Consider the following 230,686-nt stretch of genomic DNA (forward strand, 5'->3'; position numbering starts at 1 on the left):
CATCAGTTCGAGTCTGGTCCCCGCTACTCAGTAGAAAGCTTAATCGTAAGATTAGGCTTTTTTAGTTTTATTACCAATTTAAAGAAATCATGTATACTGTTTACGTATTGCATTCACTTGTTTATGACAAGATCTATATCGGTTATACCGGTAATTTAGCTAATCGTTTATTGAGTCACAATGAGCTGTCGACAAAAGGCTGGACGGTTCGGTACAGGCCCTGGGATTTGCTCTATCAGGAGGAATATACCAGTAAAGAAGAAGCGCTGAGGAGGGAGCGGGAGTTAAAGAGTGCTCAGGGACGTGTTTTTATCCGCGGTCTGCTGGTTTGAAGGGCTCTTATCCGCCAGTTGGCGGACATCAGTTCGAGTCTGGTCCCCGCTACTCAGTAGAAAGCTTAATCGTAAGATTAGGCTTTTTTAGTTCTATAACCAATTTAAAGAAATCATGTATACTGTTTACGTATTGCATTCACTTGTTTATGACAAGATCTATATCGGTTATACCGGTAATTTAGCTAATCGTTTATTGAGTCACAATGAGCTGTCGACAAAAGGCTGGACGGTTCGGCACAGGCCCTGGGATTTGCTCTATCAGGAGGATATACCAGTAAAGAAGAAGCGCTGAGGAGGGAGCGGGAGTTAAAGAGTGCTCAGGGACGTGTTTTTATCCGCGGTCTGCTGGTTTGAAGGGCTCTTATCCGCCAGTCGGCGGACATCAGTTCGAGTCTGGTCCCCGCTACTCAGTAGAAAGCTTAATCGTAAGATTGGGCTTTTTTAGTTTTATAACCTCTTGAAAGCAAGCTGTTGTTCTCTCTAGATACGAGTGTTGTCCGATGTTAAGTGTGCAACTTTTAATTTCTTTTATGTTTTGTTAAAATGATTTAGCACTAAATATTGTTATGTTACATAATTGTTGTTTATGCAAACGATTGTTCAATTTGCGCAAACGTTTGATGTTAACACAAAGTTTTTAAAACTGTAACATTAGGGTAATTTGGGGTCATAAAACTAGATTGTGATAAGGACTAGTTTGCCGAATACCTTAAATTAATATTTATGATAAAAAGATTTTCAAAACCTTTTTTTGTCAATGGATTCTATTCGATTACTTCTGCAGTAGTGTTAGCACTGGTGGCACCTAATTTGGCCCACGCCAACTTTGTTGTCAATGGAATCGATGGTAGTACTATAGAAGGGCAAAAAAACATTTCCGGAAAGGTAACTTCTAGTTCAGGCATTTTAAGCGGTGCTACAATTACAGTGAAGGAAAACCCTAGCGTAGCAACATCTTCTGATAAAGATGGTAATTTTTCGATTTCTGCTACTGTAGGACAGACATTGGTTGTTACTGCTGTGGGATATGAACCTCTAGAAAAGAAAATAACTGGGGAAGTATTGGCGATTGTGTTGGTTGAATCTAGTGAAACGTTGGAAGAGATTGTGGTAGTAGGATATGGTACCCAACAGAAAAAAGAGAGTTTGACTGGGGCATTACAAACAGTGAGTGGTAGTAAGCTGAGAGATGTAACTACTCCTGCTGTCGAGAATATGTTAAATGGCAAAGCTGCTGGTGTTTATGTTTCTCCCGGAGGAGGAAAGCCTGGTTCTAGGGGGGCAGTAGTTATTCGTGGACAAGCTACTTTGAGTGGTACTTCAAGTCCATTATGGGTTATCGATGGAGTAATTGTGGGATCTAGTCCTGGTGATATTAATCCTGATGATATTGCGAGTATGACTATTTTGAAAGATGCTGCTTCTACATCCATCTACGGTTCGCAGGGCGCGAATGGAGTTGTCGTAGTTACTACCAAAACACCTTCTGCTCAAAAAGGAGGATTGAGTTTCTCAACGAAAATGGGCTTTAATCAGCTCCATAATGGTAACCTGGAGATGATGAATGGTGAGGAGCTTTATGATTATTATAAATCGTTTCAGAATGCTGATAAAATTAAGTTCAACCTTTGGAATGAGGATTTAAGAGAACGTGATTTTGATTGGTGGAAGCTAGCAACGAAAACAGGCTTTGTTCAGAATCATAATGTGTCATTGCAATCAGGTACAGAAAAACTGCAATCTTTATTTTCGTTAGGGTATTATGACGAAGTTGGTGCTGTAAAAGGCTATGGTTATGACCGTTACAATGTACGGATGAATACAGTTTATAAGCCGTTTGATTGGTTGACTATTAAGCCTTCTGTTGTGGGTGCACGTAGAGGAGTAGATGATCGTCAGTATTCGACAGGTGCGATGTACTCGAATTTACCTTGGGATAGTCCGTATGATGAGAACGGTGAACTCGTACCACACCGTTATAGTGGCTGGGTTAATAGTAACAGTACTAATTATCTGTACGATTTGCAATGGAATCATGGTTCGAAAACGAATTATGAGTTAATGGGTAATCTGGATTTCGATATTAAGATAACAGATTGGTTGACCTATTCATCTATAAATAACTACAGATATAATACATCCAGTAAGAGTACTTACATCGACCCCCGTTCTAATAGTGGGCTAAATGTCAATGGACGTAACGAAGATTATAGAACAGAATATGCGAGACGGTATACAACGCAAATTTTGAGAGCCAATAAAAGATGGGGTAAGCACGCGGTTAACGGTATTGTAGCGTATGAATTCAATGATTATTGGGCAAAAGTGTTAGATGTTTTTGGTAAAGGATTTATTCCAGGTTTTGAAGTCTTGGATGCGGTATCGACTCCTGAACGTACTCTAGGTAGTATAAATGAATGGGCGACACAGTCTTATTTATCTAATGCGAATTATTCTTACGATGATAGGTACTTAGCACAAGTGTCCTTTCGTAGGGATGAGGCGTCCAATTTTGGTAAAAAGTCCGGCAACTTCTACTCTATCAGTGGAGGGTGGAATATTCATCGGGAGAATTGGTTTAATGCCCCTTGGGTTAATAACCTAAAACTTCGTGCCGCATATGGAACAGTAGGAAATAGGCCTGAATCACTTTATCCACAGTATAGTTTATATGGGGTAGGAGGAAGATATAGCTACGATGCTATGCCGGGTATGCTAATTACCCAAATTGGTAACAGGGGATTGACTTGGGAGCAGACAGCTACAACGGGCCTTGGGATAGATGCGACTTTATTGGATAGCCGTTTGAGGGTGAATCTTGATTGGTATGATAAAAATACAGATAATATCCTCTATAAGGTGCGTGTTCCTACAGTTACAGGTGTGAGGGATGTATGGAAGAATATTGGTGAGATGAATAATCGCGGCTTCGAAATTACTGTTGGCGGAGATATTATTCGTAAGAAGGATTGGCTTTGGTCTGTGGATGTTAATCTAGGACATAACCGAAATAAGTTGACTGGGATGTATCAAACAAGACAGGCTGATGGATCTTATGCCTTCAAAAATATTATTATAGATGATGATACCAATATTGCTGGTTCGGCTAAACGAGTATTAGATATTGGCCGTCCTGTGGATACCTATTACTTGAAAGAATGGGCTGGGGTTAATCCGGATAATGGTGCGCCGATGTGGTATATTGTGGATCGTGATGCAAATGGCCAGGAGGTTGGAAGAACGACAACTTCCGAATATGATAAAGCAACTACAGAGAAGTTAGGAAAAGCTTCTGCAGATATATTTGGCGGTATCAATACATTTTTGAGCTATAAACAGTTCGATTTAGCGGCGGTATTTGGTTACTCTGTTGGCGGAAAGATTTACAATTATTCACGTCAAGAGTATGATGCGGATGGAACGTATACGGATCGCAACCAAATGAAGTTGCAAGACGGCTGGAGTCGTTGGGAGAAGCCTGGAGATGAAGCTACGCACCCTGTAGCTCGCTATGGAAATATTCAGAATGGAAATAAGGTTTCTTCTCGTTACTTAGAAGATAGTGATTTTCTACGTTTACGGTCTCTGACGGTTGGGTATAACTTTAATCTTGAGCAGTATAAAGTCAAAAATCTACGTGTGTTTTTTGCTGGAGAAAATTTGTTCACTTGGACGAAGTATTCGGGCGTAGATCCTGAACTGCCTGTTAAGGAAGACAACGGCAAGATATTAAGTACAACGGGAACTGATGTATATCCATCCGTACGTAAGTTTATGTTCGGTGTTAATGTTTCATTTTAAGAAGGAGAGATAGTTTTATGAAAAAAATAATAATGATACTAATCGCATCGGCTTCTCTTGCTGCTTGTGATATTGATAGAATGCCCTACGGTTCTCTAGAGTCTGGGAGTATAACAGAGAATCCAGAGGGAGCTATAGATGGATTATTGAATGGAGCATATGCACAGTTGAAGGCATGGTCAGACCCTATGCATCGTACTGGTGAATATGCAGGAGATAATATGATGATTCGGGGCGCTTCTACTGATGATTTCTTTGAATTTATTTCCTTCTCGAGAACTCCAGAGAATGGACGGTTGTCGCAATTTTGGGATGATAGTTACATTGCGATTGCTCAGACATCGAATATATTGAAGATGATAAAAGAGGGGCAGAGCGAAGAATTGGATAGTAAGCTCGGTGAGTGTTATTATATTCGGGGAATGCTGTATTTCTACTTAGTTCGTGCTTACGGTAGGCCTTATTCGCAAAATCCGGAAACAAACCTTGGTGTCCCTATTGTGAATGGTACACCTGATGACGTTATCGATGGTTTACACTTGCCTGATCGTTCTACTGTAAAAGAGGTCTATGAACAGGTTATAAGTGATCTGACAAAGGCAGAAACAATGATTGCTAAGGAACGAAATGGTAAGAAGAGAGAGCCTATTTTCGCTTCTAAAGGGGCGGCCCAAGCGATGTTGTCTCGCGTATATTTGTATATGAGTGGAACTTATCAGTCTCCTAATACAGTATATGCTCAGTTAGCTGTTGATTATGCCGATAAAGTGATTTCATCAGGATCATATGTGCTTTTGGGGAGAGATCAATTTATGAAATATAATACCTATACCCCAGAAGCAAATCCAGAAACAATCTTTGCTGTTAAACGTGTAGCTTCAGAATTTTCCGGTGATGATCATTCATATGGTGTTGGTGGAATGTATGCTACTATCGGTGGCCAGGGCTGGGGCGAGATGTATGCGAGCGCTAAGTATTTAGCATTGTTAGATGAGACTGGACGCAATGACTGGAGACCAGATAGCTATAAAATGGTTGATGCAAGAGCGGCATTTATAGAGCCTACTTATTACAAAAATTCGAATTCGGGTAAATATCTAGAGGTTTTCCGTTTTATAAAGGAAAATAGTAATCAGACATGGGATTATGTGCAGGACACTGTGGTACGTAATGGTGCTACAATTTCTACTAAAAATAATAAAGAAGTTTATACGCTTACTCCTGTTAACGCCGAACAAGGTGTGTACAGCATCAGATATAAAGATGGAAAGACGTATAACGGCGTACTGGATTATTTCATTAATTTGAATTACGCCTATCCACAGTTCTATATCATAAAAGCTTCGAGAGAAGGTGAAGATTCACATTTGCATTCACCAGTTATTAGTCGTCTTGGTGAGGTTTATTTGAATCGTGCTGAAGCGTATGCGAAACTAAATAATTATGGTGCAGCTTTGTCGGATTTGAACCTTATCCGTAATCGTTCCATTGTAAATGGAGGTTATGCTTCATTAGATGCAAGTAATGCAAGCGAACGAATAGACAAGGAGCGTCAGTTAGAGTTGGCTTATCAGGCTGAACGTAGTTATGATGTGTTCAGAAATGGAGAGTCTTTAGCAAGAAGATATCCGGGGCCTCACAATCAAACTGAAGAAATTGAAGCTACAGATTATAGAGTGGTCTACTATATACCTCAAGATGCTATTAATTCATATCCAGGTACATTAACGCAAAATCCTACGGGCAATAAATAGGGTTGGGCAAGTACTTGCTTTTTTTAGAAGCCTCACATATTTTATGTGGGGCTTTCTTTTTGATTCGTTGCCCTATTTGTAAAAAATGAATATGGGCTGATCTTTTGGTGGGATGAAAATATTATCCAGGAAGTTGATCGCTGCAAAAGATAATACCACTGTTTTTGCGTAACTTTGTCCGTTCTATTTATTGAGTAATAAAAGATTAGTTGCCGTGAGGGTAACGCGCGAGATAAAAGTTTAAAGATATGGCAAACATTGTTGCAATTGTAGGTCGTCCCAACGTTGGGAAATCGACCCTGTTTAACCGCTTGACTGAAAGTAGAAAAGCGATTGTAGATGACTTTAGTGGTGTGACGCGTGATCGTCATTATGAAGTCGCAGATTGGATCGGCAAGAAATTTACGGTGATTGATACCGGCGGTTTTGTACATGGGTCAGATGACGTATTCGAAGAGGCTATCCGGGATCAGGTTCATATCGCTATCGAAGAAGCCTCGGTTATTATATTCATGGTAGATGTGACTACCGGAATTACGGATTTGGATGATGAAATTGCAGATTTATTGCGCCGCACATCTAAACCTGTATATGTTGTCGCCAATAAAGTCGACCATGCAAAGCTACATCATGATTCTGCAGAATTCTATGCATTTGGTCTAGGCGAAATCTATAATGTGTCTTCGGCTACAGGCTCTGGTACTGGTGAGCTCTTAGATGCGGTGGTTTCTAATTTTCCAGATGAGGAAGAAGAGGACGAAACTCCTTTGCCAAAAGTTGCGATTGTCGGTCGTCCGAATGTCGGAAAATCCTCGATGACTAATGCTTTATTAGGAGTAGATCGTAATATTGTAACGGATGTAGCAGGAACTACACGCGATTCTATACGGATTCATTACAATCAATTTGGACATGAGTTCTTAATGATAGATACTGCGGGATTGAGACGAAAAAGCAAAGTGAGCGAGGATATTGAATTCTATTCGGTGATGCGTACGATAAAAGCTTTAGAAGACTCAGACGTAGTGGTGTTGATGTTGGACGCTAATGATGGTATAGAAGGACAGGATATCAATATCTTCCATTTAGCTGAGAAAAATAAGAAAGGAGTTCTAATCGTTGTCAATAAATGGGACACTATTGAAAAGGACAATAAAACGATGAAAGAGTTTGAGGCTCGGATTAAGGAGAAAATAGCTCCTTTTACGGATGTGCCTATTATCTTTACGTCAGTTACCGAAAAACAACGGATCTTTAGAGTCGTTGAAAAGGCTATGGAGATCTTTCAGAATAAAACCAAAAAGATCCCAACTTCCAAGCTGAACGAGGTTATGTTGGAGATTATTGAAAATTATCCTCCGCCATCCATAAAAGGCAAGTATATCAAAATCAAATATGCAACACAGTTGCCAGGACGTAGTCCAATGTTCGCATTTTTCTGTAATCTCCCACAATATATCAAGGAACCTTATAGGCGATTTGTAGAAAATAAACTGCGTGAGCATTTTGATTTTAACGGTGTGCCTATTCAAGTGTTTTTTAGACAAAAATAGTTTAATCAATATATTATCTGTTCGATATGCAACATAATCTATTCGTATACAATACCCTTACGCGAAAAAAGGAAAAGTTTGAACCAATTCATCCTAATCTAGTTGGTATGTATGTATGCGGTCCTACCGTATACAGCGATGTACATTTGGGCAATTGTAGAACCTTTGTATCCTTCGATCTGATTTTTCGCTACCTATTGCATTTGGGGTATAAAGTTCGATATGTAAGGAATATTACGGATGCTGGACACCTCGAAGGGGATAACGATGAGGGAGATGATAAGTTTGCGAAAAAAGCGAAACTCCTGCAGTTGGAGCCAATGGAGATTGTGCAAAAGTATACCCTTGGCTTTCACGACGTGTTGCAGATGTTCAATACATTGCCGCCAAGCATAGAACCGACTGCTACAGGACATATTTCAGAGCAGATCGAGATGGTACAGCAAATTATCGAGAACGGGTATGCCTATGAGGTCAATGGGACGGTGTATTTTGATGTGGATAAATATGTAAAAGAACATAATTATACTATTCTGACCAATCGTAATCTCGAGGATATGTTGAATAATACCCGCGAATTAGGTGGGCAGGATGAAAAGAGAGGACGGTTAGATTTTGCGTTGTGGATTAAGGCCAAGCCAGAACATATCATGAGATGGCCTGCACCTTGGAGTGTTGGTTTTCCGGGATGGCATATCGAATGTTCGGCGATGAGTCGCAAGTATCTTGGCGATCAGTTTGATATACATGGGGGTGGAATGGACTTGGCAGCTACACATCATACCAATGAAATAGCGCAGTCCGAAGCGTGTAATCACGTACAACCTGCTAAATATTGGATGCATACTAATATGCTGACTGTAAATGGCGCACGGATGTCAAAATCTGCGGGGAACGGCTTCTTGCCAGGTGAATTGTTTACAGGTGATCACCCGCTGCTTGAGAGAGGATATTCTCCTATGGCGGTTCGCTTTTTCATGTTACAAGCACACTACAGAAGTACATTAGACTTTTCGAACGAAGCATTGGATGCTGCTGAAAAAGGCTATAAGCGCTTGATGACGGCTATATCTTTGTTGGATAAAATCACGCCTGCCGCTAAGACCAAGATCGATGTGGATTTAGAGGATGTACGTAACAGGTGTTATGCGGCCATGGATGATGATTTTAACAGCCCAATCTTGATTGCTGAGCTTTTTGAAATGGTTCGTCTTATCAATTCCATTTATGACGGTAAGCAGCAGGTTAATGTGGCGACACTAGCGCAGATCAAGCAATTGATGCATGACTTTGTGGTCGAGATCATGGGGTTGAAAGATGATCAGATGGCTGGTGATAGTCTCCATATAGACGGATTAATGGATTTGATTATAGGGATCAGAAATGAAGCAAAGCAGAATAAGGATTTTGCAACTTCTGACCGGATCAGACAAGAGCTATCTTCTATTGGCATACAGCTGAAAGACAGTAAAGACGGGACACTTTGGAATAAGATTTGATATGGTAGGTTCAAAATGACAGCTAAAAACAGGTCATATATTTATGAAGTATAACAGTATTCTTACCAGCATATCTCTTGTTTGTTTTACATTTCCCGCTCAGGTATTGTTTGCACAATTACCAGATAAAGTTGGTGGCCTCATTACAGCAGATAGAAATGCTGCAGCGATTTCTAAAACGCAATCGCCGCATGCGGCTTTTTCCTCAATTATTGATAAGCAATCGGTTTTTTATGTGCCTTCTGCGGTTAATGCTTTCAATTATTTGAATAATAGACCCAATATTCCTGATGTCTTGAACTGGGATCCTAATTTTGCTTTAGTATCCAAAAGTTTGGATTGGGGAGTGACGTCTGGTAAGATGGAGTTTCAGAAGGTAGGAGCGGTAAAGAGAAATGGGCAGTATTTGACTGTATGGAAGCGGGGTAAGAAAGGAGATTGGAAAGTCGAATTACGAGCAGAGGTGGAAAATTTTGGTAAAAATCAGCCTAAAGAGATATGGTACCATGAGCCCGATGACTCTTGGTATCTGAAGCATCGCTCCAAAGTTAGATTACAGCAACGGGAGGATGTGGTGATGTCTACGGATCAATTGTTTTCCACAGTCTTGAAAGCGAATAATGAAACGGCCTACTCCGAGTTTTTGGCGGATGACGTCCGCTTCTACTACCCATGGCAAGAGGAAATATCGGGCAAGAAAAATGTACTGTCATTTCTGAAAAAACAACGGATTACAATTGAGACCGAGCCTACTGATGTCGGAAGGGCGTATAGTGGTGAGTTTGCTTATTCTTTGGGAACAGCTACAGTTGCTTCAAAGGAGAAAGAAGTGAAGTTTAACTATATAAGAATATGGCAGCTGAAAGACGATTATCAATGGCGTGTGGTTTTAGAAATGCTATTTGAGCGATAGGTTTCATTTCAAGAATAAAAAAAAGGCGAAAAGTTTAACTTTTCGCCTTTTTTATTACTTGCCTTTCACGATTTTATCATCATTGTTGACCCATACTTTTAATTCATCGCAGGATAAAAAGTCTGGATTTATGTCGATGTAAGTTGTCTCTCTTCGGGATTCAAACCATTCACTCAATGTGCGGTTTACTTTATCTTGCCGTGCCGCTTCTTTGATTTTTGCAAAATCTTGATCCAAGTTTGCTTTATGCGGAGCTATTCTGGATTTCAAATAATAGATACGGTAAGATGATTCGCCCGTTCTTTTATCAGTGTATAGCACCGAAGGAGATACTTCACCTTCTTTTAGAGGATCTATGGCATTAAATACGGCGACATCATCCAATTGATCTACTGGGATCAACGTCGAACGATCTTCCATATTCGTAACTACACCACCATTGTATTTCGTTTCTTTATCATCCGAATATAGGGAAGCTGCCGTATTGAAGTTCATTCGTTTGGTGTTAACGATGACATTGTGAATACTGTCTATTTTTGATTTTGCACGAGATAGTGCAGCAGGTGTAGGTTTGCTTTTGATCAGGATGTGACGCACATTTACTTCCTCCCCTCTTCTTTCAAGAACTTGTAAGAAGTGAAAGCCAAACTGAGTTTCAAATACAGGTGATATCTCACCTGCTTTCAATTTAAAAGCTTGTGCTGCGAATTCTTTTACCCATGCATCTCTTGTGCTGAATCCCAGCTCTCCACCGTAAGGGGCAGAACCATCTTCTGAGTATAGACGAGCAATGGTTCCGAAATCCGAACCATTTAATACTTGTTGACGGTAGCCTTCAGCCTTGGTACGGAATTGTTCTTTTTCCTCTTTTGTCAATACGGGATCGATTACCAATTGTGCATATTCTATCTCTGTATTGAAATAAGGAAGACTGTCTGCATTCAAACTTTGGAAATATTTCTTAACCTCTTGAGGGGTTACGTCAACTTTAGAAACCAATTGTCCCTGCATTTTATTACCCTTCAACTGTTCGGCAACGGCAGGACGCATCTCTTCTTTATGCTGTAAAATGGAGCGATTTAAAAACTCTTCCAATCTTTCCTTGCCTCCTGCTTTTTGAATCATGGAGCGGATACGAAAATTTAGCTGATCATCTATTTCACTCTCGGATACTTCGACAGAGTCAATTACCGCTTGTTGAGCTAACAGCTTTTGTGTTAATAATTGCTGTAGAATATAGCACTTTATCTTATCATTAGGCGTGTTTCCTTGGGCTAAAAACTGGGTGTATTCCAATTCCAAATCCGATTGTAGGATATAACTTGTCCCAACGGTCGATATGACACGGTCTATTAGCTTCTCTTGTCCAATAGCTGGTGAAAAGTATATCGACAGAATAAGAAATACTCCTAAGAATTTTTTCATCTTTTTCTAATTTGTTTTTAATTTGTAATGAAGCAATCCGATCTGCTCACCGAATGTGACGGTCTAAATCGTGATAGTTTCATAATAATATATTGTTCAATATTTGTATACAAAAATATCAGAATAATTTGTAAAAGTCGTATTTTTCATCAGAATAAGATTATCTTTCCCTATCGTAGTGCTATGTACAGCAAAGGTTATGGTAGATTGTCTGATCTAAATCTTTATATGCTTTTTTTTATTCTAGATTTTCCTACGAATATAGCTTTTTGATAAAGGGTAATAAGGTTTTTAACGAAATTTAACGCAGGTATAATATGTTTGATTTAAAGAGAGTAGGCGCATTTTTTTTAGGAATATTGATTTCAGTTTTGTTTTCTGATTTAATCGCTCAGACGACCAAATTTTATGTCGGTACATATACCTCTCCAACAGGTAGCAAAGGTGTACAGCTTTATGATTTCGAGGTCCATACTGGAAAGTCTGTTTTCTCCAACACTATACCCATGGATAACCCTTCTTTTCTAGCTCGCAAAGGACAGGTGTTGTATGCTGTTAACGAAAATAATGAGGGAAGGTTGACCGCTATTGATTTAGAAAACAATACGATAATCGGGGCCCTGCCAACCAAAGGAGCTCATCCTTGCCATGTGGCAATCAGTCCTACTCAACCTGTCGCAGTCGTGTCTAATTATACTGGAGGTTCTCTGTTGCTGGTATCCCTGAAAGAAGACGGTAGCTTGGACCGAGAGGAGGATTTTATACAGTTTAAAGGAAGCAGTGTCAATAAAGACCGACAGTCCGGATCTCACGTGCATTCTGCTTTTTTCTCTGCCGATGGCTCGAAGTTGTTTGTTTCCGATTTGGGAGCTGATCTTATCTACATATATGGAGTCGAGCAAAAAGGTGATGGGTATAGTTTGCATAGAATCGATAGTATACCGACTCCAAAAGGGACAGGGCCAAGGCATGTTGTCGTATCGGACGATGCAAGGTGTGTATATGCTGTGCTCGAATTGACAGGTGAGGTCGCTGTATTTCACGAAAAGGATAGTCGTTGGGTTAATACGCAGATACTGCCGATTTATGCTGAAGGATTCGTGGGCGAACATGGGGGCGCAGATATAAAAATATCGAAAGATGGTAAGTTTATCTATGCAACCAATCGTGGGGATGCTAATGTGGTTGCTTCTTATCAAGTGAAGAAGGATAAAACCCTTCATCTGAAAAGTATACTATCTACAGGAGGGAACTCCCCTAGGAATCTGAATATTTCGGAAGACGATAGCCGAGTGTTTATAACAAATCAAATTTCGAATCAAATTACGGTCTTTAAAAGAAACAAGCACACTGGAGCTCTAGAGGCAGAAAAATCTGCTTGGGTCGATGTCAGTAAACCGGTTTGTCTTATTTTTTAATGAACGTATAGCGATAACGAAACTTACTCCGGAATATCATAATGACCGAGGTAGCGGACAATGTTATTGGCTCTTGAATTGATATAGTTGGACGGACGGCGGGCATCCCACTGTCTTGGATTGGGTAATATAGCTATAATCAATGCAGCCTCTTTTTTAGTCAGGCTTTTGGCGGATTTGTTGAAATAGTAATGCGCAGCAGCTTCTGCTCCATATACCCCTTGTCCCATTTCAATAACATTAAGGTAGACTTCTAAGATCCTCTTTTTACTCCAGAGGATTTCAATCAGAAAGGTGAAATAGGTCTCTAAGCCTTTTCGCAGCCAAGAACGTCCCGGCCAAAGAAATACATTTTTTGCCACTTGTTGGCTGATGGTACTACCCCCGCGAAGCGGTTTGCCTGATTTGTTCTTCTCTAATGCCTGCTTGATGGCATCAGTATCAAAACCATTGTGCGTCATGAAATGAGCGTCTTCACCGGCCAAGGCTGCTCTCTTTAGATTATTAGACAATTCATCGTATGGTAGCCAGTCTTTTTCTATTTTAAACCCTTTTCCTTCAGACTGCCATTGGAACCCTCTCTTTATCATGAGATAAGTGATTGGCGGATTGATAAACTTTAAACACAGTGTCCATAAAATGGTCAGCGCAAAGAATCCTCCTACGAGCCGTATTGACCACTTTTTTAGTTGTTTTTTCCAGGGAAGTGGAACTGTTTTTTTCTTTCTATAATTACCACGCTTTATTGCCATGACCTCATCACAAATTGGATGCAAACCTATGAAAAAAAGAGACAAATTATGTACTTACCAATGCTTTTTTAAGCAGTAGACAGATACATTCTGTAAAAATTACTAATTTACAGGATTATTATCCGTATTATGACTGTAAAAAATATTCTGTTTTTGTTTTTAATGTTTATGAGTTCAGTTGGTATAGGGCAACAAGCAGTGCCTAAAGATAAGGTAATCCTTGTGATCCATGGAGGTGCAGGGACTATCTTGAAGTCAAAAATGACTTCCCAAAAAGAGCAGGCCTATACGGATGCGCTTCGAGCGTCATTGAGGGCTGGCTATGATATTCTAAAATCTGGTGGGAAAAGTGAAGCGGCTGTTGAAGCAGCGATCCATGTTATGGAAGATTCTCCATTGTTCAATGCTGGGAAGGGGGCTGTTTTTACCCATGAAGGGAAAAATGAGCTTGATGCTTCTATTATGAAAGGTAAGGATGGCACAGCAGGAGCTGTTGCAGGCGTTACCACAATCAAGAACCCGATAACTGCAGCTATAGCAGTTATGGAGCGCTCGGCTCATGTCATGATGATGGGAGATGGGGCCGAAAAATTTGCCAAAGAACAGGGAATTACTTTAGTGGATCCATCTTACTTCTATACGCAAGAGCGTTGGGACGCCCTACAGCGCATACGAAAAGAAAACAGTAAAGCTGTTGAATTAGATCATAGTGATAAGCAATCAGTTGTAAAGCCGGAGTGGAAGGACGAAAAGTTTGGAACGGTAGGATGTGTGGCCTTGGACAGTAATGGAGATCTATCCGCAGGCACGTCCACAGGCGGAATGACCAATAAGAAGTTTGGTCGGGTGGGAGACTCCCCTGTTATTGGTGCAGGGACCTATGCTAATCAGCAGGTGGGAATCTCTTGTACTGGATGGGGCGAATATTTCATACGAAATGTTGCTGCGTATGATGTTGCTGCACTGATGAAATATAAGTCGTTTTCCGTGTTGGAAGCGTCGAAAGAAGTTATTCGAAAAATTGGAGAAATGGGCGGAGACGGGGGTATGATTGTCTTGGACAAGGAGGGAAATGTCGCCTTGCCATTTAATACCGCAGGGATGTATCGTGGATATATCACGGAGTCGGGAGACGTTAAAATAGAGATTTACAAGGAATAGGCCAGAATGCTTTGATTGGGGGATATTCGGCTTGCCAAATCCCCACAATTCTCTTATTTTTACACCTCAACAAAAAACAGATTTCCATTGGCAAAAGTAAAGAAAGAAACTCCCTTAATGCAGCAGTACAATACGATCAAGGCAAAGTACCCTGGTGCATTATTATTATTTCGTGTTGGTGATTTTTATGAGACTTTTGGTGAAGATGCGATTAAGGCTGCGGGAATCCTTGGCATTGTCTTGACCAAACGTGGGAACGGTTCCGAATCCGAAACTGCGCTTGCAGGATTCCCTCATCATTCGTTGGAAACTTATCTTCCAAAATTGGTGCGTGCGGGGCAACGCGTCGCAATATGTGACCAATTGGAAGATCCCAAGCAGACGAAGACGATTGTCAAGCGGGGCGTTACAGAATTGGTCACTCCTGGCGTTTCGTACAATGATAATATTGTACAACAAAAATCCAACAACTACTTGGCCTCTGTTTTTTTTGAAAAAAACTCCATTGGTATTTCGTTCCTGGATATTTCCACAGGAGAGTTTCTCGTTGCTCAGGGAGGTGCAGGATATATTGATAAGTTGCTGCAAGGTTTCAAACCAACTGAAGTCATTATGCCCCGCAAGCAGATGAAGGAGTTTACCACCAATTTTGGGAGTCAATATTATACGTATTCACTGGATGAGTGGCCCTACACAGGAGACTATGCAGAAGAGAATTTGTTGAAGCATTTCGAAGTAAAGTCTTTAAAAGGTTTTGGTATTGATCGTATGCCTACGGCAATTATTGCCGCAGGTGTAGCGTTACATTACCTTAACGAGACAGAACACCGGAATTTACAGCATATTTCCCACATTGCACGGATAGAAGAAGACCGTTATATGTGGTTGGACCGTTTTACCATACGCAATCTAGAACTTATTGGCTCTGCCAACGAAAATGCCATAACACTGTCTGATGTTTTGGATGAAACTTCCTCCCCGATGGGCGCACGTCTGTTGAAGCGGTGGATTGTAATGCCCCTGAAGGATATTAAGTCTATACAGGAGCGTCTCCATGTTGTCGATTATTTCCATCAACATCGAGAGTTACGGGATGAGTTGATACGGGAGATCAAGCAGGTGGGGGACTTAGAGCGATTGATTAGTAAAATCGGCCTTCAGAAAGCTAATCCAAGGGAAATATCTCAATTAAAACGAGCGTTGTATGCGGTCGAGAAATTGAAAACACTAACCAATGTTAAGGCATCGGAGTCTTTGGCCATGTTATCTGAGCAACTGAACCCTTGTGTGCTGATTCGCGAGAAAATCGAAAAGACAATCCAGGCAGAACCGCCCGTAGCCTTGAACAAAGGAAATGTGATAGCAGATGGGATCGATGAAGATCTTGATAAATTGCGTAAGGTTGCTTTTGGAGGTAAGGATTATCTCTTAGAGATCCAACGAAGAGAGTCCGAAATTACAGGTATCCCATCCCTGAAAATAGCATTCAACAACGTGTTTGGCTATTATTTGGAGGTGACCAATACCCATAAGGATAAGGTGCCAGCAGGCTGGATACGCAAACAAACGTTGGTTAATGCCGAAAGGTATATCACGGAGGAGCTTAAAGAATACGAAGAGCAGATACTCGGAGCTGAGGAGAAGATCCAGGCCATCGAAAATCGGATCTATGCTGAATTGCTGGTGGCTATTAGTGAATACATAAAACCGGTACAGCTGAATGCACAGCTCATTGCAAAATTAGATGTATTGCTCAACTTTGCGGTAATTGCTGAAAAAAACTATTATATCAAGCCTGAGATCAGCGACTCAAAAATCCTCGATATTAAAGGAGGGCGTCACCCCGTTATTGAGAAAAATCTTGCCGTAGGTGAGGACTATATTACGAATGACACATTCTTGGATCCTGATACACAGCAAATCATTATTATAACAGGACCCAATATGGCGGGTAAATCAGCTTTATTGCGTCAGACGGGCCTCATCGTCTTGATGGCGCAAATCGGTTGTTTCATCCCTGCTAAGGAAGCGCACATTGGCCTAGTGGATAAGATATTTACGCGTGTAGGTGCTTCCGATAACTTATCGTCGGGAGAATCTACGTTTATGGTTGAGATGAATGAGACCGCAAGTATCATGAATAATCTCTCGGACAGAAGCTTAATCTTATTGGATGAAATTGGACGTGGAACAAGTACCTATGATGGAATTTCGATTGCTTGGGCTATAGCGGAGTTCTTACATCAGCATCCTGCAGCTAGGGCGAAGACCTTGTTTGCAACCCATTATCACGAGTTGAACGAGTTGAGCACTTCCATGCCGCGGATTAAGAATTTCAATGTGTCCGTCAAAGAGGTTAATAATAAGGTCATATTCCTACGCAAACTCGTTCCTGGAGGATCTGAACACAGCTTTGGTATACACGTTGCCAAATTGGCCGGTATGCCTCCAAAGCTGATCGGTCGCGCTTCCGAGATATTGAAAAGGCTGGAGCAAGAGCGTACCGGTGGGGAGAAGATAAAAGACAGTATGCGTAAGATTCAGAAACAAGCCTACCAGTTACAGATGTTTGCCATAGACGATCCTGTCTTAGAGAAGATCCGGGATATGCTTAATAATCTAGACGTCAATACGCTGACCCCTGTAGAAGCACTCATGAAATTGGACGAAATACAACGTCTGCTTAAGCACTAAAAGCGAATAAAAAACTCAGCACTGCCGTAGTCACTAGGGACATGCGGCACTAGCTTATCGTCCCAATTGTAAGGAATAAGATGATAGTTGAGTTCTACGCCAATGAATGTTTTTCCTTGAAGACGTATCATGCTGGTGATCCCAATGCTGTTCTGCCAGGTTTTTACATTTCGTAAGGACGTGCTTTTGCGTTCGATACCCCATTCGTCAGTGTAATAGTAAGAGTCTGATAACCCTGTCCATATAAAACCTAATCCGGTGTTTATCTTGGGCAATAACACGACTAATGTTCCATTGTCATAGGCTTTGTAGCCCAACCCAAGACCGATAAAGTGACTGCTGTTAGGGTTTACTTCACGTATCTCTTGTTTATAACGCATATCAAAAGGGCGTGAGTTGTTGTGTACTCTAAATTTATAGACAAGCTCAGAAACGATAGAGTTATTTAATGATCCCATATAGGATATCCCGAATATACCAGATTGATCAAAGATGGGATTGCTGTCAAAAGGGCTGAAGATACCTGCGCTTAATCCTATCGTAGGACCATTCATTATACTTTTTTTAACGGGGTAGCGGTTTGCTGTACTCGAAGCTGTTTTTACGGGCTTTCTGTTTCGTTCCCTGAGAAATTCATCAATATGGTCTGCAAAGAGATAAGAGATGGTTGTTTCTTCTGTATTCAGCGCATAGCTTTGAGATTGTAGTAGAGCTGCTGCCTTCAGTTTTAGGAGCGAGTCTACAGGATGGTTCAACGGAAAGTATTGGTACTTCTTGGGAGCTTGTCTGTACATGCCGTTCGCATTTCTAGCCGCAGCAGCATCAAAACGTTGTATGAGCATATCATCATAATGCCCCTCCAGATACGCTTTGATAGAGAGGCTGGTATTCTGTTTCTGCAATAATTGGGAAATGATTTCGAGGCGACGCCCCAGTTCGTTCTTCTCGCAGGTGCCTTTTAGTGTATTGATGATGGTTTTCAATTGTCCAAAATCGTTTTTAGTTAAAACGTTTGGCAACTTCTGAAGTACAGCGGTCATCACCGGCTCACAGCCATTTTGAGCAAATGAAAACTGTATCAAACAGAAGAATAGAAATAAGGGTAAACAGAGGTAGCGCATAGGGTTTGATAATACAAAAGTATATCCGAAAGTACGAATTATTTTTTAGTTTCATCAATTGCAAAAAGCTAACTTTGTCCTTCATGGGATCGGTATTTAAATTTAAAGAGTTTGATGTCAATCAAGAGGGGTGTGCCATGAAAATCAATACGGATGGCGTGCTGTTGGGAGCCATGGTAGAAAGCTGCGAGCCTTCCCGTATTTTGGACGTAGGATCCGGGACTGGCGTAATCTCTTTAATGCTGGCTCAGCGTTTTCCTAATGCTGTCGTTGATGCTGTAGATATTGATGAGACAGCCTATAGGAGGACCCTGGAAAATTTTCAAGCATCAGGATTTTCTGCGCGTATGTGTGCTCATGACGGAGATTTTGAAACGGTACCAACAGAAGCAGCATATGATCTAATTGTTAGTAATCCACCGTTCTACGTCAATGCCCTACATAATCCCGACCCACGTAAACGTGTTGCTAGACATACGGATTTAGCTTTTTTCAAGCGACTGATAACGTTTGCTGACCGGAGGCTTTCTGCTGGAGGTAAGTTGCAGCTGATTTTGCCAATTGATTTAAGTGAGGATATCTTGCAGTACACGGACAAAGAAGGATTACTGTTGGTTAAAGAGGTAGTAGTCCGTTCATTTGCTTATAGTGAGCCGATCCGTAAGATTATGTTTTTTAGTAAAGATAGGAATGTACCAACAGAAAGGAATGATTTCGTTATCTATGAACAGAAGGGGATTTATTCTGAGGAATACCAAACTCTTCTCAAGCCGTTCTTTCTAGCTTTTTAAGTGTACGAATAGCTATTGGCTGCTGAGCTATCATAAATAAGGAATACATAAACGAATTAATTAGAGATGAAAAAGATAGGACTGTTGTCTGATACCCATAGTTACTTAGATGACGCTGTTTTTAAGCACTTTGAAAATTGCGATGAGGTCTGGCATGCTGGAGATTTCGGAAGTATCGATGTGGTAGAAAAATTGAAAGACTTTAAGCCATTTAGAGGGGTGTATGGAAATATAGATGGGAAGGATATTCGAACAGAGTGTCCCGAGCATTTACGTTTCGACTGCGAAGGCGTAGATGTCTGGATGACTCATATCGGAGGATATCCTGGGCGATATGCTCCGGCAATAAAGACCGACCTTATTAAGAATCCTCCTAAATTATTTATTTGTGGGCATTCCCATATTCTGAAGGTACAGTATGACCCAAAGCTAGCTTTACTGCATTTAAACCCCGGTGCGGCAGGAAAACAAGGCTGGCATAAGGTGAGAACCCTGATGCGTTTTGATCTAGAATTAGGTGAAATTAAAAATTTGGAAATAATAGAGTTGTTTAATCGGTAAATATTTTCATATTTTTGTTTTTTATAAAATTAAATTATGAAATCCTTAAAAACTTTAGGTCAGTTTATTATTGAAAAGCAAACGGATTTTCCTTATGCAAAAGGAGAGTTGTCCCGTTTGTTGCGCGATATCGGAATCGCAGCCAAGATTGTCAACCGTGAGGTCAACAAAGCAGGATTGGTGGACATCTTGGGTACGGTTGGTGATACCAATGTGTTTGGTGAGAATCAAAAAAAACTTGACGTTTATGCTGATGAGCAGTTTATAGCAGCACTAAAAGATGGTGGTGAGTGTTGTTTTGTAGCTTCTGAAGAACAGGAAGAAGGAGTAGAGCTGACCGATGCGGGGATTTCTAAAAATGCCAAGTATATCGTATGTATAGATCCATTGGATGGAAGTTCCAATATTGAAGTCAATGTTTCCGTAGGAACTATTTTTTCGATCTATCGTAGAATCAGTCAGGTCGGTGAAGCCTTGACTCAAGAAGATTTGCTACAGACAGGTGTGCGCCAAGTTGCAGCTGGATACATTATCTACGGGTCTTCGACGATGCTGGTCTATACGACAGGAAAGGGCGTCAATGGATTTACCTTAGATCCATCCATAGGTGAATTTTGTCTGTCCCATCCGAATATGAAAATCCCGCAACAAGGACATATCTATTCGGTGAATGAAGGAAATTACCTGAAGTTCCCACAAGGAGTAAAAAATTATATCAAATATTGCCAGGAAGAGGATGCTGCAACAAATCGTCCCTACACCTCAAGATACATAGGCTCTATGGTGGCAGATATCCATAGAAATCTATTGTTAGGTGGCGTCTTTATTTATCCACAGACAGCTTTACAGCCTAAAGGGAAATTGCGACTGATGTATGAATGTAATCCGATTGCCTTCATTATCGAGCAAGCAGGTGGAAAGGCAACAACAGGGACCGAAAGAATATTGGAAATAGAACCTGAAGAATTGCATCAGCGTGTACCAGCCATATTGGGGAGTACAGATATGGTTAATAAAGTATTAGAGTTTTTAGATAAATCATAGACTATCTCTAACCTCTACTAAGAAAGATTTCAAGCGCTCAAGAGAATCAATGACACGTTGGTTCTCTTTTGCTTCCGTCTTGTTCGTGCGCAGATAGTCGCGAGCCCCCTGTAACGTATATCCTTTGTCTTTAACCAGATTGAAGATGATTTTGAGATTGGCTATATCATTTTGTGTAAATAATCTATTGCCTTTTTTATTCTTCTTGGGTTGTAGGATATCAAATTCGCGTTCATAAAAACGGATCTGCGAAGCATTCACATCAAACATTTTGGTGACCTCGCCCATTGTATAATACAATTTGTTAATTTCGCGTTCTTTGTAAGGCATACTTAATAATCTGTTTGTACCATAACAAACTTAGACAAAATGCTTGGCATTCACGAATACCTGAATAAAAAATATACGGGTTCCATTGGGATTATGCTGTATTCCTTTCTTTCTTACCTACTTTATCTAATTTTGTAATGTGAAATATCCTCGATGGATACAGAGGAGTAATATATAGATCAGAATTTAAGAGCTTTGGGAAATTAAATTTACTACAGATGAGAGGAAAGGTTATTGTCAGTTCTCTATTAGCACGTTTTTTTTCGGCAGGCCATGCGGATGCAGTAACGATATTTCCATTTATATTTGTCCGTACGGCTGCCATGGTACATAATAAAGTGTTGATGAATCATGAAAGAATTCATTTGCACCAAGCCCTAGAGCTATTGGTACTGCCTTTTTATATCCTCTATGTTGCGGAGTTTTTAGTCCGTTTAATCTGTTATAGAGATTTTCAAAAAGCTTATCTAAATATCAGTTTCGAGCGTGAGGCCTATAAAAATGAAACTGACTTATATTATTTAAGAAACAGAAGAAGATGGAGTTTTATAAAGTATTATACGCTATAGCTACTGTAAAAGTTGTATGATGACTTGGAAAAATCATACACTTTCACAAAAAAACAATCGCACCTAGTGTTACTAAGTGCGATCGCTGTATATAAGACTTTTGTCTTTATTGAACAAGCTTTAAGAATGTTGAAACTTTCTCTTTAAGTTGTCTACGGTCGACAATAAAATCCAAAAATCCGTGTTCTAGAACGAATTCTGAGGTTTGGAAACCTTTAGGAAGGTCCTTTTTAATTGTTTCCTTGATAACCCGCGGCCCCGCGAAACCAATAAGTGCTCCTGGTTCAGCGATATTGATATCGCCCAGCATAGCATAAGATGCGGTAACACCTCCTGTCGTCGGATCCGTCAATAAACAGATGTATGGAAGCTTTGCTTGGCTGAGGAGAGCTAGTTTGGCCGATGTTTTGGCCATTTGCATCAATGAAAATGCAGCTTCCATCATACGGGCTCCACCCGATTTGGAAATCAGCATAAAAGGTAGCTTATGTTCGATACAATAATCGATAGAACGCGCTATTTTTTCACCAACAACAGACCCCATAGAACCACCGATGAAATTGAAATCCATACATGCAATCACGATATCCCGGCCTTCCATTTTACCATGTGCAGTGCGGAGTGCATCTTTCAATCCTGTTTTTGCTTGACTTTCTACCAGACGTTCGCTGTAAGGCTTACTGTCCACAAAGTGCAAAGGGTCGCCAGCAGTAAGATTTGGGAAGAGCTCTGTAAAAGCATTATCGTCAAATAAAATAGAAAAGTAAGCTGCCGATCCAATACGGATATGATAGCCACAATATTGACAAACGTAATTGTTTTCGATTTGTTCTAGGTTCAAAAGAGGCTTTTTGCATGATGGACATTTATTCCACATACCATCAGGTGCTTCTTTTTTATTTTCTGTTGCGGTATTGATACCCGCTTTGTTTCGTTTAAACCAACTCATATACTCGTGTTAATTCGAATTACAAATAAACGAAAAGAAAGTTAAAACTTAAAAGTTAATACGGTGTAAAGTTGTAATATGCCTGTGAACCCTTTAGTTTGATGCTTGGAATACACCAGTAATAGCATGGCTATAGCGGACTTTAACGGACTTGTGCGGACTTTAGCAGACTTGAAGAGACTTTGGTAAGGTAAATATATGCTTTGAAGATAAAATTTTAGGCATAAAAAATGGGTAAGCTCCCTTTATCGCACCGCTCAACCAAATACCCTTGCTTTGTTCCCAACCTGGGGGAGTCAATGGGAGCTGGTCGTAAAGGACTTACCCACCGCAAAAATAGAAAAAAAATCTATTTAACAAGAACTATTGTGTGATTAAATCATAGGTTGCTGATAGACAGATTGAAAAAAAATGTTTTATCACAGTTTTAACGCTAGAGCAGCTGCTACTCTGGCGGAAAAGGGTCAGATAAGCTTAAAAACCTTGCCGGGTAAAGAGATTATATGCCCTTCAAGTTCCATTTCTAGCAATATAATAGCCAGTTTGCTCTGAGGCCAATCGCAATAAATGGCAATTTGGTCAATTGTAGCTTGTTCAAGTTCCTGATCGGATAGGAAAGTATATACTTTCTGTTCATCGCGGCTCATCGCTTTAGGGACAAGCACAAGTTGTTTCTCCGGCTTGCTTGCTGTCGCTTCCCAATTCATGAGGTAACAAAGGTCTTCGGCATTACGGATGAGGTGTGCTCTGTTGGTCTTGATCAGATAATTGCATCCTGCAGAATATTCCTGTTCAATAGAGCCAGGGAATGCACAGACATCGCGGTTATAGCTATTCGCTATTTCGGCGGTGATTAAGGCTCCGCCTTTCATAGCTGCTTCGATCACTATCGTGACATCTGCAAGTCCTGCTATGATACGATTACGCATGGGAAAATTTTGTCTGTCGGGATTCGTGCCAGAAGGGAATTCGGTAAGTAATCCACCATTCGCCAACATTTTGGAGGCAATCTCTCGGTGGCTCGCCGGGTAGATACGGTCTAGTCCGTGACCAAGTATGCCAATAGTAGGAATCTGTTGCTGGACAGCATATTGGTGTGCCAATACATCAATTCCATAGGCTAATCCACTAATGATATGGACATCGAGTGTGGCAAGTGCTTCGACCAGCTTCTCACAGATGCGTTGTCCATAGCGGGTAGAATTGCGAGTCCCTACGATACTGACCACACGACTCGGATTGAGGTCGGCATTACCTTTATAGTATAATAATAGGGGGGCATCTTCGCATTGACTTAGTCTTCTTGGATAATTGTCGTCTTCCAGCCAAACGGCTTCAATTTGATGCTTTTGGATAAATTCCAATTCTGCTTCCGCTTCTTTGAGATAGGTTTTGGATAAAATACGCTCAACCGCGGCCGGACCTATGCCAGGGATTGATAATAAGGCTTTTTTTGAGCTGTCGAATACAGCTTCCACAGATCCGCAGTGAGCCAGCAGATTACGGCTCAGTCTAGGACCTATCCCCTGTATTTTTGTTAAGGCAATTTTATTAAGTGTGTTCATAATCAGTGTTATAAACTTAAGGAAATTCTATTGTATATCCAATACGATTTATCATGGGATATAGTATTTAGTTGCACAGAGATTGCTAACTTTGTGTTTTTAAAATGTAAAAATCATGGAAATGCAAGAGCCTTTCGATATCGAGATCGGAGATATTATATATTCGGTGTTCCCGGATGAAAAAGATACGTATACCATTTTTAAGGATGGGCAGGAGTATATTCAGATCATCAAGGATACAGAGACCAGTTGGTTGAAGTTGCACCCAGAGACTGGTCTGCCTTTGTTTGGGATGGACGAAGAAGTAAACCTTATAGGTCAGAAAATCCTTATGGAACTTGGGGAGTAATAAGATCTACAAATAAAAAGCGCTATCCTTATTGAATAGCGCTTTTTATTTGTAAGTATTGTTACATCGGTACATATACGACATACTTCGTGTCAAAAAAATCTTCTTCGAAATAGGAAGATATAGGGTGCAGTTCTGCTTTCAGTTTTGACTCTTTGATTTCTTCCTTCAGATCTCCACCTTTTAGATATAGAATGCCATTTGGGATACCATTTTTGTCTTTTTTCTCAAACTTATTTCTAATCCAGGGCGCAAAATCTCCGAGTCTAGTGACCGCACGGGATACCACAAAATCATAGTTGTAATCCAGTTGTTCTGCACGGATATGATCAGCTTCTACATTGGTCAAGCCGATAGCTTCTGCGACACCACGTACTACTTTTATCTTTTTCCCAATAGAATCCACAAGATGGAACTGAACTTCGGGAAATAATATGGCTAATGGGATTCCCGGAAAGCCTCCCCCTGTTCCTACATCTAGAATACGTGTTCCTGGAGCGAACTCCTGCACAAATTTTGCGATAGCTAAGGAATGCAATACATGTTTCAAGTATAAGCTTTCAATATCTTTTCGCGATATGACATTGATCTGGTCGTTCCAAAAAGGATAGACTTCTGCAAGCTTTTCGAACTGTGACTTTTGTGTTGCGGTCAGATTTGGGAAATATTTGAATATGATGTCTACTGTTGGATTCACGTCTTATTAAAATTATAGGGTGTTGTAAATACGTTTTTTGTCTGGAGATGTTTTGAAAATATTACCAGGATCTTTGTTTTTTCTTTCGGTTAAACAATCCGTTCAAACAGATATAGAAATAAAAAAATACATCTAATATGGGTAACCAAAACAAGAGGTCTTTTACCTTCAACTTAAGAAAAATAGGGCGAAACACGATAAACTGACATAGGAAGCGGAAAAAGAATACGCCTATACCGATGTACCAAAGCGATGGAAAAAGAGCAATTGCTAAGAAGAGCACGATATAAAAAAGAAAGGCTGTCACAAGCTGTGTGGCCAACATAAACTGATGTCTGTTTTTATAGGCTACAGAAGCGCCAGAATGTCTGGCTTTTTGCTTGTAATAAGAGCTCCAGGTTTCTTTTGGTACGGAGTACATATGGGCATCTGGTGCTATGGCTATGTGCGTATTTTGTTTTGTAGCATTTTGGTTAACAAACAAATCATCGTCACCAGACTTGATATGCATATGAGCGTTGAAACCTTTCCCTTTAAAGAATAGGCTTTTGAGGTAGGATAGATTGCGTCCTACGCCCATATAAGGATCTTTTTTTAGCGCATAAGAAAGATAGCTCATGGCGGTATGTGTCGTTTCGAAACGGATGAGCTTATTCAGAAAACCAGGTTTTTTGAAATAAGGAGAGTACCCTAAAACAATCTCTTTAGAAGCACTATAAGCGCCTCCTATTTCTTTGAGCCATTCGCTGGATTGTGGTTCGCAATCTGCGTCTGTCATTACCAGGTGTTCGTATTTTGCCGCTTTAATACCAAGCGTTAATGCAAATTTTTTGCTGTGTTTGAGTTGTATGTGTTCTTTAATTTCTACAATACGTAGGTGTGGGTGCGTCGCCTTAAAAGCCTGTAATACCCATTGGCTTTCATCGCTTGAATAGTCGTCGACCACAATGACCTCGTATTCAGGGTAGTCTTGTGCCAGTATTTTGGGAAGAAATGTCTCTAAATTATGCTGTTCGTTATGCGCACAGATAATGACCGATAACGGAGGCAAATTTTCAGCATCTTTAAAGCTTCTTGCCTTATGTGCGGCCAATTTGCCATAAACAAACAGGATGTAGTAGAGCTGGAATAATAATAAAACACCTAAAATTCCATAAATGATATAGGCAATATTGGGGATGATATAGTTGTAAAGACTCATAGTGAAAGAACAAAGATAAGGCGTTCTCTTTAATAGTTCTAACATTAGTCGTTAAGAATTGCTAATTAAATGGTAAAGGTGTAGTGGGGTCGAAATTTTATAGTATTTTTGCGGGATGAAATTTACGCTTCAAGCTCAAGATAAACTTTCCCAAGCACGTGCAGGGGTGATGGAGACCGCCCATGGCAAGATTGAAACCCCTATCTTTATGCCCGTTGGTACGGCGGGAACTGTTAAGGCCGTCCATCAACATGAATTGGTCAATGATATCCAGGCCCAGATCATATTGGGCAATACGTATCATCTTTACTTAAGACCTGGTTTAGATGTCTTGCAAAAGGCAGGAGGACTTCACAAATTCAATGGCTGGGATAAACCTATTCTTACGGATTCTGGCGGTTATCAGGTGTATTCATTGACTGAAGTGCGTAAGATTAGAGAAGAAGGGGTGACCTTTCGCTCTCATGTAGATGGATCTAAGCATCTATTCACACCGGAGAATGTGATGGATACACAGCGTGTCATCGGAGCCGATATTATCATGGCTTTTGATGAGTGTACGCCTTATCCGTGTGATTACAATTATGCGCGTCGTTCGTTGGATATGACACATCGCTGGTTGAAGAGGTGTTGTGATCGTTTTGATAGTACGAAACCTTTATACGGCTATGACCAGACCCTATTTCCTATTGTACAAGGATCTGTCTATAAGGATCTGAGAGCCAAATCTGCTGAAGTAATTGCTTCTTTCGAACGTGAAGGTAATGCCATCGGAGGATTGTCCGTTGGAGAGCCCGCAGAAGAAATGTATGCAATGACAGAAGTTGTAACGGCTATTCTGCCCAAGGAAAAGCCAAGATACTTAATGGGAGTAGGTACACCGATCAATATATTGGAAAATATAGCCCTTGGTATCGATATGTTTGATTGTGTGATGCCAACACGTAATGCGCGCAATGGTATGTTGTTTACACGTAATGGTATTATCAATATCAAGAATGAAAAATGGAAGGCTGATTTTTCACCGATAGAAGCTGAATCGGATCTGATGATGGACCAATTTTATACGAAAGCATACCTTCGGCATTTGATTCGGTCTCAAGAAATCTTGGGAGCTCAAATAGCATCATTGCATAATTTACATTTTTATCTGTGGTTGGTAAAACAAGCCCGCGAAAAGATCATTGATGGCACATTTTATGAATGGAAAGAAAAAATGGTGAAAGTCTTGGGACAACGTTTATAAAATTTGTAAAATTGAACATTATATATGCTGTGAGCTTTTTAGTTTAGAATATGAATATTATAGATCGCTATATTATCCGTAAATACCTGACAACCTTTTTGTTTACGGTCGGTATTTTTATTGTAGTTATCGTGATATTTGATATCTCTGAAAAACTAGATGACTTTTTGAAAAATAAAGCCTCTTTTACACAGGTTTTATTTCAGTACTATGCGTTGGGTTCCGTTCCTTTCTTCCTGAATATGTTGACCCCGCTGATCAATTTTATCGCTGTTATCTTTTTTACATCAAAGATGGCGGATCAGACCGAAATTGTGCCTATACTTAATGGGGGGATGAGTTTCAACCGATTACTGCGACCCTATATGATTGGGGCCTCACTGATTTTTGCATTTACGTTGATATCTAATCTCTATATATTGCCTGTCACCAATAAGTTGAAGGTGCAATTTGAAAACGTCTACGTAAGACCGCATAAGATTAGCACCACGACATCATCGACACACATGCAGATCGACAGTAATACCTATGTGTACATCGACAACTTTGATACGCAAAGAGCTACAGGAACTGGATTTGTGATGGAGAAGTTTGAAGGACGAGAGCTGAAGGAAAAACTCATGGCGGATCGGGTTGTCTGGGATTCGGTAGCAACGAAGTGGCGCATTGAAAATTATACGAATCGTATTATTGATGGGTTGAATGAAGAGATGTTAAAAGGTGAGAAGCGGGATACTACGCTGGATATGAAACCCCAAGACTTCGAGACGTATGATAATATCTTTACGGCTATGAGCACCGATGAGCTGAATGAACGTATATTCAAAGAAGAAACACGTGGCACAGGAATGATGAATGATCTATTGTTGGAGAAATACAAACGTATTGTTCACCCTTTTGCCGCATTTATTTTGACCTTGATGGGAGTCGCTCTTTCTTCGAAAAAGGTACGTGGAGGAATCGGTTTGAGTCTTGGTATCGGGATTGGTCTCAGTTTTGCCTTTTTGGTGTTTAACCAGTTCTCTACTATGTTTTCTTTAAAAGGAGGTCTTCCACCTTTATTGGCGGTGTTGATACCAAGTGTGACATTCTTAATATTAGCCCTGATCTTACTGAAAAAGGCCCCGAAATAGCCCTAACATCATGCACTTTATAACGCGCTATCGCAATCTGCTGATCTTGCATTTTACAGTCCTTATCTGGGGATTTACGGGCGTGCTCGGAGATCTGATTACAGTTTCTGCACTTCATCTTGTATGGTACAGGGTCTTGATAGCGGCTTTTACATTGTTTGTGTATTTTAAGTTCAGTAAACAGCAGCTAGCAGTGCCATGGCGTAAGATGTTAAAGTTTTTAGCTGTAGGTATGATTGTCGGTCTGCATTGGGTATGTTTCTTCCATGCTATCAAAATATCGACAGTCTCCGTTACCTTGGTGACACTATCTTCCTTAACTTTATTTACAGCGATTTTAGAGCCTCTGTTCAATCGGAAATCCATTGCTATAGGTGATGTTATTGTGGGGCTGATTATTATATTTGGTATTTATCTCATCTTTAAGTTCGAATTTCAGTATTGGCAGGGAATTGTTTTTGGCCTGTCTGCAGCATTGTGTGCAAGTTTATTCTCTATTCTTAATTCTAGAATGGTAAAAAAAGACAGTCCTGCGATTATTACTTTTTATGAGATGATAGGAGCTTTTATCGGAGTGTCTATTATTATGCTGGCGTCTGGACAGTTCACCGCAGAAATGAATCTTTCTCCCTCAGATCTGGGATACTTATTTGTATTGGGGAGTGTTTGTACAGCTTTTGCGTATGTGCTTGGAGTTGCGGTGATGAAGGAGTTGAGTGCCTTTACTGTTGCACTGACTACGAATTTAGAACCTGTATATGGTATTTTGCTTGCCATTGCCATTTTAGGACATCGAGAAACAATGAGCATAGGCTTTTACTCCGGAGCCGTGATTATACTTGGTGCAGTGTTTTTATATCCGATGTTAAAAACAGCGCTGGAGAAGAGTAGGTATAGAAAACTTGTTAAAGAATAATAGTTTATTCTGTTTCCTCCTCGCTTTCGGCAATCTGTCCTTTTGGCGAATCGGCATTCGTTGTTTGTTTTTCTGATTCTTCGTTATTGAGTCTGCCTGTTTCTTTGTCATAGCGTCCTGCCAGCTCGTCTATAATAGTGCCTTTCCAAAGTGGGGTACCTGTTAAGTAGGCTGCTCGTCCTATCATGTGTGCTGCGATGGGCGAGGTGATGATTAGGAAGAAGATAATCGCAATAGCTTTCGTGCTGACTGAGATATCAGGAAATAAGATAGCTGCACATAATAATAATAAGCCGACGCCCATAGTAGCGGCTTTTACGGTCACCGATAGGCGTAGATAAAAATCCGGCATTCTGAGGATGCCCAGGGACGCAAAAAAAATAGCAAATGCACCAATCGTGCTCAGTATGGCAATCAATATATCAATCATCTTCTCTTTTTTCTATGTAAAATGAAAAAGCCACAGTGCTTAAGAATGCAATAAGGGCCAATATAATCGCTACATCAAGAAGTACCTTCTGATTGGACCTGATCGTAAAAATAGTAATAATCCCTATCCCTATGGTAATTATCAAATCCAATGCGATTACCCGATCTACAACCCTAGGGCCTTTTACCAAACGAATGAAAACCAAAATCACTGATATGGTAAGGATCGGAAGTATAAAATAATCAAAATATGTGGCTAATGTCATCTTAATGCTTCTAATAGTCGACGTTCTAATCCTGTTTTTGTCTCTTGTACAAACTTCTTGGGGTCATCGAGGTACATCACATGTATATACAAGGTTTTCTTATCTTCACTGATATCTAGAATCAATGTGCCTGGTGTCAGTGAGATCATCATCGATAATAGGTTTATCTCCATTTCAGTTCGTGCATTCATCGGGTACCTTACTACTCCAGGTCGCATAAAGTAACGTGGCGTCATCACGTCATAGGCGACCTGCACATTAGCTTTGATCATCTGAAACAAAAAATAGAACACAAAGCTGACGATCCGCGGTACTTTATAAAAGTATCTTCGGTCGCCATCATTGCGGCTCATGATCCATAGGATGGTAAAACCAAGTAAGAAACCAAATAAAAAGTTGGTATAATACATCGAACCTGTAAGTGCTACCCAGATGAAGGAAAGCAGAAGGTTCATTAAAAACTGCTTAATCATACGCTTAGTTTCGTTTACCTAATACCGCTTCTATATACGGTTGTGTATCTATTAGTTGGTCTGTAATCTTATCGACCAATTGAATAATTATCTCCGAGTTTAAACCAATATATAATGTCGCTAGACCCAATATACCTATGGGCAATACCAGCAATATCTTGCGGACTAAAGGTAAGGGTTCAAATTTGTTTTCTACTATAACTTCGTCTGGGACATTTTTCCAAAATACCTCAGCCCACATTTTTGCAATAACATAGAGCGTGACGAAACTGCCTACGATCAATGCGCCAATGAAAAAGTACTGTGATTGGGTAAAGGCTTCTTGGAATAAAAATATTTTAGGCCAAAATCCAGAAAGTGGAGGGATACCCACTAAGGAAAACAGTACGATAGCAATAAGCAAGGACAGTTTTGGGTATTCGGCGTATAAGCCTCCGTTTTTTTTCATATCCATGCTGCCCCGTAACTGGCCAATTAGACCGGCAATCAAGAACATATTGGTTTTTACCAAGATGTCATGAAATAAGTAGAAGACGGTACCCATTAATGCAACTTTTGTAAACATACCTATACCTCCTATCATAAAACCGATATGGCAGACGATCAAATAGGAGAAAAGTCGACGTATATTAGTCTTTATGAGTGCACCAAAACTTCCCGTGAGTATGGTTAATACAGCAAGCCCGACTAAAAGATCTTTTGTGAACTGATCAGGAATGAATATCAAGCTGAACACACGTATCATAGCATAAATCCCTACTTTGGTCAGCAATCCACCGAATGTAGCTGCTACGGCAGAAGGCGGAGTGTGATAAGAAGAAGGAAGCCAATAATATAAGGGAAATACTGCGGATTTGATTCCAAAACCAAGTAAGAAGAAACAGGCGGTAATACCGACTAGAGGCGAATTCTGTACATCTTTAATCTTGATGGCCAAGTCCGCCATGTTGAGCGCACCCGTCATCCCGTATAAAATTCCGATACCTGTCAGAAAGAAAGTGGAAGCCAGGATATTCATCGCCATGTATTTAACGGCTCCTTCAAGTTGGGTTTTGCGGCCACCCAATGTCATTAGTACAAAGGATGAAATAATGATGACCTCAAACCATACGTACAGGTTGAAAATATCTCCGGTCAGAAACGCTCCGTTGAGTCCCATGACCAGAAAATGGAAAATAGGGAAATAACCGTAATTCATCCGCTGCCTATTGAGGCCTGTAGATGAGAATAAGGATACAGCTAACCCAGCAAACGAAGTGATAAGGACTAGGGAACTGCTGAGCAGATCCGCTACAAATACAATCCCAAATGGAGACTCCCAGTTGGAGGCATTCAGTGTCAGAATTCCGGTCTCACTGACCCTGATCAGGAGACGCAAAGAGAGGATGACAGCCAATAAACTTCCAATTACGCTCATGAAGCGCTGTGTTACGGTCTTTCGCCAAGCGATAAGCTGTAAGATAGCCGTAAACAGGTGGATGAAAACTGGAGCTAATATGTGGTTGTCTATCATATATCTTCTTCCTCAGGGGTATTTAAATCATCTAAATCGTCCGAATCTACCAATGCGTAGACTCTTTTTAATAGTACAATTGCAAAAGCCGTCAAGGCAAAGCTGATCACAATGGCTGTTAATATCAAAGCTTGAGGGATAGGATCAGCGAATACATCTTGAAATAACTTGGCGTCTTCGTCGATAACTGGTGGCTTACCTTTGGTTATCCCAGCAAGTAAAAAAATCAAGATATTAGCCCCGCTACCCAGTAACATGATCCCTAGCAAGAGCTTAACCATACTCCTGCGGAGAATCAAATAGACTCCTGCTGCATAGAGAAGACCAATTAATATAATGAGCAATAGTTCCATCAGTTGTTTTCCTCCTCGTTGTTTAATGCGATGGTAAACAGAATAGTCAATACCACTCCGATGACAACTAAATAGACCCCCAGATCAAAAAACAGAGAAGAGCCTACCATACCGATAACGGGTACGGGGTGCTCAAACCATAATCCGGTCATAGGGGGGAGGCCAAAAGCCATAGGCGTGACCATGCTGATGGTCGATAATGCCAACCCTATCGGAATCAATGATAGTGGTTTTCTCTTGAGTAGTTTCATGGTTTGTGCAGTTCCATTTGCAAAACTATGTAATACGAAAGCTATGGAAGCGACAAGCCCTCCTACAAAACCTCCTCCAGGGTAGTAATGTCCCCGCAGAAGTAGGAAGAAGGAGAATAGTAGTAATATCGGAAGCAGGTACTTGCTTGCAGATTGTAAGATTGGACTTTTCATGTTATTCTCTCTCAGACGATTTTAAGCGTAAACGGATCAAGCTGTACACCCCTAGCGCTGCAATACTCAGTACAACGGTCTCGAACATGGTATCGATTCCCCTGAAGTCTACTAGAATTACGTTGACGACATTCTTTCCCTTTGCCAGGAGATAGGCATTCTCTCCATAAAAATTAGAAACCTCTCTCGATATTGGTTCAGACCAGGCTTTCAAAGCAATCAATGATAAGGTGACACCAAATCCAAGGGATATGAAGGCATCACGGTAAAGGATTTTTTTACTGGCAAAATTGATGAAACCCGGTAATTTATAAAGTACGAGTACAAATAATACGGTCGATAGGGTGTCGATCGTAAACTGTGTCATGGCCAGATCAGGCGCACTGTATATGACAAATATTAAACAGATACAATACCCAATGACACTCATAGATACCACCGAGGTGAGCCGAGAAGGAGTCGTCACGATGATATAAAGTGCGCCAATTAACACGGCTACAATTACGACTTCGTAGATATCTGGATAAGTAAGCATCCATACATCCAGTTTAATAGGTCCGCTGACCCATAATTTGTAAGCGAGTAAGGCTTCTGCAAATAGGATGATCTTAAGATGATAGGAACGAAGATAGCCGTTGTGGAATAAGTTGGTAAACCATGTTGCAAAGCGGACGATATCATTTGCATATCCCGTTATAATGCGCTGAGGCGAAATGTGATCGAATTTTGCAAGTTTATTGAGTTTGGCTATACTGGGTTTATTGAAGAAATAGACTAAGGTCCCCAACAGTAATGTCGCAATACTCAATACTAAGATTATATTGAAATGCCAGATTTGTAGATGTTTGCTGATGAAAACTGCTGCTAGAGAGCTTGCTGCAGGCATACTTATATAGTCGCCGGCAAAAGAAGGAAATATGCCGAATAGAAGCCCTAAGACAGCCAATATAAGTGGCGGGATCCATAGTGATCTGCTCGGAAGATGTACATGTTCCAGTGTAACAGGTAGTGTACCTACAAAAGGTTTGATTCCTGCCATAAAACCAGCGGCGACCAAACCAATGTTGGTTAAGATAGCCAGACCCGTAAGCACCCATATATAATCAGTCAATGGACTGTGTAGGGTCGCTTCGTAGACCAAGTCCTTACCGATAAAGCCAAGTGTAAAAGGAAGTCCGGCACTTGACAATGCGGCGAGTGCTGCTGCTACAGCAACTGGCGGCATGACCTTCTTTAACCCTGCTAAGACGGTGATATCCCGTGTGCCGGTTTCGTGGTCGATAATGCCTGTAACCATGAATAGGGTTGCTTTATACAAGGCATGAGCCAGTAAGAAGACCATGGCTGCAATGAAGGCGTCTTGGGTGCCTATTCCTATTAAAAATGTCAATATACCCAGTGCAGAGATGGTCGAATAGGCCAATATACCTTTTAAGTCAATACGGAAGAGTGCGTGTATAGCGGCATAGAGCATCGTGATTCCGCCAACGGTCATTAATGTGTAATTCCAATAATCGGTGCCGCCCAAGATGGGAGTGAAACGAGCTAGAATATAGATGCCGGCTTTAACCATGGTTGCCGAGTGCAGGTATGCCGAAACTGGCGTAGGGGCTTTCATTGCACCCGGTAGCCAAAAATGAAACGGAAACTGTGCTGATTTCGTAAATGCTCCAATGAACAATAGGCAAATGACAAGAGGGTATAAGGGATGATCGAGGATGAGTGTTTTGCTGTCGATCATGGCAGATATACTGAATGTACCAGTAATATTGGCCATCAAGATCAAGGCCGCTAATAGGAAAAAACCGCCTAAACCCGTTATGCTAAGTGCCGTCAGTGCACTCTTTCGAGAATCTATATTGTCGTTGTTAAAACCAATGAGAAAGAATGACGATATGCTCGTCAACTCCCAAAAAATGAAGAGTAGAATGATATTATCCGATAGTACGACGCCGAGCATTGCCGACATGAACAAAAACAGATAGCCAAAGAAACGATCGAAATAGATATGCCCCTTTAGGTAGGAGCGTGCATAGATGAAAATAGCGGTACCTATTCCGGTAATCAATAACGCAAACAAAAGCGAAAGTCCATCGAGCTTAAGGTCAAAATTGACCCCCAAGGATGGTACCCAATTAAAATGTTGTGCCAGTTGATTGCCACTTGCAATCCAGGGTACTTGCGCTGCGAAAAATGAAAATAAAAGAGCTGGTAAAATAGGAAGGAGAAGACTCCACCTAGATTTTAAATGTTTGCCGGCGAAGACAATTAAACATGATGAAAATAATCCCGATAATAAAGTTAATAGCATCTATCCCCTTTTTCTGAAAGTGTCTATTTATTGATTTTGTATAAATCAATGGCACCAAAGTCCGCTCAGTAGCTGTGCTCCATACTCCAGTGTCATTAAGGCCCTTCATGTCTTTGACTTCACTCCGAGGGAGTGCGAAAGTTTATGCACATTAATGGAAAGTCATAAAAATAGTAAAAAAACCTTGATTTTTTTTATGTTTTTGAAGAAAAACAGGAGGGAGAAATGAGAAGGGAGTCCTTTTGGACTCCCTTCGGTACTTATTTTTTGAATTCTTTGGAACCTTCTATAATTGCGTCCACTACGGTTGGATCCTGTAGTGTCGAGGTGTCCCCTAGGCTGGATAGTTCGCCTTCGGCTACTTTTCGTAATATACGGCGCATGATTTTTCCTGATCTTGTCTTAGGAAGGTCAGTTACAAACTGGATGATATCCGGTTTTGCGATAGCGCCGATAAGACGTGTTACCGTTTGCAATATATCTTGGCGTGTTTTTTCTGCATCGATATGGTGATTGGCGATTACGTACGCATAGATACCTTGTCCTTTTACCGGATGCGGGTAACCTACGATAGCTGATTCTACCACGTCGGCGTGCATATTGATGGCATTTTCTACTTCTGCAGTTCCGATACGGTGACCTGACACGTTCAAGACATCGTCTACACGACCCGTAATGCGGTAATATCCTTCCGGGCTACGGTAACAGCCGTCACCTGTGAAGTACATATTTTTATAAGTAGCAAAGTATGTCTGTCTGCAGCGCTCATGGTCTCCCCATGTCGTACGTAACATACCAGGCCAAGGGAATTTGATGCATAGATTTCCAGAAACATCATTTCCTTCAATCTCTTTGCCATTTTCATCCATTAAACAAGGCTGTACTCCTGGAAGAGGAAGCATGGCATAACCCGGTATTTGAGGGGTGACGCCTGCAATAGGCGTGATCAGGTGCCCCCCATTCTCTGTTTGCCACCATGTATCTGCAATTGGACATTTACCTTTACCAATTTTATCGTTGTACCAATTCCAGGCTTCTTCGTTGATAGGCTCTCCAACCGATCCCAATACGCGGAGCGAAGAAAGATCTTTGTTGTCTACGTAGCTGTCTCCAAATGCCATTAACGAACGGATTGCTGTAGGAGCAGTATAGATGATGTTGACTTTATATTTGTCGACGATATCCCAATACCTACCGGCATCAGGGAAGGTAGGTATACCTTCAAACATCAACGAGGTCGCTCCCTGTGATAATGGCCCGTATACAATGTAACTATGACCTGTGATCCAACCAATATCAGCCGTACAAAAATAGACTTCACCAGGTTTGTATTGGAACGTGTTGGCAAAAGTATAGCCCGTATAAACCATATAGCCCGCAGTCGTGTGTACTACGCCTTTTGGCTTTCCTGTTGAACCGGAGGTGTATAAGATAAATAGCGTGTCCTCCGAGTCCATTTCTTCAGCAGGGCAAGCAGGATTTCCTTGTGTTTCTACCTTTTTGATCTCGTCTTCCCACCATACGTCGCGACCTTTGATCATGGAGATCGGTGTACGTGTACGGGTAAGGACGATTACCTTTTCTACAGATTTACACTGCATCAGGGCATCGTCTACTATTGATTTAAGCTCTAGTGTTTTGGTGCCACGGAAGCCTCCATCGGATGTGATGACTAGTTTGCACTCGGCGTCATTGATACGATCTGCTATGGATTGAGCGGAGAAACCGCCAAAAACAACAGAATGGATGGCTCCGATGCGCGCGCAGGCTAATACTGCGATTACCAATTCGGGAACCATTGGTAAATAGATACAGACGCGGTCGCCTTTACGTACGTTATTATTCTTTAGTACATTCGCGAACTGTTCTACTTTGCTTAAGAGTTGTTTGTAGGTTAGGATGCGATGTGCTTCTGATGGATCATTGGGCTCCCAGATAATCGCGGGAGTATCTCCATTTTTGTAGATATGACGGTCTAAACAGTTTTCAGTAATATTCAGCTTACCGCCATCAAACCATTTGATATTCGGCTCTGTGAAATTCCAGTTAAGAACATTGTTCCACTTTCTTTTCCAGAAAAAGTTGTCTGCTATTTCTCCCCAAAATTGCTCGGGATTGTCGACGCTTCTTTTATAAGCATCCTGATACTCCTCAAAGTTTTTAATTTGAAAACTCATTTCTTACTTCTAATTTTTAGTATAGGTCTATTATTATTATAATTTTGTTATTCAAAACAGACATCGATTTATTTGGAACTGTAAAAGAGCCTGTTGTAGGGCTAATTTAATTTTTTTTGCAATTAAAAACTAATTTTTATCACAAGAAGCACTTTAATTTGTACAACCAATAGTGGGGAAAGATAAGTATGCAATTACTGCGGAGAATATATCACTTCATCATTTTTAGCAATATTTTGATTGCATCGGCGGCTATAGCACAATGTCTTCTGACCTACCTTGTGCTGGGGCTACCGTCTAGTTGGTATGTGATAGGTATCGAAGGCACAGCCACACTGTTGCTTTATAATTTCAGTTTGTTTTTATCTAAACCCAAAGATCCGCAGGCTTCACCTTATTTGCGTACCCGCTGGGTTTTTGGACATGAGTACATATTTTGGATCAATAATATTGTTGCTCTAGGATTCCTCCTTTTTTGTTTAGGAAATGTCCATGTCTTTACCTGGTTGTTTTTGAGCTTCGTGGGGATAGTGAGTGTGGGGTATAGTTTGCCAGTTTTTCGCTTTTTCGGTAAGCGGGGCGGTCTACGGCAGATTCCGGGGTTGAAGCTTTTTCATATCGCGGTGGTGTGGTCATTGAGCAGTGTCGGACTGCCCGTGGTAGAATCGTGGGCCACAGCCGTTCCAATAGATTGGGGACAAGCCAATACACTCGGTTTATTAAAAATCCTTTTCTTACTGATCTGTACACTGCCCTTTGATATTAGGGATATGAAGCAAGATTCTTATTACCATCTGAAAACCATACCGCATCTTATTGGGGAGTATCGCGCCAAGTGGCTTTGTTATATTCTTGTAGCTATCCATATCGGCTTGTTATGGGTGGCGCCCTTTGCCTCCCTGATTAAGGAAGGAATGATGCTGACGGATATCCTGATCGGAATAGCGTTGTATGTTGTTCTATTTAGAAAAAATGTGGGCTATCATCAAGTGTATCTACTCGATATAGCCCTTTTGGTACAGTATTTTTGCGTAGTACTATTTCTGTACTAAGGCTAATATTTTATCAGCAAGTACGTCCGATAATTTGTAATAGCTTTCAAACGTCCAGCCTGCGACATGAGGACTTAGCAATACATTGTCCCGGCTAGCGAGGTCTGCATACCAGTCTTCTTGGGACAAGGCAGGAAACTTTTCGACAGGGAGCACGTCAAATGCCGCTCCTATAATTTTTCCATTGTCTAAGTTTTTCAGTACAGCAGGGATGTGAGCGATTCCACCACGAGCCCCCATTAAGAAGAAAATAGGTTTGCGAAAATGGAAAAGATATTCCTCGTCAACCATGCCTTTCGTCTCCCGGGTTAATGGAATATGAAAACTTAAGACATCGGCCCACTTGACAACTTCCTCCATGGATACTTCTGTTGCATATTCATCCGAAAAACCTGTTTTATATTTGTCATAGGCCAAGACCGTAACGCCAAAACCAGAAAGTTTTTTTGCCATAGCTTGTCCATTGTTGCCATAACCTATGAGTGCCACGGTACGTCCCATGAGTTCGTAACCTCGGTTTTCTTCCCTTTTCCATGTTCCATTGCGGATTTCGTTGTCACCTCGGTTAAGGTTGTTCATTAGACTCAGGAGCATGCCGATCATGTGTTCGCCGACGGCATCTCTATTGCCTTCATTTGCGGATAGCAGGTCTATTCCTTTAGAAGTGGCGTAGATTTCATCAATATTGTCCATTCCTGCGCCCGAGCGACCGATAAATTGCAGCTTAGCGCCGAGGTCTATGAACTTTTGGTCTACTTGAAATTTTGAACGGATGATCAGGCCTTCATATTCGCCAATTAGTTGTTCGGCTTCTTCGCGTTTGATGTCCGGTTGGTAGTTGTACGAAATATTGTTTTTATCAAGTCTCTCGAGCAGTATGTGGTGTATGTCGTCTACGATTAGAATGTTCATGTTTTCTCTTTTAATGTTGGTTGAAATATCCATGCTTGTGCTTCGCTAAATGGGATTATTTCATTTTATGATCTATTTATCTGCATAAAGTCCTTGGACAGTAATTTGGATAAACTATGTTGCTTTATACGATTAGGCAATCCTTTGGCTAAGGTATTGCGCAGCGTGATTAGAACAGGATTTTCCCATTGGGCGACCTGGCCAATTTGTCTTGATGTTTCAGTGATGTACCTGGTCCGTTCGAGCCTTCTTTTCTCAAAAGAACGAAAGGCTTCCACCATCGTTTTGTTTTGTTGAAGCTCGTCGATGAGTACGGCTACATCCTCTATGGCTTGACAAGCTCCTTGCCCCATATTGGGAGTAGTGGCATGGCCTGCATCGCCAATGATCAGAATATTGTCGTATGCGAGGTGCTGCAGCGGTTTAATGTCGATAATGTCGCTCCAAATCAGATTTTTATTTTCGGTGGCCTCCAGTATTCTTGGTATCGGATCGTGATAGTGCTCAAAACGATGATATAAGTCTCCGGCTGTTGTGTTTTTGAACAAGGGACTATTGGCAGGACCATTGACACAGGCGTACCAATATATTCTATTGTCCACCAACGGAGTGACGCCAAATCGACCTGCTCGGCCCCATGTCTCGAAACCGGTGTCGAGTTGGATGTCCGTATTGTCTATTGTCGCCCGCCAGCATGTATATCCTGCATAGCGGGGTATTGAAGATGGGACGAGCTGTTGTCGCAAGCGGGATTTAACACCGTCTGCAATAAGGAGGTATTTTGCGGTATATGTGCTTCCATCGTCAAAGAAGACCCGAACTAAGTTGTCTTTTTGCTCTAATTTTTGTGCTCGTTTTCCCAAGACCACATGAGCAGGCTCTATTTTAGAAAGAAGATGAGCATGGAGATCTGCACGGTGTATCGCAAAGTTTTTCTGACTGTATTGTCTGGCGATACGTTTGGTGTCGGGGCTGAAGAGGATATCGCCTCGTTCACTGCGGATATTGTAGTTGTCAATGTAGTATCCGAGCTCTTCAATCTCTGTTTTTAATCCCAGTATATCCAAGGCTTGCATCGCATTGGCTGCTAAGCCAAATCCAGCACCTATGCCGTGTAGGAGTTGGCTTTGTTCGAATAATCTAAAATCACGGTTGATTGATTGGAGAGCGATGGCTGCTGTAAGGCCAGCAACACCTCCACCTATAATTAGAAATTCGCTGTCCATAGTATGTTACAATTATCTAGAATTTGCTATTTCGTTGGTGAGCTGTACGAAGTCTGCTACAGTAAGACGCTCTGCCCTTAACTCATACAAGGGGTTGTCGCTCATTTTATCCTTTTGAACTACGGCTGATAAGGCATTTCGAAGTGTCTTCCGGCGTTGATTAAAACCTGCTTTTACCACTTTCCAAAACAGTTGCTCATCGCATTCTAACTTTTTTACCTGGTTGCGGGTCATACGCATGACCCCCGAAAGGACCTTTGGCGGTGGGTTGAAGGCTCCAGCCTTGACCGTGAAAAGATATTCTACATCATAATATGCTTGCAGAAAAACACTCAGTATGCCGTATTCTTTACTGCCAGGTTTAGCGACACAGCGTTCGGCAACTTCTTTTTGAAACATGCCCGCCATCTGTACCACACGGTGTCTCTCATCTAAAATCTTGAAAAGAATCTGTGACGAGATATTGTATGGAAAATTGCCGATAATGGCCATTTTATCGCCAAAGTATTTGGAAAAGTCCAGCGCTAAAAAGTCACCATGAATCAGGCGATCGCCAAGTTCGCTGTATTTGTCTGTCAAGAATTCAATGGATTCGTCGTCAATATCGATAAGAAAGGTTTCATATTCCTCCTTTTGCAACAGAAAATCCGAAAGCACTCCCATACCTGGGCCTACCTCCAGTACCTGCGAAAAGCCCAACGATGGCGTTAAAGCTTCAACGATGCGCTGTGCTGCATTTTTGTCGTTCAGGAAATGTTGGCCGAGATGTTTTTTAGCGCGTACTGTACTCATGTGAAATGTCAAAAAGTGAAATGTCCGAAAACCCAAAAGTAAAAAGTAAAAAGAATAAAACCGTCATGAATCTTTAAAATAAAGAGTCCTGTGTGTTATTGTTTTGGGTGTAAATGGATATTTTCGGGATCGGAGTGTTTTTCCTTGCCTAATTTTTGTTACTTTTGAGTATAAAATGCTTTATTGAAATGAGTGAAAAATTAAAAGTAGGTATCAGTATAGGTGATTTAAATGGAGTCGGAATGGAAGTGATTATTAAATCACTGATGGATCCTCGTGTGTTGGAATATTTTACACCTATCGTTTACGGTAATACTAAGAATGCATCATTTCACCGTAAAGCAAACAATATCAATGATTTTAGTTTTAACGTGATTCAGACGGCCGATCAAGCCAATGCAAAGCGCCCCAATATTATCAATTGTTGGCAGGAGGATGTCAAGATTACGTTGGGAGAGGAGAACGAAATAGGAGGTAAGTATGCCTTCATTTCCCTTGATAGAGCCGTTACTGATTTGAATGCAGGACATATCGATGCATTGGTCACCGCGCCGATCAATAAGCATAATATACAGCAAGAAGGCTTCAGGTTCCCGGGGCATACCGAGTACTTACAAGAGAAAGCAGGTGCCGATGATGTGCTTATGTTTATGCTTTGTGATGATTTACGTGTTGGTGTTGTTACGGGGCATGTTCCAATAAAAGACGTCGCTGTTCAGATTACGGAAGAAGCAATTTTGAAGAAGCTGAGGCTGATGAATAAGAGTTTAAAGCAGGATTTCTGGATTCAAAAGCCCAAGATTGCTGTATTAGGATTGAATCCACATGCAGGCGATAATGGTGTCATTGGTACAGAAGATGAAGAGATCATTCGGCCGGCTCTTGCAAAAGCAAATGCAGAGGGAATTCTCTGTTTTGGACCGTATCCTGCCGACGGATTCTTCGCATCGGACACCTATCTCAAATTTGATGCGGTATTGGCCATGTACCACGATCAGGGACTTATTCCTTTCAAGCATATTGCGGATCGCAAGGGCGTGAATTATACGGCAGGCCTCCCTATTGTGAGGACCTCTCCAGACCATGGAACCGGATACGATATAGCTGGGAAAAATTTAGCATCACACGAATCTTTTTTAGAGGCTATTTTTACGGCTGTACATATTGTAAGGAATCGTAGGGAGCAGGCCGAATTGAGTGCGAATCCACTGGCGTTCCGCAAACTCTCGCGAGACAGAGACTAGATATATCACATAATTTACTCTGTTAATAGTTCAGAAAATTCTTTTAAATTAAGTACTTTTGTAACTTGTTAGACCTCTAGGTCTGTATGCGCAAGCTATGATAGAACAATTACAACACCCTATATTTTCCATTATTAGAGACTTGGCCGATAAAACGGATACTGTCTGTTATGTTATTGGGGGCTACGTGAGGGACAGACTGATGGACAGGCCTTTTAAATATGATGTGGATATTCTGGTGATTGGGTCAGGTATTGAGTTTGCCACTTTGTTGGGTGAACAATTACAGACTAAGGTTGCGCTCTACAAATCCTTTGGAACGGCTATGTTGGTATACGATGGACTCGATATAGAGTTTGTGGGAGCCCGAAAGGAATCGTACCGAAGAGATTCCAGAAAGCCTATTGTGGAGGATGGAACATTGGAAGATGATCAAAATCGGCGTGATTTCACGATCAATGCCATGGCCTACTCGTTGAATGGGGCTACTTTTGGGCAGTTGCTCGATCCCTTCCATGGTGTGGCAGATATACAGGAACGCATAATACGTACACCTTTGGACCCCAACGATACGTTCTCTGACGATCCATTGCGAATGATGCGGGCTATTCGATTTGCCACGCAGTTGAACTTTCGCATCGATATTAAAGCTATTCAGGCTATTGTCGACAATAAGGAACGCATCAAAATCATATCAAAAGAACGTATTACGGACGAGCTTAACAAGATCATCCTATCGCCTAAACCTTCTGTGGGTTTTCGCTATCTTTTTGACACTGGATTGTTAGAATTGATATTTCCTGCGATGCAACAGTTGTATGGGGTCGAAGTGATCGAAGGTCGGGGACACAAGGATAACTTTTATCATACGCTGGAGGTGCTTGATAATGTGGCAGAGCTGTCTGATGACTTATGGTTGAGATGGGCAGCTATTATGCATGATATTGCCAAGCCTGCAACAAAGCGCTTCGATAAAAAGGCAGGATGGACTTTCCATGGGCATGAAGACAAGGGAGCACGTATGGTGCCCAAGCTTTTTGCGGAACTAAAATTGCCCCTGAATGAAAAGATGAAATTCGTACAGAAATTGGTACAATTGCACCTTCGGCCTATTGTGTTGGCACAGGATATTGTAACGGATTCGGCGGTACGCCGTTTATTGTTCGAAGCAGGGGATGATATTGATGCATTGATGCTTTTATGTCATGCTGATGTGACCACGAAAAATGAGTTTAAGAAGAAAAAGTATAGGGATAATTTCGAGCTGGTCAAACAGAAGCTTAAAGATGTAGAGGAAAGAGATCATTTGCGAAATTGGCAACCTCCCGTCACAGGAGAAGATATCATGCATGTCTTTGGCTTGGGACCGGGAAAACAGGTGGGAATCATAAAAAATGCGATTAGAGAAGCTATATTGGAAGGTGATATTCCAAACGAGCGTGAGGCAGCATATCAGTTTATGGTAGCTCGCGCTAAAAAACTCAATTTAGAACCAAAAGAAACATTGTCCTTAGCGACATCAAAATAAATTATATTTTTACATTTGGATAAGCACAAGCTTATTTTCAACTTTGATTATGGCTATTTATAGATTTAGAGTAACATTTGAGGATTATGAAGATGTATATCGCGACATCGATATGCCTTCAAAAAGTACGTTCATAGAACTGCATCACGAAATCCATAAGAGTACGGGGTATCAAGCAGATGCGTCTTCTTCTTTTTACGTCAGTAATGATCAATGGAAAAAAGGAACTGAAATAGCACTTATGCCATCTTCACGTAAGATCGACGCGGGGGTACTGCTGATGGAAGATATCCGACTGAGTAAATTTATTGATGATCCACATCAGAAATTTTACTACATCTATAATTTTGATCGTCCTTATGATTTTCATGTCGAATTGATAAAGATTTTAAAAGAAGAAGAAGGAAAGGAGTATCCATCTATCTTTAAATCGGTGGGGCAGGCTCCAAAAATGATTGCTGCCGCTAATTTTCCTGTCGCTAGCGAAGAGGAAGATGACGAATATGTAGAGGAAGTAGAAGGTGCTGAAGAGTATGGCGTCGATGAGGAAGACGATTATGAAACTATGGATGGGGATGACGAAGAAGAGGGAGATGAAAATCAGGAGGATTTCGGTGCTGCCGAAGATGATTATTAATCTATAGTGGGTACACAACATAAAAAGACTTTAGTCGTAGTGGTAGGACCTACAGCGGTAGGTAAGACAGCTACGGCTATTTTTTTAGCGCAACATTTTGGTACGGAAATTTTGTCCGTCGATTCACGACAGTTTTATCGGGAAATGACGATAGGAACTGCAAAGCCTGATTCTGAAGAATTAGAAGCAGCAGTTCATCATTTTATTGATTCCCATTCGATAGAGCAAGAGTATTCTGCCGGTGATTATGAAAGGGATGCGCTACAGCTTTTAAGCGTGCTCTTCCAAAAACAGGATGTGGTGGTCGCGGTAGGAGGCTCTGGACTATTTGTTCGAGCATTGACAGAAGGCCTTGACGATTTGCCCAAGGCGCCGGAGGGCGTACGAGAGCGGTTGAACGCTCAGCATGAGAAAGAAGGTCTTACAGGCCTCCAACAACGCCTTTTAGAAGTAGATCCTGTTTACTACGAGATGGCTGATATTGATAATCCCCAGCGTGTGATACGTGCGCTCGAAGTTTATGAGACTACGGGCAATCCCATGTCTTATTATCAAAGAAATAAAGTGAATGAACGTTTTTTTGATGTAATCACTGTTGGGTTAAATATGGAACGCGCACAGCTGTACGAACGGATTAATGAACGTGTTGATAGGATGCTTGAGGCTGGACTGGAAGAAGAAGTGAAATCTTTATCTGACTATCGTAATAAGCCCGCACTGCTGACTGTTGGCTATGCAGAAATGTTTGATTATTTTGATGGGAAGATAGCTTTGGAAGAGGCCATTGAAAAAATCAAGCAAAATTCAAGACGTTATGCAAAACGTCAGATTACCTGGTTTAAAAAGTACGGTAATACGACTTGGTTTGATCCGACTCAACGCGATTCGATTATCCCATTTATCGAAGGAAGGTTGAGGGGATAGTTTCACCGCCTTGTCTAACTGCTGATGATAGCTATAAAGAAAGCCGAAGGATCGATCCTTCGGCTTTCTTTATAATAAGAATATTACGGTCATTAGACCATAAAGTTCCATCCAAATGAATCTTCAATCTTGCCATAGCGCAACTGATTCAGATAGTCTAAAACCTTTAAAGAGAATTCGCGACCTTCTACCGGAGGTAAAGTATAGTCTTGCCCGTTGAATCCAATACGGTCGATATGTGTAATCGTTGCTGCAGTTCCTGCCGCAAAAGCTTCGGTCACCGTACCATTTTTAATTCCTTCGATAAGCTCTTCCACAGATACTTTACGTTGCTCGGTTTTGTATCCCCATTTTTCAGCGAGTTCCATGATGGTACGACGTGTTACACCATGTAGGATCGTGTCTCCGTGCGGCGTGATAATCGTATCGCCTATACGGAATATTAGATTGGCTGTTCCTGCTTCCTCAATGTATTTATGCTCCGCAGCATCGGTCCACATGATCTGATCGTAGCCTTCGTCGTTGGCCAATTGAGTCGGATACAGGGATAATGCATAGTTACCCGCATTTTTAGAGAAACCAACACCGCCTTCGGCAGCGCGGGTATAATGCGTTTCTACTTTGAGCGATATAGGTTTGCTGTAATAAGCACCTACTGGGCAGGTAATGATGACAAATTTATAGGAAATGGACGGGTGTACACCCAATGCTGCTTCTGTAGCAAACATAAATGGGCGAATATATAGCGCAGTTCCTTCTTTTGAAGGGATCCAATTACGGTCTATATCTAACAGTTTTTTTAATCCACCCAAGAATATATCTTCAGGTACTTCCGGCATTTGCAGGCGTGAAGCTGATTTGTTGAAACGCTCCCAGTTTTTGTCCGGACGGAATATACTGACCTCGCCATTTGCGAATTTATAACCTTTTATTCCTTCAAATATGGCTTGGCCATAATGTAGGGCAGACATAGATGGGCTTACAGTGATATCGCCGTATGGCAGGATGCTGACATCAGTCCATTCTCCATTGTTGTATTCGGCCACCAGCATGTGGTCTGACATGATCTGTCCGAATTTTAAATTGTTAAAGTCTACTTGCGAGAGTCTTGATTCTTTAGTTGGCTCTACGCGAATTGAAATTTGGTCTGTCGCGCTCATATCAATGATATAGTTTTTGAAAGTCGCAAGTTAGGAAAAAAATATGTGGATTTTCTTTCATTTAGTGGGTAACAAAAAAGAAATAGTTCTGATATATCTACAAAGGTTCGTATCTGCGGAAGGATCGTGCCAAAATCGTAAACTAAAAAAAGAGGTATATGAAGAAACTTTTACTCGTATTAATGTTATTTGGAATCACATTATTCGCATTTGCACAGGAGGGGCAAAAAGGAGACCTCCAGATAGGCGTCCAAGGCGGAGCCAGCTTACCTATTCGTAATTATAAGACGCTTGGCGAAGCAAAAACGGGATTTTATTCTGGACTGTTCATTGACAAATACTTTAATGGAAATAGGTTTGGACTGGGAGTTGATGCCCGTTATATCCGCAACGATTTGTCGAAGATGGATAGCTTCCACTTTGAAAATGGACATATATCGACACTTTATAAGAATAGTAGCCGTTTTCAGGATTATCTTTTTACCATAGGCCCGAGCTACAGGTTTGCCAGGGATAGGTTTCATATAGAAGCTTATGTGCGGGGCGGTATCATGATGCAGTATTTTCCAGCGTACGAACGTACATTGACTTATTCGGATACCAGAGGAACTTATGATTACATTATTAAAGCCACTGAAAATGATGTGACGAACAAAGCGAATAGTTGGGCAGGGCTTGGAGGCCTACGGTTCAATTATAAGTTGAATACCAATTTGGCTCTGTTTGCACATATGGATTACGTGCAGAGCTTTGGGACAAAGTTTGGTAATGAGCCCAGTCGATTTGTGGTGAAGGAGAGTGTGCCTACAACGAATCCTATAGCTACCTCAACCACAATAAAGGGGTACCTTGATCATTATGAGGAAGTGCCTGCTGTCAAGAATACACTTCATCAAACTGTGCATGCCGGTGTAGGTATAAAGTATATTTTCTCCAGATCGAAGCCAGAGAACGTGGCACTCATCGCGCCAGGCAATGACCGATATGACGAAGTGGTCAAAGCTAAAGTTGAAGCCAAGGATATACAGATCATGGTTCGTGATAAGCAGACAGATTTGGCGTTGAGTGGTGTTATTGTGTCTATAGAGGGCTTGAATACAGATGAAAAGTCTACTACGGATGCCAATGGGTTGGCAAGCAAGTTGGTGGGGGTTAAGAGTGGCGTCTATCGGATAGTAGGCGAAAAGAACGGTGTGAAAACCCCTCTTTTAACATTGACGGATGCTGACTTTGGTACCAACAGTAATGTTATTTTTAAGGAAATATTTCATGACGATCCCCGCTTTACATTGATAGGCGAGACATTTGACTGTACATTAGAGCGCAATTTGTCTCATATCAATACGGTTTTGACGAATAGTGGCACACGAATGAACTCGAGCCAAATATCGGATGCCGAAGGTAAATTTATATACCAACTGGATGCACATTCCGATTTTACCGTGATGGCGAATCAAAAAGGACAATACTCACAAACAGAGATCGTAACAACGAAGGGACTGGATCGTGGACAGACCTTGTATGTGACGCTAAAGCTAGGTGTTTGTGAATTGGAAAAGGACGGTACTTGGATTCTTAAAAATATACTCTACGATTTTGATAAAAGTAATATTCGGTCTGATGCAGCGCTGGTGTTGGATAATGTAGTTGCCGTAATGAAACAAAATCCCAGCTTACGGATTGAGTTGTCGAGCCATACCGATAGTCGTGGAGATGGTAATTATAATTTGAAACTTTCGCAACGACGTGCTGATGCTGCTGTGGCCTACTTGACCAATAACGGTATCGACAAGTCTAGGCTGATTGCAAAGGGATACGGAGAATCAAGATTGATCAATGCATGCGGGAATGGTGTGGATTGCTCAGAAGAACAACATCAGGAGAATAGAAGGACAGAAATCAAAGTTTTGGATTATGTCAAGTAGCGAATTCGTATCGCCAAACGTTTAGATAGTGTCAATATACTTAGAACTATGAATAATCCCTGTAACAGATTGATCAGTAGATGTATTTGGTTGAATTAGTTGTAGGGTAACCGATAAAAATAAAATTATATACCTATGAAAGAAAATTTAGAAGAAAGCGCTTTGTACAGCGACGACGATTACAAACAGATGAGCTTATTGGGGTTTATAGCGGGTTTTTTTGTTTTTATATTTGACCGTTTTGTAAAACCTTAAAGCTAAGGGGTATTGTAAAGCGATAAGGATCAGTCCCGCTATTCCCCACATATAATAGGATAGGTTTGAAGGTTTCTTCAAACCTATCTTGTTTCCTATTCCGGTGTAGTTGATGTTGGCCCAGTACCATGGATTTTGCTCTACTGGATTTGCGTTAAGCAGATACGTGCGCTTGGCTTCTCCCAGCGCACAGATAGGGTCCTTCGTATGATATAATGCTTTGTAGAATGAGGCCGTGAGGTCCAACATAGTTTGGTCGTTGGCAAACCAGAAAGTAGAGATTACTGAAGGTACATTCTTGCTTAAAAATACGCGCTGTATACTTTCGGTCCCCTCTGAGGGCAGAGGTCTTCCATAGCCGGTATTACAGGCTGACAGAAATACCAAAGGTGTTTTCATTTCATAAAAACGCAATTGGTTTGTAGATATGACCTGATCTAAATAGATCACAGGAGCCGCAGTTGTATCTAAGATGGTATGAGCTGCTATATGGACGATATCAGGATGAGCAAATCGTTCTCGTATAGTAGCATCATTTTGCTTTTCGGGGCTGATGCGCTGTGCCGAGAAATGACTATCAATGTTGTCAACCTCTTTATCCACAAATTCTAGATTGGGGAGCGGGGATGGGTACTGTGAACGATAAAGTACGGTTATCGCTGATTCCTCTACGGTTTTATTGGTAAGGAAATCAAACAGCAGAAAGGAATTCAAGTAGGCAAAATTATGCTTTTTAACCAAAAAGTCGCCGTTGTATAGTGCGTCAAATGGAAAACCATATAATTGAGCATCCAGTGAGACGAATATATTATGTTGGGCACCTTCGATGTGAGGGAGAAGTTCGTCTGTAAGATATTGCGCTTTTTTATAATATTCTTCAGGATTTCGATTATAGTTATTGGGACTATCTCCAAAATAACGTGCCTTGAAATCCAAGAGCTCATTTAAGGGGGCTGCCGTTAAACCTTTTTTTAGAGTGATATCCTGTTCTGATTTATGAATGACGGTAATACTACTGTCATGATGTATGAAATAGGAATAGAAGTCGCTATTAGGTCTGTTTAAATGTTTTAAAAAATTTTCTTTTTGAGGTTCAAATTCTATTGCTTCAAAATATCGTTCCGAAAGTTCGAATTCTATCATTACTTTTTTGAGGCGTGCGGATAGCTTTGTCTTTTCAGTGGCATCAGTCGAAATATCTATTTTGTGGTAGATATCACGAATGGTCTGCATGCCTAATTTTGTTTTTTCGGAGGCGTGGCTCCAACTTTCCGACCGGTTGATTTCATTGATTAGCAATCGAGCTTTGCTCAATTCAATGCACCAAAGAAGCTGTTGTACCACTCCTTTTTGCCGACTCAAATTTGGTTTGCTCTCGATCAGGGTGACTATGCTTTCAATAATTTCTTTATTGAGAATATTGTTTCTCAGCTGATCCCGCCCACTGGCGATTAATTGCTGGGTCCGGAAGTCATTTTCTATAGCCCATTCATAGTAATAGAGCGCTGAATCCAATTGTTCTCGGGCGGAAAGGATGCTGGCTTTGCCCAAAAGGGCTTGGGTATAGGTATAATCTAATACGTATGACTTACCTTGTGGCTTGAAGTAGGAAAGGGTCTTTTCGTAGGTTTGTAGCGCTTCGGGATAGAGTTGTTGAGCACGTAGAATATCTCCACTCATCAAGGTGAGTTTGGCTTTGAATCTGTTTTGTGCAACAGGAAATTTTTCCTCCACTAAGTTTATAGCTTGTAATACTGGTTTATTGTCCTGTTCTAAATTTCCTTTTAATCCCAGCGCTGCAATATACCACAGCATGGTATCGCCCTGTAGCTGACTCTTCTCAAAGCCTCTTAATGCCAAGTTGTTATAGCGTATGCTTTCTTTTTCATTTTGCTCTTCCTGGTATACCGAAGCTAGGGTGTTGTACAACAAGGCGTTTGATAACGGGCTCGCAGGGTATTGCATTGCCCGAAAGAGGACCATTTTTGCACTGTCCAATTCGGCATTGTACAAGTAGGCATTCGCCAGATTGTTACTGAGTCCGCTCAGTTCGTTGATATTCTTCGTGTCCTGTAGTGCCTTTTGTAAAAGTGATATTGATTTTTGGGTGTCGTTTATCCGTACGTATAGATTGGCTAGGGGTTTTATAATTTCCGTATTTACATCCCGTATTTGGACAGACGTCGACTGTATATAATTATAGGCTTTTTCATAATATTTGACACTTTCTAGGTTGTCTCCATGCTGTAAAAGGCCATATCCCATAAAAATAAGGCCATAGAGATACAGCTCTTTTTGGTAATTGCTCTCCGGACGGACCGTTAGTTGGTTAAAGAAAGAGTCCGCATTATTGATATATGATTCTGGCTTTTCATAAGCGATCCCTTCAAATGCTTCAAAAATAGAATCCAGTTGTTCCTCTGTAAAAGATGGTGTTGAACTTTTATCGACAGGAGGAGAAGGACTGTGGCATGAAGCTAGGAATACGATATATGCGGATAACCATAGAAAGCGCATGACCTAAAACCGAAATATACCATAAAGACCACCGTTCCATTTTTGCTCTTTATCATAGGCAAAGCGCAGCCCCAGTGCTGGGCCCAGATTGACACTGCCAATATTAAGATCTAGAAAAGGATTTACTTTTATGTTGCTGTTGATTTTAGACAGTTCTTTAGCTTCACTAAATGTACGATTCTCCATGAGTCCGCTGGCACCATCGCGTTGAAAATAATATGTTGTTTGCCCAGACGTGGTGGTGTTAAAATCTTTACGCATACTGGCTCCTGCTCCCATAGAAATAAGATGGCTGAAATTATAACGTATCTGTATTGGAACTTGGAGTGTGAGATAATCTCGCTTTTCAAGATCACTAATGGCGTGGTAATAGAAATAGTTGGGTTTGCCATCAACAAGATAAAAGTGTTCGCCTTTTTCGTCTCTACGCGGAGATTGACTTTCGCGTTTAAAATAGCTGGCATACAGTTCTACCTGCCAATAGGGCTTGCGGTAGGGTGCTGTAGGGGCGATCCCGACCCCGATTTGATAACCGGTTTTAAATTTATGATGGAGTTCGTTCTCCCGTGGCGTACCAAATGTATTCGTAGCCCCTATCGTGATAAACGGGGACAGCGTACGTAAAAAGCGCGTTGTTGCGGTATTGGTTTTGATGGGAGGATTATTGTCAAAATAAATATTCGTATAAGCATCAAAGGATTTGTTCTTAAGCTTCTTTTGAGTTTCTACTTCAAATAGGATAAAGCCTTTGGTACTGTCCATATCCGTTATGTCCTTGGCCGCAGTCCCCGGCAGTGCTATGTCCTTGAAATGAAAAACCAAAGTGCCATCTTCTTTTAGATAGTAGCGGTAGCAACCACGGCTGGCGTCTGTATCACAACTGTCGCATTTAGGGTATAGCGCCTTTAGTTTAAACGTATTTTTTACAATCTCATCGGGTATACGCATTTCTAAACGTACATTCTTGGCATCTCCCTCCCCATCATTTTGGAATTGAACTTTATAGGTCATTGTCTTTCGTTTCTTTTGAAAGCGATAGTTCATCCGTGCTGGTTTGATTGACATTTTATTGGGGTCGTGCGATTTAACAATAGGAATATCAACTTGATGGACATTGGCAAGGCCATCTTCAGGAATAAATACCCCCGTAACGGTTACGATAGCATTGGTATCTACCAGCATGTCGGGTGTAACATCAAGGTTGATTAACGAAAACTGTTGCTCTCCATGGGACGGTTCTACATCGTATGCTGTTAGCGAGTTGTATGCGGCATAGAGTTCTTTAAAATAGTTGACAGCTTGTTGTTGGTTTTGAAATGTAGAGACCTCTTTGATCCCATAATCGGGTGATCCTGTCTTGGTAAAGGTCGATTGCTTGACACTGGCCCAAAGACCTTGTAGTCTGTTCGCTAAAACCAATGTGTCTATATTTTCGTTATAATATGCCGTTTGGTTGGCAAATTTGAAGCCATCCAATCCTGCGGCTTTTTCATTAGATAACAGATATATTTTTCCTTTCTTGCCGGCCGTCTGTACCCCTATCACGAGCGATAAGTCTTCGCCGGGTTTTGCATCCGAGAGCTTGAAGATTTGGAACGTACCATTTGAAGCGAAAAAATTCTGTTCAAAGCTATTGCTGTTTATACTCGCCAAGGCCGAAGGAGGTGCTGTGTTTTTTATCTTCCGTGTTGGTCGTTTCGGTTTGGGCCCATCATCATAGTTGTTTACTGCGTATAGGGAAACCTCGTATTCCCCTGGCTTAGCGTAGTTATGTACGGGTTCGGCTTGTGTGCTGAAGTGGCCATCTCCGAAGTCCCATAAGTATTTGTAATAGGGTGCTCGACCGCCCGGCACCTGGACCAATGGGCGTAATATAGGTTTAAAGGATATTCCGTTGGGATGTTGCTGAAAGTCTATTTTACTTTCAAAGGTATCGATTTGTACAATATTACTATCTTGTTGGGCAATGCTGGAAGAAGAGCCTAAGAGAAATATTAGGGTAATGATCCAAGATGTTTTCATAGCGGTCTACCTAAAGGTATGTCGGTTCATTAATAGTTAATATACACGATTTCACATATAATGATACCATGTAGCTTTGTTCAGTATTTGTCACTCTTTTAAAAGGGTAAATAAACATAGTTAAAATTCTTCTTATATGCAATATAATCGTCTTACTGAATAAAGTAAGACGTAATACCATATCCCTGCTGCGGATTTTTTTTTATCACCGAAATATTTTTACATTTACAGTGTAATGGCCAATTAAATGCACATAGACCAGATATATATTCAGTATCTCAAAGAGAATGACAGTAAAGGCATACAGCTTATATATAATAAATATGCTCGGCAGATTGTTACCCTCATAAAGCAAAATAATGGATCCGAGGATGATGGATATGATATTTTGCAGGAATCTCTTATGGATATTTATCACATGGCTCATCAACGTGATTTTGTCCTCACGACAAGTTTTGGTTCTTTCTTATCGTTAGTCTGTAAGCGGAAGTGGCTGAATGCGTTGAAGAAAAAACAACGGGAGCAGGTAACAAATAACGAGGATGAGTTATTATATGTTGAGGACAAGTCATACAGCGAGTGGGAGCAGATGTTATTGCAGATAGAAAAAGAAAATCATGTGATGGAGATGTTAGGAACATTGGGACAGAGCTGTCAAGATATTATACGACGTTGTTTAGTAGAAAAGCAACAAGAAAGAATAGCAGAATCCCTAGGGATTACCTATGCTTATCTCCGCAAGAAAAAAAGTGAGTGTATGTCGACCTTGATAAAAAGGGTTAAAGAAAGTAATATTTTCAAAAGTTTAAAGTAATGGAAAACCATTCAGAGAAAATACAAGATTATATCGAAGGACTCTTAGAGGGAGAAGAGCTTACGTCGTTTGAGGCTCAATTGGGCGTTGACAAGGAGCTTAGGACTATGGTAGGGCTACAGCGTGAAGTCTATGATATCTTAAATCGACGAGCTCATCAGCCAGAAGGTTCTTTGAAACTAACCTTGGAAGAAGTAAATAGACATTACCGGTCTACATCTCATTCTTCGAAGAGAAGGTTGACGAAGTGGCTGTCCATCAGTGCCGCAGCCTGTCTGTTGGTGGTTGGTTCGTTGTTTTTCTTTCAGGGATCGAATGAGTTGTACGAATTACCTACCATGCGGTCGGAAGTCGTACGAGGCAAGATGGAGAACGTCTCCTACGAGCATGCCGTGGGAGCTTTTAATGCTGGTAAATATAAGCAAGCCGGAGAGGTATTGTCTGTTCTTTTGGAAAAAGATCCGGAACAGATCCAGTATCAGTATTATTTGGGGCTTACGTATGTAGGTCGCAAAGAATGGGACAAAGCTATCGATAGACTAGTTCCGATCGCGAATGGTCCTTCTGTATTTTCTACGGAATCTAATTATTATTTAGCCTTAGCCTATTACAAAAAAGGAGATACAGACAGTGCCAAGATGTGCCTGAATAAGATTCCTGCTGAAGGTGCCATTGGTGAAAAGGCTGCCAAACTTCGAAAAGAAATGGATTAAGAATTGCGCATCACTTCCAGTAGCGTATCCAGATACTCTCTGTTGTTGGCTAATCGTGGAACTTTGTTTTGACCGCCTAGCTTACCTCTGGACTTCATCCACTTGTAAAAAGTAGTTGGTGGAGCATGGTGGACAATAGGCTTGTTCAGGGCCATGTTTTTGAAGCGTTTGGCATCATAATCTGAATTTATTTCACGCAGTTTTTGATCCAATGTTTCGCAGAACAGATTAAAATCAGAAGGTTTTTTGTCAAATTCAATCACCCATTCGTGTGCTCCTGCTTCGTTGGCATTGAAGTACACTGGACCTGCCGTATAATCTCTAATATTGGCGTTAGTTGCAAGACATGCTGCATGAAGCGCTTGTTCTGCATTATCAACGATTACCTCTTCGCCAAACGTATTGATGTACTGTTTGGTTCGGCCAGATATCTGAAAACGGTAAGGAGAAAGCGATGTAAATCGAATGGTATCTCCAATTTTATAACGCCACAGTCCCGCATTTGTCGATATAATCATGGCGTAGTTTTTACCAAGTGCTACTTCGTCAAGTCCCACTGTTTTAGGATGTTCATCCTCTAGAAACTCCATGGGCAGGAATTCGTAGTATATCCCATAGTCTAGCATCAGCAATAAGTCATCAGAGTCGGATTGGTCTTGAAGCCCAAAGTAGCCTTCTGAGGCATTGTAGTTTTCGAGATAATACATTTCATCAGAAGGAATCAGCTGTTTGAATTGCTCCCGATAGGGCTTGAAGCTGACTCCGCCATGTCCATAGAATTCGAGATTAGGCCATACCTCGAGGAGGTTGTCTTTTTTTGTAATCTCTAAGATACGATTGGCCATGACGATATTCCAGGTCGGCACTCCAGCTAGACTCGTGACATCTTCTTTTATCGTAATCTGTGCTATTTGTTCGATTTTCTCCTCAAAGTTGGGGTTTAATGTGACTTCCAGATTTGGAGTCCTTTTGAATTCGGCCCAAAAAGGGAGGTTACGGATAAGAATGGAGGACAGGTCTCCGTAATACGAATCGGGGCTGAAATTGTTGATTTGTGAAGAGCCACCTATCACTACAGACTTGCCGGTAAAAACCTTGTTTTCAGGTTTGTTGTGACAGTAGATGGATAGCATGTCTTTTCCTCCCTGATAATGGCACTCCTCCAATGCCTCCATACTGACGGGGATAAATTTGCTCCGATCTGAAGTGGTGCCTGATGATTTAGCAAACCACTTGATATCCGAAGGCCACAGGATATTTTGTTCGCCCTTGATCATGCGATCGATATAGCCTTTGATATCGTCGTAATCACTGATGGGCACTCGTCTCTTATACTCTTCGGGAGTCAGTATGCTTTTATAATCGTATTTTTTGCCCCATTCGGTAGCCTCTGCTGCGGATATCAAATTTTGAAACCACTCTTCTTGCACATCGTGCGGATACTTCATGAATAGCTCAATTTGGTGAATGCGCTTTTTCATGATCCATGTGAAGATAGAATTCAGTAGTTCCATAAGAGTCGTTTTGAGGTTATAATTTTTTGCGTCTTAGGACGAAATTTTGGCCGAGGTAGAATTTTCTTGCCATTTCACTGTCTGCAATTTCCTCTGGGGTACCTGTGAGCATAATCTTGCCCTCGGTCAGTAGGTATGCACGGTCTGTAATGGAAAGAGTTTCTTGTACATTATGGTCGGTGATCAATACGCCAATATTCTTTGCTTTCAATTTAGCAACTATGGTTTGGATTTCTTCGACAGCAATAGGGTCTACTCCGGCAAAGGGCTCATCCAGCAAAATAAAATTTGGATTCGCTGCCAATGCCCTGGCTATTTCTGTACGACGGCGCTCACCTCCCGAGAGTAAATCACCTCTGTTTTTACGAACGCGGTGTAAACTGAATTCAGTCAGTAATTCTTCTAGCCTATTTTTACGCTCCTCTTTATTGGGGTGATGTATTTCTAGGACGGCAAGGATATTGTCTTCAACGGACAGTTTTCGAAATACCGATGCTTCTTGAGCGAGGTATCCGATTCCTTTTTGAGCACGTTGGTACATCGCATCTTTGGTGATTTCATCTTCATCAAGGAAGACATGGCCATCATTTGGCTTTATTAGACCGACAATCATGTAAAAAGATGTGGTCTTGCCTGCACCATTGGGACCTAAAAGACCTACGATTTCTCCTTGCTCTACATGAAAGGATACGTCGTTTACCACCGTACGCTGCTTGTACTTTTTAACTAGATGTTCTGCTCTTAGTATCATCGATTTATTATTCGCTTATTGCAAACCTAAATAAAATGCTTTGTATTCACGAATGCTTGCTGTTTAAAAAATGATCAATTTTACAGTAAATTTGTCTCAGACACTCTATTGGCGCTATTACAGTCCAAGAAAGAGAACGTAAAGCAATGGGGCGTTGTTCGTTAATAACGGATTCCCTTGATATTCAATTGTAGATTTTTTTTTCCTCGCCAATTGTTTTCTTCAATGCTATAACATATATCGAAGGGCTTTTTGCTGTTGAGATGACTGATGTGTTCTGCAAGTCCAAAAGCTATACAGTTAAAGCTGGGCGAACCTTCTTGTACTGTGGTGAACTTGAGATGGTTGTTGCCCACTACATATGCTGATCCATGTAAGTTGACCTTTTTTGAAACAAAAATAGGTGCTTCATTTTGCGGACCAAATGGCTCAAACTGTTTGAGTATGCGATAGAACTTGGTATCGATATCGTTGAGCTCGATTTCAGCTTCAATAGAGACCTCTTGTTGCAGCATCTCTGGTTTTATCAAACGCTCTACTACTTCTTCAAACTTAGTCTGAAAGAGGGAGATGTTTTTTTCTTGCATGGTAAGGCCCGCAGCATACTTGTGACCGCCAAATTGATCTAGAAGATCGCTGCATTCGCTCAGCGCTTCGTAGAGGTCAAATCCTATAACAGAGCGTGCTGATCCAGCAATGTGGCCGTTGGTCTGTGTCAGGATGACTGTGGGGCGATAATAGCGTTCTGTAAGCCTGGATGCTACGATACCGATGACGCCTTTGTGCCAGTCCGATTTATACAGTACAGTTGATTTTCTGACTTTATTGACCTCATTGTTTTCTATAATAGCCAGTGCTTCTTCTGTGATCCTTAAATCAAAATCCTTTCGTAGGTTGTTTTGGTCATCAACAGCGGCCGAATAGGTTGAGGCCTCGTCTTTTGATTTGGAGATCAGTAGATTGACCGCCCCTTTTGCGTGGTCTATTCGACCTGCTGCATTTATACGAGGGCCTATTTGAAAGACTATATCATTTATCGAGAATATTCCTGTTTTATTGGAAGATAGTTCTATCAGAGCTTGCAGTCCTACAGATGGGTTGGAGTTGAGCTTTTTTAAGCCAAAATGTGTTAATATTCTGTTTTCACCGGTTATTGGGACAATATCTGAAGCAATACTGACAGCTACCAGATCCAGGTACTTGTAGGCTTCTTCCATATCCATTTCATTTTTTTGTATAAATGCCTGGATAATTTTAAAGCCTATTCCACAGCCTGACAATTCTTTGTAAGGATATGGACAGTCTACTCTTTTGGGGTCAAGGACCGCACAAGCATTGGGGATAGTTTCCCCCGGCAGATGATGGTCGCCAATGATAAAGTCTATACCGCGTGTATTGGCATATTCAATTTTTTCCAAGGCTTTGATGCCACAGTCAAGTGCTATAATAAGCGAAAAGTCATTTTCTGCGGCATAATCGATTCCTTTGGTAGAGATGCCGTAGCCTTCGGCATATCGATCTGGAATATAGTACTCGATGCGAGAATGAAAGGCACGAAAGAAACTATAGACAACAGCTACAGCAGTAGTCCCGTCGACATCGTAATCTCCATATATCATGATCTTCTCATTATTACCGATGGCCTGTTCGATTCGAGAGATTGCAATATCCATGTCTTTCATCAAGAAAGGGTCATGTAATTGCTCTAGGGAAGGTCTAAAAAAGGCTTTAGACTGTTCAAAAGTGTGGATTCCACGATTAACCAATAGCCGAGCAACTATAGGATTTACTCCCAGTTCAGATTGTAATTTATTGATTATGTTGCTGTCATTTTTTGGTTTCAGGACCCACCTTTTTTGCATACCTTTGCACTATATTTTGTATGTAAATATACATTTTCTAGGGCTCGTTACCTAATATTGCCTATTGTATTTCAATAGCTATAGGCTTAACTGTCATATTTACAAGATTATAAAAGATGATACAAGCATATTCCCTTTTTGAAGGTTCTTTTTCAGTTGATGGTACCAAAAAGTTTATTCCTTTTGATCCGTTGAAAGATGACCCGAAGAGCCGTCCTGGTTCTTTATTCGTTCATGTCCATCCTTTTTTGATTGTTGCTGGATGCGGTTTGATTCTGTGCGACACCGGATTAGGGTATCGTACCGAGGATGATGAGTTGTTGATCCATGCTAATATTCGTAAGCTTGGATTCGAACCCCATGATGTTAAGTATGTATTGATGTCACATCTCCATAAGGATCATGCCGGTGGTATGGTAGATTTTAAAGACGGTGTTGGGAGAATTGCTTTTCCGGAAGCCGAATATATTGTACAGCGTGGCGAATGGGAAAATGCGTATAGTTCGGAATCTGCATCCTATCGTACAGAGGTATTTGATGTATTGCAACGTAGTGGTAATCTAACACTGGTCGAGGGAGATGGTACTGTAAATAATGAGATCAGCTATGTGCTCAATGGAGGACATACGGAGTTTCATCAAGGTTTTCATATCGAAACTGGCGGTGAGCATTTTTTCTTTGGTGGAGACGTGTTGCCTGAACCGGAAGAATTGTTCAAGAATTTTATTGCGAAGTATGATTACGACGGTCGTGCATCTCGTGATAGGCGTAAGGAGTATTGGCAAGAGGGGGCGCCTGCAGGCTGGGTGTTTATGTTCTACCATGGCAAGTCTTTAGCTATAGGGAGGCCTAAGCAAAAAGAAGATGGCGCTTATATTTTGGTAGACGCAAGCAAAACAGCGTAGCCCTGCCCAACTTACCTGTTGTATATACGTACAACTTTAGTTAAATTTGATTAATGTCTATTTTATAACTAATAAAAATAATCATGTCGGTAGTTAGAGAAAGTGATCTTATTGGCATTGGAAAAAAGTATCAGATTGAAACCGAAGCAGGGGACAATATGGTTGTCGTAATCCATGATGATGGTCGTCGCGAGTTATATCGCCGTGATGATGAAGATAATGATACGCAATGTGTGATGACTCTTTCTGATGAAGAGTCTCGGCAGATAGCTGGTATTCTGGGCGGGCTGTCCTATAAGCCAAAAGCGTTGGAAACCATTGAGGTGGCATTGGATGATTTGCGTATTGAGTGGTATAAAATAGATGTTTCCGATGATTGGGCTAATCGCAGTATCGGAGACCTGGCTGTACGACAAAAGACAGGTGCTTCTATTATTGCTGCTATTCGAGAAGATGAAACTGTTATCAATCCCGGCCCGGATTATGTAATAGCGACTGGTGTTACACTGGTTATTGCGGGAAAAGCCAAGAATATAAAACTGTTAAAAGAAATATTGTTGTAGCTCGTCTATGTCGCATATTATAATATTAGAAATAGGAATTGCTGTTTTACTGGTAGCTTCAGTTGGTTTGTTGGCTAATAAGCTGCGTTTTTCGGTAATACCTTTTTTTATTATTATAGGGATGTTTCTTGGTAATAAGGAATATCCGGACTTTTTGGTGAGGTTTTTAGAGCAAACCGATAATCATGGCCTCACTACGGCTATAGAGAAGGTTTGGGGCTTTTTTACATTTTCTGAAAGTAAGCCCTTTATCGAATTTATGGGCCGATTGGGAGTGTTATTTCTTCTCTTCTATCTCGGTCTCGAGTTTTCTGTAGGGCGGCTCATAAAATCAGGGAAATCTATTATTATTGGTGGTTCTTTGTATGTTGCACTTAATTTTGTCTCCGGATTATTCATCGGATGGTTGATGGATCTTCCTTTTAAGGAGGTGATGGTATTAAGTGGTTTGATGACCAGTTCGTCGACGGCCATTGTCGCTAAGGTACTGACCGACTTGAAGCGTACTGCTAATCCAGAGACAGAGGTTATCATGGGCATGATTATGTTTGATGATCTTTTTATAGCCATGCACATATCGTTCTTGTCCGGTTTGATTTTGGCGGGAGGTACTTCGGTATGGGCTGTATTGGGTACATCCTTGTTGGCGCTGGGTTTTATTCTCACTTTTTTGATTTTAGGCAGAAAACTGATTCCTTTTATTGATCGGTTACTTCAAGATAAATCGTCCGAACTCTTTATACTTATCCTATTTAGTCTGCTTTTTGTTATTGCCGGTTTTTCGGAGACGATTCATGTGGCTGAGGCCATTGGGGCGTTGATGGCCGGTTTGGTGTTTGCAGATTCAAAGTATATCAAGAAGATCGAAGCGATGGTTCTACCTTATAAGGATTTTTTTGGAGCCATGTTTTTCTTCAGTTTTGGGCTATCTATAGATATCTACACTTTAGGAGGAGCTATCGGTTGGGCTACACTGGCTGCAGTTATTACGGTTGTTTGTAATGTGGCTTCTGGTTATTTTGCCTCTCATTTTTCGAAAATGAAGCCCCGTGCGTCTTTCGATATCGGTTTTACGCTATCGGCTAGGGGAGAGTTCTCTATTATCATGGCCAATATAGGTAAGGCCGGCGGCCTTCTTCCTATATTGCAGTCCTTTGTTGTTGTGTATGTTTTGATCCTTTCCATTGTGTCTCCCTTATTGACCAAAGAGTCGAGGAAGATATGGAATGCGCTATTTGGCAAAGAGGGGGGAACTGTAAAGCCTAAGAAGACCTTGGCTGAACTAGAAGCCAGTGTCTTGCTAAAGAAAGACTAAAGAAAGCCCAGTTCTAACTTAGCTTCTTCACTCATCATATCTCTATTCCAAGGTGGATCAAACGTAAGTTCTACTAAAGACTCATTCACACCATCGATAGCGGCCACTTTACGTTGCACTTCATCCATGATTTCTCCTGCTACAGGACATCCTGGAGCGGTCAGGGTCATGACTGTTTTTGCGATGCCTCCTTCTTTGGTGATTATTTCGTAGACAAGTCCCAAGTCGACAATATTAGCGGGTTTTAACTCAGGGTCATATACACTTTCCAGTGCTTCTTGTATTTTGGGCGCTAAACCTAGCGGGTCCATGATGATGATACTCATTGTATTTTTGATTGTTGTATTGCCTCTTTATATATCCTTTCTAATAATAATACGTTTTTTTGAGCAGAATAATTGTCGAAAAAGTCTTTTTTACAATTGTCGGATATTATTTCCTTGTCATCGGTCGATAAGGACATCCAATTATCGAGCGTTTCTTTTAGACTTTTTTTATTGTTGGGTTCGAAGAGAAGACCATTTTTACCTGGACGGATCATCTCTTCTAATATGCCGATCTTGCTGGCGATAACGGGGGTGCCGCATGCAAAAGCTTCTAAAACCGTCATAGGCATGCCTTCAAACCAAATGGAGGGAACGATTAGTGCCTGACTTTGGGATACATATTGGTGAAGTATTTCTTTACTTTGAAAACCTCCGTAAATGATGTTAGAGTGTATTTCGCTTGCTTCTTTGACCCGGTCACGGAGGGGTCCATCACCATATATCTTGATGGTATATTGGGATAGTGAAAAAGCCTTAAGTAAGGACTCTACTCCCTTTTCCTCGGAAAGTCGACCTATGTATACGAAGAAATCTTTTTTTTGAACTTTATAAGGCTCCGAGTCCTCAACGGCGAAATTCGGCTTTATCGCGATTTGATCAGCGTTGAGTCCAAGCGTCGAGTTTAAAAACAGCTGTTTGCCGAACTCAGAAAAGGTAAGAATGCGTTCAATATTTTTCCAGGTTCCCAATCTTTTATGCAGATAGACCGTAAATGCTGTCCAAAAAGTCTTCAGCAAAGAGTTGTCTAAAACTTTATTTCGGATGGATTTCCAGGGGAACTCTCGATCTATAGTGTCTGTAAATACGGTATTGTTGTGAAAAAGATTGGCCGAGGGATCCAGAAGCCGAAAATTATGTAATGTCAAAACAACGGGTATGTTGGCTTGGTGTAATTTTCGGAACAGCAGTGGACCTATGGCGTAGTGCGTGTTGTGGATATGTACTACGTCCGGATTGAATCCATTAACCTGTTTCATTATTTTGCGTGATGCGCAAACATTCCATGGATATAAGAAAAATTGGAGCAGTCCCTTTAATCCTTTTTTGTTGTGAAAGGAGATGGTTTCAACTTGATGCGCTGCTTCCGTTAAGATTGCCGCTTCCTGTGCAAAAACAACATCTTCGCCTCCTTTATGTTGATAGAAATTATGGATTATCAGAATACGCATGATCGAAATATAAATACAAAATTATCATTTTCATTTTGTATTCTGAGGGTTTAGGCTTAAATCTTATATAATAGCGTCTAGACGCCGTTATTGAAGGAATTGTATGGGTAGGATTTTACGGATTGTCTCGTTAAGAACAGATTATTATGTATCTTAGCGTATGATTACGAAAAGTGTTTTTGGCAACGCAATTTTTTCAGATAAAATTAGTGTGGCACTGGGAAATGTACAGTTCCCAGAAGGCCCAACTAATCTATATCAACCTATACGATACATACTTTCTTTAGCAGGGAAGCGTATCCGTCCTCAATTAGTCCTGTTGGGCGCAGATTTATTTGGTGATACACCTATTGATGAAGTGGTCCCCGCATCTGTTGCGATCGAGTATTTTCATAATTTTACGTTGATCCATGATGATATCATGGATAAAGCGCCTTTGCGACGGGGCCAAGAGACCGTACATCAAAAATGGAATGACGATATAGCTATACTTTCTGGTGATGCCTTGCTTATTAAAGCTTATGAACAATTGGCTCAATGCCCTGCAATAGTTGTCCCATCGTTATTGAAGACTTTCAATAAGGTCGCTTTGGAAGTTTGTGAGGGGCAGCAGATGGATATGGATTTCGAGACTCGGGAGCATGTATCGAAAGAAGAGTATGTCAATATGATTCGGTTGAAGACCTCTGTTTTATTGGGAGGAGCTCTGGAGATGGGGGCCATTATAGCGGGCGCTTCAAATCAAGAGAGAAGTAAGTTGTACCGTTTTGGAGAAAACTTGGGAATTGCTTTTCAGTTGCAAGACGATATTCTAGACGCTTTTGGTGATCCTGCTACTTTTGGCAAACAGATCGGTGGCGATATTATTGTAAATAAGAAGACTATATTGCATATTCTGCTAAAACAAGAGTTAGATGTAGCTGACTTTGCTTTGTTTACTACGATTTTAGAGATGCCAGCTTCAAAATCTGAGTCCAAAATTCAACAGATGAAAGAATTATATCAGAAATATGCTGTTTTGGACAAAGCAAATGCATTAAAAGAAGCGTATACGAGGCGAGCGTATGCCAGTTTGGACGAGATAGAGGTCGAGAACAGGCGAAAAGAAGATCTTTTTAGCCTCGCTGATCATTTGATGAACAGAGCTCGCTAATAAATTACTTAGGAAATTATAGGTTATTTCACTAAATTGGTTATCTTATTATAAATAACTGAGTTGTAAATTTTCATGGAGCCGATAAAAATCACCATATTTCAAGCTTACCTATTTTGGGAGAATGCGGAGAAAAATCTGCAGAACTTAAGATTGCGACTGTCTTCACTTAAAGAGAAAACAGATTTAATTCTTTTGCCTGAAATGTTTAATACCGGTTTTACGATGAATGTCGAGAAGTGCGCGGAGCGTATGGATGGACGGACGATGCGTTGGATGTACGACACGGCTATTGCGTTTGACTGTGTCGTTGCTGGTACGCTTATTATTGAAGAAGAAGGCCGGTATTATAATCGATTCGTATGGATGTCTCCTGATGGCAGTTATGTGCATTATGACAAGCGGCATCTCTTTGCTATGGGGGGTGAAGACAAGTTGTTCACGGCAGGTAATTCTCGTGTAGTGACCAAGGTGAAGGGGTGGAAGATATGTCCGATGACTTGTTATGATCTCCGTTTTCCAGTATGGTCCAGGAATCAGGAAGAAGGTTATGATTTACTGGTATATACGGCGAGTTGGCCTGATAAGCGCTCTGCTCATTGGAGGGCTTTGATTCCCGCTCGGGCTATCGAAAATCAAGCATTTGTCATTGGGGTCAATAGAGTTGGGCATGATGGCAATGAGGTGTATTATTCGGGAGGATCGATGTGTATCTCGCCATTAGGGGATGTGGTCTACTACAAGCCTGAGGACGAAGATTTATACACTTTTACGCTCAATCCCAAAGATCTTGAAAATACGAGGGATAGATTTCCTTTTCTACGAGATAGAGACCAATTTTCTTTATTGTAATTTTCTTGTTTTCCCTTGTTGCTGTATTGCTGGATCTGATGCCGGCTTAATGGTAAGGGCGTTCTAATATCGCTGATTGGATGACTGCTTGACGCAGGTCAAAAGCAATTGGTTCTTGTTTTTCTTCAACTTCTTCAAGATCTAATTTTGGATTTTTTTTCCGAGATTCCCTTATACGTTGTACTTCGTCAGGTATTTCTTGTATGGTGTTGCTTTTTGTTACAAAGCTTGGAGCCGTCTTCGAGATGTTGGGTTGCGGTACTGGCGGTGGTGTAGGATTATATTGCCTAGGCTTTACATCGGTCGTTGCAGTTTGTTGCTGGACGACAGGAGGGCGTTGTGGCCCCCTTTTAGCGGACTTTTCCATCTCCTCTTTATAATTTGTGTAAATCTTGTAGACAATTGAACCTACAAACAGCAATACAACCACTAGATTTTCCATAGGAATAAATATAGGTAATTTTGACGTTAAAGTTATAATGTTAAAATAAAATTTGCATATTGAATGTGAAATTGCTTAATTGCATAAACAACCTAAAATTATAACTAACTAATGAATGAATCTACAGTAATTTCGGAGGAATTTTTTTCCTTTTTATCGGGGAAAGCATCGACGGCAATCTCGAGGCGATTGCAGCGTAATCTAAAGGATTTTAAATTGAACATCACAGCGGAGCAATGGAGTATTCTGTACTATTTGTGGATGGAAGAGGGACTCACGCAGCAGGAGTTGGCAAACTTCACTTTCCGGGATAAACCCAGTATCACGCGATTGATCAACAATTTAGAACGGCTAGGTATGGTGATACGTGTGAATGATAAGCAAGATAGACGGTCCAATCTGATTTATTTAACGAAAGAAGGTAGAAGACTTAGAGAGGTGGGGATGAGACAGGCTTCTTTGACCGTTCAAGAGTCTTTGGAAGGTGTAGATCAAGATGAATTAAAAATAGCTCAACAGATATTAGAGAAGGTATTTCAAAACCTGAAATGAACTTTTCTAGGTTATCCATAAAAAAATCCTCGCCGTTGATCTGGTCGAGGATTTATTATGGCTTTATATGTCCGTGCCTAGTGGTTTAGAAACTCTTCTTTAGCAAAAGAATTTTCTCTCTTATTAAGACGGCCAGTATCTTTGAAGTAAATATCTTGAAAACTCAACGTCGTGATATTATCTGTTTTACGGAAAAACTTGTCTGCAGTAACGTCATCCAATGTTTTGAAACCACAAGCTTCCATGATTTCTACAGTAGCCCGCAGGGTATTTCTATGGAATTGAGCGACGCGAACATATTTATCTTCGACATCTAGTCCTTTATAAAGATGTGGACGCTGTGTGGCTACACCGACTGGACAGACATCTTCATTACATTTCAAGGCCTGAATACAACCTAATGCAAACATCATACCTCTAGCGCTATAACATGCATCAGCACCCAAGGCTATTGCTTTCAATAGATCAAAACCGGTAACGATACGACTCGATGCAATGATTTTGATATGTTTCTTTAGACCGAAGTTTATGAGTGTCTTTGTAATAAAAGTCAGGGCATCATATAGAGGCATACCCAAGTTGTCTGTGAACTCTAATGGCGCAGCTCCTGTTCCTCCCTCAGAACCATCGACTGATATGAAGTCTGGGAATATCTGTGTTGTCTGCATCGCATGACAGATATCGATAAACTCTTGCTTATCACCGATACATATTTTGAAACCTATTGGTTTAGCTCCTGATAGATCTCTTAGTTTCTGTACGAATTGCATCATTTCCAAAGGCGAGGAGAATGCGCTGTGTGCCGGCGGCGACATTACATCTGTTCCAGGAACAACGTGGCGGATCGCTGCAACTTCAGGTGTGTTTTTGGCGGCAGGCAGTATACCTCCATGTCCTGGTTTCGCACCTTGAGATATTTTAAGCTCGATCATTTTGACGTACGGTCTATGTGCCTTTTCAGTAAATAGGTCCGCATCGAAATAGCCGTGCTCATCCCGACAACCGAAGTAACCCGTACCGATCTGCCAAATCAAATCCCCTCCGCTGATGTGGTAGTTGCTGATTCCTCCCTCACCTGTATTATGAGCAAAGTTTTGCAATGCTGCTCCTTTATTTAGTGCAGTGATTGCAGTTTTACTCAAAGCTCCATAACTCATCGCTGATATGTTATAGATACTTAAGCTGTAAGGCTGTTTACATGCGTTGTTACCCACCATGGTACGTAGGTCATGGTTCTCTATGTGTGTAGGAAAAATAGAATGCGCTATCCATTCATTGCCAATCGCTTGTGGGTCAGATTGCATCCCGAATGCTACGGTCTCGCGTTGATTCTTTGCCCGTTGGTAGACAATAGAACGCTGTCTTCTGTTGAACGGACGTCCATCGGTATCCGACTCCCAAAAGTACTGTCTTAATTCAGGACGGATCGATTCAAATATGTATCTGAAATAACCGACCAAAGGGTAGTTGCGCAGTATAGCGTGGCTTGTCTGCACACTATGGTATACTGCAATAATCAATAATGGTACTGGGATAATTAAAAGCCAAAACCAACGGGGCGTAAAAATAATTCCAAAAGAAATGATAATTAAGTTTACAATAATAATGGATACAAGAATTAATTTTCTAACTGCCATGACTAATATGAAGTTATTCTATGAACAAACGTTTGTTAGCTTCGTTTGTTTTAATTTATAGCAAAATTAATAAGTAATTTGGGCTTTATGATACAGGTTTAAACTTTTACTTTATTCGTAAGCAAAGGGTTATTTCTGTCTGCTTTTAATAATGAAATCAGATAAATGTTGATAGATTTGAGTTAGCTCATTTGAATAACTTAAGAAATGCAAATGTCTGTTTATTGTGCCTAGGTCATTTCTTACTGCAGGGCCGGTCTGTACCTCAGACGGGAGATGGTTTTGTACCTTATTTGCGGTCTCTAAAATGATTGGACGAAGTAAATCGAAGTCGAGATTTTGACGTTCTAAAACCTGTTGGGCTATATTAAAAAGTGCGTTAGGAAAGTTATTAACTAATACAGCAGCAAGGTGTAAGGCCAGTCGCTGTTCGGTATTACAGGAAAACAGATGCGGGGCTATTGGGCTGATCAGATTGTGAATAGTTTGGTACGTTGCAGCATCGTCCGCTTCAATTCCTATGGGCACGTGTATCATGTCGATATTGACCTGTTTACTTATGCTCTGTGCGGGATATATGACTCCTTTTTTAGGGAAGCGATTTAATACCTCCAGAGGGGTTGCTCCTGAAGAGTGTACAACTATCCCATGTGTAATGGATGGCATGTCTGCAACAACCTGTGGAATGGCACTGTCAGCGACAGCAATGAGATAGATATCTGCTTCTAGGTTCAGTTGGTTGAGGTCAGCTGTTGCTTGTGCTTTAACGGCGTCAGCCAATGCTTTTGCATTGGCTGACTGTCTGCTGTATACTTGTGCGATCTGATGGCCATTTTGGTAGAATGCCTGTGCAAAAAGGGTTGCTACATTTCCGCTGCCTAATATTACAATGTTCATATCTACACTTTTGCTGTATTCTTTTTGCCTTCCTTGACTCGTCTATATATGGCCATACAGAAACCGACGGTCATCACGATGGTACCCAGCCAGAAAAAGTTGATATAAGGGAACTTAATGGCTTTGAAAACAATCCATTTCTTCTCTGGAAGAGGTTTTTGATAGACCATAATTTCTAGCTTATCTTTTTCAGGCAGTATATTCGCAAATCTGAATTTCAATCCCTGTTCGCTGACATCTTTATTAAAGTCATAGGCATTTCCGTCTTTTAATAAAAAGGTTGGTTCCGCTTCATACGTCTTTTGATCCGCAGCGATGACTTTTATTTTAAGGCCAACAATAACGTCGGTCGGTTTTAACGGTATATTTTCCAGTTTAGCATTTTTATTGATGCCCTCTATGACGAATACTCCATTCCTATACCGTAAGGTATCTCCAATATTAACCTGATAAGTAGCTGGTTCGTCATAATCCTCAAATCCTGTTTTCTCTTCGTCTTTAATCTTGCTCATTGGAGCTTGAGAATCCGCCGCAGCAGCAGTGATCAGCGTATAGATATCATGACTTATATAGTGCTTCGTTGCTGGAGTACCTATGAGTCCTCCCATATCGGGGTTGTTCTGTGCAAAAGGGCTTAAGACAAAGTGTTCTTTGACTTTACCGCTTTCTTCATCCAATCGCTCGTACTTGATATGGTAGTATACGTTGGGTGGAGCGACACTGTCACCGATATAAGTGATTTTGTAATCTCCCATTTGTACTGGTTCACCTTCTGTAAGGAAAAGGTTTTCCCCAGGATCGGTGAATTTATCCCCTTCTTTACCAAAGTTTTGAACACCGATATAACCACTGTCATTGATCGATATGACTTCATTGGTAGCCGCTGCGATCAAGGCTCCCAGTACGAGTAGACCAAAACCTATGTGCGATACTGCGGATCCGGTCAGTTTCCACTTGCCTTTGAATGCGTCACCTAATATCCGAATGTTAGCAATAACACAGAATATAGCAGTGAATGTAATCAAGACATACATGACATTGCTATATACTTTGGTGAAGTAAATGACAATTGCCGCTATCAAGATGCTTACGAGTAAGGACGCTAAGATCGCTGCCCAGAATTTTTTGCTGTCTGTGCGTTTGTATTTTAAGAATTGCGCTACTGCGGTGAGTAATAAGATGACTACGGCAAATGCTCCTTGCCACTTGTTGTAGTGTGCTATTGGATCGATCGGTGGAGCTACCTTCGTTCCGAATAAGGCATTGAAAACAGGGATTGAAGTCGTGGCTATCATCTGTACGCAAGCTACGGTCAATACCAATGCCCCTATAAACAACCAAAACTCACGAGAGTAGATATCTTCTTCTTTTTGGGTGCGTGGTAGATCTTTTCTTCGCCACACCAAGAGACCGATCGTGATCAGTAAAAAGGTCAGATTAAACCAGATCAGTTGGCCGGACATTCCTAAGCTGGTAAAGGAGTGTACGGAAGTTTCGCCCAGGATTCCCGAACGGGTCAGGTACGAAGCGTATATTACAAGTACAAAACTGATGAGCGATAGTAAGGTCGCGGTGAAGAAACCATGACCAGAATGTTTATAAGCTAGTATTACGTGTACCGCAGCAATCAGGGTAAACCAAGGGATGATGGATACGTTCTCTACGGGATCCCAAGCCCAAAAACCACCAAAGTTTAAGGCTTCGTAGGCCCAAAACGATCCCATTATGATACCTGCTCCTAAAATCATCACAGCGAATAATGCCCAAGGTAAGCCAGGAGTCATCCATTCTTTATAGCGTCTCTGCCATAATCCAGCGGCAGCGTAGGCAAAAGGTACAATCATGGATGCAAAACCCAAGAATAAAGTAGGAGGGTGGATTACCATCCAATAGTTTTGGAGCAAGGGGTTCAAGCCTGTTCCATCAGCAATCATGGAAAGGTAATTTGGATCCTTCAAGATCGGTATGTCCAAGGCATCCCGTAATAGTATAAACGGGGAGCTGCCGATACGATTTCCAAATATTTCTACGCCGATGAGCATACTCGCTAAAAATGTCTGGCAAAGCATGACGAAAGTCATCACTGGTGTTTCCCAGCTTTTCGCTCTAAATACCAGGACGGTTCCCAGGACCACTTGCCAAAACATCCAAAGCCAAAAGCTTCCTTCCTGGCCTTCCCAAAATGACGATATGATGTAATGGGTAGGGAGCGATTTGGAAGAGTGGCTCCAGACATAGTGATATTCGAAATAATGATTATAGATTAAATAGAACAGAATGGTGCCGATCGTGACAATCGAAATTGCGTTAGCAAAAAAACCAATACGACCTAATTTTTTCCAGTGTGGCTCCTCCGGGTTTTTGGTCGCAAAAAAATAACTGATCAGCGATAATAAGGAGGCTCCAAAAGATAGAATAACAAAAAATTGCCCTATCTTTCCTGGCAATAGGTGCTCGCCTATGTAACTAATATCCATTATAATAATTAAAAAAATTAGAAGTCAAAAGTTGAATCATTATAATGAAGCAGTCGTTGCTTCAATTACCTCAACCTGGTCTTTGTTGTATTTCGAAGGACATTTCATCAAGATCTTAGAGGCATGAAATGTATTGCCTTCCATCTTTCCCGTTAATACGATTTGTTCTGACCGTTCGATATCTTGTGGTTTTGAACCATTGAATACGACCTGGCATTCCGTACTGTCGTTGTCGTACATGTAGAACGAAAAATGGTTGGCATCTTTTACGGGATCGTAATGTAACTCTTTCTCTTTATTCAACACACCGACTACGTACAATTCCGTGTTTTTTTCTTTGGCTTCTGCAAAAGTCGAATACGTACTGGAATCTGTGTAAATAACCAAAATCATAGCTATTGCTATTGCTATGATGACAATTAAGATGATTGAACTTTTTTTCATTTATGTATTTATTGTGGTAATGGTATGAACCTATACCCGGTATTTGTTTTATTTTCTAGTTGTGATAGAATCAATCACAAAATTACAAAAAGGGAAATGAAAGAAGGAATTTAGCAAGATTGTCAACCTATTTAGAGTAAATCTAAATAGGTTGTGAGATTTCTTTAACACTTTGATATACAGTATTTAGTTGTTGTTTTGTTTTCTTTCTTCCATAATAATGGACGTAATTGGGGTATTACATCATCAATATTACAAATCTGGAGGGGAAAAACCTTCGTTATCATTTAAATCGTACCATTGTCTTGATTCTGATCATCTATTTGGAGAAATTTTTCTCCAGAAAATCGTGTTACTAACATCGATGCTATCGTATCCCCTGTAGCATTGAGTACTGTTGCCGGTGGATCGACCAGTGCTCCGATGATCATGATTGCGGGTATAGCTTCATTGGGTATATTATATACAGATATCATCAGCATTTCGCCTATGAATCCTCCATTGGGTATTCCGCCAGCTACCATGCTGACTAATAGGGTTATCCCTACAGCCATGAATAAAGTCGATGGCTCAAAAAAGTTCCATTCCAGAATGGAAAAGGCGACATATATTTTAAGAATGGAGGATATTGCGGATCCATTTTTATACAGCGTATTGCCCAGTGGTATTACTACATTGGCGACGCCGCTGGGCACTCCTATTTTTTTAGCGGCTAATAGATTCGATGGGAGTGTCGCTAGGCTGCTGCATGTGCTCAATGCGGTGAGTGACGGGGTGATGTTATTTTTCCAGAACAATGGTACACCTCTCTTTCCTCGGGCAATAAACGCATATAGCGAAAACATAGTGAAGAAAAATACGGTGCCAAAAATATAATAGAAAGCCAGGGGTTTGGCATAAAAGCCAAATAGTTCTGCGCCGAGCTCATGTACTTGGTATGCGAAGTAGGCACCTAAACCAATAGGGCCTAGTTTCATGACAATATCGAGCATGTTTTTCATGACTTCATTGCCCGCTATCAAAAAACGTAAGAATGGAGTGCCAATTTCCCCGCTTTTTCGGACTGATATGCCTACTAAAAAGGAGAAAATAACAAATGCTAATATATTCTGACGGGATAGTAAATTGACAAATTCGCCGACAGTAACAAAACGTACGATTTTATCGCCCCAACTGTCATTTGCTGCATTGATAAGGGCTTCGTCCATGCCCTGACCGTCGCTTACCGCAGTGACGGGAAATGCCCAGAGTCCCAGTATGGTTAAGATTGCGGCAATGGCTATGGTGATGATAAAAACGAAAGACATAGTGGTCAGTATGCGCCCCAGTCGATTATTGCCCTCGATATTGGCGACAGCAGAAGATATTGCGAAGAACAACAAGGGTATGACCGCTACAAATAGCAGGTTAAGGAAAATGTCACCTAATGGCTTTATATACGGTACAACGGCGGGGAGGAACAAGCCTACGAGGCTACCGATACTGATTCCGATCAGAAGCAGGATTATACTGCTGTAGTTTTTGATAATAGATTGCATAAGCGATTAGTCTATAGCTAAAATAGCTTATTTTTTTATCAATCTATACTTAGGTCTTTTTAAATATAAAAATATATCCGAATTGTATTTTTTTTATAAATATAGATTTGGGGATACAAACATTTGTCTAAAATAACCTTAAGTTTGGGTATAGGGACCTGTCTTTGTTGGATGAGGTGACGAAAATGTCTAGGAGAGGGCTGTTTTATGCCGTTTCAAACAGCATCATTATTTTATTTTGATTAGTAAGAATAGTAAATGAACAGTCGGTTTAACGCTCTCTGGCAAAAAATGATATTGGTTATAGGATTGGTTGCTCTATCCGCTTTTTACGCATTCCCCCAAATACTTCGCAAACATGCTTTAAGTCTACAGACGGACAATGATTCTTATCTGATGATAGGGCAGGATCAATATTATACGAACGGTTTGATTTTTACTTTTGATAAATTGCTTGGGCATTCAGCAGCTGGCACTGATCGGTTGAGTGTACAGCTGGGGCATCAGCTTTTTAATGGCAGTGAAGTATATGGACGTGACGATTTGAAATGGGATCGTCCCTCTACGGGTTATTTTTTTCTAAATACCCAATTCCAACGTGTCTATACGCGAGAATGGCTGTGGCGTGTTAAAGCAGAGGTAGGTACGGTGGGAGAGGCTGCGAAAGGAAAACAGATACAACAGTTCGTCCATCGTACATTCCGTATGTACGAGGTGGAGAGTTGGGAATCGGATCTGAAGAGTGCTGTTGGCTTGGACCTGGAAGCGTCTGTGTTTAAAAAATTATGGAGGAATAGGTCTGACCGTTTTGAAATTTCGGGAGGAGCTATGGGGCGAGGAGGAATGAACTTTTCCTATCTTTCAAGTCGGATGATTTTCCGTGCGGGTCGATTGGCTCCTTATACAAGGAGTCACTTGGTGGGAAATGGTGGATTTCTTTCGGACGATACGGAGTGTTATTTTTTCTATTCGCCAGGGTATATATATCAGTTGCATAATACAACTATACAAGGAGTCGTGTATGCTCAACGAAATGATGAAATGTATGATATTTCAAAGCATGTGTTTTTTCATAAAGTCGGTTTTGCGTATTCCCACAGACGATTTTCTATAGAGGCTGCTGTGCTTTTCAATACGAAAGAAGGACAGCAAATGTATAGTAATCATCAGTATGCTCAGATCAAGTCGGGGTTTCGGTTTTAAAAGACTTCTTTTTTCCGTATATATTCTGACATCTTCCTTGTCCTGAATTTGTGTAAGTTTGTACAAAAAAGATATTATGGATTTTGTTGTTACTGCTGACGGTTCCAGTACGCTATATAATGCCGAAGTCGGCGAACACTATCATTCAAAACACGGTGCATTGCAGGAGAGTCAGCATGTCTTTGTCCAATCTGGTCTCGCTTATTACGCAGAGAAAGAGGGTACGGATACTGTTGCTGTTCTGGAGGTTGGATTTGGCACAGGTCTCAATTTTTTACAGTCTGCTGATTATGTCCGTCAACAAGGATGGCATTTGCGGTATTGTGGTATAGAAGCTTATCCCTTAGCAGCTGATGTGGTATTCGCTACGGGATATGATAAATATGTGGATACTGAGGTTTGGAGCGGCTTTATCGATACGTACAGGGGTGCCTGGCAGGGGGCGGTAGGCTTTCTTGACCGGATAGAGTGGCAGGTCGCACATCGGAAAGTACTCGATTTTAAATGTGATCAATTGTTTGATGTTATTTATTTTGATGCTTTTGCTGCGATCCATCAGCCAGAAATGTGGAGCGATGAGACTTTAGCGCATGTCTGCCAATTTTTGAAGATAGGGGGAGTATTTGTTACATATGCCATTACGGGCAATTTGAAAAGATCAATGAAGGCTTTAGGTTTTAAAATAGAGAAAGCTCCTGGTGCACCGGGAAAAAGGGAGATGCTCCGTGCCACCCGTGTTGTGTAGTAAAAAAACAAGGACTAAAGTTTTTTCATCTTTAGTCCTTGTTTTTTTATTTAGTGTCCTTCTGTGCCATCAGCACCGTGAGAATGCCCGTGAGCAAGTTCCTCTTCAGTTGCTGGACGCATCGCAAGGATTTCGATGTCAAAGTTCAATTTTTTACCAGCCATCGGGTGGTTTAAGTCTGCAACCACTACCTCAGGGCTAACCTCAACTACTACTGCGCGGAATTGATTTCCTTGGTTATCTTGCAATGGCAATACCTCTCCAACTGGAGGCATACCTGTTTCATTAAACATATCTGCTGGCAATTGAGCCATTGCTCTGTCATCTCTCTCTCCGTAAGCATCTGCAGCTTCCAGTTCAAAAGATGTTTTGTCACCAATCTGAAGACCAGCAATATTTTCCTCGAATTTTGGTAACATCATTCCCACACCATATAGAAATGTTAGCGGATTTTCAGCTGTTGTTTGTTCTACGAACGTTTTTTCTCCGTTTCCTTCAATTGTGTGAAGTGTGTAGTTCAACGTTACTACGTTGTTGTTTTCTATTGCCATTTTTTACTCTTTAAAGAGGTTTAAGCCTCGTTATCATTTATTAATTCAATCAATTGTGCAATCGACGTTTGAGGAAGACTACAGGTCTTGTTTCGACAAAGGTATGCTTTTGATTCGAATTCTTGTTTATTTACTAACAAAGGAAGTGTAGAATTTGTTCCTCCCAATATGATTTTGTTTGGAATATATAGTTTCTGCTCCAGTTCTTTGCGCCATTCTGCAGCATTTTCTCCTGTCAGGGCAATTTCATTGGTTTCGAAGTGTAGTTCCAATAATTGTATGGCCCAGTTGGAATAGGCAGAACCGTAGCTCGCGATGTGTGGATATACGTTGGCAAATACTTGATCAGCTATTGCCGTATAATTGTCTTCGTCAAAAAGGAGTCCCAGTTTATACAGTTGTCGTACGATACTGGATGAAGATCCCGGTATGACATTGTCCATGATTTCACTTTTTCGTGCAATCAATTCTTCCCCATTGTTAGCCGTATAGTAAAAGGTTGCTGTCTCGCGATCGTAAAACAGCTCAATTGCACGGTCGGCAAGTTTCTGAGCTTGGTGGAGCCAGGTCTCGTCGAAGGTGGCTTCATATAAGGCGATATAAGCCTCTATGGTGAATGCATAGTCGTCCAAAAAGCCATCTATGCTTCGGTTGTGGTCTTGGGGCTGATGCAATAAGGAGCCTTCAACAGTACACTCTTTTGCTATAAAATGGGCTATACCCATAGCTGTGGAGAGGTATTCCGGATCAGCAAAGGTACGATACGCGTCTGTCAGGCCTTTTGCTAACAGGGCATTCCAGCTGGTGAGCTGTTTGTTGTCTAATCCAGGGCGAACTCTGGTAGCGCGATAGTCGAGCAGTTTGGACTTGACCTCTGACAGATACTGTATCCATTCATCCGTTGAAAAACCGGCTTCTTCAACAAGATGTTCGTTTTTGCTGTTTACAAAAGGAATATTAGTCTGCTCTTCAGTCCAGTTACCCTCTTCGGTAATGTTAAAATAATTTCGAGCTATAGTAGCGTCTACGCCAAGTAGATCAAATTCTTCGTTCTTGAATGTATAAAACTTACCTTCTACCCCTTCGCTGTCGGCATCCAGTGCGCTGTAAAAACCTCCATTGGGAGCTTTCATCTCGCGTATCGCCCAAGCAATTGTTTCCTTTACGACCTGTTTATAGTGTGGGGATGGGGTCTGTTGGTATGCTTCACTGTATAGCGAGATCAATTGACCGTTGTCGTACAGCATTTTTTCAAAGTGCGGTACGTGCCAATGCTCGTCCACCGCATAACGACAAAAACCGCCTCCGATATGGTCATAGATTCCTCCGTTGGCAATTTGTTGTAAGGTGTAGTGTACATGGGATAGCACCTCGTTGTCTTTTGCCAGGGTTGCATATCGTAACAAGAATACCCAGTTATTGGGAAGCGGGAACTTGGGCGCTCGGCGATATCCTCCATCTCGATAGTCAAAGTGTTCTTTCCATGGCAGAACGACCGATTTAAGATCTTTCAGACTATATTGCTCCGGGATTTCTGCTATAGGAAGCTGTTCGGCCTGTTGTATGCCTGCTGTCAATTTGCTGGCGTAGTCTAGGGCGACCTGAGGTGTTTCTTCCCACATCTGTGCAATCTGTAGGAGTATATTCTGCCAGTCTTGCGGTTTAAAATACGTTCCCCCGTAGATCGGTCTTCCATCGGGGAGGCAGATTACATTGAGCGGCCATCCTCCGGATTTTGTCATCAGTTGTACTGCAATCATATAGATTTGATCGATGTCGGGACGTTCTTCTCTGTCTATTTTTATAGAGACATAAAACTTGTTCATGGTCGCTGCGATGGCTTTGTTTTCAAAACTCTCGCGTTCCATGACATGACACCAGTGGCAAGCTGAATAACCAATGCTGATAATGATTAATTTGTTTTCATGCTTTGCTTTCGTAAGCGCTGATTCTCCCCAAGGCATCCAGTGTACAGGATTGTCCATATGCTGCTTGAGGTAGGGGGATGTCTCGTTTTGGAGTTGATTTGCCATATAGCGAAGGTACGCAAAAGTTAACGATAGGCTTCTTTTTGGTTACAGGTTTTTGTCGAAATAATATTTCCTCATGTGTTGTGTGTATTGTTGTTTTAGGAAATAAAGAGGGGAGGTGTGGTGTCTTTCCAAAGAGAACACGTACTCTTTGGAAAGTCTACGTGTACTCTTTGTCAAGTGTAGCCGTTGACTTTTGAAAAAGAACGTGTTCTTTTTGACGTTTTTCTTGATCGATTTTCAGTTTTAAAAAACACCTTGCCCGCAGAAGCGAAAATAAGAGATCTGAGCGCTTTAATTTTTAAGCGGTATAAAAGGTCAAATTTGACTTTTGTTCTGAATTAACTTTTGGTTAATGAGCTGTGTTCATTCTGTGATCGTTTGGACCAAGGTGGCCGTACCTCCGGATAAGCTTGCAAAATCGATTCCATCCTCTAGGTTGATCACAGCACAGTGGGATGTTTTGAGTTCTATATAGCTATTGCAGATGTAGTTGGTCAAGTCGGATAAACCGGGATTATGGCCAAATACCAAGAGCGTATCGATATGTGCTGGCATCTGGTTGATAATGTTGAGAATATCTAGGTAATATGCTTCGTATATCGCTTTGGTCTGTAATATATTCTGTAAAGGGAATGCTAATGAGGTACAAAAGATATGTGCGGTCTGTATTGCTCTATTGGCAGTAGAGGAGAGCACCGCTGTTTTTTCATCTATCGTTACGATATCTTTTAATTTGTTGGCTATATGTTGAGCTCGAGCTGCTCCTTTATCCATAATATTGCGGTCAAAGTCCTTCTTTTCCCAAATTGGAATTTCTGCCTTGGCATGGCGGATGATAAAGAGTTTCTTGCTTGACATTCGTTGCTGTATTATTTTAAGTAATTAAGTTTTGTCTTGAAGCGTACAAATCCGTCTTTGAGACGATAGGCTGTCCCTCTATCATCGTATATATTGGCCTCAAATCGTGCTTCTATCCGTAGTGCATTGTCCTGTAGACTGTCTATACTGATAATCTGAAAATAGGAATCGTCTTGCAAGTCTTTGTCAATCTTGGAGCGTAGGATGATGGAGGAACCAGGTAGGGATGTGCTCAGCCTTTTTACAGGCTGAAGGGGAGACACCTCAATGCTGACTCCATAGGTGGTGTTTTCCAGATCTCTGTCAATGGCAAAGGGTTTTGCTCCAACATGGAATGTGGTATCATCAATCATGGGAATTAGTAGATTGCTGGTCTGTGTAAGATCTTCAATGGCGAATTTCTGACTTGTTGCAAACGATATATTGGATAGCTCTGGTGCTTCAAAAGAAAAAGTATGTTCAAATAGAAGGGAGTCTTTCTCGCCATACCACCAATATCCCCCCGTAATATAGGCCGCTTCTCTGTTCTTTAAGACATTGGAGTATGGTTTGATATTCGTTTGTTTATTTGCAAATCCAAATCCATCCAGTTTGATAGAAGAGTATCTCTTGTCATCCAGTATAAAAGATATAGAATCTCGACTATGTAGGTTGTCCTGTTCTAGTTCCTGCTCCAATACATTTTCATCTTCCTTCTCGCAGGATACCAATGATATCGAGAAGATAAGAAGTAAGATGGATATTAGAGGTTTCATAATGTTTAGTTATTCTCTCAAATATAGTGAAAAATTCTTAGTGATTTTTTTTATGGATAAGTATTATATGTGATTTAGTGGAGTTGAGTCTTAGAAATAAGGAAATTATGGCATGGACTAGCTTTTTTAAGGATGTTGTGAATCTATGCTTATTTTGACTTTTTTGAGTTGTTGGAGATTGTTACTTAGCATAGTAAATAATATATTTGAAAGTTGCAGCGTATAATTGTATATCAATGAGGGTAAAGTTTTCTGTAGTAACTATAAATTATAATAATAAAGAGGGGCTGTCAAATACCATCCAGAGTGTAACATCTCAAAAGTATTCTGATGTTGAGTACATTGTTATTGATGGAGGTAGTGACGACGGTAGTATCTCTGTGATAGAAGAATATCGGGAACAGATTGATTGTATTGTTATAGAGAAGGATAAAGGGATTTATGATGCAATGAATAAGGGGATCGAACGGTCAACAGGAGACTATTTAATTTTTATGAATAGCGGCGATACATTTTTTGACTCTGAGACAATTTCTACTTATGTTGATCATGTTGATGATAAATCTGATATACTTTATGGTGACGCTATGGGGGTCAAAAATGGTATAGAAATCATGCGTTTACAACAACCCAAAGAGTTGGATGTTTCGTTTTGGTTGTTTCACTCCATTAATCACCAAGCTTCGGCTATATCTAAAAACATATTTGATAGATTCGGGGTATATAGTGACAAAAGGCAAGTCATCACTGTCGATTGGCAGTATTTTATTAAAATCTATTTAAAGGATGGGGTGAAATTTAAATATATAAACCAAATATTATGTAATTATGATCTAGGTGGTGTTTCGTCAGATGTTGCTTTGTCACAGCAGCATCGTTTAGAGCGAGAGAGCTTTATTGAAAAAAAACTTCCAGAGTATTGGCAAACTTATCAGTTGCTATATGATAGAAAACAAAAGCGGACCGAGCAGTACTTTTATATTAAACAGTTTCCTATGGCGTTTAAAATATTAAAGGGATTAATGAGTATTATATTGGTTTTCCTACCTAAAAGAGATATTTAATGAAGGTGTTATATGATTACCAAGCTTTTCTGATGCAGAATTATGGAGGGGTATCTAGGTATTTCGGAGGGCTTATCGAGGGATTGAAAGCAACGCCGAATTTCCACTACTCTTTGAGAGTGATTGGAGGACGTAATTATCATTTATCTGATTTAGATAGGGTTAGGGGTAATTTGTTTTTTAGGGATAAGTATAGAAAAAGTCCTCATAAGGCAACTAGAATAAATCAAAAGAAGACGTTGAAGGTGATAAATGATGGAAATTTCGATGTGTTCCATCCTACGTATTATAATGGATATTTTTTAAAATCTTTAAAGAAGCCATTGGTGATAACCGTTCATGATATGACATACGAGAAGTATCCGGTTTTTTTTAACCCTAATGATTCTACGCCCTATGATAAGAGAAAGTTATTGGAGAAAGCAGATAAAATAATAGCTATATCCCAAACTACAAAGAATGATATTTTATATTACAACGATATTGAAGAAGATAAGATAGAAGTTATTTATCATGGAATAGACTTGAAAGAAGAGTTGTCCTATCATCGACTAGCAGAAGTTCCTGAAAGTTTTATTCTGTATGTAGGTAGTAGATTTGGTTATAAGAATTTCGTTCTCTTTGTCGAAGCATTCGCTCAATTGTCGGCTCATACTCCGGATCTGCATTTGGTGATAGTGGGAGCTGATTTGGGCATTGCCGAGCAGGAGCTGTTGTTCAGATTAAAGGTTTTAGACAAGACTAAAGTTGTGGCAGCATCAGATTCCGAACTGAATTTTTTATATAAAGAAGCATTGTTTTTTGTCTATCCATCTTTATACGAGGGGTTTGGCTTGCCTATATTAGAGGCGTTTAGGGTGGGGTGTCCCGTCTTGTTAAGTAAAGCTAGTTGTTTTCCTGAAGTTGCAGGTGATTCAGCATGTTATTTCGATGCTAATTCTATAGAATCGCTAGTGGACAATATGCAGGTTTTGCTAGAAAGTGAAGCTTTGAGAAAAGAAATGGCTATACGTGGTAAGGAAAAGGTTAGGGAGTATGATTTGAAAGTCTGTATTGATAAGACATTCCGTCTATATTCAGATTTAGTTTAAGGTTATAATATGATAAGTATACAAGGTGATGGTATAAAAGTGTCTGTAATTGTTCCTGTATATAATACTGAAGCATATTTAGAAGAAACAATAGCGAGCATTAGAAATCAAACCCTGATTGATTTAGAGATTATCATAGTAAATGATGGGAGTACGGACGGCTCATTGGATATATGCTTGAAGAGTAGAAAGATCGATTCCCGAATCTATGTTATCGATCAACGAAACAGTGGCGTTTCCGTGGCCCGTAATAAGGGTTTAGCTAAAGCAAGGGGAGAATATGTCTTTTTTTTAGACGCAGATGATACTATTGCTCCTGACTTTTTTGAACTTGCTTATAGACAAGCTGAGCTTAAAAAATCAGATATCGTTGTTTTGGGCGATTATTATTGTCGAAGAATTTTGAGTGGAACGAAGGTCTTGCCAGTATGTGCACAGTTTATACGACATAGTTTCCTCCTTGAGTTTTCAGATGTCAGATTCCCCATCGGGATACAACCCTGTGAGGACGGTCTGTTTTCACATCAGTTATTTGCACTGACTGATAAGTATTGTTTTTGTCCAGAGGCTGCCTATCATTATCGGCAGCATAGCGAGCAGAATCATTTAACAATTAATTGTCAGGGATATAGGGTTGTTGAGCAAATTCCATTATGGTTTGAAATACTAGAAAGTTTTTATTTGAATTATGATCTTTTCGATCGAAAATCTTTGCATTTAGCTCGCTTTTTAGAACACGAACCTTTTGAATTTAGGTATTTAAAAATGCCTTTGGATGTTTCGACTAAAGGCATTTTGTATGATATGATAAGAGAATTCTATAGTAAGCGTGTTAAAGATTTTTTGAGTCCTACTGATTTTAGGCAACTGACATTTTTATTTAAAGAATTTTTGCTTTCTAAGGATGTTGCTGCGTTTGAGGATATCTTGAATATTTATGTCCGCAGAAAGAAAAAAAGAATTAATTTAGCTAGGTTTATACCTTTTAGGGGCTACAGAAGAAAGATAAGAAGTAGGATTCAGTCTTTATTGGATTCTATAAATAGATAGGAAAGCATTGATTATGAAGAAGCGTATTATGTATTTTATGGCAGAGAACCCTTTACGTTCCAAAGCCGGAAATCTAAGTCGATGTCATCAAATGTTGCGCTATTTTGAAGACAATTCTGAGTTTTTGGAAGTTGACCTTGTCTCCGTCTGGGGATGGAAGGAGTCCGATAGGCGGCAGTTCGAATTGATGTACCCTAATATTTCACTAATAGTTGAGGATATAAGAATGTCCAAGGCTAATCGAATCAGCTATTTTTTTGAAGATAAATTGCCTCGCAAGATAGCAGAGCTTAGAAAAAATAACGAACTCGATCATACCACCTCTTATTTTAGAAAGAAAATCCAAGAAGTTATTAAGGGCAGGAGGTACGATATCGTAGTTGTGAGTTATGTTATATGGGGAGCTATAATCCAAAATATAGATGCGGAGTATAGGCCGTATTGTATTATCGACACTCATGATTTTATGACTTTGCAGTACAGTATTGTTAAGCGGAATTTAGGGGAGAGGGCCTTCATTGGTCGAGAGTTTGAAAATGAGATTCGTACTTTGTCTCTTTTTGATGAGATTTGGACATATTCCATTGAAGAAAAATATTTATTTGAACAATTTACCGCTAAAAAAGTGATATGGATGCCTATTTCTTATCAAAATAGAGTAGATAATGGGGGGCAAGAAGCTAGATATGATCTGTTGTACGTTGCGAGTGATAATCTTCATAATATAAGAAGTATTAATTGGTTTATACAAAATGTAATGCCTTTGCTTTCTTGCGTGAAACTCCACGTTGTTGGTGCTATTTCGTCTCATGTTGAAGAGACTTCTAATGTTATTAAATATGGACTTGTAGAAGATATAGATGATTTTTATAAACATTCTAAAGTTGTGATCTGCCCAATGTTGAGCGGAACAGGTATAAAGATAAAGGTATTAGAAGCATTGTCTTACGGATTACCAGTCGTATGTCATCAAAGAGGTGTGGATGGATTAGTGAATAAGCGGCAAAACGGGTGCTTGGTTGTCAACGACGAGAAGCAGTTTGCTGAGGCTATTTCCGTCCTTTTAGAAGACAAGGAGTTGTATGCTAATCTCTCTCAAAAAGCAATAGATTATATTCACGAGAATCATCATGTTAAAATTGAAAAAGCAATTTTGGATGGTGTTTTTTTACGGGATTTAAAATGAAAATATACGTTTTTTGCCCCGATAGTAAAGAAATCAGAGGTGGGATCAAGCAGCTGTATACCATGGTCGATCGACTTAATGAATATGGTTATGATGCATGTTTGATCCACAGCAGGCCGTCTGCTCTAGCCTCTTGGTTTCACCATGACACGAAACATGTTTTTTTCCCTTATTTGTTCTTTTTATTAAGGCATATAATCATTAAAAAGGATACTCATTCTTTCCTTTTTAAATTGAAGAAGTGGCTGTTTATAAATAAGGAACTGCCAGAGAAGGATGCTGTGATTGTTTTTCCTGAAGTATATGGACCTGATGTGGTACACCTACTCCCACAGAACCCCTTCGTTATTTTCAATCAGAACTGTTATTTAACGTTTCACCTTTTCAATTTTAACGAAAATCGAAAATCGCCTTATTTAGCAGATAATTTATTGGGAGCAGTTGTAGTCTCTGAAGATTCGAAACGCTATCTGCAGTATGTTTACCCACTGTTGTCTGTGCAGAGGATTTATTTAGGTCTAGACCCTTGCTTCATGTTGGGTATGGAAAAGAAGAAAAAGATTGCTTTCATGCCTAGAAAATTAAGCGAAGACGCTTTACAGGTCATCAATATTATACAGGCAAAAAGCCTATCAATAGGATGGGAGATAGTTGCTATAGAAGATAAATCAGAGTTTGAGGTAGCAGAGGAGTTGCAGGATACAATGATATTTTTAAGCTTTAATGATCAAGAGGGTTTTGGTCTTCCCCCTGTCGAGGCAATGGCTTGTGGCTGCTATGTGATTGGTTATATGGGAAGAGCAGGAGTCGAATATTTTAAGGAAGAATTTTGTTCGCCCATTCTTGAACGTAATGTAATAGAGTTTGCTGATACTGTTGGTAGGACAATAGCAGAATTTGATTGTACTCCACAAATTACGATTGAAAAGGGAAGGACAGCCTCTCAATTCGTACATCAGCATTATAATGCCATAAATGCGGAGGATAGTCTGAAAACTGCTTGGGAAAAACTGCTTGTAAAGAAATAATATGATGTCAAAAATTGCTTTTTTAAATATCGACTATAGTATGGGAGGTGGGGTCGAGCGCGTGACTTCAGACCTGATCAATATGTTTCTTAAACAGGGCGAGACCGTCATGGATATGTTTACGGTGTCTCAGCGCAACCAAGAAACCGCTGTTGAGTTTTCTAAGAGCTTACTTGTCCATGTAATTGGTCCGCTCAAGTCGGAGAGCGAAAAACAGAATTTTGTTGAAAAACTAGTGGATAGGAAGATTGATGTTCTTATTTATCAGGCTGATAATATGAGTATCGCTCTATCTGTTTTGGAGTGTGCAAGGAAGGCTGGAGTTAAAGCGATCGGTCACTACCATGGTTCGCCTTATGCCTATCTGCAAAAGTATCCAGACGCTCAGCATGGCAATCTGGCCAAAATATTGTTTAGTAAAATTGTTTTTCCCTTTAAGAAGAACAAATTGAAGAAGTTCTTGACTTTGTCAGAAGCAGTTGTATGCGTGAGTCAACGTGTTAGGAAGGAGTTAAAAGATTTGTTTCCTAACCATGATTTTCCAATATATAGCATATTGAACCCGTTGCGGTTTGAAGATGAGGAATATCCAGGGACTGTCAAAAAGAATATCATAACCTTGGTTTCTCGCTTAGAGAAAGCGCATAAAAATGCTTTCTTAGCGGCTACCGCTTGGAGCAAGATTGCGCATCAGCATAAAGATTGGACGCTTCGGTTTCTAGGTACAGGCTCACTAGAGAATGAAATGAAGTCCTATTTTTCTTCGCTCGAAATAGAGAATGTAGAATTTTTAGGCTTTAAGAGAGAGGTGGGAAGGTTGCTTGCAGAAAGTTCGATTGGGATTTCTACGTCAAATTGTGAAGGTTTTTCAATGGCTGTTTTAGAATATATTCTGACGGGCAATGCGGTCGTTACAACCGATAGCCACGGTGGGGTGCATGATATGATCGAGGATGGTCGTACCGGGATTGTTGTTCAACGAAATAGTGCAGAAGCGCTGTCCGCTGGTATTGCAAGATTAATCAATGATAGCGAGGAGCGCGACTTCTTTGCAAAGAATGCGTTGTCGGAAGTAAAGACAATGTACGGGGCAGACCTGTTTTTGCAGTGGAAGAAACTGGTGGACTAAGGGGGTATTTCTGAAGGACAATTTAGGAGCAGATGTGCAATTAAATTGCAGATGACAACGAATTTATTTACGTTTGTATTGAAACCAAAAGTTGACAACTATTGAATATATCTTTACTCATTACTACTTATAATAGACCTGACGCATTAGAAGCTGTATTAACGTCTATACGTTTTCAAAGTATTAAACCCCAGCAGGTTATAGTAGCTGATGATGGGTCGGATGACCGTACCCGAATACTGATTGAAAACTTCCAGGATAAATATGGTATTTCAGTAGATCATGTATGGCATGAGGATCTTGGCTTTCGTGTTGCCGAGATCAGAAATCGGGCTTTGGCACAGGTGAAGCATGAGTATGTTGTCATGATTGATAGTGATATTGTCATGGATGAAAATTTTATTAAAGATCATCGAGACAATGCTAAAATAGGTTTCTTTTTGCAGGGCGGGCGTAACCTTTTAAGCCCTGAGTTAACGGACAAGATTCTTCTGACGCCCGATGTCTACCCTAGATTCAGATATGCTGAAAAAGGTGTCGAAATGCGATTAGAGAAGCGGTTGCTTTCTTTTCGAGCTCCTTGGCTGACTCGACTTTATAAGCGAGAACTTGTTAATGAATTATCCGGGATCAGGACATGTAATATGTCTTTCTTTTTCAATGATCTTCTTGCTGTCAACGGTTTTAATAACGAGTTTGTTGGTTGGGGGCGAGAAGATAGTGAATTGGTTGTTCGTTTATTTAATTACGGTGTAAAACGATATAATATTAAGTTTTCAGCTCTTTGTTATCATTTGTATCATAAAGAAGAATCTAGGGCATCACTTCCTGAAAACGAAATGATATTAGATGCTACCATTAAAAAACGCTTAGTTCGCTGTGAAAACGGATTAACAAAATTCTTATAAGATGGCAATTCCTAAAACTATTTATCAAACATTCAAGTCCGATAAGTTACCCTGGTTGACACGGTTTTACATTTGGAGATTTTTACAAAGAAACAAAGGCTGGAAACGGGAGTTTTTTGATGATAAGCGGATTTCAGAATTCTTTGAAGCCAATTTTGACGAACGTACCAGATTTGCGTATGAGAGGTTACAAATCGGTGCGGCTAAAGCTGATTTTTTTAGATATGCAGTGTTATATATCTATGGCGGTGTTTACCTTGATATGGATAGTAATATCACAGGGTCTTTAGATAAATATTTGCTGGAGGATGATGTAGCTATACTCTCGCGTGAGAAAAACCATCCTGAGCTTTTCGCACAATGGGCATTAATTTATGGAAAGGGGCATCCGTTTCTGAAAAGAACTATAGCTTATATGGTCGACAATATTGAAGCCGAGAGATTTCCGCATGATGTCCACGCGACGACCGGACCTAAAGTATACACTCGTGCGATTGAAGATGAGATGCGTATCAATCCTGACGTAGTGTACCGTGAAGTTGGATATGATTATAAGGGTGTCATGCAGATAAAATATAAGTTGGCGAAGTTATTGCTCTATAGGAATAAAAAAAATCATTGGAATCGTGTTCAGCAACGAATACCTGTGGCAAGACCTTTGGATTCTAATGCTGTGTAGCATTTGTAGTGTTTAATTCGTTAAATAGGAAATGTTAGGAGAGGTAAGGTGTCAATATAGCAGTAGTTTGGGTGTTAGCCAAGTAGGATTGGGTAAGCGGATTCTTTTGGGGATGCCGCAGCGTCTTTTTTTTTCGGAGATCAAACAACAGCTGGAGGCCTATGGTTTTGAAGTCATAGGTATTCCCTATCCCGATGATTTCAAATACAGTAGTTTTGGAGACCGTCTCTATAATTGTTTTAGAAAGGTTTTCTTATTTGACAATAAGTATAAAACGTACTTGAAATATAGAGACACAGGAGCTAAGACCAGATCTATTATAAAGAATATACTCAAGCCTGTGGACTATGCGTTGATCATCAGCATGGACTATTTTCCAGATGATGCCTTGAAACTAATTAAGGAGAAGTCTAAGGTCTTAATAGGATATCAATGGGACGGGCTGGATCGATATCCCCTAGCTAGAGATTTAATAAGTCTATTTGATCGCTTTTTTGTTTTTGACCCAAAAGATTTAAAGGAGGAGGGGATCCTGCCCACGACAAATTTCTATTTACCTACAAAGTTGGTGAATGTGACAGCGGATATTGACGTGTATTATATTGGAAGTTTCGTCAAATCAAGAATGAAGGTGATCAACGAATTGGCTCATTATCTAGACGGTACGGGGGCACGCTCTGTAATCAAGGTGTTTTCTAAAAAGCCAGAGGTCATTGACAAATATAAAGACTCTCCCTTGGAGATTATTGAGGAGTATATATCATATGAACAGAATTTGGCCTATGTGTCTAGGTCGAGGACTATTGTCGATATTTTGAATAAAGTTCACTGCGGCTTATCGTTCCGGGTTTTCGAAGCGTTGGGAAATGATAAAAAGCTTATTACGGACAATCAGAATATTGCGAATTATGATTTTTATGATCCATCCAATATTTTTATTATTCGAGATTTGAATTTTGAAGGTTTAGAAGAGTTTATAGCATCACCTTATAAACCTCTAGATCCGCTTATTAAGGAAAAGTATAGCTTTGGAAATTGGATAAAACATATTTTAGGTATACAGCCCCACATACCTATATCGCTACCTGATTTGAACAGTTCCAGCGTATAGATTATTCCATGCTTCAGCGATAGTCTGGTCATTAAACCGTTGTGCATATTTTATCCCCTCTACGATCATTTCCTGCTGCAATGCTGGATTATTCAGTATCGTTTGGATAGCTTCGGTAAGCTGCGTAACGCTATTGGGATCAATATAATACGATGATGGTCCCCCTGCCTCTGGGAAGACTCCTGAATTTGTTGTTATGACCGGTGTGCCTGAGTAGAGAGCCTCAATAATAGGAATTCCAAACCCCTCATAGATTGAAGGATATATGAATATATCAGCCATAGCATAGATAAGTGATAGCTCTTCCATGGTAAATCCCTGCATCAAAAACACTCGATTTTCAAGTCCTTTTTCTGCTATATAAGCTTTGATTTTTTTAGCATATTTAGTCGTTTTGCCAACGATTATTAAAGGGATGTCTAATGTTTCTATAGCCTTTACTATTTGAAATGCATTTTTGCGAGGCTCTACTGAACCAACATTTAATAAGAAACGGTTCGGTAAATTATATTTTCTGCGAAGCTCTTCTTTTTGTTCATCGGTTTTCGGATCCTTAAAGGAAGGGTGGCAAACTTGGTAGATGACTTCGATTCTATCAGACGGGATATGATAAAACTCCATGATATCACGTTTGGTTTGCTGACTGATAGCGACTATCTTATCTGCATTGTTGACCGCGTGTTTGAATTTTTTATGATATATATAGCGGTCTATTCTCTTGTAAAGTTCTGGAAACTTTAAGAAAATTAAATCGTGGATGGTCACTACCGATTTGATGTTATTTTCTTTTAAGCCGACAGGGATCTCTCCTGATAATCCGTGAAAGATAGCAATGTTATCCCGTTTGAGATCTTCTACTATACGGTTGCTTCTCCAGAAGCTCGAAAATAAGTTGTTTAGTCTGCCTTGAGGCAGCTTGGTGTTTTTCACGAATTCATCTGAACGAAACCGCGAGCCTTTAATCTTTGGTGTATATTTTATATATTCATTTTCAGGATAATGATGTGTGAGGATACGAATCAAATCCCGACTATAGTTACCTAAACCTGTTTGGTTCAAAAAATAACGTTTAGCGTCAAATCCTATTCGCATATATTTTTGATATGTTCTATTACCATTTGTGAAGTTACTAAATCTATAGCTTCTGTACCGTCGCAATCACAAGGTTTGTTACCATAGACAGAGCTGGGACGATTGGCATGTTCTACTTGGATTATGTCTTTCTGCGATTGGCCATATCCCAAGAAGCCCGCATAAGGATGTGTCGCTCCCCAAATGGATATACATCGTGTTCCTACCAAAGAGGCCATGTGCATTCCTGAACTGTCCATGCTTAGCATTAAGTCTAAATTTGCGATAATGTCCAGCTCTTGGCTTACGCTGAATTGGTTGATGAGGTTTTTTACGTTTGGATAGCTTTTTGCCCAATTGTCCGCAATCTCTTGTTCGTTGGAACCTCCACCAAAAATATAGGTAGCATAATTGTTTTTAGACAAATACGCTATTACCTCAGTCATTTTTTCAAGGGGAAGTACCTTAAAAGCATGCTGGGCAAATGGGGCAATTCCTATGGATTTTTTGGTTGTAGAAAAATCTATAGCTAATTCTTTAGGGACGCTACGGTCTGTCTTTTCTAGCTTATGGCTCAGCTGAATATCAAAACCTAATGCCCGAAGTACATCAGCATAGCGCTCTGTGGTCAGCTTTAGTTGGTATTTGACTTTGTTGTAGGACCGGGTTAGCGCTTTCTTTTCTGACCTACCTTTATGTAGCGTGCATAATTTTACTCCCGATAGTTTAAAAAAACTCCCGAGTATTCTTGATCTGATGTTATTGTGTAGATCTGCAATAAAGTCAGGCTTGTACTTTTTGAGTTCAGTGAATAGTCTAAGGAGGCCTAAGGCTCCACGATGTCTGCCCGTAGGATCTATAGGGTGAAACACCAGCCTTGGGATATGCGTAAAGAATGCTTCAAATAGCTTGCGGGAAACCATTATAATCTCGGTGTCCGGATGCTGCTGTTGAAATTCATAGAGAATTGAAGCGACCATAGCCACATCACCCATCGCCGAAAAACGAGTAACTATAATCCGCTTCATCTTAAATTATTTCTGGGAACTATAGAGTACCGGATTTAAAGATGGATCATTATACATTTTCATCTGCTTGTATACTTTCATGTACTTTTTACCAGACTCAATATCCTCCAACAACTCGTCAATACTTTTAGAGAGGTCGTTACGTTGTTCTAGAAGAATATTCAGTTTTTGCTGGCAAGTATCGATATGCTGGCTGTCTACATCTTCCCGCAATGTCTCTTGCTCCATGTGATAGATCTTGAGCGCTAATATAGATAGTCTATCAATTGCCCACGCAGGACTTTCGGTATTAATGCGAGCATCTGATAAAGGTTGTACGTGCATGTACTTGTTCAGGTAATAACTATCGATATATTCAACAGTGTCTGTTCGTACTTGATTTTGTTTATCGATTCTTCTTTTCCAATATAAACCGTCGTTCGGGTCAATGTTTGGATTTCGCACGACATCTTCCATGTGCCATTGGGCGGTGTCTATCCAACATTTCAAATAAAGCAAGTGTTCTAGTGTACTGGCTTCATAAGGATTTTTGATCGGATGGTTAATCTCATCATGAACGTGATAATCATTGATTACACGTTGAAAAATGGTATTTGCAATTGGACTAATCATAGTGCAAACTTATATAAAATGGTTTGTAATCACGAATGTGCAGTGCAATTATTCCTTAATTCAGACGAATAATCCCGACAATAAATGAGGGAATAACCCAAAGAGAAGAATAGTGATCCCGCACACTATGGCTATTAAATAAGGCCATAATCTTGTGGTGTAAGTAGGGGGGAGGGATTCTTCCTTTCGGAGAAAAGCATATAGTGGAATTTTGAAATAATAGAACAACGAAATGACCGAAGTCAGTGCTCCAGTAATCAACAGCAGCAGTAGAGCGACATCCTGTGTGTTTTGATAGCGGTCAAATGTAGAAGTGAAAACCAACAGCTTGCCGATAAAACCTGCCGTGGGCGGAAGCCCAATCAGAGATATACCCAACAGTGTAAATGTCGTAAATAATAAGGGCTTATGTTTGCCCAGTCCACTGTAGTCCACGAGCGCTGTTGAGCCTATATACTTTTCTAGGAATTGTATGATTGCAAATGCACCAATGGTCATTATAGCATATACGGTAATGTAAAAAAGTAACGTCTTATAATCCGAACTGGGACTGCTGATAATAGCCATCAACAAAAAACCCGTATGACCGATTGACGAATAGGCCATCAAGCGCTTGGCATCCGACTGACGAAGAGCAATAAGATTTCCCATCAGCATGGTGACTATCGCTACTACGGTAATGAATAACAGCGTAAGCTCACTAAAATAAAATAAGGTCGATGTCCATGATTCGAATAGACGTTGGAACAGTATAAGGGCAGCTATTTTGGGAACTGTTGCTAAAAATGTGGTGATGGGCGTGGGGGCTCCTTCGTAGACATCGGGAGTCCAGAGGTGAAAAGGTACGAAACCTAGCTTGAACCCGTTCCCTACAAAAACAAAAAGTATAGCGACACTGCTCATTATTTTGGGAGCAGAAATCAGTCCTTGAATATGAGACGAGGAAGAGAAATCAAGATTCCCCGTGAAACCATATATCAGGGAGAGACCATACAGCATGACTGCAGCACAGACCGAACCAAATAAGACATATTTCATCGTCGCTTCCGACTGTTTTTTGTTTATTGATGCTGTGGTTTGCGTCTCGTCTTTACCGGATAATACCGGCTTATTTTCGTTCGTAAAATAGCCTACCAACACATACGAACTGATGGACACGGTCTCTATAGCAATAAATACCATCAGCCAATTGGTGCTGAGGGTGAGTAGGTTCATACCTAGGGTGGCTGCTAGCAAGATACTGTATATGTCACCTTCGTTTTTTAACCCTTTATCGTTCGCATATTCACGAATGAGCACCAAGATGGGAAGCAATAAAACAAGCATGATCAATCGACCGTATACAGCAAGGGTATCCACTTGCAGCATACCAAAGAATCCGGATTGTGGTTGCCCAAGTTGACTGTACACGGCATAGGCTGTCCCTACGATTCCGAGGCATGCGATGCTGAAAGTACTGTTTCTCCAATAACGATCTAAAAACAGACTGGAAAATATACAGCAAAGGAAAGCTATTATCAAACCCAGTTCAGGCTTGAATACAGGTATGGAGCGTATAATCTGATCCAGTAGGGAGCTAATCTGTGGCGTAAATTCTTCCATAGGTATTAAAAGTAGGGCGATAATAGCGAGATGAGGTTCAGCACGCTGCTATTGACCGTGTCAAATACTAAAGAGGGCATTATACCTAGCGCCAAAGCTAATGCCAACGTAGGAAAAAGGACGATTCGTTCTCTTATGTTTACATCGTGCAGAGCAGCAGTCCATGCCTCTCCTCCCTTAAGTCGTGTCTGTCCGAAGAACATGCGCTGCAGTGTCCATAAAAAGTAGACTGCACTGAGGAGTATACCTAAGGAACCCGCGATAGCCATCCATCTCGGAATTCCTGTGCCTACACTTTCCGCATTAAACGTGCCTATAATAACAAAAGCTTCACCGATAAAGGCCGAAAAGCCGGGCAGACCAAGCGAGGCAAAGAAGGCGACAGCGACAAATCCGGTATAGGCAGGCATCAGTGATGCTAAGCCTCTGAAATTATAAATATAGCGATCATGAACACGGTCATAGATCACACCGACCAAGAAAAAGAGGGAAGCTGATAGAAAGCCATGGCTGATCATCTGAAATATTGCTCCGGATACGCCTTCTGCAGTCATAGAGGCCAGGCCGAGTAGTACAAACCCCATATGCGATACGGAGGAGTAGGCGATCAGGCGCTTTAAATCTTTTTGGGCAAGTGCATTCAGTGCACCATACAGAATGGAAATAATACCGATCAGTCCCAACCACCAGTTTGCATCGACAGCAGCATCCGGAAATATACTGTAACATACTCGGATGATACCATAGCCACCGATCTTTAATAGTATACCTGCCAGAATAATGGATACCGGTGTAGGAGCCTCAACGTGAGCGTCGGGCAGCCAGGTATGCAAGGGAACTACGGGGACTTTGATGGCAAAGGCGATGAAGAGGACTATAAATCCGATCATGCGTGCCGGTATACCCAATACTTCATTATAGTTGTTCAGGTAGGCAAAGAAAGAACCGTCTACATAGTTGTCCGGATTCATCATATGCAACATGTTGAACGTATGCGCTCCCGTGTCTGGGTTGATGACTGAAAAATAAAGACCAACGATAATCAGCAACATAAATACGGATCCGAAGAGCGTATAGATAAAGAACTTCATGGCTGCGTATTCGCGGTTTGCCCCACCCCATATACCGATGAGGAAGTACAGAGGCAACAACATTACCTCGTAGAAAATATAGAACAGGAAGAAATCCAATGCGGTGAATATGCCTATTACGGCCATGTTGAGCAGCATCAGCAGCGCAAAGTACCCTTTGGGACTTTTTGTGATATTCCAGGAGGCACCTATAGCCATCAGCATCACGAAAGCAGATAAAAGGAGCAGTGGCATGGAGACGCCATCGACGCCCAGGAAATAGTCAATTTCCAACTGCCCCAGATTTCCCAAGGCTAATCGTATCCAGGGTATTTGTTCGACAAATTGATAGCCACTGGTGGTGTTGATCCCCTGTGCTGTCTGGTCAAATTGTAGATAGAGCGAACCTGCGAGTGCAAACTGAACTAAAGTAATAGCTAGCGCAATGTATTTATACGTTTTCTGTAGACTGTTGGGGAGTGATAGTATCACCAATGTTGCCAACAAAGGCAAAAATATAAGTATTGATAGTAATCCCATGCTATCGTAGTATCAAATAAAGTATTCCAATTAAAACAACGGTAAATGCGAATCCCAGGTAGTTCTGTATACGTCCATTCTGTATCCAGCGCAGCAAGTGGCCTAAATAATAAGCTGTTCCTGCAATAGTATTAACAATACCATCGACTATATGTTTGTCCCACCAGGCCGCAAGTTGACTTAAGCGTAAGGTAATATAGCGGATCACCCGTACAAAACCATCTACCAGGTACCTGTCCAGTACAGAGGCAACCTTACTAAGGTATAGCGTACCCCTGCTCGTACCATTGACCATGCCTTCTACGATGTATTGATCCAGCCATACGCTTGTCTTGCTGATCACTAAAGTTGCCTTGACAAAAGTGTTGTTGATAAACTCGTTGATCCCAAGTTGATTGGTTTCTGCTTTGATCCATCCGCTGTTGGCATCCAGAGGGTATTTACCCAATACATACCAGTTGTAGCCTATAACCCAGCTGATGAGTGCTGTTATGGTCAGGGTCAAAGGAACGAAGAGGTGTAAGCTGTGTATTTCCTTAAAGATATAATCTACGGAAAAACCTTCTAAAATGCCTGCTTGGTGATAAGAAATCGGGTTCCAGGAGAATACAAAAAATAACGAGCAGATCGCTAGAAAGTACATCGGGTATAGCATCTGTTTTGGAGCTTCATGTAGGTGTGGTCTCACTTGTTCAGGGAGACGAGACTTACCCAAAAATGCTTTAAAGATCAACCGTCCGATATAGAATGCTGTCAATATACTCACGAGTACCAGTAAAACGGGTACGATAAAATAAAGTCCTCCTTTATGCATAGCCCATTCGAACGTGGCGATCACGATGGCGTCTTTGGATAGAAAGCCCGATGTAAGGGGAAATCCTGCAAGCGCTAAAGAAGCGATACTCATGAGCACAAATGTTTTAGGCATATATTTTCGTAGGCCACCCATGTGACGTAGATCCTGAGGGTCAAAATCTAGCCCTGACTTATCCTTGGCATGTGCAATTTCATGAATGACAGCTCCTGCACATAGAAAGAGGAGACACTTGAAAAAGGCATGTGTTGCCAAGTGGAATAATGCGGCATCCCATGCGCCAATGCCGACAGCAGCCATCATATAGCCCAGTTGGGATATGGTGGAGAATGCCAGTACTCTTTTGATATCATATTGCCCCGAGGCAAAGTAAGCTGCCAATGTCGCCGTCACGGTACCTATAATGGTAATAAACAGGAGTACGTGATCGTTGAAAAGTGGGAACAGGGTACATAATAAGAATACACCGGCTGCGACCATCGTAGCGGCGTGTATCAGAGAGGAAACCGATGTGGGGCCTTCCATAGCATCAGGAAGCCAGACATGCAGCGGAAATTGTGCCGATTTGGCCATCGCTCCGAGAAAGAAGCCTAGGCCTGCCAAGGTCATCAGCCCAGTATTGTTATCAAAGTCCGAATAAACCAGCCCTTCCTTGCCGAACAGATCCACGAGATCCAGCGTGCCGAACGTGGTGAATACCGCCGCTATACCGATTAAAAAGCCCAGATCTCCAATACGATTGATCAGAAAGGCCTTTTTATTTGCTTGTACTGCTGATTCTTTGGTAAACCAAAAACCAATTAATAGGTAGGACGCAAAACCCACCAATTCCCAAAAAATGTAGGATACCAGTATGTTTTTGGAAATACAGAGACCGAGCATGGCAAAACAGAAGAGGCTGAGGTACATCCAGTACCGGTGTATCCCAGGGTCGCCCTTCATGTAGGCTCTCGAGTAGATATGCACCGGAAGAGCCACGATACTGACAATGAACAGCATCAATACTGTTAGGTTGTTTAATAATATGCCGATAGTAAATGTCTTATCACCTATACGGAACCAATCGTAGGTCTGATGCATTGGCATATTATTCCAGACTTCTGCAAAGACAAATATCCCGGACAGAAGGGCGCTTAAGGCAATCGCTACAAGAGAGAATATACCTGAAGTCGATTTTTTGCCCCGTATAGCCTGTATAAGAAAGGCCATAAAAGGGAGCAGTACAACGAGTATACTGGCACTAATCGGTGATATATTTAACAGCTCTGTCATCAGTCGCGCAAATCGGTGATATTATCCGGGTTAATAGTTTTATAATGACGGTACACCTGCAGTATGATCGCCAGGGCGACCGCAACGGATGCTGCCGCTAGTACGATGGCGAAGAGGGCAAACACTTGGCCTGAATAGTTGATTTTGTCATACTTGCTGAAGGCTACAAAGTTGAGTATAGCAGCATTGATCATCAATTCAATACCTACCAGTATCAGGATCGCATTCCTTTTGGCCAGTACGGCATAGAGGCCTATACAGAAGATGCATGCGCTCACAACCAAAAAATGAGTTAAGGTAATCATCGTTGTTCCTCCTTTCGTGAAAGATGAGCGGCACCGATGAGTACCATGAGCAGAAAAACCGAAATGACTTCAAAAGGGAGTACGTACTGTGTCATGAACCGCAGGCCCAACTGTTGTACATTGTTGTCATTCGGTTGTATGATATTTCCTTGTTTGATGTTTTGTACGATCCATTCCGGCGTCTGTTGCTGCCACTCGATAATTCCCCACAGCATTACGGCAAGAAAGCCTAGGACCAATAATAGCGATTGCCAATTGGGTAGGTTTATCCAACGACCGGACAGCTGTTGAAGGGATTTCAATAATTCCTTGTTGGAAAGCATGAATGCAAATAGCATCAAGATCAGTACGCCACCTACGTAAACCATAATCTGTGTGATGGCTACAAAATCTGCCAAGGCAAATATAAACAGCCCCGCCATAGAGAATAAGGTGACAAAAAATAGGAATAAAGCACGCGCTGTATTTTTTAAGCTGACGACCAATAATGCCGAACCTATAGCGAGTGCCGCAAAAGCATAGAATATAAATTCTTCCATATCGCTTACTTTTTCTTGGCTGCCTCCTTTTCAGCTTGATGTTTGGTCCATTCGGCCTTGCGTTGTGCGATTTCAGTGTCCGACATCTCTCCAAAACCGTAGATTAAATCGGTCAATTGTGTTGTGCTCCGATCGTATTGGTTGGTCATTGTGATGCATTCGGTAGGGCATACTACTGTGCATAGTCCACAGTACATACACTTCGCCATATCAATATCAAACTGCGCGGCGTACAGTCTTTTGACCGATCCGTCCGAAGTTTTGCCTATGGCTTCTGGTGATTTTATAGCCTCAATAGTGATACAGTCTACCGGGCAGGCTTTAGCACATAAGTCGCATACGATACAATCGTCAATCTCCACATCCAGTTGATATCTTGCGACCTCGGGAATAGGCATTTTCTCTTTCGGGAATTGTACTGTCGTGACGCCCTCCTGTTGATCGAAGTAGTCTTTACTGCGGATATCAACAGATTGGCGGGATCGACGTGCCCCAAAGAGGTGCCGGAACGTCAAAAATAATCCTTTGACGGCCGAAGAAAAACCCTGTATCGTTGTTTTTAAGATCAATTTTTATTTTAAGTTATGAAGTTATGAAGTTATGAAGTTATAGGCCTATGGCCGCTATAACCATTATAACGATGTAACCCCTTATAACCTTTTCGTTAAATAACTTGTTCACTCCTTATTTTCCACTATCCAGTTGTTGAGCTGCCTTGTTAACTCGTTCACTTGATAACTTGTTCACTCCTTACACCCTTACACCATCACCAAAATACGCCACAGTCCTGATATGGCCATGCACAAAAATCCCAATGGGATCATTACTTTCCAGCACAGGCTCATCAGTTGGTCTGCTCTAAAACGGGGCAGTGTCCATCGGATCCATATCTGCACGCCTACCACAATAAGCGATTTGAGGAGTGTCCAAAAGATGCCCCATCCGATTCCTGTTGTCCAGTCTGCGAGCCGTATAACACCTATATTAGGTAGGGGAGTATTCCATCCTCCTAAAAATATAACAACACCGAGCATCGCTACCAAAAACATCATCGCATATTCGGCGAGGAATATAAAAGCGAAACGAATCCCTCCATATTCTGTATGAAAACCTCCGATCAGTTCGGACTCAGCCTCCGGTATATCGAAGGGGGCTCGGTTACATTCTGCCAGCGACGCGATAAAAAAGATGAGGTATACGACGATAAGGTGTGGAGCCTGAAATACATGCCAGGCAAATATGCCCCCGATATGGCTAACATCCCAGATGCCTAAAAAGAAAATGGGATCGGCAGACAATATGCCCTGTTGATATCCAATCTCGTTCAGGTTTAATGTCTGAGTGATCATCACGGCAGCGATCAGAGACAGGCCCACAGGGATTTCGTAAGATACCATCTGCGCAATTGCACGTATAGCTCCAAGAAGCGAATACTTGTTGTTCGATCCCCAGCCCGCCATCAGGATACCTATTGCATCGATAGACACGACCGCCATAATGAAGAACAAGCCGGTGTGTGTATTGGCCGGAAGCCAGTCTGGTGCCCAGGGGATGACCGAGTACCCGATATACACCGCACCGAATATAATGATTGGTGCTACAGCAAATAGGATTCTATCTGCTGCTTTGGGCGTAATAAATTCTTTTTGCAAAAGTTTAAGAATGTCAGCGATGGTCTGTAAAAGGCCGTACTTGCCTGTTTCCATTGGACCGAGCCTGTCCTGTACAAAACCAGCAATCTTGCGTTCTGCATATACCGCAAACAGCGTGAATAGCGCAATAAAGCCAAAGATAGCTACAGGTATAATGATATGGACAATTAGTTGGCTCACAAAGCTCTTTAGAATAATTCTTAATTGGATGCAAACATACGCAAAACGTAGCAAAAGAACGATAGAAAAACCATCACAGGCATGTCATACGTCAAATTAATATGCCTGAATATGATTCTTTTTATTGTTCCGATTTCAAAAATAAACTATTTCTGTGAAATAATATACTGAATTGGTAGAGTATTATTTTATTAGCTTACGGTTGCCGCAGGTTTGTGTGTCTTGTGGGCTAGTTTTTCTGACCTGCCAAGTTCGTGTAATTCATGGATGAGTGCTTCAATATTATCCAGACGCTCCAGTAATGCTGTATCATTTTCTTGCTCGATTGATTTGGTGATACTGACCGAAATACCGACCAAAAGCGCATTGATGCGGTAAGCTAGCGTCTGAAAAGAGAGTATGTCACTCCAGTCCTGCTTCTTGTAGCGCGGTTCCTTTTGGAACTGATCCAGATTATCATAGAGTTGTGCCAATGAAGTCTGTGCGTGCTTTCGTACAAGTCTCAGTTCTTGATTATCTACATTCTGTTCGCATAGTCGTGCCCGTAGTTTATGGTAGTAATTCTGGTAATTGCCAATAAGTATCTCCGTTAGGTTTTTCATTGTTTTGTGATGGTTTACTGGCAGGGCAAAACAGCCTATCAGCGCTATGATCGACCCCAGTAGAGTAAAAGCTAAGCGGCTGCCCAGTAAATCCCATATATTTCCTTCGTAGAGGTGTAGGGCTAATATTGCTGCAATGGTAATGAATATCACACAGATCAGATAGTCAGGTTTGTTAAAGAGAAAGAAGCCATACAGACTTATCATGGCAATCAGGAGCAGTGTGGTGGTGTCGTGTGTGGCCAAGGTAATCAATAGACTGGCCGCAATGCCAACCAGGGATCCGACAATACGTTGGTAATTTCTCCTTTGTGTCGTGGCGTAGCTCGGACGTGCCACCAAGATAACGGTCAGTATAATCCAAGAGGCGTACCGATATTCGGGCAGCGTGTAGCCAACGAGTCCCGATAGCATCAGTAATGTAGCCATACGTATCGAGTAGATAAATATGGGGGACCTTGTCTTGATATGTTTTGCGATAACCTGACGTTTATTTGTCGTGGGAACAAAGTTTTTGTACGAGGCCGTACTGACCCACGTGGGGTCCGGTGCGATGTTCGCTTGTTGGATCTGTTGGACGATGGTTACGATATGTTTGATATGAATCAGAATCGGATTAATCAATGCTTTGTTTTCGTTGTCAGAACTGTTCAGTATCTGTTCTAGTTTTTTTATGTCGGCGCTGATCTGCTGTTTTGTCTTTATTTCGGCATTTTTATCCGTCATCTCGACAAGGTCGAAGTGACCAGAACCTTTAGGATCTTTATTCAGCTCCATAGAACTTGTATTTTCCAGGTCCTTGATTTCGTTAGAAAGAAGTAGAAGGATATGGCGTATAATAGGGAGTACTTCGGAGTGTTTTAATTTTTCGCGAATTGTTTCATAATCAGTGTCTATTCCCATCAAGAGTTCGTAGAGGTCTATTAGTCGATAGATTTTACGCAGCCAAATGAGGTCAGACTCATGCTCTGATGTAATTAGTGTTTTTTCGCGAAGCAGCAGCGATCGGATGTTCTCGAGTTGTTCACTGATTTTGATATGCAGTAGACTCAATTCGCGGTATGCCTGTTCTAGAGGGAGTCTTTCATCATAGCATTTTATCTTCGTTTCTAAGAGTATTGCCATCTGTTCGAAACCGTCTTTCATTGCATACTTTAAAGAACGATAAGGTGACAGGTAGGCTTGTAGTAGGCTGATTACAAAAAAACACCCTGTTCCTACGCTAAAGGATAGTGCAAAAACAATGGGATCCTGCGGTTTGAGTCCGATGGTAAAGCTAATAACAATCATGGTCAGGTTGCCGATGACACCCCATCTAGGACCCAAAGCGATCAATAATGTGCAAAGGAAGCCCCATATTCCTAGAATTGACAATATGCCCCAAGAGAGATGGTGCAGAGCCAGGGCTGTAGAAAAGGCCGTGATCGTAAATAAGGTGCTGCACCAGATCGCTGTCATTGTTTTGTCCTGTCTATTTCCCGGCAGATCGGTAAGGGAGGAGAGTATCACGCCTACAGCAAAAGCTATGGCGACATCTAGACTTACGGTATAGAAGAGTAGGATAGCAGGAAGCAGGATAACAAGGATGTTTCGTAGTGCATCCTTGCTAAACTCTTTGCCGAAAAATTGATTGACAATACGAATCATAAAGCCTATTTACAATTGATCTTTTAAATCGATTGCAAAAGTACGAAAAAATCACTTATGTGAAATATATTTTTACGATAGGTTTTTTGTTCAAAATATTATTTTGTATTCTTGGTATCTTGTGGAATATGTGTTATTAAAAAAGACCCTTCCGATTGTTCGGAAAGGTCTAATAGAAGAAACAGAAAAAATATAGATTGATGAATTAGTAACTAATAGGTTGCATACTGTGGTACCGCTTCTTTGCTCTCGAGTTCGGTCCTGCCCATTAAATATTCGTCCACTTTTCGAGCGCACTCCCGGCCTTCGGATATTGCCCATACGACGAGAGACTGTCCTCGGCGCATGTCGCCTGCTGTGAAATACTTGTCGACATTGGTTCTATAGTCTTTTTCCGAGGCTTTGACATTGCCTCTGTCATCGCTGGCGATGTGGAGTTGCTGTAGAAGACCCTCCTGCTGTGGATGTAGGAAGCCCATAGCCAGTGTTACCAGTTCACAGGGGATTTCTCGTTCCGAACCCTCTACCTCCTTAAATCTGGTAGGTCTCCCAAACGCATCACTTTCCCACTCCAGATCTACGATGCGGGCTGCACGGAGGTTGCCTGCCTCATCTCCTACGAAGGCTTTGGTGCTAATGCTCCAATGACGTTGGCATCCTTCCTCGTGCGATGTTGTCGTTTTGAGGAGCATGGGGTAGGTGGGCCAGGGCATAGCCGAGGTACGGCTTTGCGGCGGCTGTGGCATCAGTTCAAATTGCGTGACCGATTTGGCACCGTGACGATTGGATGTGCCAACGCAATCAGAGCCGGTGTCGCCACCGCCAATAACCAGTACATTTTTACCCTTTGCATGTATAGGCTCTGTCGTGAGGGGAGAATTCCCTACGCGTTTATTTTGTTGCTTTAAGAATTCCATAGCGTAGTGGACTCCTTTTAGTTCCCGCCCCGGAATGTTTAGATCACGGGGTATGGTAGAACCTCCAGCCAGCACGACGGCATCGTATTGGTCGAGTTCCGATATCGGGGTGTTTTTGCCTATTTCTGAATTTGTACGAAACTCGATGCCAGATTCCTCCATGATGGTGACTCGTCGATCGATTACTGTTTTGTCGAGTTTGAAATCGGGTATACCATAACGTAGTAATCCTCCGACTTTGTCATCTCTTTCGTATACCACGACATCATGGCCAGCTTTGTTTAGCTGTGCTGCAGCTGCTAGTCCTGCAGGACCCGAGCCTACTACAGCGATTTTCTTTCCTGTTTTGAGGTAGGATCTATTAGGCTTTACGTAACCTTTTTTATAAGCTATCTCAATGATGTGTTTTTCTATTTCCTCAATAGCAACCGGGCTTTTGTTGATCCCTAGTACGCAGGCTGATTCACAGGGAGCAGGGCAGATACGGCCTGTAAATTCGGGGAAGTTATTGGTGGATGTCAGTATGTTGTACGCATCTTCCCATTTACCGTCATATACGGCATCGTTAAATTCAGGGATTACATTCCCTAAAGGACAGCCTGAGTGACAAAAAGGAATGCCGCAATTCATACAGCGTGCTGCTTGCTGGTTGAGTTGTTCGTCCTTATAGCTGTGAACAAACTCCTGATAATTTTTCGTTCTGCTTGCTATTGGCTCCTTTTGAGGTGCAGATCTGTCAAATTCTAAAAATCCTGTCGCTTTTCCCATGTTTCACTACTTAATTTAAGCTACAACCAATTGTTTGCGGATTACATTTTTATATTCCCTTGGGAATACTTTGATGAACCTGTTTTTTTCTGTTATCCAATGTTGAAGAATGTAGGAAGCTCTATCGCTATTGGTTAAGTGTATATGTCTTTTTAAGAGCGCTATGATAGCGGATTCGTCTTCCGTTTCGAGCGGATCCAGGTCTACCATTTCTTGGTTGCAATTGTCCCGAAACGTTCCGTTGATATCATATACCCAGGCTATTCCACCGCTCATTCCCGCTGCAAAGTTTCGTCCCGTTGCTCCCAGTATCAGGGCGCGGCCTCCCGTCATATATTCGCAACCATGGTCGCCAATGCCTTCTACTACGGCGGTGGCTCCCGAGTTGCGGACGGCAAATCGCTCTCCGGCCATCCCGTTGATGAACAAGTGGCCGGAGGTAGCACCATACAATGCGACATTGCCTATAATAATGTTTTCGTGAGGTATTAAAGTACTTTCTTTTGCTGGATAGATAGCGAGTTGCGCCCCAGATAGGCCTTTGCCCACGTAGTCATTGGCTTCTCCCTCGAGCTCCAGTGATATTCCTTTTGTGTTAAAGGCACCAAAGGACTGGCCTGCCGAACCCTCAAATTTGTAGTTGATGGTATTGTCTGGAAGTCCCTCTGAGCCGTATATTTTGGATATTTCGTTGGATAGGAGTGTGCCTATCGTGCGATCTGTATTCTTGATATGAAAGGTGCCGAATACAGGTGTCTTGGCTTCCAATGCAGGCTTGGCTTGTTTTAATAACCCCCAGTCCAGGATCATGGCCATGCCGTGATCTTGTTCTTCGGTATTGTATAGCGTTTCGCTTGTTTCGTTGCGGGCGACATGCAGTAGGTCTTTGAAATCGATTTTGTTAGCTTTCCAATGGTTGACGTTCTCTCGTTTTTTCAGGAATTGTGCTCTTCCTACCATTTCGTTTATCGTACGGAAGCCCAGTTGTGCCATGATTTCGCGCATCTCCTCTGCCAGGAACTGAAAGAGGTGGACGATATCGTCAGGTGAACCCGAAAATAGCTTGCGCAATTCAGGGTCTTGTGTTGCAACGCCTACAGGGCAGGTGTTCAGGTGGCATTTGCGCATCATGATGCAGCCTCCTGCTACCAGAGCCGCTGTGGCGACGCCCCATTCCTCGGCACCGAGGAGTGTAGCAATGACGAGATCCCGACCTGTTTTCATCTGTCCGTCCGCCTGTAGCACAATGCGGCTCCGTAGTTTGTTGATGACCAGGGTCTGATGCGCCTCAGCTAGCCCGAGTTCCCAGGGTAGTCCTGCATGTTTGATGGAGCTGATCGGGGAGGCTCCTGTACCACCGTCGTAGCCAGCGATCAGTATGACATCGGCATGTGCTTTGGCAACACCGGCCGCTATGGTGCCTACACCTGCTTTAGAAACGAGCTTGACGTTGATCCGCGCATTCCGATTGGCATTTTTGAGATCAAATATCAGCTGTGCTAGATCTTCAATAGAATAAATGTCATGGTGCGGTGGTGGTGATATCAGGCCTACGCCGGGTGTGGCATGACGCACTTTGGCTATCCACTCGTCGACCTTATGTCCAGGGAGCTGCCCACCTTCGCCGGGTTTGGCGCCTTGTGCCATTTTAATCTGTATCTCATCGGCTTGCGTGAGGTAGTTGGAAGTTACACCAAAACGGGCTGATGCTACTTGTTTGATCGCAGAGCGCATGGAGTCTCCATTAGGCAACTTTTCGTATCGTATTTCATCTTCACCACCTTCTCCGGTATTTGATTTTCCTCCGATCCGGTTCATGGCGATGGCAAGTGTACTATGGGCTTCGTGTGATATCGAACCAAAAGACATGGCACCTGTAGCAAATCGTTTCATGATCTCACTTGCAGGCTCGACCTCGTCCATAGGGATAGGGGTACGGTGCTTGGCAAAATCAAGTAGGCCTCTCAGTGTAAACAGGTGTTCCTCTTGGTTGTTGATCAGTGCTGAATATTTTTTGTAGGTTTCGAAATCGCCCGTACGGCAGGCTTGTTGTAGCAAGTGTACCGTTTGTGGATTCCACAAGTGGCCTTCACCTCGGCGCTTCCATTGGTACAGGCCTCCTTCGGGCAGTAGAACTTTGGATGTCCGTTGGTTCCCAAAACTACGTTCGTGTTTCGCTAGTGCTTCTTTGGCTATATCATCAAGATTCAGGCCTCCTATACGGGATACGGCTCCGCAAAAATAGGTGTCCACGACCGATTTGTCGATACCAAGGACTTCAAAAATCTGTGCGCCATGGTACGATTGTAGGGTCGATATCCCCATCTTGGAGAAAATTTTCAACAGACCATTGCATACTGCTTTGACATAATTCTTGCGTAGCTCTTCCCAAGTCAGTTCGGTGTCAAGCAGGTTCTCCGCTTTTAGGGTACGGATGCTGGCTAATGCCAGGTACGGATTGATCGCTGTAGCGCCAAAGGCCAGTAGGCAGGCAAAATGATGTACTTCGAGTGCATCACCGGCTTCTACGACAAGTCCTACGGCACCGCGGTTTCCTGTTTTTATGAGATGGTGGTGAACTGCCGATACCGCCAATATCGAAGGTATAGCTGCATGTTGGGAGTCTATTGCCCGGTCAGAAAGGATGATGACTTCGAAGCCGTCACGTACGGCATCGTCTGCATAACGGCATAGGCGCTCGATACCTGCTTCCAACGAACCTGATTTGCCATCGGCACGGAAATAAGCCTGTAATGTTTTGGCTTGGAACACACCTGTATCGATGGAACGTAGTTTTTCCAGTTCACTGGAGGTTAATATCGGATGCTCGAGTGTTACGCAGTGACAGAATTTTTTGTCTTCAATCAATATGTTACCTGCATTGCCGATAAATGTGGCCAAACTCATTACCAATCTTTCCCGTATTGGGTCGATCGGTGGATTGGTCACTTGTGCAAAAAATTGCTTGAAATAGGAAGAAAGATGCTGCGGTTGATCCGATAATACGGCTAAGGGAACATCGGTACCCATTGAGCCTATAGGTTCGTAACCGGTCAGCGCCATGGGAGTCAAAATCGTCTCCAGGTCTTCGCGGGAATAGCCAAAAGCCTGCTGGTATTTAAATACGGACTCTTTGGATAGATAGGTAAAGGTGACCCTGGGCTCTGCGAGTTCTTCCAGTCTTATTTTATATTGGTCGATCCAGTCGCCATAGGGTTGTTGACGGATCAATTGACCTTTTACTTCTTCGTCCGAACGTATTACTCCTTCTTGCATGTCGACAACGAAGATTTTGCCGGGCTGCTGACGCCCTTTTCTGATGATGCTGGCTTCTTCTATCGGCAAAGCTCCTGCTTCAGATGCCACGATAACACGGTCATCGGATGTGATTGCGTACCTTAATGGTCGCAATCCGTTGCGATCAAGGGTGGCTCCAATGGTGTTACCATCGGTAAAGCACAATGCAGCTGGGCCATCCCAAGGTTCCATTAAGGTGGCATGGTATTCATAAAATGCCTTTTTCAAAGGATCCATCTGTGTATTTCCATCCCAGGCCTCAGGGACCAGCATCAGCATGACGTGAGGCAGGCTCCGTCCGGAATGTAATAATAGTTCGACAACATTGTCTAGGCACGCGGAGTCTGATTGCCCTCGGTCTACGACGGGCAGGAGAATTTCCATTTCCTCCTCGGTGAAGTAGGGGGATGACAGTGAACGGACACCGGCATAGAACCAGTTGAGGTTGCCTGTCAGCGTATTGATCTCTCCATTGTGGGCGATCATACGGAAGGGCTGTGCTAATGACCAAGAAGGAAAAGTATTGGTCGAGAAGCGGGAGTGTACCAATCCAAAAGCAGATACTACCTTTGGATTCCGTAGATCTTCAAAGTAGGAGCCGACTTGATAGGTCGTTAACTGTCCTTTGTATATAATGGTTTTGCAGGATAGCGAAGCGATATAGAGTGGTAACGGATAGGCTTGGTGTGTTTTTATTTTCTGAATGATCAATCTTCGGAGTACATACAGTTTGCGCTCAAAGTCTTCCGTATTGCTAACGCCATGAGGGCGTGCTACAAAAAACTGTACAATTTCGGGCTCTGCTCCTAGTGCAGTGGGGCCAATACCTTCTCGATTTACAGGTACTGTTCGGAAGCCTAAGAATTCCATATTGCGATCGGCGGCCGCTTGCTGTATCACGGTACGGCAGATCTGGTTCAGTCCTTCTTCCTTGGGTAAGAATACCATTCCTGCTCCGTAGTACCCCGGTTCTTGAAGTTGTATGTTTAATTGTATACACTCTTCCCATAAAAACTCATGCGGCAATTGGATCATAATTCCTGCGCCGTCTCCACTCTCGGGATCACAACCGCAGGCGCCACGGTGTTCCATATTCTCAAGCATGGTGAGCGCATCTTTTACCTGTGCATGCGATTTATGTCCCTTGATGTGGGCTACAAATCCTACACCGCAGGCGTCGTGCTCAAATTCGGGGTTGTACAGTCCTTCTTGTTGCATTGTTTCTTTGGTTGAGTGTATTTGTGCTGTAGTTGACGATCGCCTGTTCTGTTGGTCAGACTACCGGTTGATGGTTGACAGTTTTTCAATCATCAACTATTGCGTTTACAAATATAGAAATAAAATGTTTTTTATTTTATAAATAATTCAATAAAAAAAAGATTTATTTATGTTATTTGCAATAAATATTCTTTTGTAGCGATGTTTTTGTATTATTTTTGGTTTTTATTACCGATTTGGGAATTTCATTCTGTGATAGGAGTGCATGAAAGAATCAGATCCATCCTTCGCGTAAGGCTTTGGAGCCCAGCTCAACAAAGGATTTACAGTTGGATTTTCGAAGGATGTTTTTGCGGTGTACACTTACGGTATGTGGGGATAGGTGTATTAAACCAGATCAAAGGCCATTGCAAATCGTAATAAATCAGCAAAGGAATTACACTCGATTTTACGGATGATGTTTTTACGGTGTGTTGATACCGTATGGGAGGAGATAAAGAGTTGGTCTGCTATCTCATTGCTCGATTTGCCGTTGGCCAGTAGCGTTATTATCTCTTTCTCCCTGACCGTGAGTTCGGCAAATCGCCTATAGTTGTTTCGGATGTACTGGTCTTGATCCAATGTCTTGTTGACCCGGGAGATGAGCTGATCCATCCCGATGACCGGCGAAGAGAGCAGGATGATTTTATATTCTAATTCACTGAACATTTTGACCTGTACTACTTTTAAAACTGTGTAGAACCAGGTGTAATGGGTGTCGCCATAGAGTTTGACCCGTTGAAAGAAGTTGTATTGTTTGTCAAAATCACCTAATACCAGATAATTGTTCATCCCCTCAAAAATGCCATAGGTTTCCTCTTTGACAAAGTAACGATCATAATATTTTTCTCCCAATTGGTTGACCTCATCTACTGAGGATCCTAGATGTTCGCAACCCCAATTGTTCATATAGCTACAGCCAATAGGACGTAGGCCATCCAGGTCTTGAATCATGAGTGATGCTGGGACGATATCGCCAATGTCGGGGATATTAAAATCGCCATATTTGAGTCCTTTGGATATACCGTGTAGTTGTGTGGCCAGGGTATCCATAATTTCTAATCTAAGTGATCGTAATAATTGCTTCTTTCTCCTGTTTGCAAGATGTGTTTGGTGTAATTAATTGCAAATCAATGCTAATATAGGTAATAAAATTGAGTTTGCAAGATGGTGTTGTAGCAAAATACCTAGGTCTAGGTATTTACCTGTATGCTAGGAGGGGCTAGCTTTGTGGTATTGAAAACCAAAGATATAATGAAATGAAGAGAATGGCTAACCTAATAGCAGGGATATTCGGGATGATGTGCTTGCTAGGAACGACAAACGTAAGGGCGCAAAATGATGTATATAAAAACACACTGATAGGGGTTGTCATCCGTTGGGAAGGTTCTGAGGGAGGCTATGATTGGGCTTTTGTGAAAGCCTTGCCTAATTACACTGTTTCCTTTACTTATCAAGGGAAACAAGTCACCTTATCAGGTATGACAGGACAGCGCTTTATAAGAAAAGATCACCCCATTCCGCAGGGGTTCAAACTTACCGATAGTCAAGTGATGGTTGACGGTTATCCTGCCACTAACTATAACAACTACATGTCTTATTATAACACGTTATACGAAGCGAATAATAATATATTCAAGGAGGCAAACAGAAACGACAAGCAAAGTCTGTTGAGTGTGATTAAAAAGATTGACAGCAAGATAGCCGAAATTAACAGTAAGATGCAGAGTTTTCAGGTGTCTTCTAGTTTTAGGAATCAGTATGATATGGATAAATATATCAAAAGGTTGGAAGATCAACGAAAATCGTATGAAAAAGACATTAGTTTGATCGAAAAAAAAGAAAGTGAAACCAAAGTTATCATTACTGGTAATAGTAAATCAACCTCATCATCAAAGAGCAGTAGTTCCGGTACGTCGGCAGAAGCGGTGTCTTTGGGCGGTTCATCTTCGGGAGCTACTCCTGCGACAGGACCAACGACAGCGACCACAAAAAATGAGGACATCCGTGCTGCATCGTCTTTTCAGGGAGGTCTCAGCAATATCAAGGAAGGAGAGGTCTTCAAGAACGACAGGGGCGAGTATTTCCAGAAAGTCAACGGTGGCGCCCGCAAGGTGGATAAATCGGCTTACGATAGGGTAGAGGCCAACCGCATCGCCGCACAGCTGGCAAATCAGGAAGCTGAACGGCAAGAGCGTGACGCTGTGTATAGTCGTGCTACAGAAGACCTGACGAATCTGGGAGCGAATGTGCTGATGGGGATGCGTGCAGACCGGGAAGCCCGTCTGGACAGAGCATATGCGGCACAGAGCCGAGCTGATGAAGCCATTAAGGCTTATGGCGAGCTTGCAGCCGATGGAAACATAGAAGCTTTGAAAAAGGTAAACAACGCTTATCATACCCTAGCGTTTTATAATAAAGAAGAAAAAGGGGGGTGGAACGGCAAGTACAGCAAAGCAAGGGAAGCTTTTCTGAAAAATACTCTAGAAAAAACGAACAATAGTGGTGCGCGGGATCTGCTGCTGGGGTTTTACGATACACAAAAGGAACAGGCGATGGCGCGTCGTAGAAAAGGGATTTATCGTGCAATCGCCTATCCATTGTTGGGTGCCGGCTTAGCTTATGGAGGATATAAGGTTTATGACTCTATCCTAAATGATGATGACGACGGTAGTATGGAATGGCTCGGTACGACGATGTTAAGTATCGGTGTTGTCGGCGGAATAGCATTTGGAGGCTGGGGGCTTTTTGAGGGAGCATCTGTTTTCGGTAGAGGAAAAAGCAGCGAATACTATAAAGAAGCAGATCGAAAACAACAGCAGATCCTTCGGCGTTATGCGTGGCGATTAACACCAAAGTACAATACCCGTCTCCATGCTTCGCTGTTGAGCTTGAATATTACTTTTTAACGCTAACGATGTAAACATATCCCCATCCGGTAAGTAAAATACCTAGAACTAGGTATTTTTCAGTAGCATTTTTGGATATACCTTTTGGGGGACTGTACCTTACTTGTTTTAAATCGATTTTGATATGAAATATCCATGTAGAACAGGCTGCACAAACACGAATGAATATAGTTTGGATATTCCATATGACAGTTGAAAATCAAATTAAATACATATGAAAACAATCAGCAAAATTATGGTAGGCATTATCGGAATTATGTGCCTGTTTGCCTCCCTTCAAGTAAAGGCACAAGACCGTTACGGTTATTGTACTTTCAAAAAGTATGACAACGGTACTAATACGCAGTACTTGGTTATTTCCGATCCTTTTCGGAATTGGTATGAAACTTCAAATGGTAAAATGACCGATCAGGAAAAGGAAGCCTGGACAGCTAGTTTCAGAGCACAGGCCAATAAGCAAGTAGGCTCTCAGTTGATGCGAACATCGGATAAACCTGTGCCTTACCGGGGCGAGTATAATCATTTTACGTCTGAATCTGCCTGTCGTGAAGGTATTACGAAAGAGGTAAACGATTTTAACAACGGGCATAAAAATGCTCCTCAATATCAGGATGGCTATCCCGGCGGTAAGAGCTATTATAAAGTGATCTATGTGTATCCTTCAAGACGATAAGCGATGAGAGCAAAACTGATTTTTATGGCTTTAGTGTTGGTGGTCCTGGTGAGTTTGGGACAGGCGCAAACGAAAGAGGAAACCATTACGTGGATAAAGGAGAAGTTTGAGAAGTATCATGAAATACAAGGATACACAAAAGCAAATTATAAAAGCTCTTATGATGAATTGACTTATTCACTTGTTATTACACCTTGCAATATTGAATTACATTATGGAGTAAAAGAAAACCTAAATGAACTTGGGCGTATAGTAGCTTAATGGTTACATAATTAAAGTTTCTTTCAACCCAAGCATGTCTAAATTGGGTTTTGGTGATCACGATGTGGTAATTGCAGAGAAAGATGTTGTATTGTATGATTACAAGCATTTCATTTCCGGAACTATTCAGAAAGAGTGTTTTAAATTGATTCCCAACTTTGACTACTCAAAAGAACCTAATCTTGCTGAACGTATGGCAAAAGCATTAAACCACTTAGAAACGTTTTGTGAAGAAGGTAAAAACGAAACATTTTAACACTTAAATATTTAAAACTATGTTAATAAAAAATGAAGAAAACCAATTCGTAGAACTATCGGCTTATGCGGATATGCTGCTACAAGACGGACTTGGCGAAGATTCAGTAACTGAGGAAGATGCCCAGCAAGCGTTGAGCGAACTATATTTGCACAACCAACAAGAACAAAGTACGTATTTTATAAGCCAGCCTGTTGGTCTTACAGCCTTAACCATAGATAGTATTAATCTTGCAATACCGTGGCGTGATTTTAAAAATGCTTTTTGCAATCTTATTAAAGAAGATTCCATTTCTGGTAAAATAATAGAATATGTTTTACAGGCTATTGCCTTGGTAACTGGGAGTAACTTTATCTTAAAATTAGCAAAGGTTATATTGACCTATGTTCTAAAGAAAGGTGTCAACAGACTTTGTGGCTCTTAGTAGCGACGAATACCTTTCCCTTACTGTCTCTTCTTCGGAGGAGGGTGTGAGGATTAAATTTTATAACCATGAAAACAATAATAACTCTTTTAGTAATGCTGTTAAGCATTAATCTTTGTAAGGCTCAAGGAGCGACTTTAACAAAAGATGAAACCCTTAAATACATTGGAAAAAAAATAGATGAATCTAAGGGATACAAGGACAAGGACTACATTACTTATCTTTCAATAGCTTTGGGCGAGGCAAACATAAATTTTAGTAAAGTAGTATGTCCATATAGGAGTAGTGAGAATAAATCACCAAATAACAGGGCTAATACAAGCTATGTAGAACACTACTATGATTTTATATTTAACCCTGTGTTTATTTCTTCTATTACAAATGTTTATAACGCTGATCAAAATGTTTCCTATGTAAGATTGCATTTTAATTCTAAGACGGTGAAATGTAATTATTATTTTAAGTATTGGAAAGAAGTGCAAGTGTATCGTATGAATTATGACTCTCACGATGGAGCTAAGTCATATGAATATGATTATGTAGACATTCCGTACCTAACTGCAGACCCAACCAACTTTGATAAAATCAAAAAAGCTTTCGAACATCTAAAAACTTTATCAAAAGTTGAAGATGACCCTTTTGGATAAACGACAGTTGCAAATAAAACTGATTGTAAAATCAACAGTTGAACAAAGAGTAAACAGTATTGTAAATTTTAAAATAGTTTAGTTATGAAGAAAATACTTCAATTAGGTAAATGTATTACTTTGCTTTTATTGACAACTACAACGATTAGTTGTGAAAAAGAAAGTAACGACAGTCATCATTTATATAAAGGTACAGCTAGCGCAAGAGTTATCAATTCAAAACAACAGCAAAGAGTTATTACAGACTCTACACCTTGTATTCACAGATCAGAATCAGAAGCAAGGCAAGCACTTTATGACGGTATTAAATACTTGATGTGGACAGGCGAAGCATTCGCTGATAACGTTCAATACTCTATCAGTAAATGCGATTAAAAAACACAAATAAAATAGAAACAAAATGAACAGAATTATAATAATTACAGCAGGAATTGTTGGGATAATGATGTTGCTTGGGGCAAAAAATGTAAAAGAACAAACTCAGTCACCTAATTTGGTGTATGTTATTGCTCGAGAGCATGGTGGCGATAAAACAATTATTTCATACCCGTTCAGCGGAAATTGCAGTAAGATGTTTTATGGAAAAACCAACATTATCAATGAGTACAAAGCTAAATACAGCAAACGAATAGAAAAGACATTGACTTCAGTAGAAATAAAAGGACCTTATTCGTCATGGGACAAAGCAATGGATGCATATAATGCTGATTTGGAGAAATTTGGAGGCAAGGCTAAGCCATTTCCTTTTGGATTGGAATGTAATAATGGTAAACAATAACAGTCTTTTGAATTTTAATCCTTGAGCGAGGTGGAAACCTCAGGTTGTTTAACAGGTTAAATAACAATTCTTATGAAAAAACTATTCCTTTTTACCATAGCATTTTTGTTAAGTATTACTTTATTTGCCCAAAAAAGCAAAATAAAAACTAAGTATTATTATGCCCTAGGTTGGGAACATCTGCCAATGCCTGAGCAGAGTGCAACAAATAAACAACCCTTGGTCAGCAATATTTTCGGTTTACGCTGCGAAGAAGACCGTCAGCCGAATAAAACCGGAATCACAAACGAACTGAATGACTACTACAGAGCTTACCTTAGCAAAAGTCGTCGTTTTAACGGTTTAAACCGTGCTATAGCTTTCGGACCTTTTGATACTTGGGACGAAGCAGAAAAGCATAGACGAAAAAGCATTGCCGATTACAACCAGAATTGGAGACCTATATTGTTGACGGATTTTTCGGTAGGTTGTGATTGATTGGCAATATGTTGTAAAAGCAGATATGCAATGAAAAATATAGTTTTACTTTGCTTTGCGTTGCTCAACAGTAGCGCCGCACAGGAGCAACAGGCAGTTCCTGAGCTTGGTGTAGAATTGTTAGACCCCTACCCCAAGCTTACTGCTACCGAGTTGATTGAGCAACAAAAGTGGCGTGGACAGGGACTTGATATTCGAGAAAGCGAGATTGTCCTCGATCTATATACAAGTATAACCATGCTGGATACCATTATCGAAAGAGGGAAATACCAACTGCTGATCAAGCATAATAAGGACATTGTGCAGTTTGCCGTTTGGAAAAATGATAGACCAATAAAGCATATGGAATGGAAAGACAACAAGGCCTATGCGTTGTACAAAGGAATACGAAGCCGCGTAAACAAGCCGATGTTACGATTTGGTAGAAGTACCATGTATAGGATACAAATACAGCTGGAAAGTGAGGCGTATCCACGGGTATTTCGTATCTCTACCCGCCACCCAGACACACCGAAGCCTAAGAAGGAAGAGTTGGGAGTACCGATATGAAAACACTGAATCCCTACACCGTCCGTAATGAGGACTTTACCGACCGTATCGATGTCGTATGCCCACGCTGCGAAAAGAAAGCGCTGGTCATCGGGGCTGGTCTGTATGCACCTATGGCCGAGCACGAAGAAAAGGTGCGTTTTTCTTGTGTATCCTGTGGTTATGCTATTAAATACGGAAGTACGCCCAAGGTGACGGTGTACGTCAATAGTCGTGGGGTACCTAAGTATACTCGGGTACTGCACCGAAATGAGCCAATAGATCCGTTCTTTGGATTTGCGCTGTGGTATTGTATTGAGGCCAATGAAGGTACACTCTGGGCTTATAATCTCGAGCATCTGTCGGTTATCGAAGCTTATGTGACAGATTCTTTGCGAGAGCGAAATGGGGAGCCTTATCAAAACAATAGCATCGCGAGCCGACTGCCCAAGTGGGTGAGTGCAGCTAAAAATAGAGAGTACGTATTGCGACTGATCGCTAATGCGAAAAATAGGTGATAAAACTTAATAAAGAACAGAGCGCCTTGAACAATTACAAGAAATATATGGTGAAGATGATGGTCAATGAAGATCTGATTATAGGTGTTGCTGCTGCGTTTCTTTTTATTGCAGCTGTATTTATTTGGTTTGTAGGGTAGTGGAGAAAAAGCACAATGCCGCAAGTATCCCCTTTAGGGAGCTTGCGGCATCAGTGTTTAAATAATAAATGAGCTAATTGCTCTTTACCAATTCGACACGTCTGTTTTTAGCTTTATTGCCCTCGCTATCGTTGGCGACAAGTGGGCGTTCGGCTCCGAATCCTTGCGCTTTTAGTCTAGACTTGTCGATACCATCAGCAGTCAATGCTTTCAATACCGCGTTGGCACGTTCTCCGGAAAGTTTTTTATTGTGTTCCGCATCACCGGTATTATCCGTGTGTCCTTCGATGTTGATGGTCAGTGTACTTTCTTTTTTCAATGCAGTCGCAATCTGCTGTACGACTTCTTTCCCGTCTGTGGTCAGGTTAGATTTGTCGGTGTCAAAGTTGATGTACAGGATCGATTTCCCTTTTTCGTTAAGGTCTTTTGCAATTTCATCGGCCGTAATCTTGGTGATGGTCTGCGTCATTGTCCCTTCTTGAAGGATGTTTAGCTTTCCAGCGGCATTGTTGGCACTGAATTGTATATAAATATTGCCTTGATCTTTGGTACGGATCACGTAAAACTTGATATTTTCATCGGCATAGCCCATGTCACCCTCATCGCCTTTATTTGGATCCTGTTTGTTATAACGGTCATATTCCTCACGGCTTATAGTTCCGTCAAAGACCTTGACAGCACCTACCGACTGTAGGTAGTCTTCTACACTTTTTTCATAATAGCGTTTGGAAAACTGTTCTCCTTGTTCAGTATCTACATTGATTTTGTAAAGTTTCCCTTCAAATGGCGTCATCACACCGTTTACTGGAAAAAAGCACACATCAAAATCTTTTTGAAAAGGTCTATTGTTATGTTTTAATCCTTTTGGTAAGGTAAAATAAGGAAAGGTGCCAATATCCGATGTTGTTACAGGGATACTCCCGATATCCAATGTCGTGTTAGGGGTCGCTGAAGCATTTTCACTCTCGGCACTTTGCGTGGATGATACGCTATCCTGCGCAGTGTTGTTTTCTTGCTTGGGGGTATTATTACAAGCGATAAGCAGTGCTGCCGAAGCAAACAATAGTGTGGTCTTTGTCATAGATTTCAATATAAATTGATTTCTAATTTCTGTAAAATCATGGGACAAACCAAGTTAAATTATTAATTTGATAGATCTCGATACCTCTAATAGGTCTATAATAAACGGCTTGATAGGACGAATCTTCTATTTGGAGAGTACAGACCAGCCACTGGTTAGGATTGGTAATGCTTTGAAAGCCCATTCTGCATTGATCTCTCCATATCCAGGCTGAGTTGTACGACTTTTCAATTCATTCTCATTGACCACTCGTCGTTCTATGGATTTGGGCTTCATGACCAGTGTCGGTGTGTTATCATCTACAAAATAGATATCTATGCGAAGAATACCGTTTTTTTCATCCAAATAAAATGGATGTGTAAAGTTGATTGTCTTTTTGAATAGAGGAGAGGTGTAGACCAATAATTTGCGCATTTGGATAGGAGTGTCTGTATCTAATGTTTTTGGCGTGAGTTGAGATACGTTGCACAGATAGCCATTTACAACCTCAGTTTTATTGAGTTCGGTTCTGTTGAAGTTCTCGAGCTCAATATTGCTGTTTGCTCCTGCACCAGGATTTTCACTGGGTGTGTAGTGGGCGTAAATTTTTCGATCACTTTCAGCAATCTCACTTGTTTTTGTCAGTGTTTCGAGATAAAGACTCCCTTTATCCTGAAGTTCATCATGGTAGTTGTCCATTTCCCAACCAAATCCTTTCACTTTGCCGAGCACTTTGTCGTCCTTGACGTAGTAGGTACAAGAAGTTGTGTTCATGGATAAAACGAGACCCGCGAGTGGATTTTTGGATGCCATCTCTTCCACTGTTTTAACAATAGCCTGTACGTCTTTGTCTTTTTGTAATAGATTTTGATATTGCGATTTGGGGTCTGCCTGTGTAAAGTCAATTTTATCGACAAGCTTACTCAACTCTACTTCTTGGGAATAGATACCCATTTTAATAATGCCCTGGTCAAAAGTCTCTGTTTTGATGTTTTGATCGATGATCTCTTCATTCTTGTCTTTGCTGCAGTTAGCAAATAAGGCGAGAGCGGCAACTGTAATGCCGCTTTTTATTATATTTCTAAATCTCATTTTTCCTATTTAACCGTGTAACTGACCAAACCGTAGCTCTCGCTGTCTGAATCGTTATAGGTTGTTTTTTCGTAAATAATACCTATTCCTTTTGCAAGCCAGGTTTCATAGACTATTTTTTGTGTATGCCCCGTTATGCTGTTATGAAGCGTTTTTTTGAGTTCCGATTTTAAAACATCTTTATACGTTTTTCCATTGATGGTGGCGTTAGCAGCTTTTTCTAATATTCGGCCCTCATTAAAGTGTGTGATTGTCCCAGAAGCGTGCCCCGAGATTTGTAAAGATACTTCTTCTTTCCATATTTCACCTACTTTCAGGTTGGTATTGATATAGGTGGCGGTACCTGCTGAGGTGTTTATCCCCATTTGCGAAGTCGCACCATGGAGGGAGATAAATACGCCGTTTTCTTCACGAAAGCCGTCATTTAATTCTACGTCGGCATCGATTCCAAGAGGTTTGAACTGGAAGTATGTTTTGCCTTCATGCGTTAGTGATTTGTGGATTAGATATTGATACGTGTCTTCTGTGTCGTCCGTATTTACAAGATTCCATTGGTTGCCTATGGCATAAGGCCAGTAGGTGCCACTTACATAACCACCGTCGCCAACTTCTTCCGGCTCGTTGTCATTAGATTTGCTACAGGCCGTAAATACGAGCAATAGCGCTGTTAAAAAATAGCTGATTGTTGTTTTCATAGTATTTGAGTTTTAGTTCGTACGTACAAGTTCGACACGTCTGTTCTTAGCTTTGTTCTCCTCCGAATCATTGGTCACAAGAGGTTTTTCTGCGCCGAAACCCGTAGCTGAAAGTCGAGATGCGTCGATACCATCTTTTGTTAATGCCTGTAGCACAGCATTGGCCCTGTCTTTGGATAAAGATTTATTATGTGTCTTATTCCCAGTATTGTCAGTATGCCCTTCGATGCTGACCTTAAGGGAAGTTTCCTCTCGTAATGCTTTGGCAATCTGCTGTACCAGCTCAGTCCCATCGCTTGTTAATTCGGACTTGTCTGTGTCGAAATTGATATATAGAATAGATTTTCCGTTTTCATTCAGATCTTTGGTGATCTGATCCGCAGTAACTTTGGTCATCGTTTGCACGAAAGATTCTTCTTGCAATACATTGAGCGATGCTCCAGCATTGTTTGACAGATATTGTATGTAGATGTTGCCCTTGTCTTTTGTGCGAAGTGCCCAGAATTTTATGTTTTGGCCTGCATAGCCCATGTCGCCCTCACCACCTTTATTCGGATCTTGTTTGTGGTAGCGGTCGTATTCTTCTCGAGTAATCGCTCCGTCAAATACATTTACAGCACCTACAGATTGTAAGTATTCTACCATGCTCTTTTCGAAGAAGTGTTGCGAAAAATCTTCGCCACGTAAAGGTGATACAAAGGTTTTATATAGTCTGCCTTCAAAAGGAGTCATGATGCCATCTATAGGAAAAAAACAGACATCAAATTTACGCAGCATGGGTTTGTTCATTTCTTCTAGCCCTTGGGGTAATTTTATGAAGGGGAAGTCACCAATATCGGCTGTCGCTACTGGGATACGCTGGATGTCAAAGCTTGATGTCTGCTGTAACTCGGAGGTCGCAACAATGTTTTCCGTCGGTGAGTTCCTGGAGGTGCTGTCTTGTTGGATTTCCTGGCCATGCTTTGTATTGTTGTTGCAGGCCAGCAAAACAGATATTCCTATTAGAAAAGAGATCTTTTTCATTGCGTTATATTGTGTAATTAACCCCTATTTATCGTGTAATGTGAAAACTGACCAGGTATAAATGGGTATGGCTGTTTTCACTAACAAAAGTAGTTGACTATGCAATAATTTGGAATACCCGTTAATAGGGGTTTTTACCCTCCTAATAATAGGAGGTGATTACAATAGGTTTTCTTGCACAACAAGCATGAGTAGCTCTGACGTATTTTTTACTTTAAACTTTTGGAGGAGGTTTTTACGATAGGTATCTATGGTAAATTTGCTGAGGAAAAGTTCTTCTGCTATGGTGGAAGTTGTTTTTCCCTGTGCCAGCAGCGCTATCAGTTGTTTTTCTCTCTTGGTGAGAGCCGGAAATGTTTTTGTCTGTACGGGGGTGGTAAGTATACGCATGACTTCGGAATCCATAACGATCTGCCCTTGTAGCGCATCCAGTATGCTGGATATTATTTTTTCAGAGGGGGTGCTTTTGAGTAAAAAGCCACAAGCCCCATTGTCGAACATCTGGCGGATAATACTCTGCTCGATTTGATTGCTGAGAGCTATAACCTTGATCAATGGGTGTTGGGCTTGGAGGTTTTTGCAGATATCAAGACCGTTTCCATCGGGCAAGTTGATGTCCAGTAGGAGGATGTCAACAGAAGGTCGTTCTTCCATAAACTTGTTAAAGTTTAATGCACTGCTGAAAGTCTGTACAGCAATAGTTGTACTGTGATTCAGGAGCAAAGATTTCAACCCTTCTAATACAATAGGGTGATCGTCCAGTATGACGATGTTTATTTTTCTAGCTGACATGTATTTCGATATTAATGGTTGTACCTTGGCCTGTCGCACTTTCTATGGCATATTGCCCCTGCATATAGTTCACGCGACTTTGTATGTTTTTAAGGCCTATACCGTGGAGATTCTGTTTATTCTGCGTGTCAAATCCCAGACCATCATCCTCCACAGTGAGTAGTAAGGTGTCTTCGTTTTGTATACATTGTACAATAATGTTTTTCGCTTTGCCGTGACGTAGTGCATTGCTCAGCAGTTCTTGGACAATCCGGTACAGGTTAGTTTGTATACTATTGGAGAGATTGTCAGAGAGTTCGGAAGACTGGTATTCAATCTGCGTTTCTGTTGTTGAAAAGCTTATGCAAAGATCACGCAAGGCGGTGTCGAGCCCTTTATGGAAGAGGTTTTCAGGTACCATGTTACGGGCGATACGACGTATTTCGGCTATAGAGCCTTCGAGTTGTGTGATAGCACGGTCTAGGGTTGGCCCTTGTCGCTGTTGTTGGGATTCAGAAAGTTGGATATGGATACCGGCCAGTGTTCCACCAAGTCCATCATGAAGATCCCGACCTATACGCTGACGTTCTCTTTCTTCGCCTTCCAGCAGCGCTTTGGTAACCTTTAATTGGTTATCGGTTTCTAACTGATGTATACGATTTGCATTGATTTTTTGTTTGCTCTTGTAAATATATAGGATGAATCCCAATAGTATCAACAGCAGAATGGCGGCTGCGGTAAAGAGCCCCGTGAAGATACGTTGGTTTTTCAGACGTAATGTGATTTCGTTTTGTTCCGCCTTCAAATGTTGGATAGCGGCGTCTTTCTCTTGGGTGCGGAGTTGAACTTCGAGGTTAGAGATCTGTGTAGCGATCTGGTCTTTACTGACGGAGTCCCGGTGTTTGATATAGCGCTTCCAATAGAGTGTGGCTTGTTTATGGTCGCCTATTTGTTCATAGGCCGATGCATAGGTCGGTAGTAGTTCGCTCAGGTCTACCGTTCCGAATTTTTCGGGATTGAGGTGTATGCTGTCGATAGGGTGGCTCTTTTTTAGAAGACTTAAAGCGCCTTGTTTGTCGCCTAAGCCTGCACGGGCCTTGTATCCTTGAAAGTGAAGGTTGAGGAGATAACGTGGTGGCACACCCTTAGCGTTAGCTAAGGTGTGATTGATCAATTTTTCGGCCTTCTGATAGTTCCCGTTTTGTAGGAGATGCATGGCCTCGAATGATGTAATACGTAGTTTCTGGGCTAGATTGGGCTGTATAAGTAGTAGCTCATTTGCTCTACGGATGGTCGAATCTGCCTTGGGACTTCTCTCTAATAGATTATAGACATTGGCCAAGGAACCTAAGGTATGAATATGATTGTACAATAGGTTTTCCTCCTTGGGTTGGATAGATTCGTAGCGTGCTACGGCCTTTTCCAGGTAAGGGACCGCTTCGTTGTACATGCTTTGATTGACAAAGGAACGCCCCATCTCTAGTGCAATCTCTGCGTCGTATGCGGGATTCTTGAGTTTCTGGGCGAGTGGCATGATGTCTCTTTGCAGCATAGCTAATGCTTTGTCCGCTAGGGCTTGATTGATAAGCCACCTAACCCGATTTATAGCCACCCGATAGGTGTAATCCCACGCGTCAGGATGGTCGTACTTGCGAAATATAACAAGAATGGCATTTACTTCTTTTTCGTCCCTGTAAGATGGTATAGCCTGATAGCGATATATGGCGTTTAGATATTCGTTGCCTTTGGAGAGGGTATTGCCCTGTTGAAGGTACTTTAAACCGCGTGCTGAATCTATATTTATCCATATTTTGGAGAGGTGAAAAGCTGCACGCGCACGTATGCTGTCCGTTTTTCCCTGCTTTAGAATGATTAATAAACTGTCATTCCTTGATTGATCACGAGGTTGAACCTGCGAGAAAAGCTTGCTGCTGAGTAGAGTGAAAAATAGAAAATAAAGTAATCTTTTCATGTTTTACGCCAGGTGCTTGGACAAGATGTCAAAGATGCATAATAAATAGGTAAATCGGAATATCCTAAATATAGGAGGTGGCTTTTAAATGTTGATATTCAGGATTAGTAGTAAATAAGTTGTATATTAGATAGATAACCGTTGTTATGCCTAAAGTGTATAGATATGAACAGAATACGTTTTCTATTTGTTGTGGCGCTTATTGCTGTGGCAAGCTTACTGTCAGCCTGTAAGTATGGGCGCTTTGTTTGGTACAATTTTGCAGACCTCAATGACTACAAAATTTTTCCGACACGTGAATTAAAGGCTTCGGACGATCCGTTTGTTTTCTATCATGCAGATGTGGAGACAAAGCCGACTGGTACTACGTACAAGGATAAAGAACTGTCTTTTGAGAATTTCCTGAAAGAGACAAAATCAGTAGCTTTCTTGATCATCCGTAATGATAGTATCCTATATGAACGGTATTTGGATAAATATGAGGAGGCATCTATAGTACCGTCATTCTCTATGGCCAAATCGGTCACTTCTATGCTTGTCGGTTGTGCTATCCAAGATGGTCTTATAGGCTCGGTACAGGATCCTGTGAGTAGATATTTGCCCGAAATGGCCAAAAGTGGTTTTGATAAAGTGAAGATAGCACATGTGCTGCAGATGACATCGGGCATCAAATTCAATGAAGGTTATTACAATCCATTTGGCGAGGTGGCTTCGTTTTATTATGGAACCGATTTGCGCAAGGACACCCAAAAGTTAAAATTAGAAGCTGAGCCAGGTAAGGATTTTGTCTATGCCAGTGGTAATACGCAACTATTGGGACTGATACTGGAGCGTGTGCTAAATGGTAAGACGATCACAGAATACCTGGATGAGAAAATCTGGAAACCTATAGGTATGGAGTATGATGCTTCTTGGAGTATTGATCGAAAAGACGATGGTATCGAGAAAACATTTTGCTGTCTGAACGCACGAGCACGGGATTTTGCAAAGCTGGGTCGTTTGTATCTCCATAAAGGAAATTGGGAAGGACAACAGTTGGTTCCCGCGGAGTGGGTCGAGGAATCGACTAAAGTAGACAGTACAGAAGGTAGCTATAAGCGCTACCAATATCAGTGGTGGCTACCGACGGAGAATGGCGATTTTGCTGCTCAGGGAATCTTGGGGCAGTATATCTATGTCAATCCGGATAAAAATTTGGTGATGGTTCGCCTGGGACATAAAGTGAATGCCAATTGGTTCCGGCAGTTTGTACGATTGGCAAAGGAGTATTAAGTTATAACGTCAGCTCCCCCGTAGTGGAGAGGTTTATGAACTTTATAGGGTTAATATATAGCTTCTAGACCTCTCCACTGGGTCGAGGTGACGATACAGTTTATAACCTGTCGTTGCACCTTCCAAGATTATTTACCCGTGTAAAACAAAATCATCTCCTCTAGTGCTCGGCTACAGACCGGGCAAAAGTCTTTTGGCGTATTGGCCTTCATGCGACAATCGTGTGAAGGAATGTATAGTCCATTTCCTTTTAAGCCTTCGAATGCACCGATCTTGACAGTTCCCAACATGCTGTCAGGAGTAGGGATTGGTGTGCTTTTCGCAACCATATCTGCCCATTTGCTCTGAAAGTCAACTAATGAGGTGTTGTTCTTTTCCCATGGTTCAATCTTTTCAATGGCTTTGTTTTCAAAAACATCGACTGCATAAAAATACTCGTCAGCTAATCCGGCAAAGCTGTGTCCGAATTCATGGACAACAACGGGTTCAAACTGTTCGTTTTTGGTCGTTGTAAGAGCATAAGAGTTAAGGATTCCACCGCCACCATATACATCGGTGTTGGAGAGGATGATGATATGCTGATAGGGGATGTTTTCTAGGAGCGTATGTAATAATTTGGTGTGCGATGTGGTTAAGTACCGCTCGGCATAGAAGGTGTCAAAATTGGACTGGACGGCTGTAGATCGCCATATGTTCTTGGATGGAACACTGACATTGGAATCTTTGGAAGGCGATTTTACGGCAACAATTTCAAATGCATTTTCATGTTTCTTAAAGACCTTGTGTTGGAATAAGCTATGGACAGTTTTTCTTGCATACTCCATAAATTCATTCATTTCGGTATCCTTGTATCCCTCCGCTACTATGGCTATTTTTATGGGGTTGGCTGTCGTAGCTTTATGGATTGTTTCGTACGGAATATCATTTGTTGTCGCTTTTCGGATTAAGATATCTTGGGGATCGATAAGGTGTGTCAATAGGATCGTTTCTTTGCGCTGGGCATCGAAGAAAGAGACCTGAACCTTGGCTTTTGCTTTTGGATAGGGAATTAAATAAGAGTTTTCAAAACTTTTAGTCGTTTGGTTGGATTCCTCTTGGGTCAGCCATTCCTGAAACAGGCTGCTGAAAGGCAGGACGTAAATCAGTTTGTCCGTTGCTGCATCGTATACTTTTATCTGACCATTACCCTGAATAGGCGTTGTACTGAGGTTGCCCTTTCTGCCATCCCATCGATTCAATTGTACCAAATCAGCTAAATAAGCATGTTGCTGAGCCTTGTTCCCTCCGAAGATATAGTCCAATCGCAGTGTTTGCTCCGTAAAATAATCATTAAACTGCTGCGCCTGTACCGAAAGGTAGGATAGAAAAATAGTCAGTACAAATATGATTTTAACTCCTGTTTTACGTATGGTCATTTTTTTTGTGTTATTGATTGTTCTTTGTTGTGTTTTGACAAAAATACAGGTTTGCTTTTGTTTCTTGCTTATTGTTTCAAAAGTCTTTAACTTTCGTCATTAAAATAGAGACAACATTTACTAACCTAAAACAGCATATCAATGATTATTACGCACATTGAAATATATCGTTTGAGCATTCCTATGGAGCCTTTTGTTATTGCAACAGGTACGATGGATTATGCCCAAAATACTTTTGTACGGGTCTATACCGATGCCGGCATCTACGGAGTCGGCGAATGTTCGGCATTTCCGATGATTGTTGGAGAAACACAGAATACCTGTATTGCGGTAGCGCAGGATTTTGCGAAGATTTGGAAAGGAAAAGATGCGTTGGCTTTGGAGGATCGTCTGGCGGAGCTGCATCTGTATATCGCAGGTAATGCTACGATAAAATCTGCTTTTGATATGGCGCTGTATGATATCGCTGCTAAGCATGCTGGGCTACCTCTATATCGTTTTTTGGGAGGGGAGAGACGTGAAATCACTACGGATATCACGCTGGGGATAGCGTTGGCAGAGGAGATGGCCGAGAAGGCATTAAAACTAAAAGAAGGCGGGGCTTTTGCGCTGAAGATAAAGCTGGGTAAGAAACCTACTGATGATATCGCCCGGATTAAGGCTATTCGCAAGGCGGTAGGTTTTGATTTGCCGATCCGTATTGATGCCAATCAAGGTTGGTCTTATGAGGGGGCTGTGGAGGCATTGCAGGGATTGGAAGCATACAAAATCCAATTCTGTGAGCAACCGATGCGCACGTATAATGATCACTTGTTGCCCGAATTGCGTACCCAAACTATTGTCCCTGTTATGGCTGATGAGTCGGTGTACACACATCGTGATGCCGAACGCTTATGTAAAGCGGATGCCTGTGATTATATTAATATCAAATTTTCAAAATCTTCGGGTATACACGAAGCGCTTAAAATACAGGCGGTGGCTGCAGAATACGAAGTGCCTTGTATGATCGGTGGTATGTTGGAGTCGAGGCTCGCCTTGGCTGCTAAGGTTCATTTTGCTTATGCAGCACCGAATGTGAAGTTTTATGATCTGGACACCTGTATGGTTGGACATCTCGAAGATCCTGTGGAAGGTGGAATTCAGTACCAGGGCTATGGCATCTCTATTTCAGAGGAAGCTGGTATCGGTGCTGATATCAAACAGGAGTTTTTGGATAGGTGTGAGAAGTGGGTTGTTTAAGGAGCTGTAGAGTTAACCAGTTAACAAGATAACTCGATAACAAGATAACTCGATAACTTGATCACAAAATAAAGAATATGAATAACACGACTTGGAATATAGGAATGTCGGAGGTGGTTGTCCTCCTGGTGATGGTGTTGATTTTGGTAGGCGCATTTTTCTTTGTGATGAAACTTATCCGAAGGAAATAGCTTTTTTATCATTTGTTAAAAAACACTTTCCCTCCACGGCTTTGCAGGTACTGGAGGGGCTAAAATAAATTATATTCAGTACCTTTGCTAGACTTGTTAAAACACGATAAAAGATGAGTACACAAAAAGGGCCTATCAGCCAATTTATTGAGCACAATTACCGTCATTTCAATGCAGCAGCTTTAGTAGATGCAGCAAAAGGTTATGAAACACACCTATTAGAAGGAGGAAAGATGTTGGTCTCCTTGGGAGGTGCAATGTCAACTGCGGAGTTAGGTGTATCCCTAGCCGAGATGATTCGTCAAGATAAAGTACATATTATCTCTTGTACAGGTGCCAACCTGGAAGAGGATGTCATGAACTTGGTGGCACACTCGCACTACAAGCGTATTCCTAATTGGAGAGATTTGACTCCAGAGCAAGAACGCGAATTGTTGGATACACACTTCAACCGTGTTACGGATACTTGTATCCCTGAAGAAGAGGCTTTCCGTCGTCTTCAAAAGCATTTGGAAGATGTATGGCATGCTGCTGAAGAGAAAGGCGAGCGTTACTTGCCACACGAATTCTTGTACCAAGTGGTGAATTCGGGCGTATTGGAGCAATATTATGAGATTGATCCTAAGAATTCTTGGATCGTTGAAGCAGCGAAGAAGAACTTGCCAATTATCTGCCCAGGATGGGAAGATTCAACTACAGGTAATATCTTTGCTTCGAATGTCATCAAAGGTAACCTGAAAGCTTCTACAGTGAAGTCTGGTATTGAGTACATGATTTACCTGACCGAGTGGTACCGTGCTAATTCTGATGGTAAAGGTGTGGGTTTCTTCCAGGTTGCTGGTGGTATCTCTGGGGACTTCCCGATCTGTGTTGTACCGATGATGTACCAAGATTTAGAATGGACTGACGTTCCTTTCTGGTCGTACTTCTGCCAAATTTCAGATTCTACAACTTCATATGGCTCGTATTCTGGCGCTGTTCCCAACGAGAAAATCACTTGGGGTAAGTTAGATGTCGATACGCCTAAGTTTATGATCGAGTCGGATGCAACAATTGTCGCTCCGTTGATCTTTGCTTATGTTTTAGGACAATAGAATTGAGGGGCTAGTTGCCGTCATTCCGACCGGAGCGGAGGAATCTATGGACTTGATGTCTGTTGAGTATACATATAAGTCGTTAGATCCCTCTGTTCCGCTTCGCTACAATCGGGATGACGCCGCTATCTCTTTTATCTCACATCTCATACCTAATAAAATGAACAATCTCCTTACTGATAATCCCGCGGCACTACAGGCTCTAATGTCGGAAACGATTTTCTCGACTGGATTTTCTACGGATCAGGGCGGAGTAAGCCAACAAGGCAATACGGAAGAGGTTGCTTTTGATAGCTCATCGGAAGAGTTTGTTTTTCAGGGCGATAAAAGTACAGGTGTCCTTTTTATTCTTCGCTATCCGGAATTTCCTTATTTCTCACCACAGGCAGAGGAGGCTTTTGTGAAGACAATAGGTGCCCTGCAACTGACACCACATAATGTGGCGGTGGTCAACTTGGCCAATCCTCAAAACCCGAACGAATTTAAACGGATCATGGAATTCTTTAAACCCACGAAAATCACCTTGTTGGGGGTTGAACCGGCTTCACTAAAGTTGCCTGAAATTGCTCATAACTCGTATATGCGCGGTAGGATAGCGACGGTGTTCAATACGTTCTCGTTTGAAGAGATGTTTGTCGACATCGAGAAGAAAAAGCTCTTTTGGGGAGAGTTTAAGAACTTTATCGGAAGTTAGTAGTTATCAGCTGAAGGAGTTAACAAGTTATTCCCGATGATGTCGAGACTTCATTTCACTAGGCAAGTAGACTGGATAACAGCATCACTCGATAAAAAAAGTCAATATATATGCTACAACTCGTATTTGCTACAAATAATGCACATAAGCTTGAAGAAGTACAAGCTATTATCGGAAATAAATTCAATTTGAAATCATTGACGGATATCGGTTGCCACGATGATATTCCTGAAACAGGAGTGACATTTCAAGAGAATGCGCAACAAAAGACGGACTACTTGGTAGAACGTTTTGATGTGAATTGTTTTGGTGATGATTCGGGTTTGGAAATAGATGCACTAGGTGGTGAACCAGGTGTTTATTCGGCGCGTTATTCTGGCAGTCGTGATATGGAACAGAATATAGAGTTGGTATTGGAGCGATTGAATGGACAAGCGTCTAGGAAAGCGTGTTTCAAAACGGTTATCTCACTTTTCTTAGCGGGCAGACAATACTTTTTTGAAGGGGCTATTGAAGGTCGTATCATCGAAGAGCGTCGCGGAGATGGTGGATTTGGGTATGATCCTATATTTATTCCAAACGGATATTCCCGTACGTTTGCTGAAATGTCAGCAGCGGAAAAAAATTTGATCAGTCATCGGTCGATTGCGGTATCCAAGATGGCAGATTTTCTAAATCAGTTTTGATTTTTACGAGCTTTTTAATTTTTCGAATAACTCTATGACACTACTTTTTTTTGATTGACTGATTGGAATCTGGCTATTGTCTACCATAATTAAAAATCCTCCGTCATTTCGAATATATTTTTTAATATGATTTGGGTTGATAAGATACGATTGATGAACTCTTAAAAAAGAAAATTTTTCAAGTAGTTTCTCAATTTCTTTGAGGGTTTTGCAAATCGTAGTAGACTTCGTTGAAAGTGTAAATATAATTGTATAGTTGCTCTGACTATTACAATAGATAATATCAGAGACATTGATAAACTCTAAACCGTCGCTCGTAGGTATCGCTATTTTGTCTTTTAGTATATCATCTCGTTTTAATTGTTCTAAAAGTTGATCGACTTTTAGAGATGGTGTTGATACCTCTCGTCTACGATCGAAACATATCAATATAGCTTCTTTAAGCTCATCCTCATCGATTGGTTTGAGCAGATAATTTATAGCCTGTGCTTTGAAAGCTTTAATGGCGTACTGGCTATATGCTGTCGTAAATATAACATCGAAACTCAGCTTGTCAAATTGCTCTAAAAATTCGAAACCATCCATGAGTGGCATCTCTACATCAAGGAGTAATAAATCAACGTCAATACGTTTCAGTACCTCTATTGCTTCTAGAGGCTTAGTACTTTTGAATACAATAGTTGCTTCTGGAAATAGGCTGGTGATATGGATTACAAGGCTCTCTACGCAATGCGTTTCGTCGTCAAGAATTGCTATGTTCATGATTGTTGATGTTTTTAATATGTATATGGATAGAAGTACCTAAAGGTATACCTTGAGAGTCTTCTTTATCTATGAATTTGTATTCAATATTAGCGGAATGGGTATTGTTGAAAAGCTGTATACGTTTGTTGGTGATCTCAGTACCACGACTTTCGTGTCCTTTGATTCTTCTTGATGCCTGAAAGCGACCTATTCCAGAGTCATCTATTACAATATATGCTCCATGTTCTGTTTCAGTGACTGATAGTTGAAGTTTCTTTAGTTTTTTTTCACTGGGAATTAGACCATGCCATATAGCGTTTTCAATAAAGGGTTGAAGTAGCATTGGAGGGATTTTTATTTCTTTTGTGTCTTCGCCCAGTGTATTTTCAATGTTATATACAAAGGTGTCGTCAAATCTGTTTTTTTCAAGTTCAATATAGAGTTTTATAAGATTGAGTTCTTCAATCAGTGTATGTGTAGCCATGTTGGTAGTTTCTAATACGGAGCGTGAAAAACGAGCAAGCATAATTAAGTACTTTATTGCCTCTTTATTTTTACTCTGTTGGATCAATATTTTGATTGCATTGAGGCAATTAAAAAGAAAATGAGGGTTGATGCGCATTTGAGTAGAAAGAATTTCAGCTTGTGCTAGGTTTTTTTCATAAACAGCCTTAAGATGCTTTTGTTTAGCATTTAGTAAGCGCTTATTGGCTTTCTCCTGATTTTGACGGTATCTGTATTGAAGGAAATATACGATAGATAATGTGATGAATAGCGCTATAAGTAATAGGATGATGATACCACGGTTGCGCATGCTACTGGCATGTTTAGATAATTTTGCTTCATTTATAGTGTGTTCAGCTTTTAGTAGCTCTATTTCAGTCTCTTTTTTCGCTATATTATATTGGCGGTTTATAGAAGCAATCTCTACGTTTTGTTTATCTAAATTAATACTGTCTTGATAGTCTCGGGATAGCTTATAGTGTTTAAGTGCTAGGGGATAGTTTTTGAGAGCTTCATATGCTGATGATGTGGCTAAAGCAGTAGCTTGCAATAATGCCTTGCTTTTGACTTGTTGAGAAAGAGATGCCGACTTTTCAAGCTGACTTATACTACGATAGTATTTCTTTTGGATATAACTAACCTGCCCTAGACGTAATAGCGCATTGGCTTGTTGCAGTTTGTCGTTGATTTCCCGAAATAGCGATAAGGAAAGATGGTAATATCGCTCAGCTAAGTCTAGATCGTCTCCAGCATTCAGGTAGCTGTCACCTAATGCTTTTAGACTCATAGCAATCCCCTTTTTATCACCTATTTGTTTGTTGATTTGAATGAGTTTGTTGAAGTATGTTCTAGCCTTTTCATATTGCTTCAATTTGTCGTAATAGCCCCCAATAGTTAGGTACTGTATCGCTTCACCTCTTTTATTTCCTTCTTGCTTGGCTGTAAGCAGCGCACGCTCCAAATATTCTAATGCTAGACTCTCCCGTCCTGGTATAGCAATGTAGGCATTGCCAAGACCGTTGCAGGCTATTTCTATATTACGCATGTTTTTTTCTCTCTCCGCAATATTAAGCGCAAACAAATAATATTTTACGGCGACATCATACGAATTTGCATACCTTGCGGCAACTCCAGCGTTGTTGGCATAAGTCATTTTTTCGATACCGTTATCCGTAGCTTTTTCTACAAGATGGAAAGCTCGAACGTGCAATGTCAATGCTGGCTTGTACTGCTGGTCATATCGTAGCAATAGTCCTAAATTATTGAGGCTATGGGCATATAAAGAGGAGTCTTTTGAAGAGGCAATCTTTACAGCATCAGTAGCTAATTGAATAGCTTCATTTGTTTTTTGAGCATCCCTTTGCAATTCCCGCGATAAGTCGACCATCAGTTTTACTCGTTTAGAAGAATCTCTTTCTATATCAAGTAACTGCTCTAAACTGTCTGTAATAGATTGTGCTGATAGCGATAATGTAGAAAGCAAAAAATATACTAAGCCAATGCTTAAAAGACTTAAATTATTAATCTGATACATTTGATCTCCTTTCATTTTGGTTAGATGAGCAGGCTACCAGTTGTAATTCAACGCGTGTTCCGGTAGGGACTCCTTGATAATCTTTGAGATCTGTAATACTGCAGTTGATCTTCTGTTGGTTGTGATGATGGTTAAATAGTTCTATGCGCTTTAAAGTCAGCTTTATACCAAGTCCCCCAATTTTAGTCGAGGATGGCTTTTTAAGATTATGACTGCGTCCTATCCCATTGTCCTCAATGATTACTTTTACCCCTTCTGCCACACTATCTACCGTGATGGATAATATTTTTTCTTTTTTAGTGCTAGGGAGTAATCCGTGCCAGATTGCATTTTCTGCAAAAGGTTGTAGTAAAAATGGCGGTGTGTTAAAATGGAGTGTTTTGCTTGTCAAGTTATTAGTTATATGGATGTTAAAGCTTTCGTCAAATCGTTTTTTCTCCAAGTCCAAATAATCGCTTAAAATGGATATTTCGCTTGCCAGGGAAATACTCTCGTTGTTGACCTGATCTAGTATAGAATGGATAAAACGGCTAAACGAGATGAGATATTTGATCGCTTTTTTTGATTCATTTTGGAGTATTAGATATTTAATAGCATTGAGACTGTTGAAAATAAAGTGTGGACTTATCTGAGCCTGCTTAGCTTGTATTTCGGACTTGAGTAGGTTGTGTTCGTGTTCAACTGATAGCCGCTTGCGTTCTTGATCTTCCAAATTTTCACGAATGCTAACTATTTCTTCTACTCGAACTTTGATTTCTGCTTCTAGGCGCTTGTTTGTCGCTTTGGTTCCCTGGTCTTGTAAAGCCAGCTGATGCATTCGGCTCCGTTGTCTAAAATCTCGTTCTTGTCGCTGGAATGCTGTTTTCTCACCCATGGCTAGAGCAAAAAAAAATGCCTGAAACGATACTCCGATTTGAAAGTAAGATGATGCACGTAGTTCATAAAAGTTAGCGAAGGGAACCGTGGTTGAGGAAAATCTTATGGAGGCAACGACAGCTCCTGTAAAATACAAAATACTCCCCAGGATGAAGAATGTCTTCACTGGCGAATCAATGTGCCAATGGATCTGTAGCAGGAAGTAGATGCTCAATGGAAAAATTAATACCCGTGCTATTATGAAAACTGTTAGATGCTGAGTAGCTATAGCGTTATAGTAAAGTAAGTATAAAAGGGAATAGCCTATACAAACAAAGCCAAAAAGTTGAAGCTTCTTGAATAGTTTAGGCCGTTGAAACTCTATGTTAATAAGCTTTATCGCAAAGAATATGTAAAAGGAAAATGAAAGTATAGTGACAGGCTCAATATACCTTCTATTATGTCGAAGATGATTGAGGAATGTGTTATCAAAATTCGAGATTTTTTTAAGTCCCGTGAGCGCATATAGTAAAATAAATAATAAAAACAATGTATAGTGGAGGTAGATTGTTTTTCGGGTTTTAAGAAAGATAGTGAGGACACCGAATAGCGTAAACGTGACGGCTCCACAAAACAAATAGCCTATCGCGTCGGATAGGACAAAGGGTTCTATATGTTCACCGAGCATATCTAAAAGTTTACAATAAAGTTCATGACTAACGAATATAGCATTTAATCTGCTTGGTCAGGATTATCAATTAGTATTTGAGCTATTTTATTGAGTATTATGAGGTTTATTGATATTATTCGCTAATAATACGGATAATAAATGAAAGCATGCAAATGCTCAATGACTATTCCTTGCTTTAAAGATTAGCCTTTCTTTTGCTACTGAACTAAAAATTTATTTAAGATTAGAAATTTATGAACATTATGAAAAGAGTTTATTACACCATTGTATTGCTGTTAGTTGGTAATATAGCATTTGCACAAAAAGGATTTCATACGGTTGGTGCCGGTGTGGAACTAGGCTTGCCTATAGGTGATTTTGGGCAAGGATTTGGTATAGGATTCGGTGCTACTGGGAAAGCCTTTTATGGTATAACTGATATAGGGGATATAACTGGGACTTTAGGATATTTGCGCTTTGGCATGAAAGAAAGCAGTGATCTTATGAAAGGTAGTATGGGGATGGTGCCTATTGTATTTGGCTATCGCCATGATTTTGGTGGACTATATGGGGAACCGCAAGTTGGGTTAACGGTAGTAAAATCTAAAGTGACTATTAAAGATGATTTTGGAATAGGATTGTCCGGAATAGGTGGTAGCGCATCGACAACGAAGGCGAGCTTTGGTCTAGGAGGAGGATATGTTTTTGGTAATTGGGATCTAGGTGCGCGTTTTCAGATTATTGATAGTATGAACTTTCTAGGCGTACGCTTAGGTTATAATTTTTCACTGGGTAGATAACTTAAAATTAAAACAATGAAAAGATTTTATACAGCTTTTTTTTTAGCAATCGTTCTTGGTGTAGGTTTTTCAGCCTGCTCCAAAAATAGCGAAGACGCGGAGCAAAGCGAAAATGCTAGCTTAACGATGAAAGTAGATGGAGAGATCTGGGGGACTACGATTAATAACCTTTTTACCGAAGAACATGAATATGAAGGTACTGAATATTACCTCGTTTTGGTAGGTGGCCAACGGATAGCTCCAGGCGGAGGCGAGGATGATGTAAGCTCCATAAGCATGCATATTGCTATCCCCAAATCTAGATTGAATAATCCCAAAGGGACTTATCAACTTCTAAAAGACTCCGAAGCAAATATAGGCCAAGCTACAGCCTCGTATATCGTTAGTACAGAGATAGGACAGACTTGGTATGCTTCTTATGATCCAGGAAATCCCACACAAGCAGTAGGTACAGTAGAAATAACAGGCTTTGAGGTAGGAGAACAGAAAATGGTTGGATACCCTACTGGTAATCCGGGGTATACGCGACTATCGGGTACGTTCAAAATGAATGTGTATCCTATACAGGAGAATGGAGGATCGGCAGTGAAGATAACCGAAGGGAAATTCAATCTGAAATCGGGGCTGGGTTTTGATTTTAAGTAGTAGTGATATCGTCTAGTGGCGAATGGTCAAGTATTGTCCGTACGGTATACGAATATACGGTACGGACAAAAATTAAAAAAATAAGATCATGAGAATAATAACAAGATATTTTGTTTCATATGTTAGTTTGGCCGGGGTGGCGCTAGGCGCCTCAATCCTGTTTTTTGCATGTTCGAAATCGAAGGGAATAGGCGACGATCCTATTCAAGAGAAACAGGTAGATATTTATGTAGCAGGATATACAGGCCCGCTAAATGGCCCCTTCACCGCGCAATATTGGAAAAATGGGGAGCTGATCAAACTAACGGATGGCTCTACCCGTGCTATTGTAACCGATATTTTTGTCGAGAAAGGTGATGTATACGTTGCCGGAACAATCACGATAACGGGCAAGGGGGAAAGGGCGGTATATTGGAAAAATGGGCAGCGGATGGATCTCGCAGTAGACCAAGGTGTCTACACGCGAGCAAGTGCTATCGGCGTAGCCAAGGGTAAGGTTTATGTAGCAGGTGTAGAGAATGCTGATGCTGTATATTGGGTAGATGGTGAGATCCATAGGCTGCCGTCAAGTGATGACTATACATTATCTCCATACTTTGCGATCCATGTGACAGATAAAGAAGATATCTATATCGCAGCAATGGTGACAAAATCAGTACCACAGATTGACGATAAAGTACAGGTGGTTAAATACTGGAAAAATAATGTGGAACACATCGTCGCCTCGCCAGCTAAGCATCATTTCGGTCATGTTGGTGGCCTTTTTGTAGACGGTGAAGACATATATATTGCGGGGAACTACCAAAATTCTGGAGGAATAGGCTGGGCTAAGTACTGGAAAAATAAAGAGGAATATACACTGACGGAGAATGTCAGCGGTGGAAGTGCATATGATATTTATGTGAAGAATGGTAATGTACATGTGATTGGAAGTGGTCAGGGGGGCATGCCTCTTTATTGGAAAAATGGAAAGGAGAAACCGTTAGAAATGAAAGGGAAAGGTTATGGTTCTTTTAATGCCATAGCGGTGCACAACGATGACGTATATATTGCAGGTGCGGTTTCTAACGACGATGGAGATTGGGACATCGGCGGCTATTGGACGAATGGAAAATGGCATGCCCTCGAAACTGCTAAAAAAGATAATTATACCACAGTAACGTCCATGTTTATAGTGGAACGTTAAATTGCCGTACGTGATGAAACGGATGGCATGGTATAAAACTTAAAAAACGTATCATGAAAACACGACTTTATTCCTACTTAAAATACACAGGAGCGGTGCTATTTAGTTTTTTGCTACTCTTTGCCTGCTCGAAGAGTGAAGTGCCGAGAGAAGAACCAGTGCCTTTGGAACCTACGGAAAACGGACAGTTAGTCCTGATAGCTTCGGCAACAGATATCGACGAAAATGAGGAGGTCACCTTTACGGTCATGGTGGATGGCAAGCCGATTGAAGCGGATGTATACGTCAATAACGAAAAAATAAACAACAACAAACATGTTTTTGCAAAGGTGGGAGACTATGAAGTTATGGCCAAGAAAAACAATTATAAAGATAGCGATAAAGCTGTAGTCGAAGTTTATAAAATAGATATTTATGTGTCTGGTATTCAGAATACAACCGCCAATGATGCTTCTGTTACTCAAGCCATGCTTTGGAAAAATGGGAAACTATTATATGAACTGACGGACGGTACTTCCTTTGCGGCGACTGTCGGAATAGCCTTGCACAACGATGATGTATACGTAGTTGGAACCGAGGCAAGAGGCTATACCCGCGTGGCAAAATATTGGAAAAATAATACTGCTCATATCCTTACTGATGGCAGTAATAGCGCAACGGTTGCAGATATAGCGGTCGATTATCGGGGGGATATATATGTTATAGGAACGGATAGTAATCCACATAAGCCTGTTTTGTGGCGAAATAAAGTCCCCCATACAGTTGCCGCTACCAATGATGGCCGGTATGCACGCGCTATTGCTTGCTCAGGTAATGACATATATATCGTAGGAAACTCGTCAAGCTATGCTAATACTCCTTCCGTTGCCATGCTGTGGGAAAACAGTCAGGAGATTCACCTCACTAATGGTGTTAAAGCAGGTAGAGCTTTGAGTGTGACCGTGGAGAATGAAGATGTTTATGTGTTGGGCGATGAAAAGAGTAAAGGGCTGAATGGACAGGGGGGGCAGGAAATCGGTCGGTATTGGAAGAATGGAGAAGTCACACTATTGGATGAAGATCCGACGACTTTTATTGGATTAGTGGGGGGGGACATAGCGGTGCAGGATGGTGTGGTCTATGTATGCGGCGTATGGAACGACGGAACCACTACCCATTCAGTGCCAGTTGTCTGGAAAAACGGCAAGCGCTTGTATAAACTGACGGAAGGGACGTCCAATAGCGCAGCGGTGGCTATAGCTGTCGGAGGAAAGGATGTGTATGCCGCAGGTTATGAGAGTAATAGCAAAGGAAAACCTGTTGTCAAAGTATGGAAAAATGATAAGCTCCTCTATGCGTTGACGGAAGGTGACCGCAGAGCCTTACCAAGTGGCATCGCTGTAAAGAGGTCGAAATAGAAATACAATTTACTCAATCATGTTAGTAGAAAATAAAGTCATGGAAAGAATCATTAAACATTTTGTTTCACATGTTAGTTGGATATGGGTGGTACTAGGTGCCTCCCTTTTGTTTTTCGCTTGCGATAAAGAGAGCGAAGGGAAGAAGGAAAGGGCTAGTTGCTTTGAAAAGTTTGATTATAAATACGAAGAATTGCTGACCAAAGGTGATGTTGCTAAGCATGTCGCTATAAATGAGGCTACTTACAAAGAAAAAATATCGGTTACCAAGGGAGTGTATGGCTATTGTGAATACCAGTGGCTTAGCAATCGCCCCGACTTAGAAATAGAAATATCCGGACAAATCATCAAAGGGCCGGATATGGATATGGTAAAACTTACAAAGTTGGATTTTTATACTGATAGCGAACTCAAACTGTATAGCCAGTCCTCTGCCCTTGCGCTATTCGATCAGGCTTATAAAAAGCTGAACCCGTCGGAGTATGAGATGCTTTTGGCTAATCTTAAAAAGGAATATGCAGGCGATCCAAAAGGCTATGAAGAAGCTAAAGGTCTCTTGGATGCTCGGAAGAACTTTGCTTTTCAGCCCGTTGAAGATCTGGGGGATCGAGCCTATTGGAAATGGAATGATACCTATGGACTGGAGCTGGTGGTCTTGGCAGGTTCTGCTCGCTTTACCATTGAAACGAAGCTTAGTACAGAAGCCAGAGGGACATTGCCCGTAGCGGTCAAATTGGCCAAAGAAGTATTGGCGAAGTGTGGCAGGGTATCAAGGGACAATGATTAATAATTTAAATAAGCAAAAAAATGAAAAATATATTAATAACAAGCAGTATGTTGCTGTACCTGTTGATGGGGGGAGCTACAGCGAAAGGTCAGATACTGAAAGGGTTTGGTCAAAAACTTGAAAAGAAAATTGAGCAGCGGATTGAGCGGAAGGCGGATCGGCAGGTAGATAAAGTACTGGATAAGGCGGATAAGAAAAGTGATGAATCTATAGAAGGAGCATTCAGTAAATCCAAAACAGAAGCTTCCGACAAAAAGCCAGGTAAAACAGAGCTGATAGGTAGTGTAATCACAAACGTAGAGGCATGCCCCGATCAGGCGTTAGTATTGGTTGGAAACGGCTGTACAGACTTCAGCTGGTTCAAAAAGGGAACGGTATTGATCTATCAGTCTACTGACGATAAAGGAAGAGAGGATGCGGAATTAAAGATGACCATAAACGATTTGAAGACCAAAGGTACAGCTACTATTGCGGAGGTTAAAGCTGATATGACGACATCACATTTTGGTGCTTTGAGCTATACTATGAACTACATTTGCGATGGCGACATGATCTATATGGATATTGCTTCTATGATGCAGGCTATGATGGAAAACAACCCGGAAATGAAAACTGAAGTGGTACAGAACGCATTAAAAAATACGACGATTGACGTAGATAAGGGCTTTGCTTCGTTTCCGAAAAAGATGTATCCAGGTATGAAACTGGAAGATCTGAATTTTTCGTTTAAAACAAAAGCCGGGTCAAACGAGATGTCCTTTCAAACGGTGGTGACCGATAGGCAGGTGGTCAGCAAAGAGCTTGTTACGACTAAAGCGGGAAGCTTTGAATGTTTAAAGGTCAAATCATCCATCAATACTTCTGTTAAAGTGATGGGGATGAACAAGAAAATGCCCGCCAGTACTGAATACCTGTGGTTTGCACCAAAAATAGGCATGATAAAGCAAGAATCGCATGCTAAAACAGGAAAGACAGCCATGGAACTGAAAATGTATAAAATGTAAGAATTGCCTAAGTCCTTCAAGACTTAGGCATCCTCTTTATAATTGGGTTCCGCTTGGAAAAAACCAGCTATTGTCACTTTTGAGTTCTATCCTCCTCCTTGTTTATTTCAGGATTAGCCGATATATCTTTATCGGTTGTTTTGCTTGATTTTTGATCTTTCTCTTCCTCTTCTTTTTCGGAGGTATCTTCAGCGATTTCTTTACTAGGCTTAGCTTCGGCAGGTTTGCCCTGAGAATTATCTTCTCCTTCTTTGGGCTCTACAGCTTTTGGTGTCTCTCGTTTTCTGTTCAAGAGATCCTCTTTGGAGGTTGGGCGATCTTGAGGTCGCCAGATAAAACCTGGCAGTATTTCGTTCTCCTGCGTAATTAGTGCAAATGGATATACTTTTTGGTCTACTTTTCGTATCGTGGTATAGTCGATAATTTTCTTTCCCTCCATCTTTATTTTGATCCGCCCACCTCGATCATGGAACATCTCTTTGATGAGCTTGCTCTTGTCGTCTTGGGTGAATACGAGGTTTTCGGCATTGCCATCGACAAATAGTCTGTCAATATTGTTATTGGCAAAGAATGCGGTGATTTTTCGGCCTTTTAATTGGTTGAACTTAATCGAGTCCGATACTGCATTGACCATAAAAGCATTGTCTTTGAGTAGGGCATTGTCCATTTGCTGTGCGACAATCTGCATGAATATAGTGTCTGCTGATATCTGCGAACCCTGCGACCATATCATTGGTCGGCCCATGAAACGGAACATCGAATCGACCATGCCATAGTAGACGGAGTCGGCAACAGCCTGTAAGTCAGACTTGAATAATCTAACATTATAATAGGCACGTACGATCCTCGTTCTGGCGGTATCCAATTGAGCTGCATTAAGGCTGTCAGGCGCCTTGCTGATCGAGTCAGGTGCCTGTGCCGTACGAAGAGCACGATTGATCAATGTGTCAGCATGATTCGCGGTAGGTACTACGGCTTTTTGTCGTAGTACAGAATCTGCTTTTAAGGTACTACCGATATTTTGCCGATCGCCGATCCGATTGGGCTCGGTTATAGCATTTTTGGGTTTGAGAGGGACGGGCGTTTTAATGCTGTCCTTCTTGATTATAGCCTTGACCGGTGAAGCTGGTTCTTGTTGCACAACTTCTTCAACGATCTGTAACTGTTGCTGTATGCTGTCTTTTATATTGACGTTGGTAGAGTCTGTGACTTCCGCGCCCTCAACATCACCATAGTCTACCTCTTCCTCGGCTTCTAATTTGCCTCCGTCCCTGCTGAGGTTGAGTTGCAGGGGCTTGTAGTCTTTTACCAGGATCATACGTGAGTACAGGGTGTCTGCAGTCATGTAGACGGAGTCCATCTTTGCCTCTCGTAAGGTGCTGTCGCGAGGAACCGTTTTTGGTGCAGGACCGATATCTTCTGTTTTTTTCTTCTCTTTGTCAGATATTTCTTCTTGGACCTTTACTTCGTCTTTACCCTCTTTTTTCTTTTTTTCTTTAGCTTTAAGGTCTATAGGTGCGGCTGAGCTATCTGCCGTCGAATCTTGGTTTTCTTTGACAACGGTGATGATATAGGGCTTTTCTGTCATCAGAATCGACTCTTCGGATTGTGTATAGAGCCCGCGACCGCCATAGGCAAAAAACTTATCTAATGTGTCGACAAAAACAACATTTCTAAAAGCTTCGCCTACCCCTTTAGAACGTTCGTAATGTAAACTGTCACCTTTTAGAAATTTGGATCCTTCGGTGTATAGGTTGTTTTTGTTAAAATCGGCAATGCCCGTTCCTGTGTTGTAGGTGCCTCGCTCTGTGTATAGATTTTCGTTCTTGCCTTCTTCATTGCTGGTGGGCTTGATGTTGGTAGGACCGAAGAAATAGGTCATTTTGCTCAAAGAATTGTAACGCATGGTATCAGTATATACCTTTACGTTGGGGCTTCGTACGACTACTTTGTGCCGAAAATAGGCATCGGATGTGTTTTCAAAATAATAGGCGTTCTTTGAGGTGATGGTGTCTCCCTGAGATATGATCCTCCCTCCGCCAGTGTAGGTTCCGACTTTGGAACGCATATTATAGGTGAGGTGATTGGTCGTCAGTGTCGACCCTTTATCGACCATCTTCACATTTTTGGTGAGCAGTGCGTGTTGGGCGGCGGCGTCATAATGGAGATAGTCGGCATAGATTACAGTTCCTGAAGGCTGTGTGATGACGACATTGCCAAAAGCTTCGAAAAACTGTCTTTTTATCTCATCTTCATAGATATAGCCGCTGTCTGCGGAAAGGGTATTGCCTTTGTGCTCGTAGACAGGAACGTAAAATACCATGTGTCCTGTCTTAGCATTGATACGCCCACTGTTGGACGACACTAGGTTAAGACGGTCTCCTTGTTGTGCTGTCGAGCCAATTGGAGTCTGTCCAAAAGCGGCTGCTAAGGATAGGATAAAAAATATGATTATTAACCAGTTTCTCACGCAGGCAAAAATATGGATTTTAATAGCAAAAAAATGTTAATTGAATGAAATTTAATACGAAATAAAATTAACGAATATCACTGGTCTTTTTTGCTAAATAAATTGCGGGTGGCAAAACTACGGTGGACTATATAAAATCTAAACTATCACCTCCTCTCGACCGAAGCGGAGAGATCTACAGGCTATTTATTAATCCTATGCAGTTGATAGACCCAATAGACTCGACTATATTCCGCTTACTGATGAATCGGAACACAGCAGGGTGACGTTGACTGTCATTCAACCGCCTCTGTGTTTGTTAAAAAACTTACCTCTCGCATTGACGACAAAGTCTACTTTGTGAAATGTCCCCATTGCATATGAAAATGAATTTATTTAGGTTTGAACTATGGATATCGATTTGCGTTTTGAACGGTATATAGAAGATCATAAGCTGTTTACTAAAAAGGATAAACTGCTTGTAGCTGTCAGTGGAGGTAAGGACTCGATTTTGTTGTTGACTTTATTGGCCCGGTATGGTGTGTCTGTGGAGGCCGCACATTGTAATTTTGAGCTGAGAGGAGAGGAGTCCGATGGAGACGAGGAGCTCGTTCGTGCTTATTGTGATCAGCTCGGTGTGCCTCTGCATATACGTCGCTTTGATACCATTTCTTATGCTCATGCTCACAAAATATCGATACAGATGGCTGCTCGGGAGCTTCGTTACGATTGGTTTGAGATGTTGAGACAAGAAGTGGGTTGTGATTATATCGCGGTGGCACAACATAAAAATGATCATGTGGAAACAGTGCTGTTGAACCTGTCTCGAGGTACGGGATTGCTGGGTCTACAGGGGATTCTGCCTAAAAGGGGGAATGTTGTACGACCGCTGTTGTTTTTGACAGCGACCGAAGTCCAGGTGGTTGTCGAGTCGCTGGATGTGCCGTATAGAGATGATTCATCTAACTTTTCAAATAAGTATGCGCGCAACAAGATACGTCTCGATATCATTCCTCAATTTGAACAGTTGAATCCTGATTTTGTATCGATTATGGAGGATAATATCGTGCGTTTTCAAGATGCTCAAGGGGTATTGTCTTTGCTCGTTGCTCAAAAACGGGATGAGCTGTTTGTTCAAGTTGGAGAGCAGCAATGGGAGATTTCCAAAGAAGCCATAAAAGCACAGGGTATAGGTTTGTTGTATTATGTTTTTGAACCTTATGGTTTTTCAAAACCCGTGCTTGAAGATATGTTGGCCGTGTTGGATGCCGAATCCGGGCGGATCTTTTTATCATCGACTTACGAGTTGCTGGTGGACCGTACGACACTTAGGCTTCGGAGAATGGAGAAGCCCGATGGATGGTCTGAATTGGCAAGTGGTGATGGTGAAATGGAGTGGCGTGATTATGTTTTTGCGGCGAGTTGTTCGACGGAGGTTTCTATAGAAAGAAATCCAGCGGTAGCACTTTTGGACTACGATAAACTGATTTTTCCACTGACGGTGAGGTCTTGGCAGGAAGGTGATGTGTTTCAACCCCTAGGGATGACGGGGACAAAAAAGGTGTCTGATTTCTTTATCCAAAAGAAAGTCAATCTGTTCGATAAAAAGAATATTCCGATTGTGGTGAATGGCAATGGTGAATTGCTCTGGATTGCAACTTATCAGTTGGACGACCGATATAAGATAACGGAAAATACACAAAAAGTCCTTAAATTAGTTTGCAATATTAGTAAGTATGAGTACAAATAATCTATTTGTTGAGCGTCAGTACCTTGGAAGGGATATGACTTGGATTAGTGTCAGGATGGTGTTGGCCCTGTTCTGTTTTATTGTTTATTACTTAAATATGGATCATCTCGTGTCGAGTCAGCTGTTCTTTATTGTAGGTAGTTGTATCATCGTGGTATCTGTTGTCATGATGTATCTGGTACATTACAAAACGGCGGTCACTCCGAATAATGTAACGCTGAGCGGCCTATGGACGACGAGTCTGGTTAAGATCGATCTGGCTTCACTGGTAAAAATTGAGAAGAAACCTTACAGCAAGTTTGTGTTTAATAACCCGGTCTATAACTTACATAAGAATGGAAAGATTCGTTTTTATGCAGGCGGCAAGGATGCGGTTTGGCTGACAGATAGGGACGGATTGGTATATATAATCGGTACGTATAAGCAAGAGGAGCTTTACAATGCGATTACTAAGGCCAAGCAAGAATCTTAATAAATGTTAAGGTTTTCAGTCTGACACTTCTTTGACGTTATGTGGAGTTGAATTTGATATATTTACTCTATTAAAAGTTATAATTGAAAGCGTAGAACCTTAAAATATGTTCTGAAAGCAGCTTTTTGGGCTTAAGAACAAATTTATGTAGGTTTGAATAACTAGAACTAGAAGAAAATGGGTTTATTATATTTTATATTATTTGTTGTTGCGTTTTATTATGTGTTTAAGTTTTCGATGCGTTTGCTTCTGCCATTCGCAATGCGTAAGCTGACGGAGCGCATGATGAAAAAAGCACAACAACAGCAATCACAAGGACAATATAACTACGGTGGCGCGGGTAATCCCTTTGGCGGTGGAAGCCCTTTTGGGAATGCCTATGAGCAACAATCTTATCGATCGGACAATACGAAAACAAAAGAAGGTAAGGTGAAGGTGGATTATGTCCCTGCGCAGGAAGCCAAACGAAAGGGAACAGCTACAGCTGGTGAGTTTATCGATTTTGAAGAAGTAAAGTAAATGTGGCTTAAGCAACTATCGCTATTAAATTTTAAGAATTATACCGAATCTACATTGACCTTCCTGCCGGAGGTCAATGCCTTTACAGGGGAAAATGGTGCAGGAAAAACCAACCTGCTGGATGCTATCCATTACCTCTCCTTATGCAAGTCTTATTTCAATCCTATTGATTCGCAGCATATCAAGAAAGGGGAGGAGTGGTTTATGGTGCAGGGGGAGTTTGAAAGAGAAGAGCGGGTAGATGCTATTTCCTGTAGTCTGAAACGTAACCAGAAAAAGCAATTCAAGCGCAACAAAAAGGATTATCCCAGATTGGCAGATCATATCGGCCAGTTTCCACTGGTGATGATATCTCCTAATGATAGTGAGATTATCACGGAAGGCAGTGAGGAACGTCGAAAATTTATTGATAATGTGATATCGCAGACGGATAATCGTTACTTAGATACATTGATATTGTATAATAAGGTACTTCTACAACGGAATATGTTGTTGAAAGGTATCAAAGAACGTGGTGTGTTTGATGTGGGCTTATTGGAGGTGCTGAATATGCAGCTGGTAGATGTCGGCGATCGTATCTATGCACGCCGTAAACGCTTTATGGAAGAGTTTACTCCGTCTTTTCAACGGCATTATAATTATCTTACGGACCAAGCCGAGGAGGTCTCCTTAGTATATGAGTCGCCACTGCATCATCATGACTTTTTGGAACTGCTTAATAGTTGCTTAGACAAAGATAGGGCGCTGGAAAGAACGACTCAGGGCGTGCATAAGGATGATTTGCTCTTTACGATACATGGAGAGATGCCACTTAAGAAGTTTGGGTCACAGGGGCAACAAAAGTCTTTTCTTATTGCTCTTAAGCTTGCACAATACAGTTTTTTACAGGAACAAAAGAAGTTCAGACCATTATTGTTGCTGGATGATATCTTTGATAAGTTGGACGACAGACGGACTACGAAGCTGATGAAGATGGTGTCGAATGAGGAGTTTGGTCAGATATTCATAACCGATACGGATGCGGATAGAATTCGTAAAATATTCGATGAAATCGCTCAACCAATACGTATCTTTGATATTGAAGGAGGTCAGGTTCATGTATAAGAAAAAGTTTGATGAAATACCCACACGTGATGATATCAGTATGAAGCAGGCGGTGGAGAAGTGGTTGGAGGTGTATCGTCTACGTCGTAAATTTGATGAATCTTCTGTGGTTTCCTTTTGGGGTGAGATTATAGGTCCTTATATCGAAAAACGAACGTTAAAGATTTTTGTAAAAGATAAAAAACTGTATGTTAAAGTAGAGTCTGCCGTTGTCAAGCACGAGTTGACTCTAATGCGACGTCAGGTTATCGGGCGTGTCAACGAACATGCGGGACAGGTTCTGGTCGAAGAACTCGTTATTCTGTGATGAAGTTAAGAAGTTATTCCCGATGATATCGGGACTTCGTTTCACTGCGCAAGTGAACGAGTTAACAAGATCACACGATAACAAGGTCACACGATAACTCAATTACAACCTAAAATGCAAGTCAAATATTACGCTGCGGCTCTATTTTCATTTATTGTCTGGGGAACATTCAGCTTGGTATTGCGACCATTGGGTGCTTATGCTTCTTTGGATATTCTGTTGTATCGGGTCTTGTTTGCTTCTGGTGCTATCTTGTTGATTAGTTTTCTTGTCAGGCCTGCCGTGACCAAGGCCAATATAAAGTTGATTCGGAATATGTCCAGTCGGGACAGAAGAAATGTATTCTTGCATGCGCTGTGTAGCGCAATGATGTTGGCGTTAAACTGGTTTTTGTTTATCTACGTCATGAATAATGTCAGTGTCAATGCAACTTCACTCGCCTATCTGATATGTCCGATTATTACTACTGTACTCGCCAGTGTGTTTTTGAAAGAAAGGCTGAATCGGGGGCAATGGCTGGCGGTAGGGCTTAGTGTTCTGGCTTGCTTCATGTTGGCCTATGGGCATTTTATGGATATGATATATAGTCTTGTCATTGCATTTTCATATGCTACTTATCTGGTGCTTCAAAAAGGCAACAATCGATTGGATAAATTTTTTACTTTAAATCTGCATATTATTATCTGTACGGTTCTTTTAACCCCTCTCTTGTATATCTTGCCTCAAGGTACGGTGCATGGAACTGATTTCTATGTATACGTATTGTTGATTGCAGTGCTGTTTACGATTATTCCGTTATTTTTAAACATGTATGCCTTAAAGGGACTGGACTCTTCGGTCGTGGGGATATTGCTTTATATCAATCCTACTATAGCTTTTCTATTGGCTGTTTTTTATTTTAATGAAGCTATTAATGGGGTACAGATTATTGCATATGCGTTGATTTTTATGGCTGTCGCTATCTTTAATATCGCATATATCCGATCTGTGCGGACATGGAAGAAAGAAGAGGCTCTAACGGCATGAATATCGAGGCTCAGTTGATGTTCCTAGCGCCCAAGCTATAGGTATTGCTCTAAATCTCCTTTGCCTTCACGTATAACTTCAAATTCTCCTTCCGTAACGTCGACAACGGTAGATGCCACATTATCACCATAACCTCCGTCAATAACCAGGTCGACGAGTTCTTGATATTTCTCATAGATAAGCTCGGGGTCAGTAGAGTATTCGATGATATCATCCTCGTCATGGATCGAGGCTGTTACAATAGGGTTGCCTAATTGTTTGACAATCTCTCGAACGATATTGTTGTCTGGAACACGGATACCTACCGTTTTCTTTTTTGAACTTAGCAGTTTGGGAACCTGACCACTAGCGTTGAAAATGAAAGTAAAAGGACCAGGTAGTGCTTTTTTCAAGACTCGAAATACGGTGGTGTCAAATGGTTTGGTGTACTGTGCGATATCGGTAAGGTCATAACAGATAAAGGAGAGGTTGGCTTTGTCTGTTTTTAGTCCGCGTATCTGACATACACGTTCAATCGCTTTTTGATTGGTGATGTCGCAGCCTATGCCATACACCGTATCTGTAGGGTAGATGATAACTCCTCCTTTGCGTAGGATGTCGACTGCTTGGTCGATGTATTTTTCGTTTGGCTTGTCGTTATATATTTTTAATAGCATGTGGCTTGTTATTGTTTAATCCAGTGTATGTAAATGACTCCCTCTTATTTAAAAGAACAACAGCCAAAATGATTTGTTTTGGCTGCTGTTTTTTTATGTTAAAACTCTGCGTTTTTCGGTGTGCGTGGGAAAGGGATTACATCTCTGATATTGGTCATTCCTGTTGCAAACAATACCAGGCGCTCAAAGCCAACGCCGAATCCGGAATGCGGTACAGAACCGAAACGACGTGTATCTAAGAACCATTCCATCTCTTCTGCTTCGATACCAACTTCGGCCATACGTGTCAGAAGTTTTTCTAAGTTTTCTTCTCGTTGGGACCCACCTACCATCTCTCCGATGCCTGGGAACAGAATATCCATAGCGCGTACGGTATGACGGCCTTGTGCATCAGGTTGGTTCTGTTTCATATAGAAAGACTTAATCTCTCTAGGGTAGTCCGTAAGGATTACCGGTTTTTTGAAGTGTTTCTCTACCAAATAACGTTCATGCTCGGACTGTAAGTCTGCACCCCATCCTTCGATAAGGTATTTGAACTGTTTCTTTTGATTGGGCTTGCTGCGTAATAAGATCTCGATAGCCTCTGTATAGGTTAGGCGCTCGAAGTTGTTTTCTAATACGAAGTTTAGTTTTTCCACCAAGTTAAGCTCTGAACGTTCAGCTTGTGGTTTTGATTTCTCTTCTTCCAACAATCTGTTTTTCAAGAATTCGATTTCTTCAGGACATTGCTCTAAGGCATATTTAATGACATACTTCAACAAGTCTTCTGCGAGATCCATGTTGTCTTCTAACTCGTAGAAGGCCATCTCCGGTTCGATCATCCAAAACTCTGCCAAGTGACGGGTGGTGTTGGAGTTTTCGGCACGGAAAGTAGGACCAAAAGTATAGATGTTGCTGAAAGCTAATGCTGCAAGCTCGCCTTCCAATTGACCTGATACGGTCAGGTTGGTGGATTTGCCGAAGAAATCTTCTTTGAAATCGACCTTTCCATCTTCCGTCAACGGTGGGTTTATCGGGTCTAACGTTGTTACTCTGAACATTTCACCTGCTCCTTCTGCATCCGAACCCGTAATGATTGGAGAATGAAAGTATACAAAATCACGTTCCTGGAAGAATTTGTGTATAGCAAATGATAAGGCGTTTCTTACCTTAAATATAGCATTGAAAGTTCCTGTACGTACACGTAAGTGTGCAATTTCACGCAAAAACTCTAAGCTGTGCTTCTTGGGTTGTAGTGGGTACTTCTCTGGATCTGAATCACCAATAATGGAGACCTCAGTGGCTTTGACTTCGACACGCTGCCCTTTTCCTTGCGATTCGATCAAATTACCTTTTACACGAACTGCAGCACCGGTAGTGATTCTTTTTAGAATCGAATCAGGCGTGTTTTCAAAATCAACTACGGCTTGAATATTATTGATAGAAGAACCGTCATTAAGTGCTATAAACTGGTTATTACGAAATGTTCTAACCCAACCTTTGACAATAACTTCTTTTCCAAAATCTTCCGATTGTAATAATTCTTTAATTCGTGTGTGTTCCATTTTTTTAATAGAAATATTTTCTTTTTTCAACTACAAAAATACGCTATATTATTGGCTAATTGATAATAAAAGCGCAAAATGTTAATGATTCTAAGTATCGCTAGCGTAGCTTTTGTATGAATTCAGGGATTTTTTTTAAATAATCTTCCTGACTCAGCAGTTTGACAAAAGCGGTGCCTACGATAGCTCCATTGGCATAGGCGGTGGCTTTGCGAAATGTCGCTTGATCAGATATGCCAAAACCAATGATAAAAGGGCTGTCTAAGTCCATGTCTTTTATCCGTTTGAAATAGCTCTCGGCTTGATCTTTTACTTCGAGATTTGTGCCTGTGATGGCATTGGACGAAAGTAAATAGATAAAGCTCGTTGATAGTTTGTCTATTTTTCGTATACGCTCTTCTGAAGTCTGTGGAGTGACTAAGAAAATATTGCTGATGCCATTCTCTTCGAAGATATGCTGATAGAGTTCTTCATACTCGTACATGGGGAGATCTGGGATAATTGTCCCGTTAACACCCACTTCCTTACAGGCCTTACAAAAATTCTCTACGCCGAATCGGATGACAGGATTGACATATCCCATCAGAAATACAGGAATAGTAACATGTTTGCGTAGGTCTTTCAGCTGCTCAAAAAGGACATGGAGCGTCATTCCATTCTTGAGCGCTTCTTCGGAGCTGTGTTGTATGGTAGGACCGTCTGCCACAGGGTCAGAATAGGGGAATCCTATCTCCAAGAAATCAGCACCGGCTTCTTCCAACGCTTTGGCAATGGTGACGGTACTGTCCAATGTAGGATAGCCCGCAGTAAAATATATGGACAACAGTCCGTTGGCGTGTTTATTGAGTTGCATGTTATGGTTTGTTAACATGTTGTCGAGTGATCTTGTTATCGAGAAGTCTTCACGACTTGTTAACTCGATAATTTGTTCACTTGATAACGAATACTACAAGTTAAAATACTTCATATAATTGTCCAGGTCTTTGTCTCCGCGTCCCGATAGACAGATGACGACTACTTCGTCTCCTTTGAATTTCATTTTTTCAAGGTGGGCTAGTGCATGGGAACTCTCAATGGCAGGAATGATTCCTTCCAATTGTGTAAGAAGTAATCCTGCCTGCATCGCTTCATCATCGGTTGCAGAGACATATTCTCCACGGCCGGATTGGAACAACCAAGCGTGTTGGGGACCAATACCAGGGTAATCTAGTCCTGCGGATATAGAATAGGGTTCGACGACTTGGCCATCGTCGGTCTGCATCAAGATAGAGCGGCTACCGTGCAATACGCCCTCTTTGCCCAGCACGGTGGTCGCGGCAGTCTCTCCTGAATCGACACCGAGGCCAGCAGCTTCTACTGCGATAAGACGGACATCTTCATCATCGACAAAGTTATAGAACATACCTGCTGCATTGGAGCCGCCACCTACACAGGCCATGGCGATATCTGGGGTTGACTTTCCTGTCTTTTCCAACAGTTGTTTTTTTGTCTCGGCAGATATAATCGATTGGAAGCGGGCTACCATATCGGGGTAGGGGTGAGGACCTACTACGGAGCCTATAATATAGTGGGTGTCTACAGGATTGTTGATCCAGTCACGGAGTGCTTCATTCGTCGCGTCTTTGAGTGTCTTGCTGCCCGAGGTTGCAGGCACTACTTTGGCTCCCATCATTTTCATACGGGCGACATTTGGAGCTTGACGGGCAATATCAATCTCGCCCATGTAGACCACACATTCTAACCCTTTTAGTGCGCAAACTGTGGCAGTAGCAACTCCATGCTGCCCTGCCCCGGTCTCTGCTATGATTCTTTTTTTTCCTAGGCGCTCGGCCAATAGGATCTGCCCAATGGTATTATTGATCTTATGTGCCCCAGTGTGGTTAAGATCTTCTCTTTTTAAGAATATCTTGGCTCCATAGCGCTCGGATAGACGCTTGGCATGATATAGGGGGGAGGGGCGACCTACATAATCCTTGAGCAACTGCTCGAACTCTTCTTTGAATGAAGGATCATTTAAGATCGTAAGGTATTGCTGTTCCAACTGTTCAACGTTAGGATACAGCATCTCTGGAATGTAGGCACCACCGAAGGGGCCATAATAGCCTTTATTGTTTACTTGGTATTTGCTCATTTCGTATGATTGATAATGCTTGTGTTAATGTTTCAATATTCTTGATTCCGGGTTGTCGTTCGAACCTGGAGTTTAAATCTACTGCGTACAGCCTGTTATCGTTGATGCTAAACGCATCTTGGAGATTGTCCGGCCCTAAGCCTCCGCTGAGAAAATAAGGTTTGTTATAGGGATATTCTGTCAATGCCGACCAGCTAAAGGCTTTTCCGGTTCCGCCGTATTGCGTGCTTTTGGTATCGAAGAGGAAATAATCGATGTGTTCAAGGTAGCTTTCTAGCGTCAACCAGTCAAATGTGCTGTCGATTCCAAAAGCTTTGATGATCTCCAGCTTTTGATTTTTTAAAGATTCGCAGAGTTGCGGTGTTTCATCACCATGTAATTGGACTGCGTCCACCTGGTGAGTATGAACTTTGTCCATGATTTCAGAAAACGTAGAATTGACAAATACTCCAACTTTTTTAATGTCAGCAGCGTTAATTGACGGGGCTTGGTCCTGTACAAAGCGTGGGGATTTTGGATAAAAAATAAACCCAATATAGTCAATAGGAAGCTGTAGGAGTTGTCGTATGTTGTCCACATCTCGCATGCCGCAAACCTTTATTTTGATCTTGTTATTCATTTTTTAGTTATGAGGTTATTGAGTTATCTTGTTATCGTGTGATCCTGTTATCGAGTGATCTAGTGTCTTGTTAACTTGATAACTTGTTCACTGGCTAACTCATTCACTTGTTAACTCCTTACTAATTTCTTCAGACTATCCAATGCTTTTAATCCCAAAAGTGAGGCCTCTGCCTCGTAATAGCAGTCTCCAAAACTTCTTTCGGGATGGAAGGTCTTTATCGCAAAAGCAGCATTGGTCAATACGACATTGTTTTGTGAATTGGTACCTTTTCCCTGAATAATGTTATTGAAAATGTTGGCCGCTTCCTCAACGGTGTCACCACCTGCCAGTTCGTCGGATGTCACAGGCTCAAAACCCAATTCTTCGACTGTATAGTAGCTTTCCCCAGCGTTGTTTATAAGCTTAAAATCTCCTGTAAGAGATATCTCGTCATATCCATCCAATGCATGTATGATGCTATACTGTTTGTCCGTGTTCTGGCAGAGATAGTTGTATAGCCTTGCTAATTCGAGACTGAAAACCCCTACGGATTGATAGGTCGGATTGGCGGGATTGGTCAATGGGCCGAGCATGTTGAAAAATGTTTTGACGCCCAGTGCTTTTCGGATGGGAGCTACCGTTTTCATCGCTGGATGGAAGAGAGGAGCATGGAGAAAGCAGATATTCGCTTCATCCAATTGGCGCTTCAAGCTGTCCATATCATTGGTGAATTGATATCCCAGGTATTCCATCACATTGGATGAACCGCAGCCCGAAGACACACCTACATTGCCGTGTTTTGCTACGTGGTATCCTGCTCCGGCAACGACAAAAGAAGCTAAGGTGGAGATGTTGAACGTATTCTTGCCGTCGCCACCCGTACCGCACATGTCGATAAGGTCATAGCCCTGAAAATCAACTTTTAGACATAGATCATACATAGCATCCCGGAAACCTGTAAGTTCTTCAACACGAATACTGCGCATGCCATAGGTTGTCATAAAAGCGGCAATTTGATGACTGTCGTATTTTCCTGTTGCGATATGAGTCAGGATATCATAGGCCTCCTGTCGGCTGAATGACTTGTACTCAAATAGATGTCTTAGTATTTCTTTCATTTTTTTATGGTAAAAGGTCAATGATTGTTGTTCAAAAAAGAGCAAAAAAAAGGCTTGCCGATATGGCAAGCCCACTATTCTTTGATTGTATCAATTTCAAGCAATAGACGTCTGCCACAACATTAACTGTCGTGCCACCACCATGCGTTATTGATTACAAAATTGTTCATTACTTAGTCGTTGGTAACAAATATCAAATAAGTTTTTAAAAATGTCAAGTTTTTTTCGATTTTTTTAATAAAGTACAAAATGTGCTAGGTTGTTTCCTTTGGAAACTAAGGTGAGAGAGCCTACTTTGTCGTTCTCTAAGTATACAGCGAGCATCTGTCTTTTTCTATATTGTAAAAAGTACATGTTGTCGGTATCTAGATCTTCGGGATCAATATCGCGAATTTCTTTCTTTGGCATTTTGTTATAGGGAATATACTCTATTTCTTTTAGATTTTTAGCCATAAGATTTATTCGTACCTCCTGTAAGGATACTTCGAGATAATCGTAAATTTCGTCGGAAGGATTTTCGACAATAAGGTATTGGCTTAATATGATATCGATAGCTTTGTTTTCATCAGCAAGATCAGCGATAAAAGATTGAATGTACCTAATATCCTTATTATAATCTTTAGGGATGGACTCCTGAGCGCGTAAGCTAGTGGATAGAATAAGCAATAAGAAACTAATTAATACTTTCATCTTTATTTAATTTTTAATGACGATCAACCCATAGGAAAGGTTGGTTGTGTTTCCAAAGGAACAAAATAAAAATCGCACTTAGAAAAGTGCGATTTTTATGATGGATTAATACTCGTCTTCATTGAAAAAGAAATCGTCTTTTGTAGGATAGTCCGGCCAAATCTCTTCAATGTTTTCATAAGGTTCGCCATCGTCTTCCAAAGCTTGAAGATTTTCGATTACTTCTACTGGAGCACCAGAACGAATTGCGTAATCAATTAATTCATCTTTAGTCGCAGGCCATGGCGCATCTTCTAAGTGTGATGCTAATTCTAGAGTCCAATACATAGTATTACAATTTAAGTTCTACTTTTTTCGCAAAAATAGTATTATATTTTATATAAGCAAGTTAATTATGTATTAAATAGGTTTTTCTTTTTTATAGCTCTGTTTTTGAGGTTTATATGTTTTTAGGCTTCCATGTTTTTTACATTTTGTAGACTTTTCCCTAGGGTCCAGTAAGACTGCATCCGATGGTAGACCAAGGTTTGTATTTCGTCGGATTGTTGTGTAGTCATCAGTTGTGTACTGATAGGTGTGAGTACTTTTATCTGAATGGTACCGGGGCGAGAGCCAAATTTTTCACCGCCGTCCCATAGAATCTGCCATGCGTTTTGTATAACGACTGGAAGTATCTGTATCTGGTTGTCAATAGCAAGTTTGAATGATCCTGATTTGAATTCATGAAGTCTTGGAGGATATTCGTCGTCAATTTTTCCTTCGGGAAATATGACCATCGATTTGCCTTCTTTGACGAGACTGTCTGCTTTTTTGAACGCTCTGAATGCAGATATTTTGCTTTTTCGATCCACGGCAATATCGATCGTCTTGAAGAAAATTCGTGTGACTGGATTACGTAATAACTCGACTTTGCCCATAAAAGAAAACGGTTGTGGACACATGAAGATAATAGCAGTGATATCTAAAATAGAAGTATGGTTAGGACAGATGATGTAGGGCATTGACCAATCTATTTCAGATTCAAACTCGACTTTGAAAAATATACCTGAACATGTTGTGGCGAGTAGGGCTATAATACGTCTTACCCGTACGATAGCGGCATAATTCTTTTCGGGGTTCCGAGTCAAAAGGTATAATAGTGGAAACAATAAAATGAAAAAGATAAGTAGACAGAGGAAATACCAGAGTCTATGCAGCTTTTTTAGGATTTGCACCATACGATTTACATTAATGAAAATCGAATTTAAAAAGAAAAAAGGATACCTAGGTATCCTTTCTTGAAAGTTTTATTTTATACTGAAACCGTATTTCTGATAAATTTGTTGGGCTGTACTCGTCTCCATAAACTTAAGGAAGTCATCTGCAGCTTTTGGATGGGGGGCTGTTTTGAGTTTGGTCGCCATGTAAGTAGCTGTAGAGTTGAGCTCATCAGGGATCTCGACGACATCGACAGGATGTCCCTTTATTTTTTGATATACGACTTCGGAACTCCATACGGGAGCCACATCGGCATCGCCATATAGGATGCGCATAGGGCTTTCTCGATGGTGTATTTTTGTTAGATAGGTAGTGCCTTTCTCCACTTTATCTTTCATGATTTTGTTGACAAGAGCTTCTCCGCCCGCTTTTTTGTAGGATGCTTGTATCTGTTCTCCAATACCTTCCCATAATGGGTTGGGCATAGCGATACGTACATCTTCTTGTGCCAGGTCGTTGAGCGAAGTTATCTTGGCTGGATTTCCTTCAGGAACCATCAAGCAGATGTTGTTGTAACAATAGATCTGGGTATGACTGAAGTAATCTTTCATTTCGGTAATCGTTCTTTTGCCAGCGGTGTATACGTCAGGCTGGTGCGTGATACGAAGATTGCCTAAAGTCAAGGAACCACCTTGTATCTGTTTGGCCAATATTCCTGGAGGTAATGTCTCTACGAATATACGTTGGTACTGGGGATATTCTTTCTTAAATGCAGCTAATAAGTCGTCTACGACCATAAATTGATTGCCTGCGAAAAATATGGTGAGTTGTGGATCTACGATATCTCCATAAAGGTCCGGTACATTATTGATACCAGGTACAGTAAAGTGTACTGCAGATGCTGGAGGAGTGTTCCATGGTGGATCAAATCTATGGTCTTGGGCCTTTCCTAAGGTCGAAACCAGTAAGAATAAACCTAGTAGTATGTTTCTAAAATTCATATCTGAATGTATATGGGGTGTCGTTATGGTTTTACAATAATCCAACCTTCGCTAGCGCGTAAGATAAGCTCGCCGTTGCCACTCGGCACGTAGGCGAGAAAATCATAAAGTTCACTTTTGGCTATTTTTCGCTCTTCAAGGGTATTAAGGCACTGTACGACATGCACGCCCTTTTCAATGAGACCTTTCAGCGCTTCTTCATATTGGCTGTTTGATTTTTTGAATGCTTCTGTTCCTCCCGAGAATGCAATCAGTTCAATTTCGAGTTTACCTTGCAGACGTGGGTCTTTTAGGGCATTGTTGATATTTCGGAATGCCTTGGCAATGGTTTTTGGATCATCACTGTCGAGTTGGTAGATGGCTTTATAGCTTTTCTTTTTTGCAACTGCTCCTTGGAATGATTTGTTCTTGGTGAGAAGGTCACTGTCCTGAGCGAAGCTCTGTCCTTGGAATGCTATTGTAAATAGGATTAGGCAGGTGGTAATAATGCTATTGTTCATATGTATATAATTTGTTATTAAAAATTAAATGGTCCGTATTTGTGTTGTTCTGCGCTGATATCATCCGCATAAGGAGGATATGCACAGTCTTTAGGTTTTTTTGCCAAATTAGGATAGTCTTTTTCCTTGTTTGCCTTTTTAGGTCTGTCAAAGGAATTGATGTAGGCAGCGACATCATACGCTTCTTCGTCACTCAACAGAGGTTCGTCATAGGTCGCACCTAGTGGCATGTTCCCTTTGATAAAGCGAGCGGCAGTCAGCATGCGGGCCATACCAGCTCCGTCATTGTAGCTGTCAGCCCCCCAAAGCGGTGGGTATAGGTAACCTCCTGCATTTGGATTCTTCTGGCCCTGACCTTGTTCGCCATGGCAGCTTGAGCATTGGTTGGCATAGATAACCTGACCGTGTTTTAAATCTGCTGCACGATCCGGGATTTCTATCTTTACGAATCCCTGACCGTCTAGACGCTTGTCATTGTGTGTACGCTGGCTTACTTGTTTGATATAAGTGATGATGGCTCGCATTTCATTGCTGTTTTCAGCAATAGCTCTGCCATTCATACTCCGTTCAAAACAACCATTAATCCGCTCTTCCAACGATTCTACTTTGTCCTCACGTCCGATATATATTGGGAAGACTTGGTGCAGTCCTACATAAGGAGCCGCAAAAGCTTTTGTTCCGCCATTAAGGTGACAATTGCTGCAAGCTAAGTTATTGCCTATCTTTTTGCCGTCTTCATAAAAATAATCATAGGTGTTTTTTATTAGTTTTTCGCCGTAGGCTGCGAGCTTGCCCTCAGCATCATCTTTAAAAGTGATAGGAACATAGTCCGCCACATGAACGATAGTGCTGTCATCTAAGACTTCTTTCGCAGAAGCGATATTACCTCTTCCCTGTTCGTAAGCAAAGAGAAAGAGACATACACACATTACTAATGATAATAAGGCAATACCACCGAGTGCTTTTACATAATTGGTTAATCTTTTGTACTCCATCTTTCAGAATAGTTATTTCTACAAATAAACTTTCTTTCAAATTGTTCAAAAAGAAAGGAAATATTATGAGGTATAACCAAAAGTTATTTACGAAAGTTAATTACCTGATACAGAACTGTAAAAACTGATTCGGAATACCGGTCAGTCCGCCATAGACATGGGTGAAATAAAAATATCGTTCGATCTGCAAGTCGGGCAGGTCAAGAATAGTGAGCTTGTTTTCTAATATTTCTTTTTGTATCGAATGAATCGAGAGGAAGGCAAAGCAATCTCGCTCTTGGATATAGCGTTTGATACTCTCGGTTGATGCTAAGACCATTTCGATATTTAACTTCGAAAAATCAATACCTAAGCATCGCACTTTATTTTCGATGATGGAGCGTGTGCCTGATCCGAGTTCGCGTACGACCAATGGCATCTTGTAGAGGTCTAATACATCTGGTTTTTTGAGTTGTTTTAAGAACGTATTCTGGCTGTTGGTAACGAGTACAATCTCATCTTTCATAAAGGGGATATATTTAAGAGCTCGATTGTCTGTTGCTCCTTCGGTAACACCCAGGTCGATTTTCTTTTCGATCAAGAGCTCTTCGATCGCCCGGCTATTATATTGGGAGACCTCAATATGGCTATTGGGATGCTCGTTTAAAAACTTAGCCAGTAATGATGGAATGATATATTGTGAAATGGTCGTACTGGCACCCAAGGTCAGATGTCCTTTCATATCGGATTGGAGGTCAAAAATCTCTTGGTCGGCTTTATTGTAGAGCTGTATAATCTGTCCCGCGTAGCGGAATAGGATTTCTCCTGCTTGGGTCAGTATGAGGTTATTGCCTTTGCGTTCAAAAAGGGAAACGCCCATTTTCTTTTCTAACTCTAAGATATTCTTACTGACTGCGGGTTGTGAGATGTAAAGGACAGCAGCGGTCTTTGTAAAATTGAGTTGCTGAGCTGCAGTGTGGAAAACCTTAAGTCGAAAATCAAAATCCATAGAAAAAGGGTTATTTCGTTAAAAATAACCCTTTTATTTTTTTATACCGAATTACTTACTTAATTCAGCGTAATATTTGTGAAACAAAGGAATTGTTTCGATACCTTTTAAGTAGTTTTCGATACCGTATTTTTCGTTTGGAGAGTGTAAGTTGTCACTGTCTAATCCGAATCCTAACAATACTGTCTTGATACCTAATTCTTTTTCGAAAAGAGCAACGATTGGAATCGAACCACCACCGCGCGTAGGAATAGGTTTTTTGTTGAATGTTACTTCTAATGCTTTTTCAGCAGCTTTATAAGCGATGCTATCTGTTGGAGTTACTACAGGCTCGCCACCGTGATGTGGTTTTACCTCAACTTTTACAGATTTTGGAGCGATAGCTTCAAAGTGGTCTTTGAATAGCTTGGTAACTCTATCTGAGTTTTGGTTAGGAACCAAACGCATCGAGATTTTAGCATAGGCTTTAGAAGGTAATACTGTTTTTGCACCTTCGCCAATGTAACCACCCCAGATACCGTTTACTTCAAGTGTAGGACGGATACCTGTATGCTCGATAGCAGTATAGCCATTCTCTCCCCACAATTCGCTCACGCCTAGGTCTGTTTTGTATTCCTCAACGTCAAACGGTGCTTCGTTCAATGCTTTACGCTCTTCTGCTGTCAATTCTAAGACATCATCGTAAAAACCAGGAATAGTGATATGGTTGTTCTCATCGTGTAGAGAAGCAATCATTTTGGATAAAATAGTAGCTGGGTTAGCTACTGCTCCACCGTATACTCCTGAGTGTAAGTCACGGTTTGGTCCAGTTACTTCGACCTCAACGTAAGAAAGACCACGTAAGCCTGTCTCTATCGATGGGTTTTCTAGGCTAATCATAGAGGTGTCGGATATAACAATAACGTCTGCTTTTAAACGCTCTTTGTTAGCTGCAACGAAGATACCTAGGTTCTCAGAACCTACTTCTTCTTCACCTTCAATCATAAACTTGATGTTACAAGCTAATTGATTGTTTTCCATCATGTATTCAAATGCCTTTACGTGCATGTAGAACTGACCTTTGTCATCTGCCGCACCACGGGCATAGATTTTTCCATCACGGACTGTAGGTTCGAATGGAGGAGTATCCCAAAGCTCTAAAGGATCAGCAGGTTGTACGTCATAGTGACCATATACTAATACGGTCGGTAATGAAGGATCGAATATTTTCTCTCCATATACAATCGGATACCCAGCTGTAGGGCATATTTCTACCTTATCAGCGCCTGCATCCTGAAGTTTTTTTGCTACGAATTCAGCCGTATTTAATACGCCTTCTTTGTACTGAGGATCAGCACTGACGGAAGGAAAGCGCAATAATTCAAATAGTTCGTTTAAGAAGCGTTCTTTATTAGCTTCTACATAATCTTTGATGTTTTGCATGTCAAAAAATGATTTACTACAAAGGTAAGTATTTTGAAACGGTATTCCTGCTTTTTTGGAAGGCTCTTTAAACGGTAATAAAAAGGTGACTTTTCTGTCTTTTTAGTGAAGAAAGTGTAACATTTACCATTTTTGTACAACTAATACTGAAAAATAGTTGATACTTAGTTTTATTAGATCCTTTTATGAGAGGTATACTTCTTTGTTTTATGTTCATGTCCGGGTTGTATTTTAAAGGATATTCCCAAAATGTAGTTACAGGTAAGGTCGTCGATGCGACAGATAAGAAAAGCCTGCAGAATGCAACTGTTATGTTGCTGAAAACGCAAGATTCCACATTGGTCGACTATGGACGGGCGGATCTTGGGGGTAAGTTTCAGTTGAAAAGACCCGAGAGTGGTTCGTACCTGGTTATTGTTTCCTATCCAAAGTATGCCGATTTCTATGAGACGGTAACGGGTGGAACCACAAGTTCGAACCTCGGTGAGTTGGGGTTGACAAGTGTTGCTCACCTGATTGAAGAGGTTGTAGTAAAGCGAAGAGCCGCTATAACGATCAAAGGGGATACGACAGAATACGATGCATCCCAGTTTAAGATGGAGGCAAATGCGAAAGTAGAAGACCTTTTTAAGGCACTGCCTGGTATTACAGTCGACGCTTCGGGCAAGATTACAGCCCAGGGTAAGACGGTCAAAAAGGTTCTCGTGGATGGAGAGGAGTTTTTTGGTAATGATCCGACACTGGTAACCCGCAATCTCCGTTCGGATATGGTGGACAAAGTGCAGGTCTACGAGAAAAAATCTGATCGGACCGAGCGCACTGGTGTAGATGATGGAGTGCGCGAGCAGACTATCAATGTAAAACTGAAAGACGGTGCCAAAAATGGCTTCTTTGGAAAGGCCTTAGCCGGTGGCGGTACGGATAAGTACTATATGGGGCAACTGATGTTCAATAAATTCAAAGGTCCTCAAAAAATATCGGTGTATGGTTTGCTGGGAAACAATGGGACCACCACGATGAATTGGGAAGATGCACAGAAGTTTGGGGTAGAGGTCGATGCTTCTTTTGAAGGCGGAGTGATGAAAGTGAATGATCCATTTTCTGGAGAGGGAGTGACCGGGATACCACGTGTGATAAATACAGGAGTGAACTTTACGGATAGATGGAAGGGCGATAGATACCGTCTGAATCTAAACTATAAGTATGGAAAGATTGCCGCGGATGGAGAGGAAAATACGATAATGTCCGGTATCATCAATAGTGAGACTACGAAGAAAGTCGATACGGACAATGATCAACATCGTGTCAACTTACGGTTGGAAACAAAGATCGATTCACTGAACGAGATATTAATTACGGGATCGGCTAGCCGGAAGAAGTTGTGGAGTAATACAATCACGAATTCTAAAAACTATGCGGACACTGTTACGAAGAACTATAGTGAAGAAGATATAGACAATAAAGTCAACACTTATGACTTTGATGTATTATATACTAAGAAGTTCTTGAAAAAAGGACGGGTGTTCTCTTTGAATGCAGTAGGTAGTAAGAGTGAAACTGTTGGAACAGGTACCTTATTTTCAGAATTGAGTAAGGAGCCTGGAGGGAAACTGCCGACTACAGACCAATTCAAAAACACGAAACAGGATTTAAATAAAGTAGAGGGGAGGGTTACCTATACAGAGCCTCTTACATCAGAATTGAATCTATCGGTGGCTTATGGTATCGTCAGCGTGAAGAATGCTTCGCTATTGGAGTCTCTTAACAAGGGGACTAGTGGGAAATATGATGTTCTGGATCCGAAGTATAGTAGTAGTTATGACTTTAATAGATTGAGTAATAATTACGATGTCTCTGTGGCTTACCAGGGAGAGAAGTGGGAAGCCAACCTTACCAATACGTTTAATGATGACCGATTGAAACAAATCAATAATTATGACAATAGGTCGCTGAATAGGAATTTCTTTACCTATAACCCTAGATTGACAACGACCTATAAATTCTCTGTGGCCAAAGCATTACGATTGTCGTATTCAGGACAAAACCAACTGCCATCTCTCAATCAGATACAGCCGATTATGAATAACTCGGACCAGTTGAACATCTATAATGGTAACGAGGACTTGAATCCGGCTTTTACGAATACATTTGAAGGATTTTATCATAGTTTTAATCTATTGTCAAATCAATTCAGGTATTTGGGCGGTACAGTTACGTTGACGAAAGACCCCATCACACAGAATATCACGACCAATAATGGTGTCAATTATTACCGTTGGGATAATATGAATGGTAAGCAGGATTTTTCTGCATCGATGTATGGTGGCTATCACTTTAGACTGAACAAGTCATTGATGTTGGAGAATTCAGTTAGCTTAGTTTTGGGAGTCAATAGAAATAATAACTTCTTTAATAGTGAAGCGAATCTGGTGAAATCGCAGAACTATACGCTGAGCTATGAGATAAAAAGGGAGACAAAGACAGGCTTGAATTTTGTGACGAAATTAAGTCCTCAGTATAGGCAGATGACGTCCAATTTGAGTCCTGAACGGGATAATAGCGGTTTTGTGTTTGGTGTATCTGGAGGTATTGAGTATTTCTTGTCAAGCTCATTCAAAATATATACTAATTATGACTATTCGTACGAAGCGCCTACGGATGCGTTTGACCAGAAGTTGGAAAGGTTTTTGGTGCACCCAGGAGTCAGTAAGAAGTTCTTTAAGAATGAGTCCCTTATGTTGGATTTTACAATCAATGACGTGTTTAATCAGAACTTAGGATATTCTAGAACCCAATCAAACTCTGTGTTTACACAAAGACGCTTTGATACAATAAGACGGTACTACATGTTGAAGTTATCTTGGGATTTTAATAAAATGTTTGTGAAATAATGATGACTATGAAGAATATAATGATGCTGTTGGCCCTTTTTGTATTGGGGCATACAGCGACAGCGCAGTTTGCCATGTTTGGGAAATCAGGAGTGGTGACTTATGATAAAACCATGTACATTAAGAACATCATGCGTAAGCAGTACCTAGAGAAATCGGATGATCGTTCTAGAGCTCAGTTCGAGTCGATGATACCCAGTGCACCTGAGAATCTCGTGTTGAAAAAGACCTTGAAATTTAATGGGGATGAGACATTATTCGAACCTGTTAAACAGGATCTAGATGCGGAAATCAAACAGTTTATTATGATGCTGGCTTTAGACTTTGATGCAACTACATTGTCTGATTTAAAGACTAAAGAATACAAGCGTTATAATGATATCATCGGTCAAAAAATAATTGTAGAAGATACGGTCAAGACGATTGATTGGAAGATTACGGATGAGTATCGTGAGATCGCTGGGTATAACTGCCGACGTGCCAATGGTTTTACGCCCGATTCGACGTATGTGATCGGTTATTATAGCAATGAGCTTTTGACAAATGGGGGGCCAGAATCTATTAGCGGTCTACCAGGGCTGATCTTAGGTTTGGTAGTGCCCAGCCAACATGTCTCTTACTTTGCGACTAAAGTAGACGTTACGGATAATTTAGTGTTAGATAAGAAGCTGTTTAATAATGCAAAGGCAAAGCGGATGAATAGAGCTGAAATCGCTAAAATGATGACCGATACTTTCGGTAGCTTTCTAAATAAAGCGACGGTAGATTATGTCATCAAGTTGGCACTGATGTAGCTGGTGGACAAGTTCTCAAAAATAAAAAATCCCGCTCTGAGCAATTCAGAACGGGATTTTTTATTGTATAATCTGGTATAGATTATTTTTTTCCGTCGTTTTTCTTTGCAGTAACTTCGTTACGGATGTCTTGAGCTAAAGTTTTGATATCTTGCAATCCTTTACGTACGCGAGTACCTGCTGCAGAGTTACCATTGTTGAAGAATTTTTCAGCATCAGCTTCGATTGAAGCAACTAGTTCTTTTAATTTAGTGTAGTTTTCCATTTTAATTAATATAATTTAGTTTCTAAATATTTGCACTAATATGTAATAAATATACAAAAACAACAAATACAAAAGTAATTTAATCCTATTTTTTTGTTGAAAAAAACAATTTAATAGCGTTTATTCTACAATTGTGAGTTCGTCTATGATATTTTTAGCTCCTGCGAATTTATCAATAACAAATAGAACGTATCTGATATCGACAGAAATAGTCCGTTGCAGTTTAGGGTCAAAGATCACATCGCCAGCCATAGCTTCAATATTACCATCAAAAGCCAAGCCAATTAATTCGCCTTTAGCATTTAATACTGGAGAACCTGAGTTTCCTCCTGTAATATCTTGATCGCTTAAGAAGTTGACGGGCATGTATCCCTCTTTGTCTGCATAACGACCATAGTCTTTTTGTTCATACAATTCGATGAGTCTCTTTGGTAAATCAAATTCTTCATCGTTTGGTTTATACTTCGCGATAGTACCTTTTAACGTAGTGTAATTATTCACTTTTGCATCGTTTCTAGGGTCTGCTGGTAATCCTCTTATACTTCCATACGTCAGGCGTAATGTGCTGTTTGCATCTGGATAATATTTGCCTTTTGGATTCATTTCTAAGAAACCTGCAATGTATTTACGGAATGCAGCTTGGAAATTGTCTTCTTGTTGACTTTGTTCCACTGTGCGCTCACGATACTTGGTCATCAATGCTTCCGAGATCTTAAATAAAGGATCTTCTTTTACTTGTGTCGCTACTGGATTCGCTAGATAAGCTTCTAGTTTTGATGCTGATCCAAAAATACTGTTTTCAAACGCGGATTTAACAACGTCGTTAAAGTTTCCGTTATTCTGTTTGGCTAATTCAGCGATGTAAGGAGCAATCTGTCCGGCTTTTGCACTGTAAAGATTTAATTCGTCTGCCAATACATCTATCTCTAGTGGAATGTAGGCTTTTTCATAGTTCTCTTGAATAGCAGATTCAAATCTTACGCGCATCTGCTGACGTGCCGCTTCATTGGCTTCTGCATACTGTTGTAAGGCACCCCCTAGACTAAAAGGTAGAGCTGCAAAAGTAGAGGAGCGTAGCATGCCAATAAGGTAGTTGTCATGACGTGCCTTTGCATTGGTCGCAGTATAGTAATCGTTGATAGTTTTGATAACATCACCATACTTGTCTTTGTTCTCTTTTTTATTGGCCCATTTTTCGAAATTGTTTTCTAATTTACGCTTCGCATTGGCTGTTTGGTGCTGCGATAGAGCATCGATCATACCTTGACGGTTTTTCCAATAGTTGGCAACACCCGAATATTGTGACGCATAATTGATGTTGACAGCCTGATCTTTCTCCATGTATCTTTTCATGGCGTCCATACCTGTCTTAGATGCTTCTACCCAAGCAGGATAAGCGTACTTAACATTTTGATCGATTCCTGCAGCTGGCATCCAACGGTTGGTGCGTCCTGGGTAACCCAAAATCATGGAAAAGTCACCTTCTTTGATGCCTTTTATGCTGATAGGTAAGTGGTATTTAGGTTTCAACGGGACATTTGTTGTGGAGTATGGCGCAGGATTTCCATCTTTGTCTGCATACACTCTGAAAATAGAAAAGTCACCCGTGTGACGTGGCCATTCCCAGTTGTCGGTATCTCCACCAAACTTGCCAATACTATTTGGCGGGGTTCCTACCAGACGTACGTCTTCATAGTCTTGATATACGAAGTAGTAGTATTCATTACCATTGTAAAATGATTTGACAGAAACAATGTACTTGCCGTTTTCACTGTTTTCTTTCTCAATCTTAGCAATCTCCTGGTTAATGATTTTTTCTCTTTCTTTTTCAGGCATCTTATCGTTTACTAAACTGAGTATGCGCTTAGAAACGTCATCCATGCGCACGAAAAAGCGCACTGAAAGAGATTTTGGTTTCAATTCTTCGCTATGGTTTTTAGCCCAAAAACCATTGGTAAGGTAGTCATGCTCTGGGGAAGACAGCTCTGCTATCGCGCCATAGCCACAGTGGTGGTTGGTCATAACTAGGCCTGAACCAGATACGATTTCAGCGGTACAGCCTCCAGCAAACTGTACAATAGCATCTTTTAAACTGGAGTTGTTGATGCTATAAATTTCTTCTGCGGTCAATTTGAGACCTTTTTTTTGCATATCGGCTTCATTTAGACGCTTCAAATGCATGAGGAACCACATTCCCTCATCTGCCATGGTTGTCAAACTGACGACACACAGCACCATTAACGATACTATTTTCTTCATTCTAATCATTTTTTCTACAACAAAAGTGCTTTAAATCGCGCGCAAAACAAAATTTTGACAAATAAAGTTTGGGGATAATGTATGACTACAATCTCCCATCTTTTTAACTATCTTTGTAAGATGCAGGCATCGTTCGAAGATTTTAAACTCAATAAGCAGATATTAGACGCAATCGCGGAAGCAGGTTATAACAAGCCTACTGAGATTCAGCAGAAGGCAATAACGCCTATTCTTGCAGGACAAGATGTGATGGGGATTGCGCAGACTGGAACGGGGAAAACAGCGGCGTTTGTGCTCCCTATGCTGATGAAACTAAAATATGCACAAGGGATGGATGCCCGAGCATTGATTTTGAGCCCGACACGAGAATTGGCAATCCAGATTGAGGAGCATATACGTATTTTTTCCACTTATTTGGATTTGCGTACTGTTCTGTTGTACGGAGGATTAGGACCAAAGACGCAAAAAGAGCAATTAGAAAAAGGCTGCGATATCATCGTGGCGACTCCAGGGCGATTTTTAGATCTCTACCTAGAGGGATATATTAATACGAAATCTTTGAAGTTTCTCGTTATGGATGAGGCCGATAAGATGATGGATATGGGATTCATCAGCAAGATCCATCGCATCTTGGAGGTTGTTCCAAGAAAACGTCAGAACTTGCTTTTCTCGGCAACAATGAGTGAGTTGGTCCGTAAGATTGCAGGTGATTTTTTGGCATTCCCCACAGTAATCGAAGTCACGGAGCAGGCAACACCGGCTAAGACGGTAACGCAGACGTTGTATCATGTTCCTAACCTCAAGACGAAGATTAACTTACTTCAACATCTGTTTATGGATGATGAAGCTTTTCACCGTGTGATTGTATTTTGTAAGACCAAGGAGGTCGCTGATAATGTTTTTGGTTTTCTAGAACGAAAATATGGTGAAGATAATGTTCGCGTGATCCATGCGAATAAGGGGCAGAATACACGTATCAATTCCATTAATGCGTTTAAGTCTGGTGATATCCGTTTTTTGGTAGCTACAGATGTCGCAGCGAGGGGCTTGGACGTTTCTAATGTGAGTCATGTTATCAATTTTGACGTGCCTATCGTGATTGAAGATTATGTGCATCGTATAGGACGTACAGGACGGGCTTTTAGTAAAGGAGACGCAATCACTTTTGCAAATCCTGCTGAGGAGTACTATCTGGCTAAAATTGAAAAGTTGATTCGCCAATCTATACCTGTTGCCGAAGTGCCTGAAGGTGTATTTGTGGAAAAGACGCCTTATGATGAACGTCAGGCTATTGCCCGTGAAATTGATAACCAAAAGAAGAAGGATAACCCTGATTTTAAAGGTGCTTTTCATGAGAAAAAGTTCGTTATTCAACAGAAAGCTGCAGCAAAGTCTGGATATAAGCCCAAGAAGACGTCGGGCAAGCCGACAGGGGCAAAGAAAAAGGGAAAGAAGTTTAAAAATAGCTAATCTGTGAAACTGACACCATTAAATATTGCTTTGGCATGCGTCTTGGTATGGGTGGTATCCGAGTGGGGAAGTGAGCAGGAGCAGATTATGTCTTGGGCATGGTTGCTTGCACTGACAATCTTCTTAGCGTTGATTGATCTTGGTTTTCGTTTATTTTTTAAAGACTTAAAAAGAATTTGGATCCTACAGATCGGTTTTATACTACTTGTAGGTATACTGATGGTTATATTGAAAATACAGTAATGAAAAAAGCAGAAATAAAATTAAACGTCGAGTTGGACGAAAATAATGTTCCAGAAGTAATTCATTGGTCCTCTACAGACGGAGAAACATCGGACACGCTGCCAGCTAAGGCTATGTTTTTAGCCCTATGGGATGCACAATATAAGAATTCCTTACGTATTGATTTGTGGACTAAAGATATGCCGTATGACGAAATGAAGCGTTTCTTCTACGAGACCTTGCAGACGATGGGGGATTCTTTCTTGAGAGCATCGGGAGGTGATCCAATGGCTGAAAAAGTAATTGGTGATCTCCGTGATTATTGTGCACACTTTGGTGATAAAATGGAAGTTCTGGAAGAGGAGGGATAGTATGAATTATTTTTTAGTAAAGTCCGAACCTTTTAAATATAGCTGGGAGCAGTTTAATAAGGATGGCCAAACCTTTTGGGATGGTGTACGCAATTATCAGGCTCGGAATAACATGAAGGCGATGAAAACGGGAGACTTAGTCCTGTTTTATCATAGCAATGAAGGTAAAGAAGTAGTTGGGGTCGCTAAGGTCGTCAAGGAATTTTATCAAGATCCAACAACAGAAGATCCAAAATGGGTCGTGGTCGATCTAGCTCCAGTAGAGACTTTAAAAAAGCCAGTAACATTGGAGATGGTAAAAGCCGATGAGTTTTTACAGGATATTGCTTTGGTACGACAAGGCCGTTTGTCGGTTATGCCCTTGAAGCAGGAAGAATTTGACCGGATACTCGAATTGGGTAATGGATAACAAAAAGTTTCAGCTCCTAGCTGAACCTTTTGTTTATAAGCCTTATTAATGACTTTTAGCATGATCGATGAGTTTTTTTAAACTTTTTGCATCTTTCATTTCCATCTTACCTGCTAGAATGAGACGCAATTCACGGCGTTGTAAGGCTTCTTCAAAAAGTAGTATCTCTTCTTCTGTCTCGGGAAGTAATTCTGCAACCCGGCGAGGTTTTGTATTTTCATCAATAGCAACAAAGGTATAATAGGCTTCGTTCGTTTTTACCTTGGTCCCTTGGGGTAAGTTGTGGGCGAAAATCTCCATCCGAACTTCCATCGAAGAGCTGAAGGCACGTGAAACTTTGGCCTGTATCGTAACAACTTCGCCAAGTTTAATGGGTCTTGTAAAGGAAACATTATCTACAGATACAGTTACAACAGGGCTGTTTGAATGTTTCTGTGCAGCCATTGCCGAACAGATATCCATCCAATACAACAATCGTCCTCCCATTAGGTTTCCAAAGGTATTGGTGTCATTGGGGAGTACTAGTTCATTCATTTCCGTGTAGGAATCCTTTGCTATTTTTGCTTGCATCTATTGATCGTAATGTTTTAACTGTTCATTTATCCTTTGCAAAGATACGACAAAAGGAGTAGGGGTGAAGCCCAAAACGGTCTTGGCTTTGTCAAGAATAAACCCTGTTTTGGCAGGACGATTCATCGCTTGACCGATCTCTTGAGCAGATATTGATGTGATTAAGGTTCTGTCTAGTTTCCAATAATCGGCGACCTTATGAACGATCTCCTCAATGCTGTACATCTCGGAGCCTGATATATGGAATATTCCTTCTGCTTTTGTCTGCATAGATAATAGGCAGGCGTGCGCTAAATCATCTACCCACGTAGGCATACGCCATTGGTCATTGACCACACGTATGGGGTGATTTTGTTCTAATTGTTTTTTCGCCCATAATATAAGATTGCTTCGACCGGTATCTGGGATACAACCATAGACCAGTATGGTGCGCAATATTGCAATGTTCCCATTTAAAGCTCTAAGTTGCTGTTCAGCGTCGATCTTACTCTGTCCGTAAGCATTAATAGGCGCTGTGGTATCCTCTTCCCTGTAGGGACCGTTTTTTCCGTCAAATACAAAGTCTGTTGATAGAAAGGTTAGATGGATATTGTTTTTTACGGCATAATCCCCTAGAAATTTTGTTAAATCGACATTGATTCGTTGGGCTAAGTCTGGATTACTGCCGCAGGACTCTACGCTACTTAGGGCGGCAGTATGTAGGATATGGGTGGGCTTAAATTCAGCAAGCAGATTTGCAATCTGATCTGGTTCCGCTAAATCGCACTGTACAAAACAAGATGCGGTAAGAAAACTATTCCTATTAGGAGATCTTGATATACCTAATAGTGCTCCATCTCTTTCCTTGTCATACCATTGCTCGCAGAATTTTTGAGCTACAAAGCCGTTAGAACCTGTCAATAATATACGCATCTTCATTAGTTTGTCCAGGTGAAATCCATTTTTTTCTGTTTCATAGAGTGGTCAATGACCTTGACTTCCAATTGGAGAATACTCTTTAGAGCTTGATAGTCGATTTTTTCGGCATCATCCCCCGTTTTGTGATAATCTTCATGACCTCCAGTGTGAAAGAATAGAACCGGAATGTCCTTTTTATAAAAAGAAGTCTGATCGGAACCGCCATTCCCGTCTTTACTTAGGTTGAATTTGATGTCGCTTTGTATGCCTTCAAAGATTTCAGGAAACTGTGGACTAGTGCCGTACCCTATAATGGCGAGTCCATTGTTCGGATTGTAGCGCCCGATCATATCCATATTCAACATCCAATGAATATCTGATAGTGGAAGAGTTGGGTTTTCTGTCCAATATTTTGAGCCCAGTAGACCGAGTTCTTCCGCGCTAAATGCTATAAAAAGTATATTGAAATCCTCTTGAACTTGATTGCTAGAATAATATCGAGCCAGCTCCAATAATCCTGCGACTCCGGATGCATTGTCATCTGCCCCATTGTGTATCTTACCAATATTATCAGGATCTTTCGAACCGCCAAAGTCGCCCAGTCCTAAATGATCGTAGTGAGCTCCTATCACAATGGTGTAAGGTGCTCCATTGTCTAGAAAGCCGATTATATTTTCAGCCGTACGTATACTGTCCGCAACGACTAAACGGCGTACCTTTGCTTCAAAAGATTGACGGTATCCTTTCGTTCCTTTTGGAGAAAGTCTGTGTTTTTTGAATTCTTTTTCAATATAGCGAGCTGCTTTCTTTAATTCTTTGCTTCCTGTTGCTCGTCCTTTCATTTGGTCTGACGAAAGGTAATATACGTGTTTTTTCAAATTCTCTAAGTTAATATCCTGAGCGATACAAAAGGCTGTAGAAAGACTAAAGAAGAGTAGTAATAAGCATTTGAGTTGTTTCATCGTACGGGTTAGGATGTTGTAGATTACAAAAATAAAGTATAAATAAGAAGAGCGGAAATATTCCGCTCTTCTTATTTATATCTAATCTTCTAATACTTCGCTATGAATGCTATCTTCCTCTTTGTGCTCTTCTTTAAAATAACGTTTTTGGAAGATCAGGATTAAGAATACACCTATAGAAATAGCTGAATCGGCAATATTGAATACTGGTCTGAAAAATAAGAAATGTTCTCCTCCCCATATTGGAAACCAGTCTGGAAAGTTGCCCTCCATTAATGGGAAATAAAGCATGTCTACTACTTTTCCGTGTAGAAAAGAGGCATATCCTCCTCCTTCAGGAAAGAGAACTGCTTTTTCATAGAAGGTACTCTCGCTAAAAATTAAGCCGTAGAAAGCAGAATCCAAAATGTTGCCCAATGCTCCTGCGAAAATTAGAGCTACATTCAATATGAAGCCTCGATTATATTTGTTTTTGACCATGTAGTGAAGACCATAACCTATTCCTGATACCGCAATTATCCGAAATACACTTAAGAATAGTTTTCCGTATTCGCCACCAAATTCCATTCCGTAGGCCATTCCGGGGTTTTCAATAAAATGAATGAGAAACTTATCTCCTAAGACTTTGAAGTCCTGACCGATGGTCATATTCAGTTTAATCCAAAATTTGGAAAGTTGGTCTATTAATAGTACAATGAAAATTAGTGTAATAGGTCTCGTATAGCCTTTCATAGTCAATTCATGAAATAGCCTTTACAACTTAATTGTGCAAAGGCTATTCGTCACTTTTTTAGTATTGTTTATTTTTCGCTTCGATGCTCAAAGTCGTGTGCGGAACTGCTTTTAGACGCTCCTTCTGAATCAGTTTTCCGGTTTCTCTACAGATTCCATACGTCTTGTTTTCTATTCGAACCAAAGCCGCTTCCAAATTGTCTATAAACTTCTTTTGACGAGCAGCCAATTGATTGGTTTGCTCCTTTTCTAATGTAGCAGACCCGTCTTCTAAAGTTTTGTAGGTACCAGCTGTGTCATCAGTTCCGTTAGCGTTACCTCCACTCAAAGTCTTTGTTAAGGCTAGGAGCTCCTCCTTGGCTATTCTTAACTTTTCCATTATAATGGCTTTGAATTCTAATAATTCAGCATCACTATAGCGGTTTTTTTCTGTATTCTCTCCCATACTTTAGTTTTTTTCAATTAATACCTCAAGTTTAATATCATTGATTTCTATATTATCAGCTCCAGTTAGTTCTTTTTCAAAAATCAATGAATCAGCTAATATTTCCGTGCAAATATACGATAAATTATTCTCGACGGCCTCCTCAATCTCATTATTTTGTGTCAACTGCACTCTTATTCTGTCGGTTACCTCAAACTCTTTTTCTTTACGTAGATTCTGGATACGATTGATAAGCTCTCTTGCGACACCTTCTTGTTTCAGTTCAGGGCTTATCTGTATATCTAAGGCAACTGTGAGATTGCCGAGGTTGGCCACTTGCCACCCTGCGACATCTTCGGCGATAATCTCTACATCCTCTAAGCCAATGCTGTAGGGCATGCCTTCTAACTGCAGAGTGCCAGCGGTTTCTAGGGCTGAAATCTGCTCCATGCTGAACGCTTGTATCTCTGCGCTAACGGTTTTCATGTCCTTTCCGACTTTTGCCCCCAATGCCTTGAAGTTTGGTTTTATCTTTTTCTTGATGATGCCTGCTGTATCTGTTATAAACTCAATATTCTTAATATTTGTTTCAGAAAGAATCAAATCTTTTACTTTCTCTACCTTAGTTTGGAAAGATGCATCCAGTACCGGTATTAATATTTTGCTTAATGGTTGACGTACGTTGATGCTCGTTTTTTTACGAAGTGACAGTGTCAACGAAGAGATGTCCTGCGCTAAAGCCATGCGCTCTTCGAGTGCTTTATCTACCAAATCAGCATGATAAACAGGGAAATCAGCCAAATGAACAGATTCGAACACCTCTTTGCCTGTAGCTGCATTAAGATCGAGATAGAGTTGATCCGCAAAAAACGGTGATATTGGAGACATCAGTTTCGCAATCGTATTCAGACAGGTGTATAATGTCTGGTATGCAGAAATTTTATCTTCCGTATAATCACCTTTCCAGAAACGGCGACGACAGAGACGTACGTACCAGTTACTCAGATGTTCATCCACAAAGTTTTGAATCGCTCGGGCAGCCTTTGTCGGTTCGTAATCCGCATAATAGCTGTCCACTTCTTGGCTAAGGCTGTTTAGTAACGATAGTATCCATCTGTCAATTTCAGGTCTATTGGCCAATTCTATTTCTGGTTCCGCATAGCTAAAGTTGTCGATGTTGGCGTAAAGGGCGAAGAAGGCATACGTGTTGTATAACGTACCGAAGAATTTACGGCGCACCTCATCCAAGCCTTCTTCGTTGAATTTTAAATTGTCCCAAGGCGCTGCATTACTGATCATATACCAACGTGTGGCATCAGCACTGTATTTTTCTATTGTAGCGAAGGGGTCGACACCATTACCTAGGCGTTTGGACATTTTATTGCCATTCTTGTCTAGGACAAGACCGTTAGAAACGACATTCTTGAACGCAACAGAGCCTGTGACCATTGTTGAGATCGCATGGAGTGTGAAAAACCATCCACGAGTCTGATCTACTCCCTCAGCGATAAAGTCTGCGGGGAAGGCATTGTTATATTCGTTTTTAAATGGAAGTGCTTCACCTTTTGCAAGTTTGTCATAATCCAATCCCCACTGTGCATAAGGCATCGCACCGGAGTCAAACCATACGTCGATAAGGTCGGGTTCCCGGAACAGTTTTTGGCCGGCTTCGGATACTAAGACGACATGGTCTACATACGGACGGTGCAAATCTAGTTTTTCGGTTCCAAATTTATCAAGATAGGCTTTGTTAACTGTTTTTTCTTCTGCTGTAAGAATATCGGAAGCAAGGGATGCCTCTAAATATGATTTTAGTTCCGACATAGAGCCGATACATATCTCTTCATTTTCATCCTCCGAACGCCAAATAGGTAGGGGAGTGCCCCAATATCTAGAGCGGGATAGGTTCCAGTCAACAAGGTTTTCTAACCAGTTTCCAAATCGTCCGGTACCTGTTGCTTCTGGTTTCCAGTTGATGGTTTTATTCAAAGCCACCAATTGCTCTTTTACAGCAGTGGTTTTGATGAACCAGCTATCCAACGGATAGTATAGTACAGGTTTGTCTGTACGCCAACAATGTGGATAAGTGTGTTCGTATTTCTTTACGTCGAAGGCTTTGTTCTCTTCCTTCAATTTGATAGCAATCAAAACATCGGTCGGGCGGAAGTCTCTGTCTGCACGTTCTTCAGCTGTATAATACTCTTCTTTTACAAATCGACCTGCAAAATCAGTAATCTCTTTTACAAAACGGCCCGTGCGATCCACAGTAGGAACGTCCTTGCCGTTTTCGTCTTTAATCAAGATGGCAGGTACTCCATTTTCCTTTGCAGCTCTAAAGTCATCCGCCCCGTAGGTTGGAGCCGCATGTACGATACCTGTACCATCTTCGGTAGTTACAAAATCACCAGGGATAACACGGAAAGCATTTTCTAATAACTCCTCGGATGTAATGTAAGGTAGTAACTGATGATATCTCAGGTCTACCAATTCTGCTCCTTTGAATTCGGCTGCTTTTTCCCAAGGAACGATTTTGTCTCCAGTTTTATAATCTTGGAAAGAAGCATTTTCGCCTTCAGCTTTGAAGTGTTTACTGATTAGGTTTTTGGCCAAGATAACAGAAACAGGCTCGCCAGTATACTGGTTGAACGTTTTGATTTTGACGTAATCAATGTTTTTGCCAACTACAAGTGCCGTGTTGCTTGGTAGGGTCCAAGGGGTAGTCGTCCAAGCGATAAAAGCAACATCTTCTTCTGGTGTCTCTACCAACGTATTTACCATAGGGTGTAGTTGCTTTTTGTCTAAGCGAAACTCCGCTACGATGGTGGTGTCCTTTACATCTTTGTACGTACCTGGTTGATTGAGCTCATGGGAGCTCAACCCTGTACCTGCAGCAGGCGAGTAAGGTTGTATGGTGTAGCCCTTGTATAGAAGGCCTTTTTTGTATAGATCTTTCAATAAAAACCATAAGGTCTCTATGTACTCATTTTCATAGGTGATATAAGGATTGTCCAGATCTACCCAATAGCCCATTTTTTCAGTAAGGTCGTTCCAGAGGTCTGTATATTTCATCACCTCTTTACGACAGGCATCATTGTACTCTTCTACAGAGATCTTGACGCCGATATCTTCTTTTGTAATGCCTAAGGATTTTTCTACAGCTAGTTCGATCGGAAGACCGTGTGTGTCCCAGCCTCCTTTACGTTTTACCTGAAACCCCTTTAGAGTTTTGTATCGGCAAAAAATATCTTTAATAGCACGCGCCATCACGTGATGGATACCAGGGGTTCCATTTGCAGAAGGAGGTCCTTCATAAAAAGTGTAAGGCTTGCTCGCTGGACGATTGGAAATACTTTTTTCAAATATATTTTCTGTTTCCCAACGTTTTAATACTTCTTTACCGATTTCGGGTAAATTTAACTGCTTATATTCCTTGTACATCACGTATTTGTAAATCAATTTTTAAAGGTGGCTAATTTAATGAATATTAAGGAAAGGTAAAAGTCACAGATGGATAATATTAAGGATCTCTGTATTCTAAGGCGAAAGGGAAGGTGTTGAAAAGAGAAGAGGTGAGTCTAGGGGGGAGTTGAAAAAAGAAAAGCTACCCTACATATTATGCTGATTAATAGATTATATAGGGCAGCTATTTTGATTTAAGCGGAGAAACTAGAGCCGCATCCACAAGTGCTTGTGGCATTCGGGTTGTTAAATGTAAAGCCTCTTGCGTCCAAACCATTCTTGAAATCAATCTCCATCCCTGCAAGATACATTCCATGAGCTTTGTTCATGAATACACGGAGACCTTCGATCTCGTATTCCGAATCGCCATCTTTCTTTTGGTCGAAGCCAAGGATATAGTTCATGCCAGAACAACCTCCACCTTCAACACCAATGCGAAGACCGTAGTCAGCACTTATCTCTTGTTGGCTTATTAATTTTCTTAATTCCGTAACAGCGCCTTCTGTCATTTTTACGGGTGCTGTGCCTGTTGTATGTTCGATACTCATTTTCTTACCTTTCCCTATTGTTGATAGTTAAACAAAAATACATATTTTTAGCCGAAATAAACATGCTGTGTTTTTTTTGACACTATATAAACAAGACTTGATAATGGAGTATATTGATTTTTTTAAACAACTTTTCGTTTTAGCTTTTGGCGTATTTATAGCTTTGGTATTAGCATTTTACATTATTTGGCCCAAAATAGAGGGGCATTTTCTAAAGATGGGTAATATCAACCAAAATAAAGAGCTCCTTAAGGATCGCTTGCAGTTACGTTTTGCAGCTTATGAACGGTTGTTGTTATTTGTTCATCGGGTGTCGCCAGAGCAGCTTATGCTCAGACATCACGGACAGGGGATTTCGCTCCATCAATTTAAGCAGGCTATATTGGCAGATATCGAATCTGAGTTTCAGCACAATTTTACACAACAACTGTATGTCTCAGATGTAGCTTGGACTATTGTGCGGGATTTGAAGGGTAATACGTTGGATTTGATGCGTAATGCAAATAAAGGTATGGGGGCAGAGGCTTCTGTTGATAGTTATATAGAGGTCGTTTTAAAACATATGAAAGCGCTCGATGTGAATCCCTATGAAGCTGCTCAGGTGTTACTTAAGAAGGAACTTGCTGTCTAGAGTAGATGTGGTGCCTGATAAATATAAGATGTCTTTGATTGATAATTGTTTAATGTAAGATTTGTTTTTTAAAAGATACATTAAAGAATTCCTTTAAAAGCTAAGATAATCGTATATTTGCGGCAAAATAATTTATTCTCAACACCCCAATAATAATTACACAAGAATGGAAAGAGATCAAGCTATCTTTAATCTAATCGCAGATGAGCTAAAACGCCAGGAAGAAGGCATTGAATTAATTGCCTCAGAAAACTTCGTGAGCAAACAAGTAATGGAAGCAGCAGGTTCTGTATTGACCAATAAATACGCTGAAGGACTTCCAGGAAAACGTTATTATGGTGGATGCGAAGTGGTCGATGAAATAGAGACAATCGCTATCGAACGTGCTAAAAAGCTTTTTGGAGCAGAATGGGTTAACGTGCAACCGCACTCTGGTGCACAGGCGAATGCAGCTGTCTTTTTGGCTACAATAAAACCTGGAGATAAAATCCTAGGTCTTGATCTTTCTCATGGTGGTCACTTGACGCATGGTTCTCCTGCCAATCTTTCTGGGAAAATCTACCAGCCTTTATTCTATGGTGTAAAAGAGGATACAGGCTTAATCGATTACGAACAACTAGAAGAGACTGCACTACGTGAGAAACCAAAGATGATTATTTGTGGTGCTTCTGCATATTCACGTGATTGGGATTATGCACGTATGCGTAAAGTTGCAGATGAGGTAGGAGCCTTATTATTGGCTGATATCTCTCATCCAGCAGGATTGATTGCTAAAGGGTTGTTGAATGATCCTCTTCCGTACTGTCATATCGTGACTACGACTACGCACAAGACATTGCGTGGACCTCGTGGTGGTATGATCATGGTAGGTAAGGATTTTGAAAACACTTGGGGTGCCAAGACTCCTAAAGGAGAGACTCGTACAATCACACAATTGTTGGATTTGGCGGTATTCCCAGGTACGCAAGGTGGTCCTTTGGAGCACACTATCGCGGCTAAAGCTGTAGCTTATGGCGAAGCATTGAGCGATGATTATTTAGCTTATGTGAAGCAAGTACAGAGCAATGCTCAGGCTTTGGCCAAATTCTTCGTGGATCGCGATTACAAGATTATCTCAGGAGGAACAGATAATCACTTGATGTTAGTAGATTTACGTAATAAAGATATTTCTGGTAAGGAAGCAGAAGCTGTATTGGGATTAGCTGGTATAACTACCAACAAAAATATGGTTCCGTTTGATACACGTTCTCCTTTTGTTACTTCAGGTGTTCGTTTCGGTACAGCAGCGATTACCACTCGTGGGGTGAAAGAAGCAGAGATGGTTCAAATTGGTGAGTTGATCGATGAAGCATTGCAAAACCGTGCAAACGAAGCACAGTTGGCAAAAATCCATGATAAAGTGAAAGCTATGATGGCTCAGTTCCCACTATACAAGTAGGTAGGTGAACGAATGATATAGAAAGCTCCAAAAGAAATTTTGGAGCTTTTTTTTGTAGAATAGGTTTCCGTGTGATTGCGGCGAGTGACTTGACAGGTGAGGTGACTTGGGACGCTGCATGTGCTTTTCGGAGCTTATTTGGTAAGCTGGCTTTGTGGTATAATTATTGCGTTTAAGAACTGTGAATTAATGTTAAAACTCGTGACGTAAATTTGAAACGTCATTTTTTTTCAGCTACTTTGAGTTAAATAATCAGATTTATAACAGTTTAAAATAAAAGCCTATCGAAACACGGTTACTCTAAAAAATTGAATTGCTTACATGCTCTATACTTATAAATATTAGGGGAATTATTATGAAACTATTGAAAAGCAAAACAGATCAAGAGTTAATCCGGGCCTATGTCAATGGCGATGAGATGGGATTGAAGGTGTTAATAGATCGTTATAAGACTAAAATATATACTTCTATTTTTGTTCGTGTCAAAGATGAATTTCTGGCAGAGGACATTTTTCAAGAGACCTTTATTAAGGTCATCAATACTATTAAAACAGGACGCTATAATGAAGAGGGAAAGTTTTTACCTTGGGTTATCCGTATTGCTCATAATATGGTGATCGATCATTTCAGAAAAGAAAAAAGAGGACCAACCGTAGTAAATGGGGATGGTTATGATATCTTTGAAGTGCTTAATTTTGTTGACGAAAATGCAGAAAGCAAGTTGATGCGTGATCAGGTTGATGTCGATTTAAAGAAATTAATACAGCTTCTTCCTGATGATCAAAAAGAAGTATTGATAATGCGTCATTTCTGTGATATGAGTTTTAAAGATATTGCTGAAATTACAGAAGTGAGTATTAATACAGCTTTGGGACGTATGCGATATGCATTGAGTAATTTACGGAAGATGATTGAAGATCATAACATGACATTTCAATTTAATTAAATTTCATTTTATTAAAGATACCAGATGGGCTTTTGGGGATACCCAAGAGCCCATTTTTCATGGAGTTAAGCATTCTTGTAGTGATCGTTTAGTGATGAAATATGCCAGAGCCGTTTCAGATTTTTTGACGTTTAGATGAAGCTTGCTCCCTTGTTTGTTGTCAAAATGACAGAAAATTTGTGTTTATTTGTTGCAAGGATACCTTTGGAATTAGTTTTGATAGTAAAGAGTAAACGAAATTTAATAAGAAAAATATATGGGAATTTGGATTTTATTGATTGTTATCGGGATTGTCAGTATGATTGTCCAGACAAGATTTAAAAATAAGTTTAAAAAGTATTCGGAGATGCCGTTGACCTCAGGGATGTCCGGGGCAGAGATTGCACAAAAGATGTTGCACGATAATAATATTTACGATGTAAATATTGTGTCTGTAGAGGGACAACTTACGGATCACTATAACCCTGGAGATAGAACGGTCAATCTAAGCCCTGAAGTGTATCACGGACGTAGTGTTGCCGCTGCTGCTGTGGCAGCACATGAATGTGGACACGCCGTTCAGCATGCTACAGCTTATTCGTGGTTACAATTTCGCTCATCAATGGTGCCGATTGTAAACTTCTCATCGAAGATTGTCTCTTTTACCTTGATGATCGGTGTCATGTTGGCCGTATTTTCAGAGAGCTACCTTTTATTACAGATCGGAGTAGCGGCCTTAGCTGTGACTACGGTTTTTAGTTTTATTACATTGCCCGTAGAGTTTGATGCTTCTAAGCGTGCGTTGGTATGGTTGGATAGGGCTAATGTAACGCATAACAGCGAAGAGCATGAGGGAGCTAAGGATGCATTGAAATGGGCTGCTATGACTTATGTGATTGCCGCTCTATCTGCACTTGTTACCTTGTTATATTACGCATCTATTCTGTTGGGAAGACGGGATTAATAAGACGAATAAAGATAGTGTCTGTAAAAGCCGAAGCCATGTTGCTTCGGCTTTTTGCGTTCAGATGGGGCAATAAAAATGTTTGTTTACGGCTTTTGACGTTAAATCAAGGGTTGAGAAAAAGCAAAATATTATTAACTTTGCAGCTTAGCATAAGAGTTTCAAAAAATTAACTATGTTTTCAAATCTTCAGGATAAGTTAGACAGAGCTTTTAAAGTATTAAAAGGTCAAGGGAATATTACCGAAATCAACGTCGCTGAGACGATGAAGGAAATTCGCAAAGCGTTGTTAGATGCGGATGTGAATTATAAAACAGCGAAGACTTTTACGGATGACGTTAAGCAAAAAGCTCTTGGTGAAAATGTGTTGAGTAGCATTTCTCCTGGGCAATTGTTAACAAAAATCATGAATGACGAATTGACTAGTCTCATGGGAGGTGAAGTCAATGAGTTAGACCTGTCTAAAAATCCTACAGTTATTTTGATCGCAGGTTTGAATGGTGCCGGTAAAACCACATTTACAGGTAAGTTAGCTAGCTTTTTGAAAGACAAAAAAGGGAAGAAACCTCTTTTGGTTGCCGGTGATGTGTATCGTCCTGCGGCAATTGATCAGTTGGAGGTTCTGGCTGAACAAGTAGGCGTTCCGGTCTATACCGATAGAAACTCGACGGATCCCATTGCTATTGCTAAGGCTGGAGTAGAAGAAGGTAAGAGAAACGGTAATAATGTGATTATTGTCGATACCGCAGGTCGTCTGGCTATCGATGAGGCATTGATGACAGAAATTACTGCTGTAAAAGATGCAACGCAGCCGAATGAGATTTTGTTTGTAGTGGATGCGATGACGGGACAAGATGCGGTCAATACAGCGAAAACGTTTAATGATCGACTGGACTTTACTGGAGTTGTATTAACCAAGTTGGATGGTGACACTCGGGGTGGAGCAGCATTATCCATTAAGTCTGTTGTCAATAAGCCAATCAAATTTATTGGTACTGGAGAGAAGATGGATGCTTTGGATGTTTTCTATCCAGATCGTATGGCGTCACGTATTTTAGGAATGGGTGATGTCGTGTCGTTGGTGGAACGTGCTCAACAGCAATTTGATGAAAAACAGGCGGCAGAACTTCAAAAGAAAATCCGCAAAAATAAGTTTGATTTCAACGATTTCAGGTCCCAAATTCAACAGATCAAGAAAATGGGTAATATGAAGGATTTGATTGGAATGATCCCAGGAGCAGGAAAGGCGCTGAAAGATGTGGAGATTGAGGATGATGCATTCAAGCCTATTGAGGCTATCATTGATTCTATGACTCCTTTTGAAAGAGAGAATCCAGATGCAATTGATCAAAAGAGAAGAAGTCGTATTGCGAAAGGATCAGGAACAAATCTTGACGAAGTAAACAAGCTTTTGAAGCAGTTTATGGATATGCGCAAGGTGATGAAGCAGATGTCTAACCCTGCTATGGCAGCAAAGATGATGCGCAATATGCCAAAAATGCCAGGTAAGCCTTTCTAAAGATAACGATATAGATATCGAAAACGGAGGGTCAAGTGAGAAATCATACTTGACCCTCCATTTGCTTTAGGCCTAAATTTGATGCTTATTTTTAGAAAGAACAGAATTTATTGTTAATTTTGCGTTTATGGACGATCATCCCACCCAACTGTCAGCTTATGGATACATTCTCCTTATGGGGATTATAGGTGTTCTGTTGGTGTGTGTGACCATTTTTCTAGCCAAACTGATTTCGCCCAAGAAACCTAATCCTATCAAGGAAAGTACATATGAATGTGGAGAAGAAACCATCGGTACCGCGTGGGTACAGTTCAATCCTAGATTTTATGTTATTGCACTGATCTTTCTGCTTTTTGATGTAGAGCTTATCTTTATTTTTCCTTGGTCAGTAGTTTTTGGAAATGAAGGGCTTATAGTGTCGGACGGACGGTGGGGATGGTTTACAATGGTAGAAATGGCTATCTTTCTGGCTATCCTGATTGTTGGACTGATCTATGTATGGCGAAAAGGTGATCTCAATTGGATTAAACCTAATCATATGAAGCCGATTGTCCAGGTTAATATACCTTCGAGTGCATATAGCCAGTTAAATAATGCGGTATACGACGTTCGTGACTTTCGACAAAATGATATCGTTGTAGAAGACAAGATCAATGATAGGACTGAAGTGAGTGTCGGTAAACCATCTATTGGATTTAAACCTAGATTCAAAAAGTCATGAGTATAGATGAGCAATTAAGGTCTGATGGTGTTATCGTAGCCAAGATGGATGACTTGCTGAATTGGGCGAGATTGTCTTCGATGTGGCCTGTTAGTTTTGGTATTGCCTGTTGTGCGATTGAGATGATGGGAGCGATGGCCGCTACTTATGACCTTGATCGATTGGGGGTATTCCCACGTCCTTCACCGCGGCAGTCTGATGTGATGATCATCGCGGGGACGGTGACTTTTAAAATGGCAGACCGTATCAAAAGACTATATGAACAAATGCCCGAACCCCGGTATGTGATCTCGATGGGGTCGTGTTCAAATTGTGGTGGACCTTATTGGCAGCATGGCTACCATGTTGTAAAGGGAGTGGATAAAATTATCCCCGTAGATATCTATGTGCAAGGTTGTCCACCTCGACCAGAAGCCCTTATAGGAGCATTTTTAGAATTACAAAAAAAGATAGAAAAAGAGCATATTCTTCACGAGAAATACTTTGAAGAAAGAGCTTGAGCATATAATTAAATTATGGGAAAAGATTTTTATGGTGAGTTGCAGTTAGGAATCCTTGGCGGTGGTCAGTTGGGGCGTATGTTGATTCAGGAAGCGATAAGTTATAATATAAATGTACATATACTCGATCCGGATAAAAATGCGCCTTGTCGTAAATTGTGCGATCATTTTGAATGTGGATCGCTAAGTGACTATGACACGGTTTTTAACTTTGGTAAAGACCTGGACATGATTACTATCGAGATTGAAAAAGTCAATGTAGATGCTTTGGAGGCCTTGGAGGATAAGGGGGTGATAGTGTATCCACAATCGCGAGTAATTCGCTTGATTCAGGATAAAGGATTGCAGAAGCAATTCTTCAAGCAGAATGATATTCCTACTTCGGCATTTCAATTTATTTCAAATAGAGAATCGCTTCGTAATGCCAATCTTTCCTTACCTTATGTACAGAAGCTTCGTAAGGATGGCTATGACGGCAAGGGAGTCAAAATGATTCATACAGAAGATGATTTGTTGACAGCCTTTGAAGAACCGAGTATAATTGAAGAGATTGTAAAGTTCCAGAAAGAGATCGCAGTTATTGTCGCCCGTAACGATCGAGGAGAGGTTAGGACTTTTCCAATGGTGGAAATGGAGTTTAACCCCCAGGCTAATCTGGTAGAATTCTTAATTTCGCCGTCGACTTATAGTTTCGAAATACAACAGAAGGCAGAAGAGTTGGCTAAAAAAATAGCAAATGACCTGCAGATTGTTGGACTTTTGGCTGTTGAAATGTTTTTGACAGAAGAAGGAGATATTTTGGTCAACGAGTTAGCACCAAGACCTCACAATTCAGGGCATCAAACCATTGAAGGAAACTTTACTTCTCAGTTTGGTCAACATCTTCGGGCTATATTCAATTTGCCTCTAGGAAATACAGACGCACGTTCAAATGCAGTAATGATCAACTTATTGGGAGAAGAAGGGTATGAAGGCTTAGCCAAATATGAAGGGATAGAGGAAATCCTAGCTATGGAAGGAGTTTATCTGCATCTTTATGGTAAGAAATACACAAAACCTTTTCGTAAGATGGGACATGTGTGTATTGTAAATGTAGATCGAGAAATCGCCATAAGCAATGCTCGTAAAGTACAAGAAATATTGAAAGTAATAGCATAGATAAAGATATAAATGAGCGCACAATTGATTCAAGTAGGAATTATTATGGGGAGTAAATCAGATCTCCCTGTTATGCAAGATGCCGTAGAAGTATTAAAAGAGCTGGGAGTTAGTTTTGAAGTGACTATCGTATCTGCACATCGTACCCCACACCGTATGTTCTCATACGCTGAAGAGGCTGCTTCTAGAGGAATCAAGGTAATTATTGCTGGTGCTGGGGGAGCAGCTCACTTACCAGGAATGGTAGCATCGATAACACATCTTCCTGTTATAGGTGTACCTGTTAAATCATCTAACTCTATAGATGGATGGGATTCTGTACTATCTATTTTGCAGATGCCTAATGGTATTCCTGTCGCCACGGTCGCCCTCAATGCAGCTAAGAATGCGGGAATATTAGCAGCACAGATTATAGCAACGTCCAATTCTGAAGTTTCGCAAAATCTCTTGGCATTTAAAAAGGGGTTGAAAGAAAAAGTCGAAGAAACGGCTTCTGAAGTTGAAGCAATGAAGTTCTAAAAAATAAAGGGCTGCACAGATGCAGCCCTTTATTTTTACTTGACTAGAAACTTTTGAACATAGTCATAGCTCTTTTTGACACTTTCAAATTTGTTGGACATGTAGATGTCATCCTGTTCTACGAAGGCATACTCCAACCCCGCTTGTCTAGCGCTTTGTGCGATATTGATGTAGTCAATATTGCCACTTCCGACTTCTGCAAAACGTACTTTGTTCTGTATGGAATCAAACGGTAGACTATCATATTCTTTGCCTACTATGGGGTCAGCATAGTTCTTGTCCATATCTTTTATATGCCACATGGGAAAACGACCTGGGTATTTCTGAAAATAAGACTGTGGACTAAGTCCCGATTTTTCGATCCAATATATGTCCAATTCAAAGCTTACTAAATCAGGTTCTGTAAAGGCAATCATGATATCCAAACCCTTTGTTCCATTGGCAAAATTTCGGAATTCCCAAAAATGATTATGATAGCCTATTTTTATACCAGCTTTACGAGCAATTTCTCCTGCTTTGTTTAACTGTTCTGCAGCATATTGGTAATCTTCTACTTTCAGATTATTGAGGTCATCCATAGGTGTTACTGGTGCAATGACATAGGTCTGGCCCAACTCATGTGCTGTCTCTATATATTTTTCAATATTTTCTTTATCCGTGGTATGGTGTCGGCTTAAAAATCTGCTCATATCATAATGACCACTATAGGTTTTTAAATCTACATCTGCCATTATTTTCTTGACTTCAGGAATACTAAGACCCCAAAAAGTATTGCTGGTGAGATCCATGCCAAAAGTTTCGATATGACCATACCCGATTTTAGCAACTGTTTGTAAGGTTAGCTTAGGATCTTGAAACAATAGGTCACGTAGTGAATATATTTGTAACCCTATATTACCAAAGGGGCCTTGTCCCTTGGGGATGCTTCCAGTACAGGCTTGTAGAAGCGAAGAACCCAAATATGCTCCAGCTAATCCTAAACCGGTTTTTTTTATAAAGTTACGTCTCGTTGTCATCATATATTAAGTTTTGTAGCATAATAAATTTAGTAAATGCAATCGACATATACGAATCGAAATTCAGACCATAAAATTATTGTGAAATAAAGCTTTCGTGATTTCGTTGGATAATCAATAGGAATGAAAGTTTTTTGATGGTCTCTTAGAGTAAGATCTCTCGCAAAAAAAAGCCATCGTTAAGATGGCTTTTATGTTATTAGGATATACAGACTATACAGTCATAATATCTTTTTCTTTGAGTTCCGCCAATTGATCGACTTTTACAATGTAGTTGTCCGTCAACTTTTGAACTTCGGCTTCGCCAATTTTAATTTCATCTTCAGAAGCACCATCATTTTTTAATTTTTTGATGGATTCATTTGTGTCTTTACGGATGTTTCGTACTGTTACGCGTCCTTTTTCAGCTTCTTCTTTTGCCTTTTTAACAAGATCACGTCTTCTCTCCTCAGTTAGAGGGGGCACAACCAAACGTATAATAGAGCCATCGTTTTGTGGATTTAAGCCGATGTTCGAATCTATGATCGCCTTTTCAATTGGTCCTAACATGTTTTTCTCCCAAGGTTGGATTACAATTGTACGAGCGTCCGTAGTATTGATGTTACTAACTTGAGAAAGCGCAGTTGAAGATCCGTAGTAGTCTACATGAATTCCATCCAACATAGATGGTGTAGCTTTTCCAGCGCGAATTTTTGTGAGTTCTGATTCGGTATGCTGCACGGCTTTCTTCATTTTCTCTTTGCAGTCATCCAATTCTATAGATATCAGTTCGTTCATATGTTTGTAATTTTGTTTTTAGCTAACGACAGTTCCGATGTGTTCTCCTTCTGCTAGTTTTTTCAGGTTACCTGGTTTATTCATGTCAAAAACTATAATTGGGAGGTTGTTTTCTTGACATAGCGTAAAGGCTGTCATATCCATTACATTTAATCCCTTTTGATAGACCTCCGTGAAAGAAATATTGTCAAAACGAGTTGCATTAGGGTCTTTCTCTGGATCTGCGGAATAAATGCCATCTACACGGGTTCCTTTTAATACGGCATCTGCATTGATTTCAATAGCTCTTAGCGAAGCCGCTGTATCTGTTGTAAAGTATGGATTGCCAGTACCTGCACCAAAGATTACAATTCTGCCCTTCTCCAAATGTCTGACAGCCCTTCTACGGATAAATGGTTCACAGATTTGCTCCATTTTGATAGCTGTAAGTAATCTCGTTTTTAAGCCTACTTTTTCTAAGGCATCCTGTAGTGCCATACTATTGATCACTGTTGCCAACATCCCCATATAGTCTGCTTGAACTCTGTCCATCCCTGCTTTTTCTGCGCTCAGCCCTCTGTAGATATTTCCACCTCCAATGACAATAGCAATTTCTAAGCCTTGTTCATGAATTTCTTTAATGTCACTGGCATATTGAGCTACTCTATTGATGTCAATACCATAATTCTGCTCTCCCATTAGAGCTTCACCGCTGAGTTTTAGTAGGATACGTTTATATTTCATGCTTGATTTTTTTGGAATACTTCCAAAAGTCAAAGATATAATTTTTTTTCCGCCTATGAGGGACTTAAAATGATTTGTTTTCTTTTTTCTATAGGTGCATGTCCTTATAGATGATAAAAAAAACAGTGTTATTTAGAATCAAGATTCCTTTTTAACCTTGTTAATTGCCTTTTGGTAATATGTCTCATATACGGGTAAGATCTGCTTAATATCGAAGTCTTTCGCACGGGAATATGCCGCTTTTTTAAATTCTTCAAGACGTGCACAATCTTCTAGAATGTAGATGGCATTTTTTGCCATATCATCGACATCTCCTATATCGCTTAAAAAACCAGTTACTCCGTTAACATTAAGTTCGGGCAAGCCACCTGTGTTGGAAGAAATGACAGGTACACTACAGGCCATAGCCTCTAAAGCAGCAAGTCCAAAACTTTCAGACGAAGAAGGCATAATGAATAGATCAGAAACGGATAGAATTTCCTCGATAGCATCTTGCTTTCCGAGGAAACGTACACAATTGGAAATCCCCAGTTGGCGGGAGAGCTCCTCGGCATTGGTACGTTCCGGACCATCGCCTACCATCAATAGTTTGCTCGGGATTTTCTGGTTTACCTGATAGAATATACGTACCACATCCATTGTGTTTTTAACCTTTCTAAAATTTGACGTATGTATCATGATACGCTCGTCGTCTGGTGCTATCGCTTTTTTGAAGTGTTCTCTCTTTTTATTGTAGAATCTATCGAGGTCAATAAAGTTGGGGATAACTTCAATATCCGTCGTGATATCAAAAAATTCTAAGGTTTGCTTTTTTAGACTTTCGGATACAGTAGTGACGCCATCTGATTCATTGATAGAGAATTGAACTACCGGTTTGAAACTTTTATCTTTGCCTACTAAGGTGATGTCCGTACCGTGTAATGTCGTAACTACGGGAATATCGATGCCATAGCTACGCAGTATCTGTTTGGCCAAGTAGGCTGCTGAAGCATGTGGAATTGCATAATGAACATGTAGCACATCCAGTTTTTCGAAACGAACCACATCGACAAGTTTGCTGGCGAGTGCCGATTCATATGGAGGAAAATCGAAAAGCGGATATTGAGATACAGCAACCTCATGGTAAAACAGGTTTTCTGAGAAAAAATCTAAACGTGCTGGTTGGCTGTAAGTAATGAAATGTACTTGGTGCCCTTCGGAGGCGAGCCCTTTCCCTAATTCTGTAGCAACTACTCCTGAACCACCAAATGTGGGGTAACAAACTATTCCTATTTTCATCAATTGTCTCTTTAGTTTAACGTGATGAAGCTATCAGGAGTGTATCAGACGTGTTTTTGCACGTGGTTTACTCATGATGGTTTCATGAAGTTTTGTTTATATTTATAACATTCAAATTTAAATAACGTTTTACAATCGTTTTGCAATAAAATCGTAAAGTTTATCGGATGACTGTTCAGTTAGAGGATTTAAAAAGAGAAGTTAATTTTAGAACATCACGTTCTGGTGGTGCAGGAGGACAGAATGTCAATAAGGTGGAAACTAAAGTCTCCCTGTTATGGGATGTACAAAACTCTTTATTGCTTTCGGCAGTACAGAAAGATATTGTAAAAGGAAAATTGTCCCACCGTATTCAATCACAAGGTTTGTTACAATTGGATGTTTCCGAAAGTAGGAGTCAGTTGACGAACAAAGAGATTGCTGTTGAACGACTGTACGATCTACTCTTAAAAGCGCTAACACCTACAAAAAAGCGTATCCCTACCAAAATACCACGATCAAAAGTGCTTGCAAGGCTAGAACGCAAGACCAAACTTTCCGAGAAAAAAACGAATCGCCGATGGCGAATGGATTGATTTGATTGCGTCTATTTGTCTTTTTGTGTTGACAACTAAAAAAATAGTTTTAAAACTAAGTTTTTAGTTATATATTCGTTCTGTAATCGATTATCGGCAGACGTGCCTTATTTTAATAAACAGTATTATGGACGAGATTAAAGAACTTACAAAGGCAGAGGAGCAAATCATGCAGGAGCTGTGGGATATGGAAGGGGGATTTGTTAAGGATGTCATAGATAAACTTCCTGAGCCTAAGCCTGCATACAATACAGTATCCACGATTATAAGGATTTTACAGACCAAGGGTTTTGTAAGTCACGAGGCTTTTGGTAAGAGCCATAGGTATATTCCGACAATCTCAAAAGAAGAGTATAAGAAAGTTGTGGCGGACAAATTATTGAATGGTTATTTTGATAATTCGCCAAAAAGAATGCTTTCTTTTTTTCTGGAGGAAAATAAGTTGGATGTAAAAGAATTAGATGAAATATTGGCAATAATCAATAGACACAAATAACAAGCTATCTATTGCTTGATTATAAACTTAACTAATGATGGTTTACTTACTTCTGGTTAATATCGCCTTGACGATAGGTTTTGGCCTATATCATATTTGTTTTCGAAAGTTGACGTTCTTTCAGTGGAATAGACTGTATTTATTAGGAATTGTGGTATTAGCGATCCTTATACCTATAGGATTATTCATTGACATCTCGAGCCTAATAGCGGAGGATGAAGTCATTCCACAAGTCAATTTTATAGAGGTCATGGATGTGATGTATATCCCCATGGCGGTGGCACAGACTTCTTACAGCTTGGTTGACTTGCTCACGGTTCTGTATTGGACTGCTGTCAGTCTTGGAGTAGTAGCTTTGGTATACCGATTATGGACGGTCAAACGGGCATTCATTAGTGAAAAACGTTATGTAAGTTTTTCATTTTTTAAATGGGTGTTTTTGGGAGCAGAAGTACAGAATGAGCAGATAATAAATCGGCATGAACAAGTTCATGTAGAACAGAGACACTCCTATGATATATTATTGTTAGAGCTTATTTGTGTGTTTAATTGGTTTAACCCCATAGTTTATCTTATTCGAAAGGAGTTGAAATTTCAACATGAGTGTATCGCTGATGAGCTTTGTTCGGAAGATAAGGTCGCTTATGCCGAATTGTTGGTTGCGAACGCCATGCGAACAGACGTAAACAGTCTGGTCCATGAGTTTTCGAACCAGTCATTTTTAAAAAAGAGAATTATGATGTTATTTAAAAATAAATCGTCGAATAAAAGTAAGTTGTTTTATTTAGCTGGCCTCCCTGTGCTGTTAATAACAATTGGATCTACTTTGGTTTTTAATACAAGTAGAGCCAAAGAGGTGGTAGCTGGTATGGAGACACAGTTGGTTGATGTTACTTTTCCTAAGGATATATTAGGTGGTTCTGCGGCAAGGGACGAAGAAACCTCGAATCTTGTAACCCCAACGGATCAGGATACTTCGAAGAAGATTAATGCCCAGGGGCAAGTTGATGATGATGTTATTTTCCAAACTGCTGAAATCAATCCTGAACCTCCTGGAGGAATGGTAGCTTATCGTAGATGGATCGGGGACAATTATCAATTTCCACAAGCTGTAATTGATGCGGGGATAAAGGGAACGATGCTAATTTATTTTGTTGTTGAGAAAGATGGACAGTTGAGTAACCTTAAGGTGGTTCAAGATCTTGACTATGGTACGGGTAAGGCTGCTCTTGATCTGCTTAATAAATCAGCTAAGTGGTCTCCAGCTGTTCAAAATGGTAAAGCAGTGCGATTTGCATATACGCTGCCTATACGATTGGATTTAACGAATATGTAGTTATATGAAAATTACGAGCGCTCTCTCCTTTGTAAAGAGTGCTCGTAATAAGTTATGCTAAGAATTCTTTTTCTAAATCTAGAGGAGCGATATACTGTCCATTTTTATAAACACGCATATTGCCTCCTGAAATCTCATCAATAAGGATGATTTGATTGTTCGTTTTATCGTAACCGAATTCTAATTTGATGTCGTAAAGGTCTAATCCTTTTTTTGCCAGTTCAGCTTTGACGATATCACAAATTTTTACGGTCAAAGCTTTTAATTCTTGATATAAGTCTTTGGTTAAGATACCTAGATTTTCTAAGGCGTCTTCAGAGATAACGGGGTCGCCACGCTCATCATCTTTGATTGTAACCTCTACGAAACCATTTAGGTCTTGGCCTTCTTGGCAATAAGCAGCATAGCGTCTGTAAAAACTACCAACTGCTTTATATCTGCAAATGACTTCTAATCCTTTTCCTAATACTTCTGCTTCTTTTACGACCATACTCACTTCATCAAGATTAACGGATACTAAGTGCGTAGGAATGTTAAGATCATTTAGCAATTCATAAAAGTATTTGGTCATTTTGAGTCCAGATTTCCCTGCACCATCGATAGTGAGACCTACTGTATTGGCCCCTGGATCGAAAACGCCATTTTCGCCAGTGACGTCATCTTTGAATTTTAATAAATACTGGCTATTACCGAGATTATAGACATCTTTAGTCTTACCTTTATAGATTAATTGCATGACAGGTTGAGTTTTAAGCGCGCAATTTAGTATTATTTTGCCAAATATCCGCCATCCACTGGATAATATGATGCCGTTACAAAGGAAGATTTATCCGTAGCTAGCCATAGTGCCAATTCTGCTACTTCCTCCGGTTTGCCCAAACGCTGAAACGCATGCTGACTGGCCAAATATGTTTTGGTATCCTGGTCCAGTGCATTATCAATCAGCGGCGTCTCAATAAAGCCTGGGCCAATGGCATTGACGCGGACTCCTTTCGTCGCATATTCCCAACCTGCCGTTTTGGTCAGCCCCACTACACCGTGTTTCGCAGCAACGTATGCTGCTGAATTCATGAAGCCAACAGCGCCAAGTATAGAGGCTACGTTGATAATACTGCCACCTACCTTTGCGATTTCAGGAAGTTGATAGTGCATGCCGTAAAAAACACCATTTAAGTTGATAGCGATGACCTTGTCCCATCCTTCAATAGAAAGATCGCCTACTGGATTAGACTCGCCACCAATTCCTGCATTGTTGACGGCGATATGCAAGGCCCCAAAATTGGCTATTGCGGCCTCTACAATCTTTTCATTGTCTTTAGGTAATGACGAATCTGCTTTTACAAAAATAGCATTGTTCCCCTCACAGTTATTGATAAAATCATTTCCCGCTGTTTCATTCAGGTCGGAAATGATTACTTTCGCGCCCTCATTTATAAAAATTTCGGCAATAGCTTTTCCAATTCCTGAGGCACCACCAGTTACGATGGCGACCTTGTTTTCTAACTGTCTCATTTTGTGTTTATTTTTACTGTCTTTAACAAGTTAACCAATATCTTTTAAAAGAGAAGACATTAAGAGGCGTAGGAATATTGATTATGACCTTATTAAGAGGAAACTTGGCGTAGTTTACATTTACGTGAAGGTATTAGTGTAATCTTTTCAGGGTTTGTATCTGACTTTTTAGGGACTCAATCTTATGCAGAAGTTGCTGAACAATTTCTATTCCTTGGATATTAAGTTCTAGATCATAGTACCAATTTTGGTATTTTTGAATCTGTGCAACTTGATCTTCGTGTACAAATTCCTGACTTTCTATAACCGTAATTTCTATAAGACCGTTCTGGTGTAGCTCTTTAATAAAAGCAATTTCAATATTATTAGACCTGCAGATATCGACTATTTTAAATAATGTAGCTTCCATGTTATTTTTTGTTTAAAGCGGCGGCTTGTTCAAATAGTTTTTTTTGTTCATCATTAAGATCAGTTGGTATTTTTACCATGACTTCGGCATAAAAATCACCAAATTGACCTTCCTTTTTGTAAATAGGGAATCCTTTTTCTTTCAAACGTATTTTCGTTCCGTTCTGCGTACCTGATTTTATCTTGACTTTTATTTTTCCGTTGAGTGTCTCAATAATAGCCTCTCCCCCAAGCAGGGCAGTGAATAAATCTATTTCCACTTTGGTATACAGGTCATCCCCTTGGCGGGCAAAGCGTGGATCCGGAGCAATATGAAAAGTGATATAGAGATCTCCATTGGGTCCCCCATTTACACCCGCAGCGCCCTGTCCTTTGAGGCGTATCTTCTGGCCATCCTGTACTCCCGCAGGAATTGTGATGCGAATATTCTTCCCATTCACGGTAAATGTCTGCTTATGTGTACTGCTAGCCTGTGGTAACGTCAATTCTACTTCGGCATTATAGTCTTGCCCTTTAAAAGAACTTTTACGGCCTGTGCCAAACCTTGATCCGAACAACTGCTCGAAAAAGTCGGAATATTCACCGGTTTCATAATTTCCATTATAATCAAAGCCCTCGAAAGGATTTTGCTGGCTCGTTCCGCTGGACCTGCCTCTGTATTGCTGCTGTGTCTGCTCGTACTCCTCGCCATGTTTCCAATTTTCACCATACTGATCATACTTTCGTCTTTTCTCCGGATCTGTCAGTACCTCATTGGCCTCATTTAGTTCTTGGAATTTCTTTTTTGCAGTTTCATCATCAGGGTTTAGATCCGGATGATATTTTCGTGCTAACTTGCGGTAAGCCTTTTTAATGTCTTCTTGGCTTGCTGTTTTGTCAAGCCCCAATGTACTATAATAGTCTACAAATGCCATAATTATGGGTTGATGCTTAATAAACAAACGGATTAGTGATTTGTTTATTATTGTTTTGCGATTTAGTACTTCAGACTGGGGAAAAAGTAAAGCCGTCCTGAATCAAGACGGCTTTACTTTTTGTATGAGATGTGGTTATTTTTTATTACTATCAACCACGAGTCTTTTCGATCTGTTGGCGATTTCCCAAGCAGTATAGAAAATTAATTTTTCACGTTTTACCATCATTGGGAAGTCTATTTTGTCGACAGTATCTTCTGGCGTATGATAGTGGGGATGTAGACCTGAGAAGAAAAAAGCCGAAGGAATTCCCTTCTGTGCAAAATTATAATGGTCCGAACGATAATACAGCCGCATGGGTTCATTGGGGTCATTATAGGAATAGTCTAATCCAATCTGTACAAAGTCTTTATTGGCTTTCTCCGTAACCTGTTGTAATTCTGAACTAAGTTTATCGAGCCCTATAGCATGGATGTAATTGTGATCACCATTAAGGTGCTTATCATCGATGCGGCCAATCATGTCAATATTGATACAGGCCACTGTATTTGCTAACGGGATGATAGGGTTTTCTACATAAAACTTGGATCCTAAGAGGCCTTTTTCTTCGGCAGCTAGTCCGATAAAAAGAATGCTTCTTCGCGGTCCTTTTCCTTCTTTTTTGGCTGTAGAAAAGGCTCTGGCTAATTCCAAAACAGCAACAGTTCCGGAACCGTTATCGTCTGCACCAGGAAAGAATGTCCCGTCGGGTAGTATACCATCGTGGTCATAATGCCCGCAGATGACCATAACTTCGTTTTTTAAATCAGAACCTTCTAGTAGGCCAAGTACGTTGGGATCATCGAGCTTTTCTTGATTTACTCCCATTTCAGCTTCTAAATGACTTTTTATGACCAATGGCGCTTGAATGCCGTTACTGGCAAGTTTCTTAAACGATGCTAATGAACTATTAGCCTTGGATAGGATTTGATTAGCAATCTTTTCACTGATATTAACAATAGGAATGGGTTGAGAAATCGTGCGGTTGATGGTGTTGTTGCCGAGCGAAATACGAGCGGAAGATGATCGGCCTTTCATTCTGTTGAGCATACCTGCGACGATGGGAGTAGTGGCCAAGATGAGCTTGGGCTCTAATTTGACAAGTTCCTGGATTCTTTTGAAACGACTTTTAGACCATTCGGATTCGTTACTGTTTCCTGTTAAAAGCGAGTTTCCATTGTCGTCGAATGGCTCTCCTTCGTTCAATACTAGAATAACTTTACCTTTAATGTCTGTGGACTTAAGTTCGTTGTAAGAAGGATGTTGAAGACCATAACCAACGAAAACTATTTCTTGCGAAGAGAACTTCTCGATATCATTGTCTCCCTGTACATAAAAATCTTTTCCATTCTCAAATGGAGTCTGGTCAATACTAAAATTTTTTACGACATGTTCTGTTCGTAATAAGGAGACGGGTTGAAAAAAAGAATTGCCATTAACGATCGGTTGTAAACCGTAGCTTTTGAAGTGTTCGGCAATATAATTTGCAGCTTTTCTTCCGCCTTCTTGTCCGGTACCTCTTCCTTCAAACTCTTTGCTGGCGAGTATGGTGAGGTGATTGCGAGAACTCTCTTCAGTTATAAGTTCTCCATATTTTTTTTGTACCTGAGCGAGACTGCAGCTGTACAGCGCAGGTAGGATCAATAAAATAGAAAACAGTTTTTTCATGATTTTCACGTTGATTTAACTACAAGCAATTTTATTGACACGATTGGCATGTCGTCCACCTTCGAAGTCTGTCGTTAGGAAAGTCTGTGTTATTTTTTTTGCGAGTTCTAGATCGACAAAACGGGCAGGAATACAGATAATGTTGGCATTATTATGTTGACGGGCAAGCGCTGCTATTTCATTTTGCCAGGCAATTGCAGCACGTATTCCTTGATGTTTATTGGCTGTAATAGCTACGCCATTTGCGCTTCCACAGATCAGAACACCGAGCTCATTTTTCGCATTCTCTATCGATGTAGCTACAGGGTGGGCAAAGTCAGGGTAATCTACAGAATCCGCTGTTGATGGTCCAAAGTCCTGAACTTCATGCCCCAGTTCCTTTAAGTATGCAATGATTTCTTCTTTATAATCAAATCCAGCGTGGTCGCTACCTATTGCTATTTTCATTTCTCTAATAATTAACTTTTATAAAATTCTTTCTCCTTTAATTCTTTTTCTTTCTTCACTTTCGAGGAAACCATGATGCTGATCTCATATAGTAGGAACATAGGTGCAGCTACTGTAAGCATTGTAATGACATCTGCTGATGGTGTAATTACGGCTGCTATTACGAGTATGATTACCGCTGCATATCGTCTACTTGCACGCATGAATTGTGGTGTCATGATGCCTAGTTTTGATAGGATAAAGATCAGTATAGGCAGTAGAAATACAACTCCACATCCCAATGTGAGCGTGGCTACAGTGGACAAGTAGTTGTCAATAGTGATCTGATTCGTTATCTCCGCACTTAATGAAATGTTGGCCAAGAAATTGATAGATAGAGGAACGACAATATAATATCCGAATAAAGCTCCTAATACAAATAATAGTGTAGCGTAGAAAACAAATCCGCGAGCAGATTTCTGTTCGACAACTGTAAGCGCAGGCTTAATAAATAGCCACACTTCAAAGAGAAGATAGGGGAAGCCTAATGCTACAGCCATTAATAAACAGGAGTTGATCTGCAACATAAATTGCCCAGTCAACTCGGTACTAATGATATTGAAGGGGATGCGCTGTACGCAAAAATCATCTAGGTTAAAAATATCAGCGAGCTTGCACATCATACGATATGTCCAGAAGTCAAGGTTCTTTGGACCCATGATGATCTGATTAAAAACAAAATCGTAAAATGTGAATGATAAGATAGCAAAAATAATAATGGCTATAACGGAACGAATGATGTGCCATCTAAGAACCTCCAAATGTTCGAAAAATGACATTTCGGCTTCTATATTTTTTCCTTTTTCTTTGATGGCATCAATTAGTTTTTTACTAGACATATTGGTGTTTGTATAGAAAACAAAAATACCATTCTTTAGGAGAAGAATGGTATTTTTTAATATAAAACAAAAATTTTACGTTTAATCTTCGTCTGGGTATTCTGTTAAGTCAAACGTCTCCATGAATTTTGTGGTAAAATTACCTGCTCTAAAATTTGGATCACGCATTAACCGTAGGTGCAATGGGATCGTGGTTTTAACACCTTCTATGACAAACTCACTCAATGCTCGTTCCATCGTGCTTATAGCTTCCTCTCTTGTCTGTGCGGCACAGATTAACTTAGCGATCATGGAATCATAGTTTGAAGGGATGGTGTACCCCGCATAGACATGTGTGTCTACACGTACACCGTGACCCCCTGGCGAGTGGAAGTTCGTAATCTTTCCTGGTGATGGACGGAAGTTGTTGAAAGGATCTTCTGCATTTATACGACACTCGATAGCATGCATTGTCGGCTCATAACTTTTTCCAGAAATAGGAATACCTGCTGCAACTTTGATCTGCTCTTTGATCAAGTCAAAATTAATGACCTCTTCGGTGACAGGGTGTTCTACTTGAATACGAGTATTCATTTCCATAAAGTAGAAATTACGGTGTTTGTCTACCAAAAATTCTATGGTACCAGCACCTTCATATTTAACCGCTTGCGCACCTTTAATGGCAGCTTCTCCCATTTTAGCACGTAATTCTGGTGTGATGAATGGAGAAGGGGCTTCCTCTACCAACTTTTGATGACGACGTTGAATAGAACAGTCTCTCTCCGAAAGGTGGCATACAGTACCGTATTGGTCGCCGATTACTTGTATTTCGATATGACGAGGTTCTTCTACATATTTTTCAAGATAGATGCCATCATTTCCAAATGCAGCAGCAGATTCTTGACGAGCAGAGTCCCAGCTTGGTTCAAATTCTTCATCCTTCCAGATAATACGCATACCGCGACCACCACCACCCGCAGTAGCTTTGATAATAACAGGGTAACCGATTTCTTTGGCTAATTCAATACCTGTTTTTACGTCTGGAATAAGTCCTGCTGAACCAGGTACAGTCGGCACACCCGCTTTTTTCATGGTATCTTTAGCGGAAGACTTATCACCCATTTTTTCGATCTGATCTGCAGTAGCACCAATGAATTTAATACCATATTCTGCACAGATAGCAGAGAATTTGGCATTCTCAGACAAGAAACCGTAGCCAGGGTGTATGGCATCTGCGTTCGTAAGTTCGGCAGCTGCAATGATATTGGGTATATTAAGGTAGGAGTCTTTACTCGCTGGGGGGCCGATACAGACTGCTTCATCTGCAAATCGCACGTGAAGACTGTCTCTGTCTGCTGTTGAATATACGGCTACACTCTTGATTCCCATCTCCCGACAAGTGCGGATGATACGTAATGCGATTTCGCCTCTATTTGCTATTAATATTTTTTTGAACATAGTGAATGACTTGATTAACACTTTATACGGCATATTTTGTTCCGTATAGCATATTTTTTAGAAAGAAAGGGAAACATCGACATCGTGCACAATGAATCCCATTCTCCTAAATTCAAAAAAGCTGCTCAAAAAGCAGCTAGATATTATCTTGGATCGACTAAGAATAAAGGTTGATCGTATTCGACTGGTTGAGCGTCGTTCACTAATATTTTTACAATTTTACCGGACACTTCTGACTCGATCTCGTTGAACAATTTCATTGCTTCAACAATACAAGTTACTTTTCCTGGTGCAATATCATCACCTACATTTACAAATGGAGCTTTATCTGGACCGGCAGAACGATAGAACGTCCCGATCATCGGAGATTTTACCGTAATGAAATGAGATTCATCATCAGCAGCAGGTGTCGCAACAACGGTTACAGGTGCTGCTACTGGCGCTGCAGGTGCTGGTGCACTTTGGACAGCAACAGGTGCAACAGCAGGCAAAGATGCTGTAACGTACGTTGGTTCCTGATTTGTTTTTATCGTGATCTTGAAATCTTTTTCTTCAATCGATACTTCATTCACACCTGATTTCGAAACGAATTTAATCAGATCTTGAATTTGTTTGATATCCATACTCATACTTCAGTAGGTTTTATTTTGTTTATTTAATTTTTAAAATAGCGCATAAAGATACATAAAAGTTTTTTAGGAACCAGCTATTGCTGGGTAACGAACAAGTTATGCAGTTATCAATACGCTTGAATACATTCTTTCTAGAAAAGGCTCTATTTTTAGTAGGCCCATTTTAAATATACTGAACCCCAAGTGAAACCGCCACCAAATGCAGCTAGAATCAAGTTGTCTCCTTTTTTTAGTTGGCTTTCCCACTCCCATAAACAAAGTGGTATAGTGCCGCTTGTTGTATTGCCATATTTATGGATATTCACCATGACTTTTTCTTCCGGAAGACCTGCTCGTTCAGCTGTAGCATCGATAATTCGCTTGTTAGCTTGATGCGGTACCAGCCAAGCGATATCATCAGCCGTCAGTTGATTACGGACCATGATATCATGGGCTACGTCTGCCATATTGGTTACGGCAAATTTAAAGACAGTTTTTCCTTCCTGGTAAGCATAATGTAAACCCGCTTCAACCGTCTCATGAGATGCTGGGTTTAACGAACCTCCTCCTTTAATGTTTAAAAACTGACCGCCTGAGCCATCTGTTTTTAAGATTGTATCTTGTATTCCATTACCTTCGGTGTTGGGCTCTAACAGGACTGCACCACAACCATCACCAAATAGGATGCACGTATTACGGTCTTGATAGTTTACGACTGATGACATTTTATCAGCGCCAACAACCAATACTTTTTTGTGTTTTCCAGATTCTATAAATTGCGAACCTGTAGTCAATCCGAATAAGAAACCCGAACAGGCAGCTTGTAAATCATAGCCCCACGCATTCTTTGCTCCAATTTTATCAGCCAAAATATTTGCTGTTGCAGGAAATAACATGTCTGGCGTACTGGTACAGAAAATGATCAAATCGATATCTGCAGCAGTGATTCCTCTTTTTTCAAGTAATCCTTTTACAGCTGGAACCGCTAGATCCGATGTAGCAAGCCCTTCCCCTTTTAGAATGCGACGCTCTTTGATTCCAGTACGAGAGACAATCCACTCGTCATTGGTATCAACCATTGTTTCCAGTTCCTTATTTGTCAATATATAGTCCGGAACATAACCATTTACGGCCGTAATGGCTGCATGAATTTTAGACATAATAATTATCTTAGTTAAAAGCAGATCTGATCTTGTCTATAAATTTAGACTCTATCATATCTTTGGATAGTAATAGCATGTTTTTGATAGCTTCGGGGGTAGATATACCGTGTCCTATAATGACTGGAGCATTCACTCCTAAAATAGGACTTCCGCCATATCGCTCGTAGTTGAACCTGTCAAAAAAATCATCCTTAAAGCCCTTCTTCAATGTTACGACATAAAAAGACTCGGCTAGCTTCAATACCACATTACCCGTGTATCCATCGCAAACATATACATCTGCTTGATCTGTGAAAAGATCACGCCCTTCGGCATTGCCTATGAAATTGATTTTCGGATTGGATTTTAACAGAGGATAGGTGGCTATGGTCAATATGTTCCCTTTTTCTTCTTCTTCTCCAATATTAAGGAGTCCTACTTTGGGTTTTTGAACACCATATACATGTTCGGAGTAGAGGCTGCCTAAGATGGCGAATTGATTTAGCATTTCGGGTTTACAGTCCGCATTGGCACCTACATCAAGTAGGATTCCGTACCCATTTTTAAGTTTAGGTACATTGGTCGCTATTGCGGGTCTTAATACACCAGGGATTGTTTTTACACTAAACATAGCGCCTACGAGCATAGCGCCTGTATTTCCGGCAGATGAGAAAGAATCTATCTCTCCGTTTTTTAACAGCTCAAAGCCCTTCGCTACGCTCGAGTTTGGCTTCTGTGTGATAGCTTTGGTGGGGTGTTCATGCATCGAAATGTTCTCGGGCGCATGAATATAATCAAATAGTGAAGGATCTATTCCTGCTTCAATTATTTGTTTTCTACTATCTTCTTCATTTCCGATCAACACTATACGTTGATCATTTTTAAGAACTTTTTGGGCTTCTATAGCACCAAGAATTGTGGAATTTGGAGCATAATCTCCTCCTAAGACGTCTAATCCGATCTTCATCCGTTATTATTTTTCTAAATCAATAATACGCAAAAAACATCCCAAATTAAAGCAAAATGTTAAATAACTAAGCTTTTTTTGGGATGTTTTTCAAAAGATATTTTTTAGACAGCGGCTGTGTTCTCGATAATCAATTTACCGTTGTAGTATAAATTGCCATCTACTTCGTATGCTTTGTGTGGTACGTGTACAGCACCAGTTTCTTTACATACAGTCAATGTAGGTCTTTCAGCCTTATAATGTGTTCTTCTTTTGTCTCTTCTCGATTTCGAAGTTTTACGTTTTGGATGTGCCATCTCGTATTATGTTTTTTAATTGTTTTTAATATTCTTTAATGCTGCCCAACGTGGGTCTATACTTTCACTCTCTGTTGTTGACTGTTCTTCTGCATCCACTGTGCCGCTTATCTTTGCCAGCATTTCAGGATCACAGGATATGTTTTCACCTTGCTCGCTACATTTTGCATAGTAAGGGACTTGTACATTGATGTATTCGTATAGCAAATTCGCAATGTCCAGTTCATGGTCTGTCTTGTTCAAGACGATGACCTCTTCTGTCTCGTTGTCCCATTCTTCATTTATAAACTTTACGATTACTCGTTCCGTAAAATGAAGCGGAGACTCGAATTCCGTTAGACATACATCACACTGTAGAAAAATCCTGCCCTGTATGTCAAAATTGACAATCAGCATGGTCTCTTGCTTTTGTAATGAAACTTTAGCAAGAAGTTTTCCTTTTTTTACTAATGAATGCTCAAAGCAGTCAAAGAACTTGTCATCAATCTCAAAATCAAAATCATGTATCCCCGCCGCAAGTCCTGAAAAAGGTATTCTATATTGTTTTAGATACTTCACAATCCTGTATTTGAGCCTGCAAAATTAATGTTTTAAAATCAAGGATGCAATTAATTTTCGAAAATATTTTTTATTCCTCGTCTCCGTAATATTTAATGCCTAATTCTATTTTGTCCCGGCCATTGGCCATGCGCCATTTGTTCGTGTCACGGAGCGAGTAGGCGCAACCACAATATTCTTGCATATAGAATTTTTCACGTTTGCTGATTTCGAGCATACGAGCCGATCCACCTTTTTTGCGCCAGTTGAGTGTCCAATATTCCATTTCCGGGTGTCGTGAAGCTGCACGAACTCCACAATCGTTGATCTGCTCCATGTTTTTCCAGCGAGAGATCCCCAATGAACTCGATATCACATCAAAACCATGTGCAGCAGCGTACTCCGCTGTTTTTTCGAAACGCATATCAAAACACATCGTGCATCGTATTCCTTTCTCTGGTTCGTTTTCCATGCCCTTGGCGAGATCAAACCAATGGTCAACATCGTAGTCTGCATCAATGAATGGTATGTTGTGCTTCTCTGCAAAGCGGATATTTTCCTCTTTGCGTATGTCATATTCTTTCCTTGGATGTATATTGGGGTTGTAAAAATAAATGGTAAAGTCAATGTCCGACGCGATGAGCGCTTCCATCACTTCTCCAGCACAGGGAGCACAGCATGAATGCAGTAATAGCCTTTTTCCACTCTTGGGCAGGCTTAATTTTTCCCTTACTAATTTGTTGTTGCTATCCATTTTCATCTCCTTCCAAAGTGCAATTTTACGGAAAACTCTCTACATTAGAAAGTTTAATTGCAGATGTGGCAATTTGGGGTGTTTATTCGTTGTTATGTTATAAAGTGTGAATTTTGCGCTAGGCATGCATGAATACAAAGCATTTTATATAAGTTTGCATATAAGAATCAAGACATAGTATGAAGAACTTTCTCTTTAGTATAATAGCAGGATGTATACTGATTTCTGTAGGTAGTTGTAAACGGGATGATGATGAGCCCGAACGTGAACGTAAACCTATCTCTAGGTTGTATGTATCGACCTCTGATTATTCAGCGGGATCTGCATCTGCCTCTATTTTTAATGTTTGGCCAGTTGACAATGTAGATGCTGATGAATTGCCTAAGCGAGAAGACTTTCGACCGTTTACCTCTGCCGCAAAAGGAGGGAGGATGATTCACTATAGCCCTTTTAAAGGAGGGAGGGTTTTTCAGGGGAGTATGAACCCCGCATCCGATCTGGATACAGCAGTACATGTCATGGGAATCAGCAAGACAGGAGTGCTTGATAACAAGACTAGCGCGACTAATCGGATATATGATAAAGTAAGAGGGTTATATTATACCGTTGTAAATGATGGTAAATTGTCTGAGGATTATCTTTTGTTTGCAAATGCTTCCGATACAACGAATGGCAATCCAGTGCCTAATTATACCTTATTTGCTGTCAAAGGGCCTGGGACTACAGGCCGGTTTTCACGACCTCGTTATCGAATGAAGCTTAACCACAACCCTTGGGCGGTACTTGCCATTGGGCAAGATTTGTTGATTTCTAAAGCAGAAGAGAATGACGGAGCTATAATCGTTTATAAAGGTTTTATTAATAGGTTGTTACAGAATGGTGATTCGATTATGAAGGAGTCAGATAACTATCTGTTGAAGATTCAAGGGGCTAATAATATAAGAGGAATAAGTTATTCGAAGTCGGCAGATATCCTAATGGCTACAGATTATAGTGTATCTTCGGGGTCAGGTCAAAATGCTGGTCGGATCTTGATCTTTGAGAAATTCTCCCAATATAAGGCAGCTCAAGATATTGTGCCGACTCGTATAGTCGAAGGAGATCAAACAAAGCTGAGAGAACCTACAGATGTAGCCATAGACGGAAAAGAAGGTGGAAAATACTTCTTCGTGGCTGATCCAGCGGCGAAACGTGTGTTCCGTTTCTTGATCAGTGCAGATGGGAATGTTGCGCCTAAAGATGAGTTGAATTTCGATAATAGACCTCCGCAATCCATATCCTTAGATTCTCGCTAGTTAAAATCATTCAAGAGATTTAATAAGGAAGATATTTCTTCCTTTTTTTGCATATTGCCCAGGTTGTCATAAGCTGTTGTTAAGTTTCTTAATACACGCTTAATAATAGCTACGTTAGAGCAGGGTAACGTAAATTCTTCTTTTGGCGGCAGGTTGAGTTGCTTTAAGAAAGAATAAATGTCATCGTGTTTCATCACCTGTCCACGGTTGAAAACATTGATATAGAATAGGGGGCTCTCATGCTCTTCTTCAATATAGGCAACCACAAAATGTTTTGGCAGATTGATGCCATAGATAGGAATATCAAGTTTTTGAGCGACAATACTGTAGATACAGGCGAGGGAAATTGGATTTCCTTTTTTTGTTTCCAGTACTTTATGTAAAAACGAGTTCTGAGGGTCATGATAATTTGTGGTATTTCCTGAAAGGCCAAACTCTCTGAAAATAATATTATTCAGGAGTTTTACCTTTTCTAACGGACTCATATCATACATCAGCTGAAACCATGCGTTCCGTCGCAATTCAGCTAATTGATATTGAACGATATTTTCATCCAAGTTGGGGTATTGGTATCGATTGACTATCAAGAGTCCTTCCAAAAGATCCTCGTTATTCTGGAGAGCCCAAAGTTGAAGATCATTTTGAACCTGCTCAAACTGGATTTTATGGATAATGTTCTCAATGCGGGTCTGGGACAAAGGGTCAAAAGAAGACTCCCAACTCGCCTCGAGTTGGGGAACAACTTCAGGTCCATATATAATCAATTGCTGCTCGACCTGATTGAAAATCTCCACGTCGGGATCATCCAACAATGAAATAAGTGCTTTCAATTCCGCTTCCTTCATGTACCAATTTACAAAAAAGAAAGTTCTTGCGCAATATTTGGTTGTTATATGTCTTTTAATTGACCATCCAGCAGATTGACGATGCGATGGCCATATTCTGCATTTTTCTCGGAATGGGTTACCTGTATGATGGTGACACCTTCGTCATTTAGTTGTTTGAATAACTCCATAATGTCCTCGCCTTGCTTGGTGTTGAGGTTGCCCGTAGGTTCATCTGCGAGTAAAAGCTTAGGTGAGCCGGCCAAAGCTCTAGCGATACCTACTACCTGCTGCTGTCCACCGGAGAGCTGAGAAGGGAAAAGGTTCTTTTTACCTACGATACCGAAACGGTCCAGCATATCAGCAACGATTGCTTTACGTTCTTTGCTGGATAGATTTTTATAGATAAGTGGTGTCTCTATATTTTCGTAAACGGTAAGTTCGTCAATGAGATGATAGGATTGAAAAACATATCCCATATGAGATTGGAATAGAGCAGCTCTTTTTTTCGCCTTAAGGGCTAGGACATCTTCATCCATAAAGTAGTATTTCCCTTCATTGGGTTCATCAAGTAAACCAATAACATTAAGTAATGTCGATTTACCCGATCCAGAGGGGCCCATGATGGATACAAAATCCCCTTGCTCTATATGTAGGTTAATATCTTTTAGTACGAAAGATCGAGTACCACCTACGTTATACCATTTAAATATATTTTCTAGTTTTATCATTTTTAGTTTTTAGTAATCAGTAGTCAATAATCAGTTTTCAGTGCGTTTAGTGTCTCTTAGCTAAATAGTTCTTTTTTACTCATCTCTCAAAGACTTTATAGGATTCGTTCGTGCTGTCTTCAGCGATTGGAAGCCTACTATTATTGATAATATAGTAGCAATGGTCCCTATCCCTATCACAAATATCCAAGGGGAAAGCTGTGTTTTATAAGCAAAGTTATTTAGCCAATCATTCATAAGCAGGTAAGCTATGGGTATTCCGACTATACTGGCTAATGTCAACATATAAATATACGGTTTATGGAGATGTAAAAGTATGTCTTTGGTCGATGCTCCTAGAACCTTTCGGATAGAAATCTCTTTATTTCGAACGACAACATCATAGGCCGACACACTAAATAGTCCTAGCATGGCTATGAATAAGGAAAGTATAGTATATCCATTTAAGAGTATTTCCATCTGTTCTTGTTTCGCATAAAGCTGGGCGTAGGTGGTATCTAAAAATTCATAATCCAGTGGTAGAGATTCCGCGGAAGGGTTTTTAACCCATTCCTCTTTTACGGCCTCTATGGCTTGTTTTACGTTGCCGGCTTTAGCTTTTACAATCATGGAAGTCTTAAATCGGCCAGGTCCACACTCATCTCCATAGGAGTAGATTGTAGGGACTACTTTGTTTTCAAACCCATAAGTCTTTACATCTTTTACGATAGCTGTGACTGAGAAGTCGGTCTCACACCCCGTTATTTTTATTCCATTGGGAGATACAATCCCTAGTTCTTTTGCTGCGGTCTGGTTGATTACTGCATAGTGTGCAGTGCTGTCCTTCAGTAGTTGTTCTAAGGATACTTGTGAAGTACCTGCTATACTTTCGATATTTAATGTGTTGAAATAGCCTAAGTCTACTCCTATATGGTCCAACTCTATAGGCCGATTTTGATAGTTGAATTGTTTTTTAGGAGGGACATCTGCTCCTCCTGGTAGATTTGTCGCTGACGAGGCGGAGATTATATTGAGGTTTTGTTGTATGCGTCTTTTGAAATCATAAAAGGTGCCATCGGGCTTTGCATCATAATACATGCCGACTCCCTTGAAGCTGATAACTTGCTCTGCGTTGAATCCCTTATCTGTTTTTTTGATAAATTGCATCTGCTGGTACACTAGCATAGAGCCACACAGAAATATAAGGGCAATAAAAAATTGAAAGGTTAGCAGCGAATTCCGTAAAATAGATCGATTGGGGTGGGCCTGTAATTTGTCTTTGATCGTAGTGCTGGTTTTATAACTGGCTAAGTTCAGTGATGGGTAGAGTCCTGCGATGACTGTGGTGATAACGACTGCAAGAGATAGCTGTAGTAGTGTCACTGGATGAAATAAATAGTTTATTAAATCGTCATTTAAAAAGGTCTGTAGGATATTTTCGCAAAGGGCTATGATAAACAAAGCAAGTAGAGCCGCAGCTAAACATTGTACAAATACCTCAGCTAGTAACTGAACTGTGATGGATCCGGTGGAACTTCCGAACGTCTTTTTTATGCTCATTTCCTTAGTCCTGCTTTGCGCTTGAGCCAAAGTGAGATTGGTAAAATTAATAGCCGATAGTGTCAGTGTTAAGAGAGAGAGTATACCCAATATCCATATGGTTAGGTAGGCTCCATTTGAACCGTTTTTGGGACGAAGATGAAGATGGGATAGGGGATCGAGATAGACTTCACCATTGGCGAAACTAGAGTGTTTAGTCCAGGATAATTGAGTAACCTGATCGTGGTAGATTTGATTTATCTTTTCGGTCAGTTGAGGGATTTTAGTTTCTGGAGAGACCTGAATATAAGTATGGTAGTTGTATGGGTTTCCATGCTGTTCACCTTCTATTTCTTTGATGAGTAGCAAGTCATAATTTATAATGGAGAGATTCCGTACTTTGGATATGCCGTAGATGTTTTCTGTCACGCCTAAAGCTTTACTGAAGGCAGCCACCTGCTTCGGTGTAGAAAAATCGATATTATCCTTGCCAAATAGCTGTCTACCTAGCTCTTTACTCACCAAGGAGGCTTCTTTTTGTTGAGAAGACCTGTACAAAGGCCCCGTCTCTGCTTCTATTTGGAATATCTTAGCCGCGCTGGAATCCATGAGCAGTGTTTTTCGAACGTTAACCGTCTCTTTGCCAAATATAGGGTAGTTACTGTAGCTATAATCGAGTACTAGCCCTACCTCTTTTATTTCGGGTAGTTGTTGCCGTATCGCTTTGGCAAGCGGAGATGGAGTTTGAGCAACATGTTCGCCTTCGTGTGTCAATCCTACCCGATAGATGTTTTCGTAGTTAGGATTCCATCGGTCGTAGTTTTTCTCTCTATTTATATATTGATAAGCTAAAATGAATGCAGCGAATCCTAATGCCAGTCCAACAATATTTAAGGAAGTAAACAGTTTGTTGTTCCATAAAGTCCGATATAAAAAAATAAAAAAGTACTTGCTCATGTTGGGTTATAATTGATCGTGATTATTCATCTTTAAGTGCATTTACTGGATTCGTACTCGCCGCTTTTATAGTATGCATTCCTATCGTAATAGCTGCTAGAGCTAGTACGGCGAGTGCGCAGAAAAACAAGATTCCAAAGTGAAAATTAAAACGATAAGAGAAGCTGCTAAGCCATTCTTGAGAAAGATACCAAGCTATAGGTAGACCGATGAGTAATGCGATCAGGACAATCTGTAGAAAATCTTTCGACAATAAGATCACCAGTTTCCATATCGAACTACCCAGTACCTTGCGGATGCCGATTTCCTTGACACGTGCACTGATAGCAACCAATGTAGCCGCAAAGAGTCCCATACAGGCAATAATAACAGCAATAACTCCTCCTACACTTATTATCTTCATCATTTGTTGCTCCTGTTCATACATCCGGTCTGTATTCTCGTCAAGATACGAAGCATTGTTTTTATAGTCGGTATCAATGGTTTTCCAGATACTTTCGACCTCTTGCAGGGACTGTACCAAGTTGCCTGATTTTATACGTACCAGTATATATTTGATGTTAAACCCTAGATCCGGATCCATAAATAGGGAAAGAGGTTCTATTCTTTGTTTCAGGTCTTTGAAATTGTAATCTTTTGCAACACCGATTACCGTCATTTGCTTATCAAATAAAGGTAATGGCTTATTTAATACATGCTCTATGCCTCCGAGCTGTGTCGCCATCTGCTCATTAATGACCAGTGCTGTGGAGTCTGTCGGTCGATCTGCTGAGAAGCTGCGGCCAGCGACCAAGGGTATCTCTAAGGTGCTGAAATAATCAATATCTACACGTTGCCAGTTGGTGCTATATCCCTTGCCTTGATAATCAAATCCCAATTGCGAGGTAGACTGATTGCCATCACGTCCCAATCCCAAATTAATGTCTGACCCCGTCACGCTCATAATAAATGGATTACCCAAGGAAGCCTGTCGCATTCTATGTAAAGCCTGATTTCCATCTAATTTTGGGCCGATTGGAATACTGATGACTTCCTGTTTCTCGAAACCCAAAGGGAGATGCTTTATATGATTGATCTGTAAGACGACAACGACACTGCATACAACTAGGATGATGGCTATCGTAAATTGAATCAGTGGTAATATGCGTTGTATATTCCAACGGTTATGTATACCCGAGTTGCCTTTTACTAAGGATAAGATATTTTCTCTGGTAATACGTAATGCTGGATAACCACCTGCGACGATACTGATTGTCAAAAAAGAAAATAGGGTTATAAGGACATGCTTCCAGGTAAATAGGTCAAAGATTGCCAATCGATAATGGGTATTGCTGTTATAGAAAGGGATCAAAGACCAAGCTAACAATAGACCGAGTCCAAGCGATAGTAAGCAACAAATCAGTGTCTCTAACCACAGCTGCGCACTAATATGTAATATACTGCCTCCCAGGGTCTTTCTAATGGCAACTTCTTGACTACGGGATACAAAGCTGACCAGTTGTATATTGATAAAATTGCTGACCGATATAATAAGGATCAACAGTGCTAATCCCAGCAGTAGCTTCGGAAGTAGGGGGCTATTAGGATTTCCTATCTGTAGGTCATTGAGATGATAGTTTTTGAAAGGAATTAAGGAGAGAGCAAGATAACTGCCATCTTTGTTAGGACTTGTGCCGTCGCGCTTAAGCTTTGCTATATCGTCAGCAAAGTATTTGGTCGTGAAGGATTTTGCGGCAACAGCGAACGACTGGGCATCGATGCTTGGTGTTTGACTAAGTACAAATACATCATGGTTTTTGTTAGACCAGCTGTTTTTATCAAAAGTATTTGGGAATTTTTCAAACCTTAGTAAGGATTTGAATGACAGACTGGAATTTCGAGGGGGATCTTTTAAGATCGCAGAAATTTGCATGTTCTGCCATTGGCCATTTATATTGACTTCAATCTGGCAACCGATAATACTTTTATCTGTATTTCCAAAAAGATTCTCGGCAGTAGATTGTGTAAGGACAATATTATCAAGATCATCTAGGGCATGATTATTTCCGATCTGAAATTCGAAATCAAATATGGAAAAGAAGTCTGGATCGACATAACGTGTTCCTATATTTATTTCTTTTTGATCTGTTTTCAGAACTAATCCTCCGTTGCCCCAACGTGTCGCTTTTTCGACATAAGGGAGTTCCTCTTTTAAGGTAGATGCTAAGGGGAGAGGCATAGTGCTGGCCGCATGATTTTGGTGGTCTTCTTGAGATTGAAAATAGAGTGCGCCGATACGGTCAATGTGGTTATGAAAATGATCAAAAGATAATTCGAAGCTGGCTGATAGGAAAAGGATTATTCCGATCGCAAAGGCAAGTGTAAGACTTCCTATCTGTATGAAGGTTTGTAGTTTTCGCTTTCGAATATTTCTCCAGGTACTAAAAATAGCTTGTTTCATTGCAACATTATGTTTATTTGAACCGTTTGATGATTCTTTCAAATTGTAGGCCGTTTTAATAACTGTTTGATTGTTAGTTTTATGCTGTTTTTGGGTAGTGTTTTATTGTCCGCTTTCGAACAGTAGCTGTACATTTATGGACAATAATGTTTTTTGAGAATAATTAGAACTTACATCACCACATGCAACTATTTTTTTTCTTAGGTATTTAGAGAGTCTGTCCAACATCATACAAATCGTTAACTAGTGACAGTAATGGGGTTGGTTATTTATAAGTTCTATCTTGATTATATAACAACTGAGAGTAACTACTATTTTAAGAGAGGGATTACTGAGTCTTTCTAGTGTTTTACCTCTATGAACCCTCTATAAATCCTCTATTATACCTCTATGATATCACTATAAATATATAAGCCATAAAGAGTCTGTTTAGAACTTGTCATAAATGAGTTAAAAACGTTTTGGACATAAATTAGTAATCAAATTTTGTGAGTTCTGACTGGGGAACAAGATCGGAATGTAATGATGTTGTTTCAACAACTAAGTGTTTCTTTATATAGTTCGAGCAAGCGTTTGAGTGGATTCTCCTGTGACTAGAGAAATATGAGAAGTTTAATTAATGGGTATTAGGAAGTGAAATTAGTATTTAAAGTTCAATAGAGGAGAAATTCAACAGTTAGAGCAGACTCTCTGTGCATCTGTATATGCGAGCCGATTAGTAGAAGCATAGAGGCACAGCGACAAAGGGTTTTTAGAAAGCTCTTTTGTGTTAATTTAATCAGGTTTTGACTTTGAAGAGAAGTCTATTCCTCTTCCTGTAATGCTAAGCCCTCGCATAATACATTCATCATATCGCAAGGATTGGTATCGATGGCCAAAGCAATCAGATACATCTCATCTAAGCGTAGTTTGGAAGTATCTGTCATCGTAAGTTCGTTTATTCTCGCTTTACTGAGTCCTGTCTTACGTGCTATCATAGATTTATTCACCGATTTTTTTGCTAAGTATTCACCAAGTCTAGTCATGCTATTTTGCGTTTATCTATTAGTATGTATAGATAAATTTATAAAATGTAGTTATTATTATAACAAATGTTTTGAATATTGATTGTTTTTCTTTTCTTTTGTATTGATAAACTATACAAATGTAAACTTTGAATTATGAAAAAGAAGAATGATGAACCGAAAGTAAGAGTCTATACACGCAAATGCTACCCTATGTACATTGCAATTTACTATCGAATATTAATACATCGAATATCACAGAATTTATCACCAAAAGAGATGTCTTTTTTGATGGGAAAGCCGTTGGATTTTATGACTAAAGTAGAGCGGATTAAGTTTATTCGATGGATGATAAGCGACTTTTTTAGAATAGAAAAATCTTTGAATATAGACGGAATAGAGCACGTATTTCCTATTGTAAAAGCTTATTTAACTGAAACTTTTCTCTATCAAATTTCTATAAAGACATACGAGGATTACGTGGTCTATGATATGAAAAAAATGGATTCAGAGAAAGAAGTATTTATTGATGAATTCCAATTAATTGACCAAAGATGTGATGTAAATATTTACCAGTTATATGCAGAATCGGAAATACAAGAAGTAAGAGATTGGTTGAAGATTCTATTTGAAGAAGGCTATTTTCAAGAGAGTAGAACGCCGCTTGAAATTTATAAAAAAAATTGTGTTGATTTTGAGAATAGGGTGAAGCCCATAGTCATTTTAACGATATTACATGAACAAGTTAATTTGAAAGATTTCCCTACCATTAAAAGAGTAGAGAGCAAAAATGGAGCATATTATATAGCCACTTCAGCTGTTGATATATAGAAACCAATATTATAAGCCGTAGGAATTACTAATTATAAACCAATCTTTTCTCGATGATTGATATCAAACTTATTCTGACAACCTACGGCTTATTTTAACCTCATTCATCCCTTAGGCTATTGCTGATAGTATTGCGGGTCGACCAGAAGATAATACCAGTAATAAGAATAGTAACCATGACAGCGAGCAAAACTGTAGGAAGGAGAACAGAAACAAGGTCTATGGAGGTTTGTACGGCAAATCTTTGGAGCCAGTGATTCATGGCAATATATACGAGTGGGATACTGACGAATAGAGAAGCAAGAAATGTCCGATAGAAATCTTTGCCAAATAATAAAACAAGGCCAGTAGGAGAGGCACCTAATACTTTACGGATACCAATTTCTTTCAGACGACTATTGACGGAGAGAGAGGTGAGACCTATAATGCCCAATACGACAATAAGAATAGAAATCACTGTTGCGGTTTGGGATGCTTTTTTCAACTGCAGTTCAGTTTTGTACATCTTAGCTATAGTAGCGTCCAAAAACTCAAATTCAAATGGGGCATCCGGTAGAAGGCGCTTCCATTCTTTTTCTAGAGTTTTTATTTTGTCCGCCATTTCTCCGTTCTTAAGTCGAATCGAAAGATAGCGGTATTGTGGACTGGCTTTCACGGGAAACCAAACAACAGCAGGTGATTGGCTGTGCATGGTATTGGCATAAAAGTCATCTGTGACAGCGACAATCTCTGTCGTGAGCCTATCATCAGACATGGTTATCGACTGGCCGATAGCCTCCTCAGGGATTGTATATCCCAGGTTGGTAGCTGTCTTTTGATTGATAACAACTTTGATATTATTGTCTTGGTAGTTGCCGTTTAAATTTGAAAATTGTCCTGCTATTACGGGTATCTGGTAGGCCTCTGCAAAATGCTCGTCAGCAGTAATGAATAGCGCATCTGTTGTAGATGAAGCTCCCCTTTTTTTGATCTGCTGTACACCATTGCCAAATGCTCCTGGTATACCGTAGGACAGACTTATCGCTTCGATTTGAGGAAGTTTGCTCAACTGTTCGCGAACAGCTTCTATGCGGTTAAGACCAGCATCCGACCAGTCTCTTGGAACCTGTACCGTAAGAAGATGTTCTTTATTGTAACCTAATTTTTCTGAGATAAAGGTTTGAACTTGTTTGCTGACGATGAGTGAGGAGATAAAGACAAAGACGGCAACGGCAAATTGTACAAATAAAAGAACATGTCTCAAGGATTTTTTAGAATCTGTATTTGTCAGTTGATTTTTAACAGCATATATAGCGTCATTGTTGGCCAGCTTGTATGCAGGATAGCTTCCAGACAATAGACCAATAAGTAACACTACAAGAGCAAAGTAAGAGAAAAACGGGATAGGTAGTGCCATCAATCGGGGAAGCGAACTGTCCAGTAAAGATTCGAATAGCGGTTTGAATAGCGGATAACTGGAAATCGCGAGTATGCCTGCTATGGCAACGATGATTACATATTCGATCAATAGCTGTAAGGCTAGTAATCGGCTACTGCTGCCCATTACTTTACGAATGCCGATTTCTTTTAACCGAGATAAACTCTGCCCGATTGTAAAGTTGATGAAATTGATAATTGCCATTAGCATCAAAAAGCATGCAGTCGCTGTGAGAATTATGACCATCTGCTTTATGGCACCATTATTATCTTCTAAATAATAGCTGTCTAGTGGTTTGATATTTGGGGTCAGATTCGCCGCTACTTTTGGGTCGGCATGTCGGCGCAGTAAATCTTTGATTGGTTGCTGTAGTTGTGAAGGGGTGACACCTTCTTGAAGTTGAATAAAACCTGCAATCCAAAGGTTATCCCAGTTGTCTATGTCTCGACCAAAATAGGATTGACTGCCCAATGGTAGGAATATAGTTGCCCGCATAGCCGGCATCAGTTCCATAACCGAGTTTTGTACGGTGGGTTTCATTACCCCGGTTACTGTAAATGGATGGTTGTCACCATTGAAGTTTTTTATTTGGAGGGTTTTGCCAATAGCATCTGTGTCTCCAAAATAGCGCATAGCGGTGGCTTCGGTGATAACTATAGAAGAAGGGGAGAGCAAGGCTGTCTTAGTATCCCCTTCATATAGTTCAAAACCGTACATATCTAGGAGCGTAGGGTCACCTAGAGATACCGCTTCTTCATGTATGACGTCCCCCTGTGATACGATACAGGTCAGCCCATCTATGCGGTAATAGTTGGCCACTAGGTCAGGGTATTCTTCTTTAAGTGACTTGGGAAGAGCTCCTACGGTGGTAAGTTCCATCCCCATGCCTGCTTCCTTATAGATGCTTTGTAGAGCATACTGTCTTTCTTTGTGCCTCAGATTTGAGTTGACTTGAAAGACCTGCCATATGTAGGCTCCTATAAGTAGCACAAAGACAAAAGCAGCGTATAGCCCTAATGTATTTATCAGTGTTAGCGATTTTCTTTTAGTAATATTTCGCCATGCGGTTACGAGGTGGTTTTTCAGCATTGTCTTTAACGTTGTTGTTTAAAATGTTAGTTACTCATCTCTAAGGCTCTTGACAGGATTGAGTATTGCCGCTCTAAAGGCCAATGTACTGACCGTGAGTAATGCTATTACTATGGCGAGTATTCCAGCTAAAGCAAATACCCACCATTGTATATGGATACGGTATACATAGTCGGATAGCCACTGATCCATAATCCACCAGGTGATAGGCGAGGCTATGAGCAGGGCGACGATGACTAATTTTACAAAATCGCGTGATAGCATAGCGATTATACTTGACACTGTTGCACCGAGTACCTTGCGTATGCCAATTTCTTTTTGCTTTTGGATGGTTGCGAATGATACTAGCCCAAGTAGACCCAAACAGGCTATAAAGATGGCCAAGCCTGAGAAAAGCCCCGTGAGTGCTGCTGTACGTTTTTGAGTAGCAAATTTTAAAGCATAATCATCATCTGTAAAGTGGATATCGATTGGATAGTCAGGATTGTATTTCTTTACTAAGGATTGAATTGCTTCTACGTTCGTTAGTAAGCTTTTTGCGCTGTTTAATCTAATATGTATGTAATCTGACCAAATGGACGGACCTTTGATCATCATAGGCTCAATGTTCTGATAGGGGGATTGCCATACAAAATCCTCAATGATCCCGATAACAGTATAGACCTGTTGATATTCTGTATCCTGGCCTACGGTCACTTGTGCGCCTATAGGATTGGTCAATTGCATTTTGGCAACAGCGGTTTCATTGAGCAGGAGGGAACTGGAGTCGGAAGCGTGTCTGTAAATGTCAATATCTCGTCCTTGTAGTAATTTTATTCCCATTGTTTGGGTAAAATCACAATCTGTAGCCATATTATTGAATACGACATCGTAATCTTCTGGTCTACTATTAGGCCAGGAATAGCCCCAGCTGTTACTGCCATTACGACTGATACGTCCCCATGTTTTGCTCATGTTGGTGGCAATTCCTTGCTGAAATAGCTCATTTCTCAATGCTTCATAGTTTTTGCCGAGATTACCTTCTAATGGTAAATAAACGAGGTTATTACGGTCGTATCCCACATTTCGTTCTTCTCCAAAGCGTATCTGCTGACCGATAATAAAAGTGCATATTCCTAGGCCGATTGATATGGTAAACTGTAAGGTGACAAGGATTTTTCTGGGTTGTAGGCCAGCGTTTAAAATCAGATAATTTCCTTTTAAGGTTTTTATGGGATCAAAGGCTGCCAGAACAAAGGCAGGATATAATCCGGCACATAGGGAACAAAAGAAGATAATGATAAGAAATATAGACCAAAAAAATATCGGATCGTCACCGATCGAAAGATCTCCATGTATTAGGTTGTTGAAAAACGGAAGAGCTAAGAAAATAATCAATAACGCTAAGATAGCGGCCAAAAAGGTTAGGATAAAAGATTCTAATAAAAACTGTTGAACAAGTGATTTTTTCGGTGCTCCGACCACCTTACGTACACCTATTTCTTTGGCTCGTCTTTCCGCACCTGCAGTGCTTAGGTTGATAAAATTAATGCAAGCAATCAAAAGAATGAATATACCGATTAGTCCAAATAGCTGTAGAGTGGTGATATTGCCGGCTACCATCTGCCCATTAACAGACTTGTTGTATAAGTGCCAGCGATGGGCAGGGTATAGGTATATGGTCGCTTTTGTGGTGCCGTTGGTATGTTTGGAAACCAGGTTCTCTATGCTCTTATTGATTGAGGGAAGTGATGCTCCTTCTGTTAAAAGGGCATAGGTTTCATGGTTATAAGCAGTCCAGGAGTCAGAAAAAGTTTTTCCTCTTTTTGCGAGATAATTCAGGGAGCAGATAAAGTCGTTTCCATAGAATTTGGAGTTACGTGGAATGTCCTCGATAACGGCTTCTACAGTCAGGGAAACGGTAGTGTCCATATCCACTCTGCGACCAATTACATCTGTTTTACCGAATAGCTTTTTAGCCATGGAGGCCGTTAGTACTATGGCATCAGGACGGGATAAAGTTGTTGCGTAATTACCAGAGATAACTTGGAAATCAAATAGTTTCAAAAATGCAGGATCCGCCGCTATTCCTGAAGCACTGAGGCTCGGTTCGGCATCATGATGAATACGGTGATCAATATTCCATATACGTACGACCTCTTCTATTTCTGGATGTTCCTGCTGTAAAATAGGACCGAGAATGTTAGGGGTTCCGCCCCAGGTATGTTGGTTGCCATCAAATATATCTCTCGTATACACTTGATATAGGCGGTCTGTTTTGGAGTAGAATCGGTCATATCTTATCTCTGAATTAATCCAAAGGGCGATGATCAATGAAATGCCCATGCCTAAGGCCAATCCTAAGATATTAATAAAAGAATACCTTTTGTTTTTCCAAAGGTTTCTCCATGCGATTTTGATATAGTTTCTTAGCATAGCTTTAGTATTAAGATTTAAGCATTATTTCTTATTCGTCCTTCAAACTCTCTACTGGATTACGCTTAGCCGCCATTAATGCTTGGTAGCCTACAGATAATAAGGCTATGAGAAGAGTACTGCAGCCTGCCAACACTAGCGTCCAAGGTTGTATGTCTATGCGATAAGCAAATCCTTCCAGCCACTTGCTCATGATCCAATAGGCTATAGGTAAAGCGATAAATAAGGCGATAATAATCAACTTGATATACTCTCTGGACAATAAACTTATAATACCAAAAACGGTGCTTCCTAATACTTTTCGTATACCGATTTCCTTTGTCCGTTGATAGGCGGTCACTGTCACTAACCCAATAAGTCCCAAACAGCTGAGGATAATGGTGATAGCAGTTGCTAAGTTGATGATACGACTTTGCTTGACATCCGATTCATAGAATGTCTTGAGCTCATCGTCATAAAAGCTATAAATAAAGGGGGCTTTTGGATAAATGTTTACCCATTCTTTTTCCAATATGGCGATGGCTTTTGGCCATTGTGAAGGTCGGTCGGGGAGTCTAATGTTGAAAGTGCGTAAGCTGTATTTATTATTAGTCACCATCAAGGCTAAGGGTCCTACGGCTGTGTGTAAGTTTTTTGAATGAAAATCTTGGAATATACCTTGTATTCGTAAAGGTGCTCCGCTATGGTCGCTAATGTTTTTTCCAGCGGCTTCTTCATTACTAATAAAGCCCAGTGCTTTTCGGGCCGATTCATTGATGAATACACTTCCTACAGTATCCCCTGGAATAGTATTTCTTCCTGCTAATAGTTTTATTTTATAAAGAGACAGGTAGTCTGCGTCCGTGTATTTGAAGGCAAGATTGAGCCGTATCTCACCAGTGTCGGATGGTGCTACCAGGTTATTTCCCCAATGGCTGTTGTCCAACGGTTGGTGCCCTAGTGCTATATCTTGAATTTCGGTGTGTTGCTCAATAGCGTGTTTATAAAGGAATGGACTGGCGTGTGCTTCGTGTTTCGCTTTTTGCGGGATAGCAATTGATACAATAGCGCTTTTCTCAAAACCTAGATCGGAGTCCATCATATATGCTATTTGAGCCGTAATAATAAATGTTCCCACGACAAAAAACTGCGCTATGACGAACTGAAATACGATGAGGACTTTTCGAAGTGATATTCCATTTGATGTCAGATTGCCTATGTTTTTTACTTTTAATACATCAATGACCTTAACTTTGTTTATTAGAAATGTCGGGTATATGCTAGACAAAAGGGTGACGGCAAGGATTAGGCCGGTTAAGAAGATGGAAGTAGCGACCGGTGTATTAAAGTCTTGTATGTTATTAGGAAGGAAGTCGTTATATTGCCATGTAAAGTAAGAGACGAGAGGGATTGAAAGGAGTAAGGCAAAGCCACATATGCACAAAGTCTCTAAGGCAAACTTTAAAGTCAAATGTTGTCCTTTTTCACCTAGAGTTTTTCGGATTCCTATTTCTTTGGCACGATAAGGCAGTTGTGCTGTCGAAAGATTGACATAATTGATGCAGGCGAGAATAAGCAAAAAAATACCTATACCAGATAATCCTAAAATTATCTTCTTGTCAGCTGTGTATTCGCCGGAGGCATACTCTTGAGCAAAGTGCTTTTGAGAAAGAGGCAGTAGGTCAAACCAGACCTTATAATGGTATTTTTTAAATTTTTCTGCATTCATTTCTGCTACTTTGGCATTGATGTTCTTCAGTATCGGTGCTTTACTGTTTTCAGAAACTTTAAGGTATAGTTTATGATCCGAATTTGCACTTGACCATTGTTCATTTTTTAATTCTTCTTTTGGGATCGGCATGAATTCCTTTGCGGTAAAGGAGCTTGGGGATTTTAGATCCTTAACCACACCCGAAATAGTGAATATGGTGGAGTCATAAAGCAAAGTCTTACCAACAAGGGATTGAAGGTCTGCATTGCCAAAGTAATGCTTGACTCTAGATAATGTTAAAACTACTTGGTTAGGCGCAGATAATGCTTTTTTAGGGTTTCCTACAATCCATTCATAGGGTAGCATATCAAAATATGCTGAAGTGGTACTTTTTATTTCTTGAGGTTCGTCAAATGAAATTGTTGTACCGACAGCTGAAGGTATGCTGATTTCTTCATAATATCGGTTGTAGACAGGCACCAGCTGTTCTATGCCAGTTAGTGTTTCTTGCATATAAGGATACAGGGGGAGAGGAATTCCTCCAAAGCCACTCTCTTTACCGTCGAAAACCGATTTATTGACAATCTGATAAATATCCTCACTCTCTGGTAGAGCTTTGTCAAAGCTTAGTTCATAATTGACAATGCGAAATATGATCCAACAGGCACTGATTCCAATGGAAAGTCCTAAGATATTCAGTGTCGTGAAAAATCGATTTGCCCAAAGTTTTCTCAAGGTTAGTTTGATGTGGTTCATAGCATTGTCGTTAAACAGTTTGACTTTCCATAATAACCTGACCATCTAGCATACGTATCACCCGATCTGCAAATTTTGCATCATGCTCTGAGTGTGTCACCATCACAATAGTAGTACCAGCTTCGTTTAGTTCGGTAAGGAGCTGCATGACTTCGTTACCATTGCTCGAATCCAGATTACCAGTTGGCTCATCGGCGAGAATTAGCTTCGGATTGTTGACTACCGCCCGGGCTACAGCAACCCGCTGTTGCTGTCCACCGGATAGTTGTTGTGGAAAGTGGTTGCGCCGATGCATAATCTGTACTTTTTCCAACACCTCTTCCACACGACGTTTCCGTTCGGCAGCAGGTACGTTTGTATATACGAGAGGAAGTTCTACGTTTTCGAAAACAGTAAGCTCATCAATGAGATTGAAACTCTGGAATACAAAACCGATATTATGTTTTCGAAGATTGGAGCGGTTGCTCTCTTTGAATTTGGCAACTTCTGTACCGTTGAAAAGATAGCTCCCTTCATCGAGATCATCAAGAAGTCCTATGATGTTCAGTAAGGTGGATTTTCCGCAGCCAGAAGGGCCCATAACAGCGACGAATTCGCTCTCTTTGACATGAATGTTTACCTTGTTTAAGGCAACCGTTTCAACCTCCTCGGTACGGTAATATTTCTGTAAATTCGTTATTTTTATCATGGTTATGAAGTTGTCTTGCTATAAAGTTATGTAGTTATCTTGGTATCTAGCTATGAAGGTTACAGTAAGTGTGTCTGACATCTTACATCCCAATACTATTTAATATTCAATTCCTGTATCTTGTCGTAGGTTTCATAATTTGAGACTATAACCTTGTCGCCAGGCTTCAATCCACTGATTACTTCATAAAACTCGGGGTTTTGTCTGCCCAATTGTATGTCCATACGATAAGCAGTTGTTCCTGTTTTGTCCAATTTGAAAATCCAGTTGCCTCCGGTTTGCTGATAAAAACCGCCTTTGGCTAGTAATAATGCTTTCGTTTCGTCGCTTAATGAAAGTCTTATCTGTAAGGTCTGTCCTCTTCTTACTGTGGTCGGAGCCTGTCCTACAAATTCCATGTCAACTTGGAACCGACCATTGGTGACCTGTGTATACACTTTTTTGATTTTTAGTTGATAGGGTTTTCCATTCAAAGTGAACTCTCCTACCTGATCGGTAAAAATGCGATTGATGTAGTGCTCGTCGATTTCAGCACGGACTTTAAAGCCCGTAAGCACGTCAATTTGTCCAAGTCGTTCGCCTGCATTTTTATTCTGACCGATCTCTGCGTCAAATGAAGTGAGCTGTCCGTCTACTGGGGCTCTAAGAATCAGGTCCCCCACTTTGCGTCGCATAAGCTTTAAGGCACTTTGTGTACGTTGGAATGTTTCCTGATCCTGTTTAATTTTTTGTCTGCTGGAAATAGAGTCCTGACGTAATATCTGCTTGGTCAGCACGACACGTTCTTTTTGATAGTTGTAGTCATTTTTTGACTTTTCAAATTCTTGAGATCCAATCGCTTTTTCTGCATAGAGCTTCTTATTGAGATTGTATAGACGTGCTGATTCCCGCAATGCCTGTTCGACATCAGCCATTTGATTACGGTTATTGATAGACACCTGTTCGGCACTCGTGCGGGCAATCTGAGCTTGGGTAAGAAGGTTAAGAACCTGTGTCTCCTGTTGGACCAGCCCTAATTCTTGATCGGTATTGGACAGTTTCATGATCGGGTCACCTTTCTTAAGGATAGCTCCGTCTTCTACATATTTCTCTTCGACGCGGCCACCTACAGCAGCGTCGAGATATATGCTGCTTATCGGAAGTACTGTTCCGTTGATGGGGATGAATTCCTGGAAGACACCTTCTTTGACCTCCACAATACTGATGCGGTCCTTATCGACGTTGAGACGGCTATTGCCACTACTGAAATAATAGCTTCCCCCAATCAATGCGACAATGGCTGTTATTCCTATCAGGGTGAGAATACGTTTTGTATTCCATTTCTTTTGTTGTATTGGTCTGTCCATTCAGAAACTAAAAATTAAAAATCCAAAAAGGCGCATAAACAGCCCTTTGGCAGAATCACCTACAATCTTGTGCCATTTTTTTAAATCGTTGTTTTACAGCTGTTTATTGTATTCATCGGGTTTAAGGTGTCCGTATTCGGACACTGTTTGTTCGACAATGGACACCCTATACGATATTTCTTTTGTATGATGTTGTTTTATAGTTGTTTATGTTTTTGGCACGTGCTATGGGTAAGCCAATCTAATAATTGATCATTTAAAATGAAGACGATTTTTAGAATTTTTATTTTGTTTTTATTTACTAGTTGTTTGGTGCAGGCGCAAGGGCAGACAAAACGTTTGTCCCTTGTCGATTGCATCACGTTGGCTCTGGAGAATAATCCGGCATTGCAACGATCCGAATTGAATCTAGTAAGAAATAATATAGCACTTCAACAGGCGAAGAATAATAGGTTACCTTCTCTAAAGGCGGAGTGGGGGCACGCCTATAATGAGGGGCGGAGTGTAAACCCAACCACGAATCAGTTTGTCGAAGAGAGTTATTTTTCAGGGAATCAGGCACTCAATTTAAATGTGCCTATATTTAATGGATTCCAGACATTACACCATATTCGCGAGCAGGCTAATGCGAAAGAGGCAGGACGATTTGAATTTGATCATGCGAAGAATGAACTGAAATTGGATGTGCTGACGGCCTATATCCTAGTTTTGACGGCCAAGGATATGCTGGAACAAACCAAAGGACAATTGGCTGTGACGGAAGAGAATGTGCGGCGTACGCAGATTCTGCATAAAGAAGGGGCGGTAAGCCCTGGAGACTATTATGACTTGCAGGGACAGCTACATGCCGATAAAAATACACTAGAAGCAAGTGCGCAATTGTTAAATAGAAATAGGTTGCAGTTGGCCTCTCTTTTAAATCTGTCTGTAGATAGTTTAGGTGATATTGAACCCTTGGCTATGTCGCTCGATGTAGCAAGGCAAACGGGAGAGAAGCTTTTTAGAAATGCATTGGACGTTTTGCCAGAGTTTAAAGCGTATGATTGGCGTATTAAGGAGGCCGAACAAGGGGTGAAGGTGGAACGTGCAGCTTACCTCCCATCCTTATCATTAGGGGCTGGGCTTTGGTCGCGGTACTCAAGTACCAATCCGAGCAGTTATGGAAGACAGATGAACAACTACCTGTCAAAAGGTATTTCATTAGGACTTAGTATTCCGATTTTTAATCAGTTCCGAACAAGGAATCAGGTTAAGTTGGCGAAGCTAAATCTTCAGGAAGTGATTTGGGATAGAGAAATAGCAAAAAGTAAACTGCGAGAGGAGACTGCCAAAACGGTTTTTGATTTAGAAACACTGCAGGTAAATGTCGCTAATCTCCGGGAACAAGAGAATAGCTATAAAGAATCATTTCGAATAGCTCAGGTTCATTTTGATGCAGGAAATAGTAATTCTGTGGTCTTCCTTACGGCGAAAACAAAACTAGATAACGCCCAAGCTCAGCTATTGATCAAACGGTACGAACTTATGTTGCAGAAATATATCAATGACTATTATGCAGGAACTATAAATTTATAACTAATTTAGTTTTGATGAAAAAAGCACGAGTATTAGTTGTAGATGATGATCAAGACTTGTTGACTGCCGTAAGGATACTCTTGCGTCCGCTGGTCAACGAGGTGATTATTGAGCGTAATCCGGAAAATTTGCTTAGTATTCTGTCGAAAAACACGATAGATCTGGTGTTGTTGGATATGAATTTTAAAAGTGCAATCAATACCGGTAATGAAGGATTGTTTTGGTTGGGGAAGATAAAAGAGGCTTATCCACATATTCGGGTCATTATGATCACAGCTTATGGTGCAGTCGATCTAGCGGTTCGCTCGCTGAAATTGGGGGCTTCCGATTTTATTGTAAAGCCTTGGATTAACGAGCATTTGTTGAATACCCTAGAATCGACCTACAGCGAGACGAGAGAGAAAGGGAAGAAAAAGAATGTGCAGGCATCGCGCGAAGAAGAAGAGTTGGTAGGGAAGTCTGCTGTAATGGAGGATCTGCAGTACAAAATAGATAAAGTGGCACCGACAGAGGCCAATATCCTTATTCTAGGGGAGAATGGTACGGGAAAAGACTTAATTGCGAGAGCGCTGCATGGCCGCTCGTTGCGGAATAAAGGGCCGTATGTGAAGGTGGATGTCGGGGCGCTCACGGAGACGCTTTTCGAAAGTGAGTTATTCGGGTATAAGAAAGGAGCGTTCACAGATGCAAGGGAGGATCGGGTAGGTCGTTTTGAAGTGGCTGATAAAGGAACTTTATTCTTAGATGAGATTGGTAATATTAGTCTACATCAGCAGGCAAAGTTGCTTAGTGTTCTGCAGAATAGACAGGTTATGCCGCTGGGATCTTCAATAGGAGTCGATATCGATATTCGCTTATTGAGTGCGACGAATGTCCCTCTTAGGGCACTGGCTGAAGAAAGCCGGTTCCGAAAAGACCTTATCTATAGGATTAATACGGTCGAGATTCAGGTACCGCCATTACGTGAGCGTGGGGATGATGTGGTACTTCTTGCCAATCATTTTCTGGTTTTTTACAATAAAAAATATCATAAAAGTATCGAAGGCTTCGAAAGGAATGCTATCTCAAAATTGAAATCTTATCACTTTCCTGGCAACGTTCGAGAGCTGCAATACAGCGTGGAGAGAGCCGTTATTATGAGTGAGGGGAGTAGCATTAGCGAGCATGATATTTTGTTCTCTCCTATTGAACAGGCTTCTTTGGTAGATACTTCGATGGAAAGAGTGGAATATGGGAATCAAAGTTTGGAGGAATTGGAAAGAAAAGCTATTCAATCGGCTATTGAACGTTATAATGGGAATATTAGCAAGGCTGCAAAGGAATTGGGCTTGACCAGGGCTGCTTTATATAGAAGGATGGAAAAATATAATATTTGATCAATGGGGATATGGCGTTTTTTTCTTTTCCTGAAAGTCACCTTGTTGCTATTGGGCTGTGTTGGTACAGCTTATCTTGTGTTATTGGGTTATTGGTTATACGCTTTGGGGTCTTTTTTTATTCTCCTGATCTTGGCGTATCAATGGTTCAGGGTCGAACATAAATTACTGGGGTATGTGCTCGATTTTACGGAAGCCGTTCGCTATAAAGATTTTACGAGAAGGTTTGCCGTGAGAAGGCAAAATAGTGTTGAAGGAAAGCTGTTCTCTGCTTTTAATACGATCAATCAGGTCTATAAACAGATTAGTATAGATAAAGAGTTGCAACATCAGTATCTCAACAAGGTGATCAATATGCTGGACTCGGCCATTATTTTTTATGCGGCGGAATCGGGTAAGGTCATTTGGATTAACGATGCATTTAAACAATTATTCAATACGCCTCATCTGGGAAACATAAAGGGGCTTATGAAAAGGCACTTGGATCTATATGATAAAATGCTGGGGCTAAGAGTTGGGAAGCCACAGACTGAAACAGTGGCTTCGATTCAAGGTAAGATTAAATTGCTCATGAACAGTTCGGAATTTGAAACGCAGGAAGGTGTATTCCGGATTGTGGTGTGTCAGAATATCAACGAAGCTATTGATGAGGCGGAGACCAACGCGTGGCAGAAACTGCTTCGGGTATTGACGCATGAGATTATGAATTCCATTGCTCCGATCAGTTCTTTGGCGGAAACACTGCACGGACGTTTGGAAGGTGGCTATAAGGATGAGGATATGGAGGATTTGAAGGTTGGTATCTATACCATAAAAAGGAGAAGTGAAGGGCTGTTGCAGTTTGCCAAAAGCTACAGATTGATCAATAGGGTAGATCAACCTGATTTTAAAGATGTTTTATTAATAGATCTTTTTGAAGATATTTATCAACTTCTTGAACCGACCATGCTGCAGAAAGGAATAAATGTGGATATTATCATTAAGGATAGAAGATTGGTTGTGAAAGCGGATAGGAATCTTATTGAGCAAGTGATTATCAATCTACTGTTGAATGCAATGGAAGCGGTATCAGGTTATGATTCGCCGTATATCAGTATTTCCGGTAAGATGCAGGATGATCGCATACAGATTCAGATTGCGGACAATGGAAAGGGAATGTCGGCTGATATACAAGAACAGATTTTTACTCCTTTTTTTACTACACGGAAAGCCGGTACGGGGGTGGGGCTTACTTTGAGTAAGCAGATCATGCTGGTTCATAATGGGAATATTATGGTTGATAGTAAAGAAGGGGAAGGCAGCGTCTTTACTTTATATTTTGGAGGTGAGCAACTGTAAGTTGAAAACGGTCGATTCTTTAAACTGAGAACCGACCATTTTTTTGACAGGGATTATTTTATTCCTATAAAAATATCTACCTCTGCGTTGTTCATATTTTGACTCCGTTCGTCGTATTGCTCGAAGTCGGATTGAAAGGTCCTGTCAAGATCGGTGTTCCAGATGTGTAGCCACTCGTTGTAAACTATATTCTCTTTCATATTCCCCTTGGCGGTGAATTTCTTGAATTTACCGCCATTGATGCGATGGGCGAGCATACCATCAGGTATATAGTCAATGCTGGCTACACGGCAACCTAATACGACACGATAGGGCTGGGTATGATCTCCTTCATAATCTGTATACACGCTGTAGATAACATGGTCTATTTTATTGGGAATTTTATTTAAAATATCTTCTGCGAAAAAACGTTGCCATAGTGCAGGTATATCAACGTCAGCTTTGCCAGGATCATTGCTGGTCAGGATAGAAATACCTATCAGTTCAAACGGGGCTACTTGTAAAAATTCCATAATATGATGTATTTAGTATAGATCCACAAAATTAGTTCCGCTTTTGACAACTGCTTGTCAGTAGAGCAAAAGGAATAATACTGTTTCTTTTGGTTGAAAGTGTTAATTTTGCCGAATGCGATATTGGTGGCGTTTATGGTTTCATTTTTTTTCTTCTAATAGCCGTCATGGCACACATTCACCTTTTGTGTATAAATTGGCGGATGAGGCAATCTATGCTCGGTCTAAGGATATTTCTATTGAGGATAAGCGGGAGCGGTTGTTGTCCGATATTGCTGCTCACTTTGGCGTTGAGTATGTCGCTTCGGGTTCGGAAAATGGGCCGAATAGGGCTTGGATTGTTGATGAGACTATCGCTGATACCGAGCGATTGGCTACTCAATACACACAATTTAAATATTTGGTGATTCTTGACATCTATAAGAATAATGCGAGAAAACAGTTGTGGGAATCCATTTGTCGAGATTCCCGTTTTATCGTTTGTATAGATTTGTTTTACTATGGATTGGTTTTTTATAGAGAGGAACAGCCTAAAGAGCTTTTCAAGTTGCGTTTCCCATATTGGAGATAAGGATCTTTCTAAAAAGCTTCACTGACACTTAGATAGAATCCCGACTGTCTTTTTTCTCCTGTTCTTTTTTCTCCAAAAGCATAATCTAACCGGATGCTGCTACTGTGTTCTATACTAAAGAAATAACGAATTCCAGCGCCATAGCTTGGTACAAGGCGGATTTTATGTTCTTCTGAAAACGTACTTCCTGTTCCGAGTAGACAGGCAACTCCAAAACGAGGCAGAAAGCGATAGCGTAGTTCTGTTTGTGCCGTGATGTAATTGTTGTCTTTGTAACGTCCTAGGTAGTAACCTCGCATACTCATATCTCCGCCGAGGTCCCTCATGGCGTAAAATGGAATGTTTTTTCCATATGTTCCTCTATAGAGACCTTGGGTAGCTAAGCTTACTTTCTGGGAAAAGGGGTAATAGCCCCGAATGTCTATTTCTACCTGGCTTCCTTTGTAGTTGTCCTTCCCAAAAAAGTTTGGCGCATAAGCATATTTTGCTCTTCCATAGAAGCCTTTAGTCGTAAATGTTGTGACGTCGCGAGTGTCATATAGTGCTGAAACTCCTAGCGCTAAAAATTGTCCACCGGTCTTGCCGTATATATTTTCGGATTCAAATATACCCCCTGTTTCGACATCCTGGAACTTAAAGTTGTCGTAGTTGGCATTTATACCTACATAAAGGTGAGGAGCCATTTTTTTTTCTACGTCGATTTTGAAACGATACAACTTTTGCTCTAGGTAATCCTCATCGGCTTTCCAAGTGTCGTTGCCTATTCCATAAAAGTTGAAAGGCCAGTCTCTTAAACGTATGTCTGTAAGTATGTGGTATTCGTTTCCTCTTGTCCATAGATCAGATGTTATGTTTATCTTCTTTTGTTTTTCTGTAGTCACTGTTGCGATAAGCATAATATTAGAGGTTTTGCTCTGGAGGTCTGTTCTGTCCATATAGAAGTTGTATGCGCTGGCAACTCCTATTTCCAGACCCGTTTCTTGTGCATAAGCAAGTGCTGGTAAAAGCATAAAGCTTGGCCCCCGACTGCTATCAGTCGATGAAGAGAAAACTTTTTTAATTACTCTTTTGATCAAGTTGTTTTCTTTTTGCGCTGTCGCTGTCAGCGATATACCTATTAATATAAGACTAAGTACTGATTTGTATGGATTCATGTAATGTGAAAATTCAAAGTCTCAAACTTAGATAAAATGGATTGAATTTTCGAAAGTGTGATACAAAATACATTAAAAAGAGTCGCTGTTAACAGATCTTGCGCTAAGAGAGCGACGAGGTTATCGCTGTATAACAGATTTTTTTTACTAAAAATAGGTTGATATTCGAGGGATTCGTGAAATAGGTCTTTATCCGTAAAAATTATTTGGCTGCATATCAGTATGATGAGTGTTAAGAACTGTTTTTTTTAATAAAATATTTTTGATAAGTCATTTCTGTGTCTATCTTTGCATCATCAAAAACGGAAACAATCGTTGTTTAAGTCGCTTTTGAGAACGTTCTTTAAGTAAGAAAAAAAAGAAAAAAGTTTTTTAAAAATCTCTTGCAAGTTTGAAATAAAATTTTGATTTTTGCACTCGCTGTTCCAAGGTAACAGATTGTTCTTAGAGATTTAAAGAAAAATATATAAAAGCCTCCTTAGCTCAGCTGGTAGAGCAACTGACTTGTAATCAGTAGGTCATTGGTTCGATTCCGATAGGAGGCTCTAAAAATGCGGCGTAAGTTGCAGGTCTGGGGGGGTTCCAGAGCGGTCAAATGGGACGGACTGTAAATCCGTTGCTTCGGCTTCGAAGGTTCGAATCCTTCTCCCCCCACACTTTTTTTCTGACCTTTTGAAAAAGGTCAAAAGCGGAAGTAGCTCAGTTGGTAGAGCGATAGCCTTCCAAGCTATAGGTCGCGAGTTCGAACCTCGTCTTCCGCTCTTTAATTTCAAGGTTTTCAGTCTCTATCTTTTCGTAAATTTATGATGTTAGGTGGGGGCATAAATCTGTAAATAAGCTTTTATAAAGCCGAAGTAGCTCAGGGGTAGAGCACTTCCTTGGTAAGGAAGAGGTCGTGGGTTCAAATCCCATCTTTGGCTCGATAACTTAAGTTTATTATTTTTTTTGTATAAAATTTAATAAAGAATATTTAATAATTACTAATTCGCATAAACATGGCAAAAGAGAAATTTGACCGTAGTAAACCACACTTAAACATTGGTACGATCGGTCACGTTGACCACGGTAAAACAACCACTACAGCTGCTATTTCAAAAGTATTGGCTGATAAAGGTTTTTCAGAAGCTCGTTCATTTGATTCAATTGACTCTGCTCCTGAGGAGAAAGAGCGTGGTATCACAATCAACACGTCTCACGTAGAATACCAAACAGCTAACCGTCACTATGCACACGTTGACTGTCCAGGTCACGCCGATTACGTTAAAAACATGGTAACTGGTGCTGCTCAGATGGACGGTGCTATCATCGTAGTTGCTGCTACTGATGGTCCTATGCCTCAAACTCGTGAGCACATCCTATTGGCTCGTCAGGTTGGTGTTCCTGCGTTAGTAGTTTTCATGAACAAAACTGACTTAGTTGATGACCCTGAGTTGTTAGACTTAGTTGAAATGGAAGTTCGTGAGTTATTGTCTTTCTACGAATTCCCAGGTGACGATATTCCAGTAGTAAAAGGTTCTGCTTTAGGAGCGTTGAACGGTGAAACTGAGTGGGTTGATAAAATCATGGAATTAATGGATGCTGTAGATAACTACATTCCAATTCCTCCACGTTTGACAGATCTTCCATTCTTGATGCCAGTAGAGGACGTATTCTCGATCACTGGTCGTGGTACTGTTGCTACAGGTCGTATCGAAAGAGGTGTAATCAACTCTGGTGATCCAGTTGAAATCTTAGGTATGGGTGCTGAGAACTTGAAATCTACAGTAACAGGTGTTGAGATGTTCCGTAAAATTTTGGATTACGGTGAGGCTGGTGATAACGTAGGTTTATTGTTGCGTGGTATTGAGAAAACTGATATCAAACGTGGTATGGTTATCTGTAAACCAGGTTCAGTAACTCCTCACGATAACTTCAAAGCTGAGGTTTACGTATTGTCAAAAGCAGAAGGTGGACGTCACACTCCATTCTTTAACAAATACCGTCCTCAATTCTATTTCCGTACAACAGACGTAACAGGAGAAATCGCGTTACCAGAAGGTACTGAGATGGTTATGCCTGGTGATAACGTTACAATCACTGTTAAGTTGATTAACCCTATCGCTATGGAGAAAGGTCTACGTTTCGCTATCCGTGAAGGTGGTCGTACAGTAGGTGCTGGTCAGGTAACTGAAATTTTATAATCTGTCTAGATTATTCTAACAAATAAATAAGCTAGTCGGCTGATGCTGATTAGCTTATTTTTTTCTTTTAGCACGGAATGTATTTTTCGGAAATAAAAGATGAGAAATATTTGCTGCAAATGGTTTAAAATACTATATTTGCAACACAAAATAAGAAATACACGGGCATAGTTTAAAGGTAGAACGAAGGTCTCCAAAACCTTTGGTCTGGGTTCGAGTCCTGGTGCCCGTGCATAATAACTTAAATAATCAAAACAATGGCTAACGTACTTGGTTTTTTTAAAGAGTCATACGAAGAGATCACGCAAAAGGTAACTTGGCCCACTTGGGCACAGTTGCAAAACCATGCAGTGGTCGTACTTATAGCTTCCTTAATAATCGCTTTAGTGGTGTTGGCAATGGATAAGGCTTCAAGCAATATTTTGGAGTTATTGTACGGTACTAAGTAATCATCTATTTGTTATGGCAGATCAAACGTTGAAATGGTACGTAGTGCGTGCTGTGAGTGGAAAAGAGAAGAAGGTAAAACAGTATATAGAAGCTGAAGTAAACCGTTTGGGTATACAGCATTTGATTCCTCAGGTGCTGATTCCAATGGAAAAATATTACCAGATGCGTGATGGGAAAAAGGTAGCTAAAGAACGTAACTATTATCCAGGTTATGTATTGATCGAGGCTGCTTTGGATGGTGAGATTGAACACG

General features: G+C 40.7%; 215 protein-coding genes, 5 tRNA genes and 1 other RNA gene (1 of these 221 cut by a window edge). 104 read left to right on the forward strand and 117 right to left on the reverse strand.

The window, feature by feature from the left end; translation table 11 throughout:
• The first annotated feature begins 89 nt into the window (after positions 1-89).
• The 7 genes from M472_RS25515 (at position 90) to M472_RS25545 (ending at position 9,855) form a co-directional block, all read left to right on the forward strand.
• Positions 90-332: a GIY-YIG nuclease family protein gene (locus M472_RS25515; protein WP_021068658.1), complete on the forward strand. Its 243-nt coding sequence runs from the start codon at positions 90-92 to the stop codon at positions 330-332.
• A gap of 115 nt (positions 333-447) precedes the next feature.
• Positions 448-627, forward strand: a complete 180-nt coding sequence (locus tag M472_RS25520; protein WP_021068659.1) for a GIY-YIG nuclease family protein — start codon at positions 448-450, stop codon at positions 625-627.
• Between the two features lie 431 nt (positions 628-1,058).
• Positions 1,059-4,136 carry a SusC/RagA family TonB-linked outer membrane protein gene (locus M472_RS25525; RefSeq protein WP_021068660.1) on the forward strand — a complete coding sequence of 1,026 codons (3,078 nt, stop codon included), beginning with the start codon at positions 1,059-1,061 and terminating at the stop codon, positions 4,134-4,136.
• Positions 4,137-4,153: 17 nt separating this feature from the next.
• Entirely contained in the window at positions 4,154-5,890 is a 1,737-nt protein-coding gene (locus tag M472_RS25530) for a RagB/SusD family nutrient uptake outer membrane protein (protein ID WP_031301300.1), read from the forward strand.
• Between the two features lie 248 nt (positions 5,891-6,138).
• The gene (gene der, locus M472_RS25535) at positions 6,139-7,443 is read left to right on the forward strand and encodes a ribosome biogenesis GTPase Der (RefSeq protein WP_021068662.1); all 1,305 of its coding nucleotides are present in this window, start codon (positions 6,139-6,141) and stop codon (positions 7,441-7,443) included.
• A gap of 26 nt (positions 7,444-7,469) precedes the next feature.
• On the forward strand, positions 7,470-8,942 hold the full coding sequence (cysS, locus tag M472_RS25540) for a cysteine--tRNA ligase (protein WP_021068663.1): 1,473 nt from the start codon (positions 7,470-7,472) through the stop codon (positions 8,940-8,942).
• 43 nt (positions 8,943-8,985) lie between these two features.
• Positions 8,986-9,855, forward strand: coding sequence for a DUF4440 domain-containing protein (locus M472_RS25545; protein WP_022829244.1), 870 nt, complete (start codon positions 8,986-8,988; stop codon positions 9,853-9,855).
• 54 nt (positions 9,856-9,909) lie between these two features.
• Here M472_RS25545 and M472_RS25550 read toward each other — a convergent pair whose 3' ends face one another.
• The gene (locus M472_RS25550) at positions 9,910-11,280 is read right to left on the reverse strand and encodes a peptidylprolyl isomerase (protein ID WP_021068665.1); all 1,371 of its coding nucleotides are present in this window, start codon (positions 11,278-11,280) and stop codon (positions 9,910-9,912) included.
• A 317-nt stretch (positions 11,281-11,597) separates the two neighbouring features.
• Between M472_RS25550 and M472_RS25560 the strand changes: the two genes are divergently transcribed.
• Complete coding sequence (locus tag M472_RS25560) at positions 11,598-12,698, forward strand: lactonase family protein (RefSeq protein WP_021068667.1); 1,101 nt, start codon at positions 11,598-11,600, stop codon at positions 12,696-12,698.
• A gap of 23 nt (positions 12,699-12,721) precedes the next feature.
• On the opposite strand, the gene mtgA is transcribed toward M472_RS25560, so the two are convergent.
• A complete protein-coding gene (gene mtgA / locus M472_RS25565; protein WP_021068668.1) occupies positions 12,722-13,450 on the reverse strand; it encodes a monofunctional biosynthetic peptidoglycan transglycosylase in 729 nt (242 codons plus the stop codon).
• A 168-nt stretch (positions 13,451-13,618) separates the two neighbouring features.
• Between mtgA and M472_RS25570 the strand changes: the two genes are divergently transcribed.
• Together M472_RS25570 and mutS are read left to right on the forward strand one after the other, a co-directional pair.
• Positions 13,619-14,611, forward strand: a complete 993-nt coding sequence (locus tag M472_RS25570) for an isoaspartyl peptidase/L-asparaginase family protein (RefSeq protein ID WP_235049478.1) — start codon at positions 13,619-13,621, stop codon at positions 14,609-14,611.
• Positions 14,612-14,698: 87 nt separating this feature from the next.
• Positions 14,699-17,305: a DNA mismatch repair protein MutS gene (gene mutS, locus M472_RS25575; RefSeq protein ID WP_031301303.1), complete on the forward strand. Its 2,607-nt coding sequence runs from the start codon at positions 14,699-14,701 to the stop codon at positions 17,303-17,305.
• Here the strand turns inward: mutS and M472_RS25580 are convergent.
• Positions 17,302-18,426: a hypothetical protein gene (locus M472_RS25580; protein ID WP_144062630.1), complete on the reverse strand. Its 1,125-nt coding sequence runs from the start codon at positions 18,424-18,426 to the stop codon at positions 17,302-17,304. The two genes, mutS and M472_RS25580, sit on opposite strands and share 4 nt — an antisense overlap.
• Positions 18,427-18,509: 83 nt before the next feature.
• On the opposite strand from M472_RS25580, the gene M472_RS25585 reads away from it, so the two are divergent.
• The 3 genes from M472_RS25585 to fbp all read left to right on the forward strand — a co-directional run bounded on the left by M472_RS25585 (position 18,510) and on the right by fbp (position 20,822).
• Positions 18,510-19,217 carry a tRNA1(Val) (adenine(37)-N6)-methyltransferase gene (locus M472_RS25585; protein WP_021068672.1) on the forward strand — a complete coding sequence of 236 codons (708 nt, stop codon included), beginning with the start codon at positions 18,510-18,512 and terminating at the stop codon, positions 19,215-19,217.
• Positions 19,218-19,283: 66 nt separating this feature from the next.
• Entirely contained in the window at positions 19,284-19,778 is a 495-nt protein-coding gene (locus M472_RS25590) for a metallophosphoesterase family protein (RefSeq protein WP_021068673.1), read from the forward strand.
• Between the two features lie 36 nt (positions 19,779-19,814).
• Positions 19,815-20,822: a class 1 fructose-bisphosphatase gene (gene fbp / locus M472_RS25595; protein ID WP_021068674.1), complete on the forward strand. Its 1,008-nt coding sequence runs from the start codon at positions 19,815-19,817 to the stop codon at positions 20,820-20,822.
• Here fbp and M472_RS25600 read toward each other — a convergent pair.
• Entirely contained in the window at positions 20,817-21,152 is a 336-nt protein-coding gene (locus tag M472_RS25600) for a MerR family transcriptional regulator (protein ID WP_021068675.1), read from the reverse strand. The genes fbp and M472_RS25600 overlap by 6 nt on opposite strands.
• Before the next feature lie 218 nt (positions 21,153-21,370).
• Here M472_RS25600 and M472_RS25605 point away from each other — a divergent pair, with 218 nt between their 5' ends.
• Positions 21,371-21,721 (forward strand): hypothetical protein, encoded by a 351-nt coding sequence (locus M472_RS25605; RefSeq protein WP_021068676.1) that lies wholly within the window; start codon positions 21,371-21,373, stop codon positions 21,719-21,721.
• Between the two features lie 106 nt (positions 21,722-21,827).
• Here the strand turns inward: M472_RS25605 and accD are convergent, their stop codons facing one another.
• The 3 genes from accD to dprA all read right to left on the reverse strand — a co-directional run bounded on the left by accD (position 21,828) and on the right by dprA (position 24,235).
• Positions 21,828-22,670: an acetyl-CoA carboxylase, carboxyltransferase subunit beta gene (gene accD, locus M472_RS25610; protein WP_021068677.1), complete on the reverse strand. Its 843-nt coding sequence runs from the start codon at positions 22,668-22,670 to the stop codon at positions 21,828-21,830.
• Between the two features lie 229 nt (positions 22,671-22,899).
• An RNA gene (gene ffs / locus M472_RS44855) (signal recognition particle sRNA small type) lies at positions 22,900-22,997 on the reverse strand.
• Between the two features lie 137 nt (positions 22,998-23,134).
• Entirely contained in the window at positions 23,135-24,235 is a 1,101-nt protein-coding gene (gene dprA / locus M472_RS25615) for a DNA-processing protein DprA (protein WP_021068678.1), read from the reverse strand.
• A gap of 115 nt (positions 24,236-24,350) precedes the next feature.
• Between dprA and M472_RS25620 the strand changes: the two genes are divergently transcribed.
• Positions 24,351-24,584, forward strand: coding sequence for a hypothetical protein (locus tag M472_RS25620; RefSeq protein ID WP_021068679.1), 234 nt, complete (start codon positions 24,351-24,353; stop codon positions 24,582-24,584).
• 61 nt (positions 24,585-24,645) lie between these two features.
• On the opposite strand, the gene rsmG is transcribed toward M472_RS25620, so the two are convergent.
• Both rsmG and M472_RS25630 read right to left on the reverse strand, forming a co-directional pair.
• On the reverse strand, positions 24,646-25,281 hold the full coding sequence (gene rsmG / locus M472_RS25625; RefSeq protein WP_021068680.1) for a 16S rRNA (guanine(527)-N(7))-methyltransferase RsmG: 636 nt from the start codon (positions 25,279-25,281) through the stop codon (positions 24,646-24,648).
• A 61-nt stretch (positions 25,282-25,342) separates the two neighbouring features.
• Positions 25,343-26,527 carry a glycosyltransferase gene (locus M472_RS25630; RefSeq protein ID WP_235049479.1) on the reverse strand — a complete coding sequence of 395 codons (1,185 nt, stop codon included), beginning with the start codon at positions 26,525-26,527 and terminating at the stop codon, positions 25,343-25,345.
• 70 nt (positions 26,528-26,597) lie between these two features.
• On the opposite strand from M472_RS25630, the gene tgt reads away from it, so the two are divergent.
• From tgt to M472_RS25645, 3 genes are read left to right on the forward strand one after another with little or no spacing between them, the layout of a single operon-like run.
• The gene (gene tgt, locus M472_RS25635; protein WP_021068682.1) at positions 26,598-27,728 is read left to right on the forward strand and encodes a tRNA guanosine(34) transglycosylase Tgt; all 1,131 of its coding nucleotides are present in this window, start codon (positions 26,598-26,600) and stop codon (positions 27,726-27,728) included.
• Positions 27,729-27,778: 50 nt separating this feature from the next.
• Positions 27,779-28,861 carry an LptF/LptG family permease gene (locus M472_RS25640; protein ID WP_021068683.1) on the forward strand — a complete coding sequence of 361 codons (1,083 nt, stop codon included), beginning with the start codon at positions 27,779-27,781 and terminating at the stop codon, positions 28,859-28,861.
• Between the two features lie 10 nt (positions 28,862-28,871).
• Entirely contained in the window at positions 28,872-29,777 is a 906-nt protein-coding gene (locus M472_RS25645) for a DMT family transporter (RefSeq protein ID WP_021068684.1), read from the forward strand.
• Positions 29,778-29,781: 4 nt separating this feature from the next.
• Here M472_RS25645 and mnhG read toward each other — a convergent pair whose 3' ends face one another.
• The 8 genes from mnhG to acs form a co-directional block, all read right to left on the reverse strand.
• Entirely contained in the window at positions 29,782-30,207 is a 426-nt protein-coding gene (gene mnhG / locus M472_RS25650) for a monovalent cation/H(+) antiporter subunit G (RefSeq protein WP_021068685.1), read from the reverse strand.
• Positions 30,200-30,472 carry a monovalent cation/H+ antiporter complex subunit F gene (locus M472_RS25655; protein WP_021068686.1) on the reverse strand — a complete coding sequence of 91 codons (273 nt, stop codon included), beginning with the start codon at positions 30,470-30,472 and terminating at the stop codon, positions 30,200-30,202. The genes mnhG and M472_RS25655 overlap by 8 nt, the downstream gene beginning before the upstream one ends.
• Positions 30,469-30,945, reverse strand: coding sequence for a Na+/H+ antiporter subunit E (locus M472_RS25660; RefSeq protein WP_031301307.1), 477 nt, complete (start codon positions 30,943-30,945; stop codon positions 30,469-30,471). Before M472_RS25660 ends, M472_RS25655 begins: the two co-directional genes overlap by 4 nt.
• 4 nt (positions 30,946-30,949) lie before the next feature.
• Complete coding sequence (locus tag M472_RS25665) at positions 30,950-32,458, reverse strand: proton-conducting transporter transmembrane domain-containing protein (RefSeq protein ID WP_021068688.1); 1,509 nt, start codon at positions 32,456-32,458, stop codon at positions 30,950-30,952.
• The gene (locus tag M472_RS25670) at positions 32,455-32,811 is read right to left on the reverse strand and encodes a Na+/H+ antiporter subunit C (protein WP_021068689.1); all 357 of its coding nucleotides are present in this window, start codon (positions 32,809-32,811) and stop codon (positions 32,455-32,457) included. Before M472_RS25670 ends, M472_RS25665 begins: the two co-directional genes overlap by 4 nt.
• Positions 32,811-33,236 (reverse strand): Na+/H+ antiporter subunit B, encoded by a 426-nt coding sequence (locus tag M472_RS25675; protein WP_021068690.1) that lies wholly within the window; start codon positions 33,234-33,236, stop codon positions 32,811-32,813. The genes M472_RS25670 and M472_RS25675 overlap by 1 nt, the downstream gene beginning before the upstream one ends.
• Before the next feature lies 1 nt (position 33,237).
• Positions 33,238-35,547, reverse strand: coding sequence for a putative monovalent cation/H+ antiporter subunit A (locus M472_RS25680; RefSeq protein ID WP_021068691.1), 2,310 nt, complete (start codon positions 35,545-35,547; stop codon positions 33,238-33,240).
• A 260-nt stretch (positions 35,548-35,807) separates the two neighbouring features.
• The gene (acs, locus tag M472_RS25685) at positions 35,808-37,724 is read right to left on the reverse strand and encodes an acetate--CoA ligase (protein WP_021068692.1); all 1,917 of its coding nucleotides are present in this window, start codon (positions 37,722-37,724) and stop codon (positions 35,808-35,810) included.
• A 188-nt stretch (positions 37,725-37,912) separates the two neighbouring features.
• Here acs and M472_RS25690 point away from each other — a divergent pair, with 188 nt between their 5' ends.
• Positions 37,913-38,776, forward strand: coding sequence for a UbiA prenyltransferase family protein (locus M472_RS25690; protein WP_021068693.1), 864 nt, complete (start codon positions 37,913-37,915; stop codon positions 38,774-38,776).
• Here M472_RS25690 and M472_RS25695 read toward each other — a convergent pair.
• The 3 genes from M472_RS25695 to rsmA form a co-directional block, all read right to left on the reverse strand.
• Positions 38,762-39,688 carry an NAD(P)-dependent oxidoreductase gene (locus M472_RS25695; RefSeq protein ID WP_031301308.1) on the reverse strand — a complete coding sequence of 309 codons (927 nt, stop codon included), beginning with the start codon at positions 39,686-39,688 and terminating at the stop codon, positions 38,762-38,764. The genes M472_RS25690 and M472_RS25695 overlap by 15 nt on opposite strands.
• A 65-nt stretch (positions 39,689-39,753) precedes the next feature.
• On the reverse strand, positions 39,754-40,914 hold the full coding sequence (locus M472_RS25700; protein ID WP_021068695.1) for an FAD-dependent monooxygenase: 1,161 nt from the start codon (positions 40,912-40,914) through the stop codon (positions 39,754-39,756).
• Between the two features lie 12 nt (positions 40,915-40,926).
• Positions 40,927-41,706 carry a 16S rRNA (adenine(1518)-N(6)/adenine(1519)-N(6))-dimethyltransferase RsmA gene (gene rsmA, locus M472_RS25705; protein WP_021068696.1) on the reverse strand — a complete coding sequence of 260 codons (780 nt, stop codon included), beginning with the start codon at positions 41,704-41,706 and terminating at the stop codon, positions 40,927-40,929.
• Positions 41,707-41,894: 188 nt separating this feature from the next.
• Here rsmA and pdxA point away from each other — a divergent pair, with 188 nt between their 5' ends.
• From pdxA to miaA, 4 genes are all read left to right on the forward strand, one after another.
• Positions 41,895-42,950 carry a 4-hydroxythreonine-4-phosphate dehydrogenase PdxA gene (gene pdxA, locus M472_RS25710; RefSeq protein WP_021068697.1) on the forward strand — a complete coding sequence of 352 codons (1,056 nt, stop codon included), beginning with the start codon at positions 41,895-41,897 and terminating at the stop codon, positions 42,948-42,950.
• Between the two features lie 97 nt (positions 42,951-43,047).
• Positions 43,048-44,478: a CCA tRNA nucleotidyltransferase gene (locus tag M472_RS25715; RefSeq protein WP_021068698.1), complete on the forward strand. Its 1,431-nt coding sequence runs from the start codon at positions 43,048-43,050 to the stop codon at positions 44,476-44,478.
• Between the two features lie 49 nt (positions 44,479-44,527).
• Complete coding sequence (locus M472_RS25720; RefSeq protein ID WP_021068699.1) at positions 44,528-45,115, forward strand: IS1096 element passenger TnpR family protein; 588 nt, start codon at positions 44,528-44,530, stop codon at positions 45,113-45,115.
• Positions 45,116-45,121: 6 nt separating this feature from the next.
• Positions 45,122-46,039, forward strand: a complete 918-nt coding sequence (gene miaA, locus M472_RS25725; protein WP_021068700.1) for a tRNA (adenosine(37)-N6)-dimethylallyltransferase MiaA — start codon at positions 45,122-45,124, stop codon at positions 46,037-46,039.
• Positions 46,040-46,131: 92 nt separating this feature from the next.
• On the opposite strand, the gene M472_RS25730 is transcribed toward miaA, so the two are convergent.
• Positions 46,132-47,199, reverse strand: a complete 1,068-nt coding sequence (locus M472_RS25730) for a branched-chain amino acid aminotransferase (protein ID WP_022829245.1) — start codon at positions 47,197-47,199, stop codon at positions 46,132-46,134.
• A 158-nt stretch (positions 47,200-47,357) separates the two neighbouring features.
• Between M472_RS25730 and M472_RS25735 the strand changes: the two genes are divergently transcribed.
• Positions 47,358-49,124, forward strand: a complete 1,767-nt coding sequence (locus M472_RS25735; protein ID WP_022829246.1) for an OmpA family protein — start codon at positions 47,358-47,360, stop codon at positions 49,122-49,124.
• A 195-nt stretch (positions 49,125-49,319) separates the two neighbouring features.
• On the opposite strand, the gene M472_RS25740 is transcribed toward M472_RS25735, so the two are convergent.
• Entirely contained in the window at positions 49,320-51,896 is a 2,577-nt protein-coding gene (locus tag M472_RS25740; RefSeq protein ID WP_021068703.1) for a CHAT domain-containing protein, read from the reverse strand.
• A gap of 3 nt (positions 51,897-51,899) precedes the next feature.
• Entirely contained in the window at positions 51,900-53,918 is a 2,019-nt protein-coding gene (locus M472_RS25745; protein WP_021068704.1) for a PKD domain-containing protein, read from the reverse strand.
• A 247-nt stretch (positions 53,919-54,165) separates the two neighbouring features.
• Between M472_RS25745 and M472_RS25750 the strand changes: the two genes are divergently transcribed.
• Both M472_RS25750 and M472_RS25755 read left to right on the forward strand, forming a co-directional pair.
• Positions 54,166-54,732: an RNA polymerase sigma factor gene (locus tag M472_RS25750; protein ID WP_021068705.1), complete on the forward strand. Its 567-nt coding sequence runs from the start codon at positions 54,166-54,168 to the stop codon at positions 54,730-54,732.
• The gene (locus M472_RS25755; RefSeq protein WP_021068706.1) at positions 54,732-55,445 is read left to right on the forward strand and encodes a tetratricopeptide repeat protein; all 714 of its coding nucleotides are present in this window, start codon (positions 54,732-54,734) and stop codon (positions 55,443-55,445) included. The genes M472_RS25750 and M472_RS25755 overlap by 1 nt, the downstream gene beginning before the upstream one ends.
• On the opposite strand, the gene M472_RS25760 is transcribed toward M472_RS25755, so the two are convergent.
• From M472_RS25760 to recJ, 3 genes are all read right to left on the reverse strand, one after another.
• Complete coding sequence (locus M472_RS25760; protein WP_021068707.1) at positions 55,442-56,959, reverse strand: GH3 auxin-responsive promoter family protein; 1,518 nt, start codon at positions 56,957-56,959, stop codon at positions 55,442-55,444. The two genes, M472_RS25755 and M472_RS25760, sit on opposite strands and share 4 nt — an antisense overlap.
• Before the next feature lie 16 nt (positions 56,960-56,975).
• Entirely contained in the window at positions 56,976-57,710 is a 735-nt protein-coding gene (gene lptB, locus M472_RS25765) for an LPS export ABC transporter ATP-binding protein (protein WP_021068708.1), read from the reverse strand.
• 161 nt (positions 57,711-57,871) lie between these two features.
• A complete protein-coding gene (gene recJ / locus M472_RS25770) occupies positions 57,872-59,572 on the reverse strand; it encodes a single-stranded-DNA-specific exonuclease RecJ (protein ID WP_021068709.1) in 1,701 nt (566 codons plus the stop codon).
• 116 nt (positions 59,573-59,688) lie between these two features.
• Here recJ and M472_RS25775 point away from each other — a divergent pair, with 116 nt between their 5' ends.
• The 3 genes from M472_RS25775 (at position 59,689) to M472_RS25785 (ending at position 62,355) form a co-directional block, all read left to right on the forward strand.
• Positions 59,689-60,477, forward strand: coding sequence for an MBL fold metallo-hydrolase (locus tag M472_RS25775; protein WP_021068710.1), 789 nt, complete (start codon positions 59,689-59,691; stop codon positions 60,475-60,477).
• 83 nt (positions 60,478-60,560) lie between these two features.
• On the forward strand, positions 60,561-61,040 hold the full coding sequence (locus M472_RS25780; RefSeq protein ID WP_021068711.1) for a cation:proton antiporter regulatory subunit: 480 nt from the start codon (positions 60,561-60,563) through the stop codon (positions 61,038-61,040).
• Between the two features lie 7 nt (positions 61,041-61,047).
• The gene (locus M472_RS25785) at positions 61,048-62,355 is read left to right on the forward strand and encodes a cation:proton antiporter (protein WP_021068712.1); all 1,308 of its coding nucleotides are present in this window, start codon (positions 61,048-61,050) and stop codon (positions 62,353-62,355) included.
• Here the strand turns inward: M472_RS25785 and M472_RS25790 are convergent.
• Together M472_RS25790 and M472_RS25795 are read right to left on the reverse strand one after the other, a co-directional pair.
• On the reverse strand, positions 62,352-62,681 hold the full coding sequence (locus M472_RS25790; protein ID WP_021068713.1) for a metal-sulfur cluster assembly factor: 330 nt from the start codon (positions 62,679-62,681) through the stop codon (positions 62,352-62,354). The genes M472_RS25785 and M472_RS25790 overlap by 4 nt on opposite strands.
• The gene (locus tag M472_RS25795) at positions 62,678-63,850 is read right to left on the reverse strand and encodes a glycosyltransferase family 4 protein (protein ID WP_021068714.1); all 1,173 of its coding nucleotides are present in this window, start codon (positions 63,848-63,850) and stop codon (positions 62,678-62,680) included. The genes M472_RS25790 and M472_RS25795 overlap by 4 nt, the downstream gene beginning before the upstream one ends.
• A gap of 160 nt (positions 63,851-64,010) precedes the next feature.
• Between M472_RS25795 and M472_RS25800 the strand changes: the two genes are divergently transcribed.
• Positions 64,011-65,003 (forward strand): polyprenyl synthetase family protein, encoded by a 993-nt coding sequence (locus tag M472_RS25800; protein WP_021068715.1) that lies wholly within the window; start codon positions 64,011-64,013, stop codon positions 65,001-65,003.
• Between the two features lie 75 nt (positions 65,004-65,078).
• The gene (locus M472_RS25805; RefSeq protein ID WP_021068716.1) at positions 65,079-65,855 is read left to right on the forward strand and encodes an amidohydrolase; all 777 of its coding nucleotides are present in this window, start codon (positions 65,079-65,081) and stop codon (positions 65,853-65,855) included.
• A 46-nt stretch (positions 65,856-65,901) separates the two neighbouring features.
• Here M472_RS25805 and M472_RS25810 read toward each other — a convergent pair whose 3' ends face one another.
• Positions 65,902-66,297, reverse strand: coding sequence for a hypothetical protein (locus M472_RS25810; RefSeq protein ID WP_021068717.1), 396 nt, complete (start codon positions 66,295-66,297; stop codon positions 65,902-65,904).
• A gap of 111 nt (positions 66,298-66,408) precedes the next feature.
• Between M472_RS25810 and M472_RS25815 the strand changes: the two genes are divergently transcribed.
• Positions 66,409-66,849 carry a MarR family winged helix-turn-helix transcriptional regulator gene (locus M472_RS25815; RefSeq protein WP_021068718.1) on the forward strand — a complete coding sequence of 147 codons (441 nt, stop codon included), beginning with the start codon at positions 66,409-66,411 and terminating at the stop codon, positions 66,847-66,849.
• Between the two features lie 77 nt (positions 66,850-66,926).
• Here the strand turns inward: M472_RS25815 and M472_RS25820 are convergent, their stop codons facing one another.
• The 5 genes from M472_RS25820 to M472_RS25840 form a co-directional block, all read right to left on the reverse strand.
• The gene (locus tag M472_RS25820) at positions 66,927-68,486 is read right to left on the reverse strand and encodes an FMN-binding glutamate synthase family protein (protein ID WP_021068719.1); all 1,560 of its coding nucleotides are present in this window, start codon (positions 68,484-68,486) and stop codon (positions 66,927-66,929) included.
• 129 nt (positions 68,487-68,615) lie between these two features.
• Positions 68,616-69,383 (reverse strand): Rossmann-like and DUF2520 domain-containing protein, encoded by a 768-nt coding sequence (locus tag M472_RS25825; RefSeq protein ID WP_021068720.1) that lies wholly within the window; start codon positions 69,381-69,383, stop codon positions 68,616-68,618.
• Between the two features lie 2 nt (positions 69,384-69,385).
• Positions 69,386-71,860, reverse strand: a complete 2,475-nt coding sequence (locus tag M472_RS25830; protein ID WP_021068721.1) for a heme lyase CcmF/NrfE family subunit — start codon at positions 71,858-71,860, stop codon at positions 69,386-69,388.
• 39 nt (positions 71,861-71,899) lie between these two features.
• A complete protein-coding gene (locus M472_RS25835) occupies positions 71,900-72,304 on the reverse strand; it encodes a cytochrome c maturation protein CcmE domain-containing protein (protein ID WP_022829247.1) in 405 nt (134 codons plus the stop codon).
• 287 nt (positions 72,305-72,591) lie between these two features.
• Positions 72,592-73,842, reverse strand: a complete 1,251-nt coding sequence (locus M472_RS25840; RefSeq protein ID WP_021068723.1) for a dicarboxylate/amino acid:cation symporter — start codon at positions 73,840-73,842, stop codon at positions 72,592-72,594.
• A 291-nt stretch (positions 73,843-74,133) separates the two neighbouring features.
• On the opposite strand from M472_RS25840, the gene M472_RS25845 reads away from it, so the two are divergent.
• Positions 74,134-75,045: a lipid A-modifier LpxR family protein gene (locus tag M472_RS25845; RefSeq protein ID WP_158499865.1), complete on the forward strand. Its 912-nt coding sequence runs from the start codon at positions 74,134-74,136 to the stop codon at positions 75,043-75,045.
• Positions 75,046-75,121: 76 nt separating this feature from the next.
• Entirely contained in the window at positions 75,122-75,790 is a 669-nt protein-coding gene (gene mnmD, locus M472_RS25850) for a tRNA (5-methylaminomethyl-2-thiouridine)(34)-methyltransferase MnmD (RefSeq protein WP_021068725.1), read from the forward strand.
• Positions 75,791-75,840: 50 nt separating this feature from the next.
• On the opposite strand, the gene M472_RS25855 is transcribed toward mnmD, so the two are convergent.
• From M472_RS25855 to M472_RS25870, 4 genes are all read right to left on the reverse strand, one after another.
• Positions 75,841-76,341 (reverse strand): FKBP-type peptidyl-prolyl cis-trans isomerase, encoded by a 501-nt coding sequence (locus tag M472_RS25855; protein ID WP_021068726.1) that lies wholly within the window; start codon positions 76,339-76,341, stop codon positions 75,841-75,843.
• Positions 76,342-76,361: 20 nt separating this feature from the next.
• Positions 76,362-78,374, reverse strand: a complete 2,013-nt coding sequence (locus M472_RS25860; RefSeq protein ID WP_021068727.1) for a thioredoxin domain-containing protein — start codon at positions 78,372-78,374, stop codon at positions 76,362-76,364.
• Between the two features lie 363 nt (positions 78,375-78,737).
• Positions 78,738-79,232 carry a SixA phosphatase family protein gene (locus M472_RS25865; RefSeq protein WP_021068728.1) on the reverse strand — a complete coding sequence of 165 codons (495 nt, stop codon included), beginning with the start codon at positions 79,230-79,232 and terminating at the stop codon, positions 78,738-78,740.
• Between the two features lie 11 nt (positions 79,233-79,243).
• The gene (locus tag M472_RS25870; protein WP_021068729.1) at positions 79,244-79,987 is read right to left on the reverse strand and encodes a hypothetical protein; all 744 of its coding nucleotides are present in this window, start codon (positions 79,985-79,987) and stop codon (positions 79,244-79,246) included.
• Positions 79,988-80,223: 236 nt separating this feature from the next.
• On the opposite strand from M472_RS25870, the gene M472_RS25875 reads away from it, so the two are divergent.
• The 9 genes from M472_RS25875 to M472_RS0122360 all read left to right on the forward strand — a co-directional run bounded on the left by M472_RS25875 (position 80,224) and on the right by M472_RS0122360 (position 89,233).
• Positions 80,224-81,051 carry a glycosyltransferase family 2 protein gene (locus tag M472_RS25875; protein WP_021068730.1) on the forward strand — a complete coding sequence of 276 codons (828 nt, stop codon included), beginning with the start codon at positions 80,224-80,226 and terminating at the stop codon, positions 81,049-81,051.
• Positions 81,051-82,142 carry a glycosyltransferase family 4 protein gene (locus M472_RS25880; protein ID WP_021068731.1) on the forward strand — a complete coding sequence of 364 codons (1,092 nt, stop codon included), beginning with the start codon at positions 81,051-81,053 and terminating at the stop codon, positions 82,140-82,142. The genes M472_RS25875 and M472_RS25880 overlap by 1 nt, the downstream gene beginning before the upstream one ends.
• Before the next feature lie 9 nt (positions 82,143-82,151).
• Positions 82,152-83,192 (forward strand): glycosyltransferase family 2 protein, encoded by a 1,041-nt coding sequence (locus M472_RS25885; protein ID WP_021068732.1) that lies wholly within the window; start codon positions 82,152-82,154, stop codon positions 83,190-83,192.
• A gap of 13 nt (positions 83,193-83,205) precedes the next feature.
• Positions 83,206-84,378, forward strand: coding sequence for a glycosyltransferase (locus M472_RS25890; protein WP_021068733.1), 1,173 nt, complete (start codon positions 83,206-83,208; stop codon positions 84,376-84,378).
• Positions 84,375-85,406, forward strand: a complete 1,032-nt coding sequence (locus M472_RS25895; protein ID WP_021068734.1) for a glycosyltransferase — start codon at positions 84,375-84,377, stop codon at positions 85,404-85,406. Before M472_RS25890 ends, M472_RS25895 begins: the two co-directional genes overlap by 4 nt.
• A 1-nt stretch (position 85,407) precedes the next feature.
• Positions 85,408-86,535 carry a glycosyltransferase gene (locus M472_RS25900; protein WP_031301313.1) on the forward strand — a complete coding sequence of 376 codons (1,128 nt, stop codon included), beginning with the start codon at positions 85,408-85,410 and terminating at the stop codon, positions 86,533-86,535.
• Positions 86,536-86,636: 101 nt separating this feature from the next.
• Positions 86,637-87,443 (forward strand): glycosyltransferase family 2 protein, encoded by an 807-nt coding sequence (locus M472_RS25905; protein WP_021068736.1) that lies wholly within the window; start codon positions 86,637-86,639, stop codon positions 87,441-87,443.
• A 1-nt stretch (position 87,444) separates the two neighbouring features.
• Positions 87,445-88,122: a glycosyltransferase family 32 protein gene (locus M472_RS25910; protein ID WP_021068737.1), complete on the forward strand. Its 678-nt coding sequence runs from the start codon at positions 87,445-87,447 to the stop codon at positions 88,120-88,122.
• Between the two features lie 31 nt (positions 88,123-88,153).
• Positions 88,154-89,233, forward strand: coding sequence for a CgeB family protein (locus M472_RS0122360; protein ID WP_021068738.1), 1,080 nt, complete (start codon positions 88,154-88,156; stop codon positions 89,231-89,233).
• On the opposite strand, the gene M472_RS25915 is transcribed toward M472_RS0122360, so the two are convergent.
• From M472_RS25915 to M472_RS45585, 15 genes are all read right to left on the reverse strand, one after another.
• Positions 89,204-90,325, reverse strand: coding sequence for a glycosyltransferase family 4 protein (locus tag M472_RS25915; protein ID WP_021068739.1), 1,122 nt, complete (start codon positions 90,323-90,325; stop codon positions 89,204-89,206). The two genes, M472_RS0122360 and M472_RS25915, sit on opposite strands and share 30 nt — an antisense overlap.
• The gene (locus tag M472_RS25920; RefSeq protein WP_022829249.1) at positions 90,316-91,332 is read right to left on the reverse strand and encodes a glycosyltransferase family 9 protein; all 1,017 of its coding nucleotides are present in this window, start codon (positions 91,330-91,332) and stop codon (positions 90,316-90,318) included. The genes M472_RS25915 and M472_RS25920 overlap by 10 nt, the downstream gene beginning before the upstream one ends.
• Before the next feature lie 6 nt (positions 91,333-91,338).
• On the reverse strand, positions 91,339-91,944 hold the full coding sequence (locus tag M472_RS25925) for a DUF4254 domain-containing protein (protein ID WP_021068741.1): 606 nt from the start codon (positions 91,942-91,944) through the stop codon (positions 91,339-91,341).
• Between the two features lie 60 nt (positions 91,945-92,004).
• Positions 92,005-93,546: an NADH-quinone oxidoreductase subunit N gene (locus M472_RS25930; RefSeq protein WP_021068742.1), complete on the reverse strand. Its 1,542-nt coding sequence runs from the start codon at positions 93,544-93,546 to the stop codon at positions 92,005-92,007.
• 5 nt (positions 93,547-93,551) lie between these two features.
• A complete protein-coding gene (locus M472_RS25935; RefSeq protein ID WP_021068743.1) occupies positions 93,552-95,156 on the reverse strand; it encodes a complex I subunit 4 family protein in 1,605 nt (534 codons plus the stop codon).
• 1 nt (position 95,157) lies between these two features.
• Complete coding sequence (gene nuoL / locus M472_RS25940) at positions 95,158-97,242, reverse strand: NADH-quinone oxidoreductase subunit L (protein WP_021068744.1); 2,085 nt, start codon at positions 97,240-97,242, stop codon at positions 95,158-95,160.
• Positions 97,242-97,547 carry an NADH-quinone oxidoreductase subunit NuoK gene (gene nuoK, locus M472_RS25945; RefSeq protein WP_021068745.1) on the reverse strand — a complete coding sequence of 102 codons (306 nt, stop codon included), beginning with the start codon at positions 97,545-97,547 and terminating at the stop codon, positions 97,242-97,244. The genes nuoL and nuoK overlap by 1 nt, the downstream gene beginning before the upstream one ends.
• Positions 97,544-98,086 carry an NADH-quinone oxidoreductase subunit J family protein gene (locus M472_RS25950; RefSeq protein ID WP_021068746.1) on the reverse strand — a complete coding sequence of 181 codons (543 nt, stop codon included), beginning with the start codon at positions 98,084-98,086 and terminating at the stop codon, positions 97,544-97,546. Before M472_RS25950 ends, nuoK begins: the two co-directional genes overlap by 4 nt.
• 5 nt (positions 98,087-98,091) lie before the next feature.
• On the reverse strand, positions 98,092-98,652 hold the full coding sequence (locus tag M472_RS25955) for a NuoI/complex I 23 kDa subunit family protein (protein ID WP_031301315.1): 561 nt from the start codon (positions 98,650-98,652) through the stop codon (positions 98,092-98,094).
• A 192-nt stretch (positions 98,653-98,844) separates the two neighbouring features.
• Positions 98,845-99,918, reverse strand: a complete 1,074-nt coding sequence (locus M472_RS25960; RefSeq protein WP_021068748.1) for a complex I subunit 1/NuoH family protein — start codon at positions 99,916-99,918, stop codon at positions 98,845-98,847.
• Positions 99,919-100,109: 191 nt separating this feature from the next.
• A complete protein-coding gene (locus tag M472_RS25965; RefSeq protein ID WP_021068749.1) occupies positions 100,110-102,167 on the reverse strand; it encodes an FUSC family protein in 2,058 nt (685 codons plus the stop codon).
• Between the two features lie 212 nt (positions 102,168-102,379).
• Positions 102,380-103,852, reverse strand: coding sequence for a glutamate synthase subunit beta (locus M472_RS25970; RefSeq protein ID WP_021068750.1), 1,473 nt, complete (start codon positions 103,850-103,852; stop codon positions 102,380-102,382).
• 15 nt (positions 103,853-103,867) lie between these two features.
• Complete coding sequence (gltB, locus tag M472_RS25975; RefSeq protein WP_021068751.1) at positions 103,868-108,367, reverse strand: glutamate synthase large subunit; 4,500 nt, start codon at positions 108,365-108,367, stop codon at positions 103,868-103,870.
• Positions 108,368-108,641: 274 nt separating this feature from the next.
• Complete coding sequence (locus M472_RS45950) at positions 108,642-108,755, reverse strand: LuxR C-terminal-related transcriptional regulator (RefSeq protein WP_081643090.1); 114 nt, start codon at positions 108,753-108,755, stop codon at positions 108,642-108,644.
• Positions 108,755-109,459: a LuxR C-terminal-related transcriptional regulator gene (locus M472_RS45585; RefSeq protein WP_021068752.1), complete on the reverse strand. Its 705-nt coding sequence runs from the start codon at positions 109,457-109,459 to the stop codon at positions 108,755-108,757. The genes M472_RS45950 and M472_RS45585 overlap by 1 nt, the downstream gene beginning before the upstream one ends.
• A 215-nt stretch (positions 109,460-109,674) precedes the next feature.
• Between M472_RS45585 and M472_RS25985 the strand changes: the two genes are divergently transcribed.
• The 12 genes from M472_RS25985 to M472_RS45390 all read left to right on the forward strand — a co-directional run bounded on the left by M472_RS25985 (position 109,675) and on the right by M472_RS45390 (position 116,017).
• Positions 109,675-111,315: a hypothetical protein gene (locus M472_RS25985; protein WP_144062631.1), complete on the forward strand. Its 1,641-nt coding sequence runs from the start codon at positions 109,675-109,677 to the stop codon at positions 111,313-111,315.
• Between the two features lie 214 nt (positions 111,316-111,529).
• Complete coding sequence (locus M472_RS25990; RefSeq protein ID WP_021068754.1) at positions 111,530-111,988, forward strand: hypothetical protein; 459 nt, start codon at positions 111,530-111,532, stop codon at positions 111,986-111,988.
• 3 nt (positions 111,989-111,991) lie between these two features.
• A complete protein-coding gene (locus M472_RS25995) occupies positions 111,992-112,249 on the forward strand; it encodes a hypothetical protein (protein WP_031301318.1) in 258 nt (85 codons plus the stop codon).
• 34 nt (positions 112,250-112,283) lie between these two features.
• Positions 112,284-112,505: a hypothetical protein gene (locus M472_RS26000; protein WP_021068756.1), complete on the forward strand. Its 222-nt coding sequence runs from the start codon at positions 112,284-112,286 to the stop codon at positions 112,503-112,505.
• A gap of 19 nt (positions 112,506-112,524) precedes the next feature.
• Complete coding sequence (locus M472_RS26005) at positions 112,525-112,929, forward strand: hypothetical protein (protein WP_021068757.1); 405 nt, start codon at positions 112,525-112,527, stop codon at positions 112,927-112,929.
• 68 nt (positions 112,930-112,997) lie between these two features.
• Positions 112,998-113,576 (forward strand): hypothetical protein, encoded by a 579-nt coding sequence (locus tag M472_RS26010; protein ID WP_144062632.1) that lies wholly within the window; start codon positions 112,998-113,000, stop codon positions 113,574-113,576.
• An 84-nt stretch (positions 113,577-113,660) separates the two neighbouring features.
• Positions 113,661-113,951 carry a hypothetical protein gene (locus M472_RS26015; RefSeq protein ID WP_021068759.1) on the forward strand — a complete coding sequence of 97 codons (291 nt, stop codon included), beginning with the start codon at positions 113,661-113,663 and terminating at the stop codon, positions 113,949-113,951.
• Between the two features lie 25 nt (positions 113,952-113,976).
• The gene (locus M472_RS26020) at positions 113,977-114,354 is read left to right on the forward strand and encodes a hypothetical protein (protein WP_144062633.1); all 378 of its coding nucleotides are present in this window, start codon (positions 113,977-113,979) and stop codon (positions 114,352-114,354) included.
• Positions 114,355-114,426: 72 nt separating this feature from the next.
• Positions 114,427-114,831 (forward strand): hypothetical protein, encoded by a 405-nt coding sequence (locus M472_RS26025; protein ID WP_021068761.1) that lies wholly within the window; start codon positions 114,427-114,429, stop codon positions 114,829-114,831.
• A gap of 30 nt (positions 114,832-114,861) precedes the next feature.
• Positions 114,862-115,380: a hypothetical protein gene (locus M472_RS26030; protein WP_021068762.1), complete on the forward strand. Its 519-nt coding sequence runs from the start codon at positions 114,862-114,864 to the stop codon at positions 115,378-115,380.
• Positions 115,377-115,877 carry a hypothetical protein gene (locus tag M472_RS44335; RefSeq protein WP_021068763.1) on the forward strand — a complete coding sequence of 167 codons (501 nt, stop codon included), beginning with the start codon at positions 115,377-115,379 and terminating at the stop codon, positions 115,875-115,877. The genes M472_RS26030 and M472_RS44335 overlap by 4 nt, the downstream gene beginning before the upstream one ends.
• Entirely contained in the window at positions 115,874-116,017 is a 144-nt protein-coding gene (locus M472_RS45390; protein ID WP_021068764.1) for a hypothetical protein, read from the forward strand. The genes M472_RS44335 and M472_RS45390 overlap by 4 nt, the downstream gene beginning before the upstream one ends.
• A 73-nt stretch (positions 116,018-116,090) precedes the next feature.
• Here M472_RS45390 and M472_RS26035 read toward each other — a convergent pair whose 3' ends face one another.
• The 6 genes from M472_RS26035 to M472_RS44340 all read right to left on the reverse strand — a co-directional run bounded on the left by M472_RS26035 (position 116,091) and on the right by M472_RS44340 (position 122,630).
• Positions 116,091-117,098: an OmpA family protein gene (locus M472_RS26035; protein ID WP_021068765.1), complete on the reverse strand. Its 1,008-nt coding sequence runs from the start codon at positions 117,096-117,098 to the stop codon at positions 116,091-116,093.
• Between the two features lie 126 nt (positions 117,099-117,224).
• Positions 117,225-118,169 (reverse strand): hypothetical protein, encoded by a 945-nt coding sequence (locus M472_RS26040; protein WP_021068766.1) that lies wholly within the window; start codon positions 118,167-118,169, stop codon positions 117,225-117,227.
• A 5-nt stretch (positions 118,170-118,174) separates the two neighbouring features.
• Positions 118,175-118,864, reverse strand: a complete 690-nt coding sequence (locus M472_RS26045; RefSeq protein WP_021068767.1) for a hypothetical protein — start codon at positions 118,862-118,864, stop codon at positions 118,175-118,177.
• A gap of 12 nt (positions 118,865-118,876) precedes the next feature.
• Positions 118,877-119,887 (reverse strand): OmpA family protein, encoded by a 1,011-nt coding sequence (locus M472_RS26050; protein ID WP_021068768.1) that lies wholly within the window; start codon positions 119,885-119,887, stop codon positions 118,877-118,879.
• Positions 119,888-120,046: 159 nt separating this feature from the next.
• Entirely contained in the window at positions 120,047-120,679 is a 633-nt protein-coding gene (locus M472_RS26055) for a response regulator (RefSeq protein ID WP_021068769.1), read from the reverse strand.
• Positions 120,669-122,630, reverse strand: coding sequence for a sensor histidine kinase (locus tag M472_RS44340; RefSeq protein ID WP_021068770.1), 1,962 nt, complete (start codon positions 122,628-122,630; stop codon positions 120,669-120,671). Before M472_RS44340 ends, M472_RS26055 begins: the two co-directional genes overlap by 11 nt.
• 165 nt (positions 122,631-122,795) lie before the next feature.
• On the opposite strand from M472_RS44340, the gene M472_RS26060 reads away from it, so the two are divergent.
• On the forward strand, positions 122,796-123,902 hold the full coding sequence (locus M472_RS26060; protein ID WP_021068771.1) for a serine hydrolase domain-containing protein: 1,107 nt from the start codon (positions 122,796-122,798) through the stop codon (positions 123,900-123,902).
• A 128-nt stretch (positions 123,903-124,030) separates the two neighbouring features.
• On the opposite strand, the gene M472_RS26065 is transcribed toward M472_RS26060, so the two are convergent.
• Positions 124,031-125,317 carry a M64 family metallopeptidase gene (locus M472_RS26065; protein ID WP_021068772.1) on the reverse strand — a complete coding sequence of 429 codons (1,287 nt, stop codon included), beginning with the start codon at positions 125,315-125,317 and terminating at the stop codon, positions 124,031-124,033.
• Positions 125,318-125,458: 141 nt separating this feature from the next.
• On the opposite strand from M472_RS26065, the gene M472_RS26070 reads away from it, so the two are divergent.
• The 4 genes from M472_RS26070 (at position 125,459) to rdgB (ending at position 129,221) form a co-directional block, all read left to right on the forward strand.
• A complete protein-coding gene (locus tag M472_RS26070; RefSeq protein WP_021068773.1) occupies positions 125,459-126,556 on the forward strand; it encodes a mandelate racemase/muconate lactonizing enzyme family protein in 1,098 nt (365 codons plus the stop codon).
• 304 nt (positions 126,557-126,860) lie between these two features.
• Positions 126,861-127,841 carry a deoxyhypusine synthase family protein gene (locus M472_RS26075; RefSeq protein WP_021068774.1) on the forward strand — a complete coding sequence of 327 codons (981 nt, stop codon included), beginning with the start codon at positions 126,861-126,863 and terminating at the stop codon, positions 127,839-127,841.
• Positions 127,842-127,896: 55 nt separating this feature from the next.
• Complete coding sequence (locus tag M472_RS26080) at positions 127,897-128,535, forward strand: hypothetical protein (protein WP_235049480.1); 639 nt, start codon at positions 127,897-127,899, stop codon at positions 128,533-128,535.
• A 110-nt stretch (positions 128,536-128,645) separates the two neighbouring features.
• A complete protein-coding gene (rdgB, locus tag M472_RS26085; RefSeq protein WP_021068776.1) occupies positions 128,646-129,221 on the forward strand; it encodes an RdgB/HAM1 family non-canonical purine NTP pyrophosphatase in 576 nt (191 codons plus the stop codon).
• A 3-nt stretch (positions 129,222-129,224) separates the two neighbouring features.
• Here the strand turns inward: rdgB and M472_RS26090 are convergent, their stop codons facing one another.
• Genes M472_RS26090 through M472_RS26100 form a run of 3 tightly spaced genes read right to left on the reverse strand, consistent with a single transcriptional unit; the run spans position 129,225 to position 133,546 of the window.
• Positions 129,225-129,983, reverse strand: coding sequence for a LytR/AlgR family response regulator transcription factor (locus tag M472_RS26090; RefSeq protein ID WP_021068777.1), 759 nt, complete (start codon positions 129,981-129,983; stop codon positions 129,225-129,227).
• A complete protein-coding gene (locus tag M472_RS26095) occupies positions 129,964-132,018 on the reverse strand; it encodes a tetratricopeptide repeat-containing sensor histidine kinase (protein ID WP_021068778.1) in 2,055 nt (684 codons plus the stop codon). The genes M472_RS26090 and M472_RS26095 overlap by 20 nt, the downstream gene beginning before the upstream one ends.
• Entirely contained in the window at positions 131,990-133,546 is a 1,557-nt protein-coding gene (locus M472_RS26100; protein ID WP_021068779.1) for a histidine kinase, read from the reverse strand. The genes M472_RS26095 and M472_RS26100 overlap by 29 nt, the downstream gene beginning before the upstream one ends.
• 245 nt (positions 133,547-133,791) lie before the next feature.
• Between M472_RS26100 and M472_RS26105 the strand changes: the two genes are divergently transcribed.
• The 6 genes from M472_RS26105 (at position 133,792) to M472_RS26130 (ending at position 139,347) form a co-directional block, all read left to right on the forward strand.
• Positions 133,792-134,328, forward strand: a complete 537-nt coding sequence (locus M472_RS26105) for a hypothetical protein (RefSeq protein WP_021068780.1) — start codon at positions 133,792-133,794, stop codon at positions 134,326-134,328.
• A gap of 15 nt (positions 134,329-134,343) precedes the next feature.
• On the forward strand, positions 134,344-134,973 hold the full coding sequence (locus tag M472_RS26110; protein WP_021068781.1) for a hypothetical protein: 630 nt from the start codon (positions 134,344-134,346) through the stop codon (positions 134,971-134,973).
• Between the two features lie 88 nt (positions 134,974-135,061).
• Entirely contained in the window at positions 135,062-136,159 is a 1,098-nt protein-coding gene (locus tag M472_RS26115; protein ID WP_144062634.1) for a hypothetical protein, read from the forward strand.
• Positions 136,160-136,212: 53 nt separating this feature from the next.
• Complete coding sequence (locus M472_RS26120) at positions 136,213-137,556, forward strand: hypothetical protein (RefSeq protein ID WP_021068783.1); 1,344 nt, start codon at positions 136,213-136,215, stop codon at positions 137,554-137,556.
• A gap of 40 nt (positions 137,557-137,596) precedes the next feature.
• Positions 137,597-138,343, forward strand: coding sequence for a hypothetical protein (locus tag M472_RS26125; protein WP_144062635.1), 747 nt, complete (start codon positions 137,597-137,599; stop codon positions 138,341-138,343).
• A 20-nt stretch (positions 138,344-138,363) separates the two neighbouring features.
• Positions 138,364-139,347 carry a TapB family protein gene (locus tag M472_RS26130; protein WP_021068785.1) on the forward strand — a complete coding sequence of 328 codons (984 nt, stop codon included), beginning with the start codon at positions 138,364-138,366 and terminating at the stop codon, positions 139,345-139,347.
• Positions 139,348-139,420: 73 nt separating this feature from the next.
• Here the strand turns inward: M472_RS26130 and M472_RS26135 are convergent, their stop codons facing one another.
• Positions 139,421-141,817, reverse strand: coding sequence for an OstA-like protein (locus M472_RS26135; RefSeq protein WP_021068786.1), 2,397 nt, complete (start codon positions 141,815-141,817; stop codon positions 139,421-139,423).
• Between the two features lie 388 nt (positions 141,818-142,205).
• On the opposite strand from M472_RS26135, the gene tilS reads away from it, so the two are divergent.
• The 6 genes from tilS (at position 142,206) to M472_RS26165 (ending at position 146,974) form a co-directional block, all read left to right on the forward strand.
• Entirely contained in the window at positions 142,206-143,546 is a 1,341-nt protein-coding gene (gene tilS, locus M472_RS26140) for a tRNA lysidine(34) synthetase TilS (RefSeq protein WP_021068787.1), read from the forward strand.
• Positions 143,533-144,018 carry a hypothetical protein gene (locus M472_RS26145; protein ID WP_021068788.1) on the forward strand — a complete coding sequence of 162 codons (486 nt, stop codon included), beginning with the start codon at positions 143,533-143,535 and terminating at the stop codon, positions 144,016-144,018. Before tilS ends, M472_RS26145 begins: the two co-directional genes overlap by 14 nt.
• Positions 144,019-144,195: 177 nt before the next feature.
• Positions 144,196-144,537 (forward strand): DUF4834 family protein, encoded by a 342-nt coding sequence (locus M472_RS26150; protein WP_021068789.1) that lies wholly within the window; start codon positions 144,196-144,198, stop codon positions 144,535-144,537.
• Complete coding sequence (gene recF / locus M472_RS26155) at positions 144,538-145,641, forward strand: DNA replication/repair protein RecF (protein WP_021068790.1); 1,104 nt, start codon at positions 144,538-144,540, stop codon at positions 145,639-145,641.
• Positions 145,634-145,948, forward strand: a complete 315-nt coding sequence (locus M472_RS26160) for a DUF721 domain-containing protein (protein WP_021068791.1) — start codon at positions 145,634-145,636, stop codon at positions 145,946-145,948. Before recF ends, M472_RS26160 begins: the two co-directional genes overlap by 8 nt.
• A gap of 114 nt (positions 145,949-146,062) precedes the next feature.
• Entirely contained in the window at positions 146,063-146,974 is a 912-nt protein-coding gene (locus M472_RS26165) for an EamA family transporter (protein WP_021068792.1), read from the forward strand.
• 35 nt (positions 146,975-147,009) lie between these two features.
• Here the strand turns inward: M472_RS26165 and M472_RS26170 are convergent, their stop codons facing one another.
• The 14 genes from M472_RS26170 to M472_RS26235 all read right to left on the reverse strand — a co-directional run bounded on the left by M472_RS26170 (position 147,010) and on the right by M472_RS26235 (position 159,817).
• Complete coding sequence (locus M472_RS26170; RefSeq protein ID WP_021068793.1) at positions 147,010-147,630, reverse strand: L-threonylcarbamoyladenylate synthase; 621 nt, start codon at positions 147,628-147,630, stop codon at positions 147,010-147,012.
• Between the two features lie 98 nt (positions 147,631-147,728).
• On the reverse strand, positions 147,729-149,174 hold the full coding sequence (asnS, locus tag M472_RS26175; protein WP_031301323.1) for an asparagine--tRNA ligase: 1,446 nt from the start codon (positions 149,172-149,174) through the stop codon (positions 147,729-147,731).
• Positions 149,175-149,274: 100 nt separating this feature from the next.
• Positions 149,275-150,027 carry a tryptophan synthase subunit alpha gene (gene trpA / locus M472_RS26180; RefSeq protein WP_021068795.1) on the reverse strand — a complete coding sequence of 251 codons (753 nt, stop codon included), beginning with the start codon at positions 150,025-150,027 and terminating at the stop codon, positions 149,275-149,277.
• A 93-nt stretch (positions 150,028-150,120) separates the two neighbouring features.
• Positions 150,121-151,305, reverse strand: coding sequence for a tryptophan synthase subunit beta (gene trpB / locus M472_RS26185; RefSeq protein WP_021068796.1), 1,185 nt, complete (start codon positions 151,303-151,305; stop codon positions 150,121-150,123).
• Complete coding sequence (locus M472_RS26190; protein ID WP_022829254.1) at positions 151,280-151,924, reverse strand: phosphoribosylanthranilate isomerase; 645 nt, start codon at positions 151,922-151,924, stop codon at positions 151,280-151,282. The genes trpB and M472_RS26190 overlap by 26 nt, the downstream gene beginning before the upstream one ends.
• Positions 151,925-152,034: 110 nt before the next feature.
• Positions 152,035-153,024, reverse strand: a complete 990-nt coding sequence (gene trpD / locus M472_RS26195) for an anthranilate phosphoribosyltransferase (protein WP_031301324.1) — start codon at positions 153,022-153,024, stop codon at positions 152,035-152,037.
• Between the two features lie 234 nt (positions 153,025-153,258).
• Complete coding sequence (locus tag M472_RS26200) at positions 153,259-153,714, reverse strand: hypothetical protein (RefSeq protein WP_021068799.1); 456 nt, start codon at positions 153,712-153,714, stop codon at positions 153,259-153,261.
• Between the two features lie 105 nt (positions 153,715-153,819).
• Complete coding sequence (locus tag M472_RS26205) at positions 153,820-154,041, reverse strand: DUF2795 domain-containing protein (protein WP_002996718.1); 222 nt, start codon at positions 154,039-154,041, stop codon at positions 153,820-153,822.
• Positions 154,042-154,163: 122 nt separating this feature from the next.
• Positions 154,164-154,862, reverse strand: coding sequence for a lysophospholipid acyltransferase family protein (locus M472_RS26210; protein ID WP_235049481.1), 699 nt, complete (start codon positions 154,860-154,862; stop codon positions 154,164-154,166).
• Positions 154,863-155,000: 138 nt separating this feature from the next.
• Positions 155,001-155,912 (reverse strand): substrate-binding domain-containing protein, encoded by a 912-nt coding sequence (locus M472_RS26215; RefSeq protein ID WP_021068801.1) that lies wholly within the window; start codon positions 155,910-155,912, stop codon positions 155,001-155,003.
• 23 nt (positions 155,913-155,935) lie between these two features.
• Positions 155,936-156,412, reverse strand: a complete 477-nt coding sequence (locus M472_RS26220) for a DsrE family protein (protein WP_021068802.1) — start codon at positions 156,410-156,412, stop codon at positions 155,936-155,938.
• A 17-nt stretch (positions 156,413-156,429) separates the two neighbouring features.
• Positions 156,430-157,407, reverse strand: coding sequence for a c-type cytochrome (locus M472_RS26225; protein ID WP_021068803.1), 978 nt, complete (start codon positions 157,405-157,407; stop codon positions 156,430-156,432).
• Between the two features lie 100 nt (positions 157,408-157,507).
• Positions 157,508-158,395, reverse strand: a complete 888-nt coding sequence (locus M472_RS26230) for a LysR family transcriptional regulator (protein ID WP_021068804.1) — start codon at positions 158,393-158,395, stop codon at positions 157,508-157,510.
• Positions 158,396-158,446: 51 nt separating this feature from the next.
• Positions 158,447-159,817 (reverse strand): dipeptidase, encoded by a 1,371-nt coding sequence (locus M472_RS26235; protein WP_021068805.1) that lies wholly within the window; start codon positions 159,815-159,817, stop codon positions 158,447-158,449.
• A gap of 185 nt (positions 159,818-160,002) precedes the next feature.
• Here M472_RS26235 and M472_RS26240 point away from each other — a divergent pair, with 185 nt between their 5' ends.
• Both M472_RS26240 and M472_RS26245 read left to right on the forward strand, forming a co-directional pair.
• On the forward strand, positions 160,003-162,708 hold the full coding sequence (locus M472_RS26240; RefSeq protein WP_022829255.1) for an outer membrane beta-barrel protein: 2,706 nt from the start codon (positions 160,003-160,005) through the stop codon (positions 162,706-162,708).
• 8 nt (positions 162,709-162,716) lie between these two features.
• Positions 162,717-163,502: a GLPGLI family protein gene (locus tag M472_RS26245; protein ID WP_158499866.1), complete on the forward strand. Its 786-nt coding sequence runs from the start codon at positions 162,717-162,719 to the stop codon at positions 163,500-163,502.
• A gap of 82 nt (positions 163,503-163,584) precedes the next feature.
• Here M472_RS26245 and M472_RS26250 read toward each other — a convergent pair whose 3' ends face one another.
• Positions 163,585-163,767, reverse strand: coding sequence for a hypothetical protein (locus tag M472_RS26250; protein WP_021068808.1), 183 nt, complete (start codon positions 163,765-163,767; stop codon positions 163,585-163,587).
• A 120-nt stretch (positions 163,768-163,887) separates the two neighbouring features.
• Positions 163,888-166,026 carry a S46 family peptidase gene (locus tag M472_RS26255; protein WP_021068809.1) on the reverse strand — a complete coding sequence of 713 codons (2,139 nt, stop codon included), beginning with the start codon at positions 166,024-166,026 and terminating at the stop codon, positions 163,888-163,890.
• Positions 166,027-166,146: 120 nt separating this feature from the next.
• Here M472_RS26255 and M472_RS26260 point away from each other — a divergent pair, with 120 nt between their 5' ends.
• From M472_RS26260 to M472_RS26275, 4 genes are read left to right on the forward strand one after another with little or no spacing between them, the layout of a single operon-like run.
• A complete protein-coding gene (locus M472_RS26260; protein ID WP_021068810.1) occupies positions 166,147-167,496 on the forward strand; it encodes a DEAD/DEAH box helicase in 1,350 nt (449 codons plus the stop codon).
• A 3-nt stretch (positions 167,497-167,499) separates the two neighbouring features.
• Positions 167,500-167,739: a hypothetical protein gene (locus M472_RS26265; protein WP_021068811.1), complete on the forward strand. Its 240-nt coding sequence runs from the start codon at positions 167,500-167,502 to the stop codon at positions 167,737-167,739.
• Complete coding sequence (gldC, locus tag M472_RS26270) at positions 167,739-168,089, forward strand: gliding motility protein GldC (protein ID WP_021068812.1); 351 nt, start codon at positions 167,739-167,741, stop codon at positions 168,087-168,089. The genes M472_RS26265 and gldC overlap by 1 nt, the downstream gene beginning before the upstream one ends.
• Before the next feature lies 1 nt (position 168,090).
• On the forward strand, positions 168,091-168,498 hold the full coding sequence (locus tag M472_RS26275; protein WP_021068813.1) for an EVE domain-containing protein: 408 nt from the start codon (positions 168,091-168,093) through the stop codon (positions 168,496-168,498).
• A 45-nt stretch (positions 168,499-168,543) separates the two neighbouring features.
• On the opposite strand, the gene M472_RS26280 is transcribed toward M472_RS26275, so the two are convergent.
• The 7 genes from M472_RS26280 to M472_RS26310 all read right to left on the reverse strand — a co-directional run bounded on the left by M472_RS26280 (position 168,544) and on the right by M472_RS26310 (position 176,090).
• Complete coding sequence (locus M472_RS26280) at positions 168,544-169,068, reverse strand: acyl-CoA thioesterase (RefSeq protein WP_021068814.1); 525 nt, start codon at positions 169,066-169,068, stop codon at positions 168,544-168,546.
• Entirely contained in the window at positions 169,069-169,980 is a 912-nt protein-coding gene (locus M472_RS26285) for an SDR family oxidoreductase (RefSeq protein ID WP_158499867.1), read from the reverse strand.
• Positions 169,981-169,985: 5 nt separating this feature from the next.
• Positions 169,986-170,927: a M20/M25/M40 family metallo-hydrolase gene (locus M472_RS26290; RefSeq protein ID WP_021068816.1), complete on the reverse strand. Its 942-nt coding sequence runs from the start codon at positions 170,925-170,927 to the stop codon at positions 169,986-169,988.
• 81 nt (positions 170,928-171,008) lie between these two features.
• Complete coding sequence (locus M472_RS26295; protein WP_021068817.1) at positions 171,009-171,659, reverse strand: lipoprotein signal peptidase; 651 nt, start codon at positions 171,657-171,659, stop codon at positions 171,009-171,011.
• Positions 171,660-171,717: 58 nt separating this feature from the next.
• Positions 171,718-172,104, reverse strand: a complete 387-nt coding sequence (locus M472_RS26300) for a TraR/DksA family transcriptional regulator (RefSeq protein ID WP_021068818.1) — start codon at positions 172,102-172,104, stop codon at positions 171,718-171,720.
• A gap of 3 nt (positions 172,105-172,107) precedes the next feature.
• Positions 172,108-175,521 carry an isoleucine--tRNA ligase gene (gene ileS / locus M472_RS26305; protein ID WP_021068819.1) on the reverse strand — a complete coding sequence of 1,138 codons (3,414 nt, stop codon included), beginning with the start codon at positions 175,519-175,521 and terminating at the stop codon, positions 172,108-172,110.
• Positions 175,522-175,736: 215 nt separating this feature from the next.
• Positions 175,737-176,090, reverse strand: coding sequence for a HesB/IscA family protein (locus M472_RS26310; protein WP_021068820.1), 354 nt, complete (start codon positions 176,088-176,090; stop codon positions 175,737-175,739).
• A 103-nt stretch (positions 176,091-176,193) separates the two neighbouring features.
• Here M472_RS26310 and M472_RS26315 point away from each other — a divergent pair, with 103 nt between their 5' ends.
• From M472_RS26315 to purE, 9 genes are all read left to right on the forward strand, one after another.
• Entirely contained in the window at positions 176,194-176,721 is a 528-nt protein-coding gene (locus M472_RS26315; RefSeq protein ID WP_021068821.1) for a DUF7935 family protein, read from the forward strand.
• Positions 176,722-176,887: 166 nt separating this feature from the next.
• Positions 176,888-178,159 (forward strand): serine hydroxymethyltransferase, encoded by a 1,272-nt coding sequence (locus tag M472_RS26320; protein WP_021068822.1) that lies wholly within the window; start codon positions 176,888-176,890, stop codon positions 178,157-178,159.
• Positions 178,160-178,514: 355 nt separating this feature from the next.
• Positions 178,515-179,105, forward strand: coding sequence for an RNA polymerase sigma factor (locus M472_RS26325; protein ID WP_021068823.1), 591 nt, complete (start codon positions 178,515-178,517; stop codon positions 179,103-179,105).
• 256 nt (positions 179,106-179,361) lie between these two features.
• Complete coding sequence (locus tag M472_RS26330; protein WP_021068824.1) at positions 179,362-180,048, forward strand: zinc metallopeptidase; 687 nt, start codon at positions 179,362-179,364, stop codon at positions 180,046-180,048.
• Positions 180,049-180,223: 175 nt separating this feature from the next.
• Positions 180,224-181,567 carry a signal recognition particle protein gene (gene ffh / locus M472_RS26335; protein WP_021068825.1) on the forward strand — a complete coding sequence of 448 codons (1,344 nt, stop codon included), beginning with the start codon at positions 180,224-180,226 and terminating at the stop codon, positions 181,565-181,567.
• Positions 181,568-181,694: 127 nt separating this feature from the next.
• Positions 181,695-182,288 carry an NADH-quinone oxidoreductase subunit A gene (locus tag M472_RS26340; RefSeq protein WP_021068826.1) on the forward strand — a complete coding sequence of 198 codons (594 nt, stop codon included), beginning with the start codon at positions 181,695-181,697 and terminating at the stop codon, positions 182,286-182,288.
• Positions 182,285-182,788, forward strand: a complete 504-nt coding sequence (locus M472_RS26345; RefSeq protein WP_021068827.1) for an NADH-quinone oxidoreductase subunit B — start codon at positions 182,285-182,287, stop codon at positions 182,786-182,788. Before M472_RS26340 ends, M472_RS26345 begins: the two co-directional genes overlap by 4 nt.
• Positions 182,789-182,803: 15 nt before the next feature.
• A complete protein-coding gene (locus M472_RS26350; RefSeq protein WP_021068828.1) occupies positions 182,804-183,946 on the forward strand; it encodes a 5-(carboxyamino)imidazole ribonucleotide synthase in 1,143 nt (380 codons plus the stop codon).
• A gap of 12 nt (positions 183,947-183,958) precedes the next feature.
• Complete coding sequence (gene purE / locus M472_RS26355) at positions 183,959-184,465, forward strand: 5-(carboxyamino)imidazole ribonucleotide mutase (protein ID WP_021068829.1); 507 nt, start codon at positions 183,959-183,961, stop codon at positions 184,463-184,465.
• A 35-nt stretch (positions 184,466-184,500) separates the two neighbouring features.
• On the opposite strand, the gene M472_RS26360 is transcribed toward purE, so the two are convergent.
• The 4 genes from M472_RS26360 to bshA all read right to left on the reverse strand — a co-directional run bounded on the left by M472_RS26360 (position 184,501) and on the right by bshA (position 188,259).
• Positions 184,501-185,484, reverse strand: a complete 984-nt coding sequence (locus M472_RS26360) for a sugar phosphate isomerase/epimerase family protein (protein WP_021068830.1) — start codon at positions 185,482-185,484, stop codon at positions 184,501-184,503.
• Positions 185,485-185,694: 210 nt separating this feature from the next.
• Positions 185,695-186,258 (reverse strand): ribosome recycling factor, encoded by a 564-nt coding sequence (gene frr, locus M472_RS26365; RefSeq protein ID WP_021068831.1) that lies wholly within the window; start codon positions 186,256-186,258, stop codon positions 185,695-185,697.
• A gap of 18 nt (positions 186,259-186,276) precedes the next feature.
• The gene (pyrH, locus tag M472_RS26370) at positions 186,277-186,981 is read right to left on the reverse strand and encodes a UMP kinase (protein WP_021068832.1); all 705 of its coding nucleotides are present in this window, start codon (positions 186,979-186,981) and stop codon (positions 186,277-186,279) included.
• Positions 186,982-187,119: 138 nt separating this feature from the next.
• On the reverse strand, positions 187,120-188,259 hold the full coding sequence (gene bshA / locus M472_RS26375; RefSeq protein ID WP_021068833.1) for an N-acetyl-alpha-D-glucosaminyl L-malate synthase BshA: 1,140 nt from the start codon (positions 188,257-188,259) through the stop codon (positions 187,120-187,122).
• 167 nt (positions 188,260-188,426) lie between these two features.
• Here bshA and arfB point away from each other — a divergent pair, with 167 nt between their 5' ends.
• The 3 genes from arfB to M472_RS45720 all read left to right on the forward strand — a co-directional run bounded on the left by arfB (position 188,427) and on the right by M472_RS45720 (position 190,666).
• The gene (arfB, locus tag M472_RS26380) at positions 188,427-188,834 is read left to right on the forward strand and encodes an alternative ribosome rescue aminoacyl-tRNA hydrolase ArfB (protein WP_021068834.1); all 408 of its coding nucleotides are present in this window, start codon (positions 188,427-188,429) and stop codon (positions 188,832-188,834) included.
• Positions 188,835-188,961: 127 nt separating this feature from the next.
• Positions 188,962-189,330 (forward strand): BlaI/MecI/CopY family transcriptional regulator, encoded by a 369-nt coding sequence (locus M472_RS26385; protein ID WP_021068835.1) that lies wholly within the window; start codon positions 188,962-188,964, stop codon positions 189,328-189,330.
• Between the two features lie 34 nt (positions 189,331-189,364).
• Complete coding sequence (locus M472_RS45720) at positions 189,365-190,666, forward strand: M56 family metallopeptidase (RefSeq protein ID WP_022829256.1); 1,302 nt, start codon at positions 189,365-189,367, stop codon at positions 190,664-190,666.
• Positions 190,667-190,718: 52 nt separating this feature from the next.
• Here the strand turns inward: M472_RS45720 and M472_RS26395 are convergent, their stop codons facing one another.
• From M472_RS26395 to M472_RS26460, 14 genes are all read right to left on the reverse strand, one after another.
• Positions 190,719-191,402: a phosphoribosylaminoimidazolesuccinocarboxamide synthase gene (locus M472_RS26395; protein ID WP_021068837.1), complete on the reverse strand. Its 684-nt coding sequence runs from the start codon at positions 191,400-191,402 to the stop codon at positions 190,719-190,721.
• A gap of 32 nt (positions 191,403-191,434) precedes the next feature.
• A complete protein-coding gene (locus M472_RS26400; protein WP_021068838.1) occupies positions 191,435-192,178 on the reverse strand; it encodes an SDR family NAD(P)-dependent oxidoreductase in 744 nt (247 codons plus the stop codon).
• Positions 192,179-192,311: 133 nt separating this feature from the next.
• On the reverse strand, positions 192,312-192,587 hold the full coding sequence (locus tag M472_RS26405) for a chaperone modulator CbpM (protein WP_021068839.1): 276 nt from the start codon (positions 192,585-192,587) through the stop codon (positions 192,312-192,314).
• A gap of 1 nt (position 192,588) precedes the next feature.
• Complete coding sequence (locus tag M472_RS26410; RefSeq protein WP_021068840.1) at positions 192,589-193,500, reverse strand: DnaJ C-terminal domain-containing protein; 912 nt, start codon at positions 193,498-193,500, stop codon at positions 192,589-192,591.
• Positions 193,501-193,635: 135 nt separating this feature from the next.
• Positions 193,636-195,207, reverse strand: a complete 1,572-nt coding sequence (locus tag M472_RS26415) for a M28 family peptidase (protein WP_021068841.1) — start codon at positions 195,205-195,207, stop codon at positions 193,636-193,638.
• 15 nt (positions 195,208-195,222) lie between these two features.
• Entirely contained in the window at positions 195,223-195,654 is a 432-nt protein-coding gene (gene rpiB, locus M472_RS26420; RefSeq protein WP_021068842.1) for a ribose 5-phosphate isomerase B, read from the reverse strand.
• A gap of 11 nt (positions 195,655-195,665) precedes the next feature.
• Positions 195,666-196,532 carry a twin-arginine translocase subunit TatC gene (gene tatC, locus M472_RS26425; RefSeq protein WP_021068843.1) on the reverse strand — a complete coding sequence of 289 codons (867 nt, stop codon included), beginning with the start codon at positions 196,530-196,532 and terminating at the stop codon, positions 195,666-195,668.
• Positions 196,533-196,613: 81 nt separating this feature from the next.
• Entirely contained in the window at positions 196,614-197,969 is a 1,356-nt protein-coding gene (accC, locus tag M472_RS26430; protein ID WP_022829257.1) for an acetyl-CoA carboxylase biotin carboxylase subunit, read from the reverse strand.
• 143 nt (positions 197,970-198,112) lie between these two features.
• On the reverse strand, positions 198,113-198,598 hold the full coding sequence (accB, locus tag M472_RS26435) for an acetyl-CoA carboxylase biotin carboxyl carrier protein (protein ID WP_021068845.1): 486 nt from the start codon (positions 198,596-198,598) through the stop codon (positions 198,113-198,115).
• A 152-nt stretch (positions 198,599-198,750) separates the two neighbouring features.
• Positions 198,751-199,740, reverse strand: coding sequence for a beta-ketoacyl-ACP synthase III (locus M472_RS26440; protein WP_021068846.1), 990 nt, complete (start codon positions 199,738-199,740; stop codon positions 198,751-198,753).
• 10 nt (positions 199,741-199,750) lie between these two features.
• On the reverse strand, positions 199,751-200,689 hold the full coding sequence (gene plsX / locus M472_RS26445) for a phosphate acyltransferase PlsX (protein WP_021068847.1): 939 nt from the start codon (positions 200,687-200,689) through the stop codon (positions 199,751-199,753).
• A 104-nt stretch (positions 200,690-200,793) separates the two neighbouring features.
• The gene (gene rpmF, locus M472_RS26450) at positions 200,794-200,985 is read right to left on the reverse strand and encodes a 50S ribosomal protein L32 (RefSeq protein WP_021068848.1); all 192 of its coding nucleotides are present in this window, start codon (positions 200,983-200,985) and stop codon (positions 200,794-200,796) included.
• Between the two features lie 15 nt (positions 200,986-201,000).
• Positions 201,001-201,543 carry a YceD family protein gene (locus M472_RS26455; RefSeq protein WP_021068849.1) on the reverse strand — a complete coding sequence of 181 codons (543 nt, stop codon included), beginning with the start codon at positions 201,541-201,543 and terminating at the stop codon, positions 201,001-201,003.
• A 70-nt stretch (positions 201,544-201,613) separates the two neighbouring features.
• The gene (locus M472_RS26460) at positions 201,614-202,276 is read right to left on the reverse strand and encodes an epoxyqueuosine reductase QueH (protein WP_037457970.1); all 663 of its coding nucleotides are present in this window, start codon (positions 202,274-202,276) and stop codon (positions 201,614-201,616) included.
• A gap of 179 nt (positions 202,277-202,455) precedes the next feature.
• Here M472_RS26460 and M472_RS26465 point away from each other — a divergent pair, with 179 nt between their 5' ends.
• Complete coding sequence (locus tag M472_RS26465; RefSeq protein WP_021068851.1) at positions 202,456-203,571, forward strand: hypothetical protein; 1,116 nt, start codon at positions 202,456-202,458, stop codon at positions 203,569-203,571.
• On the opposite strand, the gene M472_RS26470 is transcribed toward M472_RS26465, so the two are convergent.
• The 5 genes from M472_RS26470 to M472_RS26490 all read right to left on the reverse strand — a co-directional run bounded on the left by M472_RS26470 (position 203,568) and on the right by M472_RS26490 (position 211,066).
• The gene (locus M472_RS26470) at positions 203,568-204,416 is read right to left on the reverse strand and encodes a transglutaminase-like domain-containing protein (protein ID WP_021068852.1); all 849 of its coding nucleotides are present in this window, start codon (positions 204,414-204,416) and stop codon (positions 203,568-203,570) included. The two genes, M472_RS26465 and M472_RS26470, sit on opposite strands and share 4 nt — an antisense overlap.
• Before the next feature lie 44 nt (positions 204,417-204,460).
• Entirely contained in the window at positions 204,461-205,126 is a 666-nt protein-coding gene (locus M472_RS26475; RefSeq protein ID WP_021068853.1) for an ABC transporter ATP-binding protein, read from the reverse strand.
• Positions 205,127-205,201: 75 nt separating this feature from the next.
• On the reverse strand, positions 205,202-207,601 hold the full coding sequence (locus M472_RS26480; protein ID WP_021068854.1) for an ABC transporter permease: 2,400 nt from the start codon (positions 207,599-207,601) through the stop codon (positions 205,202-205,204).
• A 22-nt stretch (positions 207,602-207,623) separates the two neighbouring features.
• On the reverse strand, positions 207,624-210,041 hold the full coding sequence (locus M472_RS26485) for an ABC transporter permease (protein ID WP_021068855.1): 2,418 nt from the start codon (positions 210,039-210,041) through the stop codon (positions 207,624-207,626).
• An 803-nt stretch (positions 210,042-210,844) separates the two neighbouring features.
• Entirely contained in the window at positions 210,845-211,066 is a 222-nt protein-coding gene (locus M472_RS26490) for a helix-turn-helix domain-containing protein (protein WP_021068856.1), read from the reverse strand.
• A 135-nt stretch (positions 211,067-211,201) separates the two neighbouring features.
• Between M472_RS26490 and M472_RS26495 the strand changes: the two genes are divergently transcribed.
• Positions 211,202-211,876 (forward strand): hypothetical protein, encoded by a 675-nt coding sequence (locus M472_RS26495; protein WP_021068857.1) that lies wholly within the window; start codon positions 211,202-211,204, stop codon positions 211,874-211,876.
• Positions 211,877-211,976: 100 nt separating this feature from the next.
• Here the strand turns inward: M472_RS26495 and M472_RS26500 are convergent, their stop codons facing one another.
• The 5 genes from M472_RS26500 to M472_RS26520 all read right to left on the reverse strand — a co-directional run bounded on the left by M472_RS26500 (position 211,977) and on the right by M472_RS26520 (position 221,277).
• Entirely contained in the window at positions 211,977-214,382 is a 2,406-nt protein-coding gene (locus M472_RS26500; protein WP_021068858.1) for an ABC transporter permease, read from the reverse strand.
• A gap of 30 nt (positions 214,383-214,412) precedes the next feature.
• Positions 214,413-216,797 carry an ABC transporter permease gene (locus M472_RS26505; protein WP_021068859.1) on the reverse strand — a complete coding sequence of 795 codons (2,385 nt, stop codon included), beginning with the start codon at positions 216,795-216,797 and terminating at the stop codon, positions 214,413-214,415.
• A 31-nt stretch (positions 216,798-216,828) separates the two neighbouring features.
• Positions 216,829-219,243, reverse strand: a complete 2,415-nt coding sequence (locus M472_RS26510) for an ABC transporter permease (RefSeq protein WP_031301330.1) — start codon at positions 219,241-219,243, stop codon at positions 216,829-216,831.
• A gap of 10 nt (positions 219,244-219,253) precedes the next feature.
• Positions 219,254-219,931 carry an ABC transporter ATP-binding protein gene (locus tag M472_RS26515; RefSeq protein WP_021068861.1) on the reverse strand — a complete coding sequence of 226 codons (678 nt, stop codon included), beginning with the start codon at positions 219,929-219,931 and terminating at the stop codon, positions 219,254-219,256.
• A 95-nt stretch (positions 219,932-220,026) separates the two neighbouring features.
• The gene (locus tag M472_RS26520; protein WP_021068862.1) at positions 220,027-221,277 is read right to left on the reverse strand and encodes an efflux RND transporter periplasmic adaptor subunit; all 1,251 of its coding nucleotides are present in this window, start codon (positions 221,275-221,277) and stop codon (positions 220,027-220,029) included.
• A gap of 261 nt (positions 221,278-221,538) precedes the next feature.
• Here M472_RS26520 and M472_RS26525 point away from each other — a divergent pair, with 261 nt between their 5' ends.
• The 3 genes from M472_RS26525 to M472_RS26535 are packed head-to-tail and all read left to right on the forward strand — an operon-like array spanning position 221,539 to position 225,566.
• Positions 221,539-222,852 carry a TolC family protein gene (locus tag M472_RS26525; RefSeq protein WP_021068863.1) on the forward strand — a complete coding sequence of 438 codons (1,314 nt, stop codon included), beginning with the start codon at positions 221,539-221,541 and terminating at the stop codon, positions 222,850-222,852.
• Positions 222,853-222,866: 14 nt separating this feature from the next.
• Positions 222,867-224,228, forward strand: a complete 1,362-nt coding sequence (locus M472_RS26530; protein WP_021068864.1) for a sigma-54-dependent transcriptional regulator — start codon at positions 222,867-222,869, stop codon at positions 224,226-224,228.
• Positions 224,229-224,231: 3 nt separating this feature from the next.
• Positions 224,232-225,566: a sensor histidine kinase gene (locus tag M472_RS26535; RefSeq protein WP_021068865.1), complete on the forward strand. Its 1,335-nt coding sequence runs from the start codon at positions 224,232-224,234 to the stop codon at positions 225,564-225,566.
• 53 nt (positions 225,567-225,619) lie between these two features.
• Here the strand turns inward: M472_RS26535 and M472_RS26540 are convergent, their stop codons facing one another.
• Positions 225,620-226,078: a GyrI-like domain-containing protein gene (locus M472_RS26540; RefSeq protein WP_021068866.1), complete on the reverse strand. Its 459-nt coding sequence runs from the start codon at positions 226,076-226,078 to the stop codon at positions 225,620-225,622.
• 115 nt (positions 226,079-226,193) lie between these two features.
• Here M472_RS26540 and M472_RS26545 point away from each other — a divergent pair, with 115 nt between their 5' ends.
• Positions 226,194-226,649 (forward strand): hypothetical protein, encoded by a 456-nt coding sequence (locus M472_RS26545; protein WP_021068867.1) that lies wholly within the window; start codon positions 226,194-226,196, stop codon positions 226,647-226,649.
• 8 nt (positions 226,650-226,657) lie between these two features.
• Here M472_RS26545 and M472_RS26550 read toward each other — a convergent pair whose 3' ends face one another.
• Positions 226,658-227,803: a BamA/TamA family outer membrane protein gene (locus tag M472_RS26550; protein WP_021068868.1), complete on the reverse strand. Its 1,146-nt coding sequence runs from the start codon at positions 227,801-227,803 to the stop codon at positions 226,658-226,660.
• A 472-nt stretch (positions 227,804-228,275) separates the two neighbouring features.
• Here M472_RS26550 and M472_RS26555 point away from each other — a divergent pair.
• From M472_RS26555 to nusG, 8 genes are all read left to right on the forward strand, one after another.
• A tRNA-Thr gene (locus M472_RS26555) sits at positions 228,276-228,348 on the forward strand.
• 28 nt (positions 228,349-228,376) lie between these two features.
• A tRNA-Tyr gene (locus M472_RS26560) sits at positions 228,377-228,457 on the forward strand.
• Positions 228,458-228,491: 34 nt separating this feature from the next.
• Positions 228,492-228,564: transfer RNA gene (locus M472_RS26565), tRNA-Gly, on the forward strand.
• Between the two features lie 87 nt (positions 228,565-228,651).
• Positions 228,652-228,723 (forward strand) — tRNA-Thr (locus M472_RS26570).
• Positions 228,724-228,798: 75 nt separating this feature from the next.
• Positions 228,799-229,983: an elongation factor Tu gene (tuf, locus tag M472_RS26575; protein WP_021068869.1), complete on the forward strand. Its 1,185-nt coding sequence runs from the start codon at positions 228,799-228,801 to the stop codon at positions 229,981-229,983.
• Positions 229,984-230,144: 161 nt separating this feature from the next.
• Positions 230,145-230,215 (forward strand) — tRNA-Trp (locus M472_RS26580).
• 25 nt (positions 230,216-230,240) lie between these two features.
• Positions 230,241-230,432: a preprotein translocase subunit SecE gene (secE, locus tag M472_RS26585; protein ID WP_021068870.1), complete on the forward strand. Its 192-nt coding sequence runs from the start codon at positions 230,241-230,243 to the stop codon at positions 230,430-230,432.
• 13 nt (positions 230,433-230,445) lie between these two features.
• Positions 230,446-230,686 carry the 5' portion of a transcription termination/antitermination protein NusG gene (gene nusG / locus M472_RS26590; RefSeq protein ID WP_021068871.1) on the forward strand. Its footprint extends 305 nt past the window's final position, so only the first 241 of its 546 coding nucleotides appear in the window; its start codon is at positions 230,446-230,448; its stop codon lies beyond the right edge, outside the window.

The organism is Sphingobacterium paucimobilis HER1398, from assembly GCF_000416985.1.
In the GTDB taxonomy this organism is placed as follows: Bacteria; Bacteroidota; Bacteroidia; order Sphingobacteriales; family Sphingobacteriaceae; genus Sphingobacterium; species Sphingobacterium paucimobilis.

Excerpts from the sequence above, each read along its gene's own strand:
- M472_RS25585 (WP_021068672.1), top strand. The coding sequence starts at position 18,510 with ATGGGATCGGTATTTAAATTTAAAGAGTTTGATGTCAATCAAGAGGGG.
- M472_RS25605 (WP_021068676.1), top strand. The coding sequence starts at position 21,371 with ATGAGAGGAAAGGTTATTGTCAGTTCTCTATTAGCACGTTTTTTTTCG.
- M472_RS25590 (WP_021068673.1), top strand. The coding sequence starts at position 19,284 with ATGAAAAAGATAGGACTGTTGTCTGATACCCATAGTTACTTAGATGAC.
- M472_RS25870 (WP_021068729.1), bottom strand. The coding sequence starts at position 79,987 with ATGAAACCTCTAATATCCATCTTACTTCTTATCTTCTCGATATCATTG.
- M472_RS25915 (WP_021068739.1), bottom strand. The coding sequence starts at position 90,325 with ATGCGAATAGGATTTGACGCTAAACGTTATTTTTTGAACCAAACAGGT.
- M472_RS25545 (WP_022829244.1), top strand. The coding sequence starts at position 8,986 with ATGAAGTATAACAGTATTCTTACCAGCATATCTCTTGTTTGTTTTACA.
- M472_RS26060 (WP_021068771.1), top strand. The coding sequence starts at position 122,796 with ATGAACAGAATACGTTTTCTATTTGTTGTGGCGCTTATTGCTGTGGCA.
- M472_RS25645 (WP_021068684.1), top strand. The coding sequence starts at position 28,872 with ATGCACTTTATAACGCGCTATCGCAATCTGCTGATCTTGCATTTTACA.
- M472_RS25580 (WP_144062630.1), bottom strand. The coding sequence starts at position 18,426 with ATGCGCTACCTCTGTTTACCCTTATTTCTATTCTTCTGTTTGATACAG.
- M472_RS25865 (WP_021068728.1), bottom strand. The coding sequence starts at position 79,232 with ATGTCAAGCAAGAAACTCTTTATCATCCGCCATGCCAAGGCAGAAATT.
- M472_RS25805 (WP_021068716.1), top strand. The coding sequence starts at position 65,079 with ATGGAGCCGATAAAAATCACCATATTTCAAGCTTACCTATTTTGGGAG.
- M472_RS26020 (WP_144062633.1), top strand. The coding sequence starts at position 113,977 with ATGAACAGAATTATAATAATTACAGCAGGAATTGTTGGGATAATGATG.
- M472_RS25715 (WP_021068698.1), top strand. The coding sequence starts at position 43,048 with ATGATAGAACAATTACAACACCCTATATTTTCCATTATTAGAGACTTG.
- M472_RS26035 (WP_021068765.1), bottom strand. The coding sequence starts at position 117,098 with ATGACAAAGACCACACTATTGTTTGCTTCGGCAGCACTGCTTATCGCT.
- M472_RS25845 (WP_158499865.1), top strand. The coding sequence starts at position 74,134 with ATGATATTGGTTATAGGATTGGTTGCTCTATCCGCTTTTTACGCATTC.
- M472_RS25560 (WP_021068667.1), top strand. The coding sequence starts at position 11,598 with ATGTTTGATTTAAAGAGAGTAGGCGCATTTTTTTTAGGAATATTGATT.
- nuoK (WP_021068745.1), bottom strand. The coding sequence starts at position 97,547 with ATGATTACCTTAACTCATTTTTTGGTTGTGAGCGCATGCATCTTCTGT.
- M472_RS25550 (WP_021068665.1), bottom strand. The coding sequence starts at position 11,280 with ATGAAAAAATTCTTAGGAGTATTTCTTATTCTGTCGATATACTTTTCA.
- M472_RS25675 (WP_021068690.1), bottom strand. The coding sequence starts at position 33,236 with ATGAAAAGTCCAATCTTACAATCTGCAAGCAAGTACCTGCTTCCGATA.
- M472_RS25840 (WP_021068723.1), bottom strand. The coding sequence starts at position 73,842 with ATGCAATCTATTATCAAAAACTACAGCAGTATAATCCTGCTTCTGATC.
- M472_RS26480 (WP_021068854.1), bottom strand. The coding sequence starts at position 207,601 with ATGAGCAAGTACTTTTTTATTTTTTTATATCGGACTTTATGGAACAAC.
- M472_RS25880 (WP_021068731.1), top strand. The coding sequence starts at position 81,051 with ATGAAGGTGTTATATGATTACCAAGCTTTTCTGATGCAGAATTATGGA.
- M472_RS26415 (WP_021068841.1), bottom strand. The coding sequence starts at position 195,207 with ATGAAAAAACTGTTTTCTATTTTATTGATCCTACCTGCGCTGTACAGC.
- M472_RS25970 (WP_021068750.1), bottom strand. The coding sequence starts at position 103,852 with ATGGGAAAAGCGACAGGATTTTTAGAATTTGACAGATCTGCACCTCAA.
- M472_RS25640 (WP_021068683.1), top strand. The coding sequence starts at position 27,779 with ATGAATATTATAGATCGCTATATTATCCGTAAATACCTGACAACCTTT.
- M472_RS26300 (WP_021068818.1), bottom strand. The coding sequence starts at position 172,104 with ATGGGAGAGAATACAGAAAAAAACCGCTATAGTGATGCTGAATTATTA.
- M472_RS25895 (WP_021068734.1), top strand. The coding sequence starts at position 84,375 with ATGAAAATATACGTTTTTTGCCCCGATAGTAAAGAAATCAGAGGTGGG.
- M472_RS26260 (WP_021068810.1), top strand. The coding sequence starts at position 166,147 with ATGCAGGCATCGTTCGAAGATTTTAAACTCAATAAGCAGATATTAGAC.
- M472_RS25520 (WP_021068659.1), top strand. The coding sequence starts at position 448 with ATGTATACTGTTTACGTATTGCATTCACTTGTTTATGACAAGATCTAT.
- M472_RS25780 (WP_021068711.1), top strand. The coding sequence starts at position 60,561 with ATGTCGGTAGTTAGAGAAAGTGATCTTATTGGCATTGGAAAAAAGTAT.
- lptB (WP_021068708.1), bottom strand. The coding sequence starts at position 57,710 with ATGATACTAAGAGCAGAACATCTAGTTAAAAAGTACAAGCAGCGTACG.
- M472_RS26215 (WP_021068801.1), bottom strand. The coding sequence starts at position 155,912 with ATGAATTTTAGAAACATACTACTAGGTTTATTCTTACTGGTTTCGACC.
- pyrH (WP_021068832.1), bottom strand. The coding sequence starts at position 186,981 with ATGAAATATAAACGTATCCTACTAAAACTCAGCGGTGAAGCTCTAATG.
- M472_RS25570 (WP_235049478.1), top strand. The coding sequence starts at position 13,619 with ATGAGTTCAGTTGGTATAGGGCAACAAGCAGTGCCTAAAGATAAGGTA.
- M472_RS26540 (WP_021068866.1), bottom strand. The coding sequence starts at position 226,078 with ATGGAATTTTTACAAGTAGCCCCGTTTGAACTGATAGGTATTTCTATC.
- M472_RS26520 (WP_021068862.1), bottom strand. The coding sequence starts at position 221,277 with ATGGACAGACCAATACAACAAAAGAAATGGAATACAAAACGTATTCTC.
- M472_RS26170 (WP_021068793.1), bottom strand. The coding sequence starts at position 147,630 with ATGCTATTAAAAATATATAACGACAAGCCAAACGAAAAATACATCGAC.
- recJ (WP_021068709.1), bottom strand. The coding sequence starts at position 59,572 with ATGCAAAAAAGGTGGGTCCTGAAACCAAAAAATGACAGCAACATAATC.
- M472_RS25795 (WP_021068714.1), bottom strand. The coding sequence starts at position 63,850 with ATGCGTATTCTGATAATCCATAATTTCTATCAACATAAAGGAGGCGAA.
- M472_RS26385 (WP_021068835.1), top strand. The coding sequence starts at position 188,962 with ATGGACGAGATTAAAGAACTTACAAAGGCAGAGGAGCAAATCATGCAG.
- accD (WP_021068677.1), bottom strand. The coding sequence starts at position 22,670 with ATGAGTTGGTTTAAACGAAACAAAGCGGGTATCAATACCGCAACAGAA.
- M472_RS26310 (WP_021068820.1), bottom strand. The coding sequence starts at position 176,090 with ATGAGTATCGAACATACAACAGGCACAGCACCCGTAAAAATGACAGAA.
- M472_RS25600 (WP_021068675.1), bottom strand. The coding sequence starts at position 21,152 with ATGCCTTACAAAGAACGCGAAATTAACAAATTGTATTATACAATGGGC.
- purE (WP_021068829.1), top strand. The coding sequence starts at position 183,959 with ATGAGCGCACAATTGATTCAAGTAGGAATTATTATGGGGAGTAAATCA.
- M472_RS25990 (WP_021068754.1), top strand. The coding sequence starts at position 111,530 with ATGAAAACAATCAGCAAAATTATGGTAGGCATTATCGGAATTATGTGC.
- M472_RS26125 (WP_144062635.1), top strand. The coding sequence starts at position 137,597 with ATGGAAAGAATCATTAAACATTTTGTTTCACATGTTAGTTGGATATGG.
- trpA (WP_021068795.1), bottom strand. The coding sequence starts at position 150,027 with ATGCAACTCAATAAACACGCCAACGGACTGTTGTCCATATATTTTACT.
- M472_RS25690 (WP_021068693.1), top strand. The coding sequence starts at position 37,913 with ATGCAATTACTGCGGAGAATATATCACTTCATCATTTTTAGCAATATT.
- M472_RS26190 (WP_022829254.1), bottom strand. The coding sequence starts at position 151,924 with ATGAATAACAAGATCAAAATAAAGGTTTGCGGCATGCGAGATGTGGAC.
- M472_RS45720 (WP_022829256.1), top strand. The coding sequence starts at position 189,365 with ATGATGGTTTACTTACTTCTGGTTAATATCGCCTTGACGATAGGTTTT.
- M472_RS25700 (WP_021068695.1), bottom strand. The coding sequence starts at position 40,914 with ATGGACAGCGAATTTCTAATTATAGGTGGAGGTGTTGCTGGCCTTACA.
- ffh (WP_021068825.1), top strand. The coding sequence starts at position 180,224 with ATGTTTTCAAATCTTCAGGATAAGTTAGACAGAGCTTTTAAAGTATTA.
- M472_RS26115 (WP_144062634.1), top strand. The coding sequence starts at position 135,062 with ATGAGAATAATAACAAGATATTTTGTTTCATATGTTAGTTTGGCCGGG.
- M472_RS26100 (WP_021068779.1), bottom strand. The coding sequence starts at position 133,546 with ATGCTCGGTGAACATATAGAACCCTTTGTCCTATCCGACGCGATAGGC.
- M472_RS26070 (WP_021068773.1), top strand. The coding sequence starts at position 125,459 with ATGATTATTACGCACATTGAAATATATCGTTTGAGCATTCCTATGGAG.
- M472_RS26330 (WP_021068824.1), top strand. The coding sequence starts at position 179,362 with ATGGGAATTTGGATTTTATTGATTGTTATCGGGATTGTCAGTATGATT.
- M472_RS26550 (WP_021068868.1), bottom strand. The coding sequence starts at position 227,803 with ATGAATCCATACAAATCAGTACTTAGTCTTATATTAATAGGTATATCG.
- cysS (WP_021068663.1), top strand. The coding sequence starts at position 7,470 with ATGCAACATAATCTATTCGTATACAATACCCTTACGCGAAAAAAGGAA.
- M472_RS25995 (WP_031301318.1), top strand. The coding sequence starts at position 111,992 with ATGAGAGCAAAACTGATTTTTATGGCTTTAGTGTTGGTGGTCCTGGTG.
- M472_RS26245 (WP_158499866.1), top strand. The coding sequence starts at position 162,717 with ATGAAGAATATAATGATGCTGTTGGCCCTTTTTGTATTGGGGCATACA.
- M472_RS25935 (WP_021068743.1), bottom strand. The coding sequence starts at position 95,156 with ATGGGATTACTATCAATACTTATATTTTTGCCTTTGTTGGCAACATTG.
- M472_RS26410 (WP_021068840.1), bottom strand. The coding sequence starts at position 193,500 with ATGGCATTTGTAGACTATTATAGTACATTGGGGCTTGACAAAACAGCA.
- M472_RS26530 (WP_021068864.1), top strand. The coding sequence starts at position 222,867 with ATGAAAAAAGCACGAGTATTAGTTGTAGATGATGATCAAGACTTGTTG.
- M472_RS26525 (WP_021068863.1), top strand. The coding sequence starts at position 221,539 with ATGAAGACGATTTTTAGAATTTTTATTTTGTTTTTATTTACTAGTTGT.
- M472_RS25655 (WP_021068686.1), bottom strand. The coding sequence starts at position 30,472 with ATGACATTAGCCACATATTTTGATTATTTTATACTTCCGATCCTTACC.
- M472_RS25875 (WP_021068730.1), top strand. The coding sequence starts at position 80,224 with ATGAGGGTAAAGTTTTCTGTAGTAACTATAAATTATAATAATAAAGAG.
- M472_RS26045 (WP_021068767.1), bottom strand. The coding sequence starts at position 118,864 with ATGAAAACAACAATCAGCTATTTTTTAACAGCGCTATTGCTCGTATTT.
- M472_RS25530 (WP_031301300.1), top strand. The coding sequence starts at position 4,154 with ATGAAAAAAATAATAATGATACTAATCGCATCGGCTTCTCTTGCTGCT.
- M472_RS26510 (WP_031301330.1), bottom strand. The coding sequence starts at position 219,243 with ATGAACCACATCAAACTAACCTTGAGAAAACTTTGGGCAAATCGATTT.
- M472_RS25720 (WP_021068699.1), top strand. The coding sequence starts at position 44,528 with ATGGCTATTTATAGATTTAGAGTAACATTTGAGGATTATGAAGATGTA.
- M472_RS25900 (WP_031301313.1), top strand. The coding sequence starts at position 85,408 with ATGATGTCAAAAATTGCTTTTTTAAATATCGACTATAGTATGGGAGGT.
- M472_RS26105 (WP_021068780.1), top strand. The coding sequence starts at position 133,792 with ATGAAAAGAGTTTATTACACCATTGTATTGCTGTTAGTTGGTAATATA.
- M472_RS26280 (WP_021068814.1), bottom strand. The coding sequence starts at position 169,068 with ATGCAAGCAAAAATAGCAAAGGATTCCTACACGGAAATGAATGAACTA.
- M472_RS26040 (WP_021068766.1), bottom strand. The coding sequence starts at position 118,169 with ATGAGATTTAGAAATATAATAAAAAGCGGCATTACAGTTGCCGCTCTC.
- M472_RS26325 (WP_021068823.1), top strand. The coding sequence starts at position 178,515 with ATGAAACTATTGAAAAGCAAAACAGATCAAGAGTTAATCCGGGCCTAT.
- mnmD (WP_021068725.1), top strand. The coding sequence starts at position 75,122 with ATGGATTTTGTTGTTACTGCTGACGGTTCCAGTACGCTATATAATGCC.
- M472_RS25925 (WP_021068741.1), bottom strand. The coding sequence starts at position 91,944 with ATGATTAGTCCAATTGCAAATACCATTTTTCAACGTGTAATCAATGAT.
- trpD (WP_031301324.1), bottom strand. The coding sequence starts at position 153,024 with ATGAAAGAAATACTAAGACATCTATTTGAGTACAAGTCATTCAGCCGA.
- M472_RS26275 (WP_021068813.1), top strand. The coding sequence starts at position 168,091 with ATGAATTATTTTTTAGTAAAGTCCGAACCTTTTAAATATAGCTGGGAG.
- M472_RS26200 (WP_021068799.1), bottom strand. The coding sequence starts at position 153,714 with ATGAAAGTATTAATTAGTTTCTTATTGCTTATTCTATCCACTAGCTTA.
- gldC (WP_021068812.1), top strand. The coding sequence starts at position 167,739 with ATGAAAAAAGCAGAAATAAAATTAAACGTCGAGTTGGACGAAAATAAT.
- M472_RS26150 (WP_021068789.1), top strand. The coding sequence starts at position 144,196 with ATGGGTTTATTATATTTTATATTATTTGTTGTTGCGTTTTATTATGTG.
- bshA (WP_021068833.1), bottom strand. The coding sequence starts at position 188,259 with ATGAAAATAGGAATAGTTTGTTACCCCACATTTGGTGGTTCAGGAGTA.
- M472_RS26225 (WP_021068803.1), bottom strand. The coding sequence starts at position 157,407 with ATGGAGTACAAAAGATTAACCAATTATGTAAAAGCACTCGGTGGTATT.
- M472_RS25800 (WP_021068715.1), top strand. The coding sequence starts at position 64,011 with ATGATTACGAAAAGTGTTTTTGGCAACGCAATTTTTTCAGATAAAATT.
- M472_RS26535 (WP_021068865.1), top strand. The coding sequence starts at position 224,232 with ATGGGGATATGGCGTTTTTTTCTTTTCCTGAAAGTCACCTTGTTGCTA.
- M472_RS25620 (WP_021068679.1), top strand. The coding sequence starts at position 24,351 with ATGGAAATGCAAGAGCCTTTCGATATCGAGATCGGAGATATTATATAT.
- recF (WP_021068790.1), top strand. The coding sequence starts at position 144,538 with ATGTGGCTTAAGCAACTATCGCTATTAAATTTTAAGAATTATACCGAA.
- M472_RS26460 (WP_037457970.1), bottom strand. The coding sequence starts at position 202,276 with ATGGATAGCAACAACAAATTAGTAAGGGAAAAATTAAGCCTGCCCAAG.
- rdgB (WP_021068776.1), top strand. The coding sequence starts at position 128,646 with ATGCTACAACTCGTATTTGCTACAAATAATGCACATAAGCTTGAAGAA.
- M472_RS26165 (WP_021068792.1), top strand. The coding sequence starts at position 146,063 with ATGCAAGTCAAATATTACGCTGCGGCTCTATTTTCATTTATTGTCTGG.
- M472_RS26350 (WP_021068828.1), top strand. The coding sequence starts at position 182,804 with ATGGGAAAAGATTTTTATGGTGAGTTGCAGTTAGGAATCCTTGGCGGT.
- M472_RS25750 (WP_021068705.1), top strand. The coding sequence starts at position 54,166 with ATGCACATAGACCAGATATATATTCAGTATCTCAAAGAGAATGACAGT.
- M472_RS25515 (WP_021068658.1), top strand. The coding sequence starts at position 90 with ATGTATACTGTTTACGTATTGCATTCACTTGTTTATGACAAGATCTAT.
- M472_RS26505 (WP_021068859.1), bottom strand. The coding sequence starts at position 216,797 with ATGCTAAGAAACTATATCAAAATCGCATGGAGAAACCTTTGGAAAAAC.
- nuoL (WP_021068744.1), bottom strand. The coding sequence starts at position 97,242 with ATGACAGAGCTGTTAAATATATCACCGATTAGTGCCAGTATACTCGTT.
- M472_RS25965 (WP_021068749.1), bottom strand. The coding sequence starts at position 102,167 with ATGATTCGTATTGTCAATCAATTTTTCGGCAAAGAGTTTAGCAAGGAT.
- M472_RS26055 (WP_021068769.1), bottom strand. The coding sequence starts at position 120,679 with ATGTCAGCTAGAAAAATAAACATCGTCATACTGGACGATCACCCTATT.
- M472_RS26240 (WP_022829255.1), top strand. The coding sequence starts at position 160,003 with ATGAGAGGTATACTTCTTTGTTTTATGTTCATGTCCGGGTTGTATTTT.
- tuf (WP_021068869.1), top strand. The coding sequence starts at position 228,799 with ATGGCAAAAGAGAAATTTGACCGTAGTAAACCACACTTAAACATTGGT.
- pdxA (WP_021068697.1), top strand. The coding sequence starts at position 41,895 with ATGAGTGAAAAATTAAAAGTAGGTATCAGTATAGGTGATTTAAATGGA.
- M472_RS25525 (WP_021068660.1), top strand. The coding sequence starts at position 1,059 with ATGATAAAAAGATTTTCAAAACCTTTTTTTGTCAATGGATTCTATTCG.
- dprA (WP_021068678.1), bottom strand. The coding sequence starts at position 24,235 with ATGAACACACTTAATAAAATTGCCTTAACAAAAATACAGGGGATAGGT.
- M472_RS26515 (WP_021068861.1), bottom strand. The coding sequence starts at position 219,931 with ATGATAAAAATAACGAATTTACAGAAATATTACCGTACCGAGGAGGTT.
- M472_RS26465 (WP_021068851.1), top strand. The coding sequence starts at position 202,456 with ATGAAGAACTTTCTCTTTAGTATAATAGCAGGATGTATACTGATTTCT.
- M472_RS26290 (WP_021068816.1), bottom strand. The coding sequence starts at position 170,927 with ATGAAACAACTCAAATGCTTATTACTACTCTTCTTTAGTCTTTCTACA.
- M472_RS26130 (WP_021068785.1), top strand. The coding sequence starts at position 138,364 with ATGAAAAATATATTAATAACAAGCAGTATGTTGCTGTACCTGTTGATG.
- M472_RS25735 (WP_022829246.1), top strand. The coding sequence starts at position 47,358 with ATGAAGAAACTTTTACTCGTATTAATGTTATTTGGAATCACATTATTC.
- M472_RS25670 (WP_021068689.1), bottom strand. The coding sequence starts at position 32,811 with ATGGAACTATTGCTCATTATATTAATTGGTCTTCTCTATGCAGCAGGA.
- M472_RS26205 (WP_002996718.1), bottom strand. The coding sequence starts at position 154,041 with ATGTATTGGACTCTAGAATTAGCATCACACTTAGAAGATGCGCCATGG.
- M472_RS25760 (WP_021068707.1), bottom strand. The coding sequence starts at position 56,959 with ATGGAACTACTGAATTCTATCTTCACATGGATCATGAAAAAGCGCATT.
- frr (WP_021068831.1), bottom strand. The coding sequence starts at position 186,258 with ATGAACGAACTGATATCTATAGAATTGGATGACTGCAAAGAGAAAATG.
- M472_RS44340 (WP_021068770.1), bottom strand. The coding sequence starts at position 122,630 with ATGAAAAGATTACTTTATTTTCTATTTTTCACTCTACTCAGCAGCAAG.
- M472_RS25920 (WP_022829249.1), bottom strand. The coding sequence starts at position 91,332 with ATGAAGCGGATTATAGTTACTCGTTTTTCGGCGATGGGTGATGTGGCT.
- M472_RS25830 (WP_021068721.1), bottom strand. The coding sequence starts at position 71,860 with ATGGATATTAGTTACATAGGCGAGCACCTATTGCCAGGAAAGATAGGG.
- mtgA (WP_021068668.1), bottom strand. The coding sequence starts at position 13,450 with ATGGCAATAAAGCGTGGTAATTATAGAAAGAAAAAAACAGTTCCACTT.
- trpB (WP_021068796.1), bottom strand. The coding sequence starts at position 151,305 with ATGAGCAAATACCAAGTAAACAATAAAGGCTATTATGGCCCCTTCGGT.
- accB (WP_021068845.1), bottom strand. The coding sequence starts at position 198,598 with ATGAGTATGGATATCAAACAAATTCAAGATCTGATTAAATTCGTTTCG.
- M472_RS25790 (WP_021068713.1), bottom strand. The coding sequence starts at position 62,681 with ATGAGTATCATCATCATGGACCCGCTAGGTTTAGCGCCCAAAATACAA.
- accC (WP_022829257.1), bottom strand. The coding sequence starts at position 197,969 with ATGTTCAAAAAAATATTAATAGCAAATAGAGGCGAAATCGCATTACGT.
- M472_RS26500 (WP_021068858.1), bottom strand. The coding sequence starts at position 214,382 with ATGCTGAAAAACCACCTCGTAACCGCATGGCGAAATATTACTAAAAGA.
- M472_RS25890 (WP_021068733.1), top strand. The coding sequence starts at position 83,206 with ATGAAGAAGCGTATTATGTATTTTATGGCAGAGAACCCTTTACGTTCC.
- rsmA (WP_021068696.1), bottom strand. The coding sequence starts at position 41,706 with ATGAGTACAGTACGCGCTAAAAAACATCTCGGCCAACATTTCCTGAAC.
- M472_RS26250 (WP_021068808.1), bottom strand. The coding sequence starts at position 163,767 with ATGGAAAACTACACTAAATTAAAAGAACTAGTTGCTTCAATCGAAGCT.
- M472_RS26025 (WP_021068761.1), top strand. The coding sequence starts at position 114,427 with ATGAAAAAACTATTCCTTTTTACCATAGCATTTTTGTTAAGTATTACT.
- M472_RS25630 (WP_235049479.1), bottom strand. The coding sequence starts at position 26,527 with ATGTTAGAACTATTAAAGAGAACGCCTTATCTTTGTTCTTTCACTATG.
- M472_RS26315 (WP_021068821.1), top strand. The coding sequence starts at position 176,194 with ATGGAGTATATTGATTTTTTTAAACAACTTTTCGTTTTAGCTTTTGGC.
- M472_RS26220 (WP_021068802.1), bottom strand. The coding sequence starts at position 156,412 with ATGAACAATAGCATTATTACCACCTGCCTAATCCTATTTACAATAGCA.
- M472_RS26470 (WP_021068852.1), bottom strand. The coding sequence starts at position 204,416 with ATGAAGGAAGCGGAATTGAAAGCACTTATTTCATTGTTGGATGATCCC.
- M472_RS26485 (WP_021068855.1), bottom strand. The coding sequence starts at position 210,041 with ATGAAACAAGCTATTTTTAGTACCTGGAGAAATATTCGAAAGCGAAAA.
- M472_RS25745 (WP_021068704.1), bottom strand. The coding sequence starts at position 53,918 with ATGAAAACATCTTGGATCATTACCCTAATATTTCTCTTAGGCTCTTCT.
- M472_RS26075 (WP_021068774.1), top strand. The coding sequence starts at position 126,861 with ATGAGTACACAAAAAGGGCCTATCAGCCAATTTATTGAGCACAATTAC.
- M472_RS25835 (WP_022829247.1), bottom strand. The coding sequence starts at position 72,304 with ATGAAAAAAAGTTCAATCATCTTAATTGTCATCATAGCAATAGCAATA.
- arfB (WP_021068834.1), top strand. The coding sequence starts at position 188,427 with ATGACTGTTCAGTTAGAGGATTTAAAAAGAGAAGTTAATTTTAGAACA.
- M472_RS25695 (WP_031301308.1), bottom strand. The coding sequence starts at position 39,688 with ATGAACATTCTAATCGTAGACGACATACACCACATACTGCTCGAGAGA.
- M472_RS25755 (WP_021068706.1), top strand. The coding sequence starts at position 54,732 with ATGGAAAACCATTCAGAGAAAATACAAGATTATATCGAAGGACTCTTA.
- M472_RS26405 (WP_021068839.1), bottom strand. The coding sequence starts at position 192,587 with ATGGAAGCTACATTATTTAAAATAGTCGATATCTGCAGGTCTAATAAT.
- M472_RS25820 (WP_021068719.1), bottom strand. The coding sequence starts at position 68,486 with ATGGCAGTTAGAAAATTAATTCTTGTATCCATTATTATTGTAAACTTA.
- M472_RS26345 (WP_021068827.1), top strand. The coding sequence starts at position 182,285 with ATGAGTATAGATGAGCAATTAAGGTCTGATGGTGTTATCGTAGCCAAG.
- M472_RS25740 (WP_021068703.1), bottom strand. The coding sequence starts at position 51,896 with ATGCGCTTTCTATGGTTATCCGCATATATCGTATTCCTAGCTTCATGC.
- M472_RS26110 (WP_021068781.1), top strand. The coding sequence starts at position 134,344 with ATGAAAAGATTTTATACAGCTTTTTTTTTAGCAATCGTTCTTGGTGTA.
- M472_RS25730 (WP_022829245.1), bottom strand. The coding sequence starts at position 47,199 with ATGAGCGCGACAGACCAAATTTCAATTCGCGTAGAGCCAACTAAAGAA.
- M472_RS26400 (WP_021068838.1), bottom strand. The coding sequence starts at position 192,178 with ATGAGACAGTTAGAAAACAAGGTCGCCATCGTAACTGGTGGTGCCTCA.
- M472_RS26340 (WP_021068826.1), top strand. The coding sequence starts at position 181,695 with ATGGACGATCATCCCACCCAACTGTCAGCTTATGGATACATTCTCCTT.
- M472_RS44335 (WP_021068763.1), top strand. The coding sequence starts at position 115,377 with ATGAAAACACTGAATCCCTACACCGTCCGTAATGAGGACTTTACCGAC.
- M472_RS25775 (WP_021068710.1), top strand. The coding sequence starts at position 59,689 with ATGATACAAGCATATTCCCTTTTTGAAGGTTCTTTTTCAGTTGATGGT.
- mnhG (WP_021068685.1), bottom strand. The coding sequence starts at position 30,207 with ATGATTGATATATTGATTGCCATACTGAGCACGATTGGTGCATTTGCT.
- M472_RS25950 (WP_021068746.1), bottom strand. The coding sequence starts at position 98,086 with ATGGAAGAATTTATATTCTATGCTTTTGCGGCACTCGCTATAGGTTCG.
- M472_RS26065 (WP_021068772.1), bottom strand. The coding sequence starts at position 125,317 with ATGACCATACGTAAAACAGGAGTTAAAATCATATTTGTACTGACTATT.
- M472_RS26030 (WP_021068762.1), top strand. The coding sequence starts at position 114,862 with ATGAAAAATATAGTTTTACTTTGCTTTGCGTTGCTCAACAGTAGCGCC.
- M472_RS26015 (WP_021068759.1), top strand. The coding sequence starts at position 113,661 with ATGAAGAAAATACTTCAATTAGGTAAATGTATTACTTTGCTTTTATTG.
- tgt (WP_021068682.1), top strand. The coding sequence starts at position 26,598 with ATGAAATTTACGCTTCAAGCTCAAGATAAACTTTCCCAAGCACGTGCA.
- M472_RS26160 (WP_021068791.1), top strand. The coding sequence starts at position 145,634 with ATGTATAAGAAAAAGTTTGATGAAATACCCACACGTGATGATATCAGT.
- M472_RS25910 (WP_021068737.1), top strand. The coding sequence starts at position 87,445 with ATGGCAATTCCTAAAACTATTTATCAAACATTCAAGTCCGATAAGTTA.
- secE (WP_021068870.1), top strand. The coding sequence starts at position 230,241 with ATGGCTAACGTACTTGGTTTTTTTAAAGAGTCATACGAAGAGATCACG.
- M472_RS26395 (WP_021068837.1), bottom strand. The coding sequence starts at position 191,402 with ATGCAATTAATCTATAAAGGTAAGACTAAAGATGTCTATAATCTCGGT.
- plsX (WP_021068847.1), bottom strand. The coding sequence starts at position 200,689 with ATGAAGATCGGATTAGACGTCTTAGGAGGAGATTATGCTCCAAATTCC.
- rpiB (WP_021068842.1), bottom strand. The coding sequence starts at position 195,654 with ATGAAAATAGCAATAGGTAGCGACCACGCTGGATTTGATTATAAAGAA.
- M472_RS26000 (WP_021068756.1), top strand. The coding sequence starts at position 112,284 with ATGTCTAAATTGGGTTTTGGTGATCACGATGTGGTAATTGCAGAGAAA.
- der (WP_021068662.1), top strand. The coding sequence starts at position 6,139 with ATGGCAAACATTGTTGCAATTGTAGGTCGTCCCAACGTTGGGAAATCG.
- M472_RS26230 (WP_021068804.1), bottom strand. The coding sequence starts at position 158,395 with ATGGATTTTGATTTTCGACTTAAGGTTTTCCACACTGCAGCTCAGCAA.
- M472_RS26545 (WP_021068867.1), top strand. The coding sequence starts at position 226,194 with ATGCGATATTGGTGGCGTTTATGGTTTCATTTTTTTTCTTCTAATAGC.
- M472_RS26255 (WP_021068809.1), bottom strand. The coding sequence starts at position 166,026 with ATGAAGAAAATAGTATCGTTAATGGTGCTGTGTGTCGTCAGTTTGACA.
- M472_RS26145 (WP_021068788.1), top strand. The coding sequence starts at position 143,533 with ATGAGTACAAATAATCTATTTGTTGAGCGTCAGTACCTTGGAAGGGAT.
- asnS (WP_031301323.1), bottom strand. The coding sequence starts at position 149,174 with ATGGAACACACACGAATTAAAGAATTATTACAATCGGAAGATTTTGGA.
- M472_RS26490 (WP_021068856.1), bottom strand. The coding sequence starts at position 211,066 with ATGACTAGACTTGGTGAATACTTAGCAAAAAAATCGGTGAATAAATCT.
- M472_RS26295 (WP_021068817.1), bottom strand. The coding sequence starts at position 171,659 with ATGAAAGGCTATACGAGACCTATTACACTAATTTTCATTGTACTATTA.
- M472_RS26285 (WP_158499867.1), bottom strand. The coding sequence starts at position 169,980 with ATGCGTATATTATTGACAGGTTCTAACGGCTTTGTAGCTCAAAAATTC.
- M472_RS25680 (WP_021068691.1), bottom strand. The coding sequence starts at position 35,547 with ATGCTATTAACTTTATTATCGGGATTATTTTCATCATGTTTAATTGTC.
- M472_RS26495 (WP_021068857.1), top strand. The coding sequence starts at position 211,202 with ATGAAAAAGAAGAATGATGAACCGAAAGTAAGAGTCTATACACGCAAA.
- M472_RS25665 (WP_021068688.1), bottom strand. The coding sequence starts at position 32,458 with ATGATAGACAACCACATATTAGCTCCAGTTTTCATCCACCTGTTTACG.
- M472_RS25785 (WP_021068712.1), top strand. The coding sequence starts at position 61,048 with ATGTCGCATATTATAATATTAGAAATAGGAATTGCTGTTTTACTGGTA.
- M472_RS45585 (WP_021068752.1), bottom strand. The coding sequence starts at position 109,459 with ATGGATACCCTGGCCACACAACTACACGGTATATCCAAAGGACTCAAA.
- M472_RS26080 (WP_235049480.1), top strand. The coding sequence starts at position 127,897 with ATGTCTGTTGAGTATACATATAAGTCGTTAGATCCCTCTGTTCCGCTT.
- M472_RS25860 (WP_021068727.1), bottom strand. The coding sequence starts at position 78,374 with ATGGCAAATCAACTCCAAAACGAGACATCCCCCTACCTCAAGCAGCAT.
- M472_RS0122360 (WP_021068738.1), top strand. The coding sequence starts at position 88,154 with ATGTTAGGAGAGGTAAGGTGTCAATATAGCAGTAGTTTGGGTGTTAGC.
- M472_RS25930 (WP_021068742.1), bottom strand. The coding sequence starts at position 93,546 with ATGGAAGAATTTACGCCACAGATTAGCTCCCTACTGGATCAGATTATA.
- M472_RS26360 (WP_021068830.1), bottom strand. The coding sequence starts at position 185,484 with ATGATGACAACGAGACGTAACTTTATAAAAAAAACCGGTTTAGGATTA.
- M472_RS25815 (WP_021068718.1), top strand. The coding sequence starts at position 66,409 with ATGAATGAATCTACAGTAATTTCGGAGGAATTTTTTTCCTTTTTATCG.
- M472_RS26090 (WP_021068777.1), bottom strand. The coding sequence starts at position 129,983 with ATGAACATAGCAATTCTTGACGACGAAACGCATTGCGTAGAGAGCCTT.
- ileS (WP_021068819.1), bottom strand. The coding sequence starts at position 175,521 with ATGTACAAGGAATATAAGCAGTTAAATTTACCCGAAATCGGTAAAGAA.
- tatC (WP_021068843.1), bottom strand. The coding sequence starts at position 196,532 with ATGTCTAGTAAAAAACTAATTGATGCCATCAAAGAAAAAGGAAAAAAT.
- M472_RS26005 (WP_021068757.1), top strand. The coding sequence starts at position 112,525 with ATGTTAATAAAAAATGAAGAAAACCAATTCGTAGAACTATCGGCTTAT.
- M472_RS25855 (WP_021068726.1), bottom strand. The coding sequence starts at position 76,341 with ATGGCAATAGAAAACAACAACGTAGTAACGTTGAACTACACACTTCAC.
- M472_RS26010 (WP_144062632.1), top strand. The coding sequence starts at position 112,998 with ATGAAAACAATAATAACTCTTTTAGTAATGCTGTTAAGCATTAATCTT.
- M472_RS25985 (WP_144062631.1), top strand. The coding sequence starts at position 109,675 with ATGGCTAACCTAATAGCAGGGATATTCGGGATGATGTGCTTGCTAGGA.
- rpmF (WP_021068848.1), bottom strand. The coding sequence starts at position 200,985 with ATGGCACATCCAAAACGTAAAACTTCGAAATCGAGAAGAGACAAAAGA.
- M472_RS25885 (WP_021068732.1), top strand. The coding sequence starts at position 82,152 with ATGATAAGTATACAAGGTGATGGTATAAAAGTGTCTGTAATTGTTCCT.
- gltB (WP_021068751.1), bottom strand. The coding sequence starts at position 108,367 with ATGCAACAAGAAGGACTGTACAACCCCGAATTTGAGCACGACGCCTGC.
- M472_RS25825 (WP_021068720.1), bottom strand. The coding sequence starts at position 69,383 with ATGAACATTGTAATATTAGGCAGCGGAAATGTAGCAACCCTTTTTGCA.
- M472_RS26475 (WP_021068853.1), bottom strand. The coding sequence starts at position 205,126 with ATGATAAAACTAGAAAATATATTTAAATGGTATAACGTAGGTGGTACT.
- M472_RS26440 (WP_021068846.1), bottom strand. The coding sequence starts at position 199,740 with ATGTCTAAAATTCATGCAGCCATTACGGCCGTAAATGGTTATGTTCCG.
- fbp (WP_021068674.1), top strand. The coding sequence starts at position 19,815 with ATGAAATCCTTAAAAACTTTAGGTCAGTTTATTATTGAAAAGCAAACG.
- M472_RS26050 (WP_021068768.1), bottom strand. The coding sequence starts at position 119,887 with ATGAAAAAGATCTCTTTTCTAATAGGAATATCTGTTTTGCTGGCCTGC.
- acs (WP_021068692.1), bottom strand. The coding sequence starts at position 37,724 with ATGAGTTTTCAAATTAAAAACTTTGAGGAGTATCAGGATGCTTATAAA.
- M472_RS25810 (WP_021068717.1), bottom strand. The coding sequence starts at position 66,297 with ATGGAAAATCTAGTGGTTGTATTGCTGTTTGTAGGTTCAATTGTCTAC.
- M472_RS25660 (WP_031301307.1), bottom strand. The coding sequence starts at position 30,945 with ATGATTAAGCAGTTTTTAATGAACCTTCTGCTTTCCTTCATCTGGGTA.
- M472_RS26320 (WP_021068822.1), top strand. The coding sequence starts at position 176,888 with ATGGAAAGAGATCAAGCTATCTTTAATCTAATCGCAGATGAGCTAAAA.
- tilS (WP_021068787.1), top strand. The coding sequence starts at position 142,206 with ATGGATATCGATTTGCGTTTTGAACGGTATATAGAAGATCATAAGCTG.
- M472_RS26235 (WP_021068805.1), bottom strand. The coding sequence starts at position 159,817 with ATGCAAAACATCAAAGATTATGTAGAAGCTAATAAAGAACGCTTCTTA.
- M472_RS26120 (WP_021068783.1), top strand. The coding sequence starts at position 136,213 with ATGAAAACACGACTTTATTCCTACTTAAAATACACAGGAGCGGTGCTA.
- M472_RS26095 (WP_021068778.1), bottom strand. The coding sequence starts at position 132,018 with ATGAAAGGAGATCAAATGTATCAGATTAATAATTTAAGTCTTTTAAGC.